Here is a 185,030-nt window from a genome sequence, read left to right on the forward strand (position 1 = left end):
AGGGGATGGACGACGATTCACACCGCATGGAGGCGCTGACGCCAAAAGAGAAGAAAGGCCTGTGGCGGTCACTCTGGGCGACGCTGCTGTTCGCTGGCGTGATTGCCCTGATGGTCGTTCCGGAAGGCGCGATACTTCGAAATCAGGCGACGGGCGCCGTCGCTGGTTCACCGTTTTTGAAAGGTATTGTCGCGATTATTTTTGTGTATTTTCTGATGGTGGGCGTTGTCTACGGCCGTACCGTCGGGACCATCAACTCCGACCGAGATGTGATCAACGCCATGGCGCACGCTATGAGCACGCTCGGGCTCTATATCGCCCTGGTCTTCTTTGCCGCCCAGTTCGTCAAGTTCTTTGGCTGGACGAATCTCGGTGCCATAACGGCCGTGACCGGTGCGAACTTTCTACAGGGTATCGGGCTGACCGGTCCGCTGCTCTTCTTTCTTTTTATCCTGGTGTGCGCGTTTATCAATCTGATGTTGGGTTCCGCGTCCGCGCAGTGGGCGGTCACTGCCCCCATTTTTGTGCCGATGCTCATGCTGCTTGGGTATGCCCCCGAAGTGATCCAGTCGGCTTACCGAATCGGTGACTCCAGCACCAACATCATCACCCCCATGATGAGCTACTTCGGGTTGATCATGGCTTTTGTCGCCAGGTACCAACCCAAGGCAGGTGTCGGGACTCTGATCGCCATGATGCTGCCGTATTCCGTGGCGTTTCTCATTTTCTGGTCGGTGTTTTTCTTTCTGTGGACATTTGTCCTCGGCCTACCGGTTGGGCCAGCGTCACCGACCTACTACAACGTCGGGTAAGAGACCCGACCGCGAACCCGCTGAGAAAACGATGAATCGACTGCTCTTGCTGCCCATGATTTTCTGCCTGCTGCTTCCAATGGCGGCCACCGCTGACGTGGAAGCGAAGCTTCAGGCGATGGGAATCGAACTCTACCCATATGTGGAACCCACCAACCAGTTTGTCTACGTCGTGCAGGCAGGAAACCTGGCGTTTACGGCGGGACACGGCCCGAAGCGGGCTGACGGGACGTACCTGATCGGACGACTCGGCGACGCCCTGACGGTCGAGGAGGGCGCTCAGGCGGCTCGTCTGTCGGGCATTGCGCTGCTTTCCAGCCTGAAGCACGAGCTTGGCGATCTCGACCGCATCAAGCGATTTGTGAAGGTGCTGGGCATGGTAAACGCGACCGAAGATTTCACTCAGCACTCCGCGGTGATCAACGGATTTTCGGACTTGATCGTCGAAGTGTTCGGTGAAAAGGGTAAACACGCCCGGTCAGCCGTGGGGATGCAGTCGCTGCCCGTGGGTTTTGCCACAGAAATCGAGGTGGTGGTTGAACTCTATGAGTAGCGCCGCCGGACCCTGCGATCTACTCGGTTGGGTTTCGTGATCTCGTCAGGCAAAGCCGCTCAGGGGATTTTGGCCTTGGCGTTTGTGTTCGGACTGACAGGTTTCTCCGCCGCTGAGGAGAGCAGTCAAATAACCTGGTCAGCCGCCGCGCCGCTGCCCTACCGGGTGCAGGAAATCTACCCGGTAGTCCATCAGGGCAAAATCTACGTGGCCGGCGGCTTAAGCCCGGATGTGCCCGAGCAGCAAATGAACATTTCTGATCAGGTCTGGGCCTATGACCCGGAGCTCGACCGGTGGGTTGCCGCACCGTCTCTCCCTGAGCCTCGGCATCATCCCTTTTTGGTGTCGTACGAAGACGCCATCTACGCCTTCGGTGGGTTCATCGCCCGCGATGGTGGTCGCTGGCATAACAGCAGTGACGTACTCCGCCTGGTCGATGGTGGGTCTTCCTGGGAAAAAATTGGGAGTATGCCGAGCCCCCAGGCGGAAACCCTGGCGGTCGTTCTTAAGCACAAGATTCACCTGGCTAGCGGCAGATCCCCAAGGGGGTCGCAGAACGCTCGCTGGGGCGATCAGATCGATGTTGCTGAACATCGGATTTATGATCCGACGACCGGTTCCTGGGCTCCTGCGCCGGCTCTTGATGTAGCACGCAACAGTGCGTCGGGCGTCCGCCTGGGGGGCGCCTGGCACGTCATTGCCGGGCGCACCGTTGCCGGTGGCAATCTGCCGACCCACGAACTTTACGATCTCGAAGCAAACAGCTGGACCCGTAAAGCGCCGCTGCCTCAGGCGCAGGGTGGTCTCGCCGCTGCGGCGCTGCACGGCAAGATTTATGTATTCGGCGGCGAGTATTTCGACAACGGCGGCGGCGTGTATGAAGAGGTTTGGGAATACACGCCCGAGACGGACAGGTGGCGGCACGTCAGCGACATGCCCGTGCCGCGTCACGGGCTGGGCGCGGTGACGCTGGGTGACGCCATTTATGTGGTCGGCGGTGCCACCGAGGCTGGCGGTGCCGGAACGTCAAATCGCGTCTCGGTGTTCACGCTTACCGAGGCTACTTCTCCTTAGGCGACCGGCTCGCCGCGCGGCTCAAGGTCGCGCACAGTGGCCACGGACGCCCAACTCTTGGCCAATCGCTAATGGCGTTTAGCCCTCGTGAGCGTCATGACCAGCGGCAGGTGGTCAGACACGCCACGGCGGTTCTCCAGGTTAAACCGATTCACCGTGCCGTCGGGGTTGAGCTGGTCTCCGTAACCGTTGGCAATAAAAACGCCACCCTTTGGCATATGCCATCCGTTTTCCGCTTCGCTCTCGGAGAACAAGATCATGTCGAGAAACGACCAGGTTTGGCCGCGCGACCAATAGTTGGTGCCCAGGCAGCCCTCGCAATCAGCCTCGTGGGCGACGGTCCAAAAGGGTCGAACCCGGTCGTCCATGATCGAGGTGCCCGTCATTTCGCGAGCCGGCGTATTGAAATCCCCGGCCGCAAACACGGGCTGATCTGCCGGGACACGGGATCGGAGTGTGTTGAGGTGATCGTAGGCCACTTCCCGCATCTCGATGGGGTGGAACGGTGCCGGGAAATGCACACAAAAGCCCGTCAATCGGCCGCCACCGGGAAGCTGGAAGGTCGCCTCGAGTACCCCGCGCGTATCCTTGATCCTGTCGGGAAAAGCGGGTGCATCGAAGGCGTGCAGCACCGGTTCTGTGGCCAGCGGGAGTCGGCTTAAAAATGCAACGTCGATGCCCCGCAGGTCCTGGCCTTCGATGAGAATCGGCTTGCCGTACCCGGCCGCTTGGAGATACTCCTGAGACAGACGGGTCAGGATCTCGATGTTTTCGACTTCCTGCAGCGCAAGAATGTCCGGTCCCTTGCCGTCGTTGATCTGAAGAATGGTCTTTCCAAGCTGTCGAAGCTTGAACTCAACAGCCTCTTCGCTCCAGTCGAGCCCTAGGCAGTCGTTTCGCCAGCGTTCGACTTCGATCGTATTGCAGCGTGTCACGTGTTCGGCGGTGCGCTTGCGACTGACGGGCAGGTAGGTGTAGTCGTCTTTGCCGGCGTCATGCGTCGTGTTGAACAGGTTCTCGACGTTGAAGGTCATGACGGTGACCGACGATGATTCGGAGCTGGGGTTGGCGCCTTTGACGTTCGACGTCTCCTGCGGACTGCATCCTGCGAGCACCATAATCGCTAGGAACGCCGAGACTCGACGTTTCAGTCCGAATAGCGCTGTGGCTGGCATAGGCATTCAGTGTGACCGATGAGGGGAAACCGGCGAGCAGCCTAGCACAGCGTCATGTCGGGTTTGCGTCGATTCCACCGCTTGAACAGACGCATCCGAGGTAGAATCTTTTCCCGTCGCCGAACCCGGCGTTTGCACAAGGAATCTCATCATGGAGCTCAGGTTCAGCACCTGGCCGGAGGTCGAGGGTTATCTCAAGGGCAGCCACGCCATCGTGTTGCCCATCGGTTCGACCGAGCAACATGGGCCCAATGGCCTCATCGGCACCGATGCGCTGTGTCCAGAGGCCCTCGCGCTAGAGCTGGGGAAACAGACAGGCGCGCTCATCGCACCGACCATTTCGGTCGGTATGGCGCAGCACCATCTGGGGTTTCCTGGATCGATCACGCTGAAACCGTCGACGCTGATTCTAGTCATCCGCGATACGGTCAACTCCCTGGTCCAGCACGGTTTCCGACGTTTCTATTTCCTGAATGGTCACGGCGGCAACGTGGCGACCGTCACCGCCGCGTTTTCTGAGCTATACGCGCAAACGAGTCTCGGGGAGCAGCCGGGGGCACCGGGTGGCATTCGCTGCATTCTGCGAAACTGGTGGGAGGCCAACGGCGTGATGGCGCTGAGCCGATCGCTGTTTGGGGATGCCGACGGCAGCCATGCGACCTGCGGGGAGGTATCGCTCACGCAGTACGCCTACCCCGACAGCCGCAAGACGGCCGAGATGAACCCGCCGATTGCCCCGAACGGCCCAATTTACGACGCCGCCGACTATCGACGCCGCTTTCCGGACGGGCGAATCGGTTCTAACCCGTCGCTCGCAAACCCCGAGGCGGGTAAGAAGCTGTTCGATCTGGCGCTGGAGGGGATCGCTGCCGACTTCCAGAAGTTTTCTACTGCCGGTCAATAACTCCTTACGGCAAACGCTTGTTAACGACCGTTCTGGGCTGCGCCGTTTGGTGAGTCCCCGGCGGCAATCTATACTGCCTGGCAATCCGAAGTTGGCTGTCAGTTTAGGCGGTCAACCGATCCACTTAGGCGACCCTTCATGAGATTCATTTTTTCGCTTGCGAGTCTGGTGCTCGCGCAGTCCCTTGCCGGTTTTCCGTCAGCTTTTGCCAACGAAGACCGGTCGTTCTTCGACGGTATCGAGGCTCGCATGGTCGGCCCGTTTCGCGGTGGTCGCGCGACGGTGGCGGTTGGCGTACCCCAGAATCCTCATACTTACTACATGGGGGCCACCGGCGGCGTGTGGAAAACCACCAACGCTGGCGCCAGCTGGCGTGCGGTGTCGGACGATGATTTTGGCACGGCGGCGGTGGGCGCCATCGCGGTGGCACCCTCGGATCCGAATGTCGTTTATGTCGGCATGGGTGAGTCGCCCTTTCGTAACATCGCCTCGTCGCAGGGGGATGGGGTTTACCGGTCTACTGATGCCGGCGAAAGCTGGGTCCACGTGGGATTCCGCGACGTTAAGCAAATCGGCGAGATCCGTGTTCATCCGAATGACCCCGACACGGTTTGGGTTGCGGCGCAGGGCAACGCGTACCGACCCGCGGATGACGGGGGTATCTTCAAGAGCAGCGACGGTGGTGCTACCTGGCGACGGGTGCTGACTCCCGAAAACGAATCGACGGGCGCCGTCGACCTGGCGCTGGATATGCAGAATCCGCGCATTCTCTATGCCGCCTTGTGGGACAACCAGCGTACTCCGTGGGCGCTGCGCTCGGGAGGGCCAGGCAGTGGCATCTGGCGCACCGTTGACGGTGGCGAAGCCTGGGAACGGCTTAGCGACGGCCTGCCAGACGGTATGGGCAAGATCGGTGTCGCCGCTTCACCGGCCAGGCCAGGTCTGGTCTGGGCCATTGTGGAGGCCGAGGGAGACAAGGGTGGCCTCTACCGATCCGACGATGGCGGCGATTCCTGGAAGCAGGTCAACAAGGCACGAGTCCTTCGCGCGCGATCGTGGTACTACATGCACATCTTTGCTGATCCGAGTGACGCCGACACCGTGTACGTGTTGAACGCGCCGCTGCTCAAGTCGGTGGACGGCGGTAAGAGTTTTGCCAACGTGCCCGTGCCACACGGCGATAACCACTACCTGTGGATCAGCCCGCAGGACTCCAAGCGGATGATCAATGCCAACGACGGCGGCGCCAACGTCTCCTTCGACGGGGGCGCAAGCTGGTCCCGGCAGGACAACCAGCCGACGGCGCAGTTTTATCGAGTGAATACGGACAATCTATTTGAGTACCGGATCTACGGGGGGCAGCAGGATAACTCGACGGTGGCTATCCGAAGTCGCTCGCGCGACGGCGGCATCGGCCGCGACGACTGGGAGATTCAAGGCGGCTGCGAGAGCGCCCACGTGGCGTTTGACGCAGACGACCCGAGGTACACCTACGCGGGCTGCTACCTGGGTCTGATTCAGGAATTTGACACCGTCACCCGTACGGCGCGATCGGTCAAAGCGTACGAAGAGCTTGGGCTTGGCGTCGAGGCCAAAGATCAGAAGCTGCGATTCAACTGGAACGCGCCGATCCACGTGTCCGAGCACAACAGCGCTGTGATCTACCATGCCGGCAACGTGGTCCTTCGCTCTGAGGATCGCGGCTACAGCTGGCGTACCGTCAGCCCGGACCTTACCCGCAACGAAGCGGACAAACAGGGGCCGGGGTCGGGCCCATATACCAACGAAAATATTGAGGTGTACAACACGATCTTTGCGCTCGAGGAAAGTCCGCACGAAGCGTCCACGTTGTGGGCCGGCACCGACGATGGGCTCCTCCATATCACGCGTAACGGCGGAGAGACCTGGGACGATGTCACGCCGCGTGGCGTGGGTCGCGGTCTGATCAACGCCATCGACGTGTCGCCGCACGACCCGGCGGTCACTTACGTTACGGTGATGAAATACAAGGAGGGTGACAACAAGCCTTATTTATACCGAACGGCCAACTATGGGCGCAGCTGGAAGCGGATCAGCGACAACCTCCCGCAGGAACACTTCGCCCGGGTCGTGCGCGAGGACCCGCAGCGGGAGGGGCTGCTGTTTGCCGGGATGGAGCGCGGCATTTACGTGTCCTTTAATGCCGGTGAGGACTGGCAGTCGCTTCAGCTCAATTTGCCCGTTGTGCCGGTAACGGATCTGATGGTTCGCCGCGGTGATCTGGTACTGTCGACTCAGGGGAGAGGCTTCTGGGTGATCGATGACATCAGCCCGCTGCGGCAGCATGCCGCAGCCCAGCAAACCTCCGTGCACCTGTACGACCCGAGGGCCGCTTACCGCCTCACCCCCACTCGCGGGCGACCCAGCGGCGGCGAGAACTATGCGCCTAGCGCACCGGCAGGTGCGGTCATCTATTACTCACTACCCGATGAGCTCGATCTGGCTGAGGAGACCGTAAAGCTCGAAATCCTCGATGACGATGGCAAAGTGATCCGGACCCTCACGACCGAGACCGAAAGAGGCGTGGAGGGCGGAGGCCGCGGTGTTGCTTACGCGCTGCCTGCGGAAAAAGGCAGCAATCGTGCGGTATGGGATTTGCGGCGGAAAGCGACCCCCGAAATCGACTATCGATTTTTATTCGGCGCGGCGCGAGGCGCCAAGTCATTCAGCGGGCACGTTGTCGGGCCCGGCACCTACGGACTGCGGCTGACGGTGGGTGAGGAAGTACGCGAAGCCAGCGTTCAGGTGCTTTGGGACCCGATCAACGACTACGACGAGGATGCGATCACTGAGCAGCAGGTCATGTTGTCGAAGATTTACGGCATGCTGGAGGGCTTGTACGAGCGCATCGACACGCTGCTGGCGATAAAAGAGCAGGTTGAGCTGCGCCAGAGGCTTGCCAAGAAGGCAGACGACAACGATCAGGCGGAGGCTGCGGCAGCGGTGCTGGAGAAGCTGGAAGCGTGGCAGAACGGCGTCAGCACCCCGCAGCGCACCAACAACCAGGACGTGCTGAACTTCGCCGCCAAGCTGGACGCGTTTCTGTCCAACTTATATACCCAGGTGGATGCTGCGGTGCTGGGAGTCACGCAGGGGCAGCGGGATCGTTTGGCTGACCTGGAAGCACAGTGGCAAGAGGCGATGGAATCCTGGGAAAAGATGATCGAGGAAGACGTCTCAGCCTACAGTCAACAGGCCGGGCCAGCGGTGGTTGTGCCCGAGCATTGAGCAGACCGATCGCCAGTCGATAGTTCGGTTGTACCGACGGGTTTCCGAGCCGGAAACCCGTCGTGACGTTGCAGGCTAGAGCGCTCGCTCAAACATCGCCAGCGTTCGCGCCCAGGCCTTTTCGGCTGGGTCATGGTTGTAAACTCGCGAGTCGAGCACACACCAGCCGTGCATGGCACCCTCGTAAACCTCGATTTCGGCCTTCAGCCCATTTTTCGCGAACTCTTCGCGCAAGACCTTTTTTGCTTGCGGGTCGCGCTCATCGTCGTTGTCGGCCACCGCGATCAGCAGCTGGGCTTTCATCTGCGGGATGAGCAGATGCGGGCTGTCGGGCCGGTCGGTCACGAGGCCGCCGCCGTGGTAAGAGCCTGCAGCTCCGATGCGATCGGGTACCGCTGCGGCCGTACGCATAATAATCGGACCACCCATGCAGTAACCCATCGTGCCAACTTTGCGGCCGGTGTCGACGGGTGACTGTTCGTCGAGCCAGGCGACAAAAGCCTTGGCGTCGGTCTGATGCGTTTGCGCTGACAGGTTGCGGTACATCGGCATGACTTTCTCACGCGTTGCCTGGTCGCCAAAGCTTTCACCTTCCGCCACTACCGGCGACTTGGCGTCGCGATAGTACGGGTTGACGCAAAGCACGGCGTAACCGCTTTCGGCGAGGCGAGTCGCCATTTTCCGGAACGCCGGGCGCAGGGCGAGAATGTCGGGCCACATCAGCACCGCAGGGTGTTGACCTTCAGCTGGATGGACAAACAGCGCGTCACAAACGCCGTCCGGCGTCTCGATTTCCACGTCGGTGCTGGTGACCGCCAGCGCGTTGGCGGCGCGGGGCAGCATCATGGCCATCGCGCTGCCGGCGGCGAGCGCAGTGAACTCGCGGCGAGACAGTTTGCCAAGGTATTCGTCGGATTCTTTGATGGTGTTCTCATCACACATGGTGATTGTTCCTCTGCGGTGTCAGGTTGCGATGACCGAGCGACGCGGTTGGTGCGCCGGGCCTACAAACGGGTCTGGAGAGTGTAGGGCGCCTGTGCCGGCAATTACAACGATTGTCTTCGTGGTTCTGTGAGCAGACGGCTTGCCACGAACGTTTATACTGCCCGTCCCCAAGGTTACAAGGAAAGGGTTTGAAACGGCCCCGTAGCGCAAAGACGATCTGGATTCGCCGCCTCACAGTGGCGGTTTTCCTGCTTAACCTGCTGGCCGTCACTTGGCCTGTCCTTAAGTTTTTTAGACAAGCTGATCCTCGCTTCCTAGGCCTTCCGCTTTCGATGGCGTGGCCGGTGGGATGGATTGTCGTCGGCTGGATCATGCTGCTGCTGCTTGACTATTTTGAGCGGCGGGAGGAAGACGGCTGATGCCCCAGTGGGTGGTGGTGAGTTCCCTGATCCTTGCTTATCTGGCGCTGACCCTTTGGGTGGGGCTGCGCGCCGGTCGCGGAACGTCTTCGACGGTTGACGGCTTTGTCGCGGGCGATCGAAACTTTGGGTTTCTGGTGATGTACTTTGTCACCGGCGCCACCGTCTTTTCCGCTTTTGCCTTTCTGGGCGGGCCGGGCTGGGCCTACTCACGGGGCGCTGCCGCATTTTATATCCTGTCCTACGGCGTGCTGGGTATGTTGCCCTGGTACGCGATTGGGCCGAGGGTCGCACGGATTGGGCGTCAGCTGGGGCAGGTCACCCAGGCTCAGTTTTTGACCGGTCGCTTTCGCTCCCGATGGCTGTCCGTTCTGATTGCCCTTATCAGCGTCGCTGCGTTGATCCCGTACATCACCCTGCAGATGCGCGGCGCCGGCATCGTGATCGAAGCGGTCACCGAGGGGCATGTGCCTCTCTGGCTCGGCGCAGCGATCGCGTACGGCATTGTGCTGATCTACGTGCTTGTAAGCGGCGTTGCGGCTGTCGGCTGGACCAACACGCTGCAGGGCGTGTTTATGGTTGTGATCGCCTGGTCGCTTGGCCTGTACCTCCCTTTTGCCCTGTATGGCGGAGTCGGGCCGATGTTCGACGCCATTGCTCTCGAGCGCCCCGAGTTGCTGGAGCTGCCGGGCCTGGGGGCGAACGGCGAGCCCTGGAGCTGGGCCGGCTACAGCAGCGCTATCCTGGTCAGCGCCATCGGGATCACCATGTGGCCGCATCTGTTTATGAAGGCTTTCACCGCCCGCAGCGAGCGCATCATTCGGCAAACGGTGGTCTGGTTCCCGACCTTTCAGCTCTTTTTGGTGCCGGTGTTCCTCATCGGCTTCGCCGGCGTACTGTTTGTGGAAACGCTGGATCAGCCGGACTTCATCCTGCCGTACCTGATCCTGAACGTGGACCTGCCGGTTGTGGTGGTGGGCCTGTTCTGCGCCGGAGCGCTTTCCGCCTCGATGTCGACGGGGGACGCGCTGATGCACGCAACCGCCTCGGTGGCGGTGGAAGACGGCATCCGGCCGTTCGCCCACTTAAGCGTGGCGCAGCAGCGCCAGCTGATTCGCCTCCTGATTGTTGTTGCCGGTGCGGTGTCGTACTTCTTTGCTGTCTCGGAGGGCGCATCGCTGGTTGTGCTGCTCCTTACGTCTTACGGCATTATTGCCCAGCTTGCGCCGCCGGTTGTTGCTGCCCTGTTCTGGCGGCGAGCCACGACGCCCGGCGTCATTGCGGGGCTGGTCGCGGGGGGCGCAACCGCTCTCACGTGCTTTTTTGTGCCGGAGCTGAAACCTATCGACATGCACGAAGGCATTTTTGGACTGCTTGTTCACGTGCCCGTGCTTATTGTGGTGTCGCTGCTGACCCCGGCCGAAGATCCCGACCGGATCGAAGCGTATGTAAACCCGTTCTCTGAGCCGCAAGACGTTGGCTCGGCTTTACCGGAGTAAAACCATGTCCTCGCTGAATTCCATCGACATGCTCGCCCGTCTGGTTGCTTTTCCGACCGTTTCGCGCGATTCCAACCTGCCGCTCATCGACTGGGTGGAAGATTATCTCGGCGCATTCGGGGCCCGCTGCCGTCGTACCTGGAATGATGACGGCGACAAGGCCAACCTGTTTGCGGCTATCGGCCCAGACGTGCCAGGTGGTGTTGTGCTTTCCGGACACACGGACGTCGTGCCGATCGATGATCAGGACTGGCATACAGAACCGTTTAAGCTCACCGAGCGCGATGGGCTCCTGTATGGCCGGGGCAGCTCCGACATGAAAGGCTTCTCCGCGGTGTTTTTGTCGCGCCTGGCAGAACTGGATCGGTCGGCGTTGGAACGCCCGCTTTACCTAGCCCTCTCCTATGATGAAGAGGTCGGCTGTCTCGGCATCGATCGCATGGTTGATGACGCGCTGGACGCATTTGCAAAGCCGGACTTTGCGATTATTGGTGAACCCACCACGATGCAGATCGTTCGGGTCCACAAGTCGCTGAACACCTTCCGCACCGTGGTCACCGGAAAGGCGGCGCACTCCAGTCAGCCCCATCGGGGCGCCGGCGCCATATTGGCCGCGGCTCGTATCATGGAGCACCTGGATTCGCTTGGTCGCCAGCGTCGCGCTCAAGGCTCCAGCTCCGGCTGCGAACCGCCTTGGACCACGGTGCAGGTCGGCACCATTCAGGGAGGTACGGCCGCCAACATCCTTCCCAGCCACTGTGAGTTTGTCTGGGAATATCGCGGGCTGCCGGATGAGGGCCCGGACGACATCCTCAACGCGATGAATCAATTCATCGAGCAGCGGGTGCTCCCGGACCTGCGGGAATTTGCGCCGGAGGCAACCATTGAAACCACATCGTTGGCTCGCGTGCAGCCGCTCATGCCTGATCCGGCGGCCCGCGCTGATACCTGGGTACAAGGGTTGGCCGGCGTGCGGGAAGGGGGTTCGGGGGCGGTGTCGTTTGCCACCGAGGCCGGCAGCTTTCAGCGGGCCGGCATCAGCAGCGTGGTCTGCGGACCGGGCTCGATCAATCAGGCTCACCAGCCCAATGAATTTATTGACCCCGCCGAGCTGAAACGCTGCGAGGCCATGGTAGACGACGTGTTTGCCTATCTTTGCCGGAAAAACTAAGGCGTTCGGGCTGGCCACGCCAGCCAAATTTCTTCAGAGGCCAGGGTGAATCACCAGAATCGAGTCTCGACCATCAGCATGGCGGCAATGCCCGCTGCGGCGCCGGAGATAAACAGATTCCACTCGCGATGCTTGACGCTAAAAACGTTGAGGAACAGATACGCGGTACCAACAATGAACGCGACCACTAGCAGCTGACCCAGCTCGATGCCAACATTGAACGCAAGGAGCGGTATGGCAACAGAGGAGTCGCCCATCAGCAGCGCTCGAAAGTAGTTCGAAAAGCCCATGCCGTGGATCAACCCAAAAAACAGCGCCATGGCGTAGGTCGGCCCCATCTTTGACGGGCCGTTTGCCGGGCGCCGAACCACGTTGTGAATCGCGGTGAGCAGAATGGTTGTCGGGATAAGGAACTCGATGATGTCTGACGGAATGGTCACCGCCTCAAGCGACGCCAGCGCGAGCGTGATGCTATGCCCGACGGTGAAGGCCGTCACCAGGATAATGATGCTTTTCCACTGCTCCATCCGATACACGGCGCAAAGCGCAATCAGGAACAGAATGTGGTCGAACCCGCTCAGATCGGAGATATGTTCAAAGCCAAGCTGCAGATAAAAGGCAAATGGATGCATATCAAAAAGTGAGCTGGTGCACAGGCGTCTCTTTGTTGAGCATCAGGCTCCTCGAGTCGTTGTCCACATGTACATACACAATGTTGCTCTGATCGTAGAACAGGTCAGTGAAAACCGCGTTTTTAATTTCCATAGAGGTAATCGGCGGGTCTAACTGCTGCTCAAAGACCACTTCCAGCGCGGTATTTCCGCCTTCGCCGCTCAGCCTTTTGCGTTTGATACTCAGCTGGACGTTTTCTCCGTTGATCCTGACGTAGAAAAACCCGCTGAGGTAGTCGAGCAGCATTCCCTCGGCGTTGGGCGCCTCGTTGGGCTCACAAAACGCCAGCAGATTACTGTCAGGATCGAAAACCAACGCCTCGTTTACGTCAGTCAAAAACAGCCTGAGGCTAATGGTCAACAGCCGCAGCGTTGACGAATACTCGATTTCGCTTAGCGAGAGTTTCAGGGGATGGGCGCCAGCCCCAGCGTGCGGCCCGAGCAGGACGCACAGCAAAAGACATCGAGTGATCGCCTTTAGCATGCCGGATCACGCCGACGCGTCGGCCTGCATTTCGTCGGCGACTGCCCGTACCTCGCGAAAGACCCGCATCAGATTGCCGCTCCAGATTTTTTCGATCTGCTCTTCGGTATAGCCCCGGCGAACCAGTTCGATCGTGATGTTCATAACCTCACTGGCATCGAACACGCCGTCGATCCCGCCACCGCCATCGAAATCGCAGCCAATGCCAACGTGGTCAATGCCGGCGACCTCAACGATATGATCAATGTGATCTACCGCATTCTGTACGGTTGCCGATGGGTTGGGGTATTTTTCGTTGATCTCATTGAAGGCCTGCCTCATGGCTTTCCGTTCTTCCATGGTCATTTCGCTCGCCGGCTTCATGTTCGCGCGAAGCTCCTCAAGGGCTGCCTTGCGCTCGGGGTTGTCCGGAGGTGTACGCAGATAGTCAGACAGCATTGTCAGCTGGACCACGCCGCCGTTTTCCGCCATGAGCTTTAGCATCTCGTCGGTCATGTTGCGCTGATTGTCCACCAGGGCGCGCGCATTGGAGTGACTCGCGATAATGGGCGCCTTGGACATGGCAATCGCGTCGTAGAACACCTCATCGCTGCCGTGGGAAACATCAACCATGATGCCCAGACGATTCATTTCCTGAACAACCTGCTCGCCCAGCTCACTGATACCGCCGTGCTCTGGGCCCTTGGAATCGGTGGCCGAGTCCGCCAGGTCGTTGTTGCTCGAATGTACGAGCGTGATGTATCGGACGCCTTTGTCGTAGTAAAGCTCCACGTTGGCGATATCGTTGCCGACGGGATAGCCGTTTTCGATGCCCAGGTAGATGGCCCGCTTGCCGGCCTTCTCTAGCTCATAGGCATCCTCCGGTGTCAGTGCCAGCCCAGCCATCGAAGAATTTTGCGCTGCGGACTCGGTCACGGCGTCGATCATCTGCAGAACCAGGGCCTTCGCCCGGCTGTTGCCGTCATCATCACGGATGTCCTGAGCAACAAAGGCGGCGAGAAAGATTGCGTCGAGTCCGCCCTCTTTCATGCGCGGATAGTCCACCTTCGACCCAGTTTCCCGCGGATCATGCCGCTCGGCCATGTCAAAGCCCGGCTCGATCATCCGCAGCGGCGTGTCGGCATGGGTATCCAGCGTGAGAATGCGATCGTGGATTTCGAGTGCTCGCGCGACCAGTTCCTGCTCGGTCTCTGCAGCATCCTCAGCCGTTTCGGGTTCTGCGGTTTCGCCAACCGCTTCGGGTTCTGACGAACAGCCGGCGAGAAGAAACACGAGAAGCAAAACGAGTGAAGTGAGTTTTTGTGTGTGCGACATGTCAATGGCCAAAGTTGGATTGGGTTACGGATTCGGGTCGTTGGCTCTGAGAAGCCACTGCGTCCCTTTTTGGGCGACGCTGCATGATCACCCACCGGCCTCGGATTGCCAACCCGCGGACGCTATATTTGCCGAAATAGCCATGCCACACGCTCTCAAATAAATGCTGAGATGGCTGCCGCGATGGTCTAACTTGAAAGAACAACCCGAGGCAAAGTAACCGGCATCGGCAACCGCGGTTGTTGATGCGGACGTCAGCCTTTGAGCAGTCGCTTCTTTTTGCAGTGGCGTGAAATGGTCATTAATTCTGGCCCGTTGATTCAAACGAATTTTTGAATATGGGATCGGGAAGATTCACGTTGACCACTAGATAAGGGTTCCCGGAATAAGAACCTGGCGAAACCTGCATCACCTGCCCGGAAACGGGAATTGGAAATGGTCCGATGCTTATTGACGGCGAACGACTCAAAAGCGCGTCTTGCAGCAGGTAATCGGCAGAGATGATTTCGATGGATGAAATTTCTCGGCGGGAGACTAGATCCATGAAGCCCGTCAACGGGTCGGAATAGGACGCAGTGCCATCCGAGTCTTTAAGAATCACCGCTATGGGTTGACGCGGCATTCGTCTTACGCCGCCACTGAACGTTACCTCTTGTTCACTAGCACGCATTCGGAAGGTCTCGTCTTCGATCGTAATCACATAGACGGTTGGTTCCGACCAAACGCAAGGTTCGACGCGCAAGAGTAACGAGCTTCGAGATTCCGCCTCTATCCAAGTGTTTTCATCGCCTGTCTCGCAAAGGTCAATTACCTGTTCTGGTGTCAGCGACGGATCATCAATTCGCCTCCCCATGTCAAAGGTCGCTACTCGAAAGCCGGCTGTGTCAACATTTCTTGTGATTTTGTATCGGCCAATTCTATGGCCCGGAAGCGCGATCCAGTCGACATCGTTCGGGGAGTGAAAAGTCAGCGGGACAACCGCGCTGCCTCCAAGGACTTGTCTCGAAACACCCTCGAATGGCGTGAAAATTGGGAACCGTGCTCCTTCGTTGCGCTCGCCATCATCTCTTGGCCAGTCGTTGAAAAGGTAAACGAAGCCATCGGTGGACTCGCCCTCGACGATTCCAATGTCATTGGCGCCGAGGAAAGTTGTATCTAATACCTGAACGGAAGTCGGCGGCCGGAACGCTAAAGCAGGTCTAAAGTGTGCTGAAGTGAATCTCAACTCTCCGAGTGGTCCCGATAAAATCTGGGTGGGTTCATTTGCGAAGAGGTTGATAGTTACTTCAATTAGTCCTTGATCTGGGTAATCGACACAAATGAGCCGACTTTCACCAACGTCCCGGGTCAAAAAAAAACTGCAGTCGTTGGCTGGCTGAATCCGTCTGGGGTCGTATCGCAGTGACGCCGCTGCTCGGCGCACGTCCATGGCCCCGTCGTCGAAATGAAGCGAAAGCGAAAACTCTGTGTCATCCGTGCTGGCAGTACTTCCAACAATAAACGACGGCTGAGCGGAAACGAGGCAGGAATGGGTCAACAACATTCCTATTAAGAGAAAGTGTCGCATAGCGGCGGTCAATCCGTCGGTCGGGCCCGATGGACTTCAAGACGTTTGCGTCGACTCTTTTCCCCCAAAAAGACCAGGCGGTTGTTACCCGCGGCACACGTCCATCGAGTCGTTTCGCATTATGCATAATTACGTGCCATTACCTCTGAGCCAGAGGAACGCCGACGGGGCTCGTCAATCCATCAGTCTGCTTTTTTCTCTTTGAAGGACGATGAGCAATTGTGAACAGCATAGTCATAGCTATGCTCAAAGCACTTGAGAAGTCCGTCGACGACGTTGAGGTTTGGCGGCCACCTGATTTCGATCGGCTTCCCGAAAGAATCGACAGGATCGAAGTTCTCAGGGCGCGGGACAGCGGTTAGTTGTGCCCGGGCGTTTCGAAGGCGCGCCTTGTCGCGTCTAAGGAAGGCGATGGTTGCGTCAACGTAGTAATTCCATCCGTATCGATCGGGCTTGTTTGCCGGTGTGTAGGTACGTTCCAGCAGGGCGATCGCCGGCTGTGTGTCGCCACCCATGGCCCTCATCTGACCTTCGTGAAAGGTCATCATGATTCCTTCCTCACCGTTTGCGTTGATATAGGCTCTGATCAGATTAGCCGCAGCGGTTCGACAACCCGGTTGCTGATACAGCTGTCGCCAACCGATATTTGGATCCTGGTCGAAATCTCGCTGGTTCAGCGAGAGCATTTCTGCCATATCGACGTCGCACGTAGGTTCGGTTTCAGCTAGCGCTGTCGTTGCCGCGAGGAGAGTTCCCAAAATTACAACCGTTCTAGTTCTCATCATGGGATTCGATATCCATAGATGGTACGTGAACCACGAATAACGTTTTCTGCTGCCCGTACCGGGCCATCCGATGAAGCCGTGATTCTGTTGATGCCAATGTCTCGTGCGTGGAAAGAGAATATGGGCTGCCATAGGTCTACGGGTATTGCTGGGTCGTCCACCAGGGCGCAGAAGGGTACGGCGATTGTGTCGTCATCGTCGATGCAAGCAAGCTGCAATTCCTCGCCGGTTTCTACCTGGGTGAACGTCATTGTGAGCACGATGCTTGGGGAAGCTTCTGCAGGAGGATCGAAGCAGCAAGCTACGTCGTAGATTTGGACGAAAGTGCTTTGCTCGTTGTCGTGGGGTGAGGCGAAAACCCAGCGTCCTGATAAGTCCGGTAGCAGCGGCGCACCGAGCTGTGGGTCGACTTCACCAAGCTCAATCGTATCGGTTGCAAACCAAAATGAACGAATCGGAACTGCCGGCTCTAAGCCAAGGCGCATCCTGGCTGAGTCCGAAGACGTGAACTCAAACGTTGCCACCTGTTGTGCCGTGAGCTCAGGCGACTGAAACGGGCAGTTGAAGCACGCGCCGTCTGTCGCCGAAAAAAGCGGTGCGACGACGACGCTGTCCTGAAGCTGTCCACTACCGACCAGCCATTGAGCCTGTCCGTTCTGATCAAATCCGTATACCGCGGCGGTGACCATGTCTCCCTGGCGGTCGATGGTCACACCGCTTCCAGGTCTTGTGGGGTTCCACCACAGACCGGTGTTGGGCGGAGGTGTCCGATCGGTCTCCGCAATTTGCCGAAGGTAAACGTCATCAGCAAACACGGAACGAGGCTCTGCTACTCCCTCGTCTTTAGACACCAGCAGGAGCACTTCGACCGATCGAATATCCGGACCCGCATCAAATCGACCGCGCAGTTTCTGCCAATACTCGCCGGCTCCTTCGGTGGCGACGCTGGGAAATTCTGACCTCGATCGGGTGTCCACTCGGCATTCGGGCTGGGTAAAGGCATTCAGGTTGACCAAGCCGCGAGTATTGCCCTCGGTTTCGTGGGCCGGGACATAGACGCTGGCACCATATTCCAAAGAGGTCTCCGGCTCGATGTTCACACACTGAGTTAAAACGATATACCGCCCTCCCCCAATAGGGCGCCAGGCGATCAGCTCGACGGAGCCGGAGCCAATGTCTCGCGAGTAGTCCAAACGCCGGGGGTCGGGCGGCAGAATGTAGGGGTTTCCCCAGCCCTGATAGGAGCCCGTAAAGCTGGCATTGACGAGCAGGTTGCCGCTGCCGTTTGCCGAAACAGCGAGCGAGAGCCCAACGAGCAACAAAGCAAATAGGATTCGCATCGGCACCCGCTTGGTTCGACGGTAGCTGGAATTTACCGACCAAACCTGTTCGTCGATTGGCTGCATATCCGCATTATGAAGAAAGTCCCGGTCGATTTGCCAGCCAATTATAATTGATGTATTTACATCATGCAGATACACCGTATAGAATCTAAGGATGAACCTACCTTGTGCCTGCACAACCGTGCGAAAAGCCAATCGAGCGCTGTTTCGCTTTTATGAACACGCTATGGATGGGTCGGGCGTATCCATTACGCAATTTGCGATTCTCCGCGCGTTGGACCGCAACGGAGAAACGCCGTTGTCGCGATTGGCGGATGAACTGGTGATGGAACGGACGTCCTTGTACCGGACGATTGCGCCCTTGGTTGAGGCCGGAGCGGTCGAGCTCACCGCCGCGCCAAAAGGTCGAACCAAGCTCGCTGCCGTGACCCGCGAGGGCAGGGCGCTCATGCACGCGGCCGCCCCGAACTGGGACGCCGCCCAGGCAAGCGTTGTGGGTGCCTTGGGTCCGGAAAACTGGAAGGCACTGTCGGAAACGCTGCTGCAAATCCCTCACTTGCTCAAGGAAGAAAGCTAATGCCAATCCCTGTATCCGGCGTCAAACACGACTCGCTCGATCCGAGTGACTGGCATGAAGCCCGTCGGGTGGCTCATCAGGTTGTCGACGATATTGTTGACTACCTGGAGACGATCAGAGAAAGACCTGCCTGGCAGTCGGTTCCCGAACACGTCAAACAAGCGCTTGACCAGGATTTGCCCCTCGAGGGTGCACCCCTTGGAGAGGTGTATCAGGAGTTCAAAGAAAACATCCTTCCTTATCCCACGGGGAACCTACATCCAGGATTTTTCGGTTGGGTTATGGGGACCGGGACGTTCACCGGCGTGATTGCCGATGCGCTGATGGCGACCATGAATGCTCACGTGGCCGGTTATGATCAGTCTGCCGGGGTTGTCGAGCGCAAGGTGATCTCCTGGCTGGCTGAGCTGGTCGGCTTTCCGAAAGACTCGTCGGGTCTTCTGGTTACCGGCGGGACGATGGCGAACCTGAACGGATTAGCTGTCGCAAGGCACGAAAAAGCGGGCTTCGACATTCGGCGAGACGGTCTGCAGGGGATGGGGTCGCAACGGCTTCGTGTGTACGGCAGCGTTGAAACCCACAGCTGGATTTACCGGGCCTGCGAACTGATGGGTCTTGGTCGCGATTCTTTTCGGGCTGTACCCGTAAACGAACACTTCCAGATGAACTTGGCCGCGTGTCGACAGATGATTGAGGCCGATATCGCGCGCGGAGACAAACCGTTTTGTATTCTTGGAACCGTTGGATCGGTGAATACCGGAGCAATCGATGACCTCGTCGCTATCAGAAACCTCGCGGATCGGTTTGATTTGTGGTTTCACATCGATGGTGCATTCGGAACCCTGGCGGCTTGGGCTGAAGACGCCCGCTTTCTCGTTGAAGATCAGGCGCTGGCGGATTCCATTGCCTTCGATCTGCATAAATGGGGCTACATGCCGTACGACGTGGGGTGCGTGTTGACCAAAAATCCTGAGGCCCAAAACGAAGCGTTCGGGCAAAGCGCGTCGTATCTTTCTCCCACCTCTCGCGGCTTAGCGGTTGGCACAACCTACTTTGCCGACAAGGGCATCCAGCTTTCCCGAAGCTTTCGCGCACTCAAAGTTTGGATGTCGCTCAAAGAGCAGGGGGTGTCTCGAATCGGGCGTGCAATCTCCAAAAATATTTCCCAGGCCCGCTATCTGGAACGAAAGGCGAGATCAGCCCCAGAAATCGAACTCCTGGCACCGGTGTCGCTCAACGTTGTTTGCCTTCGCTTTCTCGACAACCGGCTAAGTGAAGCAGAATTGAATGAGCTCAATCAGGAAATTCTGCTGCGTATTCAGGAGAGCGGCACGGCCGTACCGTCCCATACGGTGATCGACGAGAGCTTCGCCATTCGGGTTTGTATCACTAACCATCGAACCGAAAACTCTGATCTGGACCGACTCATCACTTCCATCCGGAATTTCGGACAACAGATTGTCGGGGAGCGAGCCGCTTAGCCGCGTTTAGTCTCGTTGTCGGCAGAACTAGCCAACGGCATCCAGCCGGTCGGCGACCCTCTCGAGTCTGTCCACGATCGGAGCGATCGCGTCCGTCGCCGTTGATTGAGCCGGTTTGGCGCCAACTCCCCGCTGCAGCAGGTCAATCACGTTGGTGACGATGACTTGGATTTCGTCGTCGGGCGCGTTCTTTAGTATGTGCGTGCGCATGGCGTATTCGAGCGAGCCGAAAAACAGATCGCGGATGATCCAGTGGGGTACGTCGTCCCGGAGCTCCCTCTTATGGATGGCGGCACGAACGACGCGATCAAAAACGGCGACGTAGGATTTGTTGTACTCGTACGGCATGTCGCTCTGGTATTCGCTGACCTCACGAAAGCGAGCGATCATCAGCTCCAGGATCCGCCAGTCGGCCAGGCAGCGTTCGATGTGGTGGTTGGCGAGAAACGTGAGACGCGCGTACGTGTCTTTTGTGTCTTTGATTCCATCCTCGGCCCCTCTTGTTAGCTCCTGGTAAAACCGGCCGATGACCGCCAGCAAGAGTGCGTTTTTGTTCTTGAAATACAGATAGACGGTTCCCTCAGCCACACCCGCTAGCCGGGCAATATCGGCCATCTTTGTGCCTTCAAAGCCGTTTTTGACAAACGCATCGTGAGCAACGGCAACAATGGCCGCTTCGCGTTCTTCGAGGCGTTGCCGGCGGGTTTTAGTTTGCTGTACTTGAGCGTCGGCCATCGCTAGAGCCCCATCTGCCGGGCCGCGAGATCACGCATGATCTCTTCGGAGCCGCCGCCAATCGCCATGACCTTCACCTCACGGTAAAGCCGTTCAACGGGATTGCCGCGGAGGTACCCGGCGCCTCCTAAAATCTGCATGGCCTCGCTGGCGCAAAACTCCAAGGCCTTAGTCGAGAAGAACTTGGCTTTGCAGATTTCGGCGATTGGCAGGTCACCTTCATTTACCGCCCAGCAGATGTGCTGGATGTAGGACTCAACGACGTCAGCCCTCGCGGACATCTCTGATAGCTTGTGGCGAATGACCTGATGTTCGATCAGGTGTTTGCCGAAGGTTTTCCGTTCGCGAGCCCACGCCAGCGATTCGTCGATCAGCACTTTCATCATGCCGAGCGCCTGCGCCGCCATGAACAGTCGCTCCATGTTGAAGTTATTCATGATGGCGATGAAACCGCGGTTTTCGTCTCCGAGCAGACTCTCCGCCGGCACGCGACAGTTGTCGAAATAGAGCGTCGCCTGGTCTGAGCACCACCAGCCCATTTTCTTACCCATTTCAGTGCGACTGAAGCCAGGTGTCTCAACATTCACCAAAAATAGTGAGATGCCCGTCAGCCCTTCGCCTCCGGTTCGGGCAGCAACCACGAAATGATCGGAGTTCATGCCGCCGGTGATGAAAGTCTTGCTGCCGTTGATGACGTACTCCCCGCCGTCGCGCTGAGCCGAGGTCTGAATGTTCGCGACGTCGGAGCCTCCGGAGGGTTCGGTGATCGCCAGCGAGGAGCCAACGTGGCCCGAAACGATGTCTGGGAGAAGCTGTTGCTTCACCGATTCGGAGGCCAGCGTGTGGATCGGGCCAATCGAGATAACGCGTCCACCAAGCGCGGCACCGACACCGGTAGCGCCACATTTGGCGATTTCCTCCGCCCAGGCGGCTCGCATGAACGCATCGTCAAAGCCCAGACCACCGTAAGTCTCGTCAACGGCAAAGCCAAAGACGCCGAGGGCGCCGATCTTCTGGTGAAGCTCCCAGGGAATTGCACCGGCCTCTTCCCATTGATCCACAAAGGGCGTGATTTCCTGCGCCACAAAGCGCCACACGGTGTCGCGAAATGCCGCTCGCTCCTCGGTTTCGAATGGATTTTTCACGGTTTCTGTCTGACCCTGTCACAAAATGAGGTTGACTCATTTATTATGAGTTGTTCTCATAGTGTACCGAGACGAGAGCCTTCACGCCAACGATGACCAGCAAAATAATTCGCATTGGCGGTGCCACCGGCTTCTGGGGAGAGTCGGTTCTCGCCATGGATGATTTGCTTAAACACGGCGATCTCGACTACCTGGTTTTCGATTTCCTGGCGGAGATCACCATGTCCATCATGGCCCGCGCGCGGATGGCCAACGCCGATGCAGGCTACGCCCTTGATTTTGTCTCAACCTTTATCGAGCCGAGGCTGGAAGAGATTGCCAAACGAGGCGTCAAGGTCATCGCCAACGCGGGTGGCGTGAACGCTACGGCCTGCGGAGCCGCGCTTCGCGATGCGGTCGCCCAGCACGGTCTGAATCTCAAGGTGGCGGTGGTGACCGGTGATGATCTTTCTCACCGCGTGGACGAGCTCGCCGGCCAAAAGGTTACCGAGATGTTTTCTGGCGAACGGTTCCCGGCGCCGGACAAGATTGCGAGCAGCAATGCCTATCTTGGGGCATATCCGATTGCGCAGGCGCTGGCTTCCGGGGCGGACATCGTGGTCACCGGGCGAGTGGTGGACAGTGCGGTCACGCTCGGGGCGTGTATCCACGAGTTTGACCTGAATCCTGACGATCTTTCTGCTCTCGCCGGTGCGAGCCTCGCAGGACATATCTTGGAATGTACGGCGCAGGCGACCGGCGGCAACTTTACCGACTGGGAGCTGGTCGCTGACAACTATGAAAGCGTTGGCCATCCGATCGCCGAGGTGTCGGCAGACGGGTCCTTCATTTGCACCAAGCCGCCGGGGACCGGCGGCATCGTCACGCCGCACACGGTGGGTGAGCAGATGCTCTACGAAATCGGGGACCCGCAGGCGTACATCCTGCCCGACGTGGTCTGTGACTTCTCCTCGGTGACCCTCGAGCAGGTTGGGCCCAACCGAGTGCTGGTCAAGGGAGCAGAAGGCGCTCCCGCGCCTGATACGTACAAAGTGAGCGCAACCTTTGCTGACGGGTATCGGGGCGGGCAGGTAGTTTTCTTCTACGGCGCCGAAGCCGATCGTAAGGCCCGCCGATTCGCCGAGGCGACTATCGCTCGAACCAATCGCCGTCTGCGAGAGCTTGGCCTCGTCGACCTTACGGAAACCTGTGTGGAGATCATCGGCGACGAAAGTCACTACGGAGCGCGGCGTCAGGTAAGCGGGTCGCGGGAGGTGGCGCTCAAAATTGCGGCGAAGCATCCGACCTCAAAGGGCATCAGCGTCATGCTCAAGGAGCTTATCGGTTTGGCGCTAGCCTCGCCGCCAGGGCTTTCCATGTTCGCTGGCGGGCGGCCCAAGCCCACACCTGTTGTTCGCCTGTTTTCCTTTTTGATCGCTAAGGACGAGGTCCCTGTTGCCATCGAGGTGGAGGGACAAACGTTCGACGCTGATCAGATCACTGGCCAGGCCTTCGACGCTGGCAACATCCAGCGACCCTCGCCGCCGAATCCACCGGCAAATCCCAGTGTCGAGATGAGACAGGTGCCGCTGATCAAGCTGGCGGTCGGGCGCAGCGGTGACAAAGGCAACAACGCCAATATCGGCATCCTGGCCCGCAGGCCAGAGTATTTGCCTCATATTTGGGGTTCGCTGACAGAACAGGTTGTCAGAGACGGGTTTGCCCATTTCATCGAGGGCCCGGTTGAGCGATTTCTCCTGCCCGGAAGCCACTCCATCAATTTCCTTTTGCATGACGTGCTCGGCGGTGGCGGCGTGGCCAGTCTGCGCAATGACCCCCAGGGGAAGGGTTATGCGCAGCTGCTGCTCGACTTTCCGATTGCGGTGCCGGCAGCCATGGCGGAGGCGCTTTAGATGCCTGGATTTCAATCAAAGATTGACGTGACGGCCGACTCGTTCGCTGAGAACCGTGCGGACATGGTCCAGCTGGTTAAGCAGCTGCGCGGCCTGGAAGCACGAGCTGCGAGCCTGTCGGAAAAACGCCGGCCACGTTTTGAGCAGCGCGGCCAGCTCACGCCTCGCGAACGGCTGTCACGGCTACTGGATCCCGGCATGCCCTTTCTTGAGCTCTACAACCTTGCCAACTATCTGGTAGAGGATTCCAACCGAGAAACCAGCATTCCCGGCGCCAATATGTTGGTCGGCATCGGGTTTGTCAGCGGCGTTCGTTCGATGATTCTGGTCGACGATAGCGGCATTAACGCGGGCGCCATGACGCCGCGCAGCGTCAACAAGGCGGTGGGGGCACTGGGACTATCTCGAAAGCTGAACCTGCCTTTTGTGCACCTCGTGGAAAGCGCGGGCGCCAACCTGATGCAGTACGAGGTTGAGCTTTGGGCCTACGGCGGTGCCATGTTTCACGGCCTGGCCAAGCTGAGCGCCGCGGGTATCCCCACCGTCACCGTACTGCATGGCCCTTCCACCGCGGGCGGGGCGTACCAGCCTGGGATGAGCGATTACGTGATCGGTGTTCGGAAAAACGGCATGGCGGCCCTCGCCGGTGCGGCGCTGACGCGCGCTGCAACAGGAGAGATTGCTGACGAGGCTGAGCTCGGCGGTGCTGAGATGCATGCCACCGTGTCTGGGCTGGTCGAATATCTTGCTGATGACGACGCGCAGGGCATCCTCATGGCCCGAGACGTGATGCGGCGGCTGGCCTGGAATGAGCGCTGTGCAGCAGCAACGCCAAGACGCTTTTCAGAGCCACGCTACAGCACTGACGAGATCGCTGGGGTGGTGCCCGTGGATTACCGAACGCCTTACGACGTGCGCGAGGTGATGGCCCGCATCGTCGACGATTCCGATCTCCTGGATTTCAAACCCGGCTACGGGGCAGCGACCGTTTGCACCCAGGCCAGCATTCACGGACATGCCTGCGGTCTGATCGGTAACAACGGGCCGATCGACCCGAGCGGGGCAACCAAGGCCGCTCAGTTTATGCAGCTTTGCGATCAGTCCGATGTGCCGCTGGTTTTTCTCAACAATACAACCGGCTATATGGTCGGCACAAAATACGAACAGGGCGGCATGATCAAACACGGCTCAAAAATGATTCAGGCCGTGTCCAACGTTCGAGTGCCAAAACTGACGCTCTATATTGGCGCCAGCTTCGGCGCCGGCAACTACGGCATGTGCGGTTTTTCGTATGAGCCCGACTTTCTGTTTTCCTGGCCCAACGCGATGACCGGCGTCATGGGTGGTGAGCAGGCGGCGTTGACCATGGAACAGGTGGCCCGGGTGTCAGCTGAGCGTCGCGGCCACCCCGTCGACGAGGAAAAGCTCGTAAAACAGCGAGCCGCCATAACGGCTCATTTCGACAACCAGTCCGACGCGTTCTATACATCGGGGCGGGTGCTTGACCATGGCGTCATCGATCCGCGCGATACGCGTCGGGTGCTGGGGTTTGCGCTAGAAACCTGCTGGGAGGCACGCCACCGGAAGCTGCAGCCAAACAGCTTCGGCGTTGCGCGTTTGTAGAGCTATGACGCATTTACCCAACGGCAGGAACCCGATGACCATTGACTGTGTGCTCATCGCCAATCGAGGCGAAATTGCGTGTCGAGTGATTCGTACCGTCAAAGCCTTGGGTATGCGGGCCATCGCCGTCTATTCAGACGCGGACGCCAACGCGCCGCACGTGATGCTGGCGGATGACGCCGTCGGAATCGGGCCACCGGCAGCGCAAGATTCTTATCTCAACATCGAGAAAATCCTGGAGGCCGCGCAACAATCCGACGCAAACGCTGTGCATCCGGGCTATGGTTTTCTGTCCGAAAACGACTCGTTTGCTCAAGCCTGCGAGCAAGCCGGCCTCGTCTTCATTGGCCCAACGCCCGAGGCGATTGCGTTGATGGGCAACAAAGCCGCGGCCAAGCGCCACATGATCTCCGCCGGTGTTCCCTGTGTGCCAGGTTACGAAGGCGAGGATCAGTCGGACGAGGCTCTGATGACCGCAGCGGACGAGATTGGCTATCCGATTATGGTCAAAGCGGCTGCCGGTGGCGGCGGGCGAGGGATGCGGCTGGTTCACCGGTCCGAAGATCTCGTCGCTGAACTCGAACTGGCGAGGTTCGAGGCGGCTAGTGCGTTTGGGTCGGATGAGCTGATTTTGGAAAAGGCCATCCTGAGGCCGCGGCATGTCGAGATACAGGTTTTTGCAGATACGCAGGGCAACGTCATCCATCTTGGGGAACGCGACTGTTCGGTGCAGCGCCGACACCAGAAAGTCGTGGAAGAATCGCCCTGTCCGGTGCTGACCGACGGACTTCGCGAAAAAATGGGCGCAGCGGCCGTGGAAGCTGCTCGAAGCATCAGCTACCGCGGTGCCGGTACCGTCGAGTTTCTGCTCGACGATACCCATCAGTTTTATTTTCTGGAGATGAACACGCGCCTGCAGGTGGAGCACCCGGTCACCGAACTGGTCACGGGGCTAGACCTGGTGGCGCTTCAGCTTAAGGTCGCCAGCGGCGAACCGCTGGGCATTGAGCAGGCTGATGTGCAGCTAAGTGGTCACGCCATCGAGGTGCGGCTCTGCGCTGAGGACGTCGCCAAAGGTTTTCAGCCCAGCGCCGGCCGGATTGACCTTTGGTGCCCGGCAGCGGCGGACTGCGTGCGAATCGATGCGGGAATCGAAACCGGCCAGGAGGTATCCCCCTTCTACGATTCGATGCTCGCCAAGGTGATTACCTGGGGTGAAACACGAGAATCAGCTCGGCGACGCCTGATTGCAGCGATGACAGATACGGGGTTCTTTGGCCCTGCGAGCAATCGGGATTTTCTGATCGATGTGCTGGAGACTGAAGCCTTTATTCAAGGCGAAGCCACCACCGCGCTGATCGAAGAATCCTTTGATGTCGAAACGCTGGGTCAAACTCCGGCCTCCTTCGAACACGCGGCGGCGGCAGCGGTCCTGGCCCATCGTGACGCGCGCGAAACTGCGCACCGTCAATCGGTGATCGTCTCAGCACCTCTGCTGAACTGGAGCAGTGGCGGCACGCTGCGCACATCCTATTTGTTCGACTGCGAGGGTATTTCGTTCGAGCTGGATGTTCATCCGACCGGCATTAATGGCTACCGCATTTCCGGCGACGATGAGTGCCATATCGAAGTGATTTCCTTCGAACCGCCAAACGCGCAGCTCAGCATCAACGGCCGCCGCGTCGATGTGCTGTTCGTCCAGAAAAGCCGTGGCGAGCTGGCGGTGGCCCTGGGCCGTCATCAGGCCGATTTTCAGAATCGTCTGGCGGATTTCGGTGCCAACGACGAAACGGACACCGGCGGCCGCGTGACTGCACCCATGCATGGCCTGCTGCAGGACGTCTTGGTGAAAGAAGGAGATCGCGTCGAGAAAGGATCACCATTGTTTGTCTTGGAGGCGATGAAGATGCAGCATCGTGTCCTGGCTGACGTGCCGGGAACGGTCGAACGGGTTTGTTATGCGCCTGGGGATCAGGTCGATGCTGGCGCTTTGCTCCTTGAGATCATCCCGGTCGAGAGTAGCTGAGGGGATACGGGAGGACGCATGAAGTCGGAGCTATGCACTAAGCTGGGAATCGAATTTCCGCTGTTTGCCTTCAGCCACTGCCGCGATGTTGTGGCGGAGGTCACGCGGGCCGGCGGTATGGGGGTCTTTGGTGTGGTCACCCTGCCGCCGGAACAGCTGGAGCAAGAACTACAGTGGATCGATGACCGCGTCGACGGCAAACCCTATGGCGTAGACCTGCTTGTGCCCAATAATTTTGAAGGCAAATCAGACGCTCTGGATGAGCGACAGCTGCTGGCAGGCCTTCCCGAGGAACACCTTGCTTTTGCCTCACAGCTTTTAAAACAGCACGACATTGACCCAAGCACCATGGACGAAGACAGGCGTTCCCATCTGCGCTTTGCTAGAAATCTTCAGGATTTTGGCGCAGCCGAGATGCTCGATGTGGCGTTGTCTCATCCGGTCGGCTTGATCGCCAACGCGTTGGGTGTCCCGCCGCCAATCATGCTGGAAAAAGCCAGGGAGAAAGGCGTGCCGGTTGCTGCGCTGGTTGGCGCGCCGAAACACGCGGTTCGTCAGGCACAGGCTGGGGTCGACATTCTGGTGGCTGCTGGCGGGGAAGCCGGCGGGCATTGCGGCGACGTGTCCACGCTGGTGCTCGTACCCGAAATCATCGAGGCGGTGAAACCGTTTGGCAACGTGCCGGTGTTGGCCGCCGGAGGGATTGTGACGGGTCGACAGATGGCCGGCTGTATGGCCATGGGGGCTGCCGGTGCGTGGTGCGGCTCGGTGTGGTTGACGACAACCGAAGCGGAAACAACGCCCGCCATGAGAGAAAAGATGCTGCGGGCTTCATCCCGCGACACCGTCCGATCCCGAAGCCGAACCGGCAAGTTTTCGCGGCAGCTCCGGTCTACCTGGACCGACGCCTGGGAGGAGTCCGGCCCGAAGCCGCTACCCATGCCGCTGCAGTCTCTGGTCGCCGAGCCCGCGCTTGCGCAGATCGACAAGCTGTCGCAGGGTGGCCACGCGGGCGCCGAAGACCTAGCGACCTATTGGGTGGGGCAGGGCGTCGGGTTGATGAATGAACTTAAGTCCGTACGTACGCTGATGCAGGAGTTTCAGGAAGACTTTCTAGAGGCATGCGAGCGCCTCCAAACGGTCCTGGGAGACTAAGGGTGTTTCAGGAAGCGACCGACTTTCGTGAGGAGAGTGAGGCCCTCTACGTCATATTGAAGGACCTCGATGACAACGCGCTTAGGACGCCCACGCTGTTTAAAGGCTGGACGTTTGACGACGTACTGGGCCATCTCCACTTCTGGAACCGTGCAGCAGTGATGTCGGTGGAAGATGAAGCCACACTCGTGGCGCTCTTAGGTCGCGCTGCCTCGGAGATTCCCACGGGAGGCCTGCGGGGGTTTGAAGACCAACAGCTTGATCACATACATGGCAAGGAATTGCGCGAAGCGTGGCGTGATGGATTTCTGGCCACGGCCGAACGGCTTGGCTCCGCCGACCCAAAGAAGCGGGTGAAATGGGCCGGCCCGCCGATGAGCGTCCGGTCTAGCGTAACGGCGAGGCTGATGGAAACCTGGGCGCATGGTCAGGCTATCTATGACGCTCTCGGTCTGATGCGTGAAGACACCGACCGCATCAAAGGCATTGCGTTCTTGGGTATCAACACCTTCGTATGGACCTTCGCCAACCGCGGGCTTGAGGTTCCGAATCCCCCTCCCCTGGTTAGGCTTGAAGCGCCAAGTGGCAAGATCTGGGAGTGGAACGGGCCAAACGATGTTGACAGTATTACCGGCAGCGCGGCCGAGTTTTGCCAAGTCGTCACACAAACTCGGAACATCGCCGATACTCAATTACTTCTAGTTGGCGAGACAGCAAAACGATGGATGGAAATCGCGCAGTGTTTCGCCGGACCGCCGACGGCCCCGCCGAGGCGTGGTGACCGTTTCGTTTCACGCTGATGTAAGTCGGGAGCCGAACACCTGCAGGTGTTCAGCTTAGCGGTAGCTCTCGATCTGATGCGCAAGCGTTGTGTCCGCGGTAGAATCTTGAGGTAAATGCGTTGTCAGCAAAGCTATATCGACGTGTGCCCGCTCACTGAGCATACGTCCCCTATTCCGGCCCGGCTCGGTTTTTTCTTCGCTGCTCTCCTACTCCTCGTTACGGTCCGCGCTACGGCCGTATCGATTCTGGTCACTACAACCATCGACGAGATTTCCGTCAACGGGCAGTGTAGCCTTCGCGAGGCCGTCCAGGCTGCTAACTCTGACCTTCCTGTAGATGTTTGCGCCGCCGGAAATGGGGCAGACCTAATCTTGCTCGGCTCGGGTACCTACACCCTTGAAATCGTTGGTCGGGAAGAGGACGAAAATCTGACTGGTGATCTGGATTTAACCGCGTCATTGACCATGGTCGGTACGGGGCAGGACCAAACGATCATCGACGGTGGCTCCCTGGATCGAGTTATCAATGTGGATCCAGGGAGCATCGGCGTCTCGGTATCCATCGAAGGCTTAACGATTCGTGGCGGTGACGCAGAAAGGAACACCGGTTTACGAGAGGACTTCGGAGGGGGAATTCGAAACCATGGTGAGTTGACGCTCCGCGACGTCACGCTGCGAAACAATATTGCCTTCTCAGGGGGCGCAATCGAGAATCGCGGTGTGCTAACGCTGCAACGGACGGTGCTGGTTGAGAATATCGCCACCTGGGATGGCGGCGGGGTATTCATTGCACCAGGCGCTACCACAACTATTGAAGACTCTAGAATTCTCCGTAATAGCGCGGTCTCAAGCTTTGGTGGGGGCATTGGCAACCAAGGCACTTTGGCCCTATACCGATCCGAATTATCTGACAACAACGCCCTGGCCGAAGGCGGTGGTTTATTCTCAGATAGCATGCTGCAGGTGGAGTCGAGTTTGGTGGCCAGTAATGGCTCAGACATTGGTGGCGGGATCTTCATTCAAAGCGGCACGTCAACGCTGACGAACGTCACGATCAGCGGCAACGAATCTCGGATCCTTGGCAATGGTGGTGGACTTGCCGCCTCTGGGACCGGCACGCCAAACGTAACGCTGCTACATGTCACGATCACCGATAATTTCCCGGACGGAATTTTTGTTGACGGCAGTGGCGTATCCAGTACGGTCGCAAACACCATTATTGCCGGTAATCAGGTTGCCGACTGTGTCAGTATTGAGAATAGCCTTATGTCCGAAGGGCACAACCTGGACAGCGATGGCAGCTGCGTCACCGATGGAATCAATGGCGATCTAACTCGCGCCGATCCTGGACTTGGACCTTTGGCTAGCAATGAAGGGCCGCTATCGACGCACGCGCTCGTCGATGGCAGTCCCGCGATTGATTCTGGCAACAACGATCGTTGTGCCGCCAGCGATCAGCGCGGCATCGAACGTCCGCTCGACGGTGACGGCGACGGCCAAATTTCTTGTGATATCGGGGCCTTCGAGGTCAGTCGAGATCTAATCCTTGCTGATGGCTTCGAGGACTGAGGCCCTAGTTCAATTTTTTGGCCGTAAACAGACTTCGATACCCCGCAGCTGAATTAAAGAGGGCGTAAAACCTCAGACAGAGACTCGACACGTTCAGTCGTCGAATTCGAAGCCGTCGCTGAACAACCCCGGTAGCTTGAGAAAGCGACCGCGGATGCTGAGAGGGTCGCTGTCGCCGACAAACGAATGCCAGACGATCATGAGACGACCGTCCCTGTCGCTGGAAACTGCCGGGTAGCGTTGGAAATTGTTGGTTGTATCGTTGACGCGAAACTCGTCGCCGACAAAGGTGCCTTCCTTCAGAATTCGCCGAGCCCAGATCTCACGATCATTGCCAGTGGGCGCCGGGCTTTCCCACACCACAAGAAACCCGCCTCGCCCGTCGGCAGCAACATCCAGGTTCTCCTGGCTGCCAGTCGTATTTTGGTTGACGCTCAGCTCGTCCGTCAGCGGTGTGCCGTCTTCGGCATAGATTCGTGCCCTCACGTCCGGTACGCGAGTGTCTCGGTCGGACGGGAATGACGAGAAATCGTTTTCCCAGGCGATCAAAAAAACGCCGTCGGTGTCTGCGCCGACCGCTGCGTTGTGCTGACTGTGCGGTTCCGTCTGATTAACCTGCTGCTCGCCACCTAAGGGCGTGCCGTCTGCGGCGTACCGTTGGAAGACCACGGCCCGCCAATCGGCGTCTACGTCTCGGCTTTCCCAGACCGCTACGAAGCCATCCGACAGGCCGGACATCTTTACTTCGTTCTGCCAGGACTGCGAGGTGGTATTGATTCGGAACTCTGGCCCCGGCTGCCCTGAGGTGTCGTAGATCCGGCCATAGATCTCACCGGCCAAGACGCTAGGCTGCTGGCCGTCGTTCCGGGGTTGCTCATCACTTTCCCAGGCCACCATAAGATTTCCAGCTGCGTCGAAGGCGGAAAACGGGTCGGATTGGTCGTTCTGAGTGTAGATGTTGACTCGGAACTCGTCGCCGACCGGTGTTGCGTCTCGGTTGAGCCTCTGTCCGTAAACGCCGAAGTCGCTGCCGTCCTGATCGCGACTCCGCCAGAAGACCACAAAAGATCCGTCGGGCGCGACGGCTACGGTCGGCTGGCTCTGCACGCTGGCCGTCTCGGTATTGACGATGACCTCGGGGCCTAGCGGGTCTCCGCTAGCGTCATAAAGCTGGGCGGCAACGGCGTGCTGATCGCCGTCTTGCCCGATGCTCTCCCAGGCGACGAGCACCCGACCGCTACGGGCCATCGCGAGCCGGGGAAACCCCTGGTTCTCTGGAAAGTAGCTGTTGACCCGAAACTCGCCGCTGTCGAAAACTATTCCGCTGTTCCCGAGCGTCGTTTGAGCAACCGAAGACAGTGCTGTAGACAAGCCGGCAATCAGCGTAAGCATCAGCCCGCGAATAGGTGGCGTCATCGTCCCTGAAGTCCCTGTAGAGCACGGAAAAGCGCTTGAATTCCCTTCAACTTACTGTTTTCTAAGTCTTGTGGCTGTGACTAGCCGCACGAATCCAGTGCGTGGTGCCGTCCGAGGTTTGCAGGTTTTGGTTTGCTGGGGTGTTTCTTTCGTCGGATGTTGGGAAGTACGCCTGCTGCTAGCATGAAGACGATGAGAGCCATTCATACATTCATGATTGCGCCGCTCCTCTTCGCAGGGCTGGTGCCGTCGCTTGGAGCCGAGGAAGGGAATCTCATGCCGAGCGTCTTTGATTACGATCGGGTGCTAGTTACGCCGACTTTGATGAACGGCGATTCGCTACGGTTTTATACCGATTCTGGCGGTGGCTTTAATGCCATCAAACGGTCTGTGGCCGACAAGCTTGGTGCTGCCTCTGCCAGCGAAGTTATCGACCTACCGAGTTTCGTCGATGGCTCGTCGATTCCAGCCAATCCGATCTTCAAAAACGGCCAGCTTCAGGTGGTCGAAGACGATGTCCTTAGCCAGCACTACGACGGCTTTCTTGGCGGTCGGTGGTTTGGCAATCGTATCTGGGAATTCGACTACGAAACAAAACGGCTGATATTGCACGACAAGTTGCCGATCGCTGTTACTGAGCCAATGGCGGGGTTGTCGCTCGGTTTCCAGGTTGGGGAGGATCGCCTTCGAACCATGCACTTTCCGAGGCTGCCGGTTTCGATAGACGGCAAAGAAATCCAGGTGCTGTTTGATACAGGCGCCACGGCCACGCTTACGGACAGCTCGGCGGACTATTTTGATCGAGCAGCGGGGGACGGCATCGGCATAAGCTTTATGTGCCAGGAGGTTTTTGATCAATGGCGATCAGATCACCCGGACTGGCCTTACCTTGAACGCGCGGACGCGGTGGGTCGAGGTAAGCTCCCCATGATTCAGGTGGCTGAAGTGGAAATGGCGGGTCTGGTCAGCGGACCGGTGTGGTTCGCGAAGCGTCCCAACTCAGCCTTCAAACGTTACATGACGCAATTCATGGACCAAGAGGTCTGCGGCGCGATCGGCGGATCAGCTCTCAAGTATTTTCATCTCGTGATCGACTACCCCGCGGCGAATCTTTGGCTGCGTCTTACTGATTAGACGATCCATGCTCCGAGTTTCGCAGCGGCACAATGAAGGCAATAATTAAGCCGCTGATTAGCGCAATTGACCAGGCCTCAGCGCTCATGAGCAACACGACGTCTGCCGGGTTTCCCACCACAAAGTTCATCACCGGCATTCGAATGAGTGAGTGGTCCAGCCCAAGAAGTAAGATTCCGTAGCTGAGGCCTTTCAAGAATGGGTTCCGGCCCGGCAGCAGATGACCGGCCCAATAGTAAATCAGTACCTTAAATGCATAGGGGATTAGTGCGGTCACGAAAGCGATTGCCACGATTGGTAATGGCAATGGCTCGGAAACGAGGGAGTCCAGCCGGCCGGCCTGGGCAGCGCGCTGAATATAGTCCTGTAAAACGCCCTCGCCATAAATCACGTGGATCGAAAAACCAACAGCCGTTGCGACTAGTGTCGCCAGGCTCGCGCGAATCAGGAAGCTTCGCCTCGATTGCTGGTGATCCAGGTTACTCATCGTCGAGCTGTGGACGGCGTGCGACAACCGCCCGTACGCGAGTATGGCTACGGTGCGAAGAATCAGCGAGACAGTGCAGAAACCGTTCGGTGAATCCCCGCGATGTCATGGATTGAAGGCGCGGCATACGCGATAGCCGCCTACGCCAGGCATTAAGCACTTGATCACTCGCTGGACCGTCGAAACAGAGTTCCAGGTCATCGAGGTCGGCTGACCAGGTTATGGAAAGGCCTGATCCAACGATCCAGTCGTCGAGGCGGTGTGCGGCGTCGAACCAGTACCTTCCTGACAAGCGTGCGTCGTCGACAAATCCCGCGATCGCTTCTCGGTCCGATATCCCGAGCGGCTCATGGTTCAGGAGATCAGCCATCTCTACAACGGCGATCCATCCGCCCGGCGAGAGACTCTGACGAACGCGAGTCAGCCAGGCAACGGGGTCTTCGACATAGGCGATTGCAAACGATGACCAGATTCCGTCGATTTGCCGACCGGATGAGAGGTCCAAATCGCCAAAATTGGCGCACATCCAGTTGACGCCACCCGGGTCGAGACGGGCCTCCTGGACGAGATCTGCGTCCCCATCAACAGCGGTAACCTCCGCGCCTTGTTGAGATAAGGACCGGGCAACGAACCCTGAACCTGCGCCCAGGTCCAGGATCCGTTTTCCCTCAATAGCCCCAAGACGGCGAAAGACACGGTCGAACGAGCGCCAACTCCGTTGAGCTTCATACTGTTGGTACAGACTCGTTTTCATTGGTGCTGCCTCCTGGTTGACCTTCTTATGGTCGCCTGGGCCACATCGACCCAAGCCTAGCGCTAATCGTTGCAGTTATCGGCAGAGTCCACCGGAAAAATCGGAAAAACTCCGCGCAGACCGTTCGTAAACTCGTAACTTGCCGTGCCTGAGTCGCAAGTCTCCAGCTCAACGATGAGCGTCCCCACGCTGCCCGGTGGTGATGGAAGCACGGGCTCAGGTGAATCGAAGGCCCCTCCACGAACACTCGCAAGATCGAGCTCAGCCCTCGAGCCCACAATTGGGCCAAAAGCTGTCATCCAATGGGGATCCGGCTCCCCAAGCGGCCCGTCCTCAAGGGTAAACGTAAACCAACCGACAAACAGTGCGCTGCCGCCGTTGACGACATCAAAAAACAGACCCTGCCCCGGCGTTTCGGGATTGAACCAAGCACCCTCAGAGACCGAGTGAATTCCGAACTTCGGTGGCTGGCTCAGCTCGGCGGATACCGTGTAGTTCCAAAAGCAGATACTGCCCCGCGTGTTGGCGATCCACGCCTCGACATCGTCTTCGACCAGTTGTGGATTACCGTCGCAGAGTTCGATCGCAAAATCGCCGAAGCCCTCCACCTCGTCCACATGCCAGCTCCATAGTGGCTGGTCGGGATCTAGCTGATTGCGGTTGAAGCCATCTGTGTCTGCGGCGATCTTCGCCGAGATGATCGAGCCGCCCGCTGCCGGGCCGAGATCAATAAGCTGTCTCGCATGATCGATATGCGAGGGGTCTTTTAGTGGTAGGAGGTAGGACAGCTGCCGATTGCCCTGAATAGGTGAGACGACAAACCAGGTCGCATCCTCGGATTGTGTGGCACGAGACTGAAGGGCCGCGCCGAGCAATATCGGGATCATCGCGATATGGATGACGAATCGAATCTGACTGCGTTGCATGAGTTGACTCCATGAATTGGCTGAACAATGGGTGACGCTTTTTTTGCGTCGATCGAAACCGAACTGCGTCACTCGTAGCGTTCATACGAGACGCGGCAAAAAAGTTGATCATCACCTCGAAGAATCATCACAAGCTGAATCGCCAAACTACGGCTTAAGGGCTGATCAGCTTTTCGTCGGAAATCCGTATGGGTCTGATGTACAGATGCTGAGAGAGCATGATGCTCAAATGTTTAACCCTCCGGGCAGGTCGACGCCCGATTGTCCGGAGAAGCCACGTCGGCTTCGCTGGCTGTTCATCCATGGTTAATGCTCGGTACGTAGCATGACCAGCATGTTGAATTGGCACCCAAAATCGGGGATCAAAAAGGCGATTGTGAAAGCCGGAGGGATCCGAGATGAGGTATTGACGGCGCACCCCAACGGGCATTTCTACTCCCCCGTTGTGAATCCCTCGAGCCTTTCTGGAGATCTCTGGAGTGACCGTAGCGGCGTTGCTGGAATCGACTTTTGCTCCGACCGGCATCGCCTGCTGCTCAGCGATTGGTTTCCAAGACATCTTCCCCATTTTGACTATCCCTTTGATGAGCCTGAGGACCCGTCGCGTTACTTTGTCGGTAACTCACAGTTTTCCTGGCTGGACGCAAGGACGCTATTCGTGTTCCTGCGGGAGCTCAGACCCAAAAGGATGGTTGAGGTGGGTTCCGGGTTCTCGTCGCTGCTCTCCGCAGATGTGAATCATCGCTTCCTGAACGATGAGATGGATTTGACCTGCATCGAGCCCTTTCCGCGTCCATTTCTAACGACAGCAATTGCGGGGCTTAATCGGGTGGTGACGGAAAAGGTTGAAAACGTTGATCTGACGCTGTTCGGCCAGTTGGAAAGCGGCGACATCCTGTTCATCGACTCGTCCCATGTCGCGAAGACGGGAAGCGACGTCAACCATCTCTTTTTTGAAGTGATACCCCGATTGTCTGCCGGTGTCTTTTTCCACATTCACGATATCTTTTTGCCCGGTGAGTACCCAAGAGAATGGGTGGTGAACGAAAACAGAAGCTGGAATGAGCAGTATCTTCTGCAGGCGTTCCTGATGTTCAATCAAAGCTTCGAGGTGTTTTTCGGCTGCAGCTATGCCCACCGGTCGTTCCCGGATCTGGTCGGAGCTGCGCTCGGACTGGGCGGCCAGTCTTTTGGTGGCGGGAGCATGTGGATCAGGCGAACCAGTACTTAGCCGGAACAGCCTTAGTCATCGGCAAGATCTGGACCGTCGCTGGCTAGGGCTTAACGCCTCGGCAGATCACATACTCACCAGGAATGGAGAAACCCTCAGCGATCCGGTAGGGACTAATTGACCTTAGGTAGGCGATCCGTACGCGCCGCTTAGTTGCCGACTCAAATCGACTGTAGGCAAGTGCAACCGGCCCGCCCAACAGCGCAGCATCCGCAGCGCTTCTGGCGTCCTTATAGGGCAGGGTGCATTGAATTCGGCGCTGTCGAACGCCTGAAAAACCTGCCTCCATCATTTGCCCGGCCAAGGTGTCCTCAGCCCCGAGCTGAAAGAACATCGGGCAAACCGTGGACTGGACCTCAGCATCGACTATGGGAAATATCTCGGCCCATCCGCAGTTGCGGCGATCTCCCCACACGGCAAAAACCGCTCGACCGCCCGGTCTTAAAGCGCGAAATGCTTCGCGAATTGCGTTGAGCGGATTCGGGCAATACATCAGACCCAGGGCGCAGGTCACGAGGTCAAACGTCTCGTTTCCTATCGCGGTCAAGGATTCGGCGTCTGCGCGAAAGGCCTCGACCTGAAGGTGATAGTCCTCTTGAGCAACCCGGCGTACGGCGGCCACCATCCTGTCGGACAGGTCCGTGGCCACAACCCGGCCATCCGGTCCAACAGCGTCCGCAATCGGAAACGTCACCATACCTGTCCCACACGCGATGTCGATTACCGATTCACCGAGTCGGGGCTCAGCAAGCCGCAGGAGTTCTTGATGCGCCGGCGCAAGCGGCTTTTCCCAGCCCGCTTCATAGAACGGGGCGGCTTTGTCCCATCCATAGCGCTGAATACGTCGTTGAAAACGTTCGTTCATCGAGCTGTCTCTTGGGTCAAAATTACTTTCACACAGGTTTCGATAGGAGTTCGACACCGGACCGCATCCAGCATCGGGCTAAGCGTCAGAGACTGTTGAACCACCGCTTTGACCGCATCGGGCGTCTCGCAGGAGTAGACGCTGATTTGGAGCCGGCCGGCCTCAAAGCCTGGCGCAGCGCTCGCGCATACCCCGAGCTGGCCGCGGGCGTCGACATCGGTCTCGAATCGAACCTGAACCTGTTCAACTTCAACTTCCGCTCGAATCGCAAAGCTCCTGATGCCAATCGCCACGCAGCTCGCCATCGCGGCACGCAGCAAACAGGAGGGGGATGGACCTTGATCGGTTCCGCCCATCCCTGGCGGCACGTCGGCAATCAGGTCATGGTGCTTTTCCCGAATCAAACACTCCATACTGCCGTTCAACGTCGCCGTTGCGTAATAGGTTCGCTGCCCAAAGGCCGGCCTTTCCGCAACCAGCCGGGCTGCGCGATCCAGCGCGGTTTTGGTGTCCTTAAGGTTTTGCATGACGTCACTCCGCGATTGGTTCAGGCGACCTGCGTTCTGGAGTCGTTCAAATAGCCCACCAGATGAGCCGCCAGCGCCTTTGCATCATCTGCGGCTCCGTCGATCAGGCTGGATTTCCGGGTGCGCATAAAGGGCAGCCCGAGCACGTACACACCCGGCGCGCCGACCACGCCGCCGTCATGCATCAGCCGTCCGCGAGCATCAAACACCGGCAGATCTAAAAACGAATAGTCCGGCTTCAACCCGGTGGCCCAGAGAATTGAGTCGATGCCGGCCGCTTTCAGGTCGAGAACCAGCTCAGGGTTGTCGGGCACCAGCGTCGGATTCGGAAAAGCACCGCCCAGGGATCGACTCTGCGGCAACGACTCGTCGATCCACGCGTCCAAGGTTCGGAGCAGACGCTGCATCTTTAGGTCTGCCAGGCGGCAGACGTTATGGAGGTTGCCAGAGAACAAGGCCCTGCCCCCGCGAAAAGCCGTCAAGCGTCCGACAATTTTTACTCCAAGCTTCTGCAGCCGATTCAGGTCGACGCTACGACCGGTAGTGCTGCCGACCAGCTGAAACGACGGCAGCGTTCGGACACGCGACAGGTCGTCAACGTCCGCGATGCTGTGATCAAAATAGCCGGCGGCATTCATGAGCCAAAGGATGTCATGCCCTCGGTAACGGCGAGGGACCCGGACATGTTCTCCCACCGACAGAAAAACGTTGCGGCCTGCCAGGGCAAGCTCCTCAGCAAGCTGCACGCCGCTCGCTGAGGCGCCGACAATCAAAACCGAAGCGCCGACGATGTCGCAAGGACGCTTGTAGTCAGGGATAGCCAAAGACTGCAGGCAAGACGGCCGGTCGGCCGCAACCTCGGGCAGTGCAGGGAGCGTCATTGCCCCATTGGCCAGCACCAGGCATAGGCACTCCCAGTCGCCGCGATCGGTCTGGACTCGATAGCCATTTCGAAGACGTTTGACCGAGAGCACCGTCGTCAGAGTCTCAATCGGGGCGCCGGTCTTCCTAGCATAGTCGTCGAAGAATCTGATGGTCTCGATCAATGTGCGGAAACCGTGGGGATCTGTCCCATGGTACTCATGACCCGGCAGTCGGCTTTGCCAGTTGGGCGTCAAAAGCCGGAGCGAGTTCCATCGTTCGGTGCGCCAGGTGTTTGCCACACGGCCGCGCTCCAAAATGACATGCTCGACAGATTGCCTAGCCAGACTGTGACTCATGGCCAAGCCGGACTGACCGGCGCCAATGATGATCGTGGTGACTCTTTTCATGGTTGTAAATCCCTGGCAGCGAACCTTGGGACGTCCCCAGCTCTGGCGGCTGGGGACGTCGATTTGGCCGCTGGCGATCAGGAATGAACCGTCACAAAAACGTTTGTGGGATTCGTGATGATGTCGAACACGGCCGACCGCTTTTGGGACTGGGCGACCAACGCTTCGATGTCCTCAGTGCTGGCCTCGGCGTCGATGTTGTAGGTGACTCGAATGGCGTTAAATCCGTTACGTACCTTGGGGTCGATGCCGAGAATTCCGTGAAGGTTCATGTCGCCTTCAACCACCGCCTCAACCGAGCGCAGTTCGATGGCGCGGTTTTCCGCTACGGAGGCAATTCCGGCGGACAAGCATCCGGCAAGGCCGGCCAAGACCAGCTCCACGGGGGTCGGCGCTGCGTCGGGAGCAGCAAATACTTCCGGGTGATCGGAATCGACGATAAACGTCTTGCTGCGGCTCTGTGGCTCACCGAGACCAAAAAACTGGTCGATCTCCATGCGGGTATGCACGCCGTTGAGCCACTGACTACGTGCCGCAAAGCGAAAGTTCGCCGCGTCCGGCGCGGCCTCTAGAGCTTCGCGAGCCTCCAAGATTGCGGCGACGTTGACGCCATTGAGCTGTGTGTCAGAGGAAATTTGTTCACTCATTATGTTTCTCCTTTTCATGTGCATGTGGCGCAGCCGACGACTGCCCTCGGCGGGGCGATCGCGCTGCTAGATAGAGGTTTGCTTGTGAGGCGCCGAACCCGATCGGGCCGGCACCGGTTCTGGCTAGGAGGCCTTTAGCCCGATGAGCTCAGAGCTCTTGCCGAGGCAGACGCGTCCGATTGCGCCGACATGGCGGTGATCAGTACCGCAGCATCCTCCGAAAACACGTAGCTTAGGTAGGTACGCCATCAGCTCCTTGTGCTGCTGGGCCAGCTCGAGGGGATTTCCTTCGTCCAGCGTCTCTGCCTCGTCCAACTCAGCATGGCTTTTGCGCGACGCGTTGGTTCGGAGCCCACCAATCCTGCTTCGCCACTTTTCGTTGCTTTCAAGCACCGGTCGAAAGTGGTCGGGGTGAGCGCAGTTGATCATGTAATACGCCGGGCCTCTGGACAGATCTGCGTCCACCTCGTCAATGGCATCGCCAAGCGATTGACCGGAAGGCAGCCGGCCGTCAGTTTCCACCGTAAACGAGAGCACAAGGGGAACACCTCGACGGGCGCAGGCTCGATTGATTCCGATCGCTTCGCCCGTGTGGGTCATCGTGATGGCGCTGATCATGTCAACACCAGCGTGAGCAAAGGTTTCAATCTGGGCGCTGTGATAGTCGGCCGCATCTTGCGGGTCCAGCAGTTCATCGGGTGCATAGCCATCACCATAGGGTCCAACATTGCCGCTGACGACAAACGGTCGGTCATCCTCAAATGCCTCGCGGAGCTCAAAAAGCATCTCGATGCTCTGCTGATTGGCTTTCACGAGATCCTGCTGGCTGTATCCGAGCTGGCTACCCCAGCGTTCACTTGCTCGCCAGGTGGGGCTATCGAGAATCAGCCCAAGGTTCTGCGAACGGGCAACCTTGATGTAGCTCTCGTAATAGAGACGAAGCGCGGTCTGTCCCCAGTCGGATCGCAACAGCGTAAAGGCAGCAAATAAGGGCAAATCCAGGCCGTAGTGGAAAATCATCGTCGTTTCCAGGCCGCCGTCGGTCAGCAGATACTCGTCATTGAGCTGAGGCAGGCAGCGCCGATATTTTGGGTTTTCCATCACTTCTTCTCGCTATTTCTCTGTTCGTTGCTCTAAGTTACTTGCGGCCCAGCAATCCGCGAATGATCGTTGCGCCGCAAATCATGACCAAACCGCCAGCGGTCGATCGGCAAGCTGGCGGATGCTCATGCGGACTTGCGCCAGTCTGCCGGCGATAGACCGGTTCTTCGCTTGAAGGCGCGCGAAAACGCTTCCGGCGCGCTGTACCCTACGCGGTACGCGACCTCTGACGCGCTCAGGCCGGTGTCTCTAAGCAGTGAGGACGCCGCGTCCAGCCGCTGTGCCTGCAGATAGGCGCGCGGGCCGATTCCCATTACGTCGGTAAAGCGGTCCACAAAAGCGGACCGTGACATGGCAACCGAGCGGGCGAGATCCTCAATACGGGGTGGCTCCGAGAGATTCTGATGAATCACGCTCAGCGCCCGTGCGATACGAGGATCGGCTAGCCCTGCCAGCCAACCTTGAGGCTGGGGATGGCGCTCGACATGCGCTCGAAGCGCTTCGATCAAGAGCAGGCGGCACAAGCTGGAAACGAAATCTGCGCCGACGGCTCGCCCGCGCCCGAGTTCGCGAGCGGCCATAGCCATAGATGCCTGAATCCAGTCGCGCATCGGCAGGCTGTCAATATGAATGACCAGTAGCTCCGGCAAGCAATCCAGCAATGGGAATGGTTGTGAGCCCGTCGCCATGAATCCGCACAGCATTCTTGTTGGTGTGCCACCGCCACCGTACCGGATCTGGAGAAGCCCGTCCGGCTCAGCGGGAATCAGTAAATCGTCGCCAGACACGGGCGGCACGCCGGTTTCGCTGGCTAGTACATGCAATGCGTTAGACGGCAGAAAAATAATGTCCCCGCGCGTTGCGCGGCAGTGTTCTCGGTAGCCATCGCCCGCGTCCATCGAGACCAATAGCTCTCCTTCAGTGACGATGTGATACGCAATCACTTGACATGGTTCCATCACCCAAGGCTGACAGTCCTCTTTTGTGACGTGGGCCGAGATGGCCCACGGTGCGGTGAATTCACCCTCGAGGAAGACAGAGCCCTTTAGGTCGAGTGCCCCAATGATCTTCGCCAAGGGGTCGGAAGCCGACGGGTTGCTTTCGAACACGGATTTCATGGGCAGACAGACGTAACGACTGTGGTTTGCTTCTCGCACGCATGTTGCAATTCCTGACTTTTACTGCACTTTCCCGCCCTGCAGAGGCTTGCTTGCGTCCGTATGCCCTCTCGCTTGCTGGGTTTGATCAAGGATGAAGCTAGGAGAGACAAATTGAGCTTGCGTGCGTCTGTGCCCCTGTCGAAACGTTTTTTGATCTGAAAAAGCTGATTGAGTGCATTCTCGAAGTTCTGACAGTTGGCCACGATTTTCCGTCCATTTGGCGCCAAGAGCTCGGCAAAGGCTCAAGACATTTGATGGGTCCACGTAGCTTTCATACGCAATCGAGCTTGATACTCCGTCACGATCAGCGGAACAACAAATCTCTAGGGGGTTTGCCGCGGGTCATCGTCTGACGACGGCGATTATCGGAATAAGCGGCTATGGAAATTGAACAAACTGAATCGGATCTATTGCTTGAGCGAGACCGACGGGTACACGCCGGCCGGCTCCGCAGGCTTTTTGACAGCTACTGGGACGCGGATCCTTCCGACCGAGCCCAGCTGTTTGCCGACGTTGAAGCCATCGATCCGCTGCTGGCAGACCGCCTTAGAGGTTTGATATCGGCTGAGGCGGAGTCACCGGCGGCCAGCGAAACGTCGAATCAAGATCTGGCCGCAGGGCGAGACTTTGGCGCTTATCGCGTCGTTGAACGACTGGGCGCGGGCGGCATGGGGCAGGTATTCCTGGCCAAGCAGGAGTCGCCTGTCCGGCGTCAGGTTGCCTTGAAAGTTATGCCCTGGCACGCCGCGCTTGATCCGGAGCAACGCGCAAGGTTCACCGCTGAGCGTCAGGCGTTGGCGAGCCTCTCGCATCCGAACGTGGCCAACTTCTATGCAGCCGGTGAGACGGATAATGGTCTTGCGTATTTTGCGATGGAGCACGTGGAAGGTCACCATATCGATCACCATTGTGAGGCGCAGTCGCTGGATTATCGGCGGCGGCTTGAGCTGCTGCTGCAGGTGTGCGCCGGGGTCTCCCACGCCCACCGCAAAGGACTTGTACACCGGGATCTGAAACCCTCCAACATCCTGGTGACCACCGATGGCGCTGACCCGCTGGTGAAGATCATCGATTTTGGTATTGCCAAGGCGGCGACCGCAGGACTCCGTCCGGAAACGTTTGAAACGCATGCCGGACGCATTGTTGGCACGGTTAACTACATGAGCCCCGAGCAGGCGCGTGGCAACGAATTGGTTGATACACGAGCGGATGTCTACGCGATCGGCGTCCTTCTCTACCGGCTTTTAACCGGACGAACGCCGTTTGCGTTCCAAACGGGAGAGCTAGCGCTATCCCAGATTTTTCGACGCCTCGACCAGGAGGATCCGAAGCGACCATCCGAGTTGACCTCCGGCCCCGAGCGGGCGTTTCTCCAGGGCGATCTGGATTGGATTTGCAGCAAAGCGGTAGCCCGAAACCCGAGGCGTCGCTACGCTTCCGTGGACGCGCTGGCGCGAGACCTGGAGGCATTTCTTGAACGAAGGCCCGTAGAGGCGAGACCGCCGACTCTCGCGTATCGGTCAGCGAAGTTTATCTCGCGCCACCGTGCGGGGGTTGCGGCCTTCGGATCGATCTTGCTGGCAGCATTGTTTACAACCCTTTGGTCAGTCCACCAGGCCAGACGAGTTGAGGTGGAAGCCAAAACGGCAAACGAGGTCATCACGCTGCTACGAGAAGCGTTTTCTGCCGCGGATCCCAGTCAGGGGCAATCGCTTACGGTGCTGGACGTCCTCGATCAGGCCGCTGGCAATCTTGACGGTTTGGCCACCGAAAACCCGGTTCGGGCCCGCCTTTCCATGGAGCTGGCAGACGTATACATGAATCTTGGGCAGCCAGTACAAGCCCTCGAACTCTGGAACGCGGCGTTAGAACTTGAGCTCGAACGGAACGGCGACGAGAGTGATGGTTCGCGGCGCGCGCTGGTCGGAAAGGCGATAGCTCACAGGGAGCTCTCGCAGTTTGATGACTCAGAGGACGCGCTACGGCGGGTGCTCAAGCTGGAGGAAAAGCTCAACGGCCACAACAGCTCACAGGCACTGCTGGCGCGCAGCAACCTCGCGGCACATTACCTCGCCCAACATCGCCATGATCTGGCGCTGCCGCTGTTTGAGCAGGCCTTCGTGGATTCGCTGGAAATCCACGGTCCGGAGCATGCTAATACGCTTAAGATTGCCGCCAACCTGGCGTTGAGTCTTCGCGACGTTGACCTCGGTCGTGCGATCGATTTGGCTGAGCTTGCATTGAACGGCTTGAATTCTGTACCTGGATCCGACGCCATCATGCTGGTAGGCCTTGAGTACAACCTGCTGACGATGCTCGGGCAGGCGAATCGAATTGACGAAGCCAAGGTTCGAATCTCGGATCTCTATGGCCGAGCAGAGAAGTTGCTGGGGGCGTCACATCCGCTCACCCAATCCATTTGGGAATCCGAGGGGAATTTAGCCCTTGCCTCCGGAGATCTCGATCGAGGTGTCGCGATTCTGGAATTGGCGTTGGCAAAGCGTGTTGAAGAACTCGGGCCAGAGCACCTTCAATCGATTCGCCTTCAGTCCAATCTTTTGTCCGCGAAGTTCGACCGGGGTGACGACCCAGAATTGTTGCGCCCCGCGGTCGACGAGCTGGTTAAGAGAACGCGAGAATTCCTGGAGCCCGACAGCCGGATCAGCATTCAAAGCATTGGATTAGCCATTGAGATCACCCTCGCAGCCGGGCGGGCCGCTGACGCGCGGGCGATACTCGATGGAAACGAACTGCCGGAGGACGTGCGCGACCGTCTGCTTAAGCTCGAGTCCTGGGCTGGTAGCAAGAAAGTCAGCGCAATCAGTCGTTAGACGCCGCTATCAGCTCGGTGTTAGACCATCACCTGCGGCAGGCATACCACCCAGGTGATCGATCAGCCACGCCCTCGCAAAGCGCCAGTCGCGAGTGGCGGTGGCCGTCGAGACGCCGGCAACCTCCGCTGCTTCTTCAAGGCTGAGCCCGCCAAAGTAACGAAGTTCAACGATGTTGGCAGCCCGCTCGCTTTCCTCCGCGAGCTTTTCGACGGCGACACTGAGATCAAAGATTTCGAAATCATTCGGTTCACCGGCGATCCTGGCCTCGTCATAGTCCACGCGTTGCTGATCGCCGCCGCGCTTCTCACTCGCGCGGCGCCGCGCGTAGTCGGCCAGGAGTTGCCTTAGTCCCGTCGCGCAGGCGCCGAAGAAATGTCGTCGGTTTTCAAATTTGTGGGCTGAGCCTTCGAGCTTCAGATAGAGCTCGGAGATCAGCTCAGTCGGCTGCAGCGTCACGGGCGAGCGGCGTAGCCACGAAGCTGCCTGCTGCCTCAACTCGCCGTAGACCCGCCGATACAGCGCTTCCAGGCCATCGCCCTCTTCGGCGATGCGCTGGAGCAATATCGTCACGTCACCGGCTTCGGGCTTTCCTGCAGAGTGTGGACCGTCGTTCACCAATCGCTCCAGTTCGAACGAAGATTGAACCACGCGATTCTTGCTCCCGCAATTGGCGTTCGCTCCAGCGCTTCCGGTTTCCGATGATAAACGGTCGTCTAATCCGTGTGTCGCTCATTCCTATGACCCGCCCGTGCGCACGGCGGGCGGGCTTGGTTTTGATTTAAGCATTCCTCCTGGTGCTACTCGAAGGATGAGGCAAACACCACGTCGATCTGCGCGGGCTCTTCACCCACCCGTAACCCAGCCGGCCCGCCAGCGGTCTCCAGCAGCAGGGGCAGCTGCTCTGGAGAGGTCGACGGAGCCTGCGCGGTCGGAATGATCGCCAGCTCCGGCAGGCCGGCTCCGGCGAGCGCAACCAGGTCGACTCGCTCGCCGGCCTCATACAGACCAAGGTCCGCGCCACCTTTGCTGCTTGGTAGCACCAGCCGGTAGGGTGAGCCGCGGTCCAGCTCCTCCGGTGGCAGCGTCACAGCGATCAGCACTACCGGCGGTTCAGGCACCAGGATGGCGCCTTCGGTGACCGGCGCCGTCAGCCATCCTTGAACCGTATCTTCGGTGTAAACAATCGGTATAGGTTCGAGTGCTGGATCAACAAAGGTGGGTCCGCCGGCTAGAAACGCAGTCTCCCCGGTTTCGACAGCCATCTCCGCGGACAGACGAAGGGACCACTGGCTGTCGGTCGGGAGCTCAAATCGCCAGTTGATTCGCGTCGTGGTGAGGGCCCTAGGTGATCGGGCAATCGAGTCCTGGAAGCTAGCAAAGTTGCTACCGGAAAAGGACGCGCTGATGCCTGAGAAGTTCGGTCCGGTGCCGGTGAATCGCGACTCGGTCTTGAGCCAGGCTAACGCGGATTGGGATAAAGATCCCTGGAATCCGTCAAATTGTTCGACCAAGAAACCCGTAGCGGTATCCTGACTGAATTCCGATATGTCGATCTCGCCGCTGAGTCCCGCATTCAGAACGGTGCTTCGCCGCTGTGACAGGATCTGTGGGCTTGTTGCCAAGAAGAAGTCCAGCTCTGCCTCAAGAAAACAGTTTGCGGTTACCGGTGCAAAGAGGTTTCCAACGCCGGCGCTAAAAGCCAGGAGCAACTCGTATTCACCGGCGGGCAGATCGACAGCTTGATCTCCAGACCAGTCCAAATCAACGTCACCGTTCCAAGTCTGCTCAAAGGCTTGCGATAGGGTCGAGAAGTTGTACAGAGAAACCTCGACGGAATGACACAGGTTTATCTGAGATCGGGCGACGCCTGAGTACAGCGCGGCCGCAAGTAGTGACACGAAAACGTGTATCGGCTTTGTCATTTTCATTGGCGGGTTTTCCGACTGGTTACCGTTGAAAGGACTGCCGAGGTCCTAATCGCACATTGTTGCAGCATGAGTCGAACGCAGGAGCTACGAAAAAAGGCGTTCTGCGTATTCTGGAAAAGAGCCGTAGTATCCAGGCAGCCATGTCTCAAAAAAGTTAGGGGTCGCCGTGCGATTCCGTTTTGCTGCGGCGTTTTAGGGGTTACTGAAACTGAATGATTAAAGCGGAAGCGAGATGGCAGACACGCAAGACGAGAGCTGTATTCTAGCGTACGCAAAGGCCAACGCTGATGAGCATCTACGGGCGTAGGCCAGCTCATCGGCGAGGCCGTGATCCGAGGCTGACCGACAGCCAGGAGCGGGCGTTTTCGAAGGCGATGGACAAGAGCTTTCGTGAAAGCCTTCGATCAGACCCCGGCAGTATTGCGGTGGCGACGACGACAATGGCAGTGAGCTATGCCTTGGTCGCCCGAGCCATTATTCAGGGTGAAATCGGACTACGCTACGTGGTGCTGCCCTGGGTGATCGAGTTTCTAGCGATTATGTGGGTGGGAGTGATTCTCACACGTACCTGGGTGCGCGAGCCGGTATTTAGAGCGATCAGCGGCAGCGTTCGGGTGGCGCTCGGTTGGACGATTGTTTTGGGGCTGCCGTTTTTTGTGCTCCTGATTTTGAAAACCGGTTTCGATGTGACCGCCATGCGCAGCGGCGTCGCCGATGCAATAGGTCGGCTTCTTAGTTCCGGTATGGCATGGGCCTGCGGCGCCGTGCTGCTGGGGCTGGTGCTGGACACCCAGCGCGATGTAGCCGCCTGGCGCCGCGAGGGCGGCACCTTTGTCTGGCCGGCTACGCATCGATTTGGCCTTCGTTTTGCGGCGCTCCTGGTCATGCTTTTTGTTGGATACTTCGGTCTGTGGTTGCTGCTCGCAATCAGCGACGCTGTCGGGCTTGAATTGCTACCGAAAAGTAACTCGCCGGCGTGGCTAGGGTGGGGCTTTCTGCTGGCTACCGATGTTCTGGTGTTGGTTGGCGGCGTCATATTGCATCGACACCTAGGCTCCCAATGAGGCGGCGCACCAAGAATTGGGTTACGCGCCCCGCTTGGTTCCGAAGGTGTCACCGTCTCGGGCTGGAATCTGAACCGTTTAATCAAACGGAGCCCGTTTCTTACCTGTCGTCATAAAGCGACCACGAACCACCTGTGGATTTCACTGAGATCGCGCGTTGTAAGATATACCGGTGACGTGCAGCAATCAGACAACTTACAAATGACTGACCTCGGCACCAAAATAGCGATGGTCCTCTTGGGGGCAGTTGTCTTTGCTTTCGCGACAATGCTCGTGTTGCCCAATGCCTGGCTGTTGGTTTCGGGCCGGGAACAAGTTGCGTTGTGGCATGTGCCGTTTTTTGGTGTCGCCTGGGGCGTAGCCGGATGGATTCCTGGTCGAAAGCTGCCTCGACAGGGATTGCTCAGTGGCTTCCTTGCGGGGCTCCTCGGCGCATTTTTCGTGGCGACGCTTGGTCTTATCAATCCGATTGACAAGACGGCGGTGATTCCATTGGCTGTGGTGCTCCTGGTTGGTGTTTGCCTGGCCGGTACCGGTGGGTGGCTGAGCGGGCTGGCGGCGCGAGAGTCAACATGATTCGATCCTCGTCGGTGTCATGAAAGCCTGCCCAAACTGCGGCAATACACCGATTCGATTCAGTCAATGGAATTCAGGCCTGTCGGCCTTCAGCCACAGCTGCAACGCATGTATGACTCCGTTGAAGGCGAATCGCACAACCTGGGTTTGCTTCTTCGGGACGGGAGCTCTGGCGATTGCGGTTCTCGCGGTCGCTCACCTCTACTTTGATATCACCTTCGAAAGAAAAGGGTTTATGACATTTCTGCTGGCCGCTGTGCCTGTGTTGCTGGGTTCTGGCGCAGCTTACTGGCTCGGCGGCTATGAGTTGGACAACGGTACCGGTGCCGCCAAGGACTGACCCAAGTCTTACTCCAGTTTGAGGTTTGCTCCTGAGCTGAATCCCTAGGATTCAGGATCCTGTCGCTGTGCCGAATGGCTGCTGACGCCGTCAACTCATTGATATTCAGAAATCTTCAGGCTTCTTCACGTGACGCGGGCTGGAAAGGCCCTGCAAGATCTCATCTCGCTCGCGATCGGAGTTGGTTGGTTTGTTGGGGTGGGCAAAACCCTCTGCCCAAACAATCCGAGCTGAATGCGACAAATTCTTGAAAAAGCCAAGCAAAGGAATTGAGTCCATGTATCCAGACAGTTCTAGTAAAGAGGCCGCCGTCACCGAGACATCGATACGACGAGCTTGGTCGATCTGGAATGTCATATCTTTCCTGCTTTTCTGTCTGTCCGGGCTCCAGTTTGCCGTCGCAAACGAAGGCCGGAATTTCGTTGAGGACGAAGGAATGACGAGCGCCGTCCACGAGAACAGCGTTGGCAGGCTCATCTTCACCAACGGTCTCGTTCGACCCAATGAGCAAACACCGAGCCGCTGGCTAGACTCCTTCGTGCTTTCTCCGGACGAAAATCTGGCTTTCACCGCATTTTTCGATGCCTCCCTGACCAATCAATTGCATCAGCTGGATAAAGCGCTCTCACCAGCCGAGCTGGTCAAAATCGGCAACTATCAGTTTTCCTTTTTTATCGACGGCGAACACTTCTACACCGAGCAACTCAATCCGGGTGCCGGGCTCGCGGCCGACAAAAATTCCAACACGGTGCTTATGGGGCCTCTTCACAGCAATCGGCAGGAGGACTACTGGAGCCGCTTTTTGTGGGCTCGGTTTTTCTTCAGGGAAGGCGGAGCAACGGCGTTTGAGGATGGTACACGCCAACTCAGGATTGAGGTTCGTCCGTATCTCCAACAGGGTGATCAGGTTTCCGTGGGAGACCTCATGGCTGAAGGCGAGATTGCACTATCTTTTCCCCAACCTGAAGATTTAGAGATTGCCGACCTGTCGGTTGCGGAAATAGCTCGGCATCCAGATTGGGAGGCATCCGACGCTCCGTTCGATGTCAAGCTCATCAAACAGCTGAAGACGAAAATAGCGCAGCAGCAGTTTCGAAAGATCACGAGTCTTGTGGTCGTAAAAGACGGCAAGCTGCTGGTTGAGGAGTACTTCAACGGTGCGGGTCGCTCAACCTTGCACGACACCCGATCGGTCGGAAAGACCTTTGCGTCTGCGCTGGCAGGGATGGCCATTCAGGATGGCCACATCAAAAGCGTCAATCAATCGCTCAGTGATTTCTATCGGCTGACAGAGTTTGCTAACCCTTCAGCGGCAAAAGAAAACGTGAGCCTCAAGAGTCTCCTGACGATGAGCTCCGGCTTTGCTGGTTCTGACCAGGACTCGGACTCTCCCGGTAATGAAGAAAAAATGTATCCGACGGACAACTGGGTCGAATTCGCGCTCAATCTGCCGATGGATAGCTCCAAGACCATGGGAGAAACCTGGGACTATTTCACGGCAGGCGTCGTCGTGCTGGGTGATGTTCTCCATCAGTCGGTGCCCGGCGGGTTAGAAACGTATGCCGAGAAGCGCTTGTTTGCACCCCTCGGCATCACGCAGCTTGAGTGGCAGTACACACCGCAGGGCGTTGTTAATACGGCAGGCGGTCTGCATTTGTCATCCCTCGATCTGGCAAAATTTGGCCAGCTGTACAAGAACAGCGGCAGTTGGAACGGGACTCAGGTTCTGTCCAGCGGTTGGGTGAAAGATAGCTTCACCGACTATTTTGCTGCCGACGACAACCTCATGGGGTACGGTTATCTTTTCTGGAAGCAGCAATACACGGCCTTAGGAAGCAGCCACGAGGCGTTTGCGGCTTCGGGCAATGGCGGCAACAAGGTATTCATTTTCACGGGGCTGCCGCTGGTAGTTGTCGTTACGGCGACCGCCTACAACGAGCCCTACGCGCACTCGCAGGTTGACAGAATAATGCGAGAATTTGTCCTGCCGGCCGCACTCATTCATTAACACAGTATCTGATGGGCGGGACAGAAGTATGCCCAGTCCCCTCCAGCCTCAGCTTGTGCTTGGCGGCCTCGCGGAAGCCTACAGCTTGGTGACGTTAAGGTCGTGTACCTTCGCGTAGTCGGCCAGCGTTTGATCCGCATCATTGGCAGCGACCCAATGCGCCTTCCAGCGCCGCTCATTTTCCGTCAGTTCGTCCATGGAGATCTGCCTCGCAAGTTTGCCAGCCTTTTCCCGCAACCTGGCCGCGCGCTAGTCCTTTTTCGTTGATCGCCCACATTGGTCTAATGGAATCTTTCGTTTGCGGTACGCCAACTTCGTGTGAACCAAATTTATAGTCCAAATTGCCTGTGATTTGGCGTCGAACGCGACACTACGTTGTAGGCTCAACGGAGTTGACGGATTCCATAACCTTTCATTTTTGATTGGTTGGCTAGTTAATTTGAGATTGGCGTGGGCGGCCGCGGAGCTAGAGAAATAGTCCACAGAATGGACTGTAAATGCGGGCTGTTGGTGTTCCTTGGGCGACCAGCTGGTGAGGTCAGGATTTGTTAATGAGAATATACGCTTTAAAAAAACCGCGGATGCTTAGCGTCGCTGCGATGCTGGGAGTTTTCATCTCGTCTGTCCAACCAAGTAGCGCGGAACGGTCGGACGCTAATCCTAGCTGGGGTGATTCCCTAGCGGCGCAGGTTTCACAAGATTGGGCTGACCCGAAGTATCGAGCTTTTGACTTCTGGATTGGCGAGTGGGAAATGGTTTGGCGTAGTCGGGCTAAAGGTTCACTTCTCTTCGAGCAGAGTGGCGAAGCGATGCACCACCGCGTCTTTTCCGTACTTGATGGTAAAGCAATCATCGAGCTAGCGTGGGATCCAAATGCTGAGCGTAACCGAGCCTCAGGCCGCGGCTTCTCAATTCGGTACTTTAGTGACGACCTCAATCGTTGGGTTATGGCTCAGAACTGGCCACAACCTGGAAATGTCGGGATGGCGTTCACAGACCAGCTTGTCGGAGTCTCTGATCATGGTCGGCAGGTCATGTATTCGACGGTTGTTCAAGAGATTGAGGGCTTGGAGCCGAAAACATTGATCAGACGATACAACTTTGCCGATATCCGTGATGGTGCGTTTCGCTGGGATGGCTCTAGCTCCGAGGATCATGGCGAACGGTGGTCAACCTGGGCGGTTGTCCGGGCAAATAGGAAGCGTTCTCTTGATCCGTTCGGGGCGTCAGGGGAAGCGTGGCCCGACGTTTCCGGTCGCAACCTCTGCACCGGGAGGCCTTACGACCAGCTGGATAAATTTGAGGGGTATTGGCAGGGTACTGCGAGACAAGCTAATCGGAAGCCTATACCGGCGAGTCTAGGTGTCGGCAGGATTCTGGATGGTTGCGGAATTGCATTGTCGATCTCGCGTGCGGATGAGCTTAATGTGCTCAAGTTGCTGTCGTACTCCAAAGCTATGGGCAAATGGGTGATTTACTCCCTAGACGACCGACGCGGCACCACACACCACTACGAGTGGGCGGCAGAGCTAGCAAGCGAAACCGTGTTCTTGCATGCACCGGACTACGCCATTAGGGATGAGTATGTTGCGATTCCCCATGCCAAAACTCCCAATCGATCTCTGGCTAAGAAGAAGTCAAGTTGGTCGGCCTCGGAGGACTTAGGTTTCCGCATGACCGAATACGTGTTCGAAGACTCGCAATGGCAATTCTCAACGGAATACGAGTTTTCTCCCACTGAGGAATGAGTTACCCAGTGTTCGCCGCTGGTCGACGCATCATCGTCCGGTATTTCGAATCGCCTTTCTCAGTTTCTAATTTTTGCCTTCCTCCAATTGGTCTCTCGGAAATCACCGAAACCGGCTCATCCAATCGTGCCTGTTCGCAGCTAAATTTGTCGATGCGGTATTTCGGAGATTACTCGGGTCGCGGGAAAAGCCTACCAGGCATTGGACAACGCTTCCGCAGATTGAGCGACTCAGGGTCGATTGGGAGAGAACAGATGATGTGGCTAAGACGAATAATTGCGCTTCAGGTGTTGGCGATCTTGATCTGCTTAGTGTTCCCATCTGGGGTGGCTCTGTCCCAGACCGGGCCGACTCATAACATACCCGTCACGCAAAGATTGGATGTAGAGCATGTCTCGCTAGATCTTCGGTTTCGAAGCGATGCAAAGGAGGCGGTCGGCACGGCAACGATACGCCTGAGCACCGAGAAACCTGCCTCGACAGTGACGCTCAACTCAGTTGGGTTGGATATTGAATCAGTAGAGATCATTGGACGTGGCCCCGCGGAATTTTCGATCGTTGATTCGTATCAGGACGGCGGCCTCGAAATTGATCTTGGGAGTACCTACCTACCCGGTGAAATAGCCGAAATCCAGATTTCCTATCGAACTACGCGGGTTAACGACACTGATCCCAGTAACATCTGGGGAAGCTACGGTAAGGGTCTACGATTTCTCGGACCTTCGTCCTCGGATCACCGTCGACGTATTCAAATATGGTCCTCAGGTATGCCCGGCTCCAATAGACGTTGGTTTCCATCGTACGATCAGCCGGATGATCTGCGCACGTTCGAAATTATTGCAACCGTCGACGCGGGCTTAACAGCGATTTCCAATGGTCGGTTGGTGGACGAAGTCATTAACAACGACGGGACTAAGTCTTTTCATTGGAGGGAGGCCGTGGAACACCAAAACCACCGATCATCGATCGTCATAGGCAGTTTCGAGAAGATGCAGGAATCCTCGGAATCGATCGTGCTTTACAACTTCGGCTATCCGGATGAAATGGTCGGGGTCAAGGCGAGCATCGATCGGCTATCTGACATGGCAAATTTCATGGAGGAAACCATCGGAACCTCCTATCCGTTTGCTTCGTATTCTCAGGTGTTTGTCCAAGAGCTTCCCTGGGGTTTATCCAACAGTGGCTTGGCAATTCTTACCGAGAATTTTGTTGATAGTGCCGAGGTTCATCGCGATTTCTTGTATCTCTGGGACGACTTAGAAGCACAGAGCCTCGCAGAGCAATGGTTTGGAAATGCCATTGGAACCAAAGGCTGGGAACATACGTGGGTTGCTAAGGGGCTTCCACGATATCTGGCGACCCTATACAACGAAGCCAGAAATGGTGAAGCAGAAATATTGCTATCCAGTTATCACGTGCCCGGTGACCTAGCAACAATCCATAGCGATCAGCAAAACGGTCGTAGCAGCAAAATTGTCCCCGCCAAGGTTACTGATCCAAGCAGCTTCTTTGTGGGAAATGCCTCTGCGATTCGTGCGACCGTAGCACTAAGGACGCTCGAAGGAGAGATCGGCAGAGATGCGCTATTGCGTGCCATAAAGCGATTTGCCAATGAATATCACGGAAAGCTGGTCTCGACTAGCGACTTCGAGCGTGCCGTAGCGCGTGAGGCGGGACAGGAATTGGGTTGGTTCTTCGATCAATGGTTTAGACGCCTAGAATTCCCCGTACTGGAAGTAGCGCACACATATGATCAATCGCGCGGTGTGGCCAGAGTGCAGATCAAGCAACATGTCGATTCGACTGCGAAGGCATTCTTCAGAGGTGCCATGACGCTTGAGTTGGGCGAACGGGTGGAACGGGTGACTCTCGCGCCACAGCACAACAATGAGTTTGAGATAGCCGTAGATCGAAAGCCCGAGTTTCTGAATGCTGATTTCAAGTCGATGTGGTTGGCAAAGAAAGAGCACCGGATGTCGACCACGGAGATGATCAGTCTCGCCAAAAAGAGCAAAGATATTCTCGCTCGAAGTGTGGCTCTACGGGAGCTCGCCAAGATCGCCTCGAACGCCGAGACGGCATCGAACGAGCGTCAGAATATTCTGCAACTCTTCAGCTCCATTTTGGAAAGTGACGAATACTGGCGTCTCAAAATGGTTGCTATGTTTCAGCTTCGACAAGTCTTAAGCGAGAACGGTAATGCGCCCAATGCCGGACTCAACGGTCAGGTGTCCGAAGCTTTAGTGCGAATAATAAACGGCAAAAATAGAGATGAGGCATGGATTCGTTTCGCGGCACTTGGTTGGTTGGGAGAGCTCCGCAATAACACTCACGCAGATTTATATATCAACCTGCTTCGTGATCCTAGCGATAGGGTAATCAACGCGGCAGCAATCGCTTTGGGCAAGAGCAAGGATGCGCGCGCTTTTGGCGAGTTGGTCAGGCTTGAAGCCCACCCATCCTGGAAAAATCAAAGCCGTATCAGCATGCTTAACGGACTTGCTGAGCTTGGCGATATTCGTGGAGTGTCGATTGCAGAACGGGCGCTCATGTCCCTAGGAGATGCTCGCTGGACGCTGATCACGCCTGTTTGGGATTATCGACTCGCCGCGGCGCATACTCTTCGGCGACTTGAGTCGCAGGAAAGGGGGTTTGATTTTGTCTACCGGATGTTTAATCAGGCAGTGAGCGAGAACCATGTCAACGACATGGTTTACAACCTCCATCTGATGGTGGCGTTGGCTGACCCGCGGGCACTAGAAGCAGTTGAGCTGGCCAGGAGTAGATTCGCGGAAAACGACGATGTTCTAAAAGCTATCGACAGCATTGATTCCCAGCTCGACGCCGCGCTTTGAGCGAGACATGGCAAGTTTTGGGATAAACATTGCTTGCTCGCCGACTACCCCCGAACTGGCAACCCATCGCTTATACACGAAGCGCAGACGACTCGAAGCAGGTGTCCCCAATAGGTATGCCGAAAAAGCGCAGCGAAATTCCGGCAAAGCCAAGCCAAACCGAATTGTCCCCAATATCTGATCGCGGTGTGGACCAATAAATAACTAATTTATTGGCCCATCTTTTGTTTGGGCCGATTCGTTATCTTTCATTAACTCGCTGAGTCGGAGATTGATGAAAGGTAATGAAACTCTACATTGGTAATAAGAATTACTCTTCTTGGTCGCTGAGAGTATGGCTTGCCTTGAGGGTCAAAAATATTCCCTTCGAGGAAGCGCTTCGACCCTTCGACGTCGAAAACGACTACGCGGACTTCTTTGAGTTTTCCCCGTCAGGGAAGGTCCCCGTTCTACATTCAGACGGCCAAGCCATCTGGGAATCGCTATCGATACTGGAATTTGTTGCCGAGAAATATCCGGACAGAGGCTTATGGCCGATGGACGTCAAAATTCGATCGAAAGCTCGCAGCATTGCGCACGAAATGCACGGCGGATTTATGAGTCTTCGGTCTGCGTGCCCGATGAATATTCGCCGACGAGTTGAATCTATCGATGTGGGGGCTGGCGTGCTGAAAGACGTTCGTCGAGTCGAACAGATTTGGGAAGACTGCCTAACTGAATCTGGAGGGCCATTCCTCTTTGGTGACTTTTCCATTGCAGATTCAATGTATGCGCCAATCGTTAATCGACTCGAGGTTTACGAACTGAGTCAAGCGGATAGCGTCCTGAAATTCTCAGAGGCCATTAAATCGTTGCCCGCATGGGATCAGTGGGTTGAAGCGGCAGTAGCAGAGGAGTGGGTCGTGGATATCGATGAGGTTTACCGGCCGTGAGCAACGTTGATCTTTCGGGCGTGCGCGATTTCGATTTTCTTCTCGGGACCTGGAGGGTTACGCATCACCGATTAGTTGGGCGACTGACTGGTGCCACGGAGTGGGATACGGGTTACGGAATTGACATCATTCGGCCCGCGTTTAATGGGCTGGGGAACATCGGATGTTTTCGCCGAGATTTGAATGGGGAGCACTATGAAGGTGCGCCAATTAGATTGTACGACCCAAGAGACGGATTGTGGCGAATCTATTGGCTGGATACGGCCGAATACCGAATGGAACCTCCGGTAGTGGGCCGTTTCGTCGAGGGCGAGGGAGAGTTTATTGGAGATGATGTTCTTCGCGAGATGCCGATCAAAGTCCGCTATCGATGGACGCTTATCACGACCAATTCGGCGACATGGGATCAATCGTATTCCGCCGACGAAGGAAAAACGTGGGAGCAGAATTCGATCATGGAGTTCAAACGTGACGACTTAGTCTGTGACGACATGCGACCGCCATTTGGACCTTACGAATGAATACCTATGAGACCAACTGGATGATTAATGGAGGAGATTTGACGTGAACAATCTCAACTTAGTGAACCTTCGTTCCCGCATCGGATTGAGCTTGCTTGGGTGCTCGCTGCTAGTGTCGTCTAGTTTGGCGGACGATGGGGACGTGCCCCCAATTCTGCCGGAGGCATGCGAGGTTTCGCTGGCGAAGAGTGCTGCACCCGATTACCTACAAGATGACGTCACCGTTTTTGTGTTGACGCGTGACGGTTACGAACAGCGAATCACCGGCTCAAGCAATTTCTCATGCATCGTGAATCGCGACCACCCAAATGTTCTCAAGCCGACCTGTTTCGATGCGGAAGGGTCCGCCACCATCATTCCAAAAATCAAATATTTCGGGTCCCAGCTGCTGCTGGGTAAGTCAGTCGCGGAAATCAACAACGATGTTGCGCAACGATTTGATGCGGGAGAGTTTCACGAGGTTCGACGACCGGGAGTCGCGTATATGTTGTCCAAATACAATCGTCCTGTGAATGGCCAGACAGGATTGCTAGCGTGGTTTCCGCCCCATGTAATGTTTTACGCGCCCAACCTGACAAATGAAGATATTGGGCACGATCATGCCCGGAATACGCGCGGCCTGCGGTTGCCAATGATCGGATACCAGGGTCCGCATGGCTACATGATCGTGACTGTCGGAGACGACAGCGAGCGTTCGCGGAGCGACCTGGTGGGTTGCCCAGATTGGGTCCATGACGACAATCATCGCGTTTTCACTCCTGAACCAAAAAGCTAAGTTGTGGCGTCGGTGGAAGGTGACTCAACCATCAATCAGATTTGCCCTTGGTCCGGCGATCCGGTCTCTCCGGATTCGATCACGACTTACCGGGGAGTGAATGTTGGATTCTGTAATCCTGGCTGCCGGGACAAGTTTCGTCAGGCGACAAGCGCTTTCGATGCGGAAATTGTCGGCGCGCCGTCATGGCTGAAGACCTTGCTCGAGTTTGTAATAACTGGGTCAAGGGTCGACGACGGGGAAAAAGCGTCTTGGGTGATAGACAGCAACGATTGTGCGCTAGGTCTGGCTCTTCCTGACCGACTCCGGCCTTGCCTGGATCGTTTCGCGTCGATTACCGAGATAGAACGAAAGTCCCTTCGACGGCTCGCCGATGCCTTGGGCGCACCCGAAACGTCGAATAGTCTTCGAGGAACTTTCATGGCGCATCCCGAGCGCGACGGTTCGGCACCCTCTTACGACGAACTTTTGGACGAGTCGCGACGCATGGACCGCGCAATAGAGTGTCTCTTCGTCGAAGTATTCGAAAACACGAACCAAACGCTGAAAGCGGGTGATGAAATTCAGGATGGTCGTCTGATTTCTGAGGTGATTCAATTTGTGACTGCTGCTGTGAACAGAAAAACAACAGCCTGGCATATCGCTGGATTAGTTAACTGTGTCATTAAGTGAAACAAGGTAAATGCTAGCTGGTTAGGCTATGAGCGAGTTAAAGAGCTATGAGCCCAGAGTATTTGATCACCTGGGAAGACACAGAATCGGTGTCACCGAGATGAAGACATATTCGATTCGGGCGAAGTCGAATACGTTGGCTGTCACCCACACTGTTAGCGCAGCGTTGAGCTATGTTTCCGACGAGCTTCCAAAGGCGGTTGAAGAAGAGGGCGGCGGTCATGGTGCCGGCTATGTCATTGTGCACTTTGGAGAGGTGGCAACTTGGTTGCTCATACACTGGTGGGCTCACCAGGATATCTGTCTGAGTATGCTCGCGGCTGCGGGCGTGAACGACAGCGTGTTTAAGTCGATGGATCATCGGAGGTTTCACGCGTGTATCTGGGAGCAGAAGGTTATTTCTCACGAGAGTGAGGCCTGGATCCGCACCTTATCGTGTCCAAATCCCGACATCGGTGGCTATCTCGGAGATGTCCTTCGCGATGGAAACTACTGAAACGGTAATCGTACGTCCATTTTGCCGGGAAGATGTGCCGCAGCTTTACGCATTTATGCGGGCGCTCGCAGAATTCGAAGGATACATCGACCGATTTCGGGTGGCCGAAAAGGACTTGATTAAGCATGGTCTTGGTAAGCGTCGGAAATTTGCCTCATACGTTGCGGTGAACCCGCACGAGCCGACCGTCCTGCTGGGAATGGCGGTTACCTATGCGGTTGGGTGGACGTATGAAATGCGGCCGACCATCGTTCTGAAAGAGCTCTACGTTCGCGCGCAAAGCCGAGGGATGGGTATTGGAAAGAGGCTAATGGCGGAGGTTCGGCGCGAGGCGAAGGTGCTAGGTGCTGCCAAGGTGTGCTGGACGGTACTCCATGGAAATTCGGCAGCGGAAGCTTTCTATCGTGAAATCGGAGGCGAACCAGATGTTAATTGGAACAACTGGATTATGTCGCTTTGAGGTTTTCGAGAATAAACATCACAGCGCAAGGCTCAGCGGACAACGCATTAGCTGATGATCCTGCAAGATAGACCCGCGTCGTGCCGGTAAAGGATCTCGCCCCGTTGGCAGTCCAGATGTCGGGGTCTCATCGTTGAAGCAGATAACCGTCAGTTAGGGTCGCGAACTCGGTTCCTCTTTGCCAACCGCGATGACGATGCCAAAGCTGATACGACATCGACAATCTCATGACTCTCGAGGGCACCGTATCCGATAACCAATGAATGGTCGGCGCCGTTTTCATTCTCGTAATCATACCGAGTCAACGGAGCCATCGAGACGCCCATTCCTCTTGCTTCTCGAGCGACATCCGCAGCTGAAGTCCCGTTCTGCAGTTGGACGAGCGCATTGATTCCCGAGTCAATTCCCCGCAGAACCATGTCATTGCCATGGTTGCCGAGTAGGTCTGCGAGCACGGCGCGACGCCTGGCGTAGGTTCTCCTCATGCGGTGCACATGTTTTTCGTATTCGCCGTCGTCGATAAATTTTGCTAATGCTCTCTGGGTGACAGTATTTGATTGATAGTCCGTAATCGTTCTAAGGCCAGCGATCACTTCAATAATCGGTTTTGGCGCCACAGCAAAGCCCACTCTGAGGCCTGGATACATGGTTTTAGAAAACGTTCCGAGATAAATCACGTGACCGTCATGGGGAAGAGAGGCTAGAGGCGGTAATGGGGCCACGTCATAGCGGAACTCGCCGTCGTAATCGTCCTCAAGCAAGAGAACCCGATTCTCTGATGCCCACTCGAGCAGCTCGCAACGCCTTTGCAGCGACAGTCGGCTGCCCATGGGAAATTGATTAGAGGGGGTTACGTATGCAAGCTGGCAATTCTCACCAATTTTTGAAAGTTCACTTGTCTGCATACCTTGCTCATCAACGGGGATATTGACAATTTCTGCTCCGGTCAATCCGAAAACCTGCCTGGCGAGCGGGTACCCGGGATTTTCCATGGCTACAGCACTCTCGCGGTCTAAATAGGCTGTCGCTAGAAGGTATAAAGCATGTATCGCTCCGTTTGTAACGATTATCTGGCTTGGGTCCGCATCGAACGCCCTGGATCGACGAAGATAGTGAGAAATGGATTCGCGCAGATCCCAACTTCCCATCGGATCACCATAGTTGCTTGCGGGACGTGCGCTCGCCGCGAACGACATACAGCGCCGCCAGACTGGAACCGGAAACTCTGCGACTGAGGGTCTACATGGCTGACAGTTGATTAGGCTGCCGTCATCGCTATCTACGTCAGGAATTATCGAGATCTTGGGCTGAGGTAGAGGGTTCTTGCCAGATGCGACCGGTACCGTCGTGCTGCGAGCGTCCGGCGAAACGAAGGTGCCGGAGCCTTGCCGTGTTTCAAGCAGTCCCTCAGCGATAAGAAGCTCTAGCGCAGTGAACGCCGTACCGCGGGCAACTCCGAGGTCAGACGCTAGCTGCCGAGTGGACGCAATTCGATCACCGGGTCGAAGTATCCCCGATGAAATCGCCTTGCGAAGCTGCCGCGCGATTTCAGCCGACTTATTGGCAAAGTTCTCTCCGATATCTAAGCGCAAGCTTACGGCTGGGGCCCGAGTTCGGGATCGTGTCCTAGCAGTATGAAGTGGCATAAAGGAATCCTTGCAAAGTGGACCAGCAATACATAGCTCAAAGACTATTATATTTAGTCCACTTATGGGCTTCAATCGGACTTGCGTATACACAAATGAGCGTGTCAAAAGAACGAATAGAGGATTTATTGGAAAGGCTTCTGGTCGCTTGGCGGGACCAAGATATTGATACCGTCATGTCGCTGTTCACAGAGGACTGCATATACAAGTCGTCTGTTGGACCGGAGCCTGGCGAAACTTGCCAAGGACAAAAGCAAGTGCGAGGACTCGTGGAGAAAATGTTTCGCGTTGACGACGGCAGTGAAGCGTCTATTGGCAATCTAATTGTGGGTACGGAACAAACCGCCGCCTGGAAATGGCGCTACCGGTTCAATGATGGAAGGGTCGAGTATGGATGTGATTTCTTCGAGTTTCGGGACGGAAAAATTGCGCAGAAGGATGCTTATCGAAAGGTAGCGGTCCCGCCGAAAAAAAATCTCTAGCGACGAATACAAAGCAGCTTGGGTTCGGTGTATTGTTCTATCGCGAATCGAATGCCTTCACGTCCGACCCCGGCCGAACCATTCCCGCCGAAAGGCATGTTATCAACCCGAAAATCCGTACTGTCGTTGACGATCACCGTTCCGGCGTTAACGGACTCGAAGAATCTGATTATGTTCGGCAAGCTCACGCTATAGATAGACGCATTGATCATTGGAACACATCGCTTACTAAGCTCGAGAATCTCGTCAAAGTCACTGGCCCTTTCCACGATTGCAACCGGTCCGAATATCTCTGTATTAAGAATTGGATGGTTAGCCGGAACAGATGACAGGAGAGTCGGTTGTACGTATCTACCTTCTCCGGAGCCACCATGAAGAATTTGCGCCCCGCAGCTAAGTGCGCTTGCAATTTGCGAATACACCATCTTGGCGTGTTCGATTGTGGTTAGTGGTCCAACGTCGGTTTCTTCGAGTGTTTGATCCCCAACTCTGAGTTCTTCCAGTTCGAGCACTAACGCCGCAACGATCGCGTCATAACGATGGCCGTGAATAATGATCCGTTGGGTGTGAATGCAGTTTTGACCCGCGGCATACGCAATCCCGGATGCAATCTGCTTCGCTATCAATTTCACGTCTAGCTCAAGCGAGCGATCTACAACAGTTGTGTTAACTCCCCCCAACTCCATCAGGATCCTTTTGCCGGCTGCAGCATGAGCGATGTCGGTGCCACCTGCTTTGCCGCCAGTGAAAGAAACCACGGCCACTTCTGGCATGGCAACTAATTGTGTAGTTTCCGTTGCCGTGCAGTTGGCCAACTGCACAGAATTTCCAGGAACTCCTGCGCTCACAACCTTGCTGAGAAGCAAGTCTGCAACCGCTAGTGTTCGCGGATGAGGCTTCACAATCACTGCAGCTCCAACAGCCAGGGCGGGGGCGATTTTGTGAGCAACGAGATTTAGAGGGTCGTTGTAGGGTGTGATCCCAACGATAATGCCAATCGGTTTTCGTACCCACATGCCAAAGCGATCATGTCCCGCCGGCGATTGATCAAAGGGACACTCCTTGCCGGCAAGAGCCAAGGCTTCCATCGACGCGAGGTGGAAGGTTTCAGCGCAGCGAGATACTTCAGCTCTTGCTTGTCGAATGGTCTTGCTACCGAAGCGCACGATTAGGTCTACGAATTGCTCGGCGTCCTGCTCTACCGCTTGTCCAATGTTTGCTAGCCAGGTCGATCTTGTTTTCCGAGAGCAAACGGAAATCTCTTGATTGGCATCCGTTGCGTTGGCAATCATCCTTGCAATGATGGCTTGGAATCCCAGTCTTTCCGGCATGATATGCCTGCACCATTAGCGGTCATTAGCCACGATCGTAGTGCGAATCAATCAGTCGACTAAGGGCCGCAACCCAGATGTACTTTTGGTCCACCTGCACAGTGAACAAAAGTCTAAGAAAGAGGCGGCAACCGACTGCGCCTCCCCCTGGCCTCTGTCGAATAGGGCCAATGGGTAGCGTTCGAAGAGACGGCCAGTGCCAGGCCGCCAAGCCTACTCGATTCGATCGACAACCTGCAGGAGTGCAGTCAGAACAGCTTCGCCCAAGCGCCCGCAACGGGAAGGGGACCATCCAAATTCCGAGTCAGGCATATTCGCATTGTCCTTGAACGGCATCTCGAGGGTCATTGCGAGCGCGCCAAAATGATCGGCAAGCCAATTTGTCGCAATGGACATGTCGGCCTCTCCCATCTTAACTGGTGGGTAACCGAATTCTGTCTGAAAGTCAGGATTCGCCGCCTTCAGTTCGGATTCGAATTCGGCCTGCAATGCCCGATGGTGCTCGGTAACTGATTCAACCCCTTCCGGCCCCGCTATGAAGTTGTAGGGCAACCCTTCGTCACCATGCACATCCAGCGCGAAATCTAGGCCGGTGGCATTCATTTTTCGTCGAACCTGGTAGACCTCCGGACTGCGCTCCATTGTCGGTTCTTGCCACTCTCTGTTTAGGTCCGTGCCGACCGCGTTCGTTCTGAGATGGCCGCGTCGGCTCCCATCAGGATTCATGTTTGGCACGATCCAAAGATCACATTTCTTGAGTAGCAGCCGTGAAACGGGCTCAGACGATTTGACTAGCCGGTCAATCAATCCATCGATCAGATGCTCCGCCATACTTTCACCGGGGTGTTGACGTGCAAAGATCCAGCATTGCTTTTTGCATTCGGTGGGTGCGCTACCGGCTTCTGTGACTCGTAACAGATCAATATCCTGCCCATCGAGAGTGCGGCCGATTACCTCATGCCGTACAAGTGGGGAACGCAAAGAGCGAGAGATGAGGTCATAATGCTGCTCCATTGAATAGGGCGCGAAGTAGGCGTACCAGACGACATCAAGTTTTGGCGTACTCTCAATCGTGAGTACACCATCGTTGTAGCAGGTTGATCTCGCTCGATGCCATATCCTGCGATCATAGCTCACGCAGGCTTGGTAGTTTTCCCACCCTTGCGCATAACTGGCGCCGGCGGCGTTAACAATCTTCATTTTTAAGTCAATACCGCGTGCCCCGGTTACGCGGAAATAGAACCACTGATAATGGCTCCCCCCTTCATCGGGACGAATATGAAGCTCAATCGATTTTGGGTCTTCGAGGCTAAGGACTTGAATATTGCCGGCGTCAAAGCTGTCGCTGATTTCCATATTCACTTCTCGTATCCTTTTGATGATTCCAAGGGCGCAAACGACCCAGAGGGCAAAGGAGAGTCGTATCAATCTTTGCTGGGTCAATACTATACGAAGTCATAAGAAAAGCAGGCAGAACCAGACTTCGCTAAAATACTCAGGCCACTTCTAAGTTTGTAGCAACTGCTCATGACGATGCGCTTGGCGCATTTGAAGTTGCACTTGGGTGGAGGGGGCCGAGATTTGTAAATGATCCGATGGGTTTCAGCACTGTTGTTAGCTACGGTTCTTGCCGTTCTGTTCCTAGTATTTCCCCGCCCGCAAATGCCTCTCGTTTCTGGCGAAAGCGGGTTCATTCGCGACAATTCCCATGTACTCCCTGAGCCGTGGCTGGGCACCGCTGCCAAAGAACCTGAAACTATTTCAAAGCGGGCTGGAAAAACTAATTGGAAGAGACAAGGTGCCGTTGGCCCGATCGATACCTCAACCGTGAATCAAGCGTACCTTGGGCCGTTTGCGCCGGGAGTCAGGCTCGACGGTTGGCTAGAGGAATATTTCTTTACTATCCAGGATCAGTCAGCGAACGACATGGAAGTCCAACGTAATTTGGCCGGTAAGGGTGACGCCAACGCTGCCTTCTGGATGTACGTCTATTGCGTTCATTGTTTGGCCGGTCCAAGGACCGATTGCCAGCTCGAACGCAAGCTGGCCGAATACGAAGGTATGCTAAATGAACCCAATATCTCCGACGAACAGGCGAGTCAGGTAACTCAAGGGATCGAAAACCTTTACGCGATTCTAGAGCTCTGTTCGGATACCGTGGACAACAACAATCTGCGGTCCGAGGCACTCCAATGGCTGCATACCGCGGCGGACCTTGGCCATATGGGTGCGCGGCGGCTTTATCACTATTACGCTCGGTGGCTAATTTTGGGTAATGGCTCCGGGCTGGCGTTCGAGTACCCCGGTTTAGTCCAAGAGTTTCAGGAGCGAGCGAAGACGTACGCGAACTCCATCCTCGCTCTTGGGCACGTGCAAGCCTATGTGCTGTTGTCCGAGATGTATTTCGCGGGCGACGTTTATCCCCGTGATTTTATGCAATCGTACGCATACGCCTTAGCCGCGGAGGAAATTGAAGGTGATCAGCTAGAGAACACAACGAGAATGCGGCTGCGCCGTGTTGAGTATCGACTTTCGCCTAGAGAAAAGGCTGAGGCGAGAAAGTTGGCTTCGACACTTGTTGCCCAATTGCCATGATTTGGCGCGTATTGCTATTCACCTTATTGTTCGTTGTCGCGATTCTCCTTATCGACGCTCCAGCGAGCTGGGTCGCGAGAGTTTCTGAGCCCATGGCAACCGAAGGATTAGAAAAGACAACTCTCTCCGACCATGTCGCATTACCTGTAATGCCGACCTTTGACGCTAATAGGAAGCTATCCGCTGACTGGGCTGAGCGCCAACCAGTACAGGAACGCCAGGACGCCGAGGCGATCGCTGGATACAACGTGATTCTTGATGAAACTATCGGAATCAATACCTGGGTCACGGCACAAGTTGAGGCGATCAAACGCGCCAAACCGTCTGAGTTTCCTAGGCAACGGAGGCACGCAGAAGCCGGAGATCCTGAAGCGGCAATGTGGCTCTATTTTTTCTTCGACTATTGTCGCAAAGCCCCGCGAACGGATTGGGGTGTTCAGAATCGACTCGCGCAAATCGAAGCCTTTGTTCAACGAAGAGAGGAACAAGCAAAGGTAATTGATGTTGATCAGTACGAAGCGTCCCTAGAATCCCTGATGCATTCGTATCGTCTTTGTAGCCAGCTAGGTGCAGATGTTAAGGCAGATCTAGCGGCGCTTGAATGGATCACAAAAGCGGCTGATCTTGGGCACATGGGCGCGCAACGCCTCTACCACTTTCGGGCACGCGATCTGATAGCCGGCTACGATGCTGACCTTGTTTTTAGACATCCACAATTGATCGCGGTATTTCAACAGAATGCCGCAAACTATGCGAAACAGCTTCTAAACTCTCATCACCCTCAAGGGTTGTTGCTCATGTCTCGGATGCTGCACACAGGCGATGTTTACCGCAAAGACGCGTTAAAAGCCTACGCTTACGCAAAAGCAGCGGAAATCGCTGGGGTCGATGGAATCCCAGAAGACGCGAGAGGAAGAATGCGCTGGATCGCCTGGGATCTATCTGCTGAAGAGGTCGAAGAGGCCACGAGTTTGGCGTACAGAATTCTGGACTAACGGGACTAGTTCGGGGCGTTGAAAAGGATTCCTGAAGCAAGGGCGGGATCAGGTGCTATGGCCAACTACTGGTTCCGCAAACAGCTTCGATGCCCGTCGTATGGAGCAGACCAGTCACCTTAGCTCACCCTATTCAGTCCTTTGGTGACGATCGTTGTTGATTTGCCCTTTCGAGACCAGGTTACCAACAGCAGATTGTCATTTGTCACGCATCTAATGAGGTGATGACGATAACCGCCTTCCAAACCCTTCTCCGCATAGCAACCGATCTCGAAGCCGGTCGCAAGAGCAAATTGACTGTCCAATTCGCTTGGCAGCTTGTGTGTCTCGTCCTGGTATCGGAGATTGCCGCGGCCCAGGACGCGGAATTGGAAGTAAGAAGGGTATTCGGCGAATGCACACCCATATACGCCTCAGCACAAGATGATCTGAATCTGTTTCGCCGGCCCGACCTGAGATCCAAACAACTCCGGTTGCAATACCAAAAGGGATGGCGAATTCCCACGGACAAGCAACAGGGCATAACGCGGGTCATTGAGATCGGAAAGCTGCGTGTTTTGAAGGATGATGAGCGGCTGGACTGCCCGCAGCCGCCCGCCGTCGGGCCGCCAACACTCGTTGTTGGCGAGACGGTTGAGTATTTGTTTTATCTTGGTGAGGGAATGGGCAGAGTGCGGTTTCGGGGAGCTGAGTGCTCATCACAGGTGGTAGAAGACTTTGCGGTTTACGAGACCCTGCAGTGGCCGGAGGTTCAAGTATGGTTTCGCGTCTTTTTTGCGGATGGATCGTCACCCGGCTGGCTGCTGCTCGATGGCCAGCAGATTGTTGTCTCGGACGTGTTGTGCTGACGCGTCCGAAGATGAGAAAACGATGGCCGACGCTGTCGGTACTGACCGTTCTTGCTGTCGCTCCCGTCTATGTGGCGGCATGCTCTTGTACGCCACATTCCGCTGATCCCAATGAGATTGAGGTTCGCCTCGGCTCGGCCGATGCCGTGTTTGTTGGTACGTCGGTGGGAGACCGGCTCATCAGTACTGAGCGTTGCAGCGGCAGCGGTCGTTGTTGGCTGGACGAGCGCCGCGTTCACTCGGTCATCGTCGACACCGCCATTGCCGGAGTCGAAGGAAATTCATCAGTAGAGATAGAAGCCAACGTTGACGGTGCGACCTGCGGCACTCGGCTGTTGGCCGGAGTGCCCTATCTGGTTTACGCCAGTCGAAGCGACTCGACCCGCCTTCAAACTGGTCTGTGTTCTGCTTGGCCAGCAAATGGTGATATCACAGCGGCCGAAATCAACTACCTCAATGAAATCCAAGAGCGCGTGGCACGTCGCTGGACACATAGCGCAAAGCAGCTTAGAGAATTTCTCGACGATTTTTTAAATGAGCAGGTTGCCGGCTACGAAATTGAACCTCAGGTCATCAATTTCTCGTGGCATGACCTCGACGCGGATGGGGACGATGAACTCGCTGTTTACTTTTCGACCCGTTTTCAGTCTCCCCCAAAGAAAGCGGGTCCGTGGGTAGATACTCATCGCCCTGGTATAACCGTTTTTGATCAGGCGGACGATGATTTGATCGACTTCCCTCCGATTTGGATTCGCTGGTGCGACGACAAGCCGCAAATTCATGGCCAGCTATCTGCCGAAGGTGGCGCCCTCATTTTAAAAGCGTGTAATGATCAGACACTGCGCCTCACGCTTCTCGGCCATCAGTTAATAGGTGACGGATGGAAAAGAGACCAGCGTCAAGCCTACTTTTATGCGCCGTTGAGGGTCTACGGCCGAAGCATTGCGGAGTGGGAGTCAGCGCTGGGTCATCCTTTGGACCGGAGCTCAGTCGATCACGGGTTCAATCGAATTACCGGCGAGCCGGTGGAGCTGGTGACACTTCGGTACTCCAGCCACGAGGGTGTGTTCTGGCAAAACGTCGATAGCGGCGAATCGGTCCTCGTGGGCGCGACGGCGAAATCGCCAGCTGTGTTCAAGGATTTGGGGCTACCGTTGGCCACTGGCGTTATCGACCCTGCCGATATTTTCGGCTCAGGCAAGCAGGACACTGATACGTCGAAGTCATTCCGGTACTGCGATGTCTATTGCGCCGACGTAAGAGTCTCGTTCGACCACGACGTCATCACGCAGATCACCTGGCAGTGGGAGATCGATTAGGAATTTCTCAATGCCGTTCGGATTCAGTTTTACTCCTTTGTCAGCATCAATAGTGGAGCGGTTTTACTCGAATCCGTCGGCAAAGATAGTGAGTCCAGTGTCGACCGTCACTGCCCAGTTGTCGGCGCTAACGCCACCGAGATAATCGCCGGGCGCATTATTCGGAGTGGACAATCGCCCGCCAAGCTGAAGTCCGAACGCCATGGGGCGCGCCGTGGGCGAAAAATCTGGACGACCGCCTGAGCCATCATCAAAGTCGTCCGCAATCAGGTTCGTAACCGAGAAGGCCTGGATCGGACCTGGCGTTAGCACAATGGCCTGGCGAAACTGGGTGTAGGCTCGCACCGCTCCGTTTTCCAGCTGCTGGTAGATGATGAGCTGCGCAAACAGGCGCGTCACGTTGTCGCCGGCAGTGCCAGGGAGTCCTGCTTCCAGGCTGAAGTCAATTGCTGCAATGCCGTCGTTGTCGGCTGGGGAAAAATCTAATTCGGACGTGTCCGCCAGCAGAGGACGATAGATTCCCAGGGCGGTTTCTGCCCCACCCGGTGCCAGAGTCCAGGTCCCGCGGAAAACGAGGCCGAGGGAGCCCGCGACATCGTCGACGGTCAACGAAGACGTTGCCGCATCGCTGCTGAATTCGACCAGGTCAATATTGCTGGGCAGGGTGCTGAAGTCCGTGTCGACGGCAGTTACGGTGCCCGCCGTGGCCGCGGAAAAGGAAAGGGCTGCAAACAGGGCTGCGAGGAAGTGGTTGCGCATAACGACTCCGGTCTTTTCTTGAGTTCCAAAGCTGGAAGCGGAATCGGTAGTCAAACGGGGTCAAACCACTGATTAGTGATTTTCTTTGGCTACCGACCAGTACTCCAAATCCCCGCAACTAGGTCCAGGATGCAGGGTGCGGCCTGAGTCATTGAATGAATGGTGGCCAGGGGCTGTAAATAGGTCAGGTTTACTTTCCTATGCAGTGCAGGAAGACTCTCTAAAAAAGTTAACCTGACCCATTTCGCTCCCGTGCGTCGTCCTGACAGGATTGAAGCAAAGGTGTTGATGAGAAATTCCGAATTGAACCGAGATCGCGGTTTTCGTTTGTTGCCCAAGATGGTGGCGTCGCTCATGGCGATCTGCGCGACTGCGTGCAATAGCACCCGGGTTCACCTATACGCCACGTCGCTAACCCCTGCCGAAACCTCGGAGTTCACAGAGGTCTTGAGGGAGGCGGGGTTTCGAGTCCAGGTCAACAATCAAGAGATACCCAAGGGGATTACGGGCCCGTTGATTGTTTACTCTCCTGCACATGAGGATCTGGACGTCGTCACCCATATCGGGCGAATCATGAAATCTCTCGGTTATTCTACAGTGGGGTACCAGGCTTACGACGTAGAGAACCATGTCTACTCGGGAAACAACATCGGTGTGTATCCGCGCCCCCAATCGAAAGATCCTCACAAGATGCCTGACGATATGCCGGGCTACTTTCGAGGGCGTTGTCCCGAAGGCGAGGGCACACTGGAATTCCCCCGAGGGCAAGAATTCATTTTCGAATACAGGCCGAATGGCACCGAAGACACGGCGTTTTTGAAGGGCCTAGCAACCTGGAGCCCTGGAAGCCTGACCCTCGGCCTCGCAGATGGCCAGACGGCGGATTTCATCATTGAGCAGGTTGACTCAAAGGACCGATACGGCATCACGCGAAGAGTCACGTTGAAGCCAACGGCCGAGTCCGCCTTGTTTGGCTGCGAATTCTGGATTGTGTTTGTGCGCTAACGAAACAACAAGGGGCCAATAACCAATCGCGTTACTAGCAGGGCCTTGTGTAGTGTGCGGTCCACCAACGTCGCAGTTGCAGGGCCTCAAAGTCTCTGTACGCCACTACAACCGCAAGACCAGGCCGATTAAGCTGGTTCGATAAGCTTATTTTGTGACAACACTTACTCAAAGCCATCGGCGAAAACAATTTCAGGGACTTCATTGTCCTCGTTAATGATGTAGGCGACGCCGGATTCTTCAAACCGATCGTAGTCAGCTCCGGCGCTGGCGACATCAAATGTCATTGCGACAGTGCGGTTGCCGTCGAGCACAGTGTCGTCCAGCCCAGTCACAGTGACGGGCTGAACCTGTTTGAAGTTCTCCGGCGTAAAGAAGAGGCTCGATGGCTCGAACGCAACTTCGTTTTCGTTGTCGACGCTGATGTCGATTGTGACATTCTGGCTGGGCCTCGACCAAAGCGCTACGCCAAATGTGACGCTCTCCCCGTTTTCACTGGTGCGCACTGCGCCGTCCACCTCTATATCTACGGCGGTGGGCAGACCAACCTGCAAGTCGTCATCCGCGATAGTGATCTCATAGCTCCAACTCGTGACAAGATCGCCTGAAATATCTAATGATGCTCTAAACGATATGCCGAAATTCTCATCCCCCTCATTGTTAAACGGGTCATCGATTGTATCGATAGTGATCTGCTGTGGATCGGTATCACCGTCCGCCCACGTGAGTTCCCCTGAGGCCGGTACGAAGTCTGTATCTGCAAGGGCTGTCCCGGATACCAGCTCATAGACCAAAGTGACATCACCCTCGATCGAAGGCCTGTCGACATCAATGGTCAGTGACTCCGACTCCCGAACTTGAAACCCTCCGGCAACAGACAGCTCTGGCTCAGAAATGTAGACCGCGCCGTTTGAGCCTGTGATGACTAGCCGCCCTTCGGCTCCTACAGCTCCGCTAAAGAATCTAACGCGGTCTTCGTTGGTGGGGATCAATACAGGACGCCAGGAGTCGCCATCGTCTTCGCTGATGAAGGCGAAGTTGACCTGAAACGCGCTGGATACCGGCGAGTCACGAGACGCGATCGCGATGAGGCGCCCTTCAGACTCAAGCACAGAGGAGATTCCCCAATCTAAGAACGCCTCTTCCTGGGTCTCCAAATTGAGCTTCAAGTCCCAGGTGAGGCCAAGATCCCGGCTAAGCAGCAGCTCGCCTTGATCGCCTCGGATGACCATCACGCCGCTCTCGAATTGGTAGATCTCCCTGATTCGGATCCCGTCCTGCAGCCCTTTTTCGCCGCTGCCGCTTACGTTCTCAGGTTCAAACGGGCTTTCGGTCTGCCAGGTCACACCATTGTCGTTGCTTGTGACAAGACGCGGACCGGACGAGCCAATACCTGTGTTGACTGCGTAGACGATGCGCCCACCACCCACATGCAGTCCTCCCTTAGTAATATCCTCAAAAGCCAACGGAGTCGGTCGAGACACCCACGTTTCACCACCGTCATCACTCAAGTAGGCGTTGACCTCCACGCTGCCGTGCAAAACGACCAGCCGGCCTCCACTGCCAAGCAGGACTGAGCGCATTCCGCCTGGGCCTGTTGTCGGTACCAAGACCTCATCCCAAGTAAAGCCGGTATCTTCGCTCACGATGAAGCGGTCAGCGCCGCCTGGTGCATAGAGTTTGCCGTCTTGCACGTCAGAGATACCCGGAAGAAACCCCTGCTGGCTTGGCGAGACCGCGGTCATCTCCAGCCATGTAACTCCGTTGTCTACACTGCGGTACAAGACATCCCGCGCGGTCATCGAGCCCTCGCCAACACCCAGCAGCACGTCATCAACCTGGCTCAAAATCCGAATGTCTTCGCCCGGGTCTTCATCGAGCACTTTGTCCCAAGTTTGACCAGCATCACTACTGGTCCAGACTTCCTCAGCGTTACCAATTGCAACGACACCTTCCGCGCCGACGCGGCCGTAACTGAGCGCCAACGGCATCACCGAGGAATCAACGTTGGTCCAGTCTTTTCCGTTTAGCGAAGACCATGCACCGTCTACCAAACTCAGCAGGCGCGGGCCCATATTGAGCCAGCGAGGCCAGACACGACTGACCTCCGTCCCAGTCCAGTCTCGAGTCGGCGCGAAAGGATCATCGCTCTCGAAGACAACCGAGCGCTGATTCGACGCGACGACCTGAAACCCACTATTAGTTGAGAACCGAAATTGCTGCGTTTGCATCACATACTTTCCATTGACGTAGGTGATGTCGCTTCCGTTCAGCAGGTCCTTTTCATCGAAGCGTAGTGGCTGCCCCCCCAAACTGAAATTTGCCATGCTCATGGGATACCCGTTCCACAAGCTGCCGTTCTCGCTTTGGAGAAGACTGCTAAACCCGGAGGCGATCAACTCCCCATCACGCCCCAGACTCATCGACTGGAGCACACCCAGTTCGAAAGCCACCTGGGTCCAGATACTGCCCTGCTTCTTAAAAATCAAACCGCCAAGAAACCGCGCATACGCGCCGGTAGACTGCGCGGTCGTGCCGTAGGCCAACAACTCGCCGCCCGGCGAAACAAACAGATGGGGCAGCCATATTCCCTGAACCGGTGCGGTTTCAAGGGTTCCCGTGATGACAGCGGCAGGCACGGGGAACCTCGTCAGCGTCCAGGTTTCTCCATTGTTATCGCTGGTCAGAATTCTTGTGACGCCAATAAACGGTAGCGGCGGCCCGCCAAGTCCGGTTTCGCCCCGTGACTGCTCGAATCTGACCAGCGTGGCGACGAGCTGCCCGTCATGAACGACTATGTCGCTGATGTTGCCGAAAATGGGTCGACCGGTATCATCCGTGATCACGTTGTATTCCCAGTCCATGCCCTGGTTGTCGCTATACATCAGCGCGCCTCCAGGACCGATTGCGAGCCACCGGCCGCTGGGGGTTTCCACGAATGCGGAATAGGCAAACCCGGGACTGTTGTCACCACGGACCACCCCCCAAACATCACCGCCACGCAGCTGGGCGTGCGTGACCGAACTAAACAGCATTATGAGCAGGCACAGGCGCACTGCTGCGTTAGCGAATATCGGCATGAAGATTCCTTTAGCTCTCTGGGTCCACGGCGTAGCGCCGTCTAGGGTTTGGTCCTCTAACAGAGAAGCGTCAAATCATGAAAACTCGGATCAGCTGAAGGTGCCAAATCACAACAACGTTAGTGAATTCACGACGGGGCGAACGCCCAGCCAATGTCTTCACCCATCGGGGCAAGCCGGTTCAAAGAATACTCATTGGCTCCTGTCGCCGGGTTCGAAAGGCATTTGGCCTCCCGCAGGCCCGGGTCCATGATTTGAAGCACACTTTCGGCCGCCGATTGAGGACCGCTGGAGTGAGTTTCAAAGTTCAGCAGGATCTACTGGGTCACCGTTCGGGTCGGATGACCACACACTATTCGGCGGCGGAGCTTACGAGGCTCATTTGGGCTGCCAACACGGTGTGCGAACGGAAAGGAAACCGCCCCGAATTGGTCGTTTTGAGACGAATTAGCGTGTCCTGACTCACGCAAGAAAAAATCCCAGGATGTTGGGTGCGGCGTAAGTCGTTGAATTAATGGTGGCCAAGGGCAGAATCGAACTGCCGACACGCGGATTTTCAGAACGACTGAAGATTCGTAAATGGTCAATTTTTCAATAGGTTACCGGTTCGCCCGTTGCATGATTAGCAGTACGATTCACAACGCTGCATAGCTGATCCACGCAAAATTAACGCAAGAGTCATTCGCCAGATTTTTTTGTCTTTGGTGGCGCTACGTGTCGTTGGCAACGGTGTAGCCAATTGACCGATATCCCCGAAGTCTTCGCTCGTACATCTTGCGGAGAATCGGTGAGTGCAGGTCCACGTAGTCGTAAACACGGACTTCTTCTTTACCGCGATATTGTCGATGAAGGCGGCCGACGTACTGTTGCAGAGTCCCCTTCCAGGAGATGGGCATAGTCAGGAACAGAGTGTCGAGCCTTGCATCATCAAACCCTTCTCCAATGTAGCGGCCCGTTGCAATAATCAGGCGCTCTTGGTTGTCTGGAACTGCGCCGAGCTGATTGAGTGCATCCGCGGCCTGCTTCCGACTTCGACCGCCGCGAAGAATTACAACGTTCTTGGCGAAACGCCCAAGCTTCTCAGCTAACAACTCCGCGTGGCGCACCCGTTCTGTCAGCACAAGCGGCGTCCGTCCCGCGTCGAGCGCCTGGAGGATGTCGTCGAAAATCTGGCCATTCCTTTGGTCATCTTGGGCCAGTTTCCCGTAGAGAGCCTGAATGCCGATCTCGCTAGCGTTGCCGGGTACGACAAAATCGGTGTATCGGGGGATCAGCCGATACTCGAGCTTTGCCAATTGCCGCTGTTTCTGTTGGGGAACCCGGTGTCGTATCGGGCCGCACTGCATCAGGATGATGGGATGGTGTCCGTCCTTTCGCGTAGGCGTCGCCGTGAGACCAAGAACGTACTTCGCACGGACCTGCTTGAGAATCGATTCAAAGCTGAATGCGGAAACGTGGTGTGCCTCGTCAACGATAACCTGACCGTATTGTGTGACCATCGGGTCGACCTTTCCTTGCCGGTTGAGGCTTTGTATGACAGCGATATCGATCTTTAAAGTTTGGATGCGCTTCCCTCCGCCGATTTGTCCGATCTTGCCCGCCGGCTGGTCCAGAAATGTGGTCAGGCGTTCGCGCCACTGGTCCATCAATTGGCGTCGATGCACGAGGATCAAGGTGTTTCGCTGTCTTTCTCCGATTAAGGCGGCGGCGACCACGGTCTTGCCAAAAGCGGTGGGTGCGCATAGAAGCCCCGTTTCCTCAGCCAGCAAGTCACGAACTGCCGCATCTTGCTCAGGGCGCAGGCAGCCCTGAAACTTTGCGTCAATGGGAGTGCCCGCGTTTCGCTGATCTTTGAGAACGACTTCGATCTTAATATCTTCCAGTATTGACACTGCGGCATCCAAACAACCCCGGGGCAATACGATTGTCCGGTCAAGGTCTTCGGCACAGGAGATAATTCTGGGCTTCCCGTACGTTGACATACGCATTGCCTGCGCCCGGTAGAACTCCGGGTTTTGAAACGCCGCTTTACGGATGAGTGCGTTCTGAAGGCTAGGGGGAATTCCTTGCTTCGGGATATGAAGACCATTCGCCAGGACCAGATTTACCGTTTTGGGAACGGCCCCTGTCGTTTGGAGGTCGGGCTCTTCTTGAGAATTCGGCCCAGCTCCTGGGTCTTCGAGTTCGTCACTCCATACTGAGGCCCCGCGAACACCGAGCAGACTGTCACCAACGTCATATTGCTGAATCAGGCGTTCAACCTCATTTGATGAAACGCGTTTCATACGATCCAAATAGGCCCATTGGTCGTCGACGGTTTCAAGCTGACTAGACAGGAATTCGCTGTTGCCGACCTCTCTCGGACGTTTTTGCAGCGGCAAAGCGATCAGGTTGCCGAATCCTCCTTTTGGCAGCGTGTCCTGGCTCGGGAAAAAGCGGTCGTAGGACTCGAGGCCGATTCCAGGCCGTTGAGCTGTGGCGCGTGTCAGGATGAGTGAGCCTATTTTTCTGGCCAGAGACGCCTGCACCGCGTGGGTGAAGAAGATCCATACGTGTGCGCCATCACCAGAGCGCGATCGCTCCACGTATGCCGGTACCTTGAAGTGCTCGCAACTCTCGAGGAAAGCAACCACGTCATCTCGCCAAGATGTCTTATCGAAGTCGATCGCCAGGAACCAAGAGGAACCGTCTGCCAGAATCGGATACACACCGAGCGTTTTTTTTCCAATCAAATGGTCGCGAATCACCCGATCGGTAATAGAGAGAAATTGGCTGTTAGGGCAGGTCCCGCACTTTATCCTGGGTTTGTTGCACAGGGTCTTGTGCCATTCGTTGCCGCATGCTGGCGAGTAACCAGCTCGACCTTTCTGGTTCTCCCACCGAACCGCATACACGTCCTCACGACCTCGAAATAGACTTCGAAATAAGCGTATCTTCTCCTCCACGCCCGATTGGTTGGTAACGCCAGTGGCGCAGGTGGGTTCGCTCTCAGGCGGCGCCGAGGGAGGTCCGGGCGGCCCCAGTTCCTTCCGGAGTTCCCGGATCTCTTTCTTAAGCCGATGGTTTTCAGCCCGTATGCGATTTAGCTCAGCTTCAAGCGTCTCTCGTGACTGCTCAGGCATGTCCCAATCACCGGTGTAGAAGCTCACAAGCTGGAGCTAAACGACTCCAGACCAGATCTGTCGCGTTCTCGAGAGATAGCCCCTCCAGGCCGATCGAAGCAGCATAGGCGGCCCACTGCTGGGCCTTTTGCGGATCCGTGGAAAATTGATCCGACAAACCGATTGGTTGTGCCCTCGGGACCTCGGTCTTCCGCCGATTAAAGGTCGCTGCTATGGCGTCGGCCAACTCGTGTTGAGAAACGGACTGAGAACTCAGTATGGCCCAAAGATCGTAGTAATCCTTCATGCGACTGTTGACGAGCCCAAGTGTAATCATCGCGTGGAACTTTTCTGCTACTACACTGGCTGGAGGGTAGGCTCGTATTGTGACAGCGGGCATGTCGAGGAGTGTCGGATATTCAATCGTGAAATCTGGAGCCACGGTCGCATCGCCGAATCCGACATCAAGCACTATGGGGATGCGAGTCTTCCCCAGGTTCGCGACCGTCTTGAGGCGGATACCCCCGTATTCCTGTTCCTCACGGATTGTCCTGGCGGTCAGGTTCTCAATGTCATAAACCAGTCCATCTTCCACCTGCTGGCTCATCACCTCAGAGAATACAGATAGCAGGTGCCCCTCGGACGGATCGCCGAAACATAGGAAGTCAGCATCCCGAGTTACACGATTCTGATCTCCAATCCAGAGTGTAACCAACATGCCACCCTTCAGAACGAATGCATCGCGGTGCTCCGATATGGACATTCGATAAAGCAGGCGCTCCAGGCCGTAACCTACAAGAACGACATCAAATATCTGGCCTTTCTTTCGTGCAAGGTTTAGAAGTCGCTGTCTGATAGACGCAGGCGAGTTGTTTTGGCTCTTAGCCACCGGCAGTCAACGCTTCCAGATATGGCTGCATTTGTTTCCAAGCGCCGCACTCTTTGGCTGTTAGTGCGATCACGGCAGGAGTTGCTTTTCGCTCTTTAAGCGCGTTTCGCAGACACTCTATGGCAACAGAACGGTCGACAAATCGTCGGCTGCGAAATGCGTCGGCCAGTGATTTAGCAATCGAATAGATCGGAACATCAACACCGGAAATAAGGTGATGCTCAACGCCGTACTCGAGATACGGTGAACGAAAACGGACAATCCGAATTGGCGGGTAATCTACTGACGGTTCCCAGTCCTTCGCACCGATGGCCAGCCAGACTTTGCGCGGCATCTGGTCGGTCAGGCGATGGTAGGCGAGTGCGGAGGTCATGCAGATGATGCCTCTAGGCACCCGCATTGAGGCCTCCGCTAGCGCTGATTCCAGGTCCAGTTCACTGTTGGGCAGCTGATAAAGGCCTCTCGCAGCGCGAACGATCGTGCCGGCCCTTGTGGCCCGGGCAATCGTAGATGCAGCAATACCCGCAGCCCGAAGATCGCGGGCGCGCAGAAGCGGGTTATCCTCGAGTAGCTGAATCATGCGGTCTTGTTGCGTTGCAATTGTCATTGGCTTGTTGCAAAGCCTCGGAGTATTTTCAGTTTTGTCCGAGGCTTTGTAACATATTTAACTCTAGCCTGCTACGTTCTGAAGACCCCATCGCGCCTCAGATAGTAGGTTTGAATTTCTGCAACCGAGTTCACGCCGGCAAGTCGCGCAAGTTCCAATACGTCTGCTTCCTGGTGCGCTGTCAGTTCGCCACCAAGAACATATTTGCGTTCAAACCCTTCTGTAGAAACAGCGAGCATAAGCGCCAGGCAAAATGTGCGAATGGGCGATCTCCGTTCGGTATCTGGGTCTTGGACATCGAATATTCCTTAAAAATTCGTGGGTCAGAGAAGTAGAAAAGACATTTATATTGACAGACGTAGAGTTTAATCTACACTTGTAGAGAAAGGGGGCCGGTATGACGCTTTCGGAGTTTGAGCTTGAGGTACTGCAGATCTTTTGGGAATTCGGAGAGCTTTCGGTTCCGAAGGTTCATGAACAGGTTCGTAGTACTCGCGACGTTACCTACTCTACCGTCAAGACGATCGTCGACCGACTGGAGGGTAAGGGCGCGCTCTCTCGGGTGGAGCAGCATGGGCGGACCATCATTTATGCCGCGGCTGTGGATCAGGATAGCGTTCGGCGTCCGATGCTGAAGAGCTTTGTTGAACGGGTTTTTGGTGCTGATAGGTCGACGCTTTTTTCCTATCTCATGGAGGACAATGAACTATCGCGGGAAGAAATCGCCGCGATCCAGAAGATGGTTAGCGAAGCCCAAGAGAGGCGAAGCAAATGATTACCTGGCTCTCGTTGAACTGCTCGATCAGCGTAATCACCCTGCTGGTAGTCAGGCTGCTGAAAAACGCACCGGCGCAGATTGGATTTTTCGCTGCTTGTGTGGCTCTTGCTTGCTGGTGTCTCCCGCTACAGCCAATTGTTGTGACTGAGGCGCCACAGATGGTCACAGACTACGACATCGTGCCCATCGGTCCAGCGCTACTAGAATCCACGGTGCCAGTGCAAGCGACTAGTGAAGTCGACTTCTGGCCTATCGCGCTGCTGTCGTCAGCCTTCATTGGACTTCTGGTTCTGTGCTTTAGAGGTTGGCAGAGCATGATTCTGGTGCGGCGTCTGCATATGCAAAGTCGGCCAGTAGCCGCCGAGGGTTTGCCACCGCCATTCGCGGTGTCCGCCAGTCGTATCAGGGTCGTACCTGGCCGGACTGCGATGACGTCAGGGCTCTTTCGGCCAACTGTCTGGATTGGCGAGGAGCTCCTAGCGAGACCCGAAGTTGAATCAGTCCTGGCCCATGAACTTACCCATGCAAAGCGGCTGGATAATATTTGGGTTCTCGCGATAGAAATGGTCCGTCATGCTCTGTGGTGGAACCCGCTAGTTTGGGTTCTGGCCGACCTGGCCAGGACGCGACTCGAAATGTCATGCGATGAGGCGAGCGCTACCAAGCTGGCGGCGGGCCACTACCTGCGACAGGTGACCCAGCTCGCACAGTTTTTGCCGACCCAAAACGCGTTCGGTGCGTCTGCCATTGCCGGTCGGAAAGCCATTGTGGACCGAATCGAACACCTTGCGTCCCACCCCAGACTCACGGCCCGACATCTTGCGGTGATCGGAGCGGCGCTGGCCCTACTAATCTCCGTGGTTTTGCAGGCTGAGGAAAGGCAACCGTCGCCGTTGGGGAAATCAGCGAGCACTTCGCTTTCAATCGCGGATGACGGTAGTTACGAGCTTAATCTTGATAACGCTCACTATGGTGCTGCGATTCAGATGCTGGCAAGTCTTGGGCGGCTCCACGTGCTCGCCCATCCTGAGATTAATCACCATAGAATCACCGTAACGATTGTCGGTACAACGGAGAATTGGATGGACGGTGTTAATGCGCTTCTTAACGCCAACCCTGATTTTAGTGACCGATTTGGTGTTGCCAGAGAAGGTGAAAACCTTTTGCTAGCCGCCAAAGAGTTACTTGAGCCCGAGAACCGGACATGGCTGGGCGTCGCCTTAATTATGGGACATATGAAACCAGCTCCCGATGATCTGTCGCTGCCGAGAGTTTCAGCGGATCTCTTGGTAAGAATCGACGATATCGAAATGCAGCGACCTGATTTACTGCTCGTCAATAAGAACTGGTTCGGAGTCCGCCAGGCTGGTTTCGAAGTCAACGTCAAACCCACGATCCTGGAAGGTGACCAGATCCTCATCGAATTTCGAATTAGCGAGATCGATTCAGGAAAACTCGTCGCCACGCCTTCTTTACTCACGCTTCCGGAGAAAGATGCGATTGTGGAGATTGGTACGGATGAGACAGTAATCCGTGTCGAAGTGACGCCCCGGCTTCTTACCTCGGCGTAAACGCCGGAATGCATCGAATTCCGCGGTGATAATCTCATGCAACCGAAGCGCCTTTAGAGAATTTAGACATCACGTATTCCCAGTATCAGTAGACAGCGCTAAGTTCTCTTGCTGGATGGGTTGGCCAATGAAATCTTCCGAAGCCACTCGCTCGTGCTTCGAGCTCTATAAGACGTTTGGTGATTGATTCGTGACATTCAGCTCGGAACGCCGGTCGTTTGAAAAAGACCTTCTGAAGGTCCTCCCTACCAAACTAAGGGGGTCTCGATGGAAGAAGAAGCAAAATGCGATCTTTTGCGAGTTATGTGGGTTCTACTTCGATGTATTTGTCAGTGTATTTGTCAACGACCGAAAAACGACTTTCTCGATGTCGGCAAAGCCGATGACGTTAGACACGCACTATTGGAACATCACTGGTCTGGAATCCAACAATTCCGAACCTCTGTCATTTCGAAGTTGGGGTGCGTTTACTTGTCCCGGGCTGCCATTGCGCGAGGAATCAATCTTCGATGAAGGAATGGGCACGGATGTGCTGGCGAGAAAGCTTTTGGAGTGGGCCGACTCTCAAGTTGAAACGGCGTTGCACAGACTGACGGCTGAGAGCTTTTCCAGTGCAGTTGCAAGACATCCCAATCACGTTGAACGAGGGACATACGCTATCTCCTATGTCACCTCCCTAATTGCGGAAGGCAATTTCAAGGCCGCGAGACAAGCGGCAGTTGCTTATGCAGACGGATCGGTGGAATCAGCTCACAAGCATAGGCATCTCGGCCGTGACTTCCATGAAATCGCTGTCGATTGGATAGATTCAATGGAGGAAAACAACTGATGAATGCCTCTTCCTGACCGGACTCAGATTGTTAAATTGAAATTCCCACGGAGCACCAGACGGGTTCCGCCCGTGGTTCTGGCTGATCCACCTTCAGTCGATCGGATCATGGGTGTTTCGCAAGGACACATGGCGGAAACCCAATTTGGATCTGAGCCCGGTCTCGCCGCTAAAACTACTGTCCCCGCGGACGCATGTCGCGCAACAGTTGTCGCTCTACGGTCGCTTTTTCAGCCGCCACAATTTGCCCACAGGCATTGATACCACCGATCCCTGGGGGAGGCGACAGAAAAACAAGATATTCGTAACCCTCGAACACTTTGTAGGACCCGTATGAGTCTAACCAAGTGCCTACTTCGACCACCTCGCTTTCATTCGTACCCTTAAATGCTTCGGTTACGCGAAGTCTTGCGATTTGCCTTTTCTCGATCTTGACGCCCGGCGCCCGCTCTTCGTATTCAATCGTTTGGTCCACCACTTTACCCACAAATATTCGCGCGGAGCGTTCCAAATAGAACTCTACGCGTTCGTGGGGATCGGATATTTCCGGACTGCACGAGCTGCCGAACAAACTGGCTAGCAAGACTCCGGCTTGGCCTAATTGGTCCATACCATCACAACTTCTTTTTGCTGAGGCGATTTAGCATTTCGCTAAATAATTGTTTTCTATAGGTATTGAAGCCAAACAGGCTTCGATGTACTGTATAGCGGTCGTGGTCGTTCGACCGCGTTTCCTTTTCCCATTTCACGACCCTACATCGGGGGAATAGGGACCCGGTCTCATTGAGACCGCTAAGTCCGGTAAGCTGTATTCGGAGTTTTTCCTACCCAAGATGGCCCGCAAGCTTTATAGAAATCCTGCGGTGGCGCCGCCGATTTTTTTCATGCCGACGACCCATAGGACAACGGCATCTTGAACGCCGGAAGAGTTTTTAGCATTCTGCTAAATAACTGATTTAATTGAACATATTGACTCCAGGTCGGTTTCAATATAACCTCGAAGCCAATTAGTCGTCCGACCACTCGCCTCCCCTTTTCTGATCCCGATCCCACGACGGGAGGATATACACCTGTTCTCAATGAGAACAGTAACGCCGTAAAAGCCGTACCTGAGTTTTTTCTCGCCTAAAAGTTCTCAAAATAAACTCAATCGCATTGGCACCGGGCTTTTTGTCGCCGTTTTCGCAACACAGAAACAATAACTCGGACTTTAGGCACCAAAAGCCTCCGCATGCTACTTTTTCGGCTACTGCGCGTTGCGCGGCCGAAGTGTGCTCTACCCCCCCCTTTTGATCGAGCCACCCAGGTTGGGTCGCGTTAGCCGAGGTCCCCGATTCCTGTTCGATTCGCAAATCCAAACGAATCACCTCTGGTTTGGCCGCTCCCAAGCCTCTTAGTTTTCAACTGCTCATTCATGGTGTTCAAGCAATCGACGATTGCCACGTACCCAAAGATCCGATGATTGTCGCGGTGTACCAACTAGACGCTTGCCCGCGTCACTACCAGCGAAGCCTGTAGTGACGCGGGCCGCAAACCCAATAACTGCGGGGTATTCGGCCCGGAATTTTCCGGTACGGGCGAGTGATCTGGTCGTATAGTTAATCCCACAACCGGCTCCTCAGCGGCTCTGAGGAACTCTTCGGGCTAACGCCCTACACAACTTCGGTTGTATTCGAGCCGCGCCAATAACGCGTACTCACTATCAATTCGACTTCGGTCCTAAAGGTTAAGGAGGTGATCAAACTTGATACCACATTCAATTCATTCGTCCGTATGGACGTTAGATTTTGCGCCGGAACCATCCTCAACGAGGAGAACCGGCGTTGCCTGATGCTCAGGCGCTTTCAGATGAATGGGGAGTGGTGTCCCCGGACCTGTGCCTAAATGGTTTCGTTTGCTACGGCGACGGATAGGTCAGAAACACTAACCAACATGCCAACACCATTGAGAAATCTGAAAAACCAATCAAACGCGCGATGCCGTTTCCTACGACCGCGGAATCGCAGCGATTCATATCGTTCAATCAACCTTAGGCGAAACACTGGCGGCACGAACAAACTATGAACCGGCGTGCCGTGATTACACCCAGGCTTTTGCGTCTTCGCGACGCGCCGGCCTACCTCGGAATGGATCGAAACCGATTTAATCGGGAGGTGCGGCCGTTCCTGACGAGGGTGCCCATCGGCCGACATGGAATTGCTTTTGACCGACTTGAACTCGACCAGTGGGTGGACGACTATATCTCCCGCAACGGGCGTCCCGGTCGATTGCAAGGAGAATCACTATGGGACGCAAAAAGACACCCGGTCTTGTCAAGAGATCGGGGATTTGGCACATCGACAAACGGATCGAAGGGCTCAGAGTTTGCCAAAGCACTGGCTCAGCTGAACTCGCCGAAGCGCAGCGATACTTAGCCAGGCTATCCGAGACGATTCGCAGCGCCAAGGTCTACGGCGTCAGGCCGGATAGAACGTTCGAGCAGGCGGCGATCAAATTTGTTCGTGAGAACCAGCACAAGCGGTCACTCAACCGAGACATCTGTTGTCTCAAGCAACTGATGCCGTTCATCGGGGATCTGCCAATCAACCGCATTCATCGCGGCACACTCGATCCATGGATCGATCATCGACGAGAGGAGGGTAGGGCAACCGGAACAATAAACCACGGTTTGAAAGTGGTTCGGCGTATCTTGAATCTCGCCGAATACGAATGGTTCGACGAACAGGGTCTAACCTGGTTGGACCGCGCGCCACGAATCAAGCTGCTTCCCGATACCAACAAGCGACAGCCGTATCCGCTGAACTGGGACGAGCAACAACAGCTGTTTTCACAGCTTCCGTCACATCTCGCGGAGATGGCGCTATTTGCGGTCAATACTGGCTGCCGAGACAGCGAGATTTGTCGTTTGCGCTGGGATTGGGAAGTGAAGGTTCCACAGCTGGATACCTTTGTGTTCATTGTTCCAGGAAGTTTCGTAAAAAACGGCGACGAACGGCTGATTGTCTTGAACAACATTGCCCGCTCGGTGGTGAATTCACGACGGGGCAAACACCCCTACAATGTCTTCACCCATCGAGGCAAGCCGGTACAAAGGATGCTCAATAGCTCCTGGTGCAGGGTTCGAAAAGCCGTTGGACTCCCGCAGGTTCGGGTCCATGATTTGAAGCACACTTTCGGCCGCCGATTGAGGGCCGCTGGAGTGAGTTTCGAAGATCGGCAGGATCTACTGGGTCACCGTTCGGATCGCATGACCACACACTACTCGGCGGCGGAGCTTACGAGGCTCATTGAGGCTGCCAATACGGTGTGCGAACGGAAAGGAAACCGCCCCGAATTGGTCGTTTTGAGACGAATTAGCGTGTCCTGACTCACGCAAGAAAAAATCCCAGGATGTTGGGTGCGGCGTAAGTCGTTGAATGAATGGTGGCCAGGGGCAGAATCGAACTGCCGACACGCGGATTTTCAGTCCGCTGCTCTACCGACTGAGCTACCTGGCCATCGGTGTTGGAGGGTGTCGCGAGGGGCGCTATTAGACCTTTTGCGCGGCAGGGCGTCAAGGTTGTGCTGGCTGGCTCGCCGGCCGGGCTGTCGGTTGATTCCTGATCGTTTCCATGGTGAGGTCAAGCCCTCACCCTGACACGGCCGAGATGCTCATGAGAATCCGTTGCCTGCTCGCCATTGGCGCCTGCGTTTGCGTCCTTTTGCCCCTTTCTGCGACCGCTGCCACGATCGCTGTTATCGGAACCGGTGATGTGGCGGGAGCCCTTGGCCCTCGCTTTGCTGAACTCGGCCACACCATCGTTTATGGGTCCCGCGATCCGGCGGCCGAAAAGGCTCAGCAGCTGGTTTCACGAACTGCGGCTGCTTCCGTGAGCGCGCCCGCGGACGCGGTCAAGGGCGCCGAGATTGTGGTGTTGGCGGTTCCCGCTGGTGTGGTAGTTTCGGTGGCGCAGTCTCTCGGAGACCTCGCAGGCAAGGTCATCATCGACCCGACCAATGCTTTTAGCTTTACCGAAAACCGGCTGGTGGTTGCAAAATCGCTCGAGCCGGTCGCCGTTTCTTTACAAAACGCAATTCCCGGCGCGCGCGTTGTTAAGGCATTTCATGTATTGAACTGGCGGGTCATGGTCGAGCCGGAGCTGGCCGGCGGCCCAATGACCATTCCGATGGTGGGGGACGACAATGCCGCCAAAGCGACCGTCGCTGAGCTGGCCCATGGCATGGGGTTTCACACGATCGACCTGGGGCCGGTCCGCTATGCGCGTGAACTGGAAGGACTGCTGGTGCTGTGGTTTAACGCTCGGCTCAACGGACAACCGTTCAACTACTATTTCCGTCCCGAGCCCGCGCGCTCTAACTGAGAATCACTCGGGGGGAACGTAGCCGGCAGGCCTGGCGCCGCCTGAACCGAAGAAAAAGTCCTCCATCTCCCGTTCCAGCAGCTTGCGGTGATCAGGATTGATTGGCGTCCAGCGGTTTTCGTTGATCAGCATCGTTTGATGGGCGAGCCACTGGCTCCAGGCTTGTTTACACACCTGGTCGTAGATTCGCTGGCCGAGCTCGCCGGGGTAGGGCACCCGATCAAGCCCTTCACCCTCTTCACCCATCAACACACAATTTACCGTTCTTGCCATGTCACCATGCCGCTGAAAAATTCATCCAGAAAGGATTGTACAGGCCGAGGCAGGCCAAGTTGCGCAACTTCTTCCGCACCACACCAGCGGGTTTGCCTGTCCGACACGGCGTCGTGGCGGGCTGGCTCAACCAGTACCGGCGTCATCGCGAGCTTAAAGTGCGTGAAGGTGTGATGGATCACGGGCGCGTCAGCGGTCACGTCAGCCGGTTCGCTGTCGTTCATCGGAAGGCTCCACAAACCGCCCCAGATGCCCGACGGTGGTCGTTTCTCGAGCAGGACGGAGCCCTCGTCGGAAATGCACACGCTGAGCAACGCGCTGCGTTGGGGGATCTTGCGTTTAGGTTTTTTACCGGGGTAACCGGCCGGATTTCCATCGGCACGAGCCTGACATCCGGAAGACAGCGGGCAGGCGCCGCAGTCCGGCTGACGCCCCCGGCACAGGCTCGCCCCCAGGTCCATGATGGCCTGGGTATAGTCGGTGACCTGCTCCGTCGGTGTGTGCAGCTCCGCCAGGCTCCAAAGCGTTTTCAGCACGTCGGACTTCCCAGGCCAGCCAGCCACGGCGTGATAGCGTGCAAGCACCCGCTTGGCATTGCCGTCCAAAATTGGATAGGGCATGCCGTGGGCCTGCGCGAGAATCGCCCCGGCCGTTGAGCGCCCGATCCCCGGGAGCTTGATGAGCTCGTCGATGTCCGTCGGCAGGTCACCGTTGTGTTCGGCCACGCAGCGCCGCGCGGTTTTGTGCAGATTGCGGGCGCGGCTGTAGTAGCCGAGGCCGGCCCACAGTGCCATGACCTCGTCGTCAGTTGCGGCTGCCAGGTGGGGCAGGGTGGGAAAACGCTCGATGAAGCGCTCGAAGTAACCGATTACGGTAGCCACCTGCGTCTGCTGCAGCATGACCTCCGATAGCCATACCCGGTAAGCCGTTCTGGGGTGCTGCCACGGCAGATCGTGCCGACCGTGCACCTTGTGCCAGGCCAGCAGCTTCTGAGCAAACGAGTCCATCACCGCCGCGCCTTTAACAAGAATCAGTGCGGAACAGGCCTAGAGGAGGGCGTCGACAAACGCCTCCGGCTCGAAAACGCGAAGGTCGGCTGCACGCTCGCCGACCCCGATAAACCGGATCGGCACGCCGAGCTTCTGCGCAAGGGCGAAGACCATCCCGCCTTTGGCGGTGCCGTCGAGCTTGGTGACAACCAGGCCAGTGACGCCCACAGCTTCGCCGAAGTCGGCGGCCTGATTGAGGGCGTTCTGGCCAGCGGTGCCGTCGAGCACCAGCAGGACCTCGTGGGGGGCACTTGGATCCAGCTTGCCCATGACGCGCTTAATTTTCTTGAGCTCTTCCATCAGGTTGGACTGCGTATGCAGCCGACCCGCGGTGTCGGCGATCATGACATCCACACCTCTCGCCTTAGCCGCCTGCAGGCCGTCGAAACAGACCGAGGCCGAGTCGGAGCCTGTGCTCTGCGCGATCACGGGCACGCTGATGCGCTCGCCCCAGGTCTTGAGCTGTTCCACGGCGGCCGCCCGAAAGGTGTCGCCGGCAGCGAGCAGCACGCTTTTGCCCTCGCCCCCTAGCCGCTGAGCCAGTTTGCCGATGGTGGTGGTTTTGCCGGCGCCGTTGACCCCGACCACCATGATCACAAAAGGGCTGTCCGTGGTGGCCGGTTCGAGCGGCTTGGCGACGGGTGTCAGGCGCTGAATCAGGAGCTCTCGAAGCGCGGTCATCAGCCGCTCGGAATCGTCCAGCTCCTTACGCTTAACTCGTCCGGTGAGGTCGTCGATGATGGCAGTGGTCGTCTCCGCGCCGACGTCGGCGGTCAGTAGGAGTGTTTCCAGCTCCTCCAGCAGCTCGTCGTCGATCTTGCGACCAAAAGAGAACATCTGCCGCAGGCGCTTGCCAAAACCTGCCCGCGGCTTTTCCAGCTGCTTTTCCAAGGGCGTGGCGCCGGCGGGTGCGGAGCCCTCTTGTGCTTTGTCTTTTTTACCGAATCCAAACATTACGCGCGAGACAGGATGAGCGATTTCACCGGGTTACATGGGGACAGGGCACGTACAATACCACCATGAACCCACGTCTGTTTCAGCTCCTGTGGCCAGGTCATGGCTAACGCCAGCGTTAAGCGTCTGTTGCCTGAAGCGTTTAAGCGCCGGCTTCGTGAAATGGCTGGTGTTCCGACGATGGCTGGCCGGATGCAAAACCTTAAGCGAGCAGGCTTTTCGTGCAGCGGCGCGGTAGATGGAGGCGCATTCGACGGCGATTGGGCTAGGCTGTGCCGAACAATTTTTCAGTGTCCGGTCTGGGCGCTTGAACCCTTGCCCAGGGACGGGTTGAGAAAGCTTGTCGCGGCAGATGCTCAGCTTCACCTTGTTGAGGCAGCGCTCTGTGAGGAGCAGCAGGACTCAGTGGAGTTCCTCGAGCAAGGGTCGAACAGCCGGATGCCCGACCACGAAAGTCGACAGCTTGCTGGCGACGATCTGGTCCGGGTGCCCGCAACAACTCTCGATGCGCTACTCGACGGAATTCAACCGACACCGAATCTGCTCAAGTTGGACCTTCAGGGGGCAGAATTGAAGGCGCTTCGCGGCGGTCAAAAGTATCTCAATGCCTTTGAGGTGGTGATTTGTGAGGTTTCGGTGATCCCCATCGGAAAGGTTCCGGACGTCCACGAGATGATCGATTTTTTTCGGGCCCAAGGGTATCGGCTCTATGACTTCTTGCCCGCCTACTTTCGACCCTTAGACGGTGCGCTGTGGCAGGCTGATGCGTTCTTTGTAAGCTCGACATCTCCTCTGGTGGCGTCAACGCGCTGGGATTGATGTGTTTTAGATGTCGAAGAGACTCCGAAAGAAACCTGGCGGACAGATCCGGATCACGGGCGGTCGCTGGCGCAGTCGACGCCTTACCGTGCCGGACGTCGCCTCGCTGCGGCCATCGAGTGACCGCACCCGCGAGACGCTGTTCAACTGGCTGGGCCACGATCTCACGAGTCTTGATTGCGCAGACCTTTACGCCGGTACCGGCGCGCTTGGCCTGGAAGCGCTCTCCCGGGGTGCTGCGAGCTGTGTTTTTGTCGAGAGTAGCGCCATCGCGGTTGCGGCGCTGCGCAATTCGGTGAGCCAGCTAGTCGAAAATCCCGGCCAAATTCAGGTGCTGCAGCAGTCCGTGGATGATTGGCTCGCGGGTCAAGAGCCGTCGTTTGACCTTGTTTTGGCTGACCCGCCGTTTGCCGACGGCAACTGGGCGGCGCTTCTCGCAGGCCTGTCGAGCCGGCTTCGACCAGGCGCTCGGGTTTACCTGGAGTCGCCAATCGATCAGCAGTGGGTCTGGCCTGATTCGTTTTCGCTGCAGAAGGAAAGCCGGGTTGGGGAGGCAAGATTGCGGCTTCTTGGGTGGGCAGGGTCCGCTTAAGCCTTTAGAATTGCGGGTTTTCCGCCTTGCCGCCGATCATGACAAAAACCACAACGGCCATATATCCCGGCACCTTCGATCCGATAACGCACGGGCACACTGACCTGGTCATTCGTGCCAGCGGTCTTTTCGATAAGGTGGTCGTAGCCGTAGCCCAGAGCTCAGCCAAAGGGCCGTTGTTCGATCTGGAAGAGCGAATTTCCCTGGCTCAGGAAGTGATTGACGACCGACACCTCGATAACGTTGAAGTCGTCGGCTTTGCGACACTGCTGGCAGACTTTGTTCGGGAGCAGAAGGCCGGCATTCTGCTGCGAGGCCTGCGAGCGGTATCCGACTTTGAATACGAGTTTCAGCTGGCCAGTATGAATCGCCATCTGAATCCGGATATGGAAACGCTGTTTCTGACCCCATCTGAACAGTACAGCTTTATTTCCGCGTCGCTGGTCAAGGAAATTGCCAAGCTGGGTGGAGATGTCGGTGAATTTGTCCATCCCCTGGTGCACGGCCGGCTGAAGGAAAAATTTTCACAATAGGTTTGCCATGGCGCTGTATATAACCGATCAGTGCATCAACTGTGATGTCTGCGAGCCCGAATGCCCGAATGAGGCAATCTATATGGGCGTTGAAATCTACGAAATCGACCCGGCTAAATGCACGGAGTGTGTCGGCCATTTCGACGTACCCCAATGCCAGGAGGTCTGCCCGGTCGAGTGTATCCCCAGCGACCCAAATCACGTTGAAACCCGAGATCAGCTGCTGGTGAAGTATCACCATCTGATAAAAAACAAGGCCACCGCATGAAAATTCTGCCCACCAAAGCTTTTTTTGCCCTGTGCGCCCTGGCCCTTCTGGGTTCACTCCAGACCAATGCCGCCAGCTTCCAGCCCATCTGGTCACGCGATGGGATGGTGGCCAGCTCCGTGGGTCCCGCTGCTGCTGCTGGCGCCAGCGTTCTGGCCGCCGGCGGCAATGCCGTAGACGCAGCGGTAGCCAGCGGCTTTGCGGCTGCGGTCGCCCATCCGTTTAGCTCCGGCATCGGTGGCGGATTATTTGCGGTCACCCACATGGCTGACGGCAATCAGACCACCGCGCTGGATGCGCGCGAGGTTGCGCCCGCCAGCGCCGATCAGGCGTGGTACGCCGCTAACCAGCAGGCGATTCGGCGCGGCCCCTATGCGGTCGGCGTGCCGGGCTTTGTCCAGGGGCTGGAGGAGCTGCACCGTCGGTATGGGTCCAAGCCCTGGGCCGAGCTTGTACAGCCCGCCATCGATCTGGCAGAAAACGGGGTTCCCGCTGGCCACTGGCAGTACCGCATCATGCAGTACGCGTCCAAAACGCTAGGTGACTATCCGGAAACGGCTCGGATCTATCTCGACAACGGCAAAGCGCCCGAGATGGGTTGGAATATGATCCAGAAGGACTTGGCAACAACCCTGCGCCAGATTCAGAAAAAAGGCAGCGCGGCGATGACCGAGGGCGCTGTCCCGGCGGCGATCGAAAAAGCCACCAAACGCGCGGTGACCGCCAAGGATATGGCAGGTTACAAGGTGAAATGGCGCGAGCCGCTACGCGGCAGCTATCGGGGCTATGAAGTGGTCTCCATGCCGCCGCCGAGCTCCGGGGGCGTACTGCTGCTCAATATGCTCAACATGTTGGAGCAGCATGATCTGAAAAGTCTTGGCCATGGTTCCAGCACCTATGTTCATCTGCTCAGCGAGGTCATGAAGCTGGCTTATGCCGACCGGGCCCGGTATCTCGGAGACGCGGACTTCGACGATGTGCCGGTGCAAAAGCTGGTTTCGGAGGCGTATGCCAGCCAGCAGCTTGCTCGGATTTCCATGGATTCCGTGCTCGATATCAAGCCGTTTAACGCGTTGCCCAACGACGAAGGGACAACCCACATTTCGGTGATCGACGGCTACGGCAATGCGGTGGCCCTGACTCAGACAATCAACTCGGTGTTCGGCTCGCTGATCACCGTGCCGGGCACCGGCATTGTGCTGAATAACGAAATGGATGACTTCTCTGTTGCGCCCAATATCCCCAACGAGTGGGAGGCCGTTGGCTTCGACGCTAACCGGGTGGAGCCCGGCAAACGGCCGTTGTCCAGCATGACGCCGACACTGGTTTTTGAAGATGGCAAGGTGCGGATGGTTGTCGGGTCGCCCATGGGTACCACGATCATCTCGTCCGTAATGCAGGCACTGCTCAATCGGATTGATTTCGGCATGAACGCTCAGGCGGCGGTGCAGGCCAGCCGCGTTCACCACCAGTGGTACCCCGCCATGCTGATGCACGAGCCGGAGCTGGCGATGGACGTGCGCAAACGACTTATCGAAATAGGACATCAGCTTCGCGAGCGCTCGATCATGGGTGCCGTCCAGATCGCAGAATTCGACCCTCAGCGCTGTCTCTTCTTTGCTGGGGTTGACGGTCGACGGGACAGCGCCGCAGCGTCGGTCAATCAGACGGCGTCCGCCCAGCGCCAGACCGTCAGTTGTGCGGTGCCCGCCACAAGCCCGTAGGTTCCAACCGGCCCAGGCAATCGCGCGCTTGGCACTGATCTGAGTAGGGCGAATTGCGAGAAAAGCGGTATGCTAATCCGGTGGAAATCGGAGCGTGCTCATGGGCAAAGAATTCTCGGAGATCGACGAAAAAATCCAGCGTTGGCTTGGTCGGCAGAAAATGTTTTTTGTGGCCACCGCGCCGCTGGATGCTGGTGGGATGGTCAACTGCTCGCCCAAGGGTGGCGACACCTTCATCGTGCTGGGCCCAAAGCAGATTGCCTACCTTGACTACGGTGGCAGCGGCATTGAAACCGTCGCCCACATCAAGGAAAACGGCCGGATTGTTGTCATGTTCTGCGCGTTTGACGGCCCGCCAAAAATCTTTCGCTTTTACGGTGTCGGCGAGGTGATCGAACCTGGCGACGAAGAGTTCGACGGGCTCAAGGCGAAGTTTCCGCCGCACTGCACCTGCCGCAATATCATCCGCGTCAACGTGACTCGAATCGCGGACTCCTGCGGTTACGCGGTCCCGTTGTATGAGCATACCGGCGAACGCACCGCCATGGAGACCTGGGTCGAGAGTAAGACCGAAGAGGAGATGCAGGCCTATCGGGCTAAAAACAACGCGGAGAGTCTCGACGGTCTCCCCGGTCTCAAAGCGCGTTAACGCGTCTGGCGCTGCGTTAACTTCGACCCAAAGCCCGTTTTAAGATGGTGCGATAAACGCTAGTTCGCGCGAGGCACGGACGTTCCGAGGCCGAAGGTTACCTGGTCTATCGCGCGAAGCAGCTCAATCTGCGTGACCGGCTTAATCAGTACGGAGATGTCCGAAGCTCGCTGGAGGTCGCCTTCCGCCGCTTCGTAGGCATAGCCGGAAATCATGATCACCGGCATCGCCGGCTTCAGTTTCCTGATCTCTTCAACCACCTCATAACCCTGCAGGGTTCCGGGCATCATGAGATCCGTAATCAGCAGATCAAACCGCTGCGATAACCGAAAAATTTCCAGCGCCCGGTCCCCGTTGGCCGCCTGGCGAACGCTGTGCCCGACCTTTTCGAGCATCCGCGTCATCGTGGTCATGACAGCCTCGTCGTCTTCGACCAGCAGGATTCGGAGGCTGCGTCTCGATGAGGTTCCGAAGCTGTGTGAGCCGTCTCCGCTTACCCGCTTGATCTCCTCAGCATAGACCGGCAGCACAATCTTGAATGTTGTTCCGATTCCCACGTCAGAGTGCACGGTGACAGTCCCTCCGGTCTGCTCGACAAATCCCTGGACCATCGAGAGTCCGAGGCCAGTGCCTTTACCCGCGGGCTTCGTCGAATAGAACGGTTCAAACACATTCTCCAGCTTTTCTGGCGCTATGCCTTCGCCCGAGTCGGCAACTGAGATGGCGATATAGCCGGTGAGGTTCCCATTCTTGCGGATCGGCTCGAAAGCCAGGCCGTCGAGTGGCACGGACTCCGCCGAAATTGTCAGCTTTCCCCCTTTCGGCATCGCGTCGCGGGCATTCAGGATCAGATTGACGAGGGCGTTTTGCAGGGAGCTTCGATCGGCTAGGACCTTCGGCAGGTCGCTTTCCAAGAGCGACTCGATCTCGATGTTGCTCTCAATGGTTCGCTTCATCCAGTTTTCGGTTTCCTGGATGAGGCTCGTCACGTCGATCGAGGTGGGCTCAAGTTTGGCTCGCCGCGCATAGGCCAGCATATTCGCCGCGAGCTCAGCCCCTCGCGTTGTCGCCGTCATCGCGGAATCGACGCAGTCAAACGGCTCACGATCGTCGGTCATCTGCGCGATGTAGTCGCGGAGAAGCTCAAGGTTGCCCTGGATGACGGCCAGCAGGTTGTTGAAATCGTGGGCGACGCCGCCGGTCAGATTCCCGATGGTCTCCGCCTTCTGAGCGCGAAGCGCAATTTCCTTCGCTTCAACCAGGGCCGCCTCCTTGCGACGGGTTTCGGTGAGATCGATGTTGGTGCCGACCGCCTTAAGCGGTTTGCCAGACGGATCTCTTAGGATCACAGCATTTCCCTGAATGATCCGTTCGCCGCCCCCCGGCAGAAAGATGCGATATTCGCCCTGATACTCGGCCTGGGTTTCCATCGCTTCCCTGAAACGGTCGGCCATTTTGCGGCGCTCAGCCGGGTCCATATTCTTGAGCCAATCCTCTGGTCGTACGGGGAGCTCCTCCCGCGTCATGCCATGAAGCTCACACGACCGGTCGTCCCAATAAAGCTCGTGTTTCTCCAGGTCCCACGTCCAGATTCCAAAGCCCGCGGCCCGCTGGGCCAGCTCGAGGTTGGCGTGAAGATCCTCTAGCTGACGACGGGCCTGCCGCTCCGTCGAAATATCCACCATGAAACCAACGATCGCCGTTGGCTTTGCGTTGGTGTCCATGACCGCCGCCGCCTCGACGCGGCAATAACACTCGTCACCGTTCAGTTTCTGCAGCCTTACAACCGACCGGTAGGGCGCGCCATCGTTAAGAACCGCATTGATTTTGGTTTTTTCGCGAGCCCGGTCGTCTGGATGGATGAGGCCGAGGTAACCGTCGGGAGGCGGCGAAAAAGTGGCTCGATCGGTGCTGATCAGTTGGAGCAGCCGCTCGCTGCAGGTGAATGACGGCTGCTCAAAATCCCAGCACCAGGTGCCGAGCTGCCCGTCGAGCAAGGTGACATCCCGCTCAAGGATGCTCGTCCAGAAAGCTGGCGGTGCATTGCTAGCTCGCTTATCGGCCAACGGTTTGCGCCCACAGGCATTGACGCGGAATTCCGTCGACAACGTCCCCCGTCATTCGACGCCGATCGAACGCTTTGTCAGCGTGAGTAAGGATCGGGCAGTCGCGCGCTGCAAAAGCGCGGCTTGCCCGCTGCCGCTCGCTGAATCCTGACTGTCGCGTCTGCGTCTTCGTGTTCTTAACGATCCTGCGTTGTATGTTGTCCCCGCAGCCCGGACGGGACCCGACTGCCGCTCCAGCATAGCCTGCCCATCCCGACGGTAAAAGCGTCAACCTGTGTCGCGGCTTTTCTCAATCGAGAGCTCGACGCAGAAACAAGCGCGCAAATTTCCATTTGCGCGTGACCGTTGCGCGGGAGACCTCCAGCACATCCGCTGTCTCCGATTCACTCAGGCCAGAGAAAAACCGCAGCTCCGTAACGTCAGCCGCGAGAGGGTCTCGCAGGGCCAGTTTGCCGATCGCCTGGTCGAGGTCCAGCAGGTCGAGAGGCGCGTCGCCCGCGGGTCCCGCCAGGCTGAGACTCACCTGTTGACCGCGGCGCTTGGCGGCGCCGCGTTCACGGGCCAGGTCAACGCAGGTGGCGCGAATCATCTTGGCAACAAGCCGGACCAGATGCGGCTGGGAGTCCGGTCGGTTCATCAGCTTCAGCAGGCGGATACTGGCTTCGTTTGCCAGGTCGCGTGATTCCAGCGATAGCTGCCTGCCACTGCGGTTGAGCTGCTGGCGTGCCAGGCTCATCATCAGGGGCGCCAGCGATTGGAAGAGGGCGTCGCGAACCGATTCGTCGCCGGAAGCCCAGCGCGAGATCAGGTCAACGAGTTGTTTGGGGTCATCGGATGCGGTCACGGTACTATGAAGATTCCATGTCTGACGATCGCCAACAATCCGTTGCCAGCGGCACCGACAGCATAGCGCATCACGTTTCGGAGCTGCTCCCCCTGCCGGTTGATCAGCGGGACCGGTATCTTGGCGCGCTCGATGACGCTACGGCCGAAGAATTGCGGGAACTGCTGGCGTTTGAGTCCAGTGCGGTTGACCTCAGCGAGCTCGCGGGCATCACGGTTGCACAGGAGCTGATGCGTCGGGAGGTGCCGCCGCAGCTCGGCCGTTGGCGGGTCCAGCGGCCGTTGGGACAGGGCGGCATGGGTTCGGTGTATCTCGTGACTCGTGAGGAGCTCGGCATCGTCCACGAGGGTGCCGCCAAGCTGGGTCACAGCCAGATCCAGTCGGCGGCTGCGCTGGCTGCAATTCAGCGGGAGGCAGGAGCGCTGAGTGTCCTGCAGCATGGCAATATTGCCCGGCTGCTCGACTTCGGTGCTGACGAGCGTGGCCTGCCGTTTGTGGTGTCAGAGTATGTAGAGGGCACAGCCCTGCTGACCTATCTCAACGGCCATCGGCTCGACAGAAATCGGCGGATCGAGCTTTTCGACCAGCTGCTAGATGCCGTGATCGCTGCGCACGCTAACCTCGTGCTGCATCTCGATCTAAAGCCCGACAATGTGCTGGTGACCGCTTCCGGCCAGGTGAAACTCATTGACTTTGGCCTGTCGGGGCTCGGCGGTGAGAAACCGGCCGGCTTCACCCAGGCTTTTGCCAGCCCGGAGCAGCTCGCTGGCCAGCCGGTCACCGTGGCGGCGGATATCTTCGCCCTGGGCAAAATTCTTGAGCTGATCGTCAGCTCCGAGCCGTCGGTGGGCGGCGCTGAGCTTGCGGCCATCGTGAAGATGGCAACACACGACGACCCTGCGGAACGCTACCCTTCCGCGCTTGCCCTGAAGCTCGACATTCAGGCGCTTCAGTCTCGGCGCCCGGTAACGCCGCTGGCGCAGCGCCGGCTCTATCGATGGTCCCGGTTTCTCCGCCGGCAGTGGCTGCCGACAAGTCTGTCTGTGCTCGTAGTTGCTGTTCTGGTCACCGGCCTGCTGAGCGTTTACCGCCAAAATCAGGCGATCGAACAGGAGCGTGATCGGGCGCTCGAGCTGCTCGCCAGCGAGCGGGCAACCTCGAGCTTCGTGACCCAAAGCCTGCGCGAGGCGAGCGTGTTTGCCGGTGGGGATGGACAAATGACGGTCGCTGAGCTGATGCACAGCATGCTGAAAAACCTTCCGGCGGAGGAGGACATGTCGCCGCGATCCAAGTCCTGGCTGGCCAGCGATCTGGCCGCCGTTTTTACCGGCCTCGGCGAGATGGATGCAGCGCTAGCGGCCAGCGAGATGGCCGTCGCGGCGGCGGAACGCAGCGAAGAGTTGGAAGACGATATCGCCCACTGGACACAGCGAGCCCTGACCGCTGGGGTCGCCCATCGTTACGAGCTGGCGCTGGAGGCTGCGGAAACCGCCCGCTCGCTGGCGCTCTCGGTGAATCATTGGCGACTGCCCTGGACCTATCTCGCCACCATGCAGACGCTGGTGGCCATGAAACGCTGGTCAGAAGTGGTCGAGCTGTTCGATGTGATTCAAGCGCTCCCCACCGACCGACAAAGCGTCCGGGGAAACATTCACTACATGCGCGGAATTGCGCTGACCGGGCTCGAGCGGTTCGACGAGGCAGCAGCGGATTTTGCCGCTGCCGGGGACATCTACGGAGAAGTATTCGGGGCAGACTCAGCGCCGATTGCTGACGTCCAGTTCCGTGATTACCAGCGGCTGATTCAGCAGGGGGAGTTGGAGCAGGCCAGCCGGCGAACCGCGGCGCTGGTCAAGTTTTTCGCCGATTCTTACGGTCCGGCGCATTACCGAAGCGTGCTGCTCGCCGCTGAGCAATCCTGGCTGGCTCACCTCAGCGAGGATGACGCAGCCGCGAGTGCGCTCGCCGAGCAGGTCACTCAGCTGCGCTCGCTCCTGGGAGACACTTCCCCGGTGCTGGCCATTCACCTGATCCGTCTGACCCAATTGAGGACACGGGGCAGCGCGCGGGACCAGCGGACGGCGACAAATTTGCTGGACGAGGCTGACCGGCGCCTTGCCGTACTGCCTCCGGACAACATCGACCGCCTGAACAGCCTGCTGACCCGGGCTGAGCTCGAGCTGATCGGGGTCAGCAAAGGCCAGGCGGCGGAGCCGCCCGCTGCTCTCGACAGTCTGCTCAGTCATGCAGCTGGCCTCAGCACCTTGCGCCTTCGCTATCTGCTGTTTCAGGCTCAGCTGCTCGAAGACAGTGACTACCTTGCTGAAGGCCATCAGCTCTGCCGATCGGCCCAGGCGATTCTGGCTCAGGCTGATGGCCGGTGGCAGCCGCTGCGAGCGCTGAGTCCGGCCGCCGGGCGGGCGCTGACCGATTGGGTCGAGGCCTGCTCCCCAAAAAAGGTGACGCAAACGCCGACGTTTTAACGATAGTAAGGAAAACAGCATCATCCGGGAGAGGCAGTTTGCTAGTTAGAAACCTGATGTCAGTTTGGATAGCGCTATCGCTCAGCGTGGGTTTGAACCCCTCAATCGCTGGAGATTCGCCGCAGTTCTCCGTGGTCACCGAAGTCATCGTTAGCTCCGGCGACCCGTCTCCCGACGGTAACGGCGTATTCGGAGATCAGTTTACGCCGCCGGTGCTGAACAACAGTGGTCAGGCTCTGTTTGTTGCCAGCTTGCTCGCGACCACCAACCCAGATCCGATCGATGATCTTGGCCTCTTCCGCGCCAGCTCGGGCGCGGTGAACGCCATGGCCCGCGGTGGCGATCCCTCGGCCGCTGGCAATCTTCTGGATCTGGATGTCCTGCGGGTGGCGGGCCAGCTTACGCGTCGTCAGCTGCTGGGGATTGACCAGGCTGGGGAGGTGGCTTTTCTCGCTTCCGACAGCGACAACCAGGACGCCATCTACCGTAGCGACGGACAAGCTGTCAGTACGGTAGTGCAGCAAGGTGAGGACCTGCCCTTCGGCGACAATCTGCGGATCGGCGCTGCGGTGCTGGGCTTTTTGATGAATGATGTCGGCCAGCTTGCCTACCTGCTGGACAGCGACACGCAGAACCTTTTGGTGCGCAGCGACGGTCTGGTCACCGAGGCCGTGTTCGGAACGGGACAGGCGCTGCCTGGGGCCAATACGCTGGTCGCACTGCGGGCTTTCGGTATGAACAACGGCGGCGAGGTGATTGCGCGGCTCAATGTGGCGAATGATGCCTTCGGCCATTTTGTCGGTGACCCGTCAAATATCCGATTGATTAACCAGACCGGCGCGGCAGCCCCGGACGGTCTCGGTACCTTTATCGTGGATCCGCGTCTTCCCGCGGCGATCAACGACAGCTCTGCGGTAGCGCTGGTCGGGGGCGTCGACGACGTCACGACCGATTATGTTGGTGTCTATCTGGATGAAGGTACCGGGCTGACGGAGCTAACCCGAACAGGCACCGGCACCGTAGGGGGCACTCTGCTGGCTGTGGCGTCAGGCCTCCAGCTCAACGACCGCGGCGACTTGCTCTATGCGATTCTGTCCTCCGACAACAACCGAATTCAGCGCCTGGTCATGCGTCGAGACGGCGCTGTGCTGTCGGTTGCCAGTGAAGGCGATCTGGTTATCCCGGCGGAAGGCGGGCTGATCAATAGCTTTAACGGCTATAGCCTGAATGACGCCGGCCAGGTGCTGATCTCTGCCACGGTGGTCCGGCCCGGGCTGCCGCAGGCTCTCGGCCTCTATCTTTTTGACCCGCAGGCTGGACTGACCGAAGTGGTCAGAGTCGGTCAGTCGCTGGCAGGGGGCACCATCACCGCGCTGGGCGCCGCACTGCCGCTTTGGCCACTGGAGGCGAACACGATCGGCAATGCACAAAACGGTCTCAATGATGCTGGACAGGTGGCATTCTCGTATACGCTGGACAGCGGCGAAAACGGGGTGGCGTTGTCAACGGTCAGCATCGAGCTGCTCGATATGCTGTTCAAAGACAGTTTTGAGGCGCTGATGCCCTAGTGGGCCGCGCGGCTCACTGACTCCACACGGCTCTTGCGCAGCGCGTGATGGCAGCGATGCTCAGCTCAACGTCTTGGTCCGCAGTGGCCCAGCAGCAAACGCTGATCCGCATCGCGGTCTGACCCTGCCAAACGGTGCTGCCGCACCAGCACGTCCCGTCCTGCTGCACGGCTTTCACGACCGTCAGCGTTTGCTCGCTGCTGCCGAAGCTCACCAGCACCTGGTTGAACTCAACTTCATTTAGAATCTCGAAACCGGCGTCTGTAAGTCCCGTGGCGAAACGACTGGCGTGACGGCACATGTCCTCGACCATCTGCACAAGTCCAGATCGACCTAGCGATCTTAGCGCCGCCCACACCTCAACGCCGCGGGCCCGGCGCGACAGCTCGGGCGTGAAGTCAGAGGGGTTTCTTTCCGTTGATGTTGTCGGCAGGTAGTCAGCCGTGATGGCCATCGCCCGCTGCAGCGGCTTCGGATCACGAACCAGGGCCAGCCCACAATCATAGGGAACGTTGAGCATCTTGTGACAGTCGGTGGCCCAGGAATCGGCGTCGGCAAGCCCAGGGCACAGGCCCTGGAGCGACGGCACTGCGCCGACCCAAAGTCCAAAGGCTGCGTCGACATGCACCCAGGCGCCGGCCGGCTGAACGGCGGCGCAGATGTCGCCGATCGGGTCGAACGCGCCGGTGTTGACGTTCCCGGCCTGCGTGCAGACGATCGTCGGGCCGGTGATTTTCGGTAGGCGGTCAGCTCGCATCCGGCCTTGGTCATCAACCGCCACACGAACCACCCGATTGCGACCCAGGCCAAGCATGCCCAGCGATTTCAGCATCGACGGATGAGCTTCTTCTCCGGCAAGCACCGTGATCTCTGGCGCGCCGCAGAGGCCGTCAGCTTCAACATCCCAGCCCGCTTGGGTCAGCACCTGGTTTCGGGCTGCGGCCAAGGCCGTGAAGTTTGCCACCGTCGCACCCGTCACCAGCGCGCCACCGCAGTCCGGAGCAAAGTCGAGCAGCTCCAACACCCAGTTCAGCGCAACCTGCTCAAGAATCGCGGGACCCGGCGTCACGTTGTGAAGGGCGGCGTTCTGATCCCAAGCTGTCGCAAGCCAGCTGGCGGCCACCGTCGCCGGTAGAGCACCGCCGATCACAAACCCAAAAAACCGTGGTCCGGTCATGCATACCGTCGCCGGCGAGACAATGTCGTCCAGCAGGGCGAGCACCGTCTCTGGCTCAGCAGGCTCCTCCGGCAGCGCCTCGTCCAGGGCCGCCAAGGCGTGGACCGCCTCCGGCGATGGGGCGACGGAGCGATCACGGTTGTCTTTTAGGTAGTCAGCAGCCCGATGTGCCGTCTCCTGCAGCAGTTTTTCCATCTCGGTGCACTCCTGAATCAGCGCCAGTTTAGCGCTGACGGCCGGCGAGAACAGGCCCAGAGATTGGTAGCAACACGCGAAAACTGATCAGCTGAGGACGGAGTCCCCAGCTGCGGAAGTACGCGACATAGGATGCTGTAGCGCGCCTTAGGGTGGCCTGCCTAACGTTTCAGGAAGCAGGCTTCGGCTTCAGGTGCCGATCGAAAAAGTCCATCATCAGACGGGTGCGATGGGTGTTGATGGCGGGGTCCCGAAAGCCATGCGTCTCGTTGGGATACAGCATGGTTTCAAACGATTTGCCCCCGACCTGCAGCGCCCGAAGCAGCGCGGTTGAGTGGTTCAGCAGCACGTTGTCGTCAGCCATGCCGTGGATCAGAAGCAGCGGATCATCGAGCTGGTCGACATAGCTCAACACGTTGGATTTTGCATAGCCATCGGGATTGTCAGCGGGCGTCGCCATATAGCGCTCGGTGTAGTGGGTGTCGTAGAGCGCCCAGTCTGTCACGGGTGCCCCCGATATGCCGGCTGCCCATACCCCGGGTTCTTGCATCAATGTCATCAGTGTCATGTAGCCCCCATAAGACCAGCCGTAGATGCCCACGCGGTCAGCGTCGACGTAGTCGAGCTGCTTGAGAAACTCCGCGCCCGCTTTCTGATCGGCCACCTCAACGAGCGACATCTGGCGGTGGATGGGAAACTCAAAGGCGGTACCGCGATTGGCACTGCCGCGATTGTCGATGCTGAACACCACGTAGCCCTGCTGCTGCAGGTACTGGTGAAACACAAAATCACGGCCCCACTGATTGTTCACCACCTGTGCATGCGGACCGCCGTAAACATAAACGATGGCCGGATAGGTTCGGTCGGGATCAAAATCGGCTGGCTTGAGGAGCGAATAGTTGAGCGTTTGGCCGTCGCTGGCTTCCAGCGACCCGAACTCGGGCACCGAGTGTGCGTCGACAAAAGCGTGGTAGGGGTGTCCCGCCGCAAGGGCATTCTCCGCCAGCCAGGTCAGCCGATCACCGCTGGGATTGTGCACGCTGACCTGCGGCGGCTGGCTGCGGCTGGAGAAATTGTCAATGAATGCGCCGCTGTCGCTCACCACGGTCTCGTGCCAACCTTCTCCGGTGGTGACCCGTCGTACTTCCGGGATCGGCGTTGATGAGGCATCGGAGGTCAGGTTCACCTCAAACAAGTGTTTCTCGAGCACCCCGTCTTTGAAGCCATCAAACAGCACGCGGTTGCGCGACTCGTTGACGGCCTTGATCTCGCTGACAGCCCAGCTGCCGCTGGTCAGCTGACCCAGCATTTCGCCATTCATAGCGAAGCGGTAGATGTGCTGAAAACCGCTACGCTCAGAGGTCCAAAGAAACTGGTCCGGCGTCTCATCGAGAAAGGTGAGGTTGTGATGCAGATTGAGCCAGACGTCGGATTTTTCAGTGAGTATGGTTCGAGAGGCGCCGTCGGCCAGATTCACCTCCATCAGATCCAGAGTTTTCTGGTCGCGGCTCTGCCGCTGCACGAGCAGCCGCCCTTCGGGCGACCAGTTGACGCGCGCCAGATAAATGTCCGCTTGGGAACCGAGATCTGCCCAGGTCACCTGGCCGGACGTCACGTCGACGATACCCAGTCGAATCGTGACGTTTTTCTGCCCGGCAAACGGGTAACGCTCGTTAGTGACCCGGAAACTGTCGTCGAAAATCTGGTAGCGGCTCGCCATCTCAACCGGGCTTTCGTCGATCTGCGTGAAAGCGATAAAGCGATCGTCGGGCGACCACCAGTACCCCGTATCCCGGTCCATCTCTTCCATGGCGATGAACTCGGCCATCGCGTTGCGAACCGGTCCCTCACCATCACGTGTCAGCGGCCGTACCCCGCTCCCGTCAGCGTTCACCACCCAGAGATCCTGGTCACGGACAAACGACACCAGGCTGCCACTGGGAGACACCTTAGGGTCGGTTTCGAAGGCTTCGCTGCGAGTCAGCCGGCTAACCGCCTGATCCGCTAGCCGATACAGGTATAGATCCCCACCGAGCGGGAACAGCAGCTGCTGCCCGTCGGGCGCCCAAAAATACTCGACGATGCCTTTGCCGCGAATCCGCATTCGCTCCCGACGCGCCTTCTCCACCTCGTCGAGCTGTTCGCCGCCCGGCGTCAGCGCGGTCGAATCGACCAATAGCTGGTGGCGGCCATCAGCCAGGTGGTACTCCCACAGGTCCTGCTGTCGGGCGTCTTCCGCTTTGCCCTTCAGATAGCTGACGCGCTCACCGTCTGGGGAGAACTTCAGCGCCACCGGCGCGGTGCCGGACAGATCAGGACTCGCAAAAAGCCGCTCGATGGTTAGCGAATCAGCGCGCACGGTGGCGGTGGCCGACAGCAGCAGGGCTGGCAGCAGTCCGGTAGAAAGTCTTTTCATAGCGTGTCTCCGCGAGGCGGAAGCGGTGTTTGTAAGTAGGGTGAGAGCGGTGCGGTGGCATGAATAACCAGACAGCACTGAGCGGCAGAGGCCGCCAAAGAACGGGCCGCTGCGAAGGCGGCGGCCCGGTAGAATTAGTCGTTCAGCGTTTGGATGTACGCGTAGACGTCTTTCATGGCCTGATCGTCGGGAAGGGTCATAGACATCGGTCGCATCTGGGCCCCATAGATGTCCTGGGGATTGGTGCCACGGATGCCGGCCTTGAAGTTGTTCAGCTGGCGAACGAAATACCACTCCTGCAGGCCGGTCAGGTTGGGCGCGCTCAGCGCATCCATACCCTTACCGTTGGGGCCGTGACAAGCCACGCAGGTGGCGTACAGGGCTTTACCCTTCTCGGCGTCACCAGCGGCAATCGCGGTGGAGCTGAGCAGCGTGGCGGCAACTAAAATCAGTGTTTTCATGGATTTGTCTCGAGAAACCGTTTTTTGACGTCAGCGTAACTTACCAAATTTGGATGAAAAATTCGTGATTTGTCGAAGAAAACGCCACCCGCCCGAAGCCTTGGGGGCTAGGAGTTGGAAAACCGGCCGACGATGACCGAAATATTGTCCGTGCCGCCGTCGCTGTTGGCCTGGGAGATCAGTTCACGACAGGCTTCTTTCGCCGTTTTTGCCGCGGCGATGGTGGTCGTGATTGCTGCATCGCTGACGTGTTTGGTCAGCCCATCGCTGCACAGCAGGATCGCATCGCCGGCCGTCAGCTGAATTTCCACCCGTTCTGGTCGGATGTCCCGGCTGCTCGTGATCACGTTCCACAGCTGATGGGCCATCGGCGAGTTTTCGGCCTCGTCCTTCGACATCACGCCTTCGTCGACGAAGCGCTGGGCTACAGTGTGATCATTGGTCAGCCTCGTGAGCTCGCCGTTGTGCAGGCGGTAGCAGCGGCTGTCGCCGACGTGCACCACAAAGAGCCGCGGCCAGTCGCAGCAGGCCATCGTAAGCGTAGTCCCCATGGTCGTCAGCTCGGGCTGGGCCTCCACCGCCTCCCGGACAGCCTCGTGAGCCGCCTCCACCATCGCATCGAGTTGATCAAAATAGTGACTCGGCTTAAGCCCACCGCCCAACGCGTTGGCAATGGCGCCGACAACCAGCTCCGCTGCGCGGTCGCCAGCCGCCTCTCCGCCCATGCCGTCGGCCACGGCGAGCAGCGCAACATCACTGGCCTTCGCCTGGCGCACCAGAATTCGGTCCTGATTGACCGAACGTTTCTGGCCCTGGTGGGTGGCACCAAAAAAATCGATTTGGGTGGTCATGCGGTGGTGTCGGAGTCTTATGAGCTACCGTCCAAGGATACCAGTAAGTGCCCCGGGGAAAAACGCAGTTTTGCCAGGCGCTGGAGAGACTTTTGACACGGCGACGGGGTTTTGTGTGCCCGCTGTCAGGCACCAGGCACTTAGACTCGTGATTTGGGCGCTGCTCACGGGCTTTTGGTCGTGCGTCCGGGAGCCTAGCGGGCAGGTACCGGTCGACGATAAAAATGCAGTAAAGTGACGTACGCAGTCCGCGCGCACCCACCCCTGAATCGGAATCTCATTGGCTACAGTTAATACCGAAAACGGTTTTGCAGGACACGCCGGCAAGGCACTCAGATGGTCCATGGGTCTCCTGTTTCTGGTGTCGTTTTTCAACTACATGGACCGCTACATGCTGGCGGTGCTGCTCCCGTCGATCAAAGAAGAGCTGTCGCTGAGTGATGCACAGCTCGGGATCATCTCCGGTTTTGCCTTCACGCTGTTTTACGCCACGCTTGGCGTTCCCATCGCGCGGCTGGCCGACCGCTTTTCGCGGCGCAACATTATCTCGATTGCGCTGGCCGTCTGGAGCGTGATGACCGCGATCTGCGGACTGGCGCAGAGCTTTATTCAGCTGGCGCTGGCTCGCGTGCTTGTCGGCGTTGGTGAGGCGGGCGCGACGCCGCCCTCCCATTCGCTGATCGCCGACTATTATCCGGTTGCCAAGCGAGGCAAGGGTATTGCCATCTACAGCCTGGGTGCGCCGGTCGGTATTCTCGTGGGCTTCATTGCCGGGAGCTGGCTGGCGGAGAACTACAGCTGGCGAATCGCCCTGTACGGCGTGGGTATTCCGGGACTGCTGCTGGCGTTTATGGTCTGGCGGTTTCTCTTTGAGGCTCCGCGGGGAGCGTCTGAGCAGGTTTCGAGCACAGAAAAGACGCAGATCAGCCTCAAAGAGGCGAGCGCGATTCTGCTTCGTTCCAAATCATTTGTGATGTTCTCGGTGGGTACCGGGCTATATACCGTGGTCTGGCTCGGCGCGGTGCAGTGGCTGCCCTCTTACTTCACGCGTTCGTTTGACATGAGCCTGACGCAGGTAGGATTCTGGCTGGCGCTGGTACTGGGTTTCTCGCAGATCTTTGGCATGCTTGCCAGCGGCTGGGTGACCGATTCGCTGGTGACCCGCAGCGTCCGTTTCTACGCGCTGATTCCGGCGATTGCCATCGGTATTTCCATTCCGATTTTCGCCGCCGTATTCATGACCAAAAATCCCTGGCTTGGCCTTGCGCTCCTTTTTCCGACCTTCATGATCAGTGTCATGCAGGGGCCCGCCACGTTCGCCGGGATCCAGGGGCTGGTACCGCCCTCCATGCGCGCCATGGCGGCGGCGGTACTGCTGCTGATCACCAACCTGATCGGCGGGGGCCTGGGCCCGCCGCTGGTGGGCCTGGTCAGCGACCGGCTCACCGAACAGTATGGTGACGAGGGTCTGAGGCTGTCGCTGCTGGTCATTGCCTGTGGCTTCAGTGCCCTTTCTGCCATCGTGTATTTTATCGGCAGCTTCTATGTCAAAAAGGAGTTTCGCTCCGCCACCTGATATGCATGGAGAGTCAGGTAATTCCAGCGACACGTTTCACCTGACGTCGACCCAGCGGGCCCAGCTGCGGGCGACCGGTGAGGCTTTCTCCAGTGCACGGACGCTTCCGTCCTGGGCGTTCACCGACGATTCCCTGTTTACGCTGGAGCTTCGTGACCTCCTCTCCCAGGGTTGGTTTTGTGTTGGTCATCAGAGCGACTTTGCGCCAGGGGAAGTGAGGCGCGTGGACCTTGGCGATCACTCGGTGCTGCTGAGCCGCGCCCGCGACGGAGCGCTGCGCGCCTTCCGGAACGTTTGTCGTCACCGCGGCACCCGCTTGCTAAGCGAGTCGAGTAGCTGTGGCCATCTGCTGGTGTGCCCCTACCACGGCTGGTCTTACGAGCTGGACGGCACGCTGCGGGCGGCGCCCGGGATGGAGGCGGTGAGTGGCTTTGATCGTAGCGACCACCCACTGACCGCCGTTGAGCTGGATTGCTGGAACGGGCTGGTGTTTATCAAGCTCGGCGGGACCGCGTTGAGCCTCGATGAGACATTCGGCGACTTCCCGGCGCTGGGCCCAGACATCGCCAGCCTCAGCATCGCAGGCCGGGAGCAGTACCAGGTCAGCGCCAACTGGAAACTGCTGGGCGACAACTTTAACGAGTGCTATCACTGCGCCGGCGTCCATCGCCGGCTGCATCAGCTGACCGGGCCGGCGTCGGGCACCAGTCGGCAGGCTCGCGGCGCAGCCTTTACGGGCGGGCCGATGATGCTGCGTCCCGGCCACAACACGATGTGCAGCAGCGGGAGTACGGCGCGTCCGCCGCTGGCCGGCTGGCCCCCTAACGATACTGGGCTGGTGCACTACTATCATCTGTTTCCCAACGCGTTTCTGAGCCTGGTCCCGGACTATGTGATGCTGCACCTGCTGTCGCCCCTCAGCGTCGATCGAGTGGCCGTTGAGACCCTGTGGCTGTTTCAGGCTGACGAGATGCAATCCGCGGGCTTCGACGCGTCCGAAGTCATCAGCTTCTGGGACGAGACCAATCGGCAGGACTGGGCGCTGTGTGAGACGGCACAGCTGGGACACCGGGACGGCAGTTTCGACGGCGGCTGTTACCACCCGGCGGAGAAATGTGTGCACGATTTTGATCGCTGGTACGCCGGCTGGCTGGCCTCGCGGTAGTCGCTCAATCTTGTTTCATGTTGTTTCGCTCTCGATGGCTTCGGGAAAATATTCGTTTTATCCTTAAGTTCTGACGTTCCTCGTCGATGTTTAGGGCTGGAATGAGATCGCCGGAAAACGACTTGTCACAGCCCAAGCCCACCTCGCGCCAACCCGTTGAGCCCGGAACGGTTCACGTGCTGCTGGTCGATGACAGCGAGGATGACTATCGACTGACCCGCGAGTGGCTGGCCGCTGTGCCGGGCACCCAGTATCGGATTCATTGGGCTCGAGAGTTCAACGAGGGCCTGACGGCCTATGCTACCGGCGCTCACGATGTCTGCCTGGTCAACGATCGCCTGGACGAAGCGGAGGGGCTTGACTGGATTACCCAGCGGGACCTGAGCGCGTGCGACATCCCGGTTCTCATGCTGGCTGATAGCGGCACTCGCGCGACCGATCTCAAGGCGATGCAAAGCGGCGTTTCGGACTATCTTGAAAAGGATCTGCTCAGCGGGCCCCTGCTCGAGCGCGCCATCCGCTACAGCCTGGAAAAGCACCGGCTGGTGAAGCGGCTCAACAGCCTGTCAAAAACCGACACGCTGACGGGCATAGCCAATCGTCTGAGTTTTCAGGAGATGCTGGCGGCGGGCATATCCAGCGCTGCCAGACACAACCGGAAGCTTGCGCTGCTGTACATCGACCTGGACAAATTCAAAGAGGTAAACGACTCGCTCGGCCACGGGTTTGGTGATCAGGTGCTGTATCAGGTTGCGCGGCGCCTCGCTGAAGTGATTCGCACCGAGGATCTGGTGGCGCGCCTGGGTGGTGACGAGTTTGCACTGCTGCTGAACGACATCGTGGACCCGATGTCGGCGTCCGCTGTGGCGGAGAAGGTCTTGCGGGCGCTGAGCGCGCCTTTCGAGTACCAGGGCAATCAGGTGACCGTGAGCGCGTCGCTGGGCATCGCCATCGGTGACGGCCGCATGTCGGCCAGCCGGACGTTCGAAGCCGCTGATATGGCCATGTATGAAGCCAAGAAGCGTGGGCGCAATCAGTACTGCTACTTCGACGGCAACATGCAGGCGGAGGCGGCCCGGCGCGCGCAGATCGAATCGGATCTGCGTCTGGCCATCAGCCGCGGTCAGCTGCGGCTCCATTACCAGCCGCAGGTGGACGCCGCCAACGGTACGGTGCAGGCCATCGAGGCGCTGGTGCGCTGGAACCATCCGGCTCTGGGCTTCCTGCCCCCGGCCGAATTTATTCCGCTGGCCGAATCGACCCAGATGATCTGCCGTATCGGGGACTGGGTGCTGGCCGAAGGCTGTCGACAGCTCGCCCAGTGGCAGAAGGTCAGACCCGGGCTGCGGCTGGCCGTGAACATCTCGCCTCGCCACCTGGAAAACAAATGGTTCCTGGATGGCGTCAAGCAGATTATCACCGACAGCGGCGTGGATCCGTCCAGCATCGAGCTCGAAATCACCGAGACCACCGTGATGGAAAATCCTGAGGAGGTGGTTCGCAAGCTCCAGGAGCTCAACCGGTTCGGCGTCCGGTTTGCCATCGACGATTTTGGGACCGGCTATTCGTCGCTGGCCAATCTGCGCCAGCTGCCGGTCAGGGTTCTCAAACTTGACCGATCATTTATCTGGGGAATCGGCGTCAACCCTGACGACGAGACGATTATCGTGGCCACGATTGGCATCGCGGCGAGCATGGGTCTGGAGCTCGTGGCTGAGGGCGTGGAAACCGAGCAGCAGGCCAAGTTCCTGCGCGACAACCACTGTGTCAATCACCAGGGGTATCTCTACTTCAAGCCGCTGGACGCGGGCCAGATTCAAAAAGGCCTGCTGGCGATCAGTCCTGCGGCCAACCAGGATCGGTGGCCAGCGCTCAAGGCCGGATCCAGCTTTACCTGCTGAGCTCACCACCCTCAGGGTCCACCGGTCTCAGGCCGCCGCAGCAGCTCAACCACTGGGCGCAATCGCCTGCCAATTCATTACCCGACACCTCAGGATAAGGCTCGACTTCGTATGCGAGGATGGTGCTGTGTCATTGATTCGATGGTCGAGCGCTAATCCAGCGGCGCTCGCGGCGGCTGGCGTGCTGGCCCTGCTGTTTGGCGCGCTGGCGGTCTGGTCTCTGCCCATCCAGATGCTGCCCAATCTGGAATACCCTCAGATCAACATCAACACGGGCTGGCGCTCGGCGGCGCCGCAGGAGGTGGAGGCCAGCATCATCCAGCCTCAGGAAACCGCCCTGCGCAACGTGCCTGGTGTGGTAGCGATGACCAGCAACGTGCGGGCCGGCAGTGGCAATATCCAGCTGCAGTTCGATCTGAACGTCGACCTGCAGCAGGCCATGGTCGACGTGCTCGGCGCGCTGAACAACGCCGACACGCTGCCCATCGACGCGCAGGAACCCTCGATTCAGGTGGGAGGCTGGACAAACCCGCTGGCGACGCTGCTGCTGCATCCGAAAGATCCTTCGCCCGGTATCGACGTCACGCGCTACCAAGATCTGGTGGACTCGGTTGTGGCACCGGCGCTGCGCAACATCGAGGGGATCGCACGAGTCGATCTGACCAGCGAGCGCGAGCCGATGCTGCTGGTCACGTTCGACCCCTACCGAACGGCCTCACAGGGTCTTGCGGTCGGCGAAATCGCCGACACCCTGAGTCGCGCGGTCAACAGCACCGGCGGCCTGGCGAGCGTCGGGCGCCGTCAGTACACGGTGCGGTTCCTGGGCAGTTTCGATCGTGACCAGTGGGGTGAGCTGGTGGTTGCCCGACGGGCCGGCAATCCGGTTTATCTGCGGGACATCGCCGAGGTAAGGGAGGTGTTATACCCCCGCACCGGGTTTATGTACCGCACGGGCTACCCCGCGTACTACGTCCGTCTGCAGGGCCGCTATGGCGCCAACTCGGTTGCTGTTCTCGATCGGATTAACGAGACGATCGATGAACTCAACGCGGGGCCACTGGCAGAGCGCGACTTAACGTTGGTGTTGAGCTTCGACGCGTCGGTTCATATCCGTCGGGCGCTGTCGCTGGTAAACACAAACCTGCTGCTCGGTGTGCTGCTCGCGCTCGGAGTGCTTTGGCTGTTTCTTCGCCATTTCGGCGCCACCGCGCTCATCGCACTGACCATACCCTTTTCGCTGGCGGCGGCGTTTATTGCGCTTAAGCTGCTGGGGCGCAGCATCAACGTGATCTCCCTGGCGGGACTTGCGTTCGCCGTGGGGCTCGTCCTGGACGCGGCCATCATCGTGCAGGAAAACATTGTCCGCCTCCGTCAGGGTGGCATGTCGCTGCCCGAGGCAAGCCGCCGGGGTCCGTCCCAGGTGGTCGGCGCGTTGTTTACCTCAACCGTTACTTCAGTGGCGATCTTTCTGCCGATCGTTTTTATGCAGGGCATCGAGGGTCAGCTGTTCACCGATCTTGCGGTGACGCTTTCGGTGGCGGTTGCGGCTTCGGCAGTGGCCGCCGTCACGCTGCTGCCGGCGGCCGGGCGACGGCTGCTGGCTGAGGACACGACCGAGGATCCCATGGCGAACGTCTGGGATCAGATCAGCCGACGGGTAATGAGCATGACCGCCACCCCGATCCGCCGCACCGTCTGGATTGCAGCGCTGATCATCACGCCGGTGGCCGGCACCTGGCTGCTGCTGCCACGGCTGGATTTTCTACCCCAGGCGGATTCTGACGGCGTCGAGGTGTCGTTTTCCATGCCTGAGGGAATTCCGCTCAGCACGATCGAAAACGAACTCGTTCAGGAAGTGATCGCGCGGCTACAGCCCCACGTTGACGGTGACGCAAGCCCGGGTATCCGCGGGTACAACCTCTATTCCTATGGTACGGATTCAACCGGCCTCTATATCTACCCGAACGATCCGCGAGAGGCCCCCGCGTTGATCGATCTGTTGCGCGACGAGGTCCTCACCGGCCTGCCGGGCGTTAAACCCTTTGTCTCTCGAGCGTCCTTGCTCAACGTCGGCGTATCCGGCGGGCGCAATATCAATGTCGATCTGCAGGGCCCAGAGCTGGCGCCCCTGATGGCGGCGGCCGGTAGCGGTTTATCGCTGATCGAAGGGACGCTGCCGGGCTGGTCCGTGAGGGCGATGCCCGGCGTGGTGCTCTCCAAGCCTGAGCTCCAGCTGTCGCCCGATGACCTGCGCATCAGCCAGGCGGGGCTGGACCGGAGCGACGTCGGCGATACGATCCGCGCCTTCACGGGCGGTCTTTATACCGGCCGTTACTTTGACGGCAATCAGGGGCTCGATGTCATCCTGTGGGGCGGCGGCTGGGAGACGCCGGAGGAGCTGGCCGCGCTCCCGATGTCCACCCCGACTTCCGGCGTGCAGGTGATGGGGGAGCTGGCCCCCCTGACCCGGCGAGTCGGACCAACCCGGCTCCGGCGGGTTGATGGACAAAGAACCGTCACGCTGCAGGTGCTGCCGCCGGAAACCATGACGCTCGAGGAGGCGCTCTCTATTCTGAAACGGGAACTGGAGCCGGTGCTGCGGGCGTCGCTGCCGGCCGATGCTGAACTCTATTTTCGGGGTACGGCGGACGACCTGAGTGCGGCGGTTGCCAAGATGGCAGGAAACTTTGTCGTCGCGCTGCTGATTTTGTCGCTGATCATGGCGGCTATGTTTCGTTCGATCAGAGACAGCCTGATGGTGCTGCTGATTATGCCGCTTGCCATGGCCGGCGGTATCGCCGGCTTACGCGTCCTCAACCTGTTTACGTACCAGGCGCTGGAGCTCCTGACGATGGTTGGCCTGATTATCGTGCTGGGTCTGGTGGTCAATAACGCCATTTTGCTGGTTCACCAGACTCGGGCGGGTCAACGAGGCGGTCAGCCGCTCGACGAGGCCGTGGCCCAAGCGGTGAGGATTCGTGCACGGCCGATTTTTATGAGCACGCTGACCTCGGTCTTCGGCATGCTGCCGCTGATGCTTATTCCCGGCGCTGGCAGTGAAATCTACCGCGGCCTGGCCACCGTAATTGTCGGGGGCATGTCGTTGAGCTCGGTATTTACGCTCATCCTCCTGCCCGCCATTTTGCGCGTCGGCGAAGCGAGCAAAACGGCTCGCCAACCCACCGTTGTTCTGTCCCAGACTGCCCTGAGGAGATTGTCATGACCCAAGCAACGATCGAAGCTCAACGCCGCCAGCCCGATCTGTGGCTTGTTCCAGGGCTGTTCGCCGCGGCGCTGACGCTGGGTGCAACCGAAAGTTTGGCCGTCGGTCAGCCGTCGGATGAGGCTCCGGTCCTGGTCACCAGCACCGAGGTGAGACATGAGGCGGTGCGACCGTCGGTGCCGAGTGCCGGAACGGTTTTCAATCGTTATGGGGGGCAGGTGACCGCGGGAATTGCCGGTCGGTTGACCTTCATCGCCCAGCCGGGTGATCGGGTCAAACGCAACGGCGTGCTGGCGCGCTTCGACTGCAGCGCCATGGAGCTACGCCGCGAGGAGCAGGCTTTGGCAGCCCAGCGTGAGCAGATCAACTTCAGTGCGTTCAGCCAGGAGCTCGCCAGACTCGAAAAGATGCCGGGACTGATTTCTGAGCTTCGCATCGATCAGGTTCGAGCCAGCCGCGATCTGGCGAAGAACGCTGAGGCCATGGCGATGGTGCGCGTGCAGCAAACCGATCAGGAGCTGACCCGCTGCGTCGCCCGTGCTCCGGTAAGCGGGGTGGTGACCATGAATGGATTTCAGATCGGCGAGGACGTTCCGGTGGGCGCTGTGCTGGCGGCGGTGACGGATACCGCCAATCTGGAGGTGCGGGCGGCGATGCCGGTGCGCTATCTGCCTCGGATGAGCGCCGGCGCGGCGGCGGAGGTTCGGCTCGACGGCAGCCTGCTGGCTGGGACCGTCCGCACCGTGGTTCCCGCGGCGGATCCGCTGTCGCAGACCTTCGAGGTCCGGATCGATCTGCCGCCGGAAGCCCCGGCACTGCTCGCTGCCGGGCAGCTGGTCAGCGTCAGGCTGGCGCTCGACGCCCAGGCCGCGCTGACCGTACCTCGCGATGCGGTGGTGCTGCGGGCAGACGGGGCTTACGTGATGCGTATTGATCCCTTCGAGAGAGTTGAAGAGATCGCTGTTGAGCTGGGGGACGCAGGTCAGCAGCGGGTGGTTGTGCGGGGTGCATTGGCAGCCGGAGATCGGCTGGCGCTGCGGGGCGCTGAGGCACTGCGGCAGGGTCAACAGGTCGAAGTGTTTACCGATTCGTGAAATGCTTGGCCTCGGGCTAGTGTCCTGTTTTGAAAGTTCGTTGTATTTCAGCGCGTGTCCACAAGGCCCTGGGGCAAGGCTCGCAACGCCGCGCCAGGCCTTGTGGGACGCGCCCGGAGGGAGCCCCCTTGGGCAACCATAACCGTGTTGCATCGCTTGCCAAGGGCTACGGCCATGGTTGGCGCAATGCGCCTTGTTCTTGGCGCCCAAGGGGGCTCCGAAACGCAACGAACTTTCCAAACAGGACACATGGGACCATTTTGGGACAATAAGAAAATGACATTGACTGAGCTGCTGTTCGACCGGCGGCGTTTTTTTTGGGTGCTGAATATCGGCGGGTGGGGCGGCTACGTGCTCGCTGCCTACCTCGGCGCGCTGGTGCACGAAAAACCGGATTCCTATCTGGCGGTGATCACGCTGACCGCCGCCATGGGCTTTGCGCTGACTATTCCAATCCGCTTTGTGTTCCATCGACTCTGGAATCGCCCTCCGGCGCAGATTGCGCTGGTCTGTCTCGTGCTGTGTTACGTGCTCGCGATGGGCTGGACCTCGCTGGAGAACCGTGCCTACTGGGCCTGGGTGAAAAACGGCTGGCAGCCGAGCGACTGGATGAACCAGTTTGGCGGCGTCATGGGGTCGTTCTATGTGCTGCTGTGCTGGAGCGGTCTGTACTTTGGCATTAAGTATTACCAGCAGTTGCAGCAGCAGACGCAGGCAACGCTGGCCGCCACGGCGGCGGCGCACCAGGCGCAGCTGAAGATGTTGCGATATCAGCTCAATCCGCATTTTCTCTTCAATACGCTTAACGCGATATCCACTCTGGTACTTGACAGGCAAAACGCTACTGCCAATCTGGCGGTAACGCGTTTGAGCGATTTTCTGCGCTACTCGCTGGACAACGATCCGATGAAGCGCGTGAACCTCGGCCAGGAGCTCGAGGCGCTCGACCTGTACCTGGAAATCGAGAAGGTTCGGTTCGGGGACCGGCTAGAGGTGAAGAAGGAGCTGGAGACCCGCGCGCTGCAGGCGCTTGTACCGAGTCTCATTCTGCAGCCGCTGATCGAAAATGCGATCAAGTATGCGGTCACGCCCGAAGAGGATGGCGGCACGATCTGGATCACCGCCCGCGCCCATGGGGAGCAGCTGATGATGACGGTTGCCGACAATGGACCGGGTCTTGGTAACGGTCACGCGCCGCCCAAAGCCTCCTGCGGTGTGGGTCTGTCGAACACCCGCGAGCGGCTGAAGCAGCTTTATGGCGACGAGCAGGCGCTCGCGTTGGCGCCCAACAGCCCACGCGGGCTGGTGGTGACGATCAACATACCTTTGGAATTTGCGAAGCAAGGAGCCTGACGATGATCCGGACTCTGATCGTGGACGACGAGGAGCTGGCCCGGCGCGGTCTGGAGCTTCGCCTCGCCGCCGAGAGCGACATTCAAATCTGCGGCCAGTGTGGCAACGGTCGTGAGGCGCTGATTGCGGTGCGTGAACAGCAGCCGGACCTGGTGTTCCTCGATATTCAGATGCCTGGGCTTGACGGGTTTGAGACGCTTCGGGCGATGGCGGGACGCCATATGCCTTTGGTGGTTTTTGTCACGGCTTTTGCCGACTACGCGGTCAAGGCTTTTGAGGCCAATGCGCTCGACTACCTGCTAAAGCCGATCGACGATCTGCGCCTGGCCCGCGCGCTCCGTCGCGTCCGGGCGACACTCGATCAGCAGCAGGCCCGCGACCACCGTAGCCGGCTGCTGAACCTGGTCTGTGACCTCAGCGGTGAGGCGCTGACCCTGGATGATGCGCTGAAACAAAGCGAGCCAAGCCAGCAGCCGGCGCACCTCAGCCCGGAGCGCCTGGCTATCCGGGAGGGCCGGGACGTGACCTACGTCGACATGAGCGACATCGTGTGTGTTGAGGCCGCGGGAGACTATCTCTGTATCCACGCCGCCGGCCAGACGCACGTGCTGCGTGGCACCATGAAAAAGATCGAAAAGGTCTTGCCCGACCAACAGTTCGCAAGGGTTCACCGCTCAACGATTGTTAACGTCGATCGGGTGCGATCACTCCGCGCCCACACCAACGGCGAGTACTTCATCCGGTTGGAAAACGATCATGAGGTGAAGATGAGCCGCAGCCACCGTGATGTCGCAGGTCGGCTGCAGCAGCAGGCGGCGGTGCCCTAACTTGGGCTCAGCTGAGCTTAACGGCTTTCCACAGTTCGCTGAAACTCGGCTCCCGGCCGTACATCAGGATCGACAGCTTCAGGATGCGCCGTGCCGCCAGCCGCATCGCAGCGATGCTGACCACCATCAGGGCAACACTCAGCAGGAGCTGCCAGAAGGGTACGTCGCTCAACACCAGACGGATGGGCATGAAGGCGGTGCTGGTGACCGGCACAATCGACAGTACGGCCCCCCCCAGAGAATCCGGTAAATCCAGCGCCAGCACCGGGAGCAGCATAAACAGGCCTGGCAGCAGCATGATGCTGGACCGGCTCGAGCTGTTTGGGTCATTGATGGTGGTCGCGACTGCCGCCATGAAGGCACTCCAGAAGGCGACCGCCAGAAAGCTGTAGGCAAAGGCCCAGGCGCAGTTCAGCCAGTTGATGTAACCCGCATCGATATCTTTGCCGGTCAATTTTAGGTAGACGCTGATGCCGACAACCCCCAGCAGCGCCATGGTTAGCATCGATTTGATGCACAGCGCGGTCAGGCCAATCAGCTTTCCGTCCAGCCACTGGCTCTCACCCACCGCGGACAGCAGCTGCTCTCCGAGCCGATTCTGCTTTTCTGCGGTAATCGAAACAAAAAAGTAGCTGAACGCGGTAAACACGCCGATCATCGGCAGCGCGATAGCGGCGATGCCCAGCAGCTTTTGCAGCTTGCCACCAGGAGGCCTGGCGTCGGGATGGTAGCTGAGAACGGTTTCCGACGGTGCCAGCAGCCGCCCCAGCTCCGCCTCATCAGCCGGTGACTCCGCCAGCCGCCCGGGCAGCGCCTGACCCGCCGCCGCGGCCTCAAATTCTGCTAGCCAGCCGGGCTCGCGCATCACCATAAGCTCCGTTTCCTGGCGCTGCGGATTCCAGCGGGCCAGCCCGTGGATCTCACCCGCCGCCAGGGCATCCACGCGTTCCTCGTAGCTCTTGTCGGCGAACGTCTCCACCGCTAGCGAGAGCTGGCCAAAGGCCTCGGGTGACGGCAGGTTATCGCTGATTTCGAGTACCTGACGATCGGTGCTTCGGACCCATTCCATCAGCGGCTTGACCTGAAAGCCTGCGCTGAAAAGCAGCGCCGTAATCAGCAGGCCGATGAGCTCTGACTTCCATTTGAAGAACCGAAAGAACTCCCAGCGGGCGATGGTCATGCGGCTGCTCAAGTTGTGGACTCCTTCAGCTGATCCAGATAGATGTCGTGCAGACTGGGCTCGCGGGTCGTCATAGCGGTGATGGTGCCGAGCGACGTGAGCCATCGCAAAGCGTCATTGATCGTTTGGCTGTCAGTCACCGTCAATTCGATCGTGTTGCCCTCCAGGCGGCAGCTGGACGGCGCTTGCTTGAGCTGCTCGGCTTCGGGTGGGGAGTCGAATTCGACCTCCACGGTCTGCGCATTGCCGCGGCCGGCGTGCTCGCGGATTTCGCTGAGGCTGCCTTCGGCGACCAGCTGACCGCGCGACAACAGCAGAATGCGGTCGGCTAGCCGCTGCACCAGATCCATTTGATGAGCGCTGAAAAGAATGGCCGTACCGGCCTTCCGGAGCTCCTCGAGAAACTCCAGCATCCGTTCCTGATTGATGGGGTCAAAGCCCGAGAATGGCTCGTCGATAATGGCGAGCCGAGGCCGGTGAATCACGGCGGATATGAACTGGACTTTCTGCTGGTTGCCTTTGGAGAGGGTTTTCACCTCGTCAGCGCGGCGGTCCCACAGATCAAAACGCTCCAGCCAATGCTGGGCGGACTCCAACGCCTCAGACTTGCTGCGGCCTCGCAGGCGGGCAAAGTAGACCAGGCCGTCGATCACCCGCCGATCGATGTACAGCCCTCTTTCTTCCGGCAGGTAGCCGATTTCCGCGGGCGGTAGACCGTCGTGAGACCGGCCGCCGCCGTCGACGTACTCAATGCTGCCCGAATCTCGGGCGGCCAATCCGATGAGCATTCGCAGCGTCGTGGTTTTGCCGGCCCCGTTCGGGCCCAGCAGCGCCACAATCTCGCCGCTGTGGACGGCCAGCGACAGATCGCTGACTGCCCGAAGGTTGCCAAACGACTTATTGAGTGAGGTTGCGGTCAGCAAGGTTTGTGCTCCGAAAATGCTTGCTGGAAATTAATGCATATGCCGAGAAAAAAGAACCCAACCAACGATCTACGGGCTTCAGGCCAGCGGTTTGGATTGCTGTATCCCGGTGATTCCTGGTATCGCTTGCAGGCTTGCCGGCAGGTAAACAGCAGGTAAACGGCAGGCGGCAGGATTTACGGTCTCATGTCTGAACTTCGGTCGGCGAAGGCAACACACTGGGGTCACTGAAACCGTGGAGTACTTCGATGAAAAAACGTTTCTGCCTTTCGGCCCGAGCGGCCAACCGATTCCCCCGTGCTCTCCGGGGGTTTTTGCTTGCGGCCTGGCTGCTGGTCGGGACCGCCGCGCAGGCAACGTCTGCCGCTGCGCCCGAGACACATCCGACGACTAGATCCGTCGATCTGGTGATTGCTCTCGATGTCAGCGGTTCCATGAGCGGGCTGCTCAATTCAGCCCGCCAGCGGCTGTGGGATATCGTGAATGACCTCGGCAGTGCCTCGCCGCAGCCAGATCTGCGGGTGGCGGTCATCAGCTTCGGCAGCCCGAGCTACTCGGCGGAGGAGGGCTACGTCAGGCTCGATCAGCCTTTTACCCGCGATCTTGATCGGGTCAACCAGACGCTGTTTGCCTTTCAGACCAACGGAGGAGACGAATACGTCGCGCGGGCGATCGACACGGCGGTCAAGCGCCTCGACTGGAGTCATGACGCAGACGCCCTGCGGATGCTGTTCGTGGCCGGCAACGAGGGGGCGGAACAAGATCCGCTGATCAGCGTGGAGAGCGCCGTCAGGACGGCCCTGGATCGCGACATTGTGGTCAACACCATTTACTGCGGCGGACCGCTGGACAGTGATGCCCGCGGCTGGGCCGACGTGGCAACCCTCAGCGAGGGCGTCTTCGCCAGCATCGATCAAAGCGCGGCTGCGGTAGCCAATGTGGCAACGCCGGTCGACGATACGCTGCTGTCGCTCAACGAGCAGCTCAACGATACCTACGTCGCTTTTGGGGCGGGCGGTGAGGAGGGGCGCAAGAACCAGCAGGCGCAGGACGCCAATGCGTACGGCATGAGCGCGCCCGCGGCAGCCAGCCGCGTGGCGGCAAAGGCCGGTTCCTTCTACCGCGCGGAAAACTGGGATCTGGTGGACGCGGTCGCTGGCGGCACCTCGCTGGAAGAGGTTGCAGAGGCTGAGTTGCCCGAGCCCATGCGAGAGATGAATCTGGAGCAGCGTGCTGATTACCTGAAAGAAAAGCAGGACAAACGTTTGCAGCTAAAGCAGGAAATCGCGGACCTCAATCGGGAGCGCCAGCAGTTCATCGCGGAGGAAAAAGCCAAGCGTGACGATGCGGAAGGCCTGGACGATGCGATCAGATCTGGGCTGCGCGCAGCCGCTGAGAAAAAAGGATTTGCGTTCGAGGAAGAGGGTTAAGCTTCAGCGGACCGGGCGAATGCCCGGTCCGCGAAGGTTGTGGTTTTCAGCCGGGAACGTGGTCGATAACTAGCGCAACGCGGCGGTTGGCTGAGCCTGAGTCGCCCCACTCACCGGGTGCAATCTGACGGTTTGCGTCTTCACCATAGCTGACGGCGCGGACCCGGCTCGAGTTCAGGCCGCCTTCGGTGACCAGAAACTGGCGCGCAGCCTTGGCTCGCTCCATACCCAGCCACTGGTTGTACTCGGCAGAACCGGCGGAGTCGGTAAACCCTTCGACCGTCACCATCACGTCCGGATGATGGACTCGGATCACCTCAGCAAATGCACCCAACGCTTCCTTATCCTGATCACGCAGAGTGGCATCGTCGTAGGCAAAGTTGGCCGTCATGTCGACTCGAAGTCGGCCCGACAGCTGTTGAATTCGGGCGTTGTAGTCTTCGAAACGGGCGGAAAGGTCTTCGGTGAGCTCGCCGAAGCGCGTGCTGAGAACCGCCAGCTCCTCCTGATTAGCCCGGTCAGCGGCCCGAAGATCGGCTACCGCAGCGTCGAATTCGTCCCGCTTAACGTACTGGCTGCAGGCGCCGAGCAGGAGGGAAAGCAGAACAACAGAAAATGTTTGACCCGTGGATTTCATGTGGAATTACTCCTAAAGAGTGCCCTTATGGAGGAGCCGCGATGCTACCACGGATCGGCAGAACCGTCTTTTGACCGAGTTCACGCCATGGGGCTTAGGGCTCGTCTTCCAGGACCTTCAGCTCACCGATGGTGACCTCACCCATCTGCTGCCGAAAGGCGAGGATGTAGCTACCTTCCAGCAGCTCGAAATACTTCGGGCCGGCGACCTGCCACGTATAGCCGGTGGCGTCCGCGACCTGGATCTGTACCGCGGCGGTGCGCCCGGTGCGCGAACCGGTGACCTTGCGCCGCTCCTTGCGGATCCACGTTTCCCGCCGCTCCACCGCGGCAGCGTTGCCAAACTCCGGCGCCAGTTTCTCCGTCCACTGCTGAGCCTTGCGCACCTCCTCAGGCTTCAGCTGCTCCCGCACCTGCTTGTTGGCTTCGATGGCTTCAGGGTTTCCATGGCTGGCAGCCAGCTCGAGCCAGGCCGAGCCGTGGGCCCAATCCATCTCGACGCCCAAACCGCGGACATACATCATGCCCAGGGTGAACTGCGCGTCCTTATTGCCGTAACGGGCAGCCTGCTGAAAGTTTTTGACGGCGTCTTCCGGGAAACCTTTTTTCAGCGCGTGGGCTCCCCGACCCAGGCTTTTGCGGTCCGGCGTGTCAAAAACCGGCGGTCCGGCTGCTAGTCCGGTGCCAATTACTCCTGCCAAAAGCAAAGAAAACAATGACTTAACGAACTTAGGCGGATGATCCATCGCGCGCTCCCGTAACCTTCCCCGGAACATATTCCCGGTGCCGAGGGAGTGCAAGCGCCGAAAGTCATCACCGTTTGTGTCAACAAACGTCAACTCAGGGGTGATCGCCGGGCTTGCGTGAGCTGCGTCACGTTTCTCCGGGGGCAATTGGAGGAACCTGCATTCGTCGGCGCACTAGCGCCACACGGCCGAACGGATTCGCCGCGACAACAGGGAAGTTTTTTTCACCTGCACTGCGCGACTTTCGCGTTTTGCCGCTGAAACGCCGGGATTGCCTCCCCCGCGTTTCTTTATCTTAAGGCCTGCGCGGTCGGGGGCACCCCTCTCCGACGCGCAGGCCCTTTTTTTTTGCCCCCGCAGAAGTCACTTCCTCACAGCGCAAGAAGCGAGATGATCGCCACCGTCGCAGCCTCTACGATAGTCCTCATTGTGTTGCGGCCCAGCCGGTGGAGAATACTCGGGTGTCAAAACCAAGTTCCGACCAAAAACCGCTGACCGATCGTCAGCAAAAGGCGATTGCCACCGTCTGCCGGCTGATCGAATCCGCGACCACCATGCCGGCTCTCGACGAGATGGCTGCGGCAGCGCATCTCAGTCCGTTCCACTTTCATCGGCTGTTCAAGCGAGCGCTCGGCATTTCCCCCAAAGCGTACTGGGAGGCTCAGCGCCAGCAGCGGCTACGCACGGGCTTAACCGAGTCACAAACCGTCACCGAAGCTGCGCTCGAGGCGGGCTACAACTCGGGTGCGCGTTTCTATGCCACCGCCGCCAAAACGTTGGGCATGAAGCCGACAGACTATCGCGCCGGCGGGAGCGGCCACGTCGTCTATTTTGCGCTCGGCCAGTGTTCTCTCGGCTGCCTGCTCGTGGCCGCTACGGATCGGGGCGTCTGTGCCATTGCGCTGGGTGACGAACCAGAAGTGATGCTCGCGGATCTTGAGCGCCGCTTTCCCCGGGCCGATCTGCGGGGCGGAGACGCAGGCTTCGACGCGCTGGTGGCGCAGGTTGCCGGGCTGATCGAGCAGGGTGACGGCAGCTCGGAGCTGCCGCTGGATATCCGGGGCACGGCATTTCAGCAGCGGGTATGGCAGGCGCTGACGGAAATCCCGCGCGGCGAGACCCGGAGCTACCGACAGATCAGCGAAGCAATCGGCCAGCCTCGTGCGTCGCGCGCGGTGGCCGCCGCCTGCGGCGCTAATCCGCTGGCGGTCGCCATCCCCTGCCATCGGGTGGTCCGATCAGACGGTGGTCTGTCGGGCTATCGCTGGGGGGTTGAGCGAAAGGCGGAGCTTCTGCGACGGGAGAGCGCTGGAGCGGGCACTGACACTGCCTAAATGAGCGCCGCAAACATCGACTGCGCTCGCCGGGCGCGGTCGCCCGGTGACTCGAGCAGTGCCGCTGGCGGGAGCTTATCTACCGCCGCGACCCGCGGCGCAAGTCCGCTGCCGTTGGCGATCTGGATCGCGAGCCCGGGGCGGGCATTCAGCTCCAGCAGCAGCGGACCGCGGTTGACGTCCAGCACCACATCGCAGCCCAGGTAGCCAAGCCCCGTTGCGTCAGCGCAGCGGGCCGACAGCTCCAGCATGTCATGCCAGTTGGGGATCTCGATCGACCTCAGATCGGCACCCGAGTCTGGGTGTGTTGCCACGAGATCGTTGAACTGAACCGCATTCACCGATCGACCGCTCTGGATACACAGTCCCACCCCTACGGCACCTTGATGCAGATTGGCTTTGCCGTCGGATGCCCGGGTGGAAAGCCTCATCATCGCCATGATGGGAATGCCGCGGTACACAATAATCCGGATGTCGGGCACACCCTCCACCGAGAGATCGTCATAGATCGGGTCGGGTTCGATCAGCTCTTCGATCACGGCGGTATCCGGGCTGCCGCCCAGGCTGAACAGGCCTGACAAGACATTGCTCACATGGTGAGAGATGTCGCGCAGGCGAAGGCTCATGCCGCTGCTCTTGATGAATTCTCCGGGTTTGCGGCCGGTGATAACCAGAATTCCCTTGCCGCCGCTGCCCTTGGCCGGTTTTACGCAAAAGCCGCTCCGTCGCGCGAGCAGCCTGGGCAGCTCGCGGATATCGCGCTGTGTGTCGACGGCGTGAATCAGGCCAGGCACGGGGATCCCGTACTGTTCGGCCAGCTGCTTGGTTTTGAGCTTATTGTCGACCAGCGGATAGAGGCGTCGCGGATTCAGCCGAGCGATCAGGTCGATGTTGCGTCCGTTCATGCCAACGATGCCCAGCTCGCGAAGGCGCGCCGGTCTTGCCAGAACACGGCTCAGAATACCCATCAGCTCAACCCGTGCCGGGCTTCGGGTTGATCATGGCGCGGAAGCGGCGCAGCTCCAGCAGCCGATAGCCGCTGTAGTTGCCCAGCAGAATAATCAACGCCAGCACCACCAGCTGAAGGCCAATAAAGTTGAAGCTCAGGTGGCGGATCCAGGGGTTGGTCATGGCCAGATACGCGGCAATGGCGGTCAGCAGGCTACCCGAACCCTGAACCGCCACTTCTTTCCAACCCTCTTCCTCCCACAGGATCGACATCCGCTCGACGGTCCAGGAGAGAATAATCATCGGAAAAAAGGTGATCTTGAGCCCCTCGGTGAGCCCCACCTCGTAGCTGAAGACGCTGAAGAGCGCGATGATCGCAATCACGGTGATTATCACCGCGGAGATTCGGGCCACCAGCAGCAGGTTCAGGTGGGACATATAAGACCGGATCATCAGGCCGACAGACACCACCAATAGAAAACCGATGAGGCCGGTGAGCAGGCTGGTTTCGATGAAGGCCAGCGCAATCAGCACGGGCATAAACGTCCCGGAGGTTCGCAGCCCAACGAGAATCCTCAGCAGGCAAACGACCAGCGCACCGACGGGCAGCAGCAGGATGGTTTTGAACATCGCTTGTTCTTCGATCGGGAGGTCGTGGATCGAAAACCCTAGCCAGTCGTTGGCCGTGCCCAGCGCGCGGGCAACCTGCCCGTAGTCGGTCCGCTCGGACCGGATCATGGAGAAATACAGCTCTGAGCTGCTGCCCCCCTCAACCTCCAGCGTGTAGCCACGAGTGGGTTGCCACAGCAGCAGCGGCCGACGCGCCTCCTCCGATGTCGAGTCCAGCCGAAACACCTGGCTCTGGTCTTCGGACCAGACCCTCAGCAGCGGACGCAGGCGCTGGCGCCGCCGGCCGTCTTCCAGCATCAATCCGTAAACCGTGGCCGCGGGGATGTCGCGGCTTTGGAGCATATCGGCCAGCAGCTCAGTCAGGTTGTCTTCGCCGACGCCGTTGATCAACAGCTGGACGTCCTGCGCTGGTTCTGCGGCCCGGAAGAGTCCGGTCAGCTGCCGGGCCATCGTAAACGGGTCGGAGGACTGCTGGTACGCCTGATCGAGAATCGCGTTGACAGCCGTGGCGTAGGGCTCCTCCCAGGATGGCGTCCGCAATGCTGGCGGCGGCGCTGCTTCGCCGTTGCCCCCAGCGCTGCGCTGCAGCACCTCCGCGCGGTAATAAAGCCGCTGAAGTCCGTTCGCTTCGCGCGTAGTCCACTGAGCTGCCGGCAGGTCATCATCGTCCAGGAACGCCAGGCCGTAGCCCGGGGAGGCGCCGCTTTCGCTCAGCACGGAAAAGCCCGGTTGATCGGTAGGGCGTCGAAGGGTGACCTTCGCTGGTCTGCCGCTGCCGACAAATTCGACGCTTGCCTCGATCGACCAGATAAGCTTCTCTTCCCCCGGTAGCCAAGGGACATCGGCCGTCAGGTGCCGGTGGACCGACATGCTGATTCCCACCAGCATCAGCACGCCGACAATCCCGATCAGGGAAATGCGTCGCCGCGTTCGGGAAGCAACCCGCATGATCAGGGGCGCGCCGGCCGGTAGCGTTGCTGGGTGTAGGACCGTGAGACGTCCACGAGATACAGGTCCATGAGAAACGCGCGGCCCAGTAACACCGGGTAAGTCATTTCGCTGCGGTCAGCCAGGTTGAATTCGGTGGTCTGCAGCTGGTCGCCGAGCCGGATATCGATTTCGACGACAACCCGTCGCTCGGCGCCTTTGACCGAGGCCTGCCGAATCATCGCGGTGCGAACGACCGGCAGTTCGAACTGCACCGCCTCCTCCGGACTGTCGTGCTGAAACACGAATCGGACCCAGTCGTCGCCGTCGCGCTCAAATTCGGTGATCTCGCTGGCGCTGATCGATGAGGTGTCCGCGCCGCTGTCGACGCGCGCCCGGTAGTGGCGTCCTGGCGGCTCCATAAAGATCCATTCCAGTCCACCGATAAGCTGTTTGCCCTCGGGCAGAACGGCGGCGGGCTCGGGGCAATCCTGGGGTGCAGGGGCAGGCGCTGGCTGCAGCGTGGCTACAGTTGCTTCCACCTGCGCCGCATGACTATCCAGCCGGGAATTCAGGCGACTGACCAGCTGCTCCGACTGATCGAGCTGCTCCAGCAGCGCTTCGCACGCAGCGGCGGACCGCAGCGCCGGATCGATCGGCTTAGGTTCTGCGATCGGATTGTCGATAACCAAGGCAAGATCGCCGGCTTTGTTGGGGCTGCGAGGGTCTGAAGGCGCAACCGCGCAGCTTGCACCGAGCAAACCTGTCAGCAGTGCCGTTGCAAAGCGAAGCATGTTTTCTCCTTCTGGCGCGTTGGGAAAGTGGTGCTTTCGAATGCGTTGCGTTTAGCAACTGTGGCTCAAATTTGCTTGCGGGCCGCGGGCTTAGCGCAACCGGGCTTTGCTCGTGCCGGCGGATTATGGCATAACCAAAGCCAGGAAAACGTTAGGCCCGAAGTCGGGGCATGGCTGCGCTTAGGCGCAACGTTTCAGTTAGAGCAGGGGGAAGACTGCCAGGATGGCATCGCAAATGCAGCCCGCAGGGTTAGACCCGCGCGACGGTAAGGCGTCCGTCACCACCCGTTTGGGGTGGTCCGACACGCTGCGGATTCTTTACCCCTACTTCGCCGAAAACCTGATGGAGCAGGTGCGCAGCGTCTGGTTCATTGTGGTTTATCTGGTCGTATTCCAGATTCTGGTGCTGGGACTGCCGATCGTTTACGCCACCATGATCGGTGTGGGCATCGTGATCGTGGCCGTTGGCCTGATGTTCTTCATGGAGGGCCTGCGCCTCGGGCTCATGCCGCTGGGCGAAACCATCGGGGCGGTTTTGCCACGAAATTCTCCGCTGCCGGTGATCCTCGGCTTCGCGTTTGTGCTCGGCCTTGGCGCCACCTTTGCTGAGCCGGCGATATCCGTCCTGAAGGCGGCCGGGTCAGGCGTTGCGCCCGATCAGGCGCCGCTGCTGTTCAGTTTGCTGAACGACTTTTCGGGCCAGCTGGTGCTATCTGTCGGGCTGGGCGTCGGGGCGGCAGTGCTGCTCGGCGTGCTGCGCTTTTTCTACGGGTGGTCGCTGAAGCTGTTAATTGTGCCGGGCGTTCTGATCCTTTGCGGCTTAACCTTCGTGCTGAATTTAGATCCGGTGACCCAACCAATTTTGGCGCTGGCCTGGGACTGCGGGGCGGTCACCACCGGGCCCGTGACGGTGCCTCTGGTGCTGGCATTGGGGGTGGGCGTATGCCGAATCGTCGGCAGCGGCGAATCGAGCAACGCCGGCTTTGGCATCGTCACGTTGGCGTCGCTGTTTCCGATTCTTGCGGTGCTGCTGCTGGGGATGTACCACTACCAGGCCAAAGACTACTGGGGTGCAGAAAACTATGCGGGATCCGCGACGGTCAGCTCAGCGCTCTCGGACGCGGCGGCCGGCGCCACTGACGGTCGATCCATAATCACCGAAGAAGAGTTCGTCCGGTATGTCGATAATCCCGACGCGCTGGGTGAACTCAACATCCGTTTTGAGGGCGGGCAGCCTGAGCTTCGCGACGGCGAGATTGTGCTGACCAACCCGACGGTTGTGCTGTCCAGGCCACTGGTGGAACGCCCGGCCATGATCAGCGATACCCAGTGGGACGGCAGCAAAAGCATTCTGCAGGGGCTGGCCGACGCGATGTTCGAGGCGCTGCGGGCCATCATCCCGCTGTGCCTGTTCTTGTTTCTCACGCTGCGCCTGGTGCTGCGGGAGAAGGTACAGCGCATCGACGAAATCAGTATCGGTATCCTCTTTGCGGTGCTGGGCATGTGCCTGTTTGTGCTCGGCATCTCGCTGGGCCTGACGCCGCTGGGTTCCCAGCTTGGCAGCAACGTGCCGGGGACCTTTGCCGCGATCACGCCCTGGGGGATGGAAGGCCGCGAGGGTCCGCTGTTTGAGTCGGACAACGCCGGCAAGGCGCTGGCGGCGCTCTTTGGATTTTTTCTGGGTTACGGCGCAACGCTGGCGGAGCCCGCCCTCAACGCGCTGGGTAACACGGTGGAAAAAATCACCGTTGGCGCTTTCAAAAAGAAGCTTCTGATGCAGTCGGTGGCGTTCGGTGTTGGGCTCGGAATTGCCGCCGGAGTCTGTAAAATTGCGTACAACATCCCGCTCGCCTGGATGCTTCTGCCCTCGTATCTGGGGTTGATCGTGCTCACGCTGGCGTCGTCCGAAGAGTTTGTGAATTTCGGCTGGGACTCAGCCGGCGTAACAACCGGCCCGATCACCGTGCCGCTGGTGCTGGCCATGGGCCTGGGTATCGGGGCTAACGTGCCCGGGATCATCGATGGGTTCGGCATCCTGGCGTTAGCGTCGGTCGGTCCGATCATCACAGTGCTGCTGATCGGGCGGGTTGTGGCCGGACGCCAGGCGCGTGAGGGCACCAGCGCGCCGGTGCAGGAATCGCCTTGACCCGCTTGATCACCAATAACAAGGTTTCGGTGGTTACCGCGCTGCTGCCGCGGATGTCTGCCGACCCCGTGATCGAACGCGTTTTTAACGAGGGCGATCCGAGTGTCCTCTTACTCAGCGCGCGGGGAACGTTGATCAAAGATACCTGGTACCAATCGTTTCTGCCCACGATCAGTCCGGAAAAAACGCTGCTCCAGTTTTTTGTCCCGGACCCTGAAGTCGATCACATTATCGAGGAGATTATCGACAGCGGCGGGATTCAGCAGGCCGGCGCTGGTGCGGTGTTCTCGGTTCCCTGCCTTGACTTTGCCTACTCCGAGGATTTTGCGCTCTGGTCCGGCGGCCAGGAGTTTGATGACGCGCCGGACGCCTCCGACGGGCTGAAAGAAAACCTAACAGCCATTTTCTGCATCGTGCAAGCCGAACAGACCGACGTGATATCCCGCGCGGCGCTTCAGGTCGGCACCCACGGCCCGATCATCCACTACTGTGAAGGGCGTGGGCTGCGTGACAGTCTTGGGTGGCTGAAGATCACCAAGAAACCCACCAAAGAAGTGATGATTGTGGTCGTCGATAACGCAGACGCTGATGCCGTGGTTGAGGCCATGGTGGCGGCCGGGCGGATCGACACTCCTGGCCGAGGATTTCTCTACCGGATGCCGGTACAAAAGGGCCTGGTGAGCATCGCCAGCACGTTTGGTGGTCGCAGGCAGCCGGCGACGATGCAGCAGATGGTGGCCGCTATCGATGGACTGAAAGGCGGCACCGCCTGGCGCGAGCAGAGCGTCCAGCAGGGAGCGGCCGCTGCCGGGGCTGGGCTCAATCTGTTCGGCAAGCTGCGCCAGCGCCAGTCGCTGGACGGGCAGGTCATCCTGTCCTGTGTCAGCTCACGAAAAAATACCGAGACGGTGATGGACGCTCTGCTCGCCGCCGGTGCGCCCGGCGCCAACGCCAGCCAGGCAAAGTTCATTGAGGCGGATGCCAAGCCCAACAGCCACGGGGTGCGAATCAACGTGGAGCGCAGCATCATTCACGCCATCATCTCCGAACAGCAGCTCGACCCAATCAGAGACGCGCTCAAGACCTGCGTCGAGTCGCTCGAGATGACCAACGTCTGTATTTACAGCCAACCGGTCTCCCGAGCCTACACCTACATCCGACCGGCAAGCTAACGCCCATCCAAGTCCGCGATTTTCCGCTGTTTTCCTAGCGAAAAACGGGATAAGCGCGTGTACAGATCCTGACCTCTCGCCGTTGTAACTGAGCATGTGGATGGCATAGACTGCCGTCGGCTGGTGTATTGCGATACAGAAAATAGCTTCTGACTAATCTTTTTGGTATCGCAACTGCCCGGATGCAGGAATTCACCGGGCAGACCTTCCAATCCCAATCACATAGCGAGCAACGCCATGAAGAACCAATCCCTTTTGAAGAAGAAATCTCTGGGCCAGGCGATTCGTCTGGGTCTCATTGCGGGCACCGTGTCCCTGCTGGGCGCTGAGTTTGTCCCCGGCATGGCCAGCATGGCCCACGCCCAGGCCCTGGAAGAAATTGTGGTAACGGCCCGGAAGCGCGAGGAAACGCTGCAGGACGTTCCGTTTGCCGTGCAGGCGCTCAGCGGCGACCAGATTCAGGCCCGAGGCATCAACAGCCTGGAAGATCTGTCGCAAAACGTGGCAGGTTTCTCCGTACAAAACCTCGGTCCTGGCCAGAGCCAGGTGTCGATCCGCGGCATTTCGGCCGGTCAGATTGTGCGCGACCAGCCCGGCGTGAAAGAGCAGGTGGGCGTGTATTTTGACGAGTCGGTGATTTCCCTGTCGCTATTCACCCCCGACCTCGACTTCTATGACATGAACCGCGTGGAGGTCCTGCGTGGTCCTCAGGGCACGCTGTTTGGTTCCGGCTCGCTGTCCGGCACGGTACGCTACATCAGCAACCAGCCTGAGATCGGTTCCAACGAAGGTTCGCTCCAGCTGGGCCTGAGCTCGGTGGAAGACGGCGATTTCGGGTTTGACGCCAAAGGCGCCATCAACATCCCGCTGGGTGAGACGGCGGCCGCCCGCATTGTGGCGTACCACACCGAATACGCCGGCTTTATCGACGCGCTGCAGCCCGGTGGCGGCGTCAACGAAGACGTCAACGACGGCAGCCGATCCGGTATTCGCGCGGCGCTGAAGTTTCAGCCCAACGATCGGCTGACGATCACGCCGCGCATCATCTATCAAGAAGTTGACCTCGACGGCTTTAACCGTCAGGACGCCTTCAACGTACTGGCCAACCCCTTTACGACAACCCGGCCGGCGATCAGCCCCGGAGAGCGTGAACAGTACACGCAGCTTCAGGAACAGTTTGAGGACGAGTTCTTGCTGGTGGACGCGCAGGTCGACTACGATTTTGACAACGTTACGCTGACGTCCATCACCTCCTACACCGACCGCGACCTGCTCGTGCTCCGCGACGCTTCTGCGCTGACCCTCGGCGTCATCAGCGGCCTGCTTGGGCTGCCGCGGGACATTGCCGACACGGCGGTGGAAACGCTGGACGGCCCACTGTCCGACGAAACTACGGTGGAGATGTTCACCCAGGAGATCCGGTTGTCCTCAGCCTACGAAGGTGATCGCGATTTTGACTGGGTGATCGGCGCGTTCTACAGCGATATCGATCGTGACTACGGTCAGACGCTGCCGGTGAACGGCTTCGAAGCGCTAACCGGCATTCCCACGGCTGGGGTGATCAACCCGACCGATACGCTGTTCTTCTCGCGCATCCCTTACAACTTTGAGCAGCTCGCGTTTTTTGGTGAGTTCAGCTACTACATTACCGACCAGTTCACGCTGACCGCAGGCGCGCGCTACTACGACTTCGAGGAAAGCCGGGTGCTGAACTTCGACGGTCTGTTTGCCAGTCAGTCGATCGGCGTTCCGGGTGATACCGATAGTGACGGCATCAACCCGCGCGTCATGGTCAGCTACGACCTGAGTGAAGGAACACAGATCAACGCGCAGATCTCCGAAGGCTTCCGGCTGGGTGGCGTCAACGACCCGCTCAACACCGGCGCCTGCAGCCCCGCCGACTTCGCGACGTTCCAGCCGCTGGAAGGCCGCTTCGACGACGAGGAGCTGACCAACTACGAGATCGGTCTGAAAACCACAGTCATGGACGGCGCTGGTGTGCTGAACGTGTCCGCCTTCACCGCTGACATTGAGAACCTGCAGGCCACCATCGACGCCGGTACGTGCTCATCGCGGATCGTGTTTAACGTTCCCGATGCGCAGGCTACCGGTATCGAGTTTGAGTATTCGGCCAACATTACTGACAACTTCTTTATGTCAGCCGCTGGCAGCTACGTTGAGGCGGAAGTAGAGTCGACCCTGATCTCCACCGACACCGCGGGCAACACCACGGTGCTTGGTGGCGTGCGCGATGGCAACCGTCTCCCCAGCGTTCCGGAGTTCCAGCTCGCGCTGTCTGGCACCTACGAATTCCAGTGGAACGAAAACTGGGACGGCTACTTCACCGCCACCGCGCAGCACGTGGGTTCTCGCTTTACCCAGCTGGTGGATCAGGAGCCAGGTGTCGGCGTCACCGGGCCGGCCGTTGCCAACATCGGCAACCCGCTGCCGGACGCCACGGTGTTTGTTGAGCCGGAGCTGCCGTCTTACGAGATTTACAACCTGCGTCTGGGTGCTCGTAACGAAACCTGGGATGTGGCGCTTTACGTCAACAACGCTACCGACGAGAACGCGCTTCTGTCGCTGGACCGCGAACTGGGCGGCGCCGGTCGTTTCGGTTACCGGGTGAACCAGCCGCGGACGATTGGTCTCGTCTTCAACATGGCGTTCGGTCAGTAAATCGCTCGCCAAAAAACGACTGTCCGGGAGGCTTTCTCCCGGGCAGGAATCTGCCAAAATGGCCCGCTCCTAGCGGGCCATTTTTTTGGGACCCATGATGCAATCCAAATCAGCAGCGGCAGACCAAAATGCGGCAGGCGGAGCGCCTGCTATAACCTCAGCGGACCTCGACTTCGACCGGCGGCACATCTGGCATCCCTACACGTCGATGAATGAGCCGCTCCCCGTCTACCCGGTGGTCGGCGCCGACGGCGTGCGGCTTGAGCTCGCCGACGGGCGCCAACTGATCGACGGCATGTCGTCCTGGTGGGCCGCCATTCACGGTTATAACCATCCACGCCTGAATCAAGCGCTCAAGGACCAGGCCGACCGGATGTCGCACGTGATGTTCGGCGGCATCACGCATCAGCCGGCGATTGCTTTGGCCCGACAGCTGGTTGACCTGTCGCCGGCCGGGCTCGAACACGTGTTCTTCTGCGACTCGGGGTCGGTTGCCATGGAGGTCGCCATCAAGATGGCCTTCCAGTACTGGTTTGCCGCCGGGGAATCACAAAAGAATCAGCTGCTGACCGTCAGGTCCGGCTACCACGGCGATACCTTTCAGGCCATGTCGGTCTGTGATCCCGTTACCGGTATGCACGAGATTTTTAGTGACGTGTTGCCGAAGCGGCTGTTTGCCCCCAGCCCGCAGTGCCGCTTCACGGAAGAGTACGATCCCGCCGATTTTGAAGCCTTCGAAAAACTCGCCCGCGACCATCGGGAGGTGCTCGCGGCGGTGGTGCTCGAACCAATTGTGCAGGGCGCCGGAGGCATGTGGTTCTATCACCCGCAGTACCTCAAACAGGTCCGTGAGTTGTGTGACGAACTCGATTTGCTGCTCATTGCCGACGAAATTGCGACCGGCTTCGGCCGCACCGGAAAACTGTTTGCCTGCGACCACGCCGGCATCACACCGGACATCATGGCGGTCGGAAAAGCCCTGACCGGCGGGTACCTGACGCTCGCCGCAACGCTTGCCACCACCCGCGTCGCGGACGGGATCTCAAGCAGCCGGCTCAATGGCGGCGTCCTGATGCACGGGCCAACCTATATGGGAAACCCGCTGGCCTGCGCGGTGGGCAGCGCCAGTATCGATCTGCTGACGAGCGGCCCCTGGCAGAAGAACGTCAAACGATTGGAACGAGGTCTCGAGGTCGGACTGGCGCCGTGTCGCAACCTGTCGGGAGTAGCGGACGTGCGCACGCTCGGCGCTATTGGCGTGGTGGAAATGGTGGAGCCAGTGGACGTTGCGTCGCTGCAGGCTGCCCTGGTAGAGGCTGGAGTCTGGGTCCGCCCCTTCGGTCGGCTGGTGTACCTGATGCCGCCCTACATCATGGATGATGAAGACCTTGCAACACTTTGCGGAGCGGTCGTTGGCGTGCTCTCGGCGTGCTAGCGGCTCGCTGGCGCCTTGGCCGTGTGCAGGTAGGGTTGGTCTGCTGCCTGACGTCGTGGTGTAGCTCTTGCGAGTTGTCGTGCTTAGGTCAGCAATCCGACGGCCGCCGTCTGCTAGACTCATGCGCCCGTAGCAATTGATAAGGCAAGACATTGGCCGCAAAAGCAGCAGATATTATGGCGGAAGCGCTTGAGCGCGATGCCGATCTTCACGATCGTGATGAACTTGATAATGTTGACGCTCATATCGAGGACGTGTGTCGCCAGGTCCTGCCCATCAACAACATTCCTGAGCCGATCTACAAGCTGACGCTGCATTTTTGGAAAGAATGGGGGCGGGCGTTGCAGGAGGACTGGGTACACTACGCGGAGATCGAGAAAGACGAATGGCCGGTGATGGCCCGGACCATCGCTAAACATGTTCGCCTGGGTACGCTGCCGAACGACAAGCGGATCATCCGCAACTTTATTAACGGCCGACCACCCGTGCCCTGGTCCAAGCTCAGAGAGTTGTTTTTTAAGAAATCCTAGCTCAGAGGGAGGGCGCCTGACGCCCGCTGAGTGGGTAGATCGCTAAGGCAATCGCAAACGCCATCAAAAACATCGTTGAGACGTCCACGTAGCCGCCGGCCGCAAACCCGATCATCATCGCCACCGCCGAGATCGCAAAGAAGCGAATGCGGACAGAAAACAACAGCCCAAGCGCAATCGGGAGTTCTCCCAACGTTACGACCCAGCCGAGCGGGAAGTAGTGGGGTATCACGAACTGTGTGAGGAACATCTGCTGGAACGCGGTTAGCGGTGGCGGGTCAATCAGACGCGCGTTGAGGTGGTCGAGAAACGCGTCTGACCAAAGCCAGCCGTCGATGACCTTTGCGACAAAGCCCACGAGAAATAGTAGACCGAGGAGATAGCGGCCGACCACCAACGCTCGTTTGATTACTGAACGAGCTGGCCGGGCTGCAACGGGGACGGGAACGAGGGCGCTTCTCCAGTCAGTCTCTGTCGTGGGAATGCTCATAGGTCTCGCAGTCGATGAGTATGCTTGTTCCGTTGCGCTAGTCATGGCGTCAGGCAACCGGTCCGCCGCCGGCGTCAACGCCAACGCTCAGTGCTATCCGGCGTGCGCGACGCCGCATGATGAGCGGTGCAGTGGCGACGATGGTGATGAGCAACAGCACAATCTCGATCGTGTACACCGTCATGTAGCCGGTGGCCGCGGTAGCGAAGCCCCAAAGATTGTCCGTGAGTCCGGCGATTAGGTTCACAAGGTCGCGAATAACACCACTGGCGGCCATAGCAACACCGGCGGCTGTGGCCTGGACGGCACCCCATGCACCGAGAGCGAGGCCAACCTCCGCTTTGGGCGCGCGGTTCATGGTCGCGGTCAGCGTGCCGTGCCCGAAGAGGGCAGCACCCAAGCCAATCAGGAAGTTGCCCAGCAGGAAGAGCATCGGCGTGGCCAGCGGTGCCGCGATCATGACGAGCACGAAGGCTGGGAGGCCGAGAACTGCGCCGCCGCGAGCTACCCGGTAAGGGTCTCCGCCGCGTCCAAGGATGTGGGATGCAAAGGCAAAGCCAACCAGGCCGCCGAGTGCGAATAGGGCTGTGAGCTTAGTGGTTGCGCTCACTGACAGGTTCAGCACCTGACCGCCGAAGGGTTCGAGGAGCACGTCGGCCATACCAAAGGCCATGGTGCCCAGCCCGACCGCGGCTAGACGCCGGATCGTGCGGTCACCCGTGCAGAAGTTTGCCCACGCTTCGCGGAAGCTCGGGTCCGCCGTATCGTTCGGGCGGCGCTGCGTGTGGCGAGTCTCCTGCTTCCACATGGCAGCGGCGTTCAGCGCGAGTGTCAGCAGTGCGGTCCAGGAAACCACGGCGATGAGGCGGCCGGGCGTAAATTCTGCCAGTGCCATCCCGAACACTAGCGCGCTGGCAATCATGCTCATAAGCAGCATGACATACATCAGACCAACGACCTTGGGATGAGATTCTGGGGGCGTCAAGTCGGTGGCTAGCGCTAGACCTGCAGTCTGCACCGTATGGACGCCAGCGCCTACGAGTAGAAACGCAAGCGCTGCTGTGGCCTGGCCGATCCAGACCGGCGCACCCGCCGCATGCCATTTGCCGCCGAGCACCAGTAGGGCCAGCGGCATAATGGCCAAACCGGCCCATTGATAGAGCGTGCCTTTGTACATGAAGGGTATGCGGCGCCAACCGATGGCGCTGCGGTGGTGGTCCGAACGGAACCCGATCAGCGCCCGAAACGGGGCGAAGACGAGAGGCATGGCGAGCATGAGGCCGACGAGCGAGGAGGACACGCCGAGCTCCACGATCATCACCCGATTGAGGGTCCCGACCAGCAGCACCAGCGACATACCGACGGAAACCTGGAAAAGCGAAAGCCGGAGGAGACGAGAAAGCGGCAGGTCAGGTGTGGCGACGTCAGCGAAGGGCATGTAGCGCGATCCGGCTGATGCCCACACGCTCATTAGTTTTCTTCCCAGTCGATTCATGACGCTCAATCCCCTCGGGGCACAGAATTCATGGACTCTGCGTGGAACTAGTGGTTGAAAGGGGAATCGGGTCTAGCTAAGGAGTCCCGACTCCCCTAAGACGAACATCTCTAGAGAGTGAAACTGCGCCGTCAACCACCACCGCCAGAAAAAACAGCGGCAAACCATGGAACGGCCATAAGACCGGCAGCATGGACAATGAGCGAGACGGCGATTACACCGCCAAGAAACAGCGGCAGGCCAACGGTAGGCTTAACAACACACCACATTCTACTTTGATTCATTACTAACTCCTTATCCGAGCCACGGCGTGTACACGGCCATCAGGACGTGCGCGATGACTGAGATCACGAAGAACACCCGCGTGCCGTCGATGACGTGCTTGTGGATTTCCTCCGATTCTTTGGTGGTCAGACCGGTGGGCCACACGCGATCTGAATCGGCATGATCTGCCATTGACATATCTCCTGTACTGATCTCGTGCGAACCCCGCACGTAGGTGCCTGCAACCTGCGTTCCCGGGAGGACTCATTTTTTGGTCCCGGTAGGCAAGGTGACGCCCGACTGAGTCGGTTGTCCCAAGCGCCCGGCACCATCCGCCGCTAAGCAGAGGGAGTGCCGGTGTGTACGTCGATAATGTAGAAAGTGTTCAGATGGTGTCAACCTGATATGACTAAAAGTGTGTCAATCAGATATGACAGTCATGGTCGGCAGTGAAAACAGCTGCAAACCGCGAACTAACTTCGCGGGTTTTGGCCCTCGCATGCCCAAAGACGCGTGGTACATCGAAAACCGGCTAATGGCTTAGGCTGAAACCTAATGTGTGACCGGTCAGGAGCCAATGATGTCGGACTTTCAAGGCGCCATGGCTGGCGTGTGGCCGGGCTGATGTTGGGTGCTTGTCTCGGTTATTACGTATAGGATCTCAAGCGAATTCTCCTCGAGCTGCGCGAGGTTTGCGTCAAATGGTATTGCGCGCTTCGCCGCTCCCTGCGCCCAGGATCTTGTCATAAGTAAACGGCTTGGGCGCCGCCGACTTTCGCTTAACCCACTTCGCCTTAAAGAACGGCCTAAAGAGTCAAGCCGCACCACACCTGAAACGACGGAAGCCGCCGAAGCGGCTCCCGAGTAAATCCAAGTCGCGAGATACCAGCGGGCTGCGATGCTATCGCCGACTACCTGCCGGCGATCAGCGCCACCCCACCGGGTGCAACTACTGACGTTTGGTCAGAGTCGGGATGTTAAACAGCGACGACAGTGGCGTCCCATTGTTTGAAAGCAGCGGCAGGCCGAAGCTCGAACGCTTGCTCTTTGAGCTGGTCAGCTGCTTCATGGGGATGATCGCAGAGCCGCTACTCTTCAGCAGCGGAATTCCGAAACTGGAACGTCGATTCGGCTTCGGTGCGTTCAACTCCTTCATCGGAATGATGGATTTGTCGCTGCGCTTCAGCAACCCGATTCCGAACATCGAAGACAACGTCCAGCCCGGCTTAGTGAGCTGTCGGATGTTTATGGAATGTTCGTGTTTGACCAGCGTCGGGATGCCCAGCAGATCGGATAGCGGTGACGGGTCGTAGGGGACATACGCGGGCAGCGAATCGGTGCCAACCGGTCCGAAGCTGTCCATGATTTCTTCAGCGGTCACACCCATACCAAAGGCCGGCCACACGGCCAGCACGGTGTGCCCATTCTGCAGCGCCTGGATACAAGCCTTTCGAAACCGCGCTGCCATTTGGTTTTTGTTGATGGCGCTGACGACCGCCGCGGCGGAGTCATCACCTGGCGTCAGCAGCATGATGGTGTCGTCGCGGAACCCAGCCTGCTTCAGCTGACTTGCCGCTTCCTGAGCCTGTTGTTCTTGTTCATAGAGACGGACGGTCGATAACATAGCTGTTCTCCTTAATCCCAGCCACGGCAAAAAATGTACGCCATCGCTATCGCGATAACTCCCAGTTAGCGTACCGTGAGCACTGTCAAGCTCGTGTGTAGACAGCTCTTCGTGGGTGCACTCCGAACCGTCTCAGATTCCAATCTTGAGTCTCACAGAAAGACCAATTTTGACCCTAAGATCAATCTTTGGCTAAGTCAACGATCGCCAATCGAATAAAGTGTCAACCTTGATTTAACGCTTCGGCGCCCGCGAACAGGTTGAATTCGGTGTTTGGATTGAGGGGGCAGGACCAGGCTTCCCGACCCCATGGCTTTCCCGGGCTTGTTATATTTGCGCGTCGCGACGGTCATCGTAGACCGGAGTCACGCTATGCGCCGCCGGATCGGTAGTTTGGGAGTAGCTATGTTCAAACATTTTCTTCGGGCTACGATGCTCGTGGCCTATCTCGGCGGGTTGCTGATGGCGCCCGTCGCCCTGGGTGGGGGCTTCGACCGCGAGCTGTTTGAGTCGTGGCTGGACATGCGCGTCGGCGGCGGCAAGTCTGACGTCTACTGGTACTCGGAAGGCACCTTTCGCGACTTTCCGGGCGGCGAGGTGACGGCAAAGATGATCGGTTTTGATGCCGGCAAGCTGCTGCGCGATCCGCAAAACCCCGATCGGGTGCAGCACCTTTCCCGTAAGATCTTCTACTTCTTCGACCCCGAGACCGGCGCTCGTTTAGCGCGTGCACCGATCGCCTATCCGCATCAGCTGAAGACCTATGAGCTCGTCGGCGACGAAATCGTCTACACCGTTGAGTCCAACAACGGGCGCTCGGTCTACACGTTGGGCCCGATGGAGAACTACACCGCAAAGCGCATCGGCGATGTTCACTGGTTCAACTACTCGGTCTTCATTCAGCGCGGTAGCGGTAAGTTCGAGAACTCTGACTTCTTCGTCCAACCAGATAAGGGGCAGCCGGATCAGCAGCGCTTCCAGCACGCCTGGACCTCCTATGGCGTAGGGCCGATCATGTCCAGCGCGGTTGCCTGGCGATATTCGAGCTTTGACGAAATGCCGAAGGCGATTACCGAAATTGTTCGGTCTGAGGCGCCGATGTGGATGCTGGCGCCTCAGGACCTGAAAGAGATTGACCGCATGCGCCAAGCGACGTTGGCAAAACCCAAATGACGCGCGATCGGCTTCGCTAGTCGCTGGCTCTGCCGGTCTCGGCGCCGGAATCTAGCGGAATGACGTTGCCTGGCTCAGGATCTAAAGCGATACCGCTGCCGGCGCTGTTGCTGCGGATGTGCAGATCCCGCTGCGGGAACGGAATTTCGATGCCGGCCTGCGCCAGGCCACTCTCAAGTTCCCACATGTAGGCAGCCCTGGCCCGGCCGGGCCGCTGCACGCCGCTCCGGTTGACCCAAACCAGCAGCTGGAAATCCAGCGAGTTGTCGCCGAAGTTCACGAGCCTGATCTGCGGCTCATGCGCGGGAATATGTTTCAGGGTGTAGTCCACGCGTTCGGTGGCTTCCAGCGCAACTTGTTTCACCAGGTCTTTGTCGGTGCCGTAAGCCACGCCAAAGTTGACCCGCAGTCGCGCGAAGCCCTCGACCATCGTCCAGTTCACCAGCCGGGTGCTGACGAATTCCGAGTTGGGCACCACAACGTCCACGTTGTCATTGGTGTTGATGCGGGTGGCGCGCACGCTGATCTCTCGGACGGTGCCGCGCAGGCCCGAATCGAGCTCGACGTAATCACCCACCTTCAGGCTGCGGTCAAACAGGAGTATCAGACCGGACACAAAATTGTTGACGGTGGTTTGCAGGCCGAAACCAATACCCACCGACAGGGCGCCGGCGATCAGCGCAATGGAGGTGAAGTTGAGCCCGAGCGTCGACAGGCCAATCAGAAACCCGACCGTGATAATCAGGTAGTGAAGAATTCGGCTGGCGGCATACAGTGAGTGAGTCTGGGTGATATGCCGGCGGTCTTTCATCCGCTGCAGCGCCTTGCGAACGAGCCAGGACAGCATGTAGGTGGCGAAGAGAATCAGCGCAACCTTCAGGAGCTCGCCGAGGGTCACCGGGTCATCACCGATGGTGAACGGCGTTAGGTTGACCCACTGGCTCGCGGTGTCCGTCATGCTGTCAAAGGCGAGACGGATGCTCAGCCAGACCGCTGCCCAGCCTGTGTCCGCCCCGGCCAGCTCGCGCGACAGCAGCTCATCAAGCAGCCGCTCCTGCGCCAGCAGGCTGCTCAGTTCCTTAATTTCCCGAAGGTTGTTGACCGCCAACTCCCGCGCCTGCTGATCAGCGTTACGCAGGTCGCGGGCTCGAGCCGTGATGGCATCGCTGGGCGGGTCAAGCAGAAAAGAAACGGTCAGCCGCTGCCAGCCGTTGAACTCCCCCTCGCTCTGGTCCAGCAGGGCGCGTAGTGCGTCCAGGTGCTCCTGCAGAACCGCCGGGTCGACCCCTTCCTCGGTCTGACCCTCGTGCCAGAGGATCACGCCCCGCTGCCGCATGCGCGTCAGGTCCAGTCGGGTTGTCTTGATCAGTGCGGCGAGAAGCTGCTGTCGAATCAGCTGCGCTCGGACCTGCCCCTGCGGCGTGGTCTCGTCAACCTCCAGCAACTCCCGGCGCCTGACGTCCAGGGAAGTCTGCGCTTCACCAAGCTGGTCAGCCAGCGAGTCAAGCTCCTGCTGCGCGGCCTCGAGTTCGAATCCCTCCGGCGATAGCTGGGCGCGGCCGACCACCAGCTGCTGACGATACTGATTGATCTCCCGCTCCAGCCGCTTTTGCCTGGCCTCGGCCCGTCCGTCCCGCAGCTCGAGCACCGCCAGGCTGGCACGGCTTGCAATGGCCAGGATTGAGGTGCTGAGCGCACCGATCGAGCCTTCGTCCTCAGCGCGGTGTTTGAGGATGTCAGCGTCGTAGCGGCTACGCGATTGGGCCAGCAGGTCCTTAGAGCCGGTGAGATTTTCATTCAGGTCGGTCAGCGCGATTTCACGCGTGCGAATCTCGTCAGCGCTGTTGAACAAATCGTTGAGGCTGAACGCCCCGTCGGTCCTGACGATGATGTCGGGCGTGTCGTCGGCTTCCCGACCGAGTTCCTCAGCAAACGCATCCAGGCGTTCTTTGGCGACTTCAGCGCGCTGCGGGATATCGCCGCTGTCCGCCACAGAAAGCGACAGCACCGCCTCGTCGATCGCGGTTTTGAGTGCAGCGATACGGGCGGCGCGGTCGACGTCAGGCCCAGAGATGGCGTTCCACCAGCCGGGCTGCAGGCGCCCAACTTCGGGCATCGGGATTTCGGGGGTCTCACTTTCACCGCCGCCCAGGGGCAAGGATTGGCCCCAAGCGATCCCGGGCAGCAGTCCCTGACCCAGCATCACGATCAGCACCATGATCGGTGCTAGCGTGAAGCGCTTGACTCGATGGTGATTGGCTAGGCAGCGCTGTCTCATATGTTTAAAGAATAGCATTGCTGCCGGCTCACTCACTCCGGCGCCTTTTGGACTCGTGCTGAACTACAACGAACTGGTAAGTCAAGACACTAAAGCTGGCGCAGCAATACCTGACTCACCTGTGCCGAAAAACTGTTTTGCGAGCGCTGGTCTTCGATCAGCACGCGGCGCTGTTTGAGAAGCTGGCCGATCAGCGACTGAAGCGCCTCGCGTTCCGCTCGAATCTCGCCGAGAGCGTGGCTGAGCTCTTCAGCGTTCATGCTGCGTAATGATGCGGGAAGCTGGCGGGCGTCGAGCACATCGAGATGAGTGCGACCTTCAGCTAGATCCTGGATCAGGTCACCCTCACGATGGAGCACTCGCTCCGAAGCGTTGCCAAACGCCAGTCGTTCGATCTGCTCGCCGTCTCCCAGATCCTCGGTCTCGCGTGCATGATCGAGCGTGTCAGTCTGCTGAAGGTCGTTGCCGTAGGGGACGATGGTGGCATTAAGCCGAGCGCTTAGCGCAACAAGGTCCTGATCCATGGGCGTGGCGGGATCGGGAGCGTCCCGTCCCGTCGGCAGATGTAGCAGGCTTCCCGAGCCCAGGCTCTCCAGCTCCTCAAAGCTGCGGCGGGTGTCGCTCGCGTTGCCGATCAATACGGGGTTGATGACCACACCCTGCCTGTGCGCCTGGGCCAGGATCTCTGGATACTGAGGCTCGTCGGGGTAGATCTTCGGCGGCGCGTCACCGATCAGAAAAATCACGCGGAGGGTTGCATCGCCGGAATCCCAGCCTGCTCGCTGGATGGTTTCAAACAGTGCCTGGTGCACCGCCTCGGGCGTGTCGCCGCCACCGCCGGCGCTGAGTTCGGACAGCTTCGCATGGATGTGATCGAGATCTTCCGTCAAGGGAGATAGCCGTGTGACGTAGCTGTCTTCCCGGTCTCGATAAGCCATCAGACATAGCCGTAGCCGGGGGCGGGCGTCGGATCGGGCGATCTGGTTTGCGATGTACCACACCTTTTCTTTGGCGGTCTGAATCGCCGCCGACATCGAGCCTGTGGTGTCCAGCACGAAGCAGGCGTCCACCTGCCGGTATCGCGCTGAATCGACTAAGGCCGACTTGGCCGGCGGGGGGCTGACCGCGGGTTGAGCCTGGGATTGGGCCCGGGCAGTCGGCCAGGCGAGGAGGAGAGCCAGAAGCAGTAAACGCATGGGTCTTATCACCGATGAGAGGACAGGTGGCTGAGCTTGTCGCCTTGGGTGGGTATTTCTGTGGCGCCGCCGGGTCTTTCATAGGGCTCTGCGTTCCACCTACCCGACGCGGCGCCGGCCCTCACTCTCCGCGCCCGCTGGCTTCAACCGCCGGTAGGGTGGCCGCTCGTCAACCGATCACAAACCGATAATTCGGCAGGCCGTACCTTCTTTTGGCATAGTTCCGTCCTGCAACCCGGAGCCCCGCGTGCCCGAGATACCCGACATCAAGCTTTACCGTGATGCGCTCGCCGCCCGGCTCGTCGGCAAGAAGCTCCTGGGGATGCGGGTCGGCTCGCCGTTTGTGCTGCGCAGCGTTTCACCGGCGCCCGGAGATCTGGTCGACCGTAAGATCCTGGAGGTGGGCCACATGGCCAAGCAGCTCCTCCTGACGCTGGAAGATGAGCACTTCATCCTGATTCATCTGATGATCGCCGGGCGCTTCCGATGGTCAAAGGCGGGCGCCAAGATTCCGCGTGGCAGCGGTCTGGCGGCCTGGGATTTTGCTCATGGGACGCTCATCCTTACGGAGGCCAGCAAGAAAAAGCGTGCGTCGATTCACCTGCTCAAAGGGCGCGAGGCGCTGGTGCCGTTTGACCGGGGTGGTGTGGACCCACTGACCTGCAGCCCCGAGGCGTTCCGCCAACGCCTGACGGAAGTGGGCCACACGCTGAAGCGTGCGCTCACCGACCAGCGTCTGCTCGCTGGCATTGGCAACGCCTACTCCGACGAAATCCTGTTTGCGGCCCGTCTGTCCCCGCTCCAGCTCACGCGAAACCTTAGCGACGAGGAGTGGCAGCGTCTCTATCGGGCAACGCAACGCACATTAAACGTATGGATCGAGCGGCTCGCAGACGAGTCGGGTGATCGGTTCCCCGCGAAAGTCACCGCATTTCGTCCTGAGATGGCCGTACACGGTCGCTATGGGGAGCCGTGCCTGGTGTGCGGCAGCCCCGTGCAGCGCATTCAGTACGCCAGCAACGAGGCCAACTATTGCGCCCGCTGCCAGACCGGTGGCCGCCTGTTGTCGGATCGGGTACTGGCTCGCCTGCTGAAAAGCAGCTGGCCGCGCAGCATCGACGAGCTGGAATAGTTGTTGGGCTGAGGGGGCAGGCGGAGCGCCAGACCCCTTGAAAAAAGCCGGCGAGATTCCCACCTATTCTTCGTGGTCGCCTGATGGGGCCACGTTTTCGGCCGCACGATGACGTGGGCCACAACACAACCTATTGCTTCTAAGGAGAATAGTATGACCTCTTTTGATTTCAGCCCGCTGTATCGCTCCGCTATTGGCTTTGAGCGCATGGCCAACCTGCTAAGCAACGCCAGCCGCGTCGAGCAAAGCAGCGGCTTTCCCCCGTACAACATCGAATCCACCGGAGAAGACCACTACCGCATTACCATGGCGGTGGCAGGATTCGCGGAGGAAGACCTCGATATCACCTCCGAGCAGAACACGCTGACCGTTGTCGGTGCCCGCAAGCAGCAGGACGACAAGCGGGAGTTCCTGTATCGCGGAATCGCGGAACGGTCTTTCGAACGTCGCTTTCAGCTCGCCGACCACGTCCGGGTTATTGGCGCCCGGCTGGAGAACGGCCTGCTTCACATCGACCTGGTCCGGGAATTGCCCGAGGCGATGAAGCCGCAGAAGGTTCGAATCGAAGGTGCAAAAAATTTGCTTGAGGGTGACCAAGCAGCCGCCTGATCGAGCATTAACCAGACCAAAAGGGCGTCCTCGGGCGCCCTTTTTTTATGCGGTTTTTGCGGCTTTTTTGTACTCGGCCTTTCCGAGTGTCAATGTAAGTGACTGATTTGCCAAATGGCCTTATGCACACCCGGATTTGGGCCGTCACAAACGTGAAATATAGCTGTCATAATTGGCTTGGCTTTCCCGGCGAATGCTGTAAGTGATTGATTCTTAGAAGCTAAACGGGATGAGCAAATTTTGATCAAAGTGCAGCGGGCCCATATGTTTGGTCGGTTTGAGTGACCGCGACAAGGGGATGTCCACATACTTATCCACAGGATATGTGGACAAGAAGCGAAACGTATTTTGGCTCAAGTAGTTGGCGGCGATACCGATGAACAACTCTTAACTAAGTGCCCTAACTGCGCTCGGCGCCGTAGAAGAGCACTGCTACTATAGACGCCATAATGAGTCAACGCCGTCAACAGCTGCTGACACTGCTCGAATCGTTACGATCCGAGCTCTCGCAGGTCACGCTCGATGAAGCCCGAGCCGCCGAGCTGACGCGTCTGATCGACGCCATGGAGGAGCAGATTCCGGAGCAGGACGATCCGTCGGTGCATCCCGATCTGCTTAAGGAACTCAACCGCGAGGCGACCAGCCTTGAGGTCGAGCATCCCGACACCGTGGCGACGGTGCGAACGCTGATCAATATGTTGAGCAATCTGGGTATCTAATGCCGTCGCGAGACTACCAGATCGTGTTTCGCGGCCGGGTTACGCCCGGAACTACGCCGGAACAGGCCAGGGAGAACCTGGCAAAGCTGTTCAAAGCTCAGCCAGCGCAGGTCGAGAAACTGTTCGACGGTCGCCGGCAGGTGCTGAAGAAGGGACTCGAGCGTGAGGCGGCGGATCGCTATCGTACGGCGCTCAGGCAAGCCGGACTGATCGTGTCGGTGGTCAGCGCTGAAACCGAGCGCAGTGCCCAGGCCCGAGTGACACCACCGCAAGAAGATCCGCCCAGCACACCGCCACCGGCCGAGTCCGCTCCGTCACCGGGTCGCGCCAGCTTTGCCATCGACGATCCTGCTGAGTCGGTAAGCACCGGTAAGGCGGTGTTTCAGGTTGACGACTCGCCAGGTGACGCGCCGGAAGCTGGAGCTGCGGAAACCGCTGGTGCCGCAGAGCCGGCCGAGCCCAATAGCGAGGACGTCGCCGTGGCCGCCGCCGACGCCGAACAGCCGGACACGGCCGAGCTGGCCCCGGTTGGCGTTCAGCTGGTTGCACCGGAAGTCATCGAGCCGCTGACCTTCGATCTGGCTGACATAGAGCTTGCGGAGGCGGGTGAGTTGGTCGACGAAACGGCGCCGCCGCCCCCGCTGGAGGTCGATACGAGCAGCCTCAGCGCCAGCGAAGCATTCGACGCGTTGGACGAACACGAAGCGCCGGCAGCGCCGGAAATCGATTTGAGCGGGTTTGATGTCGCCAGCGATGAGGGGCCGGTGGATTCCGCTGAACCCCCGGCAGCGCCCGAGATCGATACCAGCGGCCTCTCGGTCACCGAAGAATTCGATAGTCTAGACCCCGATCAGCGCGAACCGACACCCTCGATCGACACCAGCCATCTGGAGCTCCTCCCCGGGCCTGAATCTGACGCCTGAGCTAACTCGCTGCTTCTCTGCAATTTTTCTTCACTTAACGCGGTCTACTATGAGACCTGCGACAATTTGGAAGAAAGCATGAAACGTCGAGTGTTTGTTGCGAGTGCGGCCGCTGCCGCAGTGGGTGCCGCCAGCATCAGCGGCTGGGCAGCCAATCAGCGAAGGGTACCGATGACCGATAGCGATATTGAGGACATGCAGGCTCGCTGGCAGGATTTCCTGGCAGAGAACCACGGTCTGGATCTCTCTCTTGATCCATTTGAGCTGACCGACGCGCAGTGGCGCGAGCAGCTCGCGTCAGACCTGGCCTACAACGTTCTCCGCCGCGAGGGCACGGAGCGAGCGGGTTCCCATCCGTACAACGTTGAGAAACGGCCCGGCGTCTTCGCCTGCGCCGGCTGTGGGCTCCCCCTGTTTACCTCCGAGATGAAGTATGACAGCGGGACCGGCTGGCCAAGCTTCTTTACCGAAATTCCCGGCCATCTGGCGACCAAGCGAGACTTCAAGCTGGTGTGGCCCCGGACCGAGTACCACTGTATCCGCTGTGGCGGGCACCAGGGCCACGTGTTCGACGACGGCCCGGCGCCTACCCGTCAGCGCTTCTGCAACAACGGCGTGGCGCTGAAGTTTGTCCCGCTAGAGTCCTGAGCTTCAGATTTGCAGTGGCCGGCCGGTGCCGGTCACTGCGGTTGGTCATCGCTCCAGCCACTCGAAGAGATACTCATCCGCCTCTTCTGAGTCCATCACGACGAGAGCCTCGATCAATCGACGCTTGAAGGTCGGGTCGGTCTCTTCCTCCAGGGCCATCACGACCGCCTCATCGGACTCCTGGATCATCCAGGTCTCCACCACCACCGACTTTTCTTCAGGCGTGCCGTTGCGATAGATCCGCAGCAGCTCCTCGTCAGCGCTGACGTCCATCACCGCCATGGCCCGGATCGCTTCGGCACGCAGCTGCGGGTCGGTTTCGGTCTTCAGAATACCGCGCACGCCCTCTTCGTTGTCCCCGGCCATCATGTGCTGCAGGGCGGTGCGCTTGAGCTCGGGTGTCGCGAGGCTCGGATACAGGTTCGTGAGTCGCTCTCCTTCATCCAGCATGCCCAGCGTCTGGATCGCCATCATCACAATCTCGGGGTTGCTGTTGCTGCGAATCATGTCGACCGCAATCTCGGCGCCGTCGTCCAGCAGCATCAGCGCCTCCAGCATCGCGCGGTCAACCTCGGGCGATTGCCCCCGAAGCTCCCGATAAAGATCCATGACCGCCTCGCTTTCGTCGAGGATGGCCAGCGTCTGGATGGCCCTTCGCGACACTTCGGGGCTCGTGCTGCGCCGGGCGACCGCCAGGACCGTTTCCGCGCCGGAATCCATGATCGTGACCGCCTCAAGAATGGCCACCAGCTCCTCGGGACTGGTGGCGGTGGCGGCCAGCCTCGCCAGCATCTCGTCGCTGCTGCCGTCGTCGCCGGCCATGCCGAGGCTGCGGATGGCCGTTACGCGCAGCTCCGGGTCGGTCTCCGATTCGATGATGCCCGCCAGTTCGGACACGTCGCCGCTGATCGCCAGCGCCTCGAGCACCGCTCCCCGTTCCCGGGTGCCCGGCAGGTTACGGTAGATACCTTTGAGCTCTTCAACGGCGCCCATGCCACCCAGGGTCACAATACCGTGACGCTGGAGATCAGCGCTTTTTTCCTGCCCGATGAGTCTGGCCAGCGCCTCCGGCTCATCGGCCATCAGGTGTGCATCGATAATCGCGCGACGCACAGACTCGGACGTGCTGGCTCGATAGAGCTCCGTCAGCTGGGGAATCGCAGCCCCGTCAGAGCCGGCGCTAAGCATGTGAATCGCCTGGATTTGCAGATCCGGTTCATCGCTGTCCAGGGCCGTGCGCAGCACGAGCTCGTTGGCTTCCGCGCTGTCGCTGGCGGCGAGGATAAACAGCAGCTGCCGGCGCGTGTCGGGATCGGGATTGCCGGCGAGCATATCCCTGATCAGCGGTAGGGCGCGATCGGGGTTGTCGTCAATCAGCCGCTGCAGCGCGAAGAGCCGCAGCTCCGCGTCCTGGCCCACGTCTGGTTCACCCTGGTCTAGCTCGTCGAGCAGGGCCGCGGCATCGTCCGTCCAGGGGCTGTCCGGATAGCGCCGAACCACCTGCTTGGCCACCCCGCCTGCCTCCCGCTCGCGGCCGAGCTGACGCAGCGCGTAAGCCCGCCAGTAAAGCGCTGCGTCGACGCGCTCGCGGCGACGCTCAGCGTCACGAAACGCTTCGACTGCCGCGCTCCAGTCCTTTTCTCGCAGCGCTTCCTGGCCTCGCTCATACGCTTGAGCAGAAGCCTGAGTCGACCAGCTGACCAGGCCCAACAGCAACGACAACGTGCATAAAATCTTCATAAAGCTTCCTTAGATTCGATTTTCTTCCGTCAATGAATGACGCAATGCCCGCACCCGGAAAAGCAGATCACTGTCTACATAGTCCCGGACCGGGCCGAGTTCCTGCGTGTCCTGCGCGTTGGACAATTCCAGCAGCAGTGCCTCCATGTCCTGCAGCAGCAGGCTGAGTGGTTGGCTCACCTGGCTGCCGCCCGCTATGCGGTACAGTCGATTGGCCTGCAGCAGCGGTTGCGCACTGGCGCTCAACGATGCCGTTGCCGGCCCGTTGTTGGCCACTTCCGTCAGCAGCAGCTCCGCCTGCTGCAGGTGTAGCGCCAGTTCCCGCATCAGCAGCGTCTGGGCGTCCAGCGCCAGCGCGGGTTCCGCTGGCTGGTTCATCGTCTGACCCATCATGAAGGCCACCACACCCACCACCAGCAGTGCGGCAATGCCCGCCAGCGAAAACCGCGGTGCCAGCAGCATCCTGCGCCAGCGGGACGCTGGTGCCGCCGACGAGGCGGCGCTCGACCCCAGCTCAGGAACCAGGCGCTGCCACACCTGCTGCGGATAGTCCGGGCCGGGGGTCGGAAGCGGCGCCTGCTCAATCCGAGCCAGGCCCTGACTCAGCGCTTCGAGCCGCGCTGACAGCTCGGGATCACTAGCCACTCTGGCCGCCAACGACGGATCGTCGTGCTCACCGTAATAAAGCATGAGCAGGTCGATATCCGAGATTGGTTCCTTAGGTTTGTTCATCGATGTAAGTTCCTAGTGTCCGCCTGACAAGACGGATTGCCGGCGCTCATGCCAGCGCCTCCAGCTGGTCTCGCATTTTGTGTACCGCGCGGAAAATCGCCTGCTTGCACGCGCTGTTGCCGATCTCCAGCAGCTCACAGATTTCGCTGATGGAGTGGCCTTCGAAGTGCCGCAACGTGAACGCGGTCCGTTCCATATCGCTGAGCCGCTGCAGGGCGGTCATCGTCCTGCGCAGCAGATCTTCGCTTTCTGCCGGGCAGCTCTCGGCGGCCCGGGGCTCCGGCGCGTAGTCCGGCTGTTCGTCGACTTCAAAGCGCTGCCGGCTCTTTTGCTTGCGCATGAGGTCCAGCGCCGCGTTGACCGTAATCCGGTGAATCCAGGTGCCGAAGCGAGCCCGGCCGTCAAACTTTTCCAGGCTCCGGTGGGCCTTGATCCAAGCTTCTTGCACCACGTCCTGCGCGGCCGACTCATTGCCCGTCAGGCGCAGCGCCAGGCGGTGCATGGCCTCGGAGTGGTCGAGCACCAGCGTTCGAAACGCCATGCGGTCGCCGCGGCGTGCCTTGTCGACAAGCTCAGCGTCTGACAACACGCTGCACCGGTGGTAAAAGTCGATTCATGCCTGTTGGACGGAGTTGTCCGGCGCGCGGTTAGCCCGAAATGCATGCCGGTACAAAACGAGCCGAATCATGGGCGCGGCCGAGATGTCTGACCAGGCACCTGCCAGGGAACCCACCGCTTGTTCCGCAGCGCAACCACGTGGTGAAATGACGGGGTATCCGCAGGAATATGGCTATGGTCAAAGCTCATTTATCGACTCCGCTGCTGCTGTTGCTGGCCACGCTGGCGGCATTGCTGCCGGCCGGCAGCGCAGACGCCAAAAAAGTCTACATCGAACTCAACGAGGCGGTCGCGCAGTGCGCTGATCAGTGCAACGTGGTCAAGATGCAGTGTCGCGCACACGCCAAAGACCAGTACGACTACTGCAAGGCGGTGTTCCGGGAGCAGCAGCGCCAATTCAACTGGTGTCGCCGCCAGGGTGGAAACTGCATCCGTCCGCAGCGGTGTCCCGTGCTGCAGACGAAGGGTTGCACCATCAACTACGACCTTTGCTTCGAGTCCTGCGGCGGCGTCATCGAGGACAGCAAAGAGCTCAAGAAGCGCCAGAAGGCTGAGGAGAGGGCGGCGCGCGAGGCGGCCAAGGACGAACCCTGACGACGGCGTATCCTGGTCCGGTTGATTTGGCCGGCGGCTTGCGCGTCAACCCCTAACGGCTCTTTGGACCCTGCAGCCATGAGAACAGAAAGACGATGAAAATCGGCCGGCCCATCGTGCTTGCGGGTGCGTTCCTGCTGCTGATTGCGGGCATGGCGGGCTGCGCGGGGCCTGCCAAAAGAGAATATGTTGACCCGCAGGGAGCGGAAGCGGAGCAGTGCCTGCAGTTTTGCCAGCGCGAACGGTTTGTCTGCCGCACCCCCATCCAGCGCCGTGACGAGGACTGTCAATATCGGTACCGGATTGTCTACGCTCAGTTTCTGCGCTGCCTGGAGGTCCGGGGGAATCGTGGTGGATGCGTCAGGCCCGGCCCCTGTCCGGTCCCAAACTACAGCGGCTGCAGCGAAGGCTATGACCAGTGTTTTGTCGGCTGCGGTGGCCGCATCATCGGCGAGGAAGATGACGATTACCGGGTGGACTGAAAACACACCTCGTGCACCGCGTTCCAATCTCGGATGAGCACCCGGCCTCGCGAGAGCTCCAGCCAGCCGGCCTGGCGCCACTCCTGCAGATACTGATTGACGATCTGCCGCGATATCCCCAGAAACTGAGCCAGCTCGCTCTGAGAGATTTCCAGCTGGACCCCCTCGCTGCTCGTTTTGCCCAGGAGCTCCGCCAGCGTCAGCAGGCGGCGCGCCAGGCGGCCCTCCACCGGCATCAGGGAGAACTCTTCGATCAGTTGTGATGACCAGCGCAGCCGATCGCAAAGCAGCGTTAGCAGATCCCGCGCCAGCTGCGGGTTGTCCTCGAGGAGGGGAGTGAAGTGGCTGCGCTGGATCACCAGCAGCCGGCACTTTTCCATGGTGCGGGCCGCGGCCGTGCGGGGCCGCCCGTCGATCAGGGCCACTTCGCCGAGGACGTCGCCGGTCTCCAGCACCGTCAGAGAAAACTCACGTCCATCAGCGCCGGTGATGTAGACCAGCACCTTGCCGCTGGCGATGCCGTAAAGCGCGTCCCCCGGGTCTCCCTGATTGAAGAGCAGGGTGCCCTTGCTGACCTCCCTCGACTGCGCAAGCGCCGCAAGCTGATCCAGCCGCTCGCCCGGGAGATTGCCAAAAAGGAGGCTGTGTTCGAGGATTTCCCGTGGTGTCATGCGCCTACCTTAGCAGGCCCAGTCACTGGGCGGACCGCTAAGGTCCTTGCGATTCACCGTCCACAAAATCGCCGAGCGAGCGCGATGCCATGTTCTCTACGTTCAGGCGTGCGGCGGTGAGCAAAAGCTCCGGCTGAATTCGCCGCGTGTGGTCTGGACTTGAGTATTGAAAAACCACCTCACCGTTTTTCGAGATGATGAAGCTCGATGGGACGGGCAGGGCGCCGGTTTCCAGTCCGCTGTAGCTGGCCAGCAGACGACCACCCTCAAAATAGCGCTCAAGCGTGGTTTGCGACAGCTGATAGGCGATGCCAAAGGCCCGGGCCGCGCTGAGGTCAGAATCCGAATAGAGTTTGTACGGTGCATCGGGGCCGGGGTCGCCAAACGACAGGAGTTCCGGCCGGTCGGGGCTAATGAACCAGATGTCGTAACCCAGCTCGACCAGCTTAGCCTCGATCTTCCGCAGGCCGGAAAACTGCGTGACGCAGTAGGGGCACCAGCCGCCGCGGAAAAAGGTCACTACCACGGGCCGCTCGAGGTGTTTCGGGCTGAACGACAGGCGGCTGCCTGACATGCCGGAAACCTTAAATTCCGGCGCAGGGCTGCCGGGCAGCAGCGGCCTGACGCTCATCGGACCCGTCCCGATGGCGTCATAGTCGGGCATTTCCATGGCCAGCGCGGGCTGGTCGATCAGGCTGCTCGCGCCGAGTGTTCGGGTCTGCGGGTTCTGCGCGAGCGCCAGTCCTGCAGCGCCGAGCAGCGAAAGAAAAAGGGCAAAAAAGCCTAACTTGCGGGTTGTTGAGTGCGTCACCGGATTCTCCCGTCCTGCCAAAAAGTCTCGTTCAAGGGACCGGAGATATCGATTCTGCTTTCGCCATCGGGTGATTCTCAGAAGATTCCGGCTTCAACGCCGGCGCTCAACGTACAGCCCAACGTCTCAACCCGATCGATGAATTCGGCTTCGAACGGCCCTCGCAGCGTCAGCATCGGTTGCACCATCCGCCAGCGCAGGCCGGTGATGATCGTCTCCAGCTGCCGGGCGGTGCCTTGGCCATCCTGGCCGGCGCGAATGTAGATGCCCACCGGAAGCCCCTGGGTGTTCTCCAGGCAGGGATAGTAGATTCGTTCTAAAAAGTCTTTGGTCAGCCCCGCCATCGAGCCAAAGTTCTCGGTTGTCCCGATGATCAGGCCGCCGGCCTCAAGCACGTGGCTGGCCTCCACGTCGCGAGGCGCCAGCTGGACCAGCGCGTCATGCCGTTCGGTGCCGGCCTGCATCCCGCGCAGCAGCGCCTCGGCGAGCGTTTGGGTGTTGTCGCTGGGGGTGTGACAGACCGCAAGGATGGGTTTCATGACTCCGCTGCGCCAGGCTTGCCGTGGAGAGAGATCATTAGCTTAATCGTTTTGGTGAATCAGCGGGTGAGGGGCGGGCGAACCACTGGTCCCTGAACACCACCACTGGTCACAAAATGGCGGCTGCCCCGTGAATTATCTCTTAGGGTGCAAACAAAACCTGGGGACTCCCGTTGATGAAATTCATGACCGCCGCCGCAGCGCTGCTGCTTAGCCTTGCCACGATGGCCGAGCAGCCGGCCGAGGATCTTTCCTGGCAGCATTACGGCGGAACCCTCGCCGGCGATCGGTATTCGCCGCATCGGCAGCTGACGCCTGACAACGTGCAGGCGCTCCGCCAGGTCTGGCAATTCCGCACCGGGGACGCGGCTGACGGCAGTCAGCACAGCCGGTCGAGTTCCTTCAAAGCGACGCCGATCCTCTTCGACGGGCTGCTCTTCGTGGTTTCGGGCTTCAATCGGGTATACGCGCTTGCTCCCGACACGGGCGAACTGCGCTGGCGTTTCGATCCGGAGGTCGACTTTGGCCAAAGCTATTCCGAGCTTTTCACCGCCCGCGGTGTCAGCGCCTGGCGTGGGCCAGGGCGGGGAAGTTGCGCGTCGCGAATCTATCTGGGAACCCTCGATGCCAGGCTTATTGCCCTGGACAGCCAGTCGGGTCGTCCTTGTGAGGACTTCGGTCAGGGCGGTGTCGTAAATCTGAGCCGGGGGATCGCAAGTTTTCGCCGTGGCGAGTATTCGCTGACCTCGCCGGTGACGGTCGTCGGTACTACGCTGATCGTGGGGTCTTCGATCGGAGACAACGGTGGCGTGCGCCTGGAGCCTGGCACCGTGCGCGCCTTTGATGCTCGCAGCGGCGACCTGAAGTGGTCGTTCGACCCGGTCCCCAAGAACCCCGGGCAAAGCGAGGCCGCGGGCTGGGACTCTAGCCAGGCGGCACGCACCGGCGGCGGCAACATGTGGTCTGTCGCGTCGGCGAGCGAGGCGCTCGGCTTGGTGTATGTGCCAACAACCAGTCCATCGCCTGACTTTTTTGGTGGTGAGCGAAAGGGTCCGAACAGCTATGCCAACTCGGTTGTTGCGCTCGACCTCGAGAGCGGCGCCGTCCGCTGGCATTTTCAAACCGTTCATCACGACCTCTGGGACTACGACCTGGCGGCGCAGCCGGCGCTCACCCGGCTATCCGAGGGCGGCCCGCTGATGCTGCTCCAGGCGACCAAGATGGGTCACCTGTTTGCACTCAACGCAGCGACCGGCGAGCCGCTGTTTCCGGTCGGCGAGCGTGCCGTTCCGGCGTCGGACGTACCTGGCGAAGCCGCAGCGGTCACCCAGCCTTTTCCGGCGCCAGCCCTGGCGCTGCATCCTGACAGTTTTGAGCTTTGGGGCCACAGTCCGGCCATGAAAAGCTACTGTGCTCAGCTGCTCGAGGGGCGACGCTGGGAGGGGCTTTTCACGCCTCCGAGCCTGGAGGGCAGCGTTCTTTATCCGGGCAACGGCGGCGGTACCAACTGGGGTTCCATGAGCGTGGATGCAGCCCGTGGTATTGCGGTGCTGGGCATCAATCGACTCCCCACGGTGGTCGAGCTGATTCCGCGAAAGGAGTTCAAAAAACGTCGGCGAAAGGAGGAGGGCGGCCCTCAGGGTGTGCAGTTCACGAGCCAGTCCGGCACGCCCTACGGCATGGCCCGCTATGACGTTTACGATCCCGAACAGGTATTACCCTGCCATCGTGGCCCCTGGGGAACCTGGGTGGCGGTGGATCTGAGGCAGGGCCGGGTGCTGTGGGAGACGCCGGCCGGGCCTTTCCCAAACGCCAAAGATCACCCCGAAGCCCGAAACTGGGGTTCGTTGCTGTCCGGTGGGCCTGTAATGACCGCTGGTGGACTAACGCTCGCCCCGTCCCGCTGGGATCGGACGCTGATGGTGATGGCCAGCGACACCGGCGATGTTCTGACGCGGATTACGCTGCCGGCGCAACCGCAGGCGACACCGATGACGTACCAAATGAATGGCCGACAGTACGTGGTCTTGACGGCCGGCGGCAGTCAGCCGGAGGGCAGCATGCCGGGAGATTTTGTGCTGGCGTTTGCTCTGCCTGAGTAAGCGGTCTACTCCTAGCTGAACCGGGTCGGCGATCAGGGTGCTGCCGCCGCTGCCGGTTTACGTTAGAGTTTTCGGACTGCTGGATTCGATAAGGTGTTTACCGAGGCGTGAAAGAACTGCCGCCCTACCGCGTTTTCTGGATGCCGGGCTGTTCCAGCTGTCTGCGGACCAAAGAGTTTTTGATCGAGCACGGTATCGTGTTCGAGTCGATTAACGTCAAGGAAGTCCCGGAAGCGTTGACCGAATTGGCGGAGCTGGGGTTTCGCTCGGTGCCGGTGATGGCCCGGGGAAGGGAAGGTACTTACTGTCAGGATCTTCGCGATGTGGCGGCTTTTGTGGGGGTGGCGATCAGTGAGCCTGCTCTGACGCCGGCGCAGTATGTGGACAAATGCCAACGCGTAATCGACGCTGCGTGTCGCTACGCCCGTCAGCTTTCCAGCGGGCAGCTCAAGGGAAGTTTTCCAGGTCGAGATCGACCCTACAGCGATCTGGTCTATCACATCTTCATGGTGATCAATGCATTCCTCGAATCGGCTCAGGGCGGCCGTCTGGACTACGAGTGGTTCGAGCGACTGACGCCCGAAGGCGTGGAAACCGGCGAGCAGCTTGCGGCGCTCGGTAGGCAGGTCAGTACGCAGCTCGCTGCCTGGTGGGATGCGGCGGGCGGCGTGCTGCCGGACCGGCTAGACACCTACTACGGCCAGCGGCGTTCGCTGAACGTTTTGGAACGAACCACCTGGCACGCGGCCCACCACTGTCGGCAGCTGGAAGCGCTGGTGAAGCAGTTTGGCTTTGTCCCCGATGGACCGCTGGGCGACGCCGAGCTCGCGGGGCTGCCGCTGCCCCGCGAGGTTTATGACAACGAAGTCTCGATGAGTTGAGCCCGACCGCAGCGGTGAGTGAGAGTAGAAGTGTCCGCCAGCCTACGTTTCCAGTCCAAACGGATCGTAGCCATGAATGTCGCCTTTCTTTGGCAATCCGCAGAGCGCGTTGGAGGCCAGCCGGCCGCCCATGACCGTGCCCTCCACGCTGCCGACGTTCAGGCCGGTGTAGATCCAATCACCGGCGATGGTCAGGTTGTGATATCCCGTCGCGTCAGCCCTCAGCCGATACTTGGCGCTGCCAGGCGGGCTGGTGACATAGCGTTCCGTCGGATCGATGTTGGCGCGCCAGAACTGGGTCTCGAAGCGCCTGGCTCCGCGTGGCGCAGCGTTCGGGTCCGCGGCATGCAGCAGGCTTAGATCCAGGCCGACTGGGTCGGCCGCGCCCTGCACAGCGTTGACGGTGGCATTTGCGAGGAGCGGGCCGGTGGCGGCCCCAAGGTACTGGATACACTGATAGCGGACGCGATCGTGCTGCGCTGCGGGAAAGTGATGGTCGTTGAAGTCGGGAATGCCGGCGTCGGGCATGGTGCCGCAGATGTACAGCAGTCCTTTTGGCCCCGAGTCAGCCGGCCAGTCCTCGACGTTGAGCAGATGGCTGAAGTCAACCTGGCCACCGAGGGGATTTACGTAAGTTCCAGCAATCCACACGTTGTTTCCGGGCAGAGACGGCAGGCCCAGCTCCGGCAGCGCGCTGTCAAACCACAGCTGCATAGCCTGCGTTTGCACGGTCGGCACCTCGTCCACCATGGCCTGCCAGCGTGTCCGCCCCTTGGGGTCCTCACACTCGGGAGCGTTGCTCGTGTCTTCGAGCAGCTCCCGGCAGAGGTACGGCAGAGCGCCGATAGATATCGCGAGCACCACCTGATCAAAGTCTTCGCCGCACTTCAGCGTTTGCTGCGCCGGGTTCTCCCAGCGTGACCAGTAGGACTCCAGGTCGTAGCCACCTCCCGGCAGCTCGCTTCCCCCGGCGAGCGCATCTCCTTCCTTCAGCTGCGCGAAGTTGGGACGGTTGGGCCAGCACCTTAGTCCCTTAATCGGACCGATCAGCGGGTCGTATTCGCCTTGCAGCACGTGAGCCTGGATGCCGAGATCGATCTCAGCCACCGATTTTTTGTCCGGCGCCAGTTTCAGCTCCTCAACCTTGTGAAAAAACTTGAACTCAACGCCCCGGGACCGCAGCGCCCAGTAGAGCGGTGCGATGACCGTCTCGCCGGTTCCGGCCGCGAACAGCATCCCAAACGCCCCCAGATAGGCGAACTGGCGGAGATTCCAGTCGAGGTAGGAAGCCGCACTCATCTGCGGTGCAATCGACGTGTCCCCCTGCGGGAACTGATAGGACAGGGCAATGGTGTTGAGGGTCAGCGGGCTGCTCAGCGTCATCGGATGGGCGCCATGACGGCCCAGCCATTCGGCGAAGTTTTCGTCGTCGATTGCGTCGAAGCCGCGTTCGGGAATGCGATCCTGAAACAGCCCGCTGAGCGTAGCAAGGCCAAGATCCAGGATCACAAACAGGTGTCGGAGGTCGCTGTGTTCTTCAAGCAGCTCACCAGCGCTCAGCAGTTTCGCCAGCGGGCGCCAGCACTTCTCGAGTAGCCCTACCAGCCACTTGGCCAGCGCTGGGTGTGAGGCAACGTCGGCATGTTGTTCCAGCTCCTGCACCAGCTTGGCCAGCAGGGTCTTGTGATCGCCGCCGGCGTTGCCTTCAGCGGACTGCTGCATCTTTGCCGCCAGAACCCCCAGAATCTTCAGCATGGCCTCGAGGCGATGCTCAAACTTGGCCAGATCGCCTGCCTGTGAATAGCGATAGCTGTTTATGGGCAATTCCAATGACCAGTGTTCCCAGGCGGCGCGGTTGAAGTCCCACATCGCTACGGCGTTCTGCAGGTCGAACGCCTCGTCCAGGCTGGTGAGAAAGCCGGCGTTGTCGGGGAGCGCCGCCAGCTCCTCGAAAACCTCATTGAGCATCTCCAGCGCGTTGTAGTAGCTGCCGAGGAAACCGTGGATGCCGTGTTCCTCCAGACGATACCCGTTGGCCGCATCTCGCCCGGTGGCGCACTTGCCGCCCAGCCGCCAGCCCATCTGATAAACGGTGACTTCGTAGCTGCCGGTCTTCTGCAGCTCCCACGCTGCGGTCAGCCCTCCGATGCCTCCACCTAAAATGGCGACCCGCTGTTTGCCTGAGTGCATATGCTTCCCTTTTTTATCCGAAGAAATTGCCTACGCTCGCGCGACAGAGTAAACCAGGCCCGCTGCCCGTGGTATCTTCTTTTTTCGGATTTCTTGTCGGGTGCTTTCGGTGTTTTTGCACTACAGTTCGCTGACTCTTCTCGCGCTGGCGATGGCCGTGTTTGCCTGGATGGCCGTCACTACGCTGAAACAGGCGCGGGAAGGCGTTGCGTGGTCCCTTGGGATCTATTTTGTCCTTGTGCTGCCGGGGATCGGCGGTGCTGCGCTGCAGGTGGTGGCGGATGACGCGACCACCCTGGCGGTAGCCAAGGTCATGATGTTTTTCTGTCGCGCCGGCATTCCGGTGGCGCTGATTGCGCTGGTCTTCGACATGATGGGTCGACCCTTCCGGCCCCGGTCGCTCGTGCTGTTGAGCGTGATCCCGGTCTGCACGATGTTGCTCGCGCTGACCAACTCCGCTCACGGACTGCTCTGGTCGCCCCAGCTCGACGACGGCTCGGGCCAGCTGCTCGTCCACCCGGCCTGGGGGCCGTGGTATCGGTTTGTCCATGCGCCCTACAGCTACCTGCTGCTGGGCAGCATGATGGGCATCTTTTTCCTCCGCCTGTCGGCCGTATCTGCGCCGCAGCGCCGGTCCATGGTGCTGTTTCTCATCATCAGCCTGGGCCCGATGCTCACCGGCCTGCTGCACTCGTTCGGCATCCATCTCGACCGGCTGTGGTTGCCGGCACTTTCGGTTTCGCTAACCGCGCCGCTGTTCCTGTGGATCATCAACGACCTCCGCGACCACCGCTTCCGGCCGGTGTCCTACCGCGAGCTGATCGAGCAGATCGACGATCCGGTGATCGGAATCGACCTGGCTGATCGGGTGGTGTCGATCAACCACGCCGCCAGCGCGCTCTTCGGGATGGATCGAGCGGCGCTGCTCGGTAGGCCGCTGCCGTCGGAGTCACCCGTGACCATCGCGCTTGCCTCGTCGCTGGCTACCGGCGAGCCGCTGCTGCACGACGAGCGCTGGTTTGACGTGCGCAAGTCTGACGTGCTGGCCGACGACGGGAGCCCGCGGGGCCAGACGCTGATCTGTCGTGACGTCACGGCCGAAAATGCGGCGCAGGAGGCGCTCGCCACCGGTGAGCAACTGATGCGTACCATCGTTGAACACGCCTCTTACGGGATTGTTCGCCTGCGCCGCGATTGGCCGACCGCTGACGGTGAGCCGGTTGCCTACCGCTGCGTCTTTGCCAACGCTGCGGCGGCAGGCTGGGCGAGGGTCGATGCCGACAGCCTGGCCGGCAAGGACGCGGGGGAGATTCTGTCGCTGGTGCTGGCCGGATGGCGGGGTGACGAGGCGACCCTGGCTCGGCGAATCTTCTCTGCCGCGGCGGACGGTCAAGTGGTTTCCGAGGACGTGGAGCTCAGCGGCGATCGCAGCAAAAGCTGGCTTCGGCTCGAGGCGGAGCCGGTAGACAACGACCTTGTGCTGACGTTGACCGATATTTCGAGTTTGATGCGTCGGCAGCTCGCAGCGGAACGAAAAGCGAATTCGGACTACCTGACGGGCATCTTGAGTCGGCACGGGTTCGAGCAGGCCGCCCAGCGGGTGGTTGAGAGCGAGGCTGGTGGCCTGGTGCTATTCATCGATCTCGACGGCTTTAAGCAGGTGAATGATCAGTTCGGCCATTCGGTGGGTGATCGCCTGCTGCAGATTGTCTCCGGCCGGCTCGTGGACACCTGCCGCTCGCAGGATCTGGTTGGACGCTTTGGTGGCGATGAGTTTGTGGTGCTGGCGGCCGGCCTGACCCCGGACACAGAACAGAACCTGGTCGACCGGGTGACCGATGCCCTGAGCGAGGCCTACCAGCTGGACGATCAGCGCGTGACCTGTAGCGCGTCGATCGGGCGAGCCCGGTTCCCTGAGCATGGCGAAACGCTGGAATCGCTGCTGGCCCACGCAGATAGGGATATGTACCGAGCCAAGCGGGCCGGGGCTGGCGGGGTCGTGCTCTCCACCGAAAAACGCCGCGCTTGAGCGCTAACTCGAGGCCACTTCTCCAGGCGGCGCCTGAAGTCGGCCCATCGGGCGGTTTCGCACGCTAGAATTCCACCATGGCTGACGTTTTCATCTCCTACAGCAGGCAAGACCGGGCATCCGTCGAAACGCTGGCGTCAGCGCTCAACGCACGGGGGCTGGACGTTTTCTGGGATCGCGACATCGGGGCCGGCGCGGACTTTGCCCAAACGATTGAAAGAGAGATCGACGCGGCGCGGCAGGTTGTGGTCGTCTGGTCAGAAAGCGCTACGGAATCCCAGTGGGTTCGGGACGAGGCTGAACTCGCGCAGAGCCAGGGCAAGCTGGTGCCGACCTCCCTGGACGGCACGCTGGGGCCGCTGGGTTTTCGCCAGCTTCAAACGCTGGATCTGTCCGGCTGGTTCAGACAGCGGGATGCGGGCTCCCTGGAAGAGCTGGTGCGTCGAATCGATCAAACGCCTGCAGACCGCCCGCAGACCCAGCAAGCCCCGGTGGCGCAAGCGAGCCTGGCAACGGGACGAAGCTGGGTCGTGGGCGCCGCACTGGCGTTCGTCCTGGCTATGGGCTGGCAGTGGTGGCGTACGAGCAGCGAGGCGCCGGCGCCACCGGGCGCCGTATCCCCTTCAGCTTCGGTGGCGGTTGCTGTCATTCCCTTTCGGAGCCTGACACCTGACGGCAGCGACGAGTTGTTTGCTGACGGCCTATCTGAGGAACTGCTCCATCGGCTGGCTGCCGTACGTGGACTGGCGGTCCCAGGCCGGTCGTCGGCATTTCGCTTCAAGCAAACCACTGAGAAGCCACAGAGTATGGGTCGCCAGCTCGATGTGGACTATCTGGTGGAGGGGACGGTGCGTCGATCCGGCGAGGCGCTACGGATAACGGCCTCGCTGGTCGAAGTCAGCAGTGGCTTCACCCAGTGGTCGCAAAATTTCGATCGGGAAATGGCGGATCTGTTTGAAATCCAAGACGGTATCGCGGAGGCCGTCGTGAGTGAGCTGTTGGGGGCGATCAGCTACGACGAGGTGGCCAAGGCCAGCTATCAATCAAACTCGCCGCAGGCCCACGCGAGCTACCTGGAGGGCCGGGCGTTGTGGCGCAGTCGCGAGCAGGGCGCTTTGACACGTTTTGAACGGGCGCTCGAGCAGGACCCGGAGCATGCACTGGCCCACGCTTACCGGGCCATCGTGGCCGCCTACTATGAGCAGGGCCCATCAGCGGCCGCAAGCCAGTCGCTTGCCAAAGCAGCGACGCTCGAACCCGACCATCCCGACATCCTGTTTGCCCAGGCCTGGGTCGCGGAGATGTCCGGTATCGAAGATGCGGCCAGTCTGGAGGACAACTATCGCCAGGCCCTGCGTGCCAATCCCCGTCACGTGGAAGCGCTCTACGCGAGCTTTCGGATCAGCGGGGATATCACGCTGCTGGAGAGCGCGCTGGCGATAGACCCGGCTCACTTGCCGGTTCGAGCGTCGCTGGCCTATCGCTACTATGTGGACGGCAACCGCGCCGCGGCCGCGAGCTCTCTTGTGCAGAGCCTTACGACCTACCCGGAGTTGTCGCCAGCCAGCCTCGGCGATACGGCAAAAGGTTTTGGGGATTTTGACACCTTTATCCGTCTGATTTTTAGCGATCCTGCACGTTCTCTGGCTGATCCCTGGTCGCGGTCGGTATTCGCTGCAACGCTGATGGAACTTGGCGCGGTGCCTGAAGCCCGGTTTGTGGTGGATCGCGGAACCGATCATTACAGCCTATCCATCCGCGCCAAGCTCCGCGAGGACTGGGAGGCGTATCGGGACGCGGTGAGCAGCCCGCAGGTACCACCTGTCTTTCGCCCGTTCGCCCTGGCGCTGGGATTCTATGAAGTGGGTCGGTACGACGATGCCCTGAGGGAGCTGACGGCGCGCTGGCCCGAGGTGTTCGCCGAGCAGCCGGAGTTTCGAGAGGGACGGTTCGGCAGCGAAGGCGACTGGGTGGCGCTGTTCGGCATTGATCTTCTCGAGCGGACCGGCGCGAAGAACCGGGCACGGGCGCTTGCCGAAAGCCTGCTCACAAAAATGCTGGAGTATCCGGATGTCATCAGCTGGCGCTACGACTTCCAGTCAGCGTTGGTCCACGCAAAGCTCGGTCAGCTCGAAGCGGCGGTCGCAGCGCTTTCGAACGCCCGCGAGCACGGTTTCAGATACCCGTTGACCTACGGCTGCGACGCCTGTCTGTGGCCTGAGATCTCCCGCCCCGACGGTTTTCTTCAGCCGATCCTGGCAGATCCGCGCGTGCAGGACATGCTGGACGAGCTCCAGCGCAGCAACGCGGAAGCCCTGCAGGAAATTGAGCGTCGCTACGGGGCGCTCAGTCATGTTCGCGCGTTGATGGCTGAGGAAGGCTAGCTCCTTGAACCGCGCAACCGGCTACAACGCCAGCATGCCGGAGTTTGCAAGCTTTATCGCAGCCTCCAACGCCGGATCGCGCCCGGCAAGCCACGATTCATACGTTTCCGGCGCCTCGATGTCCGGGTCGAAGCCCCGACCGTAAACCGGGTTCTCGGTTACCTGTTCGGTGAGCTGGTAGGGCACCCGCACAACGATGCCGGTGTTAGGCAGCGTGAGAAAGAAGATGATGCCAGCGGTTGGACCCTCCTGGCTGCCGCCGGTCGATTCCCCAACCAGCGTCGCGCGCCCGGTGGCCTGCATCACCGACACAAAGGAGGTTGAGCCCGAGGAGTTTGAGCGACTCGTGAGCACAATCAGGCGACCGCCGAACGCATCCGCCTGCGGTTCAAGCGGCCCACCCACGCCCCCAAACTCCGGCTTCACAGACCACCAGCCGTCGTCGCGTCGATTAAACTGAGTTGGTTGCGGGTTGAGCGCCGCCTTTTCCCAGGTGTCCAGGTGGTCCCGAAGGCCGTCGAGATTGATCGTCTTCACGCGGACATCCCGCGCCCCAAATGTCGGCTTGTCGATCAACCGGGTGACCAGGCCGAGCTGGGCGTCGGTGGACCCGCCGCCGTTGCGGCGCAGGTCCAGAATCATAGTCTCCACCCCACGTTCGGCCGCCTGACGAAACAGCGGTCCATAGATGGCTTCAGGCTTCACGGGCTTGCGGTAGTTGACGAACGTATCCACCGACAGCACCGCAACCTTTTCCGTCGGAAACTCGATGCGTGCGACCCCCGGATCGGAAAAGTTTTGGCCCCAGCGCTGGCCCGACGTCAGGTCCCGGAAAGCGGCGTAGCCGATGCGGGGCAGGGTGAGGTCGCGGATCACGCCGTCGCTAGAACGGGCTTTCACAACGACCTGTGCGGCGACGTCGTTCAGCAGCGGGTCGAAGTGGTCGAAGCCCGAGCCGAGAAACTCGCTGCTCGATGCCAGCACCACGCTTTTGACGTGATCGGTAAAGCCATCGACCGGTATGTAGGGCGCAACGGCGGCGAGCCGATCCTGCACCGGCGTGCCGTCGATGGTGAGAATCTCGTCTCCCCGCGCCAGCGCCGTACCGCCAGGCCGTGAAACATACATTCGATGGCTGCCATCTTGGTTGAACAGCCTGAAGCGGAAAGGGAGATAGAGCGGTGAGGTCTCCCGAGCCTGCTCCATGGTCTTCGGCAGCTCCACCTTTGTGTGGTCACAGCGAATGGCTGCGAGGATTCGTGACAGACCGAGGTAGGCTTCGGTGAAACTCACCTGCTCATCGAGTGACCCCTCGAGCTGCTGCCACATCCGATCCAGCGCGAGGGTCGAGGTATAACGGTCGTATCCCGGGTGCACCCGCTGCAGCGTTTCCCTGGCCAGCGCCAGATCGGCCTGAACCAGCGCTCGATCAAACGACGTCGACAGCGCCAGCGTTGGCAGCAGCGTCAGGAGCATAAGCCCCAGCTTTATCTTTCGCATTTGTTACTCCTGGTGTCACTCTCTTGGACGGCAACCGACGTTAGACGCCGCCCGGCGGGCAGCGGTTGAAGCGGGCCGGCGCTGTGTTACGGTCATGCTCCGACGTGTTTCCCGTGCCATATCCGATGATCGATTCCCTCACCGCATTTTCTCAGCTCAACGCCTGCGACCTGGCGGATGTACTTCCGCGCTCCCAGGTGCTTGACCGGGCCATTGCGCCCTTGCTGCCCACCATGCCGCGTATCCTCGGTCCGGCCTATACCGTCCACTGCCCGGCGGGGGACAACCTGATGATGCATGCAGCGATTTATGCGGCGCAGCCGGGGTCAATCATTGTGGCTCGAAGCGAAGACGGGCTCAGCGCCATGGTCGGCGGAAACGTTTGTGCCATGGCCCAGCAGCGCGGCATCGTTGGCCTGGTGATCGACGGAGTCGTTAGGGACCTCGGCGAGATTCGAGAACTGGGTTTTCCTGTCTACGCTCGCGGACTCTGTCCGAAACCTGCCGCAAAAAAGCAGCCGGGTCCGGTAACGCCAACGGTTGACTGTGGGGGTGTCGACATTTCGCCGGGCGACCTGGTGCTGGCGGACGAAGAGGGTGTCGTGGCGCTGCCAAAAAACGAGGCAGCTCAGCTCCTCCAGGAGGCGCAGGAAAAGGCGGACCGAGCGGCGGCAACGCCCCTCGCCGATTGGGCAGCCAAGCATCAGCAGGTGATTGCCAAGGCGATGGGGGACGGCTGACGTTAACCTGGCGCTAGCCGGAGGCTGAGGCGAGGGTCAACGCACTGTCGAAGCCGCGACGCAGCACTATCCCGAGATCCTCGTCCCTATTCAGCTGACTGGCCGGCGCCACCAGCGAGACAAATCCGTCGGTGTGCCAGCGAAAGGACGCGGGGGCAGCGGGCAGCGCAGCAACGGGCGGCGCGGGCCACGGCGTGCAGTAGAGGTACGGTTCATCGTAGCTACCGTCTCCCGGGGATAAACCTACTCCCACTGATCGAGCGAATTCCGGGTCGCCCGACTCGAGTACGAACAGCGACGCCAGGTCAAAGTGGTGTGGCCAGCAGCGCGCCTCTGGGCGGGTTACCGCCAGATGTTCGCAATCGCTGATCAGAACCTGCAGCGCGAGATCCGCCTCGTGAAACCAGCGCCCGAGTGTGGCGGCCGCGGCTGCGTGTTCGGTTAGATCCTCATAGTCAATCGCATATTCCAGCGAGTAAGGCATCTGTGCGTCGGAGGTCTCCTTGAGATCCGTAGCCAAGAGCCGTGCGTCGGCCCAGCGCTGCGCCGACATCTCCGAGGCGCCGACCAGGGTCTGCTCAGCCTCAACACGACCCCGATCCAGCCACAGCAGGTTTTGGTCAGCAAAACGAAACCCCAGCTGAAAACGTTGTCCGGGGTCTAACGGCCGGCTTAACAGTGCGACGTGTTCTCGGTTCCATCCCAGGTTGGAATGGCTGTCGTCAGCATTCGGCGGGAAATTCGCCCGCGCAGCCCTGGAGGGCCACTGACAGGCCGCGTGAGTGAGCTCTCGGGCACGGCCGAGCCTGCTCGGATCCGTCCCGGCATGTCGTTCAACGGTCAACGGTCCAAGATGGTTTCGAACCCGCCGAAGATCATGCGCTTGCCGTCAAACGGCATGGCGCCCGGGCCCATTTCGGCCATCCGCGGATCTTCCATGGCGGACTTCAGACCCGCGTCGCGCGCGGCCCGAGAGGGCCAGGTGATCCAGGAAAACACCACCGTCTCGTTGGGCTCACACTGAACCGACAACGGGAACGAGGTGACTTTGCCTTCCGGGACATCGTCGCCCCAGTTTTCCACGACCGAGATGGCGCCGTGATCCTTAAAGACCGCAGCCGCCAGCTCGGCAACCTCCAGATAGGCCGCCTTGTTGGCGGTGGGGACAGGAATGACGTAACCGTCAGCGTAAGCCATGGACTCCCTCCTGGCCTGGGGTGTCTAAGAGCAGGATGCGGACCCAGGCACGCTCACGAGTATAGCGCCTGCGGTCGTCGTGGGCGCTAAGTCACCTTGCCACGTCGCTTCCAGCCCGAGTATGCCTTCAACGCGTCGCGGTATGGCTCAACGTCGGTCGGGTCGTAGTCTTTGAGATCGACAGGGATCATGCCGATAAAGTGATAGCCCGCCGGTGTCGGATCGATTTGCGCCGCGCGGAACCGTACCCCGGCTGCTGCGGCGGCGGTGGCGGCCTCAGCGAAAGCCGGATCGTGAAGCCGGCTCGGTCTTAGCGATTTCCCGTCGGTTCGCTGCAGCACAAACAGAACGGTGGCACGCCGCCCCTGGCTGGTCTGCTCAGCGAGTTCCCGCAGATGTTTGGCGGCGCGCTCGCTGACCGAGTCTGGAAAGTAGGCGCGGTGATCGGGATAAACCAGATGACAGTTCTTGACCTCAACCAGGTGTTCGGACTTGCCGCTCGACAGCATCAAGTCGATCCGGGATCTGTTGCCGTAGGGCACTTCCCGGCGCACCTCGCGCCAGCGCTTGAGACCGGGAATCAGGCGAGCCCGAACCAGCGATTCGGCGATTCGGTTAGGAACCACCGTGTTGGCGCCAACGTATCGCCCGTCCAGTTCCAGCAGCTCGAGGGTCCACTTCAGCTTGCGTTTGCTGTTCGGCGGGGCGGCGGAGATCCAGGCGGTGGTCCCGGGGCGCACGAGGCCCTCCATCCGGCCTGGGTTGACGCAGTGGGTTTTGACGACTTCACCGCCTTCGAGCTCAACGTCGTAGATGAAGCGATCGTATCGCTGGACCAGTCGACATCGGGAGAGCGGTTGCAGGTGTGGGATGATCATGTTCATGGCGCTCATAGGCTGACGACCTTAACGTGAAAACGCCGGCAATACCGTTGCACGACAAGCCGTACAGAACCCCAGCTCAGGGGTAAAGACGCTTGCGATCTTTGGACTCATCGCTATGCTGCGCCAATGGAGCCACCCGAGTCTGATCAGCAGTCAATCGAGCGCACGAACCTTTGGCGCGCCCTCGGTGCTGCGATCGTGCTGGTGCTGCTGGTTGCGGTTGCGGTGCATTCGAAAACGGCGAACTATCTGGAATTGGAAGTCGAGGCGACGGCCTACAACTCTCTCCCGAGCCAGACCACCGCTGAGAATGCCGACCTCGCGGCCTGGGGAGATCGGCTCAAGCCTGGCATGAAAGCTATCGCGGTATCTCGCGATCTGCTCGATATGGGGCTGGGTCACGGCTCGACGGTGACGATCGACGCGCTGCCTGGCAAGTGGAAGGTGCTCGACAAGATGAACCGGCGCTGGACGCGCAAAATAGACATCTACATGGGCGAAGACGTTGAAGCGGCTCGCACCTGGGGGCGGCGCAAAGTGACCATTCGATTTCGGCCCCAGACCGAAGAACCCTAGGGCTCAAGTTCACCGAGCCGGATAACGCTGACCTGCCGCCGCGCTCTCGTTGCGGCGTGACCGTTCCTTTGCTACTTTCCTACGCGTACCTCGTTAGAGCGAAAAGAGCTGACCTCATGAAGCAATCGATCCGCACTCTTCTGATTCTACTGGCAGTTAGCGCGTTGAGCCTCGGTGGACTGACCGGCTGCAAAACCGAGTACGACTACGCCAAGTCTGACGCTGGGAAGTATGAGCGTCCCTACACCGATGGTCGAGATAAGCAGTCGGACGACGACAGCGCTGACGACGAGGAATCGGACTCCCAGTAGGATTGCGTCGGCGCGCCATTGCGCCAACGTCGGTAGTCGCGTCGGGCACCCAGCCCTGTCTCTCTATAGAGCTACCTAAACGCTGCCGCAGACGGCGCATGTCTGCCAGTACCGGGCGCAGCGGCCCCAACAACGCTTAATCCAACCCCGGGCGCTGGCAACCGGCAGTCTTGGTCGTTTGACCCCAGACCTGTCGTGCTAGCATCGATGATCCACTCAAAGCATCAGGTGTCCTATGCTCAGATTTCTCCTGCTCGTAACGCTTGCGTTCGTCACTGCGTCAGTGGCACTGACGCCTCGGCCAGCTCTGGCCGAGGAATCAAAGGCTGTCCTGATCACCGGCGCCAGCACCGGCATCGGGCGTCACCTTGCGGAAACGTTGGCGGGTGCTGGCTACCGCGTTTACGCCGGGGCGCGAAAGAAAAAAGATCTGGCGGAACTCGACGCCATCGACAACATCACCGCGGTGCGACTCGACGTGACGAGTCAGGAAGAGGTGGATGCGGCCGTCGCGATGATCAGCAGCAGCGGAAGCGGCCTGTGGGGCCTGGTGAATAACGCGGGTGTCGGCGGCGGTGGCGGCGTTGTTGATACGCCAATCGAAGACCAGAATTTTGTTTTTGACGTCAACGTAGAAGGGGTTTACCGCACCACACAGGCCTTCGCGCCGCTGGTGATGGCGTCCAAGGGACGGATCGTCACCACCGGATCGATCGCCGGCACCATCTCCTGGGGCGGCGGCAGCGCCTACGCGGGCAGCAAGCACGCTATGGAGGCCTACACAGACGCGCTGGCAGAAGAGATGGCGCCACACGGCGTGTCCGTCAGCGTGATTGAGCCGGGCAATTACAAGTCCAATATTCGTCGCTCCAGCGTCAATCGCATGATCGCTCAGCGTCAGTCTGCCGGCGGGGGGATCAGCGATGAAATGAAGGCTCAGCTCGAACAGACAACCGAGCGCGAGCTTTCCTACAAAGAGCCCGACGACGTGTCCAAGGCTTTTATGCACGCGCTGTTTGACGACGCGCCGCTGCGGCGTTACATGGTGGTTCCCAACCAGGAAGAACAGGGCTGGACCATCGGCGCGAAAATCAACGAGCTGGTGCAGCTCAACAGCTGGGGACCGTACAGCTACAGCCGCGACGAGCTGGTCAAGATGCTCGACGAGGCGCTCGGAGCGGCGCCGGCCGACGGCTAAACCGGAAGCTCCGCCTCGCGGGACAACCTTAGCTTCCACCAGCCGCGCAGGCCCGACTTCTTAGGGCCTGCGTGGTAGCATTTTTCTAAGACAATCCTTTCGAAAAAATTTCGGAGCGTCGCCATGTCTTTGACTCTGCCTGCTGCTTTGGGAGGGCGCGCGATCGGGGCCGCCTTACTGCTTTTGGTGACTGCGCCTCCGGTCCTTGAAGCGACCGAGGCCCGCCCGGAGACTCGGGCCAAGATCGGACTCGTGCTGAGCGGAGGTGGGGCCCGAGGTGCTGCACACGTCGGTGTGCTGAAGGTCCTTGATGAGCTACAGATTCCCATCGACTTTGTCGCCGGCACCAGTATGGGGGCCATTATCGGCGGTCTCTACGCTGCGGGCATGAGTATCGATGAACTCGAGTCGGTGATCACCGACGTCGACTGGAACACCTTTTACTCCGATCGTCTTCCCCGAGCGGATCGAAGCCTGCGGCGAAAGTCAGACGACGCCGGTTTTCTCGTCGATTTTGACATGGGGATCAGAGACGGTGCCCTCGCGCTACCGCGTGGCCTGGTGCAGGGTCAGACCTTCGAAGTGGCGTTGCGACGTTGGCTTTTGCCGGTAGCCACCGTCAGGGACTTTGACCGTCTTCCCATCCCATTCCGAGCCCTGGCAACCGACGTCACCACCGGAGAGCAGGTGATCCTGGGAAGCGGCGACCTTGCGAGCGCGATACGCGCGAGCATGTCGGCGCCGGGCGCACTGAAGCCGGTTCGCCTGAACGGGCGTCTGCTGGTCGACGGGGGCCTGACCAGCAACGTACCGGTGCAGGTGGCCAAAGACATGGGCGCGGAGCATCTGATTGTGGTTGACGTCGGCTTTCCGCTGCTGGACGAGTCGGAGCTCGACTCCGCGCTGGCGATCAGCAACCAGACCCTCACCATTTTGATCAAACGGCATACCGACCGCGAGCTCACGAAGCTGACGCCCCAGGACGTGTTGATTACTCCAGAGCTGGGCCTTCTGGGGTCAACCGCCTTTGAACGGGTTGCTGAGGCGATGGAGCTGGGAGAATCTTCCGCTCGCGACCGGGTTGAGGCGCTGCGGCAGCTTGGCAGGCACGTTGACCCCCAGCGCCGCAACTCGGCCCTCGCTGAGGGCCGACGCGGTTCGCCCACTATCGATCGCGTGCGGGTCGACAATCAGTCGCTGCTGGCCGACGAGGTGATCGCCAGTCGACTGGCGGAATACCGCGGGGCGCCGCTGGACCTGGATCAGCTGGAATCGGATATCGGCGACATTTTTGGCTTCGGGACCTTCGAGTCGGTCAACTATCGGTTAAGCGAGGATGACAGCGGCACCGAGCTGCTGCTCAACGCTCGAGAGAAGAGCTGGGGCCCGAACTACCTGCGGTTTGGGATCAACTTCGAAGATGATTTTGACGGCACCAGCAACTACAACCTCGCCGCCCGCCTGACCAAAACCGAAATCAACGAGCGGGGTGGCGAGCTGCGGTTTGAGGCTCAGATAGGTTCCAGGCCGCGGTTGTTTGCGGAGCTGTTTCAACCGCTGGACTTTCGATCTCGCTATTTTGTGAACGTTGCCACCGAATACGGCCGTGACAGCGCCATACTGTTTGATGGACGGCGACAGCTGGCGCAGCTGCGTTCCCGAGACTCACAATTCACGGTGGCGGGTGGCCGACAGTTCGGCAACTGGGGTGAGCTGCGCCTCGGTCTCAGCCGAGTCACCAGCGACGGATCGATACGCATCGGTGCACCCGACATCAGCGCCGGAGAGGCCGACTTCAACTCAGCGGACCTTAGCTTCAATTACGACACGCTCGACGACAACGGTATTCCCCGGACAGGGACGTTAGCCTTTGCCCAGTGGACCAGTAGTCGGGAGAGCCTGGGATCGGACGAGGCCTTTGACCTCGGTCAGGCGACGCTACTGAAGCCCATCACCTGGGGGCAAAACACGCTGCTGAACTGGTGGAGCGTATCCAGCGTGACCAAAGGGGACGTGGCGCCGTTTGCGGTAGGAGGCCTCTTCAGTTTATCCGGCTATGAGCGTAACGAATTTCAAGGCAAACACGCTGCCGTGGGCCGGCTGCTTTACTACCGACGCCTGGGTGATGCGCGGGCACCCGCCTTTGACACGCCGGTTTATGTCGGCGCTTCAATCGAGGCAGGGAACGTTTGGCAAAGCCGCGACGACATCAGCTTCGGCAGTGCGCGCCGAGCGGGCAGCGTGTTTGTCGTGCTGGACACCATTATTGGGCCCGTGTACCTCGCCTATGGCGGGGCGGAAGGCGGTCGCCGGTCGGCCTATTTATTTGTCGGGCAAACGTTTTAGCGGGTTCGGGAATTTGGCTAAAACGGCTGGTCCTCAAAGCCGCTGCGAAACAGGCCTTCGGTGCGGGCCGTGGTCACGGCCTCCCAGTACTCGCCCGCGGTTTTGCCGACAAAAGACATCGGTTGAATCAGCGCGTCCTCCTGCTCGATAAGCTGACTCAGCCTCGGGGATGAGAACGCTCTTAGCTGATCGGTGACCTCGCGATAGATGGTTCCCATCTCCGGCGTGATCAGGAAACTCCCGTCTCCGTTGAGCTCCGAGTCGATCGCCGGTGACCAGAGGCGACCGGCCTCCACCACGTCGTAGGCCAGCGTGGGATGGGAGAACACCACTTCGATCAGCTCCGACGAGTTGTCGTAGAACAGGTTACTGTAATAACGCCCGGAAGGCGTCGGCATCATGACCTCGTCCCGCAGCCGGCGCAGCTGCGGCAGGTTGAGCGAGGGCGGGATGAAGCCGCCTTTCCCGGTCTTGAAAATCTGGCCACAGGGATCGAAACCCGCCTGGCCAAAAGCCAGGCAAAGTGCCGTGGCGAGACAAGCTTGTCCTATGCCGAGGCCCTTGCCCGCTGGCGAGTTCGAAGTGATCGCTGCGAGGTCGAGGATCAGATAGCTGGCTAGGGCCGGCGCGTTGATCGGCGCGGTGGTGTCTTCGGTCAGCAGCAGCTGTGCAGAGTACGGTGGTGTGTCCTCGGGAAGCGGCACCGAGTTGATGGTGGTCGACGGACCGGGCCGGCTGACGACGAGCTGGCTGTTCAGCGTTCCGGTTGCCGACGTGAGCTGGTACCCAACCGTTACGCTCGGTGCGTCGACTCCCTCGACAAGTAAGGGAATGCCCAGCGGAAAGCCGCCGAGCCCAAATAGCTGCGGCGCGCCGCCCTCGTCGCTGACCGCACGAACCGGCGCGATGCTCACGCCTGGTTCGCCGCTGAGGTCCCCATTGAGCCAGACCCGGTTTCCGTTGAAGTCGGTGACGGCAAAGTCGGCATCGGTGTCGCCATCGAAATCCGCCGCCACCACGCTTTGGCTGAAGTTGCTGGCGCCGAGCGCAACCTCGGCGCGGGAAAAGCTGCCGCTGGTATTCAGCCACAGCGAATCAGGCTCATCGAGATTAGCGAACCAGATGTCCAAGAAGCCGTTGCCGTCGATGTCGGCGAGCGCAACCGCTTCGGAGCGAAGCAGGTCGAGCGCTACGCCGCTGTCGGTGAAGCCGCCCGTGCCGTTGTTGAGCCAGACGCGGTTTGACTCGCCGTTGATGGTTCCGGAGAGCAGCCCGGCGTTGGCGGTGATGGCGTCCAGATCCCCATCGCCGTCGACATCTCCCAGCGCCACGGCGGCGGTTTGGAAATCCCCATAGCCTGCGCCCGAATCGGTCAGCGTTCCCGCCAAGTTCAGCAGCACCCGGTTGGGACCGGTATTAGCGATAAAGATGTCGAGATCGCCATCTCCATCCAGGTCACCGACGGCCGCCCCGAAACTAGGGTTGGTTGCGCTGAGCAACGTGGGCTCGGCGAAGGTGCCGTCGCCGTTGTTGGTGTAGAGCAGGTTTTGCGCGCCGCTGACGTTACCGTTGGCCGCTGCGATCAGAATGTCGATGCTGTCGTTACCGTCAAAATCACCGGTGACGACGTCCCGGGCCCGGCTTGCGGCGAGCGTTTGGCTGAGTTCAAAGAACCCCGTTCCGTTGTTCAGATAGACTACGTCGGTATTGAGATTGTTGGATGTATTGGCGAGCACCAGGTCCGGGAGGCCGTCACCGTTAAAATCGGCGGCGCTCAGAGCTTCAGCGATCCCGTCTCCAATCCGTTGGCTCGAGGCCGAGAAGAAGCCCTGGCCGTCGTTGAAAAACGCCACGCTGCCGCGCTCGATGCCACCGCCGCTATCGTCGGCAAAAAGCAGGTCGAGGTCGCCGTCACCGTCGATGTCGGCAGCCGTCACATCGCTGTGGGTCGAGTCCGCAAAGGGCTCGATGAAGGGCCCGCGGAGGTCCTGGCCGGTTTCGGTGAAGACCGGCTGTGCAAGCGCTGTGCTGGTACCCAGGACCAGAAGAAGAATAATGCTGAGCTTCATGGATCGCCGTCCTTGAATCATTAGCTGCAAAGACGGGGATCGCGCAAAGTCTGTCTCACCGCGATGCTAGCAACCCGTCAAAGCACGCCGCCGTGCGAGCGTGAAGGAGCGGCTGCATTAACCTCGAACAGCTATAATTGAGTGCCAAAGCGCTTGGAATAGACCGGTCCGTTGAAGACAAGTCTTGTAGGTTTGCTGCTGATCCTGTGCCCATGGGTTTCGGGTTTGGGGGCTGAGGCTCACCCGTACCGCGTCGACTACGTGGCCGAGTTCGAGCCTTCCCGAGGTGCAGCGCAGGTCACCATTCGCTGGGGTGACGGCGCCGATCGGCTGCGCCGTCTTGAACTCAAGACGCACGAGCGGATGTCCGGCTTCCAAACCAATGTCCAAAGCTCGAGGGACGGCGAGTATCTGGTTCTTGAGTCCCTGCGGCCCGGCGCCGAACTCAGCTACGAAGTGGCTATCGACAGCCCGCGGGGTGACGGCGTTTTTGATGCGCGGATCACTCAGCATTGGGCCATCTGGCGGGGTGATGATCTCGTTCCCGCCGGCAAGGTCAGGCAGCTGAAAGACACCGAGGCAGAGGCGTTTCTGACGCTCAAGGGGCCTTCCGGCTGGACCTTCAAGACGCCCTACGAGCAGCTCAAAGACGGTCGGTATCGCATCACCAATCCGACGCGAAGCTTCGATCGCCCGACCGGCTGGATGGTCGGCGGTCGCATCGGCGTCCGGGTCGAGAAAATTGCCGGTATTCAGGTTGCGGTAGCCGGGCCGGTTGGCCAGGACGTCCGGCGAATGGACCTGCTCGCCTTGATGAATTGGACCCTGCCGTCGCTGATCGAGGTGCTGCCCGACATGCCCAAGCGGCTGCTGCTGGTCAGCGCAAGAGAGGGCATGTGGCGCGGCGGCCTGTCCGCAGGCAACTCGCTGTATCTGCACGCTGATCGACCGCTGATCAGCGAAAACGGGACCAGTACGTTGGTTCACGAGCTCGTGCACGTAGCGTCAGGTCTTCGGGGGGGCGACGGTGCGGACTGGATTGTCGAAGGGTTTGCGGAGTATTACTCGCTGAAGCTGCTCCGGCGTTCCGGCGGTATCAGCGTACGACGCTTTGACCGAGCCCTCGACAGCCTTCGTCAGTGGAGCGAAGACGCCGGGCCGCTGGACGCCCGCCGTTCGACCGGGCCGACCACCGCCAAGGCGGCGCTGATTCTGCATAGCCTGGATCTTGAGCTGCAGAGCAAAACGGGCGGGCGCAGCAGCCTCGACGACGTGCTCCGTGCGCTGGCGGATCTTGACAGCCCCGTCACCCTCGCTCAGCTGCGTCAGGCGCAGCAGATGATCAGCGGCAGTGCTTCGCAGGCGCTGAAATTCTGAGGGAGCGGGTCGGCAACGCCGGCACCTGACACGGTGTAAAGTAGCTATTGCTACCTGCACAGTTATCGTTGCAAAATAACGGAAGCTAATCAGTTGGTGTGTGATGCTCGCCGTCGACCGTCGAAAAAACGATTTTCTTTACCAGCAGGTGATCGACCTGATTCGCATGGAGATCGACTCGGGGGCGCTCCGACCCGGGGACCGGCTACCGAGCTTGCGACGGTTGGCCAGGAACCTGGATGTCAGCATTCCCACGGTCAAGCAGGCGTATGAGGAGCTGGAACGCCAGGGGCACGTGGAGTCGCGGCCTCAATCGGGGTTCTACGTGCTCGCTAAGATCCGCAATGCGCTGGTTCGCCCGCCGGCGAGAGCCAGCGCCGGGCCCGTTGAAGTCCGCTGTCGGAATCTTGTCGAGCAGGTGTATGACGGTATTCATCAGCCGGGGGTGGTCCCGCTGGGCATCGCCAATCCGTCCATGGCCAAACCGGCGGCCAAAGCGCTACACCGAACCATGAAACGCGTGATGGCGCGGGCAGAGCAGCGCAGCGTGGGGTATGCGCCGGTTGGCGGTGAGCCGGGGCTTCAACGGCAAGTGGCTTTCCGCTACCTCGATCTCGGTGGTGCCGTCCGGCCACAGGAGGTGGTGGTGACCAACGGCTGCCAGGAAGCGCTGGCACTCGCACTGAACGCCATAGCCCGGCGGGGTGACGTGGTGGCCGTCGAGTCTCCGACCTACAGCGGGACGCTGGAGCTCATCGAATCGCTGGGCATGCTCGCGCTGGAAATCGAAACCTGTCCCACCGAAGGTTTATGTCTGGATGCGTTGGAGCATGCGCTGGGACAGCAGTCGATCCGGGCCTGTGTGTTTTCGTCGTCGCTGAACAATCCTTTGGGGTCTGCGACCGACGATGCGCATCGTCAGCGCCTGGTGGAGCTCCTGGAAAGCTACCGCGTTCCCCTGATCGAAGACGACGTCTACGGCGACCTGCGCTTCGACGGGCGGCGGGGAAAGCCCGCCCAGTTCTTCTCCCGCCGGGGTCTCGTGCTCACCGCCGGGTCGTTCTCGAAGACCGTTGCGCCGGGCTACCGGATTGGCTGGCTGCTGCCAGGGCGTTTTACCGATCAGGTGCTCAAGTACAAGCGGGCAATCTCTTACTCCTCCGGTCTGCTGCAGCAGCTGACGCTCGCTGAGTTTATGGGGTCGGGCGAGTACGATCGGCATCTGCGTCAGCTGCGGCCCGTGCTAAAGGTGAACTGCGAACGGATGGCCGCCCTGGTGGCGGAGCACTTTCCGGCGAACACACGAATCTCCCAGCCGGTCGGCGGATCGGTCCTGTGGCTGGAGATGGCTTCGGACTTCGACAGCGCCGCCTACTTTCAGCAGGCTCTGGACGCCGGGATCAGCGTTGCGCCCGGCGCAGTTTTCTCACCGGGCAATCGCTATCGGCATTTTGTTCGGCTCAGTTTTGGCCATCCGTGGGGCGAGCGCCTGGAACAGGCGGTGCGGACGCTGGGCCAGCTTGCCGCCCAACAATAGTAGACACTCGGCGGCGTTATTCGAACGTTACTCCGGCCGCCGAGAGCTTGAGCTCCGCCACGCGCCGGTCGACGTCCTTAGGAACGGGATACAGGCCCGGATCAGGCGTTGGGCCGGTCAGCAGCGCATGAACGCTCAGGGCCTGCAGCGCGAAGCTGGTGTCCATGATTTCCGCGGGATGGCCGTCTGCGCAGGCGATGTTGACGATGTGACCCTCGCCAAGGAGATACACCCACCCCTGGGGAAGGCGGGTTCCGGTCACGTTCTCACGCATCGTGCGTTGCTCTGAGCCGGCAGTGGCTAGACCGCTGGCATCGATCTCGTCCCAGAAATGGCCAGCGTTGGCGAGGACGGCGCCCGATTTGAGGTGCACAAAATGCGGCTCGCCCAGCGTTTGCGCAACGCCGGTAGCGGTCACCACAAAGTCGGCCTCTGGCAGCACGTCGGCAGCTCGACCGACGTGGTAACCGGTCATGAGGGCGTCAGCGGCCTTAATCGGATCGGGTTCAATCACCGCTACGCGAGCGCCGAGCCCAGCGGCGCGAAGGGCAATCCCACGACCGCACCAGCCAAAACCCATGACGCAAACGGATTTTCCCGCAACCGACAGGTTGGTGGTGCGCATCACCGCATCCCAAACCGACTGGCCGGTGCCGTGAACATTGTCGAACAGGTATTTGCAGCGGGCATCGTTGATGAGCATCACGGCCGTCTGCAGTTCGCCGGACGATTGACGCTCGCGCGCCCGTTCAACGCCCGTGGTGGTTTCTTCGCAGACGCCCGCCAGTTCCGACAGCAGCTCGGGGCGCCGGTCGTGAAGCACCTCCAGCAGGTCGCCGCCATCGTCCACGACCGCGTGAGGGCGCAGATCCAGCGCGTCACTCATGTTGTCCAGCATCTCCTGCGGGCTGGCGCCATGGCGCGCGTAAACTCGCAGGCCTTGGTCGGCCAGTGCTGCCACCACATCGTCTTTGGTCGAATCTGGATTACTGCCCGTAACCGCCACCTCCGCGCCGCCGCTGCGCAGTACCAGCGCGAGATTGGCGGTCTTGGCTTCGAGGTGAACGCAGACGACAATCCGCTTGCCGGCAAAAGGCTGCTCGGCACTGAACTCCTGTTCCAGCTGGCTGAGTATCGGCATGTGGCGCCGCACCCAATCGATTTTCTGCGCACCCTGCCGGGCCAGCTCGGGATGCGCGACGAGGTTGGGTTTCACGGGCTGGCGGACGGCCTCGGCGTTCGGTCCAATTCGGACTCAGCGCGAGCGTCGGCGACAAGCTGGCGAACCTCTTTGAGCAGTTCAGCGGTGTCATACACGATGCCATCTTTGATCGTGTAGCGAATGCCGCGGCTGCGCGTCGGCTTGTTGTCCGGGCCGAGCTTGAAATGGCCGGTGCCGTAAAGCACCTTAAAATTCGCCACGGGATTGTCCTGAACGACCACCATATCCGCCAGCTTCCCGACTTCGATCGAGCCGATGTCTTCGTCCAATCCGAGCGCCTGCGCGCCCGAGAGGGTGGCGGCCCGAATCACCTCCAGCGGATGGAAGCCAGCTTCCTGCAGGAGCTCGAGCTCCCGGATGTAGCCAAAGCCATAGATCTTAAAGATATAGCCCGAATCCGAACCGGCGGTCACCCGACCGCCATGATTCTTGTAGTCGTTGACAAACTCCATCCAGCGCTGAAAGTTGGCCCGCCAGGCGATCTCGTCTGCGGTGGTCCAGTCAAACCAGTACGACCCGTGCGCCGCACGGCTCGGCTGAAAAAACTGCCACAGATTCGGGTGCGTATATTCCTCGTGCCATTCGGCCGTCCGCGCCCGCATCAGGTCCCGGCTCGCCTCGTAGATCGTAAAGGTTGGGTCGAGCGTAAAGTCCAGCTTGATGAGCTCGTCGCGCACCGCGTTCCAGCGTTCGCTGCCTGGAGCCGCAGCCTGGAGCCAAAGCCGGCCGGCCTGGCCGAAACGGTGCTGTTCGTTGTTGTAGTTATAGTCTGCGGGATAGTCCTGCACGACCCTTGAGACGAACAGTGCCTCGGGGAGACCGTACCAATGTTCCATGGTCGTCAGCCCCAGTCGCGCCGAATCCAGCACGTTGACCCGGGTGACGGCCAGCTGAGCGTGGTGCATGGCGGTTCTCAAGCCGACCGCCTTGGCTTCGGTCAGCGCAGCCGCCATCACCTTGGGTGAGGCGCCAAAAAACTTGATGCCCTGCGCACCCTGGCGCTTGATGCGCCGGACCCAGGAACGAGCCTGCGCTGGTGTCGAAATCGGCGCCTCCGCGCCGGCTCCGAAAAAGGGATACGCTTCGATTCGCGGAGCGGTAATCGTGTTCTCTCGGCTGCGCAAGCGGTGATCCAGGCACCAGCGAATGCCGTTGCCGCAGGAAGGGTCGCGGATGGTGGTGATGCCGTGGCCCATCCAGAGCTTGAATACGTACTCGGCGTTCACCCCCTGTGCCGCCCCGCCCATATGGCCGTGCATGTCCACAAAGCCGGGCAGCAGATAGTGTCCCTCCAGGTTGATCTCGCGTGCGCCTTCAGCGGCCGGCGGTCTGTCGTTGGGATTGATCGGCAGGCCGGGGTAGCCGACGCTGTCGATATTCACAATCCGGTTACCCTCGATGGTCACATCGACGGGCCCGATCGGTGGTGCGCCCGTCCCGTCGATCAGGGTGACGCCACGCAGGATCAGCTGCTTGTAGGGACCCTCGCCCTCACCTCGATCCGGGGCTGCAGGGATCGCTCCCAGCGCCGTGGTGCTGAAACTCAGGCAGAGCAGCAGCATCAGCCGGTAAGCCGGGGTGAGCCGGAGGGACGGAAGGAGCACGGACATTCGGTAAACCTTTGACGGAGTTCCGGAATTATAGGCCTAAAAGCCCGCTTGTCGTAACGGCGAATCCAGGTACAGTGGGGGTGAGTGGGGAGTAGCGAGGTCACGGCTCGCGCCGCCTGACACCGGGTCAACACCGGTTGTCGGGAGTCCGGCAGGCGTGCCAGGTCCTTGAGGTAACATGCAGCTAGGGAAGGTGCAGGTAACCATGCGACGTTCGCAGCTATCGTCAGTCGCGCAGTTGAGTGATCTTATCGAACACGGTGAGATGTCTTACGCTGCCCAGCAGATCAAGCCGGTCACGCCGCGCAGCGGCTCCGAGCGTTGGTTCGAATGGCTCGTGCGGCCACCCCTGGAAGACCATTCGCTGTCGACCGCCGACTTTATCAACGCGGTGGAGAGTCTCGACCTGTCGCTGGACCTGGACACCCGCATCGTGAAAGACGCGCTCGGCTGGCTCGATATGCAGCCGATCAACACCCGACTCTGCATCAACGTTTCGACCGCCACGCTGGTGAATCGACACTTTTCAGAGTTTGTCGTGAGCACGCTGCAGCAGAGCCATCTGCTTCCCAGCCAGGTCTGTTTTGACATCACGCTTCACGAATCCGCTGGCCACTTCGCTGGGGTTAGTCGCTTTATCCGGGTGGTGCGGCAGGCTGGGTGCGTAGTGGCGCTCGACATGGGCATGCCGGGGAACGCGCTGCTGGGAATGCTCGCCCCCCTAGGGTTAGTCGACTATCTGAAGGTGGATCGAGCCATTGTCCAGGCGGCTCCCGGCAGTCCGGTGCACCGGGAGATGCTCGAAAGCCTTGTCGACTACGGCAAGCGGCTCAACCTGCCCCTGGTTGCGACCGGGGTGGATAGTGAACGACACCTCGAACTCCTGACCGAGCTCGAAGTTGAGTACTACCAGGGTTTTCTCGACGGGGAGCCGGTTATAGTGGCAGGGCAGGGCTTTCGCGATCAGTTCGATCCGGTCGAACGCTCAGCCTGATCCACACCGGGACCGCAGAAGGTCCTTCTCAGCCGCTGGGGGTTTATACTTCGGCTTTCCCACGAGCAGGATCAGGCCATGCGTTGGAGAAACCTTCGCCGAAGCAAAAACGTTGAGGATACGCGCGGCCAGCGCCGGGCGGCCGGCGGCGCCAAGCTCAGCGGCGGAGTCGTTATCATCGCCGTGATCGTTGCGCTGGTCACCGGACAAAATCCGCTCGCACTCTTGCAGATGCTCGGCGGGGCCGGGGGTGGTCAGAGCGCGTCGCCCCCCGCCGTGAACCCTGCCGTCGACGACGAAGCGGCGCAGTTTGTGAGCGCCATACTCGGATCAACCGAAGATGTCTGGCAGCGCGTTTTTCGCCAGTCGGGCCAGCAGTATCAGGCTCCGAAGCTCAGAATCTTTGAAAACGCTGTTACCTCAGCCTGCGGCTATCAGACCGCCGCTGTCGGACCTTTCTACTGCCCCGGTGACCAGCGCGTGTATCTGGACCTCAGCTTTTTCCGTCAGCTCGCTCGCATGGGAGCACCGGGGGATTTCGCCCAGGCCTACGTCATCGGCCATGAGGTTGGGCACCATATCCAGAACATCACGGGGATCGAACCGCGGGTTCGCCGGCTTCAGCGCAGCGGCAGCCAGACTCAGGCCAACCAACTTTCGGTGTTGATGGAGCTCCAGGCGGACTGCCTGGCCGGGGTCTGGGCCCATCACGCCAATCAGGCTAACCGCGTCCTTGAGCCTGGCGATGTCCAGGAAGGCCTTCGAGCGGCGGCAACCATCGGTGACGATGCGCTGCAGTCTTCAGCCGGCAAAGCCGTCCGCCCCGAGTCTTTTACCCACGGTACCTCAGCGCAGCGCGTTGAGTGGCTGCGGCTTGGGCTCAGCGGCGGCAACGCTGACTCTTGCGATACCTTCGCTAAAGCCGGCGTCCGCCTGTAGTCAACAACCCAGCGGACTGCTAGGCTCCGCAGATCCGAGGGCCAGCGACGCCTGCCTGAGCGCTGATCAGGCGGGATCGTTTATCGACTTACACACGATAGAAGAGAGTAGGGCAGATGGCACTAATTAAAGAGTTCAAAGAGTTTGCGTTGCGCGGCAACGTGATGGATATGGCGGTGGGCATCATCATCGGCGCCGCCTTCGGCAAGATCGTTTCATCGCTGGTGAAAGATGTGATCATGCCGCCGATCGGCGTGGCGATGGGAGGCGTCGACTTTTCCAATCTCGCCGTCACCATCCAGGAGGCCACCGAAGAGGCTGAGGCGGTGGTCATCAGCTACGGCGCCTTCATTCAGACGGTTGTCGACTTTCTTATTGTTGCGGCAGCCATTTTTGTGGCGGTCAAGGTGATGAACAACCTGAAGCGCAAAGAAGAGGAGGCGCCCGCCGCGCCGCCCGAGCCGAGTGAAGAGGTCAAGCTGCTGACCGAGATACGAGACGCGCTAAAGAATTCCTAGGCGCAGGGGTTTGCTGACCAAAGCCCGGCTTCGGCCGGGCTTTTTTCTTCAGGTCTCAGGCGGTGAAAGGTAGGCGTCGAGCCGGCCGCCAAACTCTTCTCCCAGCCGTTCCCACTCCATCTTGAACCAAGGCGTGAAGCGGTCCGGATGGGCATCCATTTCGGCGCTTAGGTCCGCTGGGCTGATATAACGCCAGGCTTCAATCTCGTTTTCATTGGCATGCACATCGCCGGCGGCCCGGCCGAGAAACACCGAACACAGCTCGTTCTCCGAGCCTTCCGGCCCAAAGCGTGCCTGGTACTGAAACTTGTAGACAAACTCCAGCTGGCTTTCCATGCCCAGCTCCTGGGCAAGCCGGCGATGGATCGCGTCGTCCAGCTCTTCCCCCTGGCGCGGGTGGCTGCAGCAGCTGTTGGACCAAAAAAGCGGCCACAGCCTTTTCTGCCCGCTGCGCTGCTGCAGCAGTAGCTCACCGCGGTCGTTAAAAATGAATAGTGAAAAGGCACGGTGCAGCATCCCGTCACCGTCGTGACACGCCGCTTTGCTGGCAAAACCTTTCGGCTGATCAAACCGATCAACGAGCACCAGCTGCTCTGACTCGGACGATACGACGGCACGACGGGCGGCAGCAGATCTAGCCAATTTCCACCTCCATGGCCTTGTACCCGGCGTCCTCGATCGCCTTCACGACCTTGTCGGAGTTTTCCGGGCACAGGGCGATAATCGAACCACCCCCGCCCGAGCCGGTCAGTTTGGCGCCAAGGGCGCCATTATCCCGAGCGATTTGAATGATCTCCTCCAGCTCCCAGGACGATACCTGCAGACCGTTCAGCATACCTTGGCAAACGTTCATCAGCTGACCGACGCGTTCGAGCTCAAACGCTTTGAGTGCTTCGAGCGAACGCAGCGTGAGCTGATCAATATCGTTAAAGATCCGGTCGTACATCCGGCGGCTGCTTTCCCAGCCGGAGCGGACCTTGGCCACCATTTTGGCGGTAAGGCTCTCCACGCCCGTCATGCCGATGACCAGCCTGATGGGCTGCGGCAGGCTCAGCTCTTCGACCAGCGGTGGGTCGCCACGCTTGAACAGCAGCATGCGGCCGTAGGTCGCCACCGAGTTGTCGATTCCCGACGCGTTGCCGTGGGCCATCTTCTCCGCCTCGAAGGCGAGACTGTTGATTTCCTGATCGGTCAGTTCGAGACGGAAGCGCTGGTCGAGCGCACGGATTATCGCCACCGCGACCGCGGCAGATCCGCCGAGACCCTGGGCGCGCGGCAGATTGGGAAAAACCTGGATATGCATCTTCTGATCCAGCAGGCCGAGGTGTTCCAGGATCATCGCGGCCGGCTTTTCGTATGGCTTGCGCAGCTCTGGCTCCGTGGCGATTCGTTGATCGACACCCCAGCGCGGAATGGAAAGCTGGATGCCCTGAGACCATTCGTCCACGCGCGCCTCCACGGCGAGCGGAATCGGCGCAGCGATCGCGTGTGACCCATAGACCACCGCGTGCTCACCCATCAGGATCGCTTTACCGCAGCCGGCAGAAAGGCCGTCGTCCGCCCTGACGTCGCCGTCAGCATGTGATTGTTGTTTTACGGTCGCCACAATCTGCCTCGCTTTCCAGATCTTAATTTCTCCGCTTTCAACCAGCCGATCCACCACCTGGTTGAATACTTCGGGCGTCGCTCCAGCTGCGGTGGCCACGCTGCGCGCGTGAAGCGTCATATGGCCCTGCTGAATGCCCTCCGTGGCCAGGGCCTTGAGCGCGGAAAAATTCTGCGCCAGGCCAACGGCCCCCATCACCTCCGCCAGCTCCACGGCGCTGCTGACGCCAAGGAGGCGAAGGTTGAGCGCCACGGTCGGATTCGACTGTAGCGGACCTCCGACAATGCCGACCTTAATCGGCACCTCGATCGTGCCCTCCAGGTCACCCTCAGCGGTTTTCCGCCACTGGGTCAGCGCAGTATACCGTCCCGCGCGCGCCGCGTAGGCGTGCGCCCCGGCCTCGATGGCCCGCCAGTCGTTGCCCGTGGCGATGGCCACCGCATCGATACCGTTCATCACCCCTTTGTTGTGCGTAGCGGCGCGGTAGGGATCGATATCGGCGAACTGGCTGGCGATGCAGATACCGTCGCGTACCTGTTCGCCGTCAAAGCCGCGCCTGGCGAGCTGATCTATCGGTATTACCGTTCGAGCGCGGACCATGGCGCGATCGGTGAGGTTGGACAGGATCCGCAGAAACACTTTGCCGCGGGTGATCTTCTCTACTAGCGAGGCTATGCCCTCACACATCGTGTTGACCAGGTTCGCGCCCATGGCGTCGCGCGTGTCGACGAGCAGATGAACCACCAGCATGTCGCCCAGGTCATGGGTGGTGTGCATCAGCACCTCCATGTCCCTGGCGCCGCCGCCGCGCGCAATCATCTTGGGGTGGAGGCTATTGGCCAGATTGATGATCTGCTCCTTACGCTGGAGCAGCCGCATTCTGGCTTGCGACGGGTGGGGCGCGCCGATAATTTGAACCTGGCCGATCAAGACCGGATCGGTGCTCTCAGCGGCAAAACCACCGCCGGCCCTGGCAGTCTTGGCGGCAGAGCTCAGGGCCGCAACGATGGAGGGCTCCTCCACCGCCAGCGGAACAACGTAGTCTTTGTCGTTGATCAGGAAATTCAGTCCTAAGCCAACGGGCAGGCCAAGTACGCCGATGACGTTTTCGATCATGCGGTCGGCGTTTTCGAGCGTCAGCATGTGCGACCCGTCGTTCAGCATCGCCTGATCGTGCTCGCTGAGCCAGCCACGCTCTTTGACGGCTTCGACCCGCTCAGCCACCGACAGCTTGTAGAAATTCGGGATTCGCGATTTGTGGCGTTCGGTCATCGAGGGGTTGCCCAGGCCTGGTTGGACCGCATCAATTCGGCTTTCAGCGGCAGGCCCCGGGCCAGCATTTTGAAGCCAAAGCGGAGCAGTCGATTACTCCTAGAGCAAAGGTTGCTGATCAGGAGGATCCGCCGCACAGCGCTCCGGGAGATCTTGACCGCGTCACCGGCGCGGTATTCCGGATGCCGGCGTATGCTCTGCAGGGTATGCACCGCCAGGCCGATGGCCCAGAGGCAGAACCGTCGGATGCCGGTCTCGCTCGACGGGATAAGGTGCACGTAGCCCAGCGCGTCGCGCAGGTAGGCGTGAGCCATGCCCAGCAGGTCCTCGATCCCTTTTTCGAACCGGTTCTGGAAGGCCGGACTATCGGCGTCCGCGAGGTTCAGCCCGTGACTGTGGAACAGCTCCTGCGGCAGCCAACAGGCGGCGGCGGCGCGGTCTTCCCAAAAGTCTTTGAGGATGTTGGTCATCTGCAGTCCCTGCCCGAAGGCCACTGCCAGCGGCATCATGGAGCTGCGGTGTGAGGCAATCGATTCGGAGTAATCGCAGAAGAGCTCCGTCAGCATTTCGCCGACGACCCCGGCCACGTAGTAGCAATAGCGATCCATGTCGGCGACCGTCGGCAGACCGGCGATCGACTTCTCCGCCTGGTACTGGGGCATGCCGTGACACATGATTCGGATGCACCGGATCAGCGCCGCGCGCTGGCGCTCATTGAAACTCCGGGTCACCGTGATCACGGTGGCGGTTTGCTCGATCAGCGTCACCTCATCAGCGAGGGTCTCCGGTGACAGCTGCGGCGCAAGTTCCCGGGCAAATGGTTCAGGGTTTTCGTGTCCTTCAACGACTTTGATAAAGCGGTCATGGAATTCCGCCTTCTGCTCTCGCTGGAGCTGGACGTCATCTTCGATCGTATCGGCGATGCGGCAAAGCAGGTAGGCGTTTGTAATGGGTTCGCGAAGCCCATCCGGCAGCTGCGGAATTGTCAGCGCGAAGGTCCGTGATACGCCAGGCAGCAGTTGATCCTGCACGCTGAGTGCATTGTGTAGGTTCGAACTCATGAAATGAAAATCACCATCCCCGATAGAGGCGCCCGCATTATCGCAAAACCGGCGCGTTTTTCACCCAATCAAGACTCCGAAACTTCGCCCTCACCATCGCTTCGATCGCGCCGCGCGGCACCGACGCCGAGCACCAAACCGCCATCGCTGCAGCGGCTGCCCACTCAGCGGACGCTTTTCTGGCCTCGGCGACTAAATTTACCGCGCGTCTGGCCGATCTGGATGAGCAGGCGGAGCTGGGCGTCTGGACCGCGGCGCACCGGAGGCTGGCGGCGCTGGCCGACAC

The 185,030-nt window shown here is 59.2% G+C and carries 157 protein-coding genes, 1 tRNA gene and 1 pseudogene; 87 read left to right on the plus strand and 72 right to left on the minus strand.

The window, feature by feature from the left end; genetic code table 11:
• From AAF358_11305 to AAF358_11315, 3 genes are all read left to right on the plus strand, one after another.
• Positions 1 to 812 (plus strand): AbgT family transporter (locus tag AAF358_11305; protein MEM7706134.1); only part of this gene is annotated, 812 nt, incomplete at its 5' end.
• Between the two features lie 31 nt (positions 813 to 843).
• On the plus strand, positions 844 to 1,365 hold the full coding sequence (locus AAF358_11310) for a RidA family protein (protein MEM7706135.1): 522 nt from the start codon (positions 844 to 846) through the stop codon (positions 1,363 to 1,365).
• A gap of 84 nt (positions 1,366 to 1,449) precedes the next feature.
• Positions 1,450 to 2,439 carry a kelch repeat-containing protein gene (locus tag AAF358_11315; protein ID MEM7706136.1) on the plus strand — a complete coding sequence of 330 codons (990 nt, stop codon included), beginning with the start codon at positions 1,450 to 1,452 and terminating at the stop codon, positions 2,437 to 2,439.
• Positions 2,440 to 2,507: 68 nt separating this feature from the next.
• Here AAF358_11315 and AAF358_11320 read toward each other — a convergent pair whose 3' ends face one another.
• A complete protein-coding gene (locus tag AAF358_11320) occupies positions 2,508 to 3,614 on the minus strand; it encodes an endonuclease/exonuclease/phosphatase family protein (protein MEM7706137.1) in 1,107 nt (368 codons plus the stop codon).
• A gap of 151 nt (positions 3,615 to 3,765) precedes the next feature.
• Between AAF358_11320 and AAF358_11325 the strand changes: the two genes are divergently transcribed.
• Together AAF358_11325 and AAF358_11330 are read left to right on the plus strand one after the other, a co-directional pair.
• The gene (locus AAF358_11325; protein ID MEM7706138.1) at positions 3,766 to 4,518 is read left to right on the plus strand and encodes a creatininase family protein; all 753 of its coding nucleotides are present in this window, start codon (positions 3,766 to 3,768) and stop codon (positions 4,516 to 4,518) included.
• Positions 4,519 to 4,656: 138 nt separating this feature from the next.
• The gene (locus tag AAF358_11330; protein ID MEM7706139.1) at positions 4,657 to 7,785 is read left to right on the plus strand and encodes a hypothetical protein; all 3,129 of its coding nucleotides are present in this window, start codon (positions 4,657 to 4,659) and stop codon (positions 7,783 to 7,785) included.
• 75 nt (positions 7,786 to 7,860) lie between these two features.
• Here AAF358_11330 and AAF358_11335 read toward each other — a convergent pair whose 3' ends face one another.
• Positions 7,861 to 8,727, minus strand: coding sequence for a dienelactone hydrolase family protein (locus AAF358_11335; GenBank protein ID MEM7706140.1), 867 nt, complete (start codon positions 8,725 to 8,727; stop codon positions 7,861 to 7,863).
• A 191-nt stretch (positions 8,728 to 8,918) separates the two neighbouring features.
• On the opposite strand from AAF358_11335, the gene AAF358_11340 reads away from it, so the two are divergent.
• Genes AAF358_11340 through argE form a run of 3 tightly spaced genes read left to right on the plus strand, consistent with a single transcriptional unit; the run spans position 8,919 to position 11,819 of the window.
• Positions 8,919 to 9,149 (plus strand): hypothetical protein, encoded by a 231-nt coding sequence (locus tag AAF358_11340; GenBank protein MEM7706141.1) that lies wholly within the window; start codon positions 8,919 to 8,921, stop codon positions 9,147 to 9,149.
• Positions 9,149 to 10,648, plus strand: a complete 1,500-nt coding sequence (locus AAF358_11345; protein ID MEM7706142.1) for a sodium:solute symporter family protein — start codon at positions 9,149 to 9,151, stop codon at positions 10,646 to 10,648. The genes AAF358_11340 and AAF358_11345 overlap by 1 nt, the downstream gene beginning before the upstream one ends.
• Positions 10,649 to 10,652: 4 nt before the next feature.
• A complete protein-coding gene (gene argE, locus AAF358_11350; GenBank protein ID MEM7706143.1) occupies positions 10,653 to 11,819 on the plus strand; it encodes an acetylornithine deacetylase in 1,167 nt (388 codons plus the stop codon).
• 50 nt (positions 11,820 to 11,869) lie between these two features.
• On the opposite strand, the gene AAF358_11355 is transcribed toward argE, so the two are convergent.
• The 6 genes from AAF358_11355 to AAF358_11380 all read right to left on the minus strand — a co-directional run bounded on the left by AAF358_11355 (position 11,870) and on the right by AAF358_11380 (position 18,178).
• Positions 11,870 to 12,451 carry a HupE/UreJ family protein gene (locus AAF358_11355; GenBank protein ID MEM7706144.1) on the minus strand — a complete coding sequence of 194 codons (582 nt, stop codon included), beginning with the start codon at positions 12,449 to 12,451 and terminating at the stop codon, positions 11,870 to 11,872.
• Position 12,452: 1 nt separating this feature from the next.
• The gene (locus AAF358_11360; GenBank protein ID MEM7706145.1) at positions 12,453 to 12,974 is read right to left on the minus strand and encodes a DUF6702 family protein; all 522 of its coding nucleotides are present in this window, start codon (positions 12,972 to 12,974) and stop codon (positions 12,453 to 12,455) included.
• 6 nt (positions 12,975 to 12,980) lie between these two features.
• Positions 12,981 to 14,288 carry a dipeptidase gene (locus AAF358_11365; protein ID MEM7706146.1) on the minus strand — a complete coding sequence of 436 codons (1,308 nt, stop codon included), beginning with the start codon at positions 14,286 to 14,288 and terminating at the stop codon, positions 12,981 to 12,983.
• Between the two features lie 301 nt (positions 14,289 to 14,589).
• Positions 14,590 to 15,825, minus strand: coding sequence for a hypothetical protein (locus AAF358_11370; GenBank protein MEM7706147.1), 1,236 nt, complete (start codon positions 15,823 to 15,825; stop codon positions 14,590 to 14,592).
• Positions 15,826 to 16,037: 212 nt separating this feature from the next.
• Positions 16,038 to 16,550, minus strand: a complete 513-nt coding sequence (locus tag AAF358_11375; protein MEM7706148.1) for a hypothetical protein — start codon at positions 16,548 to 16,550, stop codon at positions 16,038 to 16,040.
• An 86-nt stretch (positions 16,551 to 16,636) separates the two neighbouring features.
• On the minus strand, positions 16,637 to 18,178 hold the full coding sequence (locus AAF358_11380; GenBank protein ID MEM7706149.1) for a hypothetical protein: 1,542 nt from the start codon (positions 18,176 to 18,178) through the stop codon (positions 16,637 to 16,639).
• On the opposite strand from AAF358_11380, the gene AAF358_11385 reads away from it, so the two are divergent.
• Positions 18,165 to 18,560, plus strand: coding sequence for a MarR family winged helix-turn-helix transcriptional regulator (locus AAF358_11385; GenBank protein MEM7706150.1), 396 nt, complete (start codon positions 18,165 to 18,167; stop codon positions 18,558 to 18,560). The genes AAF358_11380 and AAF358_11385 overlap by 14 nt on opposite strands.
• Positions 18,560 to 20,041, plus strand: coding sequence for a pyridoxal-dependent decarboxylase (locus AAF358_11390; GenBank protein MEM7706151.1), 1,482 nt, complete (start codon positions 18,560 to 18,562; stop codon positions 20,039 to 20,041). The genes AAF358_11385 and AAF358_11390 overlap by 1 nt, the downstream gene beginning before the upstream one ends.
• Positions 20,042 to 20,068: 27 nt before the next feature.
• Here AAF358_11390 and AAF358_11395 read toward each other — a convergent pair whose 3' ends face one another.
• Positions 20,069 to 20,776, minus strand: coding sequence for a TetR/AcrR family transcriptional regulator (locus tag AAF358_11395; protein ID MEM7706152.1), 708 nt, complete (start codon positions 20,774 to 20,776; stop codon positions 20,069 to 20,071).
• A 2-nt stretch (positions 20,777 to 20,778) separates the two neighbouring features.
• Positions 20,779 to 21,921, minus strand: coding sequence for an acyl-CoA dehydrogenase family protein (locus AAF358_11400; GenBank protein ID MEM7706153.1), 1,143 nt, complete (start codon positions 21,919 to 21,921; stop codon positions 20,779 to 20,781).
• A 92-nt stretch (positions 21,922 to 22,013) separates the two neighbouring features.
• Between AAF358_11400 and AAF358_11405 the strand changes: the two genes are divergently transcribed.
• The 6 genes from AAF358_11405 to AAF358_11430 all read left to right on the plus strand — a co-directional run bounded on the left by AAF358_11405 (position 22,014) and on the right by AAF358_11430 (position 30,968).
• Entirely contained in the window at positions 22,014 to 23,813 is a 1,800-nt protein-coding gene (locus AAF358_11405) for an acyclic terpene utilization AtuA family protein (protein ID MEM7706154.1), read from the plus strand.
• Positions 23,814 to 25,436: a carboxyl transferase domain-containing protein gene (locus AAF358_11410; GenBank protein MEM7706155.1), complete on the plus strand. Its 1,623-nt coding sequence runs from the start codon at positions 23,814 to 23,816 to the stop codon at positions 25,434 to 25,436.
• Between the two features lie 34 nt (positions 25,437 to 25,470).
• Positions 25,471 to 27,462, plus strand: a complete 1,992-nt coding sequence (locus tag AAF358_11415) for an acetyl-CoA carboxylase biotin carboxylase subunit (GenBank protein ID MEM7706156.1) — start codon at positions 25,471 to 25,473, stop codon at positions 27,460 to 27,462.
• An 18-nt stretch (positions 27,463 to 27,480) separates the two neighbouring features.
• The gene (locus tag AAF358_11420; GenBank protein ID MEM7706157.1) at positions 27,481 to 28,617 is read left to right on the plus strand and encodes a nitronate monooxygenase; all 1,137 of its coding nucleotides are present in this window, start codon (positions 27,481 to 27,483) and stop codon (positions 28,615 to 28,617) included.
• A 2-nt stretch (positions 28,618 to 28,619) separates the two neighbouring features.
• On the plus strand, positions 28,620 to 29,417 hold the full coding sequence (locus AAF358_11425) for a TIGR03084 family metal-binding protein (GenBank protein ID MEM7706158.1): 798 nt from the start codon (positions 28,620 to 28,622) through the stop codon (positions 29,415 to 29,417).
• A 96-nt stretch (positions 29,418 to 29,513) separates the two neighbouring features.
• On the plus strand, positions 29,514 to 30,968 hold the full coding sequence (locus tag AAF358_11430; protein ID MEM7706159.1) for a choice-of-anchor Q domain-containing protein: 1,455 nt from the start codon (positions 29,514 to 29,516) through the stop codon (positions 30,966 to 30,968).
• A gap of 93 nt (positions 30,969 to 31,061) precedes the next feature.
• On the opposite strand, the gene AAF358_11435 is transcribed toward AAF358_11430, so the two are convergent.
• Positions 31,062 to 32,384: a hypothetical protein gene (locus tag AAF358_11435; GenBank protein MEM7706160.1), complete on the minus strand. Its 1,323-nt coding sequence runs from the start codon at positions 32,382 to 32,384 to the stop codon at positions 31,062 to 31,064.
• A 213-nt stretch (positions 32,385 to 32,597) separates the two neighbouring features.
• Here AAF358_11435 and AAF358_11440 point away from each other — a divergent pair, with 213 nt between their 5' ends.
• Positions 32,598 to 33,518: a hypothetical protein gene (locus AAF358_11440; protein MEM7706161.1), complete on the plus strand. Its 921-nt coding sequence runs from the start codon at positions 32,598 to 32,600 to the stop codon at positions 33,516 to 33,518.
• Here AAF358_11440 and AAF358_11445 read toward each other — a convergent pair.
• The 3 genes from AAF358_11445 to AAF358_11455 form a co-directional block, all read right to left on the minus strand.
• On the minus strand, positions 33,508 to 34,005 hold the full coding sequence (locus AAF358_11445) for a hypothetical protein (GenBank protein ID MEM7706162.1): 498 nt from the start codon (positions 34,003 to 34,005) through the stop codon (positions 33,508 to 33,510). The genes AAF358_11440 and AAF358_11445 overlap by 11 nt on opposite strands.
• Entirely contained in the window at positions 33,998 to 34,759 is a 762-nt protein-coding gene (locus AAF358_11450) for a class I SAM-dependent methyltransferase (protein MEM7706163.1), read from the minus strand. Before AAF358_11450 ends, AAF358_11445 begins: the two co-directional genes overlap by 8 nt.
• 62 nt (positions 34,760 to 34,821) lie before the next feature.
• Entirely contained in the window at positions 34,822 to 35,685 is an 864-nt protein-coding gene (locus AAF358_11455; GenBank protein MEM7706164.1) for a hypothetical protein, read from the minus strand.
• Positions 35,686 to 36,010: 325 nt separating this feature from the next.
• On the opposite strand from AAF358_11455, the gene AAF358_11460 reads away from it, so the two are divergent.
• Positions 36,011 to 36,916, plus strand: a complete 906-nt coding sequence (locus AAF358_11460; GenBank protein MEM7706165.1) for a class I SAM-dependent methyltransferase — start codon at positions 36,011 to 36,013, stop codon at positions 36,914 to 36,916.
• A gap of 43 nt (positions 36,917 to 36,959) precedes the next feature.
• On the opposite strand, the gene AAF358_11465 is transcribed toward AAF358_11460, so the two are convergent.
• From AAF358_11465 to AAF358_11490, 6 genes are all read right to left on the minus strand, one after another.
• A complete protein-coding gene (locus AAF358_11465) occupies positions 36,960 to 37,781 on the minus strand; it encodes a class I SAM-dependent methyltransferase (protein MEM7706166.1) in 822 nt (273 codons plus the stop codon).
• Entirely contained in the window at positions 37,778 to 38,308 is a 531-nt protein-coding gene (locus AAF358_11470; GenBank protein ID MEM7706167.1) for an OsmC family protein, read from the minus strand. Before AAF358_11470 ends, AAF358_11465 begins: the two co-directional genes overlap by 4 nt.
• 20 nt (positions 38,309 to 38,328) lie before the next feature.
• The gene (locus tag AAF358_11475; GenBank protein MEM7706168.1) at positions 38,329 to 39,579 is read right to left on the minus strand and encodes an NAD(P)/FAD-dependent oxidoreductase; all 1,251 of its coding nucleotides are present in this window, start codon (positions 39,577 to 39,579) and stop codon (positions 38,329 to 38,331) included.
• Positions 39,580 to 39,656: 77 nt separating this feature from the next.
• A complete protein-coding gene (locus tag AAF358_11480) occupies positions 39,657 to 40,226 on the minus strand; it encodes an OsmC family protein (protein MEM7706169.1) in 570 nt (189 codons plus the stop codon).
• Between the two features lie 123 nt (positions 40,227 to 40,349).
• On the minus strand, positions 40,350 to 41,327 hold the full coding sequence (locus AAF358_11485) for a homocysteine S-methyltransferase family protein (GenBank protein MEM7706170.1): 978 nt from the start codon (positions 41,325 to 41,327) through the stop codon (positions 40,350 to 40,352).
• Positions 41,328 to 41,452: 125 nt separating this feature from the next.
• Positions 41,453 to 42,484 carry an AraC family transcriptional regulator gene (locus AAF358_11490; GenBank protein MEM7706171.1) on the minus strand — a complete coding sequence of 344 codons (1,032 nt, stop codon included), beginning with the start codon at positions 42,482 to 42,484 and terminating at the stop codon, positions 41,453 to 41,455.
• A gap of 383 nt (positions 42,485 to 42,867) precedes the next feature.
• Between AAF358_11490 and AAF358_11495 the strand changes: the two genes are divergently transcribed.
• Entirely contained in the window at positions 42,868 to 45,318 is a 2,451-nt protein-coding gene (locus tag AAF358_11495) for a serine/threonine-protein kinase (protein MEM7706172.1), read from the plus strand.
• 9 nt (positions 45,319 to 45,327) lie between these two features.
• On the opposite strand, the gene AAF358_11500 is transcribed toward AAF358_11495, so the two are convergent.
• Both AAF358_11500 and AAF358_11505 read right to left on the minus strand, forming a co-directional pair.
• Entirely contained in the window at positions 45,328 to 45,936 is a 609-nt protein-coding gene (locus AAF358_11500) for an ECF-type sigma factor (protein MEM7706173.1), read from the minus strand.
• 182 nt (positions 45,937 to 46,118) lie between these two features.
• Positions 46,119 to 47,249 carry a hypothetical protein gene (locus AAF358_11505; protein ID MEM7706174.1) on the minus strand — a complete coding sequence of 377 codons (1,131 nt, stop codon included), beginning with the start codon at positions 47,247 to 47,249 and terminating at the stop codon, positions 46,119 to 46,121.
• Between the two features lie 287 nt (positions 47,250 to 47,536).
• Between AAF358_11505 and AAF358_11510 the strand changes: the two genes are divergently transcribed.
• The 12 genes and pseudogenes from AAF358_11510 (at position 47,537) to AAF358_11565 (ending at position 59,696) form a co-directional block, all read left to right on the plus strand.
• Positions 47,537 to 48,313, plus strand: coding sequence for a hypothetical protein (locus AAF358_11510; GenBank protein MEM7706175.1), 777 nt, complete (start codon positions 47,537 to 47,539; stop codon positions 48,311 to 48,313).
• 177 nt (positions 48,314 to 48,490) lie between these two features.
• Positions 48,491 to 48,889: a hypothetical protein gene (locus AAF358_11515; GenBank protein ID MEM7706176.1), complete on the plus strand. Its 399-nt coding sequence runs from the start codon at positions 48,491 to 48,493 to the stop codon at positions 48,887 to 48,889.
• A gap of 112 nt (positions 48,890 to 49,001) precedes the next feature.
• The gene (locus AAF358_11520) at positions 49,002 to 49,229 is read left to right on the plus strand and encodes a hypothetical protein (GenBank protein MEM7706177.1); all 228 of its coding nucleotides are present in this window, start codon (positions 49,002 to 49,004) and stop codon (positions 49,227 to 49,229) included.
• 277 nt (positions 49,230 to 49,506) lie between these two features.
• Positions 49,507 to 51,237, plus strand: a complete 1,731-nt coding sequence (locus AAF358_11525; protein ID MEM7706178.1) for a serine hydrolase — start codon at positions 49,507 to 49,509, stop codon at positions 51,235 to 51,237.
• A 551-nt stretch (positions 51,238 to 51,788) separates the two neighbouring features.
• Entirely contained in the window at positions 51,789 to 52,985 is a 1,197-nt protein-coding gene (locus AAF358_11530; GenBank protein ID MEM7706179.1) for a hypothetical protein, read from the plus strand.
• Positions 52,986 to 53,239: 254 nt separating this feature from the next.
• Entirely contained in the window at positions 53,240 to 55,840 is a 2,601-nt protein-coding gene (locus AAF358_11535) for a M1 family aminopeptidase (protein ID MEM7706180.1), read from the plus strand.
• Positions 55,841 to 56,124: 284 nt separating this feature from the next.
• Positions 56,125 to 56,772, plus strand: coding sequence for a glutathione S-transferase family protein (locus tag AAF358_11540; protein ID MEM7706181.1), 648 nt, complete (start codon positions 56,125 to 56,127; stop codon positions 56,770 to 56,772).
• Positions 56,769 to 57,293, plus strand: coding sequence for a hypothetical protein (locus AAF358_11545; protein ID MEM7706182.1), 525 nt, complete (start codon positions 56,769 to 56,771; stop codon positions 57,291 to 57,293). Before AAF358_11540 ends, AAF358_11545 begins: the two co-directional genes overlap by 4 nt.
• A gap of 43 nt (positions 57,294 to 57,336) precedes the next feature.
• Positions 57,337 to 58,068 (plus strand): hypothetical protein, encoded by a 732-nt coding sequence (locus tag AAF358_11550; protein MEM7706183.1) that lies wholly within the window; start codon positions 57,337 to 57,339, stop codon positions 58,066 to 58,068.
• 12 nt (positions 58,069 to 58,080) lie between these two features.
• Positions 58,081 to 58,230, plus strand: a pseudogene (locus AAF358_11555) (glutathione S-transferase).
• A gap of 610 nt (positions 58,231 to 58,840) precedes the next feature.
• On the plus strand, positions 58,841 to 59,236 hold the full coding sequence (locus tag AAF358_11560; GenBank protein ID MEM7706184.1) for a hypothetical protein: 396 nt from the start codon (positions 58,841 to 58,843) through the stop codon (positions 59,234 to 59,236).
• Positions 59,223 to 59,696: a GNAT family N-acetyltransferase gene (locus AAF358_11565; GenBank protein ID MEM7706185.1), complete on the plus strand. Its 474-nt coding sequence runs from the start codon at positions 59,223 to 59,225 to the stop codon at positions 59,694 to 59,696. Before AAF358_11560 ends, AAF358_11565 begins: the two co-directional genes overlap by 14 nt.
• 149 nt (positions 59,697 to 59,845) lie before the next feature.
• On the opposite strand, the gene AAF358_11570 is transcribed toward AAF358_11565, so the two are convergent.
• A complete protein-coding gene (locus AAF358_11570; protein ID MEM7706186.1) occupies positions 59,846 to 61,342 on the minus strand; it encodes a PLP-dependent aminotransferase family protein in 1,497 nt (498 codons plus the stop codon).
• A gap of 95 nt (positions 61,343 to 61,437) precedes the next feature.
• Between AAF358_11570 and AAF358_11575 the strand changes: the two genes are divergently transcribed.
• Positions 61,438 to 61,824, plus strand: a complete 387-nt coding sequence (locus AAF358_11575) for a nuclear transport factor 2 family protein (protein MEM7706187.1) — start codon at positions 61,438 to 61,440, stop codon at positions 61,822 to 61,824.
• Here AAF358_11575 and AAF358_11580 read toward each other — a convergent pair.
• Both AAF358_11580 and AAF358_11585 read right to left on the minus strand, forming a co-directional pair.
• Positions 61,821 to 63,155, minus strand: a complete 1,335-nt coding sequence (locus AAF358_11580; protein ID MEM7706188.1) for an aldehyde dehydrogenase family protein — start codon at positions 63,153 to 63,155, stop codon at positions 61,821 to 61,823. The two genes, AAF358_11575 and AAF358_11580, sit on opposite strands and share 4 nt — an antisense overlap.
• A gap of 213 nt (positions 63,156 to 63,368) precedes the next feature.
• Positions 63,369 to 64,511, minus strand: a complete 1,143-nt coding sequence (locus tag AAF358_11585) for a M14-type cytosolic carboxypeptidase (protein MEM7706189.1) — start codon at positions 64,509 to 64,511, stop codon at positions 63,369 to 63,371.
• Positions 64,512 to 64,742: 231 nt separating this feature from the next.
• Here AAF358_11585 and AAF358_11590 point away from each other — a divergent pair, with 231 nt between their 5' ends.
• The 4 genes from AAF358_11590 (at position 64,743) to AAF358_11605 (ending at position 68,912) form a co-directional block, all read left to right on the plus strand.
• The gene (locus AAF358_11590; protein ID MEM7706190.1) at positions 64,743 to 65,750 is read left to right on the plus strand and encodes a hypothetical protein; all 1,008 of its coding nucleotides are present in this window, start codon (positions 64,743 to 64,745) and stop codon (positions 65,748 to 65,750) included.
• Between the two features lie 92 nt (positions 65,751 to 65,842).
• The gene (locus AAF358_11595; protein MEM7706191.1) at positions 65,843 to 66,745 is read left to right on the plus strand and encodes a hypothetical protein; all 903 of its coding nucleotides are present in this window, start codon (positions 65,843 to 65,845) and stop codon (positions 66,743 to 66,745) included.
• A 224-nt stretch (positions 66,746 to 66,969) separates the two neighbouring features.
• Positions 66,970 to 67,593, plus strand: coding sequence for a hypothetical protein (locus AAF358_11600; protein ID MEM7706192.1), 624 nt, complete (start codon positions 66,970 to 66,972; stop codon positions 67,591 to 67,593).
• 11 nt (positions 67,594 to 67,604) lie between these two features.
• Positions 67,605 to 68,912, plus strand: coding sequence for a hypothetical protein (locus AAF358_11605; protein MEM7706193.1), 1,308 nt, complete (start codon positions 67,605 to 67,607; stop codon positions 68,910 to 68,912).
• Positions 68,913 to 68,975: 63 nt separating this feature from the next.
• Here the strand turns inward: AAF358_11605 and AAF358_11610 are convergent, their stop codons facing one another.
• The gene (locus AAF358_11610; GenBank protein ID MEM7706194.1) at positions 68,976 to 69,671 is read right to left on the minus strand and encodes a hypothetical protein; all 696 of its coding nucleotides are present in this window, start codon (positions 69,669 to 69,671) and stop codon (positions 68,976 to 68,978) included.
• Positions 69,672 to 69,974: 303 nt separating this feature from the next.
• Here AAF358_11610 and AAF358_11615 point away from each other — a divergent pair, with 303 nt between their 5' ends.
• Positions 69,975 to 70,676: a hypothetical protein gene (locus AAF358_11615; GenBank protein MEM7706195.1), complete on the plus strand. Its 702-nt coding sequence runs from the start codon at positions 69,975 to 69,977 to the stop codon at positions 70,674 to 70,676.
• Between the two features lie 164 nt (positions 70,677 to 70,840).
• Here AAF358_11615 and AAF358_11620 read toward each other — a convergent pair whose 3' ends face one another.
• On the minus strand, positions 70,841 to 73,756 hold the full coding sequence (locus tag AAF358_11620) for a Calx-beta domain-containing protein (protein MEM7706196.1): 2,916 nt from the start codon (positions 73,754 to 73,756) through the stop codon (positions 70,841 to 70,843).
• Between the two features lie 122 nt (positions 73,757 to 73,878).
• Between AAF358_11620 and AAF358_11625 the strand changes: the two genes are divergently transcribed.
• Positions 73,879 to 74,217, plus strand: coding sequence for a tyrosine-type recombinase/integrase (locus tag AAF358_11625; protein MEM7706197.1), 339 nt, complete (start codon positions 73,879 to 73,881; stop codon positions 74,215 to 74,217).
• Between the two features lie 249 nt (positions 74,218 to 74,466).
• Here AAF358_11625 and AAF358_11630 read toward each other — a convergent pair whose 3' ends face one another.
• From AAF358_11630 to AAF358_11640, 3 genes are read right to left on the minus strand one after another with little or no spacing between them, the layout of a single operon-like run.
• Positions 74,467 to 76,905 carry a DEAD/DEAH box helicase family protein gene (locus AAF358_11630; GenBank protein ID MEM7706198.1) on the minus strand — a complete coding sequence of 813 codons (2,439 nt, stop codon included), beginning with the start codon at positions 76,903 to 76,905 and terminating at the stop codon, positions 74,467 to 74,469.
• Positions 76,886 to 77,746: a nucleotidyl transferase AbiEii/AbiGii toxin family protein gene (locus AAF358_11635; GenBank protein ID MEM7706199.1), complete on the minus strand. Its 861-nt coding sequence runs from the start codon at positions 77,744 to 77,746 to the stop codon at positions 76,886 to 76,888. The genes AAF358_11630 and AAF358_11635 overlap by 20 nt, the downstream gene beginning before the upstream one ends.
• Complete coding sequence (locus tag AAF358_11640; GenBank protein ID MEM7706200.1) at positions 77,739 to 78,353, minus strand: type IV toxin-antitoxin system AbiEi family antitoxin domain-containing protein; 615 nt, start codon at positions 78,351 to 78,353, stop codon at positions 77,739 to 77,741. Before AAF358_11640 ends, AAF358_11635 begins: the two co-directional genes overlap by 8 nt.
• Before the next feature lie 397 nt (positions 78,354 to 78,750).
• Between AAF358_11640 and AAF358_11645 the strand changes: the two genes are divergently transcribed.
• The 3 genes from AAF358_11645 to AAF358_11655 all read left to right on the plus strand — a co-directional run bounded on the left by AAF358_11645 (position 78,751) and on the right by AAF358_11655 (position 81,531).
• Positions 78,751 to 79,128, plus strand: a complete 378-nt coding sequence (locus tag AAF358_11645; protein MEM7706201.1) for a BlaI/MecI/CopY family transcriptional regulator — start codon at positions 78,751 to 78,753, stop codon at positions 79,126 to 79,128.
• Positions 79,125 to 80,702 (plus strand): M56 family metallopeptidase, encoded by a 1,578-nt coding sequence (locus AAF358_11650; protein MEM7706202.1) that lies wholly within the window; start codon positions 79,125 to 79,127, stop codon positions 80,700 to 80,702. The genes AAF358_11645 and AAF358_11650 overlap by 4 nt, the downstream gene beginning before the upstream one ends.
• 190 nt (positions 80,703 to 80,892) lie before the next feature.
• The gene (locus tag AAF358_11655; GenBank protein ID MEM7706203.1) at positions 80,893 to 81,531 is read left to right on the plus strand and encodes a hypothetical protein; all 639 of its coding nucleotides are present in this window, start codon (positions 80,893 to 80,895) and stop codon (positions 81,529 to 81,531) included.
• A gap of 175 nt (positions 81,532 to 81,706) precedes the next feature.
• Here AAF358_11655 and AAF358_11660 read toward each other — a convergent pair whose 3' ends face one another.
• A complete protein-coding gene (locus AAF358_11660; protein MEM7706204.1) occupies positions 81,707 to 82,141 on the minus strand; it encodes a hypothetical protein in 435 nt (144 codons plus the stop codon).
• Positions 82,142 to 83,815: 1,674 nt separating this feature from the next.
• Here AAF358_11660 and AAF358_11665 point away from each other — a divergent pair.
• The gene (locus AAF358_11665; GenBank protein ID MEM7706205.1) at positions 83,816 to 84,898 is read left to right on the plus strand and encodes a site-specific integrase; all 1,083 of its coding nucleotides are present in this window, start codon (positions 83,816 to 83,818) and stop codon (positions 84,896 to 84,898) included.
• Between the two features lie 54 nt (positions 84,899 to 84,952).
• Here the strand turns inward: AAF358_11665 and AAF358_11670 are convergent.
• Positions 84,953 to 85,028 (minus strand) — tRNA-Phe (locus AAF358_11670).
• 156 nt (positions 85,029 to 85,184) lie between these two features.
• Between AAF358_11670 and AAF358_11675 the strand changes: the two genes are divergently transcribed.
• Positions 85,185 to 85,892, plus strand: coding sequence for an NAD(P)-binding domain-containing protein (locus tag AAF358_11675; GenBank protein MEM7706206.1), 708 nt, complete (start codon positions 85,185 to 85,187; stop codon positions 85,890 to 85,892).
• Positions 85,893 to 85,895: 3 nt separating this feature from the next.
• Here AAF358_11675 and AAF358_11680 read toward each other — a convergent pair whose 3' ends face one another.
• Genes AAF358_11680 through ftsY form a run of 3 tightly spaced genes read right to left on the minus strand, consistent with a single transcriptional unit; the run spans position 85,896 to position 88,168 of the window.
• A complete protein-coding gene (locus AAF358_11680) occupies positions 85,896 to 86,165 on the minus strand; it encodes an oxidative damage protection protein (protein ID MEM7706207.1) in 270 nt (89 codons plus the stop codon).
• Entirely contained in the window at positions 86,150 to 87,172 is a 1,023-nt protein-coding gene (gene mutY / locus AAF358_11685; protein ID MEM7706208.1) for an A/G-specific adenine glycosylase, read from the minus strand. The genes AAF358_11680 and mutY overlap by 16 nt, the downstream gene beginning before the upstream one ends.
• 39 nt (positions 87,173 to 87,211) lie before the next feature.
• A complete protein-coding gene (gene ftsY, locus AAF358_11690; protein MEM7706209.1) occupies positions 87,212 to 88,168 on the minus strand; it encodes a signal recognition particle-docking protein FtsY in 957 nt (318 codons plus the stop codon).
• A 192-nt stretch (positions 88,169 to 88,360) separates the two neighbouring features.
• Here ftsY and AAF358_11695 point away from each other — a divergent pair, with 192 nt between their 5' ends.
• The 6 genes from AAF358_11695 to AAF358_11720 all read left to right on the plus strand — a co-directional run bounded on the left by AAF358_11695 (position 88,361) and on the right by AAF358_11720 (position 92,753).
• Positions 88,361 to 88,987, plus strand: coding sequence for an FkbM family methyltransferase (locus tag AAF358_11695; GenBank protein MEM7706210.1), 627 nt, complete (start codon positions 88,361 to 88,363; stop codon positions 88,985 to 88,987).
• Positions 88,988 to 88,997: 10 nt separating this feature from the next.
• Positions 88,998 to 89,579, plus strand: a complete 582-nt coding sequence (rsmD, locus tag AAF358_11700) for a 16S rRNA (guanine(966)-N(2))-methyltransferase RsmD (protein ID MEM7706211.1) — start codon at positions 88,998 to 89,000, stop codon at positions 89,577 to 89,579.
• Positions 89,580 to 89,617: 38 nt separating this feature from the next.
• A complete protein-coding gene (coaD, locus tag AAF358_11705; GenBank protein ID MEM7706212.1) occupies positions 89,618 to 90,112 on the plus strand; it encodes a pantetheine-phosphate adenylyltransferase in 495 nt (164 codons plus the stop codon).
• Positions 90,113 to 90,119: 7 nt separating this feature from the next.
• Positions 90,120 to 90,380 carry a YfhL family 4Fe-4S dicluster ferredoxin gene (locus tag AAF358_11710; protein ID MEM7706213.1) on the plus strand — a complete coding sequence of 87 codons (261 nt, stop codon included), beginning with the start codon at positions 90,120 to 90,122 and terminating at the stop codon, positions 90,378 to 90,380.
• The gene (gene ggt, locus AAF358_11715; protein MEM7706214.1) at positions 90,377 to 92,104 is read left to right on the plus strand and encodes a gamma-glutamyltransferase; all 1,728 of its coding nucleotides are present in this window, start codon (positions 90,377 to 90,379) and stop codon (positions 92,102 to 92,104) included. Before AAF358_11710 ends, ggt begins: the two co-directional genes overlap by 4 nt.
• Positions 92,105 to 92,204: 100 nt before the next feature.
• On the plus strand, positions 92,205 to 92,753 hold the full coding sequence (locus AAF358_11720; protein ID MEM7706215.1) for a pyridoxamine 5'-phosphate oxidase family protein: 549 nt from the start codon (positions 92,205 to 92,207) through the stop codon (positions 92,751 to 92,753).
• Positions 92,754 to 92,812: 59 nt separating this feature from the next.
• On the opposite strand, the gene AAF358_11725 is transcribed toward AAF358_11720, so the two are convergent.
• A complete protein-coding gene (locus AAF358_11725) occupies positions 92,813 to 94,819 on the minus strand; it encodes a PAS domain-containing protein (GenBank protein MEM7706216.1) in 2,007 nt (668 codons plus the stop codon).
• A gap of 289 nt (positions 94,820 to 95,108) precedes the next feature.
• Positions 95,109 to 95,663 carry a sigma-70 family RNA polymerase sigma factor gene (locus tag AAF358_11730; protein ID MEM7706217.1) on the minus strand — a complete coding sequence of 185 codons (555 nt, stop codon included), beginning with the start codon at positions 95,661 to 95,663 and terminating at the stop codon, positions 95,109 to 95,111.
• A gap of 17 nt (positions 95,664 to 95,680) precedes the next feature.
• Between AAF358_11730 and AAF358_11735 the strand changes: the two genes are divergently transcribed.
• Both AAF358_11735 and AAF358_11740 read left to right on the plus strand, forming a co-directional pair.
• Positions 95,681 to 98,146: a serine/threonine-protein kinase gene (locus AAF358_11735; protein ID MEM7706218.1), complete on the plus strand. Its 2,466-nt coding sequence runs from the start codon at positions 95,681 to 95,683 to the stop codon at positions 98,144 to 98,146.
• 56 nt (positions 98,147 to 98,202) lie between these two features.
• A complete protein-coding gene (locus tag AAF358_11740) occupies positions 98,203 to 99,714 on the plus strand; it encodes a choice-of-anchor tandem repeat NxxGxxAF-containing protein (protein MEM7706219.1) in 1,512 nt (503 codons plus the stop codon).
• 13 nt (positions 99,715 to 99,727) lie between these two features.
• Here AAF358_11740 and AAF358_11745 read toward each other — a convergent pair whose 3' ends face one another.
• From AAF358_11745 to AAF358_11760, 4 genes are all read right to left on the minus strand, one after another.
• On the minus strand, positions 99,728 to 101,086 hold the full coding sequence (locus tag AAF358_11745; protein ID MEM7706220.1) for a pyridoxal-dependent decarboxylase: 1,359 nt from the start codon (positions 101,084 to 101,086) through the stop codon (positions 99,728 to 99,730).
• Between the two features lie 169 nt (positions 101,087 to 101,255).
• Positions 101,256 to 103,502 carry a DPP IV N-terminal domain-containing protein gene (locus tag AAF358_11750; protein ID MEM7706221.1) on the minus strand — a complete coding sequence of 749 codons (2,247 nt, stop codon included), beginning with the start codon at positions 103,500 to 103,502 and terminating at the stop codon, positions 101,256 to 101,258.
• Between the two features lie 134 nt (positions 103,503 to 103,636).
• Positions 103,637 to 103,963, minus strand: a complete 327-nt coding sequence (locus AAF358_11755; protein MEM7706222.1) for a c-type cytochrome — start codon at positions 103,961 to 103,963, stop codon at positions 103,637 to 103,639.
• Positions 103,964 to 104,070: 107 nt separating this feature from the next.
• Positions 104,071 to 104,814 carry a protein phosphatase 2C domain-containing protein gene (locus AAF358_11760; GenBank protein ID MEM7706223.1) on the minus strand — a complete coding sequence of 248 codons (744 nt, stop codon included), beginning with the start codon at positions 104,812 to 104,814 and terminating at the stop codon, positions 104,071 to 104,073.
• 280 nt (positions 104,815 to 105,094) lie between these two features.
• Here AAF358_11760 and AAF358_11765 point away from each other — a divergent pair, with 280 nt between their 5' ends.
• From AAF358_11765 to AAF358_11795, 7 genes are all read left to right on the plus strand, one after another.
• Entirely contained in the window at positions 105,095 to 106,390 is a 1,296-nt protein-coding gene (locus tag AAF358_11765) for an MFS transporter (protein ID MEM7706224.1), read from the plus strand.
• 1 nt (position 106,391) lies between these two features.
• Positions 106,392 to 107,555: an aromatic ring-hydroxylating dioxygenase subunit alpha gene (locus AAF358_11770; protein ID MEM7706225.1), complete on the plus strand. Its 1,164-nt coding sequence runs from the start codon at positions 106,392 to 106,394 to the stop codon at positions 107,553 to 107,555.
• Between the two features lie 122 nt (positions 107,556 to 107,677).
• Positions 107,678 to 109,456, plus strand: coding sequence for an EAL domain-containing protein (locus AAF358_11775; protein MEM7706226.1), 1,779 nt, complete (start codon positions 107,678 to 107,680; stop codon positions 109,454 to 109,456).
• A 127-nt stretch (positions 109,457 to 109,583) separates the two neighbouring features.
• Entirely contained in the window at positions 109,584 to 112,679 is a 3,096-nt protein-coding gene (locus AAF358_11780; GenBank protein MEM7706227.1) for an efflux RND transporter permease subunit, read from the plus strand.
• The gene (locus tag AAF358_11785; protein MEM7706228.1) at positions 112,676 to 113,773 is read left to right on the plus strand and encodes an efflux RND transporter periplasmic adaptor subunit; all 1,098 of its coding nucleotides are present in this window, start codon (positions 112,676 to 112,678) and stop codon (positions 113,771 to 113,773) included. Before AAF358_11780 ends, AAF358_11785 begins: the two co-directional genes overlap by 4 nt.
• Before the next feature lie 276 nt (positions 113,774 to 114,049).
• Positions 114,050 to 115,126 carry a histidine kinase gene (locus AAF358_11790; GenBank protein ID MEM7706229.1) on the plus strand — a complete coding sequence of 359 codons (1,077 nt, stop codon included), beginning with the start codon at positions 114,050 to 114,052 and terminating at the stop codon, positions 115,124 to 115,126.
• A 2-nt stretch (positions 115,127 to 115,128) separates the two neighbouring features.
• On the plus strand, positions 115,129 to 115,953 hold the full coding sequence (locus AAF358_11795; GenBank protein ID MEM7706230.1) for a LytTR family DNA-binding domain-containing protein: 825 nt from the start codon (positions 115,129 to 115,131) through the stop codon (positions 115,951 to 115,953).
• Between the two features lie 7 nt (positions 115,954 to 115,960).
• Here AAF358_11795 and AAF358_11800 read toward each other — a convergent pair whose 3' ends face one another.
• Together AAF358_11800 and AAF358_11805 are read right to left on the minus strand one after the other, a co-directional pair.
• A complete protein-coding gene (locus tag AAF358_11800; protein MEM7706231.1) occupies positions 115,961 to 117,145 on the minus strand; it encodes an ABC transporter permease in 1,185 nt (394 codons plus the stop codon).
• Entirely contained in the window at positions 117,142 to 118,056 is a 915-nt protein-coding gene (locus AAF358_11805; protein MEM7706232.1) for an ATP-binding cassette domain-containing protein, read from the minus strand. Before AAF358_11805 ends, AAF358_11800 begins: the two co-directional genes overlap by 4 nt.
• Positions 118,057 to 118,304: 248 nt before the next feature.
• On the opposite strand from AAF358_11805, the gene AAF358_11810 reads away from it, so the two are divergent.
• A complete protein-coding gene (locus tag AAF358_11810) occupies positions 118,305 to 119,486 on the plus strand; it encodes a vWA domain-containing protein (protein ID MEM7706233.1) in 1,182 nt (393 codons plus the stop codon).
• A gap of 46 nt (positions 119,487 to 119,532) precedes the next feature.
• On the opposite strand, the gene AAF358_11815 is transcribed toward AAF358_11810, so the two are convergent.
• Positions 119,533 to 120,123, minus strand: a complete 591-nt coding sequence (locus AAF358_11815) for an OmpA family protein (protein ID MEM7706234.1) — start codon at positions 120,121 to 120,123, stop codon at positions 119,533 to 119,535.
• A 94-nt stretch (positions 120,124 to 120,217) separates the two neighbouring features.
• Complete coding sequence (locus AAF358_11820; protein ID MEM7706235.1) at positions 120,218 to 120,868, minus strand: hypothetical protein; 651 nt, start codon at positions 120,866 to 120,868, stop codon at positions 120,218 to 120,220.
• 461 nt (positions 120,869 to 121,329) lie between these two features.
• Here AAF358_11820 and AAF358_11825 point away from each other — a divergent pair, with 461 nt between their 5' ends.
• On the plus strand, positions 121,330 to 122,202 hold the full coding sequence (locus tag AAF358_11825; protein ID MEM7706236.1) for a methylated-DNA--[protein]-cysteine S-methyltransferase: 873 nt from the start codon (positions 121,330 to 121,332) through the stop codon (positions 122,200 to 122,202).
• On the opposite strand, the gene AAF358_11830 is transcribed toward AAF358_11825, so the two are convergent.
• The 3 genes from AAF358_11830 to AAF358_11840 are packed head-to-tail and all read right to left on the minus strand — an operon-like array spanning position 122,199 to position 125,501.
• On the minus strand, positions 122,199 to 123,170 hold the full coding sequence (locus tag AAF358_11830; GenBank protein ID MEM7706237.1) for an alpha-L-glutamate ligase-like protein: 972 nt from the start codon (positions 123,168 to 123,170) through the stop codon (positions 122,199 to 122,201). The two genes, AAF358_11825 and AAF358_11830, sit on opposite strands and share 4 nt — an antisense overlap.
• Before the next feature lie 4 nt (positions 123,171 to 123,174).
• Positions 123,175 to 124,728 (minus strand): inactive transglutaminase family protein, encoded by a 1,554-nt coding sequence (locus AAF358_11835; protein ID MEM7706238.1) that lies wholly within the window; start codon positions 124,726 to 124,728, stop codon positions 123,175 to 123,177.
• A 2-nt stretch (positions 124,729 to 124,730) separates the two neighbouring features.
• Positions 124,731 to 125,501 carry an ATP-dependent zinc protease gene (locus tag AAF358_11840; protein MEM7706239.1) on the minus strand — a complete coding sequence of 257 codons (771 nt, stop codon included), beginning with the start codon at positions 125,499 to 125,501 and terminating at the stop codon, positions 124,731 to 124,733.
• Between the two features lie 223 nt (positions 125,502 to 125,724).
• Here AAF358_11840 and AAF358_11845 point away from each other — a divergent pair, with 223 nt between their 5' ends.
• The 5 genes from AAF358_11845 (at position 125,725) to AAF358_11865 (ending at position 133,463) form a co-directional block, all read left to right on the plus strand.
• The gene (locus AAF358_11845; GenBank protein MEM7706240.1) at positions 125,725 to 127,647 is read left to right on the plus strand and encodes a DUF1538 domain-containing protein; all 1,923 of its coding nucleotides are present in this window, start codon (positions 125,725 to 125,727) and stop codon (positions 127,645 to 127,647) included.
• Positions 127,644 to 128,819, plus strand: coding sequence for a hypothetical protein (locus AAF358_11850; protein MEM7706241.1), 1,176 nt, complete (start codon positions 127,644 to 127,646; stop codon positions 128,817 to 128,819). Before AAF358_11845 ends, AAF358_11850 begins: the two co-directional genes overlap by 4 nt.
• Positions 128,820 to 129,056: 237 nt before the next feature.
• Positions 129,057 to 131,498, plus strand: a complete 2,442-nt coding sequence (locus AAF358_11855) for a TonB-dependent receptor (GenBank protein ID MEM7706242.1) — start codon at positions 129,057 to 129,059, stop codon at positions 131,496 to 131,498.
• A 151-nt stretch (positions 131,499 to 131,649) separates the two neighbouring features.
• Complete coding sequence (gene bioA, locus AAF358_11860; GenBank protein MEM7706243.1) at positions 131,650 to 132,933, plus strand: adenosylmethionine--8-amino-7-oxononanoate transaminase; 1,284 nt, start codon at positions 131,650 to 131,652, stop codon at positions 132,931 to 132,933.
• Between the two features lie 152 nt (positions 132,934 to 133,085).
• Complete coding sequence (locus tag AAF358_11865) at positions 133,086 to 133,463, plus strand: hypothetical protein (protein ID MEM7706244.1); 378 nt, start codon at positions 133,086 to 133,088, stop codon at positions 133,461 to 133,463.
• A gap of 1 nt (position 133,464) precedes the next feature.
• Here the strand turns inward: AAF358_11865 and AAF358_11870 are convergent, their stop codons facing one another.
• The 5 genes from AAF358_11870 to AAF358_11890 form a co-directional block, all read right to left on the minus strand.
• Complete coding sequence (locus AAF358_11870) at positions 133,465 to 133,857, minus strand: DoxX family protein (protein MEM7706245.1); 393 nt, start codon at positions 133,855 to 133,857, stop codon at positions 133,465 to 133,467.
• A gap of 145 nt (positions 133,858 to 134,002) precedes the next feature.
• Complete coding sequence (locus tag AAF358_11875; protein MEM7706246.1) at positions 134,003 to 135,448, minus strand: PucC family protein; 1,446 nt, start codon at positions 135,446 to 135,448, stop codon at positions 134,003 to 134,005.
• 131 nt (positions 135,449 to 135,579) lie between these two features.
• The gene (locus AAF358_11880; protein MEM7706247.1) at positions 135,580 to 135,732 is read right to left on the minus strand and encodes a light-harvesting protein; all 153 of its coding nucleotides are present in this window, start codon (positions 135,730 to 135,732) and stop codon (positions 135,580 to 135,582) included.
• A 10-nt stretch (positions 135,733 to 135,742) separates the two neighbouring features.
• The gene (gene pufB, locus AAF358_11885; GenBank protein MEM7706248.1) at positions 135,743 to 135,904 is read right to left on the minus strand and encodes a light-harvesting antenna LH1, beta subunit; all 162 of its coding nucleotides are present in this window, start codon (positions 135,902 to 135,904) and stop codon (positions 135,743 to 135,745) included.
• A 757-nt stretch (positions 135,905 to 136,661) separates the two neighbouring features.
• On the minus strand, positions 136,662 to 137,366 hold the full coding sequence (locus AAF358_11890) for a hypothetical protein (protein MEM7706249.1): 705 nt from the start codon (positions 137,364 to 137,366) through the stop codon (positions 136,662 to 136,664).
• A 375-nt stretch (positions 137,367 to 137,741) separates the two neighbouring features.
• On the opposite strand from AAF358_11890, the gene AAF358_11895 reads away from it, so the two are divergent.
• Positions 137,742 to 138,509 carry a hypothetical protein gene (locus AAF358_11895; GenBank protein MEM7706250.1) on the plus strand — a complete coding sequence of 256 codons (768 nt, stop codon included), beginning with the start codon at positions 137,742 to 137,744 and terminating at the stop codon, positions 138,507 to 138,509.
• A gap of 16 nt (positions 138,510 to 138,525) precedes the next feature.
• Here AAF358_11895 and AAF358_11900 read toward each other — a convergent pair whose 3' ends face one another.
• Together AAF358_11900 and AAF358_11905 are read right to left on the minus strand one after the other, a co-directional pair.
• Complete coding sequence (locus tag AAF358_11900) at positions 138,526 to 140,787, minus strand: mechanosensitive ion channel domain-containing protein (protein ID MEM7706251.1); 2,262 nt, start codon at positions 140,785 to 140,787, stop codon at positions 138,526 to 138,528.
• An 89-nt stretch (positions 140,788 to 140,876) separates the two neighbouring features.
• Entirely contained in the window at positions 140,877 to 141,983 is a 1,107-nt protein-coding gene (locus tag AAF358_11905) for a vWA domain-containing protein (protein MEM7706252.1), read from the minus strand.
• Positions 141,984 to 142,230: 247 nt separating this feature from the next.
• Here AAF358_11905 and AAF358_11910 point away from each other — a divergent pair, with 247 nt between their 5' ends.
• The 5 genes from AAF358_11910 (at position 142,231) to msrB (ending at position 146,014) form a co-directional block, all read left to right on the plus strand.
• Positions 142,231 to 143,115, plus strand: a complete 885-nt coding sequence (locus AAF358_11910) for a DNA-formamidopyrimidine glycosylase family protein (protein MEM7706253.1) — start codon at positions 142,231 to 142,233, stop codon at positions 143,113 to 143,115.
• Positions 143,116 to 143,268: 153 nt separating this feature from the next.
• Positions 143,269 to 143,724: an Hsp20 family protein gene (locus AAF358_11915; protein ID MEM7706254.1), complete on the plus strand. Its 456-nt coding sequence runs from the start codon at positions 143,269 to 143,271 to the stop codon at positions 143,722 to 143,724.
• Positions 143,725 to 144,173: 449 nt separating this feature from the next.
• Positions 144,174 to 144,443, plus strand: coding sequence for a DUF4404 family protein (locus tag AAF358_11920; GenBank protein ID MEM7706255.1), 270 nt, complete (start codon positions 144,174 to 144,176; stop codon positions 144,441 to 144,443).
• Complete coding sequence (locus tag AAF358_11925) at positions 144,443 to 145,366, plus strand: hypothetical protein (GenBank protein ID MEM7706256.1); 924 nt, start codon at positions 144,443 to 144,445, stop codon at positions 145,364 to 145,366. Before AAF358_11920 ends, AAF358_11925 begins: the two co-directional genes overlap by 1 nt.
• Positions 145,367 to 145,561: 195 nt before the next feature.
• The gene (gene msrB, locus AAF358_11930; GenBank protein ID MEM7706257.1) at positions 145,562 to 146,014 is read left to right on the plus strand and encodes a peptide-methionine (R)-S-oxide reductase MsrB; all 453 of its coding nucleotides are present in this window, start codon (positions 145,562 to 145,564) and stop codon (positions 146,012 to 146,014) included.
• Positions 146,015 to 146,059: 45 nt separating this feature from the next.
• Here the strand turns inward: msrB and AAF358_11935 are convergent, their stop codons facing one another.
• Genes AAF358_11935 through AAF358_11945 form a run of 3 tightly spaced genes read right to left on the minus strand, consistent with a single transcriptional unit; the run spans position 146,060 to position 149,072 of the window.
• Positions 146,060 to 147,754 (minus strand): HEAT repeat domain-containing protein, encoded by a 1,695-nt coding sequence (locus AAF358_11935; protein ID MEM7706258.1) that lies wholly within the window; start codon positions 147,752 to 147,754, stop codon positions 146,060 to 146,062.
• A 9-nt stretch (positions 147,755 to 147,763) separates the two neighbouring features.
• On the minus strand, positions 147,764 to 148,486 hold the full coding sequence (locus AAF358_11940; GenBank protein ID MEM7706259.1) for a hypothetical protein: 723 nt from the start codon (positions 148,484 to 148,486) through the stop codon (positions 147,764 to 147,766).
• Positions 148,487 to 148,532: 46 nt separating this feature from the next.
• On the minus strand, positions 148,533 to 149,072 hold the full coding sequence (locus AAF358_11945; GenBank protein ID MEM7706260.1) for an RNA polymerase sigma factor: 540 nt from the start codon (positions 149,070 to 149,072) through the stop codon (positions 148,533 to 148,535).
• Between the two features lie 206 nt (positions 149,073 to 149,278).
• Here AAF358_11945 and AAF358_11950 point away from each other — a divergent pair, with 206 nt between their 5' ends.
• Together AAF358_11950 and AAF358_11955 are read left to right on the plus strand one after the other, a co-directional pair.
• Positions 149,279 to 149,698: a hypothetical protein gene (locus AAF358_11950; GenBank protein MEM7706261.1), complete on the plus strand. Its 420-nt coding sequence runs from the start codon at positions 149,279 to 149,281 to the stop codon at positions 149,696 to 149,698.
• A 95-nt stretch (positions 149,699 to 149,793) separates the two neighbouring features.
• Positions 149,794 to 150,180 (plus strand): hypothetical protein, encoded by a 387-nt coding sequence (locus AAF358_11955; GenBank protein MEM7706262.1) that lies wholly within the window; start codon positions 149,794 to 149,796, stop codon positions 150,178 to 150,180.
• Here the strand turns inward: AAF358_11955 and AAF358_11960 are convergent.
• From AAF358_11960 to AAF358_11970, 3 genes are all read right to left on the minus strand, one after another.
• The gene (locus tag AAF358_11960; GenBank protein MEM7706263.1) at positions 150,165 to 150,851 is read right to left on the minus strand and encodes a Crp/Fnr family transcriptional regulator; all 687 of its coding nucleotides are present in this window, start codon (positions 150,849 to 150,851) and stop codon (positions 150,165 to 150,167) included. The genes AAF358_11955 and AAF358_11960 overlap by 16 nt on opposite strands.
• 37 nt (positions 150,852 to 150,888) lie before the next feature.
• Positions 150,889 to 151,662: a peroxiredoxin-like family protein gene (locus AAF358_11965; GenBank protein ID MEM7706264.1), complete on the minus strand. Its 774-nt coding sequence runs from the start codon at positions 151,660 to 151,662 to the stop codon at positions 150,889 to 150,891.
• Positions 151,663 to 151,739: 77 nt separating this feature from the next.
• Positions 151,740 to 152,201, minus strand: coding sequence for a flavodoxin family protein (locus AAF358_11970; protein ID MEM7706265.1), 462 nt, complete (start codon positions 152,199 to 152,201; stop codon positions 151,740 to 151,742).
• A 176-nt stretch (positions 152,202 to 152,377) separates the two neighbouring features.
• Between AAF358_11970 and AAF358_11975 the strand changes: the two genes are divergently transcribed.
• Entirely contained in the window at positions 152,378 to 154,303 is a 1,926-nt protein-coding gene (locus tag AAF358_11975) for a PQQ-binding-like beta-propeller repeat protein (protein ID MEM7706266.1), read from the plus strand.
• Positions 154,304 to 154,410: 107 nt separating this feature from the next.
• A complete protein-coding gene (locus AAF358_11980; GenBank protein ID MEM7706267.1) occupies positions 154,411 to 155,184 on the plus strand; it encodes a glutaredoxin domain-containing protein in 774 nt (257 codons plus the stop codon).
• A 42-nt stretch (positions 155,185 to 155,226) separates the two neighbouring features.
• Here AAF358_11980 and AAF358_11985 read toward each other — a convergent pair whose 3' ends face one another.
• Positions 155,227 to 157,374: an FAD-dependent oxidoreductase gene (locus AAF358_11985; GenBank protein MEM7706268.1), complete on the minus strand. Its 2,148-nt coding sequence runs from the start codon at positions 157,372 to 157,374 to the stop codon at positions 155,227 to 155,229.
• A gap of 109 nt (positions 157,375 to 157,483) precedes the next feature.
• On the opposite strand from AAF358_11985, the gene AAF358_11990 reads away from it, so the two are divergent.
• Both AAF358_11990 and AAF358_11995 read left to right on the plus strand, forming a co-directional pair.
• Complete coding sequence (locus AAF358_11990) at positions 157,484 to 159,403, plus strand: diguanylate cyclase (GenBank protein MEM7706269.1); 1,920 nt, start codon at positions 157,484 to 157,486, stop codon at positions 159,401 to 159,403.
• Positions 159,404 to 159,480: 77 nt separating this feature from the next.
• The gene (locus tag AAF358_11995; GenBank protein MEM7706270.1) at positions 159,481 to 161,787 is read left to right on the plus strand and encodes a TIR domain-containing protein; all 2,307 of its coding nucleotides are present in this window, start codon (positions 159,481 to 159,483) and stop codon (positions 161,785 to 161,787) included.
• A 21-nt stretch (positions 161,788 to 161,808) separates the two neighbouring features.
• Here the strand turns inward: AAF358_11995 and AAF358_12000 are convergent, their stop codons facing one another.
• Complete coding sequence (locus AAF358_12000; protein MEM7706271.1) at positions 161,809 to 163,287, minus strand: S41 family peptidase; 1,479 nt, start codon at positions 163,285 to 163,287, stop codon at positions 161,809 to 161,811.
• Between the two features lie 125 nt (positions 163,288 to 163,412).
• On the opposite strand from AAF358_12000, the gene AAF358_12005 reads away from it, so the two are divergent.
• A complete protein-coding gene (locus AAF358_12005; GenBank protein MEM7706272.1) occupies positions 163,413 to 164,027 on the plus strand; it encodes an RraA family protein in 615 nt (204 codons plus the stop codon).
• 13 nt (positions 164,028 to 164,040) lie between these two features.
• Here AAF358_12005 and AAF358_12010 read toward each other — a convergent pair whose 3' ends face one another.
• From AAF358_12010 to sfsA, 3 genes are all read right to left on the minus strand, one after another.
• Positions 164,041 to 164,871 carry a hypothetical protein gene (locus tag AAF358_12010; protein MEM7706273.1) on the minus strand — a complete coding sequence of 277 codons (831 nt, stop codon included), beginning with the start codon at positions 164,869 to 164,871 and terminating at the stop codon, positions 164,041 to 164,043.
• Positions 164,868 to 165,224, minus strand: a complete 357-nt coding sequence (locus AAF358_12015; protein MEM7706274.1) for a DUF1428 domain-containing protein — start codon at positions 165,222 to 165,224, stop codon at positions 164,868 to 164,870. Before AAF358_12015 ends, AAF358_12010 begins: the two co-directional genes overlap by 4 nt.
• 86 nt (positions 165,225 to 165,310) lie before the next feature.
• A complete protein-coding gene (gene sfsA, locus AAF358_12020; protein MEM7706275.1) occupies positions 165,311 to 166,117 on the minus strand; it encodes a DNA/RNA nuclease SfsA in 807 nt (268 codons plus the stop codon).
• A gap of 117 nt (positions 166,118 to 166,234) precedes the next feature.
• On the opposite strand from sfsA, the gene AAF358_12025 reads away from it, so the two are divergent.
• From AAF358_12025 to AAF358_12040, 4 genes are all read left to right on the plus strand, one after another.
• A complete protein-coding gene (locus tag AAF358_12025) occupies positions 166,235 to 166,684 on the plus strand; it encodes a hypothetical protein (GenBank protein MEM7706276.1) in 450 nt (149 codons plus the stop codon).
• 116 nt (positions 166,685 to 166,800) lie between these two features.
• On the plus strand, positions 166,801 to 166,995 hold the full coding sequence (locus AAF358_12030) for a hypothetical protein (protein ID MEM7706277.1): 195 nt from the start codon (positions 166,801 to 166,803) through the stop codon (positions 166,993 to 166,995).
• Between the two features lie 235 nt (positions 166,996 to 167,230).
• Positions 167,231 to 168,193: an SDR family NAD(P)-dependent oxidoreductase gene (locus tag AAF358_12035; GenBank protein ID MEM7706278.1), complete on the plus strand. Its 963-nt coding sequence runs from the start codon at positions 167,231 to 167,233 to the stop codon at positions 168,191 to 168,193.
• A gap of 123 nt (positions 168,194 to 168,316) precedes the next feature.
• On the plus strand, positions 168,317 to 170,539 hold the full coding sequence (locus tag AAF358_12040; GenBank protein MEM7706279.1) for a patatin-like phospholipase family protein: 2,223 nt from the start codon (positions 168,317 to 168,319) through the stop codon (positions 170,537 to 170,539).
• Between the two features lie 17 nt (positions 170,540 to 170,556).
• Here AAF358_12040 and AAF358_12045 read toward each other — a convergent pair whose 3' ends face one another.
• Entirely contained in the window at positions 170,557 to 172,608 is a 2,052-nt protein-coding gene (locus AAF358_12045; GenBank protein MEM7706280.1) for a VCBS repeat-containing protein, read from the minus strand.
• 171 nt (positions 172,609 to 172,779) lie between these two features.
• On the opposite strand from AAF358_12045, the gene AAF358_12050 reads away from it, so the two are divergent.
• Both AAF358_12050 and AAF358_12055 read left to right on the plus strand, forming a co-directional pair.
• On the plus strand, positions 172,780 to 173,985 hold the full coding sequence (locus AAF358_12050; GenBank protein MEM7706281.1) for a hypothetical protein: 1,206 nt from the start codon (positions 172,780 to 172,782) through the stop codon (positions 173,983 to 173,985).
• 103 nt (positions 173,986 to 174,088) lie between these two features.
• Positions 174,089 to 175,522: a PLP-dependent aminotransferase family protein gene (locus tag AAF358_12055; GenBank protein ID MEM7706282.1), complete on the plus strand. Its 1,434-nt coding sequence runs from the start codon at positions 174,089 to 174,091 to the stop codon at positions 175,520 to 175,522.
• 16 nt (positions 175,523 to 175,538) lie between these two features.
• On the opposite strand, the gene AAF358_12060 is transcribed toward AAF358_12055, so the two are convergent.
• Both AAF358_12060 and AAF358_12065 read right to left on the minus strand, forming a co-directional pair.
• The gene (locus AAF358_12060) at positions 175,539 to 176,738 is read right to left on the minus strand and encodes an adenosylhomocysteinase (GenBank protein ID MEM7706283.1); all 1,200 of its coding nucleotides are present in this window, start codon (positions 176,736 to 176,738) and stop codon (positions 175,539 to 175,541) included.
• Positions 176,735 to 178,306 (minus strand): amidohydrolase family protein, encoded by a 1,572-nt coding sequence (locus tag AAF358_12065; protein MEM7706284.1) that lies wholly within the window; start codon positions 178,304 to 178,306, stop codon positions 176,735 to 176,737. The genes AAF358_12060 and AAF358_12065 overlap by 4 nt, the downstream gene beginning before the upstream one ends.
• A 286-nt stretch (positions 178,307 to 178,592) precedes the next feature.
• Between AAF358_12065 and AAF358_12070 the strand changes: the two genes are divergently transcribed.
• The 3 genes from AAF358_12070 to mscL all read left to right on the plus strand — a co-directional run bounded on the left by AAF358_12070 (position 178,593) and on the right by mscL (position 180,805).
• A complete protein-coding gene (locus AAF358_12070) occupies positions 178,593 to 179,348 on the plus strand; it encodes an EAL domain-containing protein (protein MEM7706285.1) in 756 nt (251 codons plus the stop codon).
• Positions 179,349 to 179,426: 78 nt separating this feature from the next.
• A complete protein-coding gene (locus AAF358_12075) occupies positions 179,427 to 180,287 on the plus strand; it encodes a neutral zinc metallopeptidase (protein MEM7706286.1) in 861 nt (286 codons plus the stop codon).
• Between the two features lie 116 nt (positions 180,288 to 180,403).
• Positions 180,404 to 180,805, plus strand: coding sequence for a large-conductance mechanosensitive channel protein MscL (gene mscL / locus AAF358_12080; GenBank protein ID MEM7706287.1), 402 nt, complete (start codon positions 180,404 to 180,406; stop codon positions 180,803 to 180,805).
• Positions 180,806 to 180,853: 48 nt separating this feature from the next.
• Here the strand turns inward: mscL and idi are convergent, their stop codons facing one another.
• From idi to AAF358_12095, 3 genes are read right to left on the minus strand one after another with little or no spacing between them, the layout of a single operon-like run.
• A complete protein-coding gene (idi, locus tag AAF358_12085) occupies positions 180,854 to 181,447 on the minus strand; it encodes an isopentenyl-diphosphate Delta-isomerase (GenBank protein ID MEM7706288.1) in 594 nt (197 codons plus the stop codon).
• Complete coding sequence (locus tag AAF358_12090) at positions 181,440 to 183,683, minus strand: hydroxymethylglutaryl-CoA reductase, degradative (protein MEM7706289.1); 2,244 nt, start codon at positions 183,681 to 183,683, stop codon at positions 181,440 to 181,442. Before AAF358_12090 ends, idi begins: the two co-directional genes overlap by 8 nt.
• On the minus strand, positions 183,680 to 184,744 hold the full coding sequence (locus tag AAF358_12095; protein ID MEM7706290.1) for a phytoene/squalene synthase family protein: 1,065 nt from the start codon (positions 184,742 to 184,744) through the stop codon (positions 183,680 to 183,682). Before AAF358_12095 ends, AAF358_12090 begins: the two co-directional genes overlap by 4 nt.
• Positions 184,745 to 185,030 lie beyond the last annotated feature (286 nt).

It is taken from the genome of Pseudomonadota bacterium, assembly GCA_039033415.1.
Taxonomy (GTDB): domain Bacteria; phylum Pseudomonadota; class Gammaproteobacteria; order Xanthomonadales; family SZUA-38; genus JANQOZ01.

Coding starts and splice junctions, on each gene's coding strand:
- AAF358_11450 (MEM7706163.1), bottom strand. CDS start 34,759: ATGAAAACGAGTCTGTACCAACAGTATGAAGCTCAACGGAGTTGGCGC.
- AAF358_11665 (MEM7706205.1), top strand. CDS start 83,816: ATGGGACGCAAAAAGACACCCGGTCTTGTCAAGAGATCGGGGATTTGG.
- AAF358_12040 (MEM7706279.1), top strand. CDS start 168,317: ATGTCTTTGACTCTGCCTGCTGCTTTGGGAGGGCGCGCGATCGGGGCC.
- msrB (MEM7706257.1), top strand. CDS start 145,562: ATGCAGGCTCGCTGGCAGGATTTCCTGGCAGAGAACCACGGTCTGGAT.
- AAF358_11445 (MEM7706162.1), bottom strand. CDS start 34,005: ATGAGTAACCTGGATCACCAGCAATCGAGGCGAAGCTTCCTGATTCGC.
- AAF358_12030 (MEM7706277.1), top strand. CDS start 166,801: ATGAAGCAATCGATCCGCACTCTTCTGATTCTACTGGCAGTTAGCGCG.
- argE (MEM7706143.1), top strand. CDS start 10,653: ATGTCCTCGCTGAATTCCATCGACATGCTCGCCCGTCTGGTTGCTTTT.
- AAF358_11895 (MEM7706250.1), top strand. CDS start 137,742: ATGTTCAAACATTTTCTTCGGGCTACGATGCTCGTGGCCTATCTCGGC.
- AAF358_11855 (MEM7706242.1), top strand. CDS start 129,057: ATGAAGAACCAATCCCTTTTGAAGAAGAAATCTCTGGGCCAGGCGATT.
- AAF358_11795 (MEM7706230.1), top strand. CDS start 115,129: ATGATCCGGACTCTGATCGTGGACGACGAGGAGCTGGCCCGGCGCGGT.
- AAF358_12055 (MEM7706282.1), top strand. CDS start 174,089: ATGCTCGCCGTCGACCGTCGAAAAAACGATTTTCTTTACCAGCAGGTG.
- AAF358_11415 (MEM7706156.1), top strand. CDS start 25,471: ATGACCATTGACTGTGTGCTCATCGCCAATCGAGGCGAAATTGCGTGT.
- AAF358_11620 (MEM7706196.1), bottom strand. CDS start 73,756: ATGCCGATATTCGCTAACGCAGCAGTGCGCCTGTGCCTGCTCATAATG.
- AAF358_11650 (MEM7706202.1), top strand. CDS start 79,125: ATGATTACCTGGCTCTCGTTGAACTGCTCGATCAGCGTAATCACCCTG.
- AAF358_11745 (MEM7706220.1), bottom strand. CDS start 101,086: ATGGAAAAACTGCTGCAGGAGACGGCACATCGGGCTGCTGACTACCTA.
- AAF358_11455 (MEM7706164.1), bottom strand. CDS start 35,685: ATGCAACGCAGTCAGATTCGATTCGTCATCCATATCGCGATGATCCCG.
- AAF358_11580 (MEM7706188.1), bottom strand. CDS start 63,155: ATGCCGGAAAGACTGGGATTCCAAGCCATCATTGCAAGGATGATTGCC.
- AAF358_11905 (MEM7706252.1), bottom strand. CDS start 141,983: ATGCGTTTACTGCTTCTGGCTCTCCTCCTCGCCTGGCCGACTGCCCGG.
- AAF358_11320 (MEM7706137.1), bottom strand. CDS start 3,614: ATGCCAGCCACAGCGCTATTCGGACTGAAACGTCGAGTCTCGGCGTTC.
- AAF358_11710 (MEM7706213.1), top strand. CDS start 90,120: ATGGCGCTGTATATAACCGATCAGTGCATCAACTGTGATGTCTGCGAG.
- AAF358_11970 (MEM7706265.1), bottom strand. CDS start 152,201: ATGAAACCCATCCTTGCGGTCTGTCACACCCCCAGCGACAACACCCAA.
- mutY (MEM7706208.1), bottom strand. CDS start 87,172: ATGGACTCGTTTGCTCAGAAGCTGCTGGCCTGGCACAAGGTGCACGGT.
- AAF358_11565 (MEM7706185.1), top strand. CDS start 59,223: ATGGAAACTACTGAAACGGTAATCGTACGTCCATTTTGCCGGGAAGAT.
- AAF358_11960 (MEM7706263.1), bottom strand. CDS start 150,851: ATGACACCACGGGAAATCCTCGAACACAGCCTCCTTTTTGGCAATCTC.
- AAF358_11375 (MEM7706148.1), bottom strand. CDS start 16,550: ATGGCAGAAATGCTCTCGCTGAACCAGCGAGATTTCGACCAGGATCCA.
- AAF358_11975 (MEM7706266.1), top strand. CDS start 152,378: ATGAAATTCATGACCGCCGCCGCAGCGCTGCTGCTTAGCCTTGCCACG.
- AAF358_11405 (MEM7706154.1), top strand. CDS start 22,014: ATGACCAGCAAAATAATTCGCATTGGCGGTGCCACCGGCTTCTGGGGA.
- AAF358_11525 (MEM7706178.1), top strand. CDS start 49,507: ATGTATCCAGACAGTTCTAGTAAAGAGGCCGCCGTCACCGAGACATCG.
- AAF358_11325 (MEM7706138.1), top strand. CDS start 3,766: ATGGAGCTCAGGTTCAGCACCTGGCCGGAGGTCGAGGGTTATCTCAAG.
- AAF358_11695 (MEM7706210.1), top strand. CDS start 88,361: ATGCAAAACCTTAAGCGAGCAGGCTTTTCGTGCAGCGGCGCGGTAGAT.
- AAF358_11475 (MEM7706168.1), bottom strand. CDS start 39,579: ATGAAAAGAGTCACCACGATCATCATTGGCGCCGGTCAGTCCGGCTTG.
- AAF358_11660 (MEM7706204.1), bottom strand. CDS start 82,141: ATGGACCAATTAGGCCAAGCCGGAGTCTTGCTAGCCAGTTTGTTCGGC.
- AAF358_11955 (MEM7706262.1), top strand. CDS start 149,794: ATGAAAATCGGCCGGCCCATCGTGCTTGCGGGTGCGTTCCTGCTGCTG.
- AAF358_11530 (MEM7706179.1), top strand. CDS start 51,789: ATGAGAATATACGCTTTAAAAAAACCGCGGATGCTTAGCGTCGCTGCG.
- AAF358_11480 (MEM7706169.1), bottom strand. CDS start 40,226: ATGAGTGAACAAATTTCCTCTGACACACAGCTCAATGGCGTCAACGTC.
- AAF358_11675 (MEM7706206.1), top strand. CDS start 85,185: ATGAGAATCCGTTGCCTGCTCGCCATTGGCGCCTGCGTTTGCGTCCTT.
- AAF358_11600 (MEM7706192.1), top strand. CDS start 66,970: ATGACGATAACCGCCTTCCAAACCCTTCTCCGCATAGCAACCGATCTC.
- AAF358_12065 (MEM7706284.1), bottom strand. CDS start 178,306: ATGCTGCTGCTCTGCCTGAGTTTCAGCACCACGGCGCTGGGAGCGATC.
- AAF358_11465 (MEM7706166.1), bottom strand. CDS start 37,781: ATGAACGAACGTTTTCAACGACGTATTCAGCGCTATGGATGGGACAAA.
- AAF358_11810 (MEM7706233.1), top strand. CDS start 118,305: ATGAAAAAACGTTTCTGCCTTTCGGCCCGAGCGGCCAACCGATTCCCC.
- AAF358_11935 (MEM7706258.1), bottom strand. CDS start 147,754: ATGAAGATTTTATGCACGTTGTCGTTGCTGTTGGGCCTGGTCAGCTGG.
- AAF358_11920 (MEM7706255.1), top strand. CDS start 144,174: ATGAGTCAACGCCGTCAACAGCTGCTGACACTGCTCGAATCGTTACGA.
- pufB (MEM7706248.1), bottom strand. CDS start 135,904: ATGGCAGATCATGCCGATTCAGATCGCGTGTGGCCCACCGGTCTGACC.
- AAF358_11365 (MEM7706146.1), bottom strand. CDS start 14,288: ATGTCGCACACACAAAAACTCACTTCACTCGTTTTGCTTCTCGTGTTT.
- AAF358_11790 (MEM7706229.1), top strand. CDS start 114,050: ATGACATTGACTGAGCTGCTGTTCGACCGGCGGCGTTTTTTTTGGGTG.
- AAF358_11720 (MEM7706215.1), top strand. CDS start 92,205: ATGGGCAAAGAATTCTCGGAGATCGACGAAAAAATCCAGCGTTGGCTT.
- AAF358_12000 (MEM7706271.1), bottom strand. CDS start 163,287: ATGCGAAAGATAAAGCTGGGGCTTATGCTCCTGACGCTGCTGCCAACG.
- AAF358_12075 (MEM7706286.1), top strand. CDS start 179,427: ATGCGTTGGAGAAACCTTCGCCGAAGCAAAAACGTTGAGGATACGCGC.
- AAF358_11505 (MEM7706174.1), bottom strand. CDS start 47,249: ATGAAAATGACAAAGCCGATACACGTTTTCGTGTCACTACTTGCGGCC.
- AAF358_11985 (MEM7706268.1), bottom strand. CDS start 157,374: ATGCACTCAGGCAAACAGCGGGTCGCCATTTTAGGTGGAGGCATCGGA.
- AAF358_12095 (MEM7706290.1), bottom strand. CDS start 184,744: ATGAGTTCGAACCTACACAATGCACTCAGCGTGCAGGATCAACTGCTG.
- AAF358_11820 (MEM7706235.1), bottom strand. CDS start 120,868: ATGGATCATCCGCCTAAGTTCGTTAAGTCATTGTTTTCTTTGCTTTTG.
- AAF358_11815 (MEM7706234.1), bottom strand. CDS start 120,123: ATGAAATCCACGGGTCAAACATTTTCTGTTGTTCTGCTTTCCCTCCTG.
- AAF358_11460 (MEM7706165.1), top strand. CDS start 36,011: ATGACCAGCATGTTGAATTGGCACCCAAAATCGGGGATCAAAAAGGCG.
- AAF358_11830 (MEM7706237.1), bottom strand. CDS start 123,170: ATGGGTATTCTGAGCCGTGTTCTGGCAAGACCGGCGCGCCTTCGCGAG.
- AAF358_11560 (MEM7706184.1), top strand. CDS start 58,841: ATGAAGACATATTCGATTCGGGCGAAGTCGAATACGTTGGCTGTCACC.
- AAF358_11430 (MEM7706159.1), top strand. CDS start 29,514: ATGCGTTGTCAGCAAAGCTATATCGACGTGTGCCCGCTCACTGAGCAT.
- AAF358_11390 (MEM7706151.1), top strand. CDS start 18,560: ATGCCAATCCCTGTATCCGGCGTCAAACACGACTCGCTCGATCCGAGT.
- sfsA (MEM7706275.1), bottom strand. CDS start 166,117: ATGAGCGCCATGAACATGATCATCCCACACCTGCAACCGCTCTCCCGA.
- AAF358_12005 (MEM7706272.1), top strand. CDS start 163,413: ATGATCGATTCCCTCACCGCATTTTCTCAGCTCAACGCCTGCGACCTG.
- AAF358_11330 (MEM7706139.1), top strand. CDS start 4,657: ATGAGATTCATTTTTTCGCTTGCGAGTCTGGTGCTCGCGCAGTCCCTT.
- AAF358_11845 (MEM7706240.1), top strand. CDS start 125,725: ATGGCATCGCAAATGCAGCCCGCAGGGTTAGACCCGCGCGACGGTAAG.
- AAF358_11840 (MEM7706239.1), bottom strand. CDS start 125,501: ATGCTTCGCTTTGCAACGGCACTGCTGACAGGTTTGCTCGGTGCAAGC.
- AAF358_11735 (MEM7706218.1), top strand. CDS start 95,681: ATGTCTGACGATCGCCAACAATCCGTTGCCAGCGGCACCGACAGCATA.
- AAF358_12015 (MEM7706274.1), bottom strand. CDS start 165,224: ATGGCTTACGCTGACGGTTACGTCATTCCTGTCCCCACCGCCAACAAG.
- AAF358_11760 (MEM7706223.1), bottom strand. CDS start 104,814: ATGACCACCCAAATCGATTTTTTTGGTGCCACCCACCAGGGCCAGAAA.
- coaD (MEM7706212.1), top strand. CDS start 89,618: ATGACAAAAACCACAACGGCCATATATCCCGGCACCTTCGATCCGATA.
- AAF358_11495 (MEM7706172.1), top strand. CDS start 42,868: ATGGAAATTGAACAAACTGAATCGGATCTATTGCTTGAGCGAGACCGA.
- AAF358_11740 (MEM7706219.1), top strand. CDS start 98,203: ATGTCAGTTTGGATAGCGCTATCGCTCAGCGTGGGTTTGAACCCCTCA.
- AAF358_11570 (MEM7706186.1), bottom strand. CDS start 61,342: ATGCCACTTCATACTGCTAGGACACGATCCCGAACTCGGGCCCCAGCC.
- AAF358_11595 (MEM7706191.1), top strand. CDS start 65,843: ATGGCAACCGAAGGATTAGAAAAGACAACTCTCTCCGACCATGTCGCA.
- AAF358_11510 (MEM7706175.1), top strand. CDS start 47,537: ATGAGCATCTACGGGCGTAGGCCAGCTCATCGGCGAGGCCGTGATCCG.
- AAF358_11770 (MEM7706225.1), top strand. CDS start 106,392: ATGCATGGAGAGTCAGGTAATTCCAGCGACACGTTTCACCTGACGTCG.
- AAF358_11335 (MEM7706140.1), bottom strand. CDS start 8,727: ATGTGTGATGAGAACACCATCAAAGAATCCGACGAATACCTTGGCAAA.
- AAF358_11755 (MEM7706222.1), bottom strand. CDS start 103,963: ATGAAAACACTGATTTTAGTTGCCGCCACGCTGCTCAGCTCCACCGCG.
- AAF358_11875 (MEM7706246.1), bottom strand. CDS start 135,448: ATGAATCGACTGGGAAGAAAACTAATGAGCGTGTGGGCATCAGCCGGA.
- AAF358_11610 (MEM7706194.1), bottom strand. CDS start 69,671: ATGCGCAACCACTTCCTCGCAGCCCTGTTTGCAGCCCTTTCCTTTTCC.
- AAF358_11540 (MEM7706181.1), top strand. CDS start 56,125: ATGAAACTCTACATTGGTAATAAGAATTACTCTTCTTGGTCGCTGAGA.
- AAF358_11435 (MEM7706160.1), bottom strand. CDS start 32,384: ATGACGCCACCTATTCGCGGGCTGATGCTTACGCTGATTGCCGGCTTG.
- AAF358_11395 (MEM7706152.1), bottom strand. CDS start 20,776: ATGGCCGACGCTCAAGTACAGCAAACTAAAACCCGCCGGCAACGCCTC.
- AAF358_11940 (MEM7706259.1), bottom strand. CDS start 148,486: ATGAACAAACCTAAGGAACCAATCTCGGATATCGACCTGCTCATGCTT.
- AAF358_11575 (MEM7706187.1), top strand. CDS start 61,438: ATGAGCGTGTCAAAAGAACGAATAGAGGATTTATTGGAAAGGCTTCTG.
- AAF358_11900 (MEM7706251.1), bottom strand. CDS start 140,787: ATGAGACAGCGCTGCCTAGCCAATCACCATCGAGTCAAGCGCTTCACG.
- AAF358_11950 (MEM7706261.1), top strand. CDS start 149,279: ATGGTCAAAGCTCATTTATCGACTCCGCTGCTGCTGTTGCTGGCCACG.
- AAF358_11420 (MEM7706157.1), top strand. CDS start 27,481: ATGAAGTCGGAGCTATGCACTAAGCTGGGAATCGAATTTCCGCTGTTT.
- AAF358_11785 (MEM7706228.1), top strand. CDS start 112,676: ATGACCCAAGCAACGATCGAAGCTCAACGCCGCCAGCCCGATCTGTGG.
- AAF358_11360 (MEM7706145.1), bottom strand. CDS start 12,974: ATGCTAAAGGCGATCACTCGATGTCTTTTGCTGTGCGTCCTGCTCGGG.
- AAF358_11535 (MEM7706180.1), top strand. CDS start 53,240: ATGATGTGGCTAAGACGAATAATTGCGCTTCAGGTGTTGGCGATCTTG.
- AAF358_11470 (MEM7706167.1), bottom strand. CDS start 38,308: ATGCAAAACCTTAAGGACACCAAAACCGCGCTGGATCGCGCAGCCCGG.
- AAF358_11605 (MEM7706193.1), top strand. CDS start 67,605: ATGAGAAAACGATGGCCGACGCTGTCGGTACTGACCGTTCTTGCTGTC.
- AAF358_11590 (MEM7706190.1), top strand. CDS start 64,743: ATGATCCGATGGGTTTCAGCACTGTTGTTAGCTACGGTTCTTGCCGTT.
- AAF358_11645 (MEM7706201.1), top strand. CDS start 78,751: ATGACGCTTTCGGAGTTTGAGCTTGAGGTACTGCAGATCTTTTGGGAA.
- AAF358_11880 (MEM7706247.1), bottom strand. CDS start 135,732: ATGAATCAAAGTAGAATGTGGTGTGTTGTTAAGCCTACCGTTGGCCTG.
- AAF358_12090 (MEM7706289.1), bottom strand. CDS start 183,683: ATGACCGAACGCCACAAATCGCGAATCCCGAATTTCTACAAGCTGTCG.
- AAF358_12035 (MEM7706278.1), top strand. CDS start 167,231: ATGCTCAGATTTCTCCTGCTCGTAACGCTTGCGTTCGTCACTGCGTCA.
- AAF358_11520 (MEM7706177.1), top strand. CDS start 49,002: ATGACTCCGTTGAAGGCGAATCGCACAACCTGGGTTTGCTTCTTCGGG.
- mscL (MEM7706287.1), top strand. CDS start 180,404: ATGGCACTAATTAAAGAGTTCAAAGAGTTTGCGTTGCGCGGCAACGTG.
- AAF358_11485 (MEM7706170.1), bottom strand. CDS start 41,327: ATGGAAAACCCAAAATATCGGCGCTGCCTGCCTCAGCTCAATGACGAG.
- AAF358_11835 (MEM7706238.1), bottom strand. CDS start 124,728: ATGCGGGTTGCTTCCCGAACGCGGCGACGCATTTCCCTGATCGGGATT.
- AAF358_11925 (MEM7706256.1), top strand. CDS start 144,443: ATGCCGTCGCGAGACTACCAGATCGTGTTTCGCGGCCGGGTTACGCCC.
- rsmD (MEM7706211.1), top strand. CDS start 88,998: ATGTCGAAGAGACTCCGAAAGAAACCTGGCGGACAGATCCGGATCACG.
- AAF358_11355 (MEM7706144.1), bottom strand. CDS start 12,451: ATGCATCCATTTGCCTTTTATCTGCAGCTTGGCTTTGAACATATCTCC.
- AAF358_11915 (MEM7706254.1), top strand. CDS start 143,269: ATGACCTCTTTTGATTTCAGCCCGCTGTATCGCTCCGCTATTGGCTTT.
- AAF358_11410 (MEM7706155.1), top strand. CDS start 23,814: ATGCCTGGATTTCAATCAAAGATTGACGTGACGGCCGACTCGTTCGCT.
- ftsY (MEM7706209.1), bottom strand. CDS start 88,168: ATGTTTGGATTCGGTAAAAAAGACAAAGCACAAGAGGGCTCCGCACCC.
- AAF358_11310 (MEM7706135.1), top strand. CDS start 844: ATGAATCGACTGCTCTTGCTGCCCATGATTTTCTGCCTGCTGCTTCCA.
- AAF358_11995 (MEM7706270.1), top strand. CDS start 159,481: ATGGCTGACGTTTTCATCTCCTACAGCAGGCAAGACCGGGCATCCGTC.
- AAF358_11585 (MEM7706189.1), bottom strand. CDS start 64,511: ATGGAAATCAGCGACAGCTTTGACGCCGGCAATATTCAAGTCCTTAGC.
- AAF358_12025 (MEM7706276.1), top strand. CDS start 166,235: ATGGAGCCACCCGAGTCTGATCAGCAGTCAATCGAGCGCACGAACCTT.
- ggt (MEM7706214.1), top strand. CDS start 90,377: ATGAAAATTCTGCCCACCAAAGCTTTTTTTGCCCTGTGCGCCCTGGCC.
- AAF358_11440 (MEM7706161.1), top strand. CDS start 32,598: ATGATTGCGCCGCTCCTCTTCGCAGGGCTGGTGCCGTCGCTTGGAGCC.
- AAF358_11640 (MEM7706200.1), bottom strand. CDS start 78,353: ATGACAATTGCAACGCAACAAGACCGCATGATTCAGCTACTCGAGGAT.
- AAF358_11345 (MEM7706142.1), top strand. CDS start 9,149: ATGCCCCAGTGGGTGGTGGTGAGTTCCCTGATCCTTGCTTATCTGGCG.
- AAF358_11750 (MEM7706221.1), bottom strand. CDS start 103,502: ATGAAAAGACTTTCTACCGGACTGCTGCCAGCCCTGCTGCTGTCGGCC.
- AAF358_11680 (MEM7706207.1), bottom strand. CDS start 86,165: ATGGCAAGAACGGTAAATTGTGTGTTGATGGGTGAAGAGGGTGAAGGG.
- AAF358_12045 (MEM7706280.1), bottom strand. CDS start 172,608: ATGAAGCTCAGCATTATTCTTCTTCTGGTCCTGGGTACCAGCACAGCG.